Origin of the sequence: Pseudarthrobacter siccitolerans (assembly GCF_030823375.1) — a bacterium.
GTDB classification, from domain to species: Bacteria; Actinomycetota; Actinomycetes; order Actinomycetales; family Micrococcaceae; genus Arthrobacter; species Arthrobacter siccitolerans_A.
Map to the genome: position 1 here is coordinate 2843173 of NZ_JAUSXB010000001.1, position 230686 is coordinate 3073858.

202 protein-coding genes and 7 pseudogenes (2 of these 209 running past the window's edge) are annotated in these 230686 nt (G+C 64.3%); 119 read left to right on the plus strand and 90 right to left on the minus strand.

Translation table 11 applies throughout. The annotated features are described in order from the left end of the window. From QFZ36_RS13220 to QFZ36_RS13240, 5 genes are all read left to right on the plus strand, one after another. On the plus strand, positions 1-50 hold the 3' portion of the coding sequence (locus QFZ36_RS13220) for an MFS transporter (protein WP_306637139.1). It extends 1330 nt beyond the left edge of the window; the window shows 50 of its 1380 coding nt (coding positions 1331-1380); its start codon lies off the left edge, out of view; the stop codon is at positions 48-50. 270 nt (positions 51-320) lie between these two features. Beyond that, on the plus strand, positions 321-1346 hold the full coding sequence (locus QFZ36_RS13225) for a D-2-hydroxyacid dehydrogenase (protein ID WP_306637144.1): 1026 nt from the start codon (positions 321-323) through the stop codon (positions 1344-1346). Positions 1347-1385: 39 nt separating this feature from the next. Then, positions 1386-2918: an ABC transporter substrate-binding protein gene (locus tag QFZ36_RS13230; protein WP_306637147.1), complete on the plus strand. Its 1533-nt coding sequence runs from the start codon at positions 1386-1388 to the stop codon at positions 2916-2918. A gap of 158 nt (positions 2919-3076) precedes the next feature. Next, positions 3077-3856: an alpha/beta fold hydrolase gene (locus tag QFZ36_RS13235; RefSeq protein ID WP_306637150.1), complete on the plus strand. Its 780-nt coding sequence runs from the start codon at positions 3077-3079 to the stop codon at positions 3854-3856. A 13-nt stretch (positions 3857-3869) separates the two neighbouring features. Further along, positions 3870-4112 carry a hypothetical protein gene (locus QFZ36_RS13240; RefSeq protein ID WP_306637153.1) on the plus strand — a complete coding sequence of 81 codons (243 nt, stop codon included), beginning with the start codon at positions 3870-3872 and terminating at the stop codon, positions 4110-4112. On the opposite strand, the gene QFZ36_RS13245 is transcribed toward QFZ36_RS13240, so the two are convergent. After that, on the minus strand, positions 4097-4540 hold the full coding sequence (locus QFZ36_RS13245) for a transposase (protein ID WP_306637160.1): 444 nt from the start codon (positions 4538-4540) through the stop codon (positions 4097-4099). The two genes, QFZ36_RS13240 and QFZ36_RS13245, sit on opposite strands and share 16 nt — an antisense overlap. 169 nt (positions 4541-4709) lie before the next feature. On the opposite strand from QFZ36_RS13245, the gene QFZ36_RS13250 reads away from it, so the two are divergent. The 3 genes and pseudogenes from QFZ36_RS13250 (at position 4710) to istB (ending at position 7130) form a co-directional block, all read left to right on the plus strand. After that, positions 4710-4838 carry a hypothetical protein gene (locus QFZ36_RS13250; RefSeq protein ID WP_306637164.1) on the plus strand — a complete coding sequence of 43 codons (129 nt, stop codon included), beginning with the start codon at positions 4710-4712 and terminating at the stop codon, positions 4836-4838. 286 nt (positions 4839-5124) lie between these two features. Then, a pseudogene (gene istA, locus QFZ36_RS13255) lies at positions 5125-6342 on the plus strand (IS21 family transposase). Next, complete coding sequence (istB, locus tag QFZ36_RS13260; protein ID WP_306637168.1) at positions 6342-7130, plus strand: IS21-like element helper ATPase IstB; 789 nt, start codon at positions 6342-6344, stop codon at positions 7128-7130. The pseudogene istA and the gene istB overlap by 1 nt, the downstream one beginning before the upstream one ends. Before the next feature lie 708 nt (positions 7131-7838). Here the strand turns inward: istB and QFZ36_RS13265 are convergent. Genes QFZ36_RS13265 through QFZ36_RS13275 form a run of 3 tightly spaced genes read right to left on the minus strand, consistent with a single transcriptional unit; the run spans position 7839 to position 9116 of the window. Continuing rightward, on the minus strand, positions 7839-8012 hold the full coding sequence (locus QFZ36_RS13265; RefSeq protein ID WP_306637173.1) for a glycoside hydrolase family 2 TIM barrel-domain containing protein: 174 nt from the start codon (positions 8010-8012) through the stop codon (positions 7839-7841). Positions 8013-8056: 44 nt separating this feature from the next. Next, on the minus strand, positions 8057-8836 hold the full coding sequence (locus QFZ36_RS13270) for a LacI family DNA-binding transcriptional regulator (protein ID WP_306637175.1): 780 nt from the start codon (positions 8834-8836) through the stop codon (positions 8057-8059). Further along, positions 8742-9116 carry a LacI family DNA-binding transcriptional regulator gene (locus tag QFZ36_RS13275; RefSeq protein WP_306637179.1) on the minus strand — a complete coding sequence of 125 codons (375 nt, stop codon included), beginning with the start codon at positions 9114-9116 and terminating at the stop codon, positions 8742-8744. The genes QFZ36_RS13270 and QFZ36_RS13275 overlap by 95 nt, the downstream gene beginning before the upstream one ends. Before the next feature lie 199 nt (positions 9117-9315). Between QFZ36_RS13275 and uxaC the strand changes: the two genes are divergently transcribed. The 16 genes and pseudogenes from uxaC (at position 9316) to QFZ36_RS20955 (ending at position 25266) form a co-directional block, all read left to right on the plus strand. Next, positions 9316-10722 carry a glucuronate isomerase gene (gene uxaC, locus QFZ36_RS13280; RefSeq protein ID WP_306637182.1) on the plus strand — a complete coding sequence of 469 codons (1407 nt, stop codon included), beginning with the start codon at positions 9316-9318 and terminating at the stop codon, positions 10720-10722. Between the two features lie 68 nt (positions 10723-10790). After that, the gene (locus tag QFZ36_RS13285) at positions 10791-12104 is read left to right on the plus strand and encodes a mannitol dehydrogenase family protein (RefSeq protein WP_306639205.1); all 1314 of its coding nucleotides are present in this window, start codon (positions 10791-10793) and stop codon (positions 12102-12104) included. Between the two features lie 52 nt (positions 12105-12156). Then, positions 12157-13005, plus strand: a complete 849-nt coding sequence (locus QFZ36_RS13290; RefSeq protein ID WP_306637183.1) for a sugar phosphate isomerase/epimerase family protein — start codon at positions 12157-12159, stop codon at positions 13003-13005. Then, positions 13002-14033 carry a Gfo/Idh/MocA family protein gene (locus QFZ36_RS13295; RefSeq protein WP_306637184.1) on the plus strand — a complete coding sequence of 344 codons (1032 nt, stop codon included), beginning with the start codon at positions 13002-13004 and terminating at the stop codon, positions 14031-14033. The genes QFZ36_RS13290 and QFZ36_RS13295 overlap by 4 nt, the downstream gene beginning before the upstream one ends. A 105-nt stretch (positions 14034-14138) precedes the next feature. Next, the gene (locus QFZ36_RS13300; RefSeq protein WP_306637186.1) at positions 14139-14999 is read left to right on the plus strand and encodes a sugar phosphate isomerase/epimerase family protein; all 861 of its coding nucleotides are present in this window, start codon (positions 14139-14141) and stop codon (positions 14997-14999) included. Between the two features lie 42 nt (positions 15000-15041). Beyond that, positions 15042-16208, plus strand: coding sequence for a Gfo/Idh/MocA family protein (locus QFZ36_RS13305; RefSeq protein ID WP_306637187.1), 1167 nt, complete (start codon positions 15042-15044; stop codon positions 16206-16208). Positions 16209-16398: 190 nt separating this feature from the next. Continuing rightward, positions 16399-17628: a D-mannonate dehydratase ManD gene (gene manD / locus QFZ36_RS13310; protein ID WP_306637188.1), complete on the plus strand. Its 1230-nt coding sequence runs from the start codon at positions 16399-16401 to the stop codon at positions 17626-17628. An 8-nt stretch (positions 17629-17636) separates the two neighbouring features. After that, positions 17637-18164 carry a gluconokinase gene (locus tag QFZ36_RS13315; RefSeq protein WP_306637189.1) on the plus strand — a complete coding sequence of 176 codons (528 nt, stop codon included), beginning with the start codon at positions 17637-17639 and terminating at the stop codon, positions 18162-18164. 96 nt (positions 18165-18260) lie between these two features. Next, on the plus strand, positions 18261-19094 hold the full coding sequence (locus QFZ36_RS13320) for an SDR family NAD(P)-dependent oxidoreductase (protein WP_306637190.1): 834 nt from the start codon (positions 18261-18263) through the stop codon (positions 19092-19094). Between the two features lie 4 nt (positions 19095-19098). After that, positions 19099-20772, plus strand: a complete 1674-nt coding sequence (locus tag QFZ36_RS13325) for an MFS transporter (protein ID WP_373427080.1) — start codon at positions 19099-19101, stop codon at positions 20770-20772. A gap of 89 nt (positions 20773-20861) precedes the next feature. Then, on the plus strand, positions 20862-21737 hold the full coding sequence (locus tag QFZ36_RS13330; protein ID WP_373427044.1) for a 2-hydroxy-3-oxopropionate reductase: 876 nt from the start codon (positions 20862-20864) through the stop codon (positions 21735-21737). Between the two features lie 166 nt (positions 21738-21903). After that, positions 21904-22263 carry a MarR family winged helix-turn-helix transcriptional regulator gene (locus QFZ36_RS13335; protein ID WP_306639210.1) on the plus strand — a complete coding sequence of 120 codons (360 nt, stop codon included), beginning with the start codon at positions 21904-21906 and terminating at the stop codon, positions 22261-22263. Positions 22264-22493: 230 nt separating this feature from the next. Next, on the plus strand, positions 22494-23795 hold the full coding sequence (locus QFZ36_RS13340; RefSeq protein ID WP_306637191.1) for an alpha/beta hydrolase: 1302 nt from the start codon (positions 22494-22496) through the stop codon (positions 23793-23795). A 74-nt stretch (positions 23796-23869) separates the two neighbouring features. Beyond that, positions 23870-24721, plus strand: coding sequence for a polysaccharide deacetylase family protein (locus QFZ36_RS13345; RefSeq protein ID WP_306637192.1), 852 nt, complete (start codon positions 23870-23872; stop codon positions 24719-24721). Between the two features lie 89 nt (positions 24722-24810). After that, a pseudogene (locus QFZ36_RS20950) lies at positions 24811-25028 on the plus strand (IS5/IS1182 family transposase); the annotation flags it as partial. Between the two features lie 103 nt (positions 25029-25131). After that, the gene (locus QFZ36_RS20955) at positions 25132-25266 is read left to right on the plus strand and encodes an IS1096 element passenger TnpR family protein (protein ID WP_373427045.1); all 135 of its coding nucleotides are present in this window, start codon (positions 25132-25134) and stop codon (positions 25264-25266) included. Between the two features lie 315 nt (positions 25267-25581). On the opposite strand, the pseudogene QFZ36_RS13350 reads toward QFZ36_RS20955, so the two are convergent. Further along, positions 25582-26117 (minus strand): annotated as a pseudogene (locus QFZ36_RS13350) (recombinase family protein). Positions 26118-26978: 861 nt separating this feature from the next. On the opposite strand from QFZ36_RS13350, the gene QFZ36_RS13355 reads away from it, so the two are divergent. The 5 genes from QFZ36_RS13355 to QFZ36_RS13375 all read left to right on the plus strand — a co-directional run bounded on the left by QFZ36_RS13355 (position 26979) and on the right by QFZ36_RS13375 (position 32397). Then, positions 26979-28292: an ABC transporter substrate-binding protein gene (locus tag QFZ36_RS13355; RefSeq protein ID WP_306637196.1), complete on the plus strand. Its 1314-nt coding sequence runs from the start codon at positions 26979-26981 to the stop codon at positions 28290-28292. Beyond that, the gene (locus QFZ36_RS13360) at positions 28289-29221 is read left to right on the plus strand and encodes a carbohydrate ABC transporter permease (protein ID WP_306637199.1); all 933 of its coding nucleotides are present in this window, start codon (positions 28289-28291) and stop codon (positions 29219-29221) included. The genes QFZ36_RS13355 and QFZ36_RS13360 overlap by 4 nt, the downstream gene beginning before the upstream one ends. Positions 29222-29244: 23 nt before the next feature. Next, entirely contained in the window at positions 29245-30150 is a 906-nt protein-coding gene (locus QFZ36_RS13365) for a carbohydrate ABC transporter permease (RefSeq protein WP_306637201.1), read from the plus strand. Positions 30151-30440: 290 nt separating this feature from the next. Further along, the gene (locus QFZ36_RS13370; RefSeq protein ID WP_306637204.1) at positions 30441-30695 is read left to right on the plus strand and encodes a hypothetical protein; all 255 of its coding nucleotides are present in this window, start codon (positions 30441-30443) and stop codon (positions 30693-30695) included. 673 nt (positions 30696-31368) lie between these two features. Further along, positions 31369-32397 (plus strand): hypothetical protein, encoded by a 1029-nt coding sequence (locus QFZ36_RS13375; RefSeq protein ID WP_306637205.1) that lies wholly within the window; start codon positions 31369-31371, stop codon positions 32395-32397. 167 nt (positions 32398-32564) lie between these two features. Here the strand turns inward: QFZ36_RS13375 and QFZ36_RS13380 are convergent, their stop codons facing one another. After that, positions 32565-33362, minus strand: coding sequence for an MmpS family transport accessory protein (locus QFZ36_RS13380; RefSeq protein ID WP_306637209.1), 798 nt, complete (start codon positions 33360-33362; stop codon positions 32565-32567). Positions 33363-33594: 232 nt separating this feature from the next. Here QFZ36_RS13380 and QFZ36_RS13385 point away from each other — a divergent pair, with 232 nt between their 5' ends. Continuing rightward, entirely contained in the window at positions 33595-34236 is a 642-nt protein-coding gene (locus QFZ36_RS13385) for a plasmid pRiA4b ORF-3 family protein (RefSeq protein WP_306637211.1), read from the plus strand. Positions 34237-34417: 181 nt separating this feature from the next. Here QFZ36_RS13385 and QFZ36_RS13390 read toward each other — a convergent pair whose 3' ends face one another. Then, complete coding sequence (locus QFZ36_RS13390) at positions 34418-34720, minus strand: DUF4193 domain-containing protein (RefSeq protein WP_306637214.1); 303 nt, start codon at positions 34718-34720, stop codon at positions 34418-34420. 627 nt (positions 34721-35347) lie between these two features. Here QFZ36_RS13390 and cspE point away from each other — a divergent pair. Beyond that, a complete protein-coding gene (gene cspE, locus QFZ36_RS13395; protein WP_104046164.1) occupies positions 35348-35551 on the plus strand; it encodes a transcription antiterminator/RNA stability regulator CspE in 204 nt (67 codons plus the stop codon). Between the two features lie 278 nt (positions 35552-35829). Continuing rightward, positions 35830-36285, plus strand: a complete 456-nt coding sequence (locus QFZ36_RS13400; RefSeq protein WP_306637218.1) for a prevent-host-death protein — start codon at positions 35830-35832, stop codon at positions 36283-36285. Between the two features lie 539 nt (positions 36286-36824). On the opposite strand, the pseudogene QFZ36_RS13405 reads toward QFZ36_RS13400, so the two are convergent. Then, positions 36825-37387, minus strand: a pseudogene (locus QFZ36_RS13405) (recombinase family protein); the annotation flags it as partial. A 363-nt stretch (positions 37388-37750) separates the two neighbouring features. Next, positions 37751-38575, minus strand: coding sequence for a sugar phosphate isomerase/epimerase family protein (locus tag QFZ36_RS13410; RefSeq protein ID WP_306637221.1), 825 nt, complete (start codon positions 38573-38575; stop codon positions 37751-37753). A gap of 564 nt (positions 38576-39139) precedes the next feature. On the opposite strand from QFZ36_RS13410, the gene QFZ36_RS13415 reads away from it, so the two are divergent. The 5 genes from QFZ36_RS13415 to QFZ36_RS13435 all read left to right on the plus strand — a co-directional run bounded on the left by QFZ36_RS13415 (position 39140) and on the right by QFZ36_RS13435 (position 44354). After that, the gene (locus tag QFZ36_RS13415; RefSeq protein ID WP_306637223.1) at positions 39140-40426 is read left to right on the plus strand and encodes an ABC transporter substrate-binding protein; all 1287 of its coding nucleotides are present in this window, start codon (positions 39140-39142) and stop codon (positions 40424-40426) included. Between the two features lie 79 nt (positions 40427-40505). After that, complete coding sequence (locus QFZ36_RS13420; protein ID WP_306637226.1) at positions 40506-41480, plus strand: carbohydrate ABC transporter permease; 975 nt, start codon at positions 40506-40508, stop codon at positions 41478-41480. Next, positions 41477-42367: a carbohydrate ABC transporter permease gene (locus tag QFZ36_RS13425; RefSeq protein WP_306637229.1), complete on the plus strand. Its 891-nt coding sequence runs from the start codon at positions 41477-41479 to the stop codon at positions 42365-42367. The genes QFZ36_RS13420 and QFZ36_RS13425 overlap by 4 nt, the downstream gene beginning before the upstream one ends. 75 nt (positions 42368-42442) lie before the next feature. Beyond that, positions 42443-43480: a zinc-dependent alcohol dehydrogenase gene (locus QFZ36_RS13430; protein ID WP_306637232.1), complete on the plus strand. Its 1038-nt coding sequence runs from the start codon at positions 42443-42445 to the stop codon at positions 43478-43480. 322 nt (positions 43481-43802) lie between these two features. Further along, a complete protein-coding gene (locus tag QFZ36_RS13435) occupies positions 43803-44354 on the plus strand; it encodes a TetR/AcrR family transcriptional regulator (protein ID WP_306637236.1) in 552 nt (183 codons plus the stop codon). A gap of 31 nt (positions 44355-44385) precedes the next feature. On the opposite strand, the gene QFZ36_RS13440 is transcribed toward QFZ36_RS13435, so the two are convergent. The 9 genes from QFZ36_RS13440 to QFZ36_RS13480 all read right to left on the minus strand — a co-directional run bounded on the left by QFZ36_RS13440 (position 44386) and on the right by QFZ36_RS13480 (position 53594). Then, positions 44386-45363 (minus strand): zinc-binding dehydrogenase, encoded by a 978-nt coding sequence (locus tag QFZ36_RS13440; protein WP_306637238.1) that lies wholly within the window; start codon positions 45361-45363, stop codon positions 44386-44388. After that, positions 45348-46046 carry a ThuA domain-containing protein gene (locus QFZ36_RS13445; RefSeq protein WP_306637248.1) on the minus strand — a complete coding sequence of 233 codons (699 nt, stop codon included), beginning with the start codon at positions 46044-46046 and terminating at the stop codon, positions 45348-45350. The genes QFZ36_RS13440 and QFZ36_RS13445 overlap by 16 nt, the downstream gene beginning before the upstream one ends. A 33-nt stretch (positions 46047-46079) precedes the next feature. Further along, complete coding sequence (locus QFZ36_RS13450; RefSeq protein ID WP_306637250.1) at positions 46080-47084, minus strand: sugar phosphate isomerase/epimerase family protein; 1005 nt, start codon at positions 47082-47084, stop codon at positions 46080-46082. Between the two features lie 5 nt (positions 47085-47089). Then, on the minus strand, positions 47090-48313 hold the full coding sequence (locus tag QFZ36_RS13455) for a Gfo/Idh/MocA family protein (protein WP_306637252.1): 1224 nt from the start codon (positions 48311-48313) through the stop codon (positions 47090-47092). 39 nt (positions 48314-48352) lie between these two features. After that, positions 48353-49231: a carbohydrate ABC transporter permease gene (locus QFZ36_RS13460; RefSeq protein ID WP_306637255.1), complete on the minus strand. Its 879-nt coding sequence runs from the start codon at positions 49229-49231 to the stop codon at positions 48353-48355. A gap of 30 nt (positions 49232-49261) precedes the next feature. Continuing rightward, on the minus strand, positions 49262-50215 hold the full coding sequence (locus tag QFZ36_RS13465) for a carbohydrate ABC transporter permease (protein ID WP_306637257.1): 954 nt from the start codon (positions 50213-50215) through the stop codon (positions 49262-49264). Between the two features lie 28 nt (positions 50216-50243). Then, positions 50244-51557, minus strand: a complete 1314-nt coding sequence (locus QFZ36_RS13470; protein WP_306637261.1) for an extracellular solute-binding protein — start codon at positions 51555-51557, stop codon at positions 50244-50246. A gap of 145 nt (positions 51558-51702) precedes the next feature. After that, complete coding sequence (locus QFZ36_RS13475; RefSeq protein WP_306637263.1) at positions 51703-52500, minus strand: hypothetical protein; 798 nt, start codon at positions 52498-52500, stop codon at positions 51703-51705. Next, entirely contained in the window at positions 52497-53594 is a 1098-nt protein-coding gene (locus tag QFZ36_RS13480) for a Gfo/Idh/MocA family protein (RefSeq protein ID WP_306637266.1), read from the minus strand. The genes QFZ36_RS13475 and QFZ36_RS13480 overlap by 4 nt, the downstream gene beginning before the upstream one ends. Positions 53595-53892: 298 nt before the next feature. Between QFZ36_RS13480 and QFZ36_RS13485 the strand changes: the two genes are divergently transcribed. The 3 genes from QFZ36_RS13485 to QFZ36_RS13495 all read left to right on the plus strand — a co-directional run bounded on the left by QFZ36_RS13485 (position 53893) and on the right by QFZ36_RS13495 (position 56405). Next, the gene (locus tag QFZ36_RS13485; RefSeq protein WP_306637268.1) at positions 53893-54552 is read left to right on the plus strand and encodes a TetR/AcrR family transcriptional regulator; all 660 of its coding nucleotides are present in this window, start codon (positions 53893-53895) and stop codon (positions 54550-54552) included. Between the two features lie 157 nt (positions 54553-54709). Continuing rightward, positions 54710-55495: an SDR family NAD(P)-dependent oxidoreductase gene (locus QFZ36_RS13490; RefSeq protein ID WP_306637269.1), complete on the plus strand. Its 786-nt coding sequence runs from the start codon at positions 54710-54712 to the stop codon at positions 55493-55495. Positions 55496-55499: 4 nt separating this feature from the next. Further along, complete coding sequence (locus QFZ36_RS13495; RefSeq protein ID WP_306637273.1) at positions 55500-56405, plus strand: NAD(P)-dependent oxidoreductase; 906 nt, start codon at positions 55500-55502, stop codon at positions 56403-56405. Positions 56406-56460: 55 nt separating this feature from the next. Here QFZ36_RS13495 and QFZ36_RS13500 read toward each other — a convergent pair whose 3' ends face one another. From QFZ36_RS13500 to QFZ36_RS13550, 11 genes are all read right to left on the minus strand, one after another. Then, positions 56461-57492 carry a LacI family DNA-binding transcriptional regulator gene (locus tag QFZ36_RS13500; RefSeq protein ID WP_306637275.1) on the minus strand — a complete coding sequence of 344 codons (1032 nt, stop codon included), beginning with the start codon at positions 57490-57492 and terminating at the stop codon, positions 56461-56463. Positions 57493-57573: 81 nt separating this feature from the next. Then, a complete protein-coding gene (locus QFZ36_RS13505) occupies positions 57574-58524 on the minus strand; it encodes a ribokinase (RefSeq protein WP_306637278.1) in 951 nt (316 codons plus the stop codon). A gap of 3 nt (positions 58525-58527) precedes the next feature. Then, entirely contained in the window at positions 58528-59331 is an 804-nt protein-coding gene (locus QFZ36_RS13510) for a carbohydrate ABC transporter permease (protein ID WP_306637281.1), read from the minus strand. A 101-nt stretch (positions 59332-59432) separates the two neighbouring features. Further along, on the minus strand, positions 59433-60449 hold the full coding sequence (locus tag QFZ36_RS13515) for a carbohydrate ABC transporter permease (protein ID WP_306637283.1): 1017 nt from the start codon (positions 60447-60449) through the stop codon (positions 59433-59435). A gap of 12 nt (positions 60450-60461) precedes the next feature. Further along, positions 60462-61793 carry an ABC transporter substrate-binding protein gene (locus tag QFZ36_RS13520; RefSeq protein ID WP_306637285.1) on the minus strand — a complete coding sequence of 444 codons (1332 nt, stop codon included), beginning with the start codon at positions 61791-61793 and terminating at the stop codon, positions 60462-60464. Positions 61794-61862: 69 nt separating this feature from the next. Continuing rightward, on the minus strand, positions 61863-62837 hold the full coding sequence (locus tag QFZ36_RS13525; protein WP_306637288.1) for a nucleoside hydrolase: 975 nt from the start codon (positions 62835-62837) through the stop codon (positions 61863-61865). 240 nt (positions 62838-63077) lie between these two features. Next, positions 63078-64451: an MFS transporter gene (locus QFZ36_RS13530; protein WP_306637291.1), complete on the minus strand. Its 1374-nt coding sequence runs from the start codon at positions 64449-64451 to the stop codon at positions 63078-63080. Positions 64452-64493: 42 nt separating this feature from the next. Further along, a complete protein-coding gene (locus QFZ36_RS13535) occupies positions 64494-65969 on the minus strand; it encodes an NAD-dependent succinate-semialdehyde dehydrogenase (RefSeq protein WP_306637293.1) in 1476 nt (491 codons plus the stop codon). Between the two features lie 19 nt (positions 65970-65988). Beyond that, the gene (locus tag QFZ36_RS13540) at positions 65989-67239 is read right to left on the minus strand and encodes an iron-containing alcohol dehydrogenase (RefSeq protein WP_306637295.1); all 1251 of its coding nucleotides are present in this window, start codon (positions 67237-67239) and stop codon (positions 65989-65991) included. 169 nt (positions 67240-67408) lie between these two features. Next, positions 67409-69379, minus strand: coding sequence for a helix-turn-helix domain-containing protein (locus QFZ36_RS13545; RefSeq protein ID WP_306637301.1), 1971 nt, complete (start codon positions 69377-69379; stop codon positions 67409-67411). A 91-nt stretch (positions 69380-69470) separates the two neighbouring features. After that, positions 69471-70301, minus strand: a complete 831-nt coding sequence (locus QFZ36_RS13550; protein ID WP_306637304.1) for an IclR family transcriptional regulator — start codon at positions 70299-70301, stop codon at positions 69471-69473. A 152-nt stretch (positions 70302-70453) separates the two neighbouring features. On the opposite strand from QFZ36_RS13550, the gene QFZ36_RS13555 reads away from it, so the two are divergent. Genes QFZ36_RS13555 through QFZ36_RS13565 form a run of 3 tightly spaced genes read left to right on the plus strand, consistent with a single transcriptional unit; the run spans position 70454 to position 75137 of the window. Further along, the gene (locus tag QFZ36_RS13555; protein ID WP_306637305.1) at positions 70454-73207 is read left to right on the plus strand and encodes an alpha-L-rhamnosidase; all 2754 of its coding nucleotides are present in this window, start codon (positions 70454-70456) and stop codon (positions 73205-73207) included. Next, positions 73204-74196 (plus strand): alpha/beta hydrolase, encoded by a 993-nt coding sequence (locus QFZ36_RS13560; RefSeq protein ID WP_306637307.1) that lies wholly within the window; start codon positions 73204-73206, stop codon positions 74194-74196. Before QFZ36_RS13555 ends, QFZ36_RS13560 begins: the two co-directional genes overlap by 4 nt. Further along, positions 74193-75137 carry an alpha/beta hydrolase gene (locus tag QFZ36_RS13565; RefSeq protein WP_306637309.1) on the plus strand — a complete coding sequence of 315 codons (945 nt, stop codon included), beginning with the start codon at positions 74193-74195 and terminating at the stop codon, positions 75135-75137. The genes QFZ36_RS13560 and QFZ36_RS13565 overlap by 4 nt, the downstream gene beginning before the upstream one ends. Before the next feature lie 49 nt (positions 75138-75186). Here QFZ36_RS13565 and QFZ36_RS13570 read toward each other — a convergent pair whose 3' ends face one another. Continuing rightward, positions 75187-75951, minus strand: a complete 765-nt coding sequence (locus QFZ36_RS13570; RefSeq protein WP_306637311.1) for a FadR/GntR family transcriptional regulator — start codon at positions 75949-75951, stop codon at positions 75187-75189. Between the two features lie 138 nt (positions 75952-76089). Between QFZ36_RS13570 and QFZ36_RS13575 the strand changes: the two genes are divergently transcribed. From QFZ36_RS13575 to rlmN, 9 genes are all read left to right on the plus strand, one after another. Then, complete coding sequence (locus QFZ36_RS13575; protein ID WP_306637314.1) at positions 76090-77385, plus strand: ABC transporter substrate-binding protein; 1296 nt, start codon at positions 76090-76092, stop codon at positions 77383-77385. 100 nt (positions 77386-77485) lie between these two features. Continuing rightward, the gene (locus QFZ36_RS13580; RefSeq protein WP_306637315.1) at positions 77486-78439 is read left to right on the plus strand and encodes a carbohydrate ABC transporter permease; all 954 of its coding nucleotides are present in this window, start codon (positions 77486-77488) and stop codon (positions 78437-78439) included. Continuing rightward, entirely contained in the window at positions 78436-79317 is an 882-nt protein-coding gene (locus QFZ36_RS13585) for a carbohydrate ABC transporter permease (protein WP_306637317.1), read from the plus strand. Before QFZ36_RS13580 ends, QFZ36_RS13585 begins: the two co-directional genes overlap by 4 nt. A 7-nt stretch (positions 79318-79324) precedes the next feature. Next, positions 79325-80473, plus strand: a complete 1149-nt coding sequence (gene dgoD / locus QFZ36_RS13590) for a galactonate dehydratase (protein ID WP_306637320.1) — start codon at positions 79325-79327, stop codon at positions 80471-80473. Between the two features lie 53 nt (positions 80474-80526). Further along, the gene (locus QFZ36_RS13595) at positions 80527-81198 is read left to right on the plus strand and encodes a bifunctional 4-hydroxy-2-oxoglutarate aldolase/2-dehydro-3-deoxy-phosphogluconate aldolase (RefSeq protein ID WP_306637322.1); all 672 of its coding nucleotides are present in this window, start codon (positions 80527-80529) and stop codon (positions 81196-81198) included. Positions 81199-81221: 23 nt separating this feature from the next. Next, a complete protein-coding gene (locus QFZ36_RS13600) occupies positions 81222-82184 on the plus strand; it encodes a sugar kinase (RefSeq protein WP_306637324.1) in 963 nt (320 codons plus the stop codon). 60 nt (positions 82185-82244) lie between these two features. Then, entirely contained in the window at positions 82245-83474 is a 1230-nt protein-coding gene (gene manD / locus QFZ36_RS13605) for a D-mannonate dehydratase ManD (protein WP_306637327.1), read from the plus strand. A gap of 80 nt (positions 83475-83554) precedes the next feature. After that, positions 83555-84553, plus strand: a complete 999-nt coding sequence (locus tag QFZ36_RS13610) for a bile acid:sodium symporter family protein (RefSeq protein ID WP_306637329.1) — start codon at positions 83555-83557, stop codon at positions 84551-84553. 79 nt (positions 84554-84632) lie between these two features. After that, positions 84633-85874: a 23S rRNA (adenine(2503)-C(2))-methyltransferase RlmN gene (gene rlmN / locus QFZ36_RS13615; protein WP_306637331.1), complete on the plus strand. Its 1242-nt coding sequence runs from the start codon at positions 84633-84635 to the stop codon at positions 85872-85874. Positions 85875-85950: 76 nt separating this feature from the next. Here the strand turns inward: rlmN and QFZ36_RS13620 are convergent, their stop codons facing one another. From QFZ36_RS13620 to QFZ36_RS13670, 11 genes and pseudogenes are all read right to left on the minus strand, one after another. Then, positions 85951-86766, minus strand: a complete 816-nt coding sequence (locus tag QFZ36_RS13620) for an alpha/beta fold hydrolase (protein WP_306637334.1) — start codon at positions 86764-86766, stop codon at positions 85951-85953. A gap of 142 nt (positions 86767-86908) precedes the next feature. Continuing rightward, the gene (locus QFZ36_RS13625; RefSeq protein WP_306637336.1) at positions 86909-87688 is read right to left on the minus strand and encodes a maleylpyruvate isomerase family mycothiol-dependent enzyme; all 780 of its coding nucleotides are present in this window, start codon (positions 87686-87688) and stop codon (positions 86909-86911) included. After that, on the minus strand, positions 87688-88512 hold the full coding sequence (locus tag QFZ36_RS13630; RefSeq protein WP_306637338.1) for a fumarylacetoacetate hydrolase family protein: 825 nt from the start codon (positions 88510-88512) through the stop codon (positions 87688-87690). The genes QFZ36_RS13625 and QFZ36_RS13630 overlap by 1 nt, the downstream gene beginning before the upstream one ends. Beyond that, on the minus strand, positions 88512-89633 hold the full coding sequence (locus tag QFZ36_RS13635) for a cupin domain-containing protein (protein WP_306637340.1): 1122 nt from the start codon (positions 89631-89633) through the stop codon (positions 88512-88514). The genes QFZ36_RS13630 and QFZ36_RS13635 overlap by 1 nt, the downstream gene beginning before the upstream one ends. 69 nt (positions 89634-89702) lie before the next feature. Next, entirely contained in the window at positions 89703-91562 is a 1860-nt protein-coding gene (locus QFZ36_RS13640; RefSeq protein ID WP_306637343.1) for a glycoside hydrolase family 3 protein, read from the minus strand. Positions 91563-91770: 208 nt separating this feature from the next. Further along, positions 91771-92637 (minus strand): ATP-binding cassette domain-containing protein, encoded by an 867-nt coding sequence (locus tag QFZ36_RS13645; RefSeq protein WP_306637345.1) that lies wholly within the window; start codon positions 92635-92637, stop codon positions 91771-91773. Then, on the minus strand, positions 92630-94414 hold the full coding sequence (locus QFZ36_RS13650; RefSeq protein ID WP_306639212.1) for a dipeptide/oligopeptide/nickel ABC transporter permease/ATP-binding protein: 1785 nt from the start codon (positions 94412-94414) through the stop codon (positions 92630-92632). Before QFZ36_RS13650 ends, QFZ36_RS13645 begins: the two co-directional genes overlap by 8 nt. Next, positions 94411-94776, minus strand: a complete 366-nt coding sequence (locus QFZ36_RS13655) for an ABC transporter permease subunit (protein WP_306639214.1) — start codon at positions 94774-94776, stop codon at positions 94411-94413. Before QFZ36_RS13655 ends, QFZ36_RS13650 begins: the two co-directional genes overlap by 4 nt. Before the next feature lie 406 nt (positions 94777-95182). Continuing rightward, positions 95183-95518: pseudogene (locus QFZ36_RS13660) on the minus strand (hypothetical protein); the annotation flags it as partial. Beyond that, on the minus strand, positions 95410-96972 hold the full coding sequence (locus tag QFZ36_RS13665; protein ID WP_306637347.1) for an ABC transporter substrate-binding protein: 1563 nt from the start codon (positions 96970-96972) through the stop codon (positions 95410-95412). The pseudogene QFZ36_RS13660 and the gene QFZ36_RS13665, both read right to left, overlap by 109 nt. Positions 96973-97058: 86 nt before the next feature. Then, positions 97059-98192, minus strand: a complete 1134-nt coding sequence (locus QFZ36_RS13670) for a serine hydrolase domain-containing protein (RefSeq protein ID WP_306637349.1) — start codon at positions 98190-98192, stop codon at positions 97059-97061. A gap of 249 nt (positions 98193-98441) precedes the next feature. On the opposite strand from QFZ36_RS13670, the gene QFZ36_RS13675 reads away from it, so the two are divergent. Together QFZ36_RS13675 and QFZ36_RS13680 are read left to right on the plus strand one after the other, a co-directional pair. Further along, positions 98442-99098: a TetR/AcrR family transcriptional regulator gene (locus QFZ36_RS13675; protein WP_306637351.1), complete on the plus strand. Its 657-nt coding sequence runs from the start codon at positions 98442-98444 to the stop codon at positions 99096-99098. Beyond that, a complete protein-coding gene (locus tag QFZ36_RS13680) occupies positions 99095-100579 on the plus strand; it encodes a DUF1593 domain-containing protein (protein ID WP_306637353.1) in 1485 nt (494 codons plus the stop codon). Before QFZ36_RS13675 ends, QFZ36_RS13680 begins: the two co-directional genes overlap by 4 nt. A 141-nt stretch (positions 100580-100720) precedes the next feature. Here QFZ36_RS13680 and QFZ36_RS13685 read toward each other — a convergent pair whose 3' ends face one another. The 6 genes from QFZ36_RS13685 to QFZ36_RS13710 form a co-directional block, all read right to left on the minus strand. Next, the gene (locus tag QFZ36_RS13685; RefSeq protein ID WP_306637356.1) at positions 100721-101581 is read right to left on the minus strand and encodes a phosphogluconate dehydrogenase C-terminal domain-containing protein; all 861 of its coding nucleotides are present in this window, start codon (positions 101579-101581) and stop codon (positions 100721-100723) included. A gap of 1 nt (position 101582) precedes the next feature. Then, positions 101583-102383, minus strand: coding sequence for a sugar phosphate isomerase/epimerase family protein (locus tag QFZ36_RS13690; protein ID WP_306637358.1), 801 nt, complete (start codon positions 102381-102383; stop codon positions 101583-101585). Continuing rightward, positions 102380-103201 (minus strand): triose-phosphate isomerase family protein, encoded by an 822-nt coding sequence (locus tag QFZ36_RS13695; protein WP_306637360.1) that lies wholly within the window; start codon positions 103199-103201, stop codon positions 102380-102382. Before QFZ36_RS13695 ends, QFZ36_RS13690 begins: the two co-directional genes overlap by 4 nt. Next, positions 103185-103655: a ribose-5-phosphate isomerase gene (locus tag QFZ36_RS13700; protein WP_142042250.1), complete on the minus strand. Its 471-nt coding sequence runs from the start codon at positions 103653-103655 to the stop codon at positions 103185-103187. The genes QFZ36_RS13695 and QFZ36_RS13700 overlap by 17 nt, the downstream gene beginning before the upstream one ends. Further along, positions 103652-105394, minus strand: a complete 1743-nt coding sequence (locus QFZ36_RS13705) for a dihydroxyacetone kinase family protein (RefSeq protein WP_306637362.1) — start codon at positions 105392-105394, stop codon at positions 103652-103654. Before QFZ36_RS13705 ends, QFZ36_RS13700 begins: the two co-directional genes overlap by 4 nt. Positions 105395-105522: 128 nt before the next feature. After that, positions 105523-106887 (minus strand): MFS transporter, encoded by a 1365-nt coding sequence (locus tag QFZ36_RS13710; protein ID WP_306637364.1) that lies wholly within the window; start codon positions 106885-106887, stop codon positions 105523-105525. A 205-nt stretch (positions 106888-107092) separates the two neighbouring features. Here QFZ36_RS13710 and QFZ36_RS13715 point away from each other — a divergent pair, with 205 nt between their 5' ends. The 7 genes from QFZ36_RS13715 (at position 107093) to QFZ36_RS13745 (ending at position 115649) form a co-directional block, all read left to right on the plus strand. Continuing rightward, on the plus strand, positions 107093-107836 hold the full coding sequence (locus QFZ36_RS13715) for a FadR/GntR family transcriptional regulator (RefSeq protein WP_306637366.1): 744 nt from the start codon (positions 107093-107095) through the stop codon (positions 107834-107836). A gap of 164 nt (positions 107837-108000) precedes the next feature. Next, positions 108001-109917 (plus strand): hypothetical protein, encoded by a 1917-nt coding sequence (locus QFZ36_RS13720; RefSeq protein ID WP_306637367.1) that lies wholly within the window; start codon positions 108001-108003, stop codon positions 109915-109917. A gap of 66 nt (positions 109918-109983) precedes the next feature. Next, on the plus strand, positions 109984-110739 hold the full coding sequence (locus QFZ36_RS13725; protein ID WP_306637369.1) for an SDR family NAD(P)-dependent oxidoreductase: 756 nt from the start codon (positions 109984-109986) through the stop codon (positions 110737-110739). Positions 110740-110869: 130 nt separating this feature from the next. Next, entirely contained in the window at positions 110870-111757 is an 888-nt protein-coding gene (locus QFZ36_RS13730; protein ID WP_306637370.1) for an alpha/beta hydrolase, read from the plus strand. 52 nt (positions 111758-111809) lie between these two features. Next, positions 111810-112682 carry a fumarylacetoacetate hydrolase family protein gene (locus QFZ36_RS13735; RefSeq protein ID WP_306637371.1) on the plus strand — a complete coding sequence of 291 codons (873 nt, stop codon included), beginning with the start codon at positions 111810-111812 and terminating at the stop codon, positions 112680-112682. Continuing rightward, positions 112682-114427 carry an FAD-dependent monooxygenase gene (locus tag QFZ36_RS13740; RefSeq protein WP_306637373.1) on the plus strand — a complete coding sequence of 582 codons (1746 nt, stop codon included), beginning with the start codon at positions 112682-112684 and terminating at the stop codon, positions 114425-114427. Before QFZ36_RS13735 ends, QFZ36_RS13740 begins: the two co-directional genes overlap by 1 nt. Beyond that, positions 114405-115649 (plus strand): DUF3500 domain-containing protein, encoded by a 1245-nt coding sequence (locus QFZ36_RS13745; protein WP_306637375.1) that lies wholly within the window; start codon positions 114405-114407, stop codon positions 115647-115649. The genes QFZ36_RS13740 and QFZ36_RS13745 overlap by 23 nt, the downstream gene beginning before the upstream one ends. A gap of 109 nt (positions 115650-115758) precedes the next feature. Here the strand turns inward: QFZ36_RS13745 and QFZ36_RS13750 are convergent, their stop codons facing one another. Continuing rightward, positions 115759-116829, minus strand: a complete 1071-nt coding sequence (locus tag QFZ36_RS13750; protein WP_306637376.1) for a quercetin 2,3-dioxygenase — start codon at positions 116827-116829, stop codon at positions 115759-115761. A gap of 168 nt (positions 116830-116997) precedes the next feature. Here QFZ36_RS13750 and QFZ36_RS13755 point away from each other — a divergent pair, with 168 nt between their 5' ends. Further along, positions 116998-118551 (plus strand): carboxylesterase/lipase family protein, encoded by a 1554-nt coding sequence (locus QFZ36_RS13755; RefSeq protein ID WP_306637378.1) that lies wholly within the window; start codon positions 116998-117000, stop codon positions 118549-118551. A 43-nt stretch (positions 118552-118594) separates the two neighbouring features. On the opposite strand, the gene QFZ36_RS13760 is transcribed toward QFZ36_RS13755, so the two are convergent. From QFZ36_RS13760 to QFZ36_RS13770, 3 genes are read right to left on the minus strand one after another with little or no spacing between them, the layout of a single operon-like run. After that, positions 118595-119113 (minus strand): gluconokinase, encoded by a 519-nt coding sequence (locus tag QFZ36_RS13760; RefSeq protein WP_306637379.1) that lies wholly within the window; start codon positions 119111-119113, stop codon positions 118595-118597. Next, positions 119113-119424: a putative quinol monooxygenase gene (locus tag QFZ36_RS13765; protein WP_306637381.1), complete on the minus strand. Its 312-nt coding sequence runs from the start codon at positions 119422-119424 to the stop codon at positions 119113-119115. The genes QFZ36_RS13760 and QFZ36_RS13765 overlap by 1 nt, the downstream gene beginning before the upstream one ends. Positions 119425-119434: 10 nt before the next feature. Next, positions 119435-120469, minus strand: a complete 1035-nt coding sequence (locus tag QFZ36_RS13770) for a LacI family DNA-binding transcriptional regulator (RefSeq protein ID WP_306637382.1) — start codon at positions 120467-120469, stop codon at positions 119435-119437. A 242-nt stretch (positions 120470-120711) separates the two neighbouring features. Between QFZ36_RS13770 and QFZ36_RS13775 the strand changes: the two genes are divergently transcribed. The 4 genes from QFZ36_RS13775 (at position 120712) to QFZ36_RS13790 (ending at position 126105) form a co-directional block, all read left to right on the plus strand. Next, entirely contained in the window at positions 120712-122064 is a 1353-nt protein-coding gene (locus QFZ36_RS13775; protein ID WP_306637384.1) for an NAD(P)H-dependent oxidoreductase, read from the plus strand. Positions 122065-122153: 89 nt separating this feature from the next. Continuing rightward, a complete protein-coding gene (locus tag QFZ36_RS13780; protein WP_306637386.1) occupies positions 122154-123185 on the plus strand; it encodes a DctP family TRAP transporter solute-binding subunit in 1032 nt (343 codons plus the stop codon). An 86-nt stretch (positions 123186-123271) separates the two neighbouring features. Beyond that, positions 123272-125191, plus strand: coding sequence for a TRAP transporter large permease (locus QFZ36_RS13785; protein ID WP_306637388.1), 1920 nt, complete (start codon positions 123272-123274; stop codon positions 125189-125191). Between the two features lie 5 nt (positions 125192-125196). Next, entirely contained in the window at positions 125197-126105 is a 909-nt protein-coding gene (locus tag QFZ36_RS13790; RefSeq protein ID WP_306637390.1) for an NAD(P)-dependent oxidoreductase, read from the plus strand. Positions 126106-126154: 49 nt separating this feature from the next. Here the strand turns inward: QFZ36_RS13790 and QFZ36_RS13795 are convergent, their stop codons facing one another. The 3 genes from QFZ36_RS13795 to QFZ36_RS13805 form a co-directional block, all read right to left on the minus strand. Continuing rightward, positions 126155-126640, minus strand: coding sequence for a DUF3237 domain-containing protein (locus tag QFZ36_RS13795; protein WP_306637392.1), 486 nt, complete (start codon positions 126638-126640; stop codon positions 126155-126157). Continuing rightward, entirely contained in the window at positions 126637-128379 is a 1743-nt protein-coding gene (locus tag QFZ36_RS13800) for a CocE/NonD family hydrolase (RefSeq protein ID WP_306637394.1), read from the minus strand. Before QFZ36_RS13800 ends, QFZ36_RS13795 begins: the two co-directional genes overlap by 4 nt. A gap of 69 nt (positions 128380-128448) precedes the next feature. Then, complete coding sequence (locus QFZ36_RS13805; protein WP_306637396.1) at positions 128449-129813, minus strand: MFS transporter; 1365 nt, start codon at positions 129811-129813, stop codon at positions 128449-128451. Positions 129814-129997: 184 nt separating this feature from the next. On the opposite strand from QFZ36_RS13805, the gene QFZ36_RS13810 reads away from it, so the two are divergent. Next, positions 129998-130927, plus strand: coding sequence for a PaaX family transcriptional regulator (locus tag QFZ36_RS13810; RefSeq protein WP_306637398.1), 930 nt, complete (start codon positions 129998-130000; stop codon positions 130925-130927). Between the two features lie 27 nt (positions 130928-130954). Here the strand turns inward: QFZ36_RS13810 and QFZ36_RS13815 are convergent, their stop codons facing one another. Beyond that, positions 130955-131413, minus strand: coding sequence for a MarR family winged helix-turn-helix transcriptional regulator (locus tag QFZ36_RS13815; protein WP_306637400.1), 459 nt, complete (start codon positions 131411-131413; stop codon positions 130955-130957). 136 nt (positions 131414-131549) lie between these two features. Here QFZ36_RS13815 and QFZ36_RS13820 point away from each other — a divergent pair, with 136 nt between their 5' ends. From QFZ36_RS13820 to menE, 6 genes are all read left to right on the plus strand, one after another. Beyond that, positions 131550-132488, plus strand: a complete 939-nt coding sequence (locus tag QFZ36_RS13820) for an SDR family NAD(P)-dependent oxidoreductase (protein WP_306637401.1) — start codon at positions 131550-131552, stop codon at positions 132486-132488. 23 nt (positions 132489-132511) lie between these two features. Then, positions 132512-133396, plus strand: coding sequence for an amidohydrolase family protein (locus QFZ36_RS13825; protein ID WP_306637403.1), 885 nt, complete (start codon positions 132512-132514; stop codon positions 133394-133396). A gap of 1 nt (position 133397) precedes the next feature. Then, a complete protein-coding gene (locus QFZ36_RS13830; RefSeq protein WP_306637405.1) occupies positions 133398-134654 on the plus strand; it encodes an acyl-CoA dehydrogenase family protein in 1257 nt (418 codons plus the stop codon). Positions 134655-134727: 73 nt separating this feature from the next. Continuing rightward, positions 134728-135183: a MaoC family dehydratase gene (locus QFZ36_RS13835; RefSeq protein WP_306637407.1), complete on the plus strand. Its 456-nt coding sequence runs from the start codon at positions 134728-134730 to the stop codon at positions 135181-135183. Positions 135184-135343: 160 nt separating this feature from the next. Beyond that, positions 135344-136669, plus strand: coding sequence for an MFS transporter (locus tag QFZ36_RS13840; RefSeq protein WP_306637409.1), 1326 nt, complete (start codon positions 135344-135346; stop codon positions 136667-136669). 13 nt (positions 136670-136682) lie between these two features. Then, a complete protein-coding gene (gene menE, locus QFZ36_RS13845) occupies positions 136683-138233 on the plus strand; it encodes an o-succinylbenzoate--CoA ligase (protein ID WP_306637411.1) in 1551 nt (516 codons plus the stop codon). A 45-nt stretch (positions 138234-138278) separates the two neighbouring features. Here the strand turns inward: menE and QFZ36_RS13850 are convergent, their stop codons facing one another. The 4 genes from QFZ36_RS13850 to QFZ36_RS13865 form a co-directional block, all read right to left on the minus strand. Next, the gene (locus QFZ36_RS13850) at positions 138279-139385 is read right to left on the minus strand and encodes a GTP pyrophosphokinase (protein ID WP_306637413.1); all 1107 of its coding nucleotides are present in this window, start codon (positions 139383-139385) and stop codon (positions 138279-138281) included. A 49-nt stretch (positions 139386-139434) separates the two neighbouring features. Beyond that, positions 139435-140424 (minus strand): LacI family DNA-binding transcriptional regulator, encoded by a 990-nt coding sequence (locus tag QFZ36_RS13855; RefSeq protein WP_373427081.1) that lies wholly within the window; start codon positions 140422-140424, stop codon positions 139435-139437. 87 nt (positions 140425-140511) lie between these two features. Further along, positions 140512-141405, minus strand: coding sequence for an EamA family transporter (locus QFZ36_RS13860; RefSeq protein ID WP_306637417.1), 894 nt, complete (start codon positions 141403-141405; stop codon positions 140512-140514). Between the two features lies 1 nt (position 141406). Beyond that, a complete protein-coding gene (locus tag QFZ36_RS13865; protein ID WP_306637419.1) occupies positions 141407-142036 on the minus strand; it encodes a helix-turn-helix domain-containing protein in 630 nt (209 codons plus the stop codon). Between the two features lie 110 nt (positions 142037-142146). On the opposite strand from QFZ36_RS13865, the gene QFZ36_RS13870 reads away from it, so the two are divergent. The 4 genes from QFZ36_RS13870 (at position 142147) to QFZ36_RS13885 (ending at position 145995) form a co-directional block, all read left to right on the plus strand. Then, positions 142147-142356, plus strand: a complete 210-nt coding sequence (locus QFZ36_RS13870; RefSeq protein ID WP_306637421.1) for a hypothetical protein — start codon at positions 142147-142149, stop codon at positions 142354-142356. Between the two features lie 190 nt (positions 142357-142546). Continuing rightward, on the plus strand, positions 142547-143578 hold the full coding sequence (gene uriH, locus QFZ36_RS13875) for a uridine-preferring nucleoside hydrolase UriH (RefSeq protein ID WP_306637423.1): 1032 nt from the start codon (positions 142547-142549) through the stop codon (positions 143576-143578). Then, complete coding sequence (gene uriT / locus QFZ36_RS13880) at positions 143579-145006, plus strand: uridine transporter UriT (RefSeq protein ID WP_306637425.1); 1428 nt, start codon at positions 143579-143581, stop codon at positions 145004-145006. Further along, complete coding sequence (locus QFZ36_RS13885; protein WP_306637427.1) at positions 145003-145995, plus strand: ribokinase; 993 nt, start codon at positions 145003-145005, stop codon at positions 145993-145995. Before uriT ends, QFZ36_RS13885 begins: the two co-directional genes overlap by 4 nt. Positions 145996-146071: 76 nt before the next feature. Here the strand turns inward: QFZ36_RS13885 and QFZ36_RS13890 are convergent, their stop codons facing one another. Beyond that, complete coding sequence (locus QFZ36_RS13890; RefSeq protein WP_306637429.1) at positions 146072-147289, minus strand: MFS transporter; 1218 nt, start codon at positions 147287-147289, stop codon at positions 146072-146074. A 306-nt stretch (positions 147290-147595) separates the two neighbouring features. On the opposite strand from QFZ36_RS13890, the gene QFZ36_RS13895 reads away from it, so the two are divergent. Beyond that, positions 147596-148408 carry an alpha/beta hydrolase gene (locus tag QFZ36_RS13895; protein WP_306639215.1) on the plus strand — a complete coding sequence of 271 codons (813 nt, stop codon included), beginning with the start codon at positions 147596-147598 and terminating at the stop codon, positions 148406-148408. A gap of 42 nt (positions 148409-148450) precedes the next feature. Then, positions 148451-149389, plus strand: coding sequence for a carbohydrate kinase family protein (locus QFZ36_RS13900; RefSeq protein WP_306637430.1), 939 nt, complete (start codon positions 148451-148453; stop codon positions 149387-149389). 17 nt (positions 149390-149406) lie between these two features. On the opposite strand, the gene QFZ36_RS13905 is transcribed toward QFZ36_RS13900, so the two are convergent. Continuing rightward, positions 149407-150276, minus strand: a complete 870-nt coding sequence (locus tag QFZ36_RS13905) for a ThuA domain-containing protein (protein ID WP_306637432.1) — start codon at positions 150274-150276, stop codon at positions 149407-149409. Between the two features lie 118 nt (positions 150277-150394). Between QFZ36_RS13905 and QFZ36_RS13910 the strand changes: the two genes are divergently transcribed. Both QFZ36_RS13910 and QFZ36_RS13915 read left to right on the plus strand, forming a co-directional pair. After that, entirely contained in the window at positions 150395-151687 is a 1293-nt protein-coding gene (locus QFZ36_RS13910; protein ID WP_306639216.1) for a C-glycoside deglycosidase beta subunit domain-containing protein, read from the plus strand. 31 nt (positions 151688-151718) lie between these two features. Then, the gene (locus QFZ36_RS13915; protein WP_306637434.1) at positions 151719-153197 is read left to right on the plus strand and encodes a sugar phosphate isomerase/epimerase family protein; all 1479 of its coding nucleotides are present in this window, start codon (positions 151719-151721) and stop codon (positions 153195-153197) included. A gap of 94 nt (positions 153198-153291) precedes the next feature. Here QFZ36_RS13915 and QFZ36_RS13920 read toward each other — a convergent pair whose 3' ends face one another. Next, positions 153292-154236 carry a LysR family transcriptional regulator gene (locus tag QFZ36_RS13920; RefSeq protein WP_306637435.1) on the minus strand — a complete coding sequence of 315 codons (945 nt, stop codon included), beginning with the start codon at positions 154234-154236 and terminating at the stop codon, positions 153292-153294. A 237-nt stretch (positions 154237-154473) separates the two neighbouring features. Between QFZ36_RS13920 and QFZ36_RS13925 the strand changes: the two genes are divergently transcribed. The 13 genes from QFZ36_RS13925 to QFZ36_RS13985 all read left to right on the plus strand — a co-directional run bounded on the left by QFZ36_RS13925 (position 154474) and on the right by QFZ36_RS13985 (position 166364). Next, positions 154474-155760, plus strand: coding sequence for an ABC transporter substrate-binding protein (locus QFZ36_RS13925; protein ID WP_306637436.1), 1287 nt, complete (start codon positions 154474-154476; stop codon positions 155758-155760). 52 nt (positions 155761-155812) lie between these two features. After that, on the plus strand, positions 155813-156772 hold the full coding sequence (locus QFZ36_RS13930; RefSeq protein ID WP_306637438.1) for a carbohydrate ABC transporter permease: 960 nt from the start codon (positions 155813-155815) through the stop codon (positions 156770-156772). Between the two features lie 3 nt (positions 156773-156775). After that, the gene (locus tag QFZ36_RS13935) at positions 156776-157612 is read left to right on the plus strand and encodes a carbohydrate ABC transporter permease (RefSeq protein WP_306637440.1); all 837 of its coding nucleotides are present in this window, start codon (positions 156776-156778) and stop codon (positions 157610-157612) included. Between the two features lie 6 nt (positions 157613-157618). Then, the gene (locus QFZ36_RS13940) at positions 157619-157990 is read left to right on the plus strand and encodes a nuclear transport factor 2 family protein (RefSeq protein WP_306637442.1); all 372 of its coding nucleotides are present in this window, start codon (positions 157619-157621) and stop codon (positions 157988-157990) included. Between the two features lie 28 nt (positions 157991-158018). Further along, positions 158019-158792, plus strand: a complete 774-nt coding sequence (locus tag QFZ36_RS13945; protein WP_306637444.1) for a TIM barrel protein — start codon at positions 158019-158021, stop codon at positions 158790-158792. Continuing rightward, a complete protein-coding gene (locus tag QFZ36_RS13950; RefSeq protein WP_306637445.1) occupies positions 158789-160348 on the plus strand; it encodes a GMC oxidoreductase in 1560 nt (519 codons plus the stop codon). The genes QFZ36_RS13945 and QFZ36_RS13950 overlap by 4 nt, the downstream gene beginning before the upstream one ends. A gap of 86 nt (positions 160349-160434) precedes the next feature. Further along, the gene (locus QFZ36_RS13955; protein WP_306637447.1) at positions 160435-160830 is read left to right on the plus strand and encodes a C-glycoside deglycosidase beta subunit domain-containing protein; all 396 of its coding nucleotides are present in this window, start codon (positions 160435-160437) and stop codon (positions 160828-160830) included. Next, the gene (locus tag QFZ36_RS13960) at positions 160827-161930 is read left to right on the plus strand and encodes a sugar phosphate isomerase/epimerase family protein (protein WP_306637449.1); all 1104 of its coding nucleotides are present in this window, start codon (positions 160827-160829) and stop codon (positions 161928-161930) included. Before QFZ36_RS13955 ends, QFZ36_RS13960 begins: the two co-directional genes overlap by 4 nt. A gap of 19 nt (positions 161931-161949) precedes the next feature. Further along, a complete protein-coding gene (locus tag QFZ36_RS13965; RefSeq protein WP_306637451.1) occupies positions 161950-162975 on the plus strand; it encodes a sugar phosphate isomerase/epimerase family protein in 1026 nt (341 codons plus the stop codon). Between the two features lie 10 nt (positions 162976-162985). After that, positions 162986-163756: a nuclear transport factor 2 family protein gene (locus QFZ36_RS13970; RefSeq protein ID WP_306637452.1), complete on the plus strand. Its 771-nt coding sequence runs from the start codon at positions 162986-162988 to the stop codon at positions 163754-163756. 8 nt (positions 163757-163764) lie between these two features. Continuing rightward, on the plus strand, positions 163765-164163 hold the full coding sequence (locus tag QFZ36_RS13975) for a C-glycoside deglycosidase beta subunit domain-containing protein (protein WP_306637454.1): 399 nt from the start codon (positions 163765-163767) through the stop codon (positions 164161-164163). Continuing rightward, positions 164160-165347: a Gfo/Idh/MocA family protein gene (locus QFZ36_RS13980; RefSeq protein ID WP_306637456.1), complete on the plus strand. Its 1188-nt coding sequence runs from the start codon at positions 164160-164162 to the stop codon at positions 165345-165347. Before QFZ36_RS13975 ends, QFZ36_RS13980 begins: the two co-directional genes overlap by 4 nt. A gap of 12 nt (positions 165348-165359) precedes the next feature. Continuing rightward, entirely contained in the window at positions 165360-166364 is a 1005-nt protein-coding gene (locus QFZ36_RS13985; RefSeq protein WP_306637458.1) for a sugar phosphate isomerase/epimerase family protein, read from the plus strand. A 441-nt stretch (positions 166365-166805) separates the two neighbouring features. On the opposite strand, the gene QFZ36_RS13990 is transcribed toward QFZ36_RS13985, so the two are convergent. Next, on the minus strand, positions 166806-167813 hold the full coding sequence (locus QFZ36_RS13990) for a restriction endonuclease subunit R (RefSeq protein WP_306637459.1): 1008 nt from the start codon (positions 167811-167813) through the stop codon (positions 166806-166808). A gap of 67 nt (positions 167814-167880) precedes the next feature. Here QFZ36_RS13990 and QFZ36_RS13995 point away from each other — a divergent pair, with 67 nt between their 5' ends. Next, on the plus strand, positions 167881-168327 hold the full coding sequence (locus QFZ36_RS13995; RefSeq protein WP_306637461.1) for a C-glycoside deglycosidase beta subunit domain-containing protein: 447 nt from the start codon (positions 167881-167883) through the stop codon (positions 168325-168327). Here the strand turns inward: QFZ36_RS13995 and QFZ36_RS14000 are convergent. Beyond that, positions 168324-169586: an ROK family protein gene (locus QFZ36_RS14000; RefSeq protein ID WP_306637462.1), complete on the minus strand. Its 1263-nt coding sequence runs from the start codon at positions 169584-169586 to the stop codon at positions 168324-168326. The genes QFZ36_RS13995 and QFZ36_RS14000 overlap by 4 nt on opposite strands. 107 nt (positions 169587-169693) lie before the next feature. On the opposite strand from QFZ36_RS14000, the gene QFZ36_RS14005 reads away from it, so the two are divergent. From QFZ36_RS14005 to QFZ36_RS14035, 7 genes are all read left to right on the plus strand, one after another. Continuing rightward, positions 169694-170734, plus strand: coding sequence for a Gfo/Idh/MocA family protein (locus QFZ36_RS14005; RefSeq protein ID WP_306637464.1), 1041 nt, complete (start codon positions 169694-169696; stop codon positions 170732-170734). Continuing rightward, entirely contained in the window at positions 170731-171525 is a 795-nt protein-coding gene (locus QFZ36_RS14010; protein ID WP_306637466.1) for a hypothetical protein, read from the plus strand. The genes QFZ36_RS14005 and QFZ36_RS14010 overlap by 4 nt, the downstream gene beginning before the upstream one ends. Positions 171526-171711: 186 nt before the next feature. After that, the gene (locus QFZ36_RS14015; RefSeq protein ID WP_306637468.1) at positions 171712-173193 is read left to right on the plus strand and encodes an MFS transporter; all 1482 of its coding nucleotides are present in this window, start codon (positions 171712-171714) and stop codon (positions 173191-173193) included. A 16-nt stretch (positions 173194-173209) separates the two neighbouring features. Beyond that, positions 173210-174787, plus strand: a complete 1578-nt coding sequence (locus QFZ36_RS14020) for a GMC oxidoreductase (protein WP_306637470.1) — start codon at positions 173210-173212, stop codon at positions 174785-174787. Between the two features lie 65 nt (positions 174788-174852). After that, positions 174853-175815: a LysR family transcriptional regulator gene (locus QFZ36_RS14025; RefSeq protein ID WP_306637471.1), complete on the plus strand. Its 963-nt coding sequence runs from the start codon at positions 174853-174855 to the stop codon at positions 175813-175815. Positions 175816-175947: 132 nt separating this feature from the next. Beyond that, positions 175948-176511 carry a DoxX family protein gene (locus QFZ36_RS14030; RefSeq protein ID WP_306637473.1) on the plus strand — a complete coding sequence of 188 codons (564 nt, stop codon included), beginning with the start codon at positions 175948-175950 and terminating at the stop codon, positions 176509-176511. 112 nt (positions 176512-176623) lie between these two features. Then, positions 176624-177406, plus strand: a complete 783-nt coding sequence (locus tag QFZ36_RS14035; protein WP_306637475.1) for an SDR family NAD(P)-dependent oxidoreductase — start codon at positions 176624-176626, stop codon at positions 177404-177406. A gap of 92 nt (positions 177407-177498) precedes the next feature. Here QFZ36_RS14035 and QFZ36_RS14040 read toward each other — a convergent pair whose 3' ends face one another. The 10 genes from QFZ36_RS14040 to QFZ36_RS14085 all read right to left on the minus strand — a co-directional run bounded on the left by QFZ36_RS14040 (position 177499) and on the right by QFZ36_RS14085 (position 188838). Continuing rightward, positions 177499-178269, minus strand: coding sequence for an SDR family NAD(P)-dependent oxidoreductase (locus QFZ36_RS14040; RefSeq protein ID WP_306637476.1), 771 nt, complete (start codon positions 178267-178269; stop codon positions 177499-177501). 1 nt (position 178270) lies between these two features. Next, entirely contained in the window at positions 178271-179269 is a 999-nt protein-coding gene (locus QFZ36_RS14045) for a fumarylacetoacetate hydrolase family protein (RefSeq protein WP_306637477.1), read from the minus strand. A gap of 11 nt (positions 179270-179280) precedes the next feature. After that, positions 179281-180354 carry an amidohydrolase family protein gene (locus QFZ36_RS14050; RefSeq protein ID WP_306637479.1) on the minus strand — a complete coding sequence of 358 codons (1074 nt, stop codon included), beginning with the start codon at positions 180352-180354 and terminating at the stop codon, positions 179281-179283. Further along, positions 180351-181475 (minus strand): FAD-dependent monooxygenase, encoded by a 1125-nt coding sequence (locus QFZ36_RS14055; protein WP_306637480.1) that lies wholly within the window; start codon positions 181473-181475, stop codon positions 180351-180353. Before QFZ36_RS14055 ends, QFZ36_RS14050 begins: the two co-directional genes overlap by 4 nt. A gap of 59 nt (positions 181476-181534) precedes the next feature. Further along, positions 181535-182572, minus strand: coding sequence for a cyclase family protein (locus QFZ36_RS14060; protein WP_306637482.1), 1038 nt, complete (start codon positions 182570-182572; stop codon positions 181535-181537). Further along, positions 182569-183531, minus strand: a complete 963-nt coding sequence (locus tag QFZ36_RS14065) for a fumarylacetoacetate hydrolase family protein (protein WP_306637483.1) — start codon at positions 183529-183531, stop codon at positions 182569-182571. The genes QFZ36_RS14060 and QFZ36_RS14065 overlap by 4 nt, the downstream gene beginning before the upstream one ends. Before the next feature lie 6 nt (positions 183532-183537). After that, complete coding sequence (locus QFZ36_RS14070) at positions 183538-184557, minus strand: VOC family protein (protein WP_306637485.1); 1020 nt, start codon at positions 184555-184557, stop codon at positions 183538-183540. Between the two features lie 252 nt (positions 184558-184809). Further along, positions 184810-185994: an ABC transporter substrate-binding protein gene (locus QFZ36_RS14075; protein WP_306637487.1), complete on the minus strand. Its 1185-nt coding sequence runs from the start codon at positions 185992-185994 to the stop codon at positions 184810-184812. A gap of 317 nt (positions 185995-186311) precedes the next feature. After that, positions 186312-187268, minus strand: a complete 957-nt coding sequence (locus QFZ36_RS14080; protein ID WP_306637488.1) for a polysaccharide deacetylase family protein — start codon at positions 187266-187268, stop codon at positions 186312-186314. Between the two features lie 49 nt (positions 187269-187317). Next, positions 187318-188838 (minus strand): purine-cytosine permease family protein, encoded by a 1521-nt coding sequence (locus QFZ36_RS14085; RefSeq protein WP_306637490.1) that lies wholly within the window; start codon positions 188836-188838, stop codon positions 187318-187320. A gap of 110 nt (positions 188839-188948) precedes the next feature. On the opposite strand from QFZ36_RS14085, the gene QFZ36_RS14090 reads away from it, so the two are divergent. Next, positions 188949-190499, plus strand: a complete 1551-nt coding sequence (locus tag QFZ36_RS14090) for a PucR family transcriptional regulator (protein WP_306637491.1) — start codon at positions 188949-188951, stop codon at positions 190497-190499. Positions 190500-190686: 187 nt separating this feature from the next. Further along, positions 190687-191646, plus strand: coding sequence for a DUF559 domain-containing protein (locus QFZ36_RS14095; protein ID WP_306637493.1), 960 nt, complete (start codon positions 190687-190689; stop codon positions 191644-191646). Positions 191647-191827: 181 nt separating this feature from the next. On the opposite strand, the gene purU (QFZ36_RS14100) is transcribed toward QFZ36_RS14095, so the two are convergent. Genes purU (QFZ36_RS14100) through glyA form a run of 7 tightly spaced genes read right to left on the minus strand, consistent with a single transcriptional unit; the run spans position 191828 to position 200686 of the window. After that, entirely contained in the window at positions 191828-192724 is an 897-nt protein-coding gene (purU, locus tag QFZ36_RS14100) for a formyltetrahydrofolate deformylase (RefSeq protein WP_306637495.1), read from the minus strand. A 3-nt stretch (positions 192725-192727) separates the two neighbouring features. Then, positions 192728-194101, minus strand: coding sequence for an L-serine ammonia-lyase (locus QFZ36_RS14105; RefSeq protein WP_306637497.1), 1374 nt, complete (start codon positions 194099-194101; stop codon positions 192728-192730). Continuing rightward, positions 194102-194740, minus strand: coding sequence for a sarcosine oxidase subunit gamma (locus tag QFZ36_RS14110; RefSeq protein ID WP_306637498.1), 639 nt, complete (start codon positions 194738-194740; stop codon positions 194102-194104). Beyond that, positions 194733-197675 (minus strand): sarcosine oxidase subunit alpha family protein, encoded by a 2943-nt coding sequence (locus QFZ36_RS14115; protein WP_306637500.1) that lies wholly within the window; start codon positions 197673-197675, stop codon positions 194733-194735. Before QFZ36_RS14115 ends, QFZ36_RS14110 begins: the two co-directional genes overlap by 8 nt. Next, a complete protein-coding gene (locus QFZ36_RS14120; RefSeq protein WP_306637502.1) occupies positions 197672-198076 on the minus strand; it encodes a sarcosine oxidase subunit delta in 405 nt (134 codons plus the stop codon). The genes QFZ36_RS14115 and QFZ36_RS14120 overlap by 4 nt, the downstream gene beginning before the upstream one ends. A 37-nt stretch (positions 198077-198113) precedes the next feature. Beyond that, positions 198114-199334 (minus strand): sarcosine oxidase subunit beta family protein, encoded by a 1221-nt coding sequence (locus tag QFZ36_RS14125; protein WP_142042534.1) that lies wholly within the window; start codon positions 199332-199334, stop codon positions 198114-198116. Beyond that, complete coding sequence (gene glyA, locus QFZ36_RS14130; RefSeq protein ID WP_306637506.1) at positions 199331-200686, minus strand: serine hydroxymethyltransferase; 1356 nt, start codon at positions 200684-200686, stop codon at positions 199331-199333. The genes QFZ36_RS14125 and glyA overlap by 4 nt, the downstream gene beginning before the upstream one ends. 154 nt (positions 200687-200840) lie before the next feature. Here glyA and QFZ36_RS14135 point away from each other — a divergent pair, with 154 nt between their 5' ends. Further along, entirely contained in the window at positions 200841-201512 is a 672-nt protein-coding gene (locus tag QFZ36_RS14135) for a GntR family transcriptional regulator (RefSeq protein ID WP_306637508.1), read from the plus strand. Positions 201513-201606: 94 nt separating this feature from the next. Continuing rightward, positions 201607-202764: an MFS transporter gene (locus QFZ36_RS14140; RefSeq protein WP_306637509.1), complete on the plus strand. Its 1158-nt coding sequence runs from the start codon at positions 201607-201609 to the stop codon at positions 202762-202764. 26 nt (positions 202765-202790) lie between these two features. Here the strand turns inward: QFZ36_RS14140 and QFZ36_RS14145 are convergent, their stop codons facing one another. The 3 genes from QFZ36_RS14145 to hxlB form a co-directional block, all read right to left on the minus strand. Then, positions 202791-202925 (minus strand): hypothetical protein, encoded by a 135-nt coding sequence (locus tag QFZ36_RS14145; RefSeq protein ID WP_306637511.1) that lies wholly within the window; start codon positions 202923-202925, stop codon positions 202791-202793. Positions 202926-203125: 200 nt separating this feature from the next. After that, complete coding sequence (gene hxlA / locus QFZ36_RS14150; RefSeq protein WP_306637513.1) at positions 203126-203749, minus strand: 3-hexulose-6-phosphate synthase; 624 nt, start codon at positions 203747-203749, stop codon at positions 203126-203128. 58 nt (positions 203750-203807) lie between these two features. Beyond that, complete coding sequence (gene hxlB, locus QFZ36_RS14155; protein WP_306637514.1) at positions 203808-204425, minus strand: 6-phospho-3-hexuloisomerase; 618 nt, start codon at positions 204423-204425, stop codon at positions 203808-203810. A gap of 188 nt (positions 204426-204613) precedes the next feature. Between hxlB and QFZ36_RS14160 the strand changes: the two genes are divergently transcribed. Both QFZ36_RS14160 and QFZ36_RS14165 read left to right on the plus strand, forming a co-directional pair. Next, complete coding sequence (locus QFZ36_RS14160) at positions 204614-205840, plus strand: helix-turn-helix transcriptional regulator (RefSeq protein ID WP_306639218.1); 1227 nt, start codon at positions 204614-204616, stop codon at positions 205838-205840. Positions 205841-205971: 131 nt separating this feature from the next. After that, complete coding sequence (locus QFZ36_RS14165; protein ID WP_306637516.1) at positions 205972-206781, plus strand: IclR family transcriptional regulator; 810 nt, start codon at positions 205972-205974, stop codon at positions 206779-206781. Here the strand turns inward: QFZ36_RS14165 and QFZ36_RS14170 are convergent. Beyond that, the gene (locus QFZ36_RS14170; protein WP_306637518.1) at positions 206778-207941 is read right to left on the minus strand and encodes an MFS transporter; all 1164 of its coding nucleotides are present in this window, start codon (positions 207939-207941) and stop codon (positions 206778-206780) included. The genes QFZ36_RS14165 and QFZ36_RS14170 overlap by 4 nt on opposite strands. 36 nt (positions 207942-207977) lie before the next feature. After that, positions 207978-208667: a GntR family transcriptional regulator gene (locus QFZ36_RS14175; protein ID WP_306637520.1), complete on the minus strand. Its 690-nt coding sequence runs from the start codon at positions 208665-208667 to the stop codon at positions 207978-207980. Positions 208668-208774: 107 nt separating this feature from the next. Here QFZ36_RS14175 and QFZ36_RS14180 point away from each other — a divergent pair. From QFZ36_RS14180 to QFZ36_RS14195, 4 genes and pseudogenes are all read left to right on the plus strand, one after another. Further along, positions 208775-209519: pseudogene (locus QFZ36_RS14180) on the plus strand (LamB/YcsF family protein). Positions 209520-209610: 91 nt separating this feature from the next. Further along, positions 209611-210963 carry an MFS transporter gene (locus QFZ36_RS14185; protein ID WP_306637522.1) on the plus strand — a complete coding sequence of 451 codons (1353 nt, stop codon included), beginning with the start codon at positions 209611-209613 and terminating at the stop codon, positions 210961-210963. Positions 210964-210982: 19 nt separating this feature from the next. Beyond that, positions 210983-212710 (plus strand): 5-oxoprolinase subunit B/C family protein, encoded by a 1728-nt coding sequence (locus QFZ36_RS14190; RefSeq protein WP_306637524.1) that lies wholly within the window; start codon positions 210983-210985, stop codon positions 212708-212710. A gap of 7 nt (positions 212711-212717) precedes the next feature. Beyond that, positions 212718-214481 (plus strand): acetyl/propionyl/methylcrotonyl-CoA carboxylase subunit alpha, encoded by a 1764-nt coding sequence (locus tag QFZ36_RS14195; RefSeq protein ID WP_306637526.1) that lies wholly within the window; start codon positions 212718-212720, stop codon positions 214479-214481. A 10-nt stretch (positions 214482-214491) separates the two neighbouring features. Here QFZ36_RS14195 and QFZ36_RS14200 read toward each other — a convergent pair whose 3' ends face one another. Beyond that, positions 214492-215424: a LysR family transcriptional regulator gene (locus QFZ36_RS14200; protein WP_306637528.1), complete on the minus strand. Its 933-nt coding sequence runs from the start codon at positions 215422-215424 to the stop codon at positions 214492-214494. A gap of 159 nt (positions 215425-215583) precedes the next feature. Here QFZ36_RS14200 and QFZ36_RS14205 point away from each other — a divergent pair, with 159 nt between their 5' ends. The 6 genes and pseudogenes from QFZ36_RS14205 (at position 215584) to QFZ36_RS14230 (ending at position 225663) form a co-directional block, all read left to right on the plus strand. Further along, the gene (locus tag QFZ36_RS14205) at positions 215584-216888 is read left to right on the plus strand and encodes an aromatic ring-hydroxylating oxygenase subunit alpha (protein ID WP_306637529.1); all 1305 of its coding nucleotides are present in this window, start codon (positions 215584-215586) and stop codon (positions 216886-216888) included. After that, entirely contained in the window at positions 216885-218300 is a 1416-nt protein-coding gene (locus tag QFZ36_RS14210) for a ferredoxin reductase (protein ID WP_306637531.1), read from the plus strand. The genes QFZ36_RS14205 and QFZ36_RS14210 overlap by 4 nt, the downstream gene beginning before the upstream one ends. A 259-nt stretch (positions 218301-218559) precedes the next feature. Beyond that, positions 218560-220476 (plus strand): BCCT family transporter, encoded by a 1917-nt coding sequence (locus QFZ36_RS14215; protein WP_306637533.1) that lies wholly within the window; start codon positions 218560-218562, stop codon positions 220474-220476. A 3-nt stretch (positions 220477-220479) separates the two neighbouring features. Continuing rightward, positions 220480-221409: a formyltetrahydrofolate deformylase gene (gene purU, locus QFZ36_RS14220; protein WP_306637535.1), complete on the plus strand. Its 930-nt coding sequence runs from the start codon at positions 220480-220482 to the stop codon at positions 221407-221409. Between the two features lie 39 nt (positions 221410-221448). Then, a complete protein-coding gene (locus tag QFZ36_RS14225) occupies positions 221449-223956 on the plus strand; it encodes a GcvT family protein (protein WP_306637537.1) in 2508 nt (835 codons plus the stop codon). Between the two features lie 193 nt (positions 223957-224149). Continuing rightward, a pseudogene (locus tag QFZ36_RS14230) lies at positions 224150-225663 on the plus strand (DUF222 domain-containing protein). Between the two features lie 153 nt (positions 225664-225816). Here QFZ36_RS14230 and QFZ36_RS14235 read toward each other — a convergent pair. From QFZ36_RS14235 to QFZ36_RS14245, 3 genes are all read right to left on the minus strand, one after another. Beyond that, entirely contained in the window at positions 225817-228171 is a 2355-nt protein-coding gene (locus tag QFZ36_RS14235; RefSeq protein WP_306637538.1) for an FdhF/YdeP family oxidoreductase, read from the minus strand. A 111-nt stretch (positions 228172-228282) separates the two neighbouring features. Beyond that, on the minus strand, positions 228283-228903 hold the full coding sequence (locus QFZ36_RS14240; protein ID WP_306637540.1) for an MBL fold metallo-hydrolase: 621 nt from the start codon (positions 228901-228903) through the stop codon (positions 228283-228285). Beyond that, the gene (locus QFZ36_RS14245; RefSeq protein WP_306637542.1) at positions 228900-230006 is read right to left on the minus strand and encodes an S-(hydroxymethyl)mycothiol dehydrogenase; all 1107 of its coding nucleotides are present in this window, start codon (positions 230004-230006) and stop codon (positions 228900-228902) included. Before QFZ36_RS14245 ends, QFZ36_RS14240 begins: the two co-directional genes overlap by 4 nt. A gap of 452 nt (positions 230007-230458) precedes the next feature. Between QFZ36_RS14245 and QFZ36_RS14250 the strand changes: the two genes are divergently transcribed. After that, positions 230459-230686 carry the start of an MFS transporter gene (locus tag QFZ36_RS14250; RefSeq protein ID WP_306637544.1) on the plus strand. 1128 nt of this gene lie beyond the right edge of the window, so the window shows 228 of its 1356 coding nt (coding positions 1-228); it begins with the start codon at positions 230459-230461; the stop codon falls past the right edge of the window.

Here is a 230686-nt window from a genome sequence, read left to right on the forward strand (position 1 = left end):
CCGTGCTTGGGGGCATCATCACCCTTCTTGGCTCACGGGCGGAAACATAAAACGCATGGAGAACTGATTCGCCGTTCGTGACAACCGCTTGCAAAGATAACGCGGAGAGCTGAAACGCGCCTTCGGCTCGAATGTGGCCGCCAAATCTAAAGGAATTTGCTCTTCTGCTGTAAGCAGTTGGTGACTATAGCGAAGTATAAAGAAGCACTTTCGGCGGCATGTGGCAACCGGTTGACAGGCCTGCGGGCTCTTGTGATACTTGCCTAACGGGCCGTTCTCTCAGTGCCCGCGCCCTGCAGCGAACAAGGGAGTTTCGTAGATTGAAAACAGGAGCTGAAGCACAGGAAATCCGCAGTGTGCTGTCCACATTGCTGTACTACCCAGAGGAGATAGAGCAGCTTCGGCAGGCTTTCTCCCCAGCCGAGTTCATTCATGTGCACCCCCGCGAAACGGAGGCTATCCAGGCCGCGCTTGAGCACGTAGACGTGGCTGTACTTCAAACAGATCTTGACGACAGGTTCCTCAACGCCCCAAACCTGAAGTGGGTTCACTGCGACCACTCGGGACTTACGCGTTCTGCCCGCGCCGAGGTCTTCGAAAAAGGCCTGATTGTTACGGGATCGGCTGGAAGGTCTGCCCCTGCGCTTGCCCAGCATGCCTTTTATTTCGCACTGACACTGACTTTTGATGCCAAGAAGCACTTTGAGCAGCAGGCCGCACACCTATGGCGTCCTGTTCCAGGATATGAGAACCGACGGGCGCTCTGGGGTAAGACCCTAGGTATCGTCGGGTTTGGTCATACGGGGCAGGCCATGGCCCAACTTGGCAAAGCTTTTGGCATGCGGGTCATCGCCTACCGGCGAAGTGCCAGTGAGACCCCGGCCAACGTCGATGTCATGCTTTCATCAGATGGCGGTGATAGTTTGCAGCCGCTGGTTGAGCAGGCCGATGTCATTATGCTGGCCGCACCGTTGAACGATGAGACGCACCATCTGTTTTCGACTCGCGAGTTTAGCCAAATGAAGAATGACGCCTTCATTATCAATATGGCCCGCGGGGGAGTGATCGACCATGATGCCCTCATCGTCGCGTTACGAACAGGCCAAATTGCCGGAGCCGGTCTCGATGTGACCGATCCGGAACCGCTCCCCGAAGACTCGCTATTGTGGGACATGGGCAATGTGGTCATCACTCCTCATGTCACACCCAAATTGCCAGACCGGACGCAACGATCAATTGACATGATCGTTGAAAACATCGGCCGGTTCCGCCGAGGCGAGGGCATGCTCAATGCGCTGACACCACGCGATGTCTACACCCGCCTGCAGCCGTCCGCGCTTATTTAGCGCACCTATTCTGGCCACTTCCAGTCAAAGGAACCGTCCATGCCAACACTTCACCCACGCAGAGCGGCGGTAGGCAGCGCCGCCGTTATCATCGCTGCAAGCCTGGCTCTTACCGCCTGCGGGGGAGAACCGTCTCCCACATCGGAAGTCGCCCAGACCACATTGACCTTCGGCGTTCAGGCAGCACCAAACTCGCTTGATCCTGCCCAACTTCATGACGGGCAACAGCGGTATGTCTGGGGCGCCGTCTACGACACCCTGATTTACAGCGACAATGAGGGAGTCCTCAAACCCGGCGCAGCAAAGAGCTGGGAGTACTCCGCGGACGCAAAATCGCTCACGCTCAAGCTTCGCGACGACATGGAATTCAGTGACGGCGACCCTGTCACCTCAGCAGCAGTCAAGACAAGTCTTGAACGCACCCGGACCACTGCTGGACCTCAGCAGAGCAACCTTTCGGCCATTGCATCCATCGATACACCCGACGAACACACCGCGGTGCTCAACCTCAAACGACAGGATCCTGACCTGCTCGTTTCATTGTCTTACGGCGCTGGAGCCATTGGAGATCCCGGAACGATCAATGAGGCACGCACGGCCCTGGATCCGGTTGGTTCGGGGCCATATACCCTCGACCGCACAGCGACCGTCGACGGCACAAAATACGTTCTCAACAGGCGCGACGATTACTGGAACGCAAAAGCCTACCCGTTCAAGACGGTTACCGTGAGGGTCATTCCGGACCGGACGGCACTCTTCAATGCACTGCTGACGAACGAACTCGACGCCGGCACGGTCGACGCCGCCCAAGCCAAGCAAATCGAGGCGAACGGGTTCAGTCTCACACCCGTGGAAGATGTGTCGACGGCTGCAATTGTCATTGCCGACCGGGCCGGCCAGGTAGCTCCACCGCTCGCAGACGTTCGAGTCCGGCAGGCCATCAACTATGCATTCGATCGCAAAAAGATGCTCAACGCTCTGGTCGGCGGCAATGGCCGACCCATCGAACAAGTCTTCAACAAGCTGTCCCCGGCATACAGCGAAGAGTTGGACAACGCCTACAGCTTCGATCCCGGGAAAGCCCGCACCCTTCTGAAGGAGGCCGGCTACCCCAGCGGGTTCACCCTCGCCATGCCTGCGAACGCTATCGTCCAGCAGTTCCAAGCCAGCATCACCCAGGCACTCGCCGACATCGGCATCAAGGTTGATTGGGAACCAGTGCCGGCACAAAGTTCCAGCCAAACGACCAAATGGGGAATGTACTTCAACCTGGGCACCACCGCAGCCCCCTCACGCACAACCTCCCTATACTTCGGCAAAAATGGATCACAAAATCCCTTCCGATACGAAGATCCCAAGATGAACGACCTTCTGGCTAAGTTGGCGGGCGAAGCAGATCCCACGCGTGCAGGGGAAATTTACAAAGAGATCAACAAATACGCAACGGACAACGCATGGATCGCACCCTTGTTCTCGCTGAAGTCAACTTGGGCTATGAAGAAGGGCCTCGAGTATAGGGGAACGGGCAGTGCAGTACCCGATCTTCGAGTCTTCGGAGTGACAGGCAAGTAATCCGGTTATCGGACCGACGACATCCTCTGGCCGGCAGGAGGACTCGACGAGTCCTGGCTGCCGGCCAGCGGAATTCGGCCTGGCCTACGTCGCGCTAGTGACGCTTGCTGGCACACGCTTGAACGTCAGCCTCGTGACTTATTTTGATAGGAGAAGCAATGAGTGGCGGTGGTTACAACGTTTCGGTCGAACGGACAAGTGGGCCCCACCCGGCATCTGGAACGATCGTGTTCGTCAACTCTCTGGCAACGACCAGCAGCATGTGGGATGGAGTCGTTACCCGACTCCCGAAAGATTTTGACGTGGTACGGTTCGACCAGAGGGACCGTGGAGGACTGCTGGGACATAGCCCCTTCAGCCTGGACGATCTCGTAAGTGACCTTTTCGCTGTTCTTGACGACGAAAACATTGAAGAAGCGCACATTGCCGGGGTCTCTTTGGGTGGCCTTGTTGCGCTCCGCTCCGCAGCCGTCATCCCGCACCGAACAAAATCTGCGGTGGCAATGTGCTGTGCCGCACGATTCTCGAAGGACGTATGGCTCCAGCGCGCCCAGCAGGTGCGCGCCCACGGTGTTACACCCCTGGTCCCTCAAGTAATAGATCGCTGGTTCACGCCTGATTTCCAGCAACGGCAACCCATCATCGTGGACCAGCACCGTCAGATGCTGGCATCAACAGATCCGACAGGCTACGCCTTCGCCTGTGACCTGCTGGCCGAATCCGACGTGACAGAAGACCTACCCGCCATTGAAGTACCACTCCTGGTCGTCAGTGGCGGCGCCGACTCAGCCAACCCGGTCACCGACCAGCAACTCATCGCCCGGAACGTTCCGTCTGCCAGGCACGAGGTACTGAACAATACCGCGCACCTCGCACCGGTGTCCGAACCGGAACTGATAGCCAACTTGGTGTCTGAGCACGCCCGACTGCACAACTAAGGACGGAATGAGGATGGAACCAGGAAACCAATTACGGCTTGGCGACGCCGCCGAACAGCGTAACGGCTCGCGCATCCAGACCTGCGCTCAAGTGTCGCCGGGAGACCAGGTAGAGGCCAAGGTCGGCAGTACCTGCCATATACGTGGAGAAGTCGTTCAGGTGCAACCCTCGATGGAACTTTTTTGGGTTGTCTCGCAGGACGGAAGCCGACGAATAGTAGAGCTTTCTGAATTCGAAGTCTATTTCATGGCGTAGCCGATTATCATTCCTTCGGTGAGGTGTTCGGCGCCGATCTGCAGGGTCCGGCGGATCCCGTAGAGCGGATCTCCCTTCCGTCCCCGGCGCCCGAGCGTGTCCTGCTGGACCCGGCGCCGGACCTCGTCGACCATGGCCGAGCCAAGCTTCACGACATGGAATGCATCCAGGATGGTGATGGCTTCGGGCAGTTCGTAGCGGATCGCGTTGGCGTAGCCACGGAACGGATCCAGCGCTGCCGTTTTGATTCGGGCGGTGAACTCGGTTCCCCGGTCTTTGAGCCAGTCGGCGTAGGCCTTCGCGGACCGGCCCGGGACGAGGTCCAGCAACGTGGCGTGCAGCACGCCGCGGGCGTCGCGGGTGTGGTCCACGATCCCGGTGACCGTCCCCGTGCCGGGCCGGCCGGTAGTGGGACCAGAGGTGCTCATGGACGCCGAGCGCATTCACGCCTGTCAGCTGACCAGCCGTTGCGATCCGCCGGGCGGCCTCTGCCTTGATGGCGTCCCAGACCGTGTGCCAGGAGATACCGAGCAGGTGGGCCAGGGCAGAGACAGACGTGTCGAAACCCTGCAGCGCATCAGTCGCCCTGGGCAAAGCGTGTCTGAAATTGAGAGGACCCGGACTGTGGAGCCGGACATGGCGGCGTCCGTGGCCCACTGCGACGACGCCGCAGTCAGGGCAACCGGCAAGGTCATCACCGGTCTCGACGTGCAGAACCAGGCCTGAAGCGGTTGTCGTGACGGCACTGACGTGGATGCCCTCCACACCGAGCAGCGCATCGGCGCGCGTGCACCACTGGCCATCGGAATAAGACATAGAGTTAGTCATGTCAGGGTCTCTTTTGGGTTTGGTTGCTTGGTCGCTACCTATTCAAAGAGGCCCTGACCTCTTTCCCGCCGCACTGAAAGCCCCCTGCCGCCGCGATATCTAAGGGCCGGCTGTCGGTGACGGTCGAAAAGTGAGCCATTGTGACGGTTGAAAACTGAGTCACCCGTTCCAAACGATTGGGTGGGTGATCACAGTGGAGGATTGGGCGCTTATTCGGCGGTTGCATCTGGCCGAGGGTGAATCGATGAGGTCGATAGCGGCGCGGTTGGGGATTTCCAGGAACACAGTGGCGAAGGCGGTCAGTGCTGAGGGTCCGCCAACATATGTCCGGGCGCCGCGGGACTCCGGGATCAGGGCAGTGGAACCGGCTATTCGTGCGTTGCTGCTGGAGAACCCGCGGATGCCCGCGACGGTGCTCGCGGAGCGGGTGGGCTGGTCCGGGTCACCGGCCTGATTCCGGGAGAACGCGGCCAGGATCCGGCCCGAGTATGCACCAGCTGACCCTGCTGACCGGATCTCTTACGACCCCGGAGATCAGGCGCAGTGCGATCTGTGGTTTCCGGAGGTCCGGATACCCGTCGGTGCCGGCAAAGCCAGGGTGTTGCCGGTGCTGGTGATGGTCTCCTCGCATTCACGGTTCATCATGGCCCGGATGATTCCGTCCCGGATGACTGGAGACCTGCTGGCCGGAATGTGGGAGCTGCTCGGATCCCTGGGCGGGGTTCCGCGGAGGCTGATCTGGGACAACGAAACCGGCATCGGCCGGAGGAACAGCTACGCCGCCGGAGTCGCGCCGTTCGCCGGGGTCCTGGCCACCCGGATCGTGCAGGTCAAACCCTACGATCCGGAGAGCAAGGGCGTGGTCGAGCGGGCCAACCAGTTCCTGGAGACCTCGTTCCTGCCGGGCCGGGTCTTCACCTCACCGGAGGACTTCAACAACCAGCTCGGCCAGTGGCTTCCGAAGGCCAACGCCCGGCTCGTCAGGCGGACCGGTGCCCGGCCGGTGGATCTACTCGCTGCGGACAAGGCGGCCATGCTGGCGCTGCCACCCGTTCCGCCGGTCACCGGGTTCACCGCGCGGGTCCGGCTCCCGAGGGACTACTACGTCCGGATGGGATCCAACGACTACTCCGTCCACCCGCAAGCCATCGGCAGGTTCGTCGACGTCACCGCCAACCTCCAATCTGTCACGATCAGCCTGGAGGGCCGGCCCGTCGGCACCCACCCCCGTTCCTGGGGCGCCGGTCTGACCATCACCGACCCGGACCACGTTGAGGCGGCCAGGGCACTGCGGAAGGCCTTCCAAACCCCCTCACCGGTGGCCGAAACCACCGGGCTGCGGGACCTGGCGGACTACGACCGGGCGTTCGGTGTTGTCCTCGATGACGGGCAGGTCGCCTGATGCCAGCTGCTAAGGAAACCATTGGCCAGATCGAGTACTACTCCCGGGCGATGAAAGCGCCCCGGATCCGTGAAGCAGCCAACCGCCTCGCGGACCAGGCCCGTGAAGGAGGCTGGACCCACGAGGAATACCTCGCCGCCGTCTTGTCCCGGGAAGTCGCAGCCAGGGAAGCCTCCGGCGCCGAGATCAGGGCCCGGGCCGCTGGTTTCCCGGCCCGGAAATCACTCGAGGACTTCAACTTCGATCACCAGCCCGGCCTCAAACGCGACACCATCGCGCACCTGGCCACCGGCGCGTTCCTCACCGAAGCATCCAACATCGTCCTGCTCGGACCACCCGGCACCGGCAAAACCCACCTCGCCACCGGCCTCGGTTTGCGGGCCACCCAGCTCGGGCACCGGGTCCTGTTCGCCACCGCCATCGACTGGGTCACCCGCCTCCAAAACGCCCATCAGAACGGCCGGCTGCCCCAGGAACTGGTCAGGCTGCGCCGCTACGGACTGATCATCGTGGACGAAGTCGGCTACATTCCCTTCGAGCAGGACGCCGCGAACCTGTTCTTCCAACTGGTCTCGTCCCGCTACGAACACGCCTCGCTGATCCTGACCTCCAACCTACCGTTCGCCCGCTGGGGCGACGTGTTCGGGGACCAGGTCGTCGCCTCGGCCATGATCGACCGCATCGTCCACCACGCCGAAGTCATCACCCTCAAAGGCTCCAGCTACCGCCTCAAACACACCCAGGTCGACTCGCTGCCCTCAACAAGACCGGAAAATACGGCAGAATAACCAGCGTCAAAGTGGCTCAATTTTCAGCCCGCGAAATGGCTCACTTTTCGACCATCGCTGACACCGGCCTAACCACGTTCATCTGCGAAGGGCCAGCTACGGGAACACCATGGCTGCTATGTCAGTGTCGTTGTGGACGAGATGTGAGGCACGACGCCCAGGAGGATCACCCATTCCGTTGTCTGCGGCGGCTGCTCGCACAACCCGTGACTTTGGGCAATGCCACCTTGTTTTCAAGCCCACTCTGTTGTGCTGTGGGCAGATAAGGGGAAGGGGTGCCGCTACATGAGCGACACCCCTTCATTACTCCTGGCCTGGTTCACATTGCCGGTGGCCGTCCATCTGCCGGGAAGGAAGAATGCTGCGCCCTTAGGCCGTCGGTCGCGCATGCCAACGAAGGACGGGAATTTATCGACGACCGGATGATTTATCTCGAGGTATGCGATTTGGTATTCCTCGGACCAGGGGGAGTCGTTGAGGGCGTCTTGTCATCATGACGGGCTTGTCGAATGTGTCGATTCAGTCGCGGATATCGGCTTCGAGCTGCGCGGGTCTCCTGCATTTCGTCCCCCAACGTTTCTTGCAGGGAGGAGGGGGTGGATTCTTGGTGGTAACTTCGTCGGAAACGCCTAGGTTGAAGCCCACAGCGGCGGTTTCACCAATCACAACGTTGCCGTGCCTGTCGACATAGTCACGTACTTCCTCGGCCTATGGGTGGTGGGAGGTGCGGAAGGAGTTGGCCCCAATCCACTTCATGAGTTCAAAGTCGTGAACGAGGTAGGCACTGTCGTGGCCCTTGCGGGGAACTGGAGTGTCCTCGTGTTTTCCAAAGGCGGTGAAGTAGAGAGGCTTGCCGTTGGTGTGGAACGCAGCCTTTGCCACTTCGATGGTTCGAACGCCGACGTTCTGGACGTAGGAATCGGTGATCAGCCGAGGTACTTCCCTGTGGAGCCCCTAACGACAAGTTCCGTGTCGATGTAGTGGGTAGAGGCACTCTTCTCCGACCCTTTGAGTGCTTTGAGCAAGAGACTAGTAGCTTCGATACCGCAGGTTTCCATCGGTGCTCGCACCGTCGTTAGCCCTGGTGTGGTGAAGTCAGCGCCGAAGATGTCGTCGAACCCTACGATGCTGATTTGGTCTGGAACTGCGTATGCGGCTGCTTGGAGCTCCTGCAGGAGGCCGATGGCAAGGAGGTCGTTGTAGGCGATCACAGCGGACGCCCCGCTGCCTACTATTGCTCGTGCAGCTGCCCGGCCGCCCTTTATCGTCGGACTGTCCGACTCCAGCTTGACTGACTCCAGGTGGGACCACTCGCACGCCTGCCGGACACCCAGCCATCGCCGTCCTGACATCCATGACGCTTCCGGGCCGGCGATAAAGGTAATCCTTCGATGTCCATGCCCGGCGAGATGGCGGACCGCTTCACCCAGCCCCTTCTCTACGTCGGGTACAACGCAGGTGATTCCCTCCACGTCGCGATTAACCACTATGACTGGTTTTTCTTCGGCTAGCTGCCTGATGTGGTCATCTCTCATACGGGGGCTCGCCAGTATCAGGCCGTCCACGCTGGCCAACATGCGCTGTGCGGCTGATTGCTCTTTCCGGGAAGACTCAGCCGACTCGGCGAGGATTACCGAATAGCCATGATCTGCAGCCGTTGATTCTGCTCCCCGGATTGTTCCGAAGAAGGTTGGAATTTGCGACATCGGCAACAATGAGCCCGATTGTGCTGGTTCTTCCCGTGGGAAGGGCCTTTGCGAAGGGATTCGCTTGATAGTTGAGTTCAGCAGCTGCATCTTCGATGAGCTTGCGGGTACTGACACTTACCCGGCCGGGCTTGCTGAGAGCTCTGGAAACAGTCGAGGGATTGACACCCGCCAGCTTCGCAATGTCGTAAATGGTGGCGTTGGCCGCCCTGGACGGCCTGCCTTCGACTATGCCGCGGACGCTCTTAGCTTCCGCTTTTGGGGGTGAAAGTTCAGTCACTACTACAGCATCGGGAATATTCCCCATGAAATCAAGCGGTTGCCATACATCTCACTTTTGTTGACGCGTTTTGATACTGGCCAAAGCGATCGACGGGCATACATTCGCGTTATCGTGCCGCTTCTGCCAGCTAGCACTTGACTGATTACCTGTTGGCAACCGGTTGACAAACAAGCGAGTCAGCCCGGACCATTGACGTATGCCACAGTCGATTGCCTCCCATCTGGACAGGCTCCTGCCCGCTGATCCAGGAACCCGACGCATTGCGCGCGAGCTCCTGCAGCGCGTCGAGGACCTCCCCATCATTTCCCCGCACGGGCACGTTGACGCCGCAGTCATCGAGCAGAACACCCCCTTCCCGGATCCCGCCGCGCTGCTGGTGAGCCCGGACCACTACGTCACCCGGCTGATCCACGCCAGCGGTGTCCCGCAGGAGAAGCTGCGCGGATCCAACACCTCCGAGCCCGACTCCCGCGCGGTCTGGCGTGAGTTCTGCAAGGCCTGGCCGCTGTTCGAAGGCACCGCTTCGGGCTACTGGCTCCGCACCCAGTTCACCAGTGTCTTCGGTTTGGAAGGCGAGCTGAGCGAGGCCACTGCGGATGCCAGCTATGACGCGATTTCCGCCAGACTTTTGGAGCCGGGCTTCAGGCCCCGTGAGTTGTTCAAGGATTTCAACATCGAGGTTCTGGCCACCACCGATGACCCGCTGGACACCCTGGCGAGTCACAAGGCCATTGCCCAAGATCCCACCTTCCACGGTCGTGTCCTGCCCACTTTCCGCCCCGACGCGTACCTGAACATCGCCCACCCGTCGTGGTCGGCGAACGTGGACAAACTCATCGCGGCAGCGGGCGACGGCGGCACCGGCTATGGCGCCTACATCACCGCACTGGAGAACCGGCGTCGTTATTTTGTGGAACATGGTGCAGTGTCCGCAGACCATGGCGTCCGCACCCCGGCCACGCTCAAGCTCGACGTGGCGGACGCAGCCAGGCTGTTTGACCGCGCCCGCTCAGGCGACGCCACGGCGCAGGACCGCGACGATTTTGAAGCGCACATGATGTACCAGATGGCCCGCATGTCCGTGGAGGACGGCCTAGTGATGACGATCCACCCGGGCTCGTACCGCAACCACCACGAGCCCACCTTCAACGCCTTCGGCGCGGATACCGGGCACGACATCCCGTTCGCCATCAACTACACCGATGCCATCCGCCCCGTCCTGCAGGACTTCGGTACCGCCAAGGATTTCCACCTGGTTCTCTTCACGCTGGATGAGACCGTGTTTTCCCGCGAACTTGCCCCGCTGGCCGGCTTCTATCCGTCCGTGTATCTGGGTGCGCCGTGGTGGTTCCTGGACGCACCGGATGCCATGCTGCGGTTCCGCTCCGCCGTGACCGAGACCGCAGGTTTCTCCCGTTCCTCCGGCTTCATCGACGACACCCGCGCCTTCTGCTCCATCCCCGCCCGGCACGACGCCTCCCGCCGCGTTGAAGCCTCCTTCCTGGCCCGGTTGGTGGCTGAGCACCGGGTCAGCGAGGAGCGCGCCCACGAACTCATCGTGGACATCGTGGACGGCTCACCGCGGCGGGTGTTCAAGCTGTGAGGACTGAAGTGCAACCCCCGCCTATTTTGCCCGCGGACCTGCCGCAGCTGAACCGCGCGCTCCACCCGATGCCCAAAGCCCCGGTCCGGATTGTCCACCTGGGGCTGGGCGCCTTCCACCGCTCGCACCAGGCCTGGTACACACAGCAGGCTTCTGACGCCGCAGAGTGGGGGATCGCCGCGTTCAGCGGCCGTCGGCCGGATGCTGCTGACATACTCGCAGCCCAGAATGGTCTGTTCACGCTGGTGCAGCGCTCCGGTAAGGGAGACTCATTTGAGCTCGTCGGCAGCATCGCCGAGGCCGTTGACGGTGCGGACCTGCGGCGGCTGAAGGAACTCGTGGCCTCTCCGCAGACCTCGGTTGTCACCCTGACTATCACCGAGGCCGCATATACGCCGGACGAGGCCAACGGCGGCGCTTTGGAGTCAGCAACACCGCTGGGCCGCCTTGTCCTGGCACTCGCCGCCCGGCGGGAGGCAGGTGCGGGACCACTTGCTATCGTCTGCTGCGACAACCTTGCGCACAACGGAACGGTGACCCGGAAGGCTGTTCTCGCCCTTGCCGCTTGGCCTGCAGGCCAAGCTGGCGCTTTCGCCGGATTATCAGAATGGATCGACGCGAACGTGAGCTTCGTCAGCACGTCCGTGGACCGCATCACCCCAAGGACCACGACGGCGGACATTGAGTTGGTTGCCGATGCCTGCGGTTACCGCGATGCGGCGGCCGTGATTACGGAGCCGTTTCACAACTGGATCCTTAGCGGCAGCTTTCCCGCCGGCAGGCCCCGCTGGGAAGATGCCGGGGCCGTGTTCGTAGACGACATTGCGCCCTACGAGAACCGCAAGCTATGGCTGCTCAACGGGGCGCACTCCATCCTGGCGTACTCCGGATTGCTCCGGGGGCATAAAACTGTTGCCGAGGCGCTCTCCGACAGTGCTTGCCGGGCCGCCGTGGAGGAGTTTTGGGATGAGGCATCCCAACACCTGCCCATGAGGCTAGGCATCCCGGAGTACCGGGCTGCCCTGCTGGAACGGTTCGGAAACGAGAGGATCGCGCACCTCCTGACGCAGATCGCCGCGGATGGCACCACCAAGCTGCGGATGCGTTCCTTGCCCATCCTGGCCGCCGAACGGGAAGCGGGACGTTCCGGTGACGGGGCTGCGCGGATGATCACAGCCTGGCTGGCCTATGTGACTTCCGCAGTGGAATTCCAAGATCCGCGGGCAGGGGACATCAAGAACGCGCTCAACCGTAGGGGAAGAGAACGGACGGCGGCGCTTCTGGCGCTGCTTAGCCCCGAGCTCGCCAGTGACAAAGCCTTCGTTGAGCGCCTCGATTCCCAGCGGTCCACCTTAGTGGCCGCTTCTGCCCACAACTTGTGATCACCCCAGCATCCATAACTACTGGCCCTTTGCATCAAACCTTGGAGACTCCATGACTCAAACATCACCCACCGTATGGCCGCTTTCTGGATTTGGCGATGAAGTCGATCCCGACCCGGCGGTACAGTCAGCAGTCCTCTTAGCTCTCGGCGCCAGCCACATTGAGGTACGCAGCGCGTGGGGGGTCAACGTCTCCGAGTTCGAACCTGGGCAGGCCGCAAGGCTAAAGGAAATTCTGGACGGCAAAGGGCTCAAAGTCTCTGCCGTGGCGAGCCCCATCGGGAAAGTTTCGGTGACCCTTCCTGTTGAACATGAAGTGCAGCGGCTCCGTCAGATCATTTCCGTGGCCAACGTCTTGGAGACCAGGTACATTCGAGTCTTTTCCTTTTACCCGGGGGAGGGCCAAAGCCAAGACGAGGTCCGTGAGGATGTGATCCTACGAATGAGAGCGCTTGCCGCAGAAGCTGCCGGAGCTGGAGTTGTCCTCCTTCACGAGAATGAAAAGGGAATTTACGGGGACACCCCTGAGCGTGTTCTGGATCTCATGACCGAGGTCAACTCTCCAGCCCTGCGGGTCGCGTGGGATAACGCCAACTTCGTCCAGGTCGGAGTGAAGCCGTATACCGAAGGCTATGCCCTGTTGCGTCCTTACCTGGAATACCTTCAGGTAAAGGACGCCCTGTTGGCCAGCGGAGAGGTCGTACCAGCGGGACAAGGGGACGGTGAACTAAACGCAACCATAGCTGCGCTGAAGGCAGATGGCTATCGCGGCTTCGCCTCGTTGGAACCACACCTCGCCAGCGCCCATGAACTGGGAGGCTTCTCAGGGCCTCGCGCCTTCGGTGCTGCAGCCCGCGCGTTTGCGTCATTGGCCGCAGAGAATGGAATTGAGCTCTCGTGACCGTGCTGAAAGCGGCTGTTGTCGGATGCGGTGACGTTTCGGCGGTACACCTTCAGGCAATATCAGATCTCCCAGGCGCCCGGCTTGCCGCCGTCTGCGACACAGACCCTGCCAGGCTGGGGGCAGCATCGTCCGCCTATGGCGTCCCAGGATTCGCCGAGCACATCAGCTTGATTGAAACAGTGAGACCTGACGTGGTGCATATTGCCACACCACACAACACACACGCATCCATCGCCGCAGATTGTTTGGAACGGGGCGTGAACGTCATCGTTGAAAAGCCGTTGGCGCACACTCTTGAGGAGGGCCGGCGGTTGGTGCAGGCCGCGAAGGCGAGCAGCGCAAAAATCGCCGTCTGCTTCCAAAACCGCTACAATGCCACCTCTCAGGCCATGCACCAAATGATTCACTCAGGTGAATTGGGCAAGGTGGTAGGGGCATCCGCCACTGTGCTGTGGCATCGCAATGCTGACTATTACCGCAACAGGCCATGGCGCGGCAGTTGGGCGGCCGGCGGCGGCGGGTTGATGATGAACCAGGCTATCCACACCGTAGACCTCCTGCAGTGGCTCGTGGGTGATGTGGTCTCCCTCGCGGGCAACTCATCCACTCGCGCATTGGGTGACACCATCGAGGTGGAGGACACAGCCGAGTTCTTGGCAAAACACGCCAACGGGTCTCGAAGTCTTTTTTACGCGAGCCTCGCGAACTCCATTAATGCGCCCATCACCTTGGACATCGTCACAGAAAAGGCAACCCTGAGCCTCCGCGGCGACCTGACCGTCACGCACATCGATGGTCGCAGGGAGGTTATTGCGGAAATGAAGCGAGATCCGCAAAAGGAAGTACCGACGGGCGGCCGGGCCTATTGGGGCTTGTCACACGAATTACTCATCGAAGACTTCTACACCAGAATTGGTGACCCCGAGCCGTTCTGGATTAATCCTGATGAAGCCCTTAAGTCACTGGTTATCGTCAAGGAGCTCTACCGCCAGAGTTACCCGACACGTCTTGAGACCGTGTCCTGAATTCCGAGCCGCTGCCCTCAGCCTTGAACGATCAAGCGGCGGCGATTGAGGGCGTTCTCCATTGAACGCCACCCGACAAAATCGATTAGACGGAGAAAGATAAACATGGCCAAAATTGGCGTCCAGGCAATGATGCTGATGCAGGACTTCGCGCAGGACGGGGCATTCGAAACGCTCAAGAAAGTCAGCGCGATTGGGTACAATGCGGTAGAGATTTCGCAGATTCCCATGTCCGCGAATGTCGTGGACGAGTTGGACCGCGCCCGGACTGAACTTGGCATGGAAATGGCGGCCCTGTCCGTGGCGGTAGATCTCCCCGCTGGTCGCCCAGGCGATACGCTCAAAAAGGACTTCGCAAAGATTGTCGACGACGCCAACCGTCTCGGATCCAAATTCCTGCGCATCGGTATTATGCCTTTCCCGGCCCTGAAGTCAATAAATGCTGTAGCCGACTTTGCAAAGGAAGCAAATGAATACGCGGAGCAGCTGAAAGAACACGGCATCGGTCTCTATTACCACAATCATCACATCGAATTTGCGAAGTTCGACGGAAAGTACATGCTGGACATTATTGCCGACAATTCCCCTGCGATGGGCTTGGAACTTGACGTGCACTGGGTTCAGCGCGGTGGCCACGACCCCGTGCGCACGATTAACAAGTATGCGGGCCGCGCCGCCATGATCCACCTCAAGGACTACCGCGTGGGCGAAGTGCCGGAGACCGCTTTCGCCAAGCTCGCCGCCCGGGACGCTGAGGGCTTCCGCAATGACTTTCGAAACGTTATTGAATTCGCTGAAGTGGGCGAGGGCAACCTCGACTTTCCAAGCATCATTGCCGCGTCCCAGGCCGCAGGCGCGGAGTATTTGCTCGTCGAACAGGATGAACTCTACGGCCGCACGGTATGGGAAGCGCTCCAAACGTCCTATGACAACCTCGTGGCAATGGGGCACTCAAACCTTTTCTAACCCCGGCTTTAAGCAGTCAAACAAGATATGGAGAATTATCAAATGAGCAAGAAAGTCCGCCTTGGCATAATCGGTCTTGGGCAGCAGGGCAGCATGTACGCTCACTTCATCAGCACAGGTAAAGTCCCCAACATGGTCATTGGTGCCGTCTGCGACGTCGACGCGTCCAAGAAGGAAGAAGCTGCTGCTAAGTATCTGGACATCCCGTTCTACGATGACTACATCACTATGCTCGACAGTGGAGACGTGGATGCTGTAGTGACCTGCGTGCCGCACTTCCTCCACCCCGAGATGGGTATCGAAACGCTGAAACGGGACATCCACGTGCTCGTCGAAAAGCCCGCTGGAGTGTACACAAAGCAAGTGTCGGAACTGAACGAGTTCGCAGCTAGCAAGCCCGAACTGTCGTTCGCCATCATGTTTAACCAACGGAACAACCCCCTGTACCAGCGGCTCAAGGAGATCGTGGAGAACGGGGAAATCGGCGACATCCGCCGGACCAACTGGATCATCACCACCTGGTGGCGCCCACAGGGGTACTACAACTCAAGTGAATGGCGGGCCACCTGGGGCGGCGAAGGCGGTGGTGTCCTGGTAAACCAGGCGCCTCACCAGCTGGACCTCTGGCAGTGGATTTGTGGTGTTCCCAAATCGGTGTACGCAAAGGTTGCATACGGCTTCCGCCGGGACATCGCAGTTGAAGATGAAGTTACAGCCCTAGTCGATTACGGCGACGGCGCCACGGGCGTCTTCGTCACCGCAACCCATGACTTGACCGGCACGGACCGCTTCGAGATCCTGGGCGACAAAGGCAAGATCATCGTCGAAAACTCCAAAACGGCCACTGTGACCCGACTGGTCAAGCCGGAGCGTGAACTCAGCGATTCGATGGGTATGGACGACATCCGCAAGGTAGTCACCGGGCAGCTGGACTCCGATGAGCTTTACGCTTCCGAAGTCATCGAATTCCCGTCACCTTGGGGGGTACAGCACGCGGGCGTACTGGAAAACTTCGCCGCCAATATCCTGGACGGAACCCCGCTTCTGGCCCCGGGCTCGGACGGCATCAAGGGTGTTCGTCTGGCTAACGCAATTCACCTGTCGAGCTGGACGGGGAGCGAAGTCGACTTGGACTTTGATGAAGACCTGTTCCTCGCTGAGTTGAACAAGCGCATCCTGGCAGAAGGCAAGTTCCCACAACGCTCCTAGTCATTGGCAGCGACACTTCCTCCGGCTCACGCGGAGTAGATGCGTAGGCGACCGTGACGATAGGGCCCTGGTGACCAGGTGGACCGGCCTTGCGGGGCCTCCGGCTCGTCCCAACTAACCGGCATCCGCGGTGCAGGTGGCGCCTATCCGCTCTTCGCGACCTCATAAATCAGACTTGAAAGGACCTGCTGTGAAAATCATTGCTGCCGACGTCTTCGTGACGAGTCCCTCCCGAAATTTCGTGACTCTCCGGATCACCACCGAGGACGGGGTGACCGGCATCGGCGACGCCACCCTCAACGGCCGTGAACTTGCCGTTGCCGCGTACCTGAAGGAGCACGTTGCGCAGCTGCTGATCGGTAAGGACCCGCACCGGATCGAGGACACGTGGCAGTTCCTGTACCGGAGCGCGTACTGGCGGCGCGGGCCGGTGACGATGGCCGCGATCGCCGCCGTCGACATGGCGTTGTGGGATATCAAGGGCAAGATGGCCGGGATGCCCGTGTACCAGCTCCTCGGTGGGGCGTCGCGGAACGGGTTGCGCGCGTACGGGCACGCTTCGGGCGCGGATATCCCGTCGCTGTTCGATTCGGTGCGCGAGCACCTGGAGCTGGGGTACAAGTCGATCCGGATCCAGACGGCGATCCCCGGGATCAAGGCTGTGTATGGGGTGGCGGCGCAGGCGCAGGCCTCGGGGGAGCGGTATGACTATGAGCCTGCCGGGCGTGGTGCGTTCCCGCTGGAAGAGGACTGGGACACCCGGGCGTACCTGCGGCACCTGCCGACGGTGTTTGAGGCGGTCCGGAATGAGTTCGGCCCGGAGATCCCGTTGCTGCATGACGGGCACCACCGGATGACGCCGATCCAGGCTGCGAAGCTGGGCAAGGCGTTGGAGCCGTATGACCTGTTCTGGTTGGAGGACTGCACGCCGGCGGAGAACCAGGAGGGCCTGCGCCTGGTGCGCCAGCACACCACCACGCCGTTGGCGATCGGGGAGATCTTCAACACGGTCTATGACTTCCAGACGCTGATCAAGGAACAGTTGATCGATTACGTGCGGGCCGCGTCCACGCATTTCGGCGGGATCAGCCCGTTGAAGAAGGTCATGGACTTCGCTGCGCAGTATCAGATCAAGTCCGGTTTCCATGGGCCCACGGACATTTCCCCGGTGGGTTTCGCGGCCCAGCTGCATGTGGGCCTGGCGATCCATAACTACGGGATCCAGGAATACATGCAGCACTCGGCCAAGACCAACGAGGTCTTCGAGCAGTCCATGACCTTCACCGACGGTTACCTGCACCCGGGCGACAAGCCCGGCATCGGCGTCGAATTCAACGAAGAAGCCGCGGCCGCCTACCCGTACCAGCAGGCCTACCTGCCCTACAACCGCCTGGTCGACGGCACCGTCCACGACTGGTAAGGAAAACAGTGAGCAACAATCAACCCGGAAACGCCGGACCCCGTGTAGTGGTCATGGGCGTCTCCGGCTGCGGCAAGACCACCATCGGCGATCTTGTGGCCCGCGAACTGGGTGTCCCGTTCCTGGACGGCGATTCCCTCCATCCGGTGGAGAACGTGGCCAAGATGGCGGCCGGCACACCGCTGACGGATGAGGACCGCTGGCCCTGGCTCGCCACGGTGGGCCGCGAGCTGGCTGCAGCGGGAGATGGCGGGATGGTGCTTGCCTGCTCCGCCCTCCGCCGCAGCTACCGCGACGCCATCCGCGAACAGGCTCCGGACACCATCTTCCTGCACCTGAACGGCAGCAAAGAGGTCCTGAAGGCACGCATAGAAAGCCGCACCGGGCACTTCATGCCACCGGCACTCCTGGAGTCACAGCTTGCAACGCTGGAACCGCTCGACGCCAACGAAGCCGGCGTCCACGTCGACATCGCCGCACCCGTAAACGAAGTAGTGGCCACGGCGCTGGCCAACATCCCGCACACCCACGTCTGACCGGCGTGCTTAACACATGCAACTCTCGCGGCCGGTGATGGCTGCCGCCGACCAAAAGGGCTACCTGAATGCTGTTACCAACGAAGGAGAAAAACTGTGAAGATAACCCCGGGTAGCGTCGCCGTCATCACGGGAGGCGCCAGCGGTATTGGTTTTGGCCTCGCAGAAGCCCTCGCGGAACGAGAGGTCCGTCTGGTTTTAGCCGACGTCCGAGAGGATGCCCTTGAACCGGCTGCTGATGCCCTCCGGGCAAAGGGCGCGGAGGTTGCGACCGTCCGCACCGACGTCACTGACCGGAATTCCGTGGAAGGGCTTGCGCACCGCACCTTGGAACTATTCGGACGGGTCGACCTCGTTTGCAACAACGCCGGCCTGATATGTTCCGGCGCACCCCTCTGGGAGCAGAGCACACAGACCTGGGACCGAATGATCGCGGTCAAGGTCATGGGAGTTGTCCATGGAGTCCAAGCCTTCGCCCCCATCATGATTAAGCAAGGCGCAGGGCATTTTCTTAACACTGCATCGTCCGGCGGCCTGGCGCCATTGCCGAACCGCACACCGTACACCGCCACAATGCACGCGGTTGTAGGTTTGACCGAGACTCTCGACCTCGAACTCAAAGCAGAGGCGCTGGCCCTCGGGGCGACCGTGCTGTGTCCTGGCCTCGTGGACACAGCAATCGGAAAGAACTCGGCAACCTTGGGCGCAATCAAATTGTCGTCAGGCGCCGAGGGGGCGATGCGAAGCATCGCGGCTGCTTCCGGAGGGATCCTCACGCCGCTGGAGGTTGGCGAGGCAGCGATAGCCGGCATTGAGGAAGGCAGGGTCCATGTAGCCCCCGGTAATGACGTTTCCGCCCGCGCTAAAGCAAGGGTGCAAGGCCTGTTGAGGGACTTGGAAAAGTCAGGACAGGTTATTGAAACCCATTGATGTCATGACTCCCGGGAACAGACCTAAAAAACCAAGAGCCCACGCAACGAAGCACAAGAAGGGTTCATCCACTGGTTCGATCCTCAGGACATTGACCGGGCTGCTTACGGGCCTTCTTGTAGCGCTCTTGGCGAGCTCAATTATTTCCACCTCAATTCCTCGAATTGTTAACGACCTAGCGGGATCCCAGGCCACTTTCACTTGGATCGTGACCGCCACTTTACTGGCCATAACTATTAGCACGCCGATTTGGGGCAAATTGGCCGACCTACTAAATCGGAAGGCATTAGTGCAGGCAGCCCTGGTGATCTTTGTCGCAGGTTCCCTGCTGGCTGGCGCTGCACCTGAACCAGGCACTTTAATCGCAGGACGCGTCATTCAAGGACTGGGCGCTGGCGGCTTGCTGACTCTGGTGCAGATCATCATGGCCGATATCATTAGCCCGCGAGACCGTGGAAAGTATATGGGCTTGACGGGCGCAGTCATGACAGCGGGCTCCGTGGGAGGACCGCTGCTCGGTGGAGTCATCACTGATTTCGCTGGGTGGCGGTGGAACTTCTTCGCCTCAGTTCCCTTCGCCCTGGCCTCGCTCGTGCTGATTCAACTTACTCTTCACTTGCCCCGGAAGCCTCGGACCGTGACCATCGATTACGCCGGAGCCGTCTTCATAACCGCCGGCGTGTCGAGCCTGCTGATCTGGATAACTTTGGGTGGCTCGCAGTTTGAATGGCGTTCACTTCAATCTTTGCTGTTGCTGGCGGCATCCCTCGTACTGCTTATCGCTGCCGTCCTGATAGAAAGAAAGGCCGCAGAACCGATTATCCCGCTGTCTCTGTTCCGGAATCGTTCCTTCTCCCTCACTGTTATCGCCAGCATCTCAGTAGGTGTGGCGGTCTACGGTACGGCAGTATTCATGAGCCAGTACCTGCAGCTCAGTCGCGCGGCCACCGCTACGGACTCTGGACTTATTGCCATGCCTCAGGTCATTGCAGTGGTGGTGGCGTCCACGGTCGTTGGCGCCCTGATCAGCCGCTCGGGTAAATGGAAATTCTGGATGGTCCTGGGAGCCAGCTTCCTCACCTTGGGCTTGGGTTGCTTGGCAACCATAGGCGTGGCGACACCGATACCACTCCTGTGGACCTATATGGCATTTGTTGGATTGGGCATCGGGATGGTTATGCAAAACCTCGTCCTCGTCACTCAGAACACGGCCGAGGTAGCGCACCTAGGCGTAGCAAGCGCCGGGGTAGCCTTCTTCCGCACTCTAGGCGGAACAATCGGAGTCACGGTACTTGGCGCAGCCCTTTCCTCAAGGGCAGCACAAGTCATAGCGGACAAATCCGACTCCTTGAGGGCGCAGGGGATTGACCCATCGGTGATCAGCACCGGACGGCTACCAGATATGGGTTCCCTAAGCGATCCCCTTCGTGCCGTGGTTGCGGAAGCCTATGCCCAGGGAGTGGCCGGAGTATTTCTACTATCCACGCCGCTTGCGCTGCTTACTGTTGTCGCCATCGCTTTCCTTCCCAATGTGCCTCTGAAGCGAAAGACAGGCCTTGAACAACTCGCGGAAACGGAAGCAGAAATCGCCGTGGACATCGCCGGGGGAGAGGCACGGCTAGCTGTTAGCGAATCGGAAGGTACGAGGGAATTGTCAACAGACTCCCGCCGCCCGTAAACCCTGACCCGTCCGAGGGCAGGCACCCACCGGAGCCCGTAGGGCAGTCTGGCAAGACACCAAAAAGACTTTCAGAAAGGAGAACCATCATGAGCAACGTTGCAGTCATCGGACTCGGGATCATGGGCCTGCCCATGGCCGTCAACCTGGTCAAGGCCGGCCACGCCGTTACCGGCTTCAACCGCAGCCAGGACAAGATCGATAAGCTGGTCTCCGAGGGAGGCAAGGGCGCCTCGAGCATCGCCGATGCCGTGAAGGATGCCGACGTCGTCATCACCATGGTGCCGGACTCCCCCGACGTCGAAGGCGTGGTCAGCGGCAAGGACGGTGTCTTCGCCAACGCCAAGCCGGGCGCCCTGTGGATCGACGCCTCCAGCATCCGCCCCGACGTCGCTGTCCGGCTTGCCGCAGAGGCCAAAGAAGCCGGCCTCCGCCCCCTTGACGCCCCGGTTTCCGGCGGCGAACAGGGCGCCATCGACGCCGTCCTGTCCATCATGGTGGGCGGCGACAAGGCAGACTCCGACGACGCCCAGGACGTCCTCAATGCCCTCGGCAAGACCATCGTCCACGTGGGCCCCTCCGGCTCCGGCCAGACCGTTAAGGCTGCAAACCAGCTGATCGTCGCCGTCAACATCGAAGTCCTCGGCGAAGCCATTGCGTTCCTTGAGGCCTATGGCGTGGACACCGACGCCGCCCTCAAGGTCCTCGGCGGCGGCCTGGCCGGCTCCAAGGTCCTGGACCAGAAGGGCCAGAAGATGCTGGACCGCAACTTCGACCCCGGCTTCCGCCTCGCCCTCCACCACAAGGACATGGGCATCGTCACCTCGGCAGCCCGTGAAGCCAACGTCGCCATCCCGCTTGGCGCCGTCGCCGCGCAGCTCGTCGTCGCCACCGCCAACCAGGGTGACGGCGCACTGGACCACTCCGGACTCTTCAAGCAGGTCCTCCAGCTCTCAGACCGCTAGTAGCGGCCCGGGAAATCCGTGCGTTGCGTCCCGCCTCCTCCATCCGGGCATATTAGGAACAGATATGGCACTCGCCCCTGAAACGGCAGCAGACCTCGTGTATGAAATATTCGACCTCCAACGAGCAGTGCGTTGCATCGCTGCATTTACCTCACGAGGGGAAGGAATGGGCGCAGCCCAGCATTTCGTACTTCGGCTTGTAGGTGAGGGGGAGTGCCGGGCTGCTGTGCTCGCTGCGCGGCTCGGCATTGGTGCCCCAGTCCTGAGCCGGCACATCGCGGATTTGGAGGAGCAGAGTCTAGTCGTTCGTCGGAAAGATCCAGGTGATGGCCGTGCTCAGCTTGTTGCCATTACACCATGGGGTCTGGAAAGACTGCGACGCTTGGAGGCCGAACGATCAGCAGCCTTTCAAGAACATCTCTGGGACTGGAACGAGGAAGATGCCCGCAGTGCGGCGAAAACACTGCACCAGCTAACTCAGTCGCTCGTCAAATCTGCCGTGCAGGCCCGGAGCACAACTAGCTAACACCCACGGCCTTCATGCTGGAGTCCAGCCCAGGAGTATTGGTCTGCTGGAAGGCGCACGCTGCAAGTGGTCTGTCCCTCCGACCTTGCAGGCGTGCGCGCCTGGTCAAGAAAGCGCCTCTGCCTCCTCCCCCTTAGGACTGTCTCGTATGTCTCCCTCGAAATGTGTAGAGCCAGGCACCCTTAGGAGGGCTCTTTCCAGCGCACGTATAAACAGAAACGGGATTGCCAGTGGATTTCCTGCTTGAATACAACCTCGTTGATGGCGTTTTGATGTGGACCCTTACGGTTCTCACAGCTTGGCTCCTCGTTGTCCTCAGCTGGCGCAGGGTTCCCTTGTGGTGGCTGGCAGCCGCCTGGATTTTCACGGGCGGCGCGCTGCTGGCGTGGCTGACCCTGTGGGTGTTCGAGTTCGTTTTAGATGTCGTTAGCAACCTTCCATGGCAGGTTAGGGCATGGTTTACTTCCTTCGTCGGGGCTTCGGTACTGACAGGGGTAACCTTCTGGAAGTCTCCTCGGTGGAAAAAAGTTTTGGCTGTAGGTGCTGTCCCGATTTTTGTGGTCACGACCGTAGTCGGGATCAATTCCTACTACGGTCTTCGGCCCACCGTTGCGGCGCTGCTGGGTATATCGCTTGCCCCTCAGCTGGACATCAATAAACCAGCGCAAGACATGACCACCAGCATGCCGGTTCTATGGAGGGACTGGGAAGCTCCGCCGAACATGCCTGCCACCGGTGTCACGAGGACTCAAGTTATTCCAGGAACGTTATCGGGATTTACTCCCAGACCTGCCGGAGTGTACCTCCCTCCAGTCGCCCTTGTGGATTCCCCCCCGGCTCTGCCGCTGGTGGTCATGATGATGGGCCAACCCGGTGACCCTGATCCCCGTTTCGCCGCGGATGCACTTAATGAACTAGCGGCCCGGAACCGAGGTCTGGCACCGATCGTAATCGTGGTTGATCAACTGGGTAATCCGCTTGTCGACGACCTTTGTTTGGATACAGCCCGATTTGGCAACGTTGAGACGTACATCAACAAGGATGTCGTGGAGTGGGCGCGAAGGAATTTGAACGTCATCGGTGACGCCAGGTACTGGACAGCGGGTGGATATTCACACGGCGGCCAATGCGCCATCTCATTCGCCGCCAAATACCCGGAAACATGGGGCAACGTCCTTGATGTATCAGGAGAAGAGTACCCCGGAGCCGAGCACCCCGGAAGCACTCTACGAGAGATATTTCACGGGGACCAGACCGCATACGACGCGCAAAAACCCGAGCACATTCTCAATATCCGCCAATACAAGGGCATCCATGCAGTCTTCACCGCCTGCCGCGATGATCCGGCCTACATGACCGCTGCCCGGAAGATAAGCACAGCAGCCAGCCACGCTGGAATGACCGTCAACCTCCTGGAGATCCCGGAAGGCGGGCACGGCATAGGTGCCCTTGCAACTGGCCTTCGCGACGGTTTTGGGATCCTATACCCCCGACTGGGCTTATCCAATCCAACGGACGGACCGGCTCCATGACAGTCAGGCACAGGCAGGCACAAAGCACAAAAGGCTTCTCCCGGCGGTATCTACTTGGCGCCGGAATTTGCCTAATGTCCTATCCGCTGCTGGAAACACTCAGCCAGAACCGCAAATTGGAACAAACAGAACCGTGGGAAGACGATAACGAGAGGCAGCGCGAATTTCCGGACGAAGACGACGTATCCATACCCCCTCAACTACCACGGACACTGTCTGTTCCAAGCCGTGGGGAAGTAATCAGGTCTTTCACCGGGCAGGTTCCCGTCTACTGGGGACTTGAAGCGCCAGGGGTGCTGAAACGGCTACCAGCAAGTTCGGGAGGGGTGGTCCTCACAGTGGACTTTTGCGGAGGACCCGGTGGCAACGCAGTGGATACGCTCTTGCTGAATGCCCTGCGGCAAAACGGGATTCCAGCCACCCTTTTCCTCAACTCCCGCTGGATTAGAGAAAATCCTTTGAAGAGCCAAGAACTCGCCAACGATCCTTTGTTCGAACTCGCAAATCACGGCTCCGCCCATTCTCCCTTGTCTGTGAACGGAAAAAGTGCCTACGGCATCCCCGGGACGAAAGGACCAGAGGAAATTTACGACGAAATAATGACAAGCAACGCCGTTCTGGAAGATTTAACCGGGCGGCCCCAACGCTTCTTCCGGCCTGGGACCGCATATATGGACGATGTAGCCGTACAAATAGTCCATGCCCTGGGGCTCATTCCAACCGGCTTCAGTATCAATGGAGATGGAGGAGCTACCTTCACTGCTTCAATCGTTGCCCGAGAAGTATCATCAGCTGCACAAGGGGACATCGTGATCGTCCACGGCAACCACCCCGAGGGTGGAACCGCCCAAGGACTCATTCAGGCCTTGGCCTCAACACGGGACCTAAACGGAAAATTCATGCACTTCCCGGCAACCGTAGCGTAAGCGAATGGTGCCTAGGAGTGCGCTGAACAATTGGCGGAAGTGAGGCGTGCCTGCTGGATCTTCGGGACTAGTGATTTACGGCTGGTTTCATGCAGGGACGTGAGGATGGGCAACGCGGGTATTTGGATGTCGAGGCGCTGGCTCGGGAGTTGTTAGCTCCGGGCAGCGTTTTCGCTCATCTGGCCACGCATCGGGGCGGTTGTTTCCGGATTCGGTGATGGAGGATCTCTTTCCGTCGCGGCGGGACTGGCCTTCCGTTCCGGCACCGGTGATCGGGTCGGTGCAGGCGTTGCAGGGCCTCTTTGACAGGGGAGACCGTCGAGGCGCTTTGAGCGCATTCTTGGAGGTTCGTGTGGAGCTGGTCGACAGACACCCGGAGATTTGGCGCCAGCAGAATGCCCGGCAGCACGATGACCCTGAATCAGGTCCACCGAGTTCTCCAGGCGGTCTTTGGTTGGGAGGACATGCACCTGCACAGGTTCACAGCCTTGGAGCCCTTTGTGAGGCTGCGGCCGGCCAATGGCGAAATTCGCGCGACAACCTGACAGTGGCTCCCGAAGCAGGAGTGCCTTGATCCGGACGACAGACCTGAGGAGGAATTTTCACGGACGCCATTAGCCAAATTTTCCCGACCCAAATCAGGGTCACCGCTGGCGGCCTGTCCTACAACCTGTCAACCGGGCCTTGGCTGAGGAGTTCTGACTTCCGGTCTCTGGAGGCAACACCACGAAATGGTGCCAGAAAAAGGGCGCCTTCCGCAGCCACTCCCCCCGCACATCGTAAAGAGCCGATAGCCGAGATTCCGTCAAGCTACGGCCACGGGGGTTACGGCTCAACGACGGCGTCGGTAGGGGAGTGGTTCAGTCCAGCGTGGCGTGGCGCAGGTACTGGAAGACGGTCTCTGCTGATTCCGTAGTCACGAGCAAGTAAGGCCTTCGGGACACGTTGCCGGCGCGCTGTACCAGCTCGGCGGCCCGTTCCGGGGTGAGAGTCTTTCTCCTGCCTTTGTACGCGCCGCGCTGCTTGGCCAGGGCGATGCCCTCCTTTTGGCGTTCCCTGATGAGGGAGCGTTCGAACTCGGCGAAAGCACCCATGACGGGGAGCACGAGGTTGGCCATGGGGGAGTCCTCGCCGGTGAAGACCAGGCTCTCCTTGACGAACTCCACCCGCACGCACGCAAGTCATCGAGATTTCGCGCGAGCCGGTCCATGCTGTGCACGACCACGGTGTCCCCGTGGCGGGCGAACCGCAGCAGTTCGGTGAGCTCCGGCCTAGCGGTGTCCCTGCCCGAGGCCTTGTCGGTGAAAACTCTGTCAAAAACTTGGCCTTCGAGCTGGCGTTTGTCGTTCTGATCCAGCATGCTCACCCGCACGTACCCGATCCGCTGCCCCGCCATATGCGCCTCCGACCCTCGTCCTGTCAGGTTGAGTTCTAGGCTCGTGTAATGCTCATGGCGTTGGAGAGCTTGGTACCGCCGTTGTTGCCCACGAAGAGCATTGCACCGAGAGAGGCGGCCAGTGGCGAGCTCCGGCAATTTCTACATAGCCCGATGGGAAGCAGCCGCCCGGAGGCGGCCTCACAATCTAGCACTGCAACCGCTTGCCTCAGCGCCAGCAAATGCTCCTGCCATCCAATCTCGACCAAGCAATAACACGCCTTCCCTTGGCTTATCGCGGAAGTTGGCGCAATGCAATCGGTTGACATACGACCGTTGCGTTGTGATACTGGACACGCCTCCGCATAAATAGGTGGGGCTTTCGGTAAGACGTTCCACTTTGGCCACTAATCCAGAGGAACCATGGATCGGAGCTGTCCAATCGGGCAGAGCATCCCACCTTGGGTTCAGAAGCGCTTTCCATTTATTGCCTTGGCCTACCGGCACACCCTGGCTGACGAAGACAGAACTTCCCCGGCGCCTGTTCGCGTTGCTCCAATCAAGAATCTCCGATGCCCGAGTCACGACCAACGGCCAAGACGCCGCAAGCCACTCGCCCACTGATTGGGGGATATCCGGTGGCGAGTAGCATTCCCCGGCAAGGTCCAGAAATTTCTCGAGTACCAAAAGTTTCGCGCGGAGTGCTGATCAGTGTCACAACCAAGAACACCGGAGTTGGCGGGGAAACGAGCGGCACGTCCGAGAGGCTGCACTACGAAGGCAGTAGCGCCAGTTGACCGAGCTCCGTCGGAGACATGACTTCGGCCCGAGTACGACTTAGCTCGGCCCCCGCGCTACCAGAACTTAAGACCAAAGGAAGCCATGATGAAGCAACCCCGTCAGGGAACCCCGACCTACGCGCGCCGCACTGTGCTATCGGTTTCGTTCGTACTTGCGTCCAGTCTCGTGCTCCAAGGTTGTTCTTCGGGGAATAGTGAAGCTGACAGCGGTGACATTGAGCTGACAGTTCTCAACCAGTCCCGTGGACAGGCCGAAGCGCTGACTGCCCTTGCGGCGAAGTACTCTGAAGAAACAGGCATCAAAGTATCTGTCGACACCCCTGGTCCCGCGGACTTCATGTCCAAGCTCCAATCTAAGGCCCAGTCCAATTCCATGCCGGATTTGTTCTCCTCCGTTGGCAATTCAGAGATGGCACCCTTCTACAAGGCCGGTTGGGCATTCAACCTTGAGTCGGAAATGAATGGCGACTGGAGCAAGAATTTCCAGCCGGATCTCCTCAAGGTGACAAAATTCAATGAGGGCAACCCTGATGGGGTGAAGGCGGGAATTTACAGCGCACATTGGGAGATATCGGTATACGGGCTTCTCGTTAATCCGGACAAGGGAACCATAAATCCCTCTGTTGCTCCCGCGACTATGGCAGATCTGACGAAGAAGCTAGCCGAGGGAGGCGAAAATGGGCAGGGTAAATTCTCAATCTCAGCCTCGATGGTTCCCAACCTTATCCAGTACTACGCATCAAACTATATGAGTGACGAGGAAATAGACGCAACTTTCTTGGGCAAAGCGAGCTGGAAAACGGAGGCCTGGCGAAAGACGTTCAAACTCCTTGAGGACCTTGCAAAGGCGGGAGCTATAGCAAGCAACACGATTCCGGGAGGCTCGGGGGATAACGCCGCGGTCGAGAAATCGTTCTTCAACACGCGAGATATAGGAGCAATTTTTGATGGCTCTTTCTCAATTGCAGTGGCAAGGTCGTCAGCGCCTGACTTCACAAATTACCGATCGCTTCCTCTTCCTAAAGCGGCGGATGCAACGCATGAACCCAGAGCGCGCTTTGATACGGGCAAGGGTATGTCAGTGAACGCAAAGGGCAAGCACACCAAAGAGTCCCTGGCGTTCCTGAAATGGCTCACGGCTGCAGAGCAGCAGACGTACTTTGCTAAAAAAATGGGAATACTGCCATCCAATCCGGAAGTCTTGAAGTCCGACACGATTTCTGCCCAGGCAGAAGGCTTCCGAGATCTGCTCCCGACTCTCCAAGTTGTCCCATCTTCGCTTTCGACGGACGTCAAGAATGTGATCCAACGTGGCTCTCAGAACCTCGTCCTGGGGGAGACGACGCCGGACAAGCTTCTTGAAGATATTCAAGTTGCCCAGGACAAGAGCAAATGACAAGCCAGCTAGAGATTCAGCCGCGGCTACATAGTCCGTTGAGGCAGTCGCGGCGATCACTGCGGCGTAACTCTACTGGTTGGCTGTTTCTCGCACCTGCCGTCCTGCTGATTGCCGCGTTAACTGTCATACCCTTTGGGCAAGCGATCCTACTGAGCTTTCAGGAATGGGACGGTATAAGCCCGGACTCTCCGTTCGTCGGGCTCGACAACTATTCCGCCGTCCTAAAGGATCAGGTTTTCTGGGCCTCGATGGGCAATGTCCTTGTCTTTGCGGTGGTCGGGTTCTTCCTGGGCAACGGTATCGCCCTCGCTATGGCCATAGCAGTCAACAAGGTGCCACGAGCAAAGGCGTTCTTCAGGACGGCCTTCTACCTTCCAGGCGCATTCTCGGTAGTAGTTGTAGGCCTGATTTACTCCTGGCTGCTGGAACCGCGGATTGGGATTGTTAACCGTGGTCTTGAAGCAATTGGCGCCGGTTCTCTCTCGCAGAACTGGCTAGGTAACCCGGAAATTGCGCTTTTCAGCGTTGCGCTGGTCTTTGTCTGGTACCACTGGGGCTTTGCCTTTATCCTCTTTCTCGCCGGACTGCAGGACATCCCGAACGAACTCTACGAGGCCGCCAGCTTGGACGGCGCACCCGGTCGGACAAAGTTTCGCTACATCACATGGCCGCACCTCGCTCCCGTTACTAGCATTGTGAGCGTGCTGACGCTGCTCTCCGCCTTGCAAGTTTTCGGCACAGTACAAGTCCTCACCAATGGAGGCCCTGGCTACCACACCATGGTACCGACCCTTCAGATATACATCGAAGCATTCGCCAATCACCGTTATGGAACAGCTGCTGCAATGTCTGTTTTGTTCGGCGGTGCACTGGTCGTCCTATCACTTGTGCAACTCGGAATCTCGAGGCGGAGCTCCCGTGCCTAGTTCTTTCAGAAAGCTGACCCCTCATGTCCTCAGTTGAAGTGAAGGATCAACCGCCAACTTCAGAGGTGCTCACAGCGCGTACAGATGCAAAAGTCCACAAAGGCGGGCGTCCGCGTAAAATGGATAGATTCGGTCTGTACGGGCTACTTGCTGCCGCCACTATCATTGCTTTGTTTCCGATCTTCTGGCTTGTTTCGGGCGCGTTCCAGACGATAGACGAACTGTACAGTGGGACAAGCCTCTTGCCGAAGGCGCTTCAATGGTCCAACTTCGTTGACGCTTGGACCAAAGGTGACCTAGCAACCTATCTCACAAACAGTGTTATATACACACTGTGCGCAGTAGCCGGCATCCTGATCATTTCAAGCTTGGCAGGATACGCCTTAGCTCGAATGGATTTTGCCGGCAAGGGAATGTTTACTGTGGTGATCTTGGCTGTAATGGTCATACCCGCACCGGCAATGTTCCTCGCCCAGTACAGGCTTTTGATTTCGCTGGGCCTGACTAACAGCAGGATCGGGTATGTGTTGATCCTTATGGCTGCTGGAGTTCCCATGGCAACTCTAATTATGCGGAGCTTTTTCTCGAGCCAGCCAAGAGAACTTGAAGAGGCGGCGGCACTTGACGGCGCCTCTTCATTCGTAATCTTCTTTCGCGTGATAATGCCCTTAGCCCGACCAGGGCTTGCGGCGGTTGGTGTGATTCAAGGACTGAATGCCTGGAATGAGTATCTTATGGCCCTGGTCCTGTTCGATGATGATGCTCTTATGCCGATTCAGCGCGGACTCACCAGCTTCGTGTCGGCCGACTCTCCGCAACAGCACATCCTACTTGCTGCTACAACAATTTCGATTGTGCCAATTATCGTGTTCTATTTGCTGGCCCAGCGCCACATTGTTAAAGGCCTCGGAGCTGGGGCCACGAAGTAGAATTGAATACTTACACCGAAGCGATTGAAATGCATTTCGCGTATCCGATTCACAGCTTCCTTATGCAACCGACGATCAATCGGGGGCCGCCGAGGTTCCTGAGCACCGCTGGCGGCCTGCCCTACAACCTGTCAACCGGGCCTTGGCTGAGGAGTTCTGACTTCCGGCCTCTGGAGGCAACACCACGAAATGGTGCCAGGAAAAGGGCGCCTTCTGCAGCCACTCCCCCGCACATTCTAAACAGACATGAACGGGTATTCAGGAGCCGGGAATAGCCCCCGGCTTGCCGCATGACGGCAATTAACCTTTCAGCACCGGATGAGAAAGAGCAAATGATTCAAGCACCCAGCACGATCCGTCGCGTAACGACGACGGACGCCTCCCGGATCGACGATCTTCTGAACTCGACCATCGGCAGAATCATCCCAGACGCCGTTGAGCTGAACCACGGCATCAGAGTGACCCGAACCGGACCAGGAGAATACACTGTCGAAACCGCCGCGGATATTGCTTGCGGTTACACCGTCTATGAGGACAGTGTATGAACACTGTTTTAGTGACGACTGAGGCGCCCGAGCCATCGGCCCGCCGAGATCGACGACCAGGCTCGGTGCTAGTAACAGCCGGGCCGTGGAACCATGCATTAGATGCAGGAGACCTACGGGCGCAAGGCATCCAAGGGCACTTCCTGACCCAGTCTCCGATCACGAGCAGTTGCAAGAACGAATGATTGAATGCGGAAATACCGAATTCGTCAGCAGGCGGGAGTTCTCGCAGCCACTTCTACTCCCGTTATTTAAGAGCCGATAGTCGACCTTTCGTCACCCTGGGGGAGTGGCCCGACCAGCCACTCTTCGCCCGCGCAAGAGGCTGGGTGCGGGAGCCTGGCCAGTCTTCCTTGGCTTCTTCCAGGACCGCACGCGCAGCTGGCGCGTCGTGAAAGTCCGGCAGTGTGCAGTTATCGCCAAAGTTTCCGCTTCGGCTTTAGCTGGAAAAACATCGCCGGGGCGCCGGCCGATTGGCCCGCTCATGTTCCCAAGTTTAGAGGCCGAGACGGAGGCCGAAGCTACTGTTACAGCTCCATCTGTTTTACAGAAAGTCAGATCTATCGCTAAGAATGGTTAGGTGCACTCCGATGACGTCTACCAGAACCTTCCGGTCCCACGTGAGAAGGAACCGCAAGGGTTGGACCGTCCTACGTCTAGCGCGCTCACGGGTTTGAGCGAGCAACTGGCCAAGAGCTACAAGAACCCGATGGAAGACCTCGGCAAACAGCTGGCTAGCAGCCTGGCGCTCAGCGGTATGGCCAACTTCAAACACCCCCTCGCAGACATGAAAGTGCCTAACGCACTCACGGTTTTCAGCGAGCAACTGGCCAAGAGCTACAAGAACCCGATGGAAGACCTCGGCAAACAGCTGGCTAGCAGCCTGGCGCTCAGCGGTATGGCCAACTTCAAACACCCCCTCGCAGACATGAAAGTGCCTAACGCACTCACGGTTTTCAGCGAGCAACTGGCCAACAGCTACAAGAACCCGATGGAAGACCTCGGGAAACAGCTGGCTAGCAGCCTGGCGCTCAGCGGTATGGCCAACTTCAAACACCCCCTCGCAGACATGAAAGTGCCTAACGCACTCACGGTTTTCAGCGAGCAACTGGCCAACAGCTACAAGAACCCGATGGAAGACCTCGGGAAACAGCTGGCTAGCAGCCTGGCGCTCAGCGGTATGGCCAACTTCAAACACCCCCTCGCAGACATTCTGGGAAACCCAAGAATTAGTGGTCTCAGCAGTGCGTGGCTTACCGAGTTCGAGAACAGCGGCGCTGACGGCCTAGTGGCTTCCTTGAGGGAGGACTTAGCTGTCGACCCATCGCTTGCTCAGGAAGTAGAGGAGATCTTTGAGCGGATAGGCGCACCCGAGGATCTACTGGATGAGACAGCAGATTTCCTTAACCTGACTGTTCCCTTCGGGTACGACGCTGCGGTTCGAGCAGGTCTTCAGGTCTTGGCCGTAACGAGCCTCTATGCAGTTCTTCTGATCATTTTCCTCAATAATCCCGTTCTGGGTGCCGTGCTTTCCGCCGGCGGCACCCCCAACGTGGCGGCCTCCTGGAAAGCTACCGGCAACGCTTATGACCGGTTGTACGGTACTGACGCCAAGCCAAAGCTCGTGTCGAAAGACAGGAAGCGAAAGAAAAGCGGTCCCCTTGCAAAGAAAAACTCACGTAACCGCACTAGCCGCTGGTGACTTGGGATGCCGATAATGAGCACTTCAGACTTCAAACGATCCGGGAAAAGCGCTACTAATGATGGCAGCAAACAGCGTTTTGCAGGGCACTCTCCCGCAGTCTTTCGTAAAGTACGGCCCAGAGGCCTTCACCTTCACTTTGTAACCAACGTCCTGACTCAGTACACCTAGCGGGCCTTCCCCTCACAGCTGGCTATTGAGTATCCGCCGCTGGAGGTGTTTGTCGAAACGACGGTGCCGTCGACTGTGATCCGGCAGGTGATGGTGCCTTTGCTGTTCGTGTTCTGCGCGGAGAGGTAGAGGAAGTGCCCCCGGGGCATGGTGTAGGTGATGCCGCGCTTGCCGGTGGTTCCGTTGGCCAGCGGTACAGCCTTGCCGCTGCCCTGGACTGTTCCGGTCGGAGCTTCCATTGTGAGGTTGGCGCCCGTGGCGGTGCCTTCCACCTCATAGAGCACTTCAAACGTGCTGCTGTAAGCGGTGGAGTCTGTGCCGGTGGACGTGGTCGTTTTGTTTTTGCCCGCGCCGGCCATTGCGGTCCCGATGACGGCAAGAAGGGCCAGGACGCCGACGACGATGATCAGCGGAAGCCATCGCTGCCGGTCGAAACCTTTGCGGGGCCTCGACATGGTTCCGCCTGCGGCAGTGACCTGCCCGGGAACTCCGGGAGCCGGAAGCGCCCCCGGGGCCGCCGGCGTCCAGCCGACCTGCGGGAGCGTGGTCTGACCTGTCCGTTCGCGGTAGGTGGCCGTGGCGTCTTCCAAACGGGCCTGCCAGGCTGCGTGCTCGTTCCGGCGGCGGTGCAGATATTGGCTGTGAAGTGCCGATGGTGACTGGTCCTGGCCGGGCCGTTCGAGTGCGTCGAGGTATTCGGTTTCCAGCGCGATGGCGGTGGCATGCCACGTCCGGGTGGCGTCCTCAACAGTGCGGGTGTAGTCAGTCCGCGCGTCGTCCTCAAATTCGGTCATTTTGCCCCCAAGACATGATCCGCCAGGCAGTGGCACCGCTCGTGATGCTCGCCGGTTGTACCCCGGATTCTGCCATACCTGGCACCCAAAGCTACGACCTGATCGAGTGGCTGGATGCCTCCGGCAAATACCTCCTAGGCCGGGCGCAGCCAAGATCAAGCGGGTGACAACCGAGGAATGGAAGGCGGCCCTGTCTAAGTAGAAGGGCAGTGAGGCCTGTAAAAATGGGTGCATGGACAAATTTGAAGCCGGGAGCGGGGTGGGACAGGACTCGGTCCTGGAGGTTCGCGTTGAGCTGGTCGACAGCGAGCCTGAGATTTGGCGCCGATTCGAACTCCGGGGCTCCTTGGCTTTGAGCCAGGTACATCAGGTCCTGCAGGCAGCATTTGGCTGGGAGGACGCGCACCTGCATCGGTTTGTAACCAGCGACCCGTCCGCGCCGCTGCGGCCCGTTGACGGCGAATTCCCGGAAGTCCAGCAATGGCTTCCCGCGACGGAGTGTGAAGAACCCGGCGACAGGCCTGAGGAGGATTGCTCCCTGGAACAGCTGGTCGCGCTGGGATCTGGTAGAGCGTTCTACGAGTACGACTTTGGTGACAGCTGGCTTCACCGGCTCGAACTGGTCTCCCGCAGGCCCTGTGGCGAAGGCGCTCCGCCGGCCCTGCTGATCGACGGCGCCCGGCATGGGCCGCTGGAAGACTCCGGAGGATTTCCTGGTTACGAGGAGATCATGGACGCCCTGGCCGACCCGTCCCATCCTGCCCACGCTGAATCTGCCGCCTGGTTGGCTGACACGACCGGATCGGATGAGCCTTTTGACCCTGCTTTCCTGGACATCCCCGCCGTGAACCAGATGCTGGCTGAGCAGTTCTAATTCCGGGGATTCCCGGGGATAAACGCTACCAATGGATGCACGGAAACAGCCCCCCTTCTGCAGTCACTCCCCCGCCCTATCCAAAGAGCCGATAGCTTATATTATGTAAAGCTGGCATTGGGAAGGAGCTGAAAAAGGTCCGGATGAATGCCTAATTGCTGTAGTCTTTGGCCAAGCTGCCTCAGCCTTCGCACTCCACGCAGTAGGCGTGGCCGTTGCTCTCCCGCGCCAGTTGGGACCGGTGCCGGACGAGGAAACAGGAATAGCAGGTGAACTCGTCCGCGGCCTGGGGAATCACTTGGACGATGAGCTCGTCGGAGATGATTTCGCCGCCTGGTGTCAACCCTTCGTCGAGGGCATCGGCTTCGTCCAGCTCGGTGACGACGCTGCGGGCATCTGGGGCGTTCGCGGACTGCAGATCCTCCAGGGAGCGCTCCTGGGATTCCTTGACGTCGGAACGGACTTCGTCATAGTCGGCTGCCACTAGGTGCTTCTTCCTTAAGTCGTCGCTCTGATGCCCATTCCGGACGAGACTGTAACGTACGCGGTCGCACGGTTGTTCCTCAAAACGTGCGCGAGCCATATTGGGACGCTTGAGGTGTGCGGCCAACACTTCGCCCCCGCAGATCAATAAATACGTCAAGACTTAATAGGTGCTTCACGGCGCAGGAACACACCGCGCTGAGCAATGGCGAAGCTCCGATCAAATAGCGGTTGACCGGAGCTTCGGTTCATTATGACCCCTGCAACCTGAGAAACTGCTGGGAGTTGGCAGCCCTCAGGCCCACCCCCGCCGCTCAGGCACGTTTGGAGACCAGACCTTGACCCAAATGAAGCAGTCGAGCTACTTCCCCGCCACCGTCCCTCAGCGAAGGACAGCTCAACCACCATGAACCAGCGGGTAAACGACAATAGCCATTCAAGAAGCGCGGTCGGCTTGGGCCAGGTACTCAAAGTCAGGCTGCCGCAACTCGTATGGCGGTCCTCCGGCCGTCCAACCCTGACGAATCTCTTGCCCGCCCCCACTGCTGGCCCATAGGCTCGAGGGGTGAGTGGCGGGGACGGCAATTCGAAAAGCGGATCCGGCCCGCGACCCGTGAAGGAAACAGGCATGGCAACAGGTACGGTCAAGTGGTTCAACGCCGAAAAGGGCTTTGGTTTCATCGCCCCCGACGACGGAAGCGCTGACGTGTTCGCACACTTTTCGGCAATCGCTTCCAGCGGTTACCGCTCCCTCGACGAGAACCAGAAGGTTCAGTTCGACGTCACTCAGGGCCCTAAGGGTCCGCAGGCGGAGAACATCCAGCCGCTCTAAGCGGTTGTTAGGAGGCTGGCCGGCACATGCTGGCCAGCTTCTTTTTGTTCCCCCAACGCCAAGCCTGCCTGGTAATTCAAATCGCTTCTCTTCGATCCGGTAAGCCCGAGACCCTTGAAACGTAGTTGCCCCATCGGACTTCGCCTGAATGCTAAAAGCTGATAGCCAGCGTTCCGTCAACTAACTGTGGTCCCTAAAGCATTGACGGCGAGGTGGAAACCTACATTAGGGGGCTTGGGCCAGTGGACTTCAGAACATGTTCTGAGTAATGTTGAACCATGAGCACATTAGCCAGTTCCCGAACGACGTTCCAGTCTTCAGAGCTGAGTCGAGCCTCCGCTGATGTTTTTGCTGCTGCTGCAGATCACCCTGTCCTGGTCACCCGGCGGGACGGCGAATCTTTGGTACTGATGTCAGAGAGCGCGGATCGGGCCCGGGCGTCATTGCTTGAACTCGCCGCACAGCTTGTTGCTGTCACCACCAGTACCGATGGAACCCTTGCAGGGCGCATGAGCGATCGCTTTCCGTGGATGCTCGCCTTGAGCCCAGCTGATCGCGAAGTGTGTGCCAACGAAATCGTGGCAGCTGCACGGGCATCATTCGCCACTAACCAGCCCCATCTGGCCATCGCAGAACTCAACGCCTGGCGTGAGACTGCAACTGCCATCGCCGCTGGCCTCGGCAAGGAAGCCGTGGAGTGGCTTGATGATGCTGAGACCGTCGAGCGCCCCTAGGGTATGGCGAAAAGCGAAAAGGTCGAGCGGCCAACAAAAAAGAGCGAATACGAACTCCGTTTTGCATCTGTCCAGGCGAAGCGCGGTTGGACTGATCTGAAAGCTACGATCAGGAATTCGTTGGCAGATTCGTGGGATTTTCTGACTAGGACTCCTCAGCTCACGACACCAACCAACTACCGGCTGCGTGGGGATCTAGGTCTTGTGTCACGGGATGGTGCTACCCACGACAGATGGCAGCACAAGCTAACCCTCAAAGGTGATGCACGAATCTGGTTCTACGTCGTGGAGCAAGTCGTCTACCTGGAGCAGGTTCACACAAGCCATCCAAATGAGACGAAGTCGTAGCCCCCACGCAAATTGGTACTCCACATGGGTGACTCCGGAGGGGTTTTGCTTGCGCCTGGCCTGCACCCGGGAAGGAGCACTTCGTCGAAGCATCTCGGATGAGGACCTGCCCGGACGCCGATAATTTGACCTTCCATCAGCTGTGGCCGCGTAAACATGGCCAACGACGGCCTCGGCAGGGGAGCGATGCATTCCAGCTTTGCGTGGCGCAGGTACTGGTATACCGTTTCGCGGCTGATTCCGTAGTCACGGGCAAGGAGGGCTTTCGGGACACCGTTGCCGGCGCGTTGGACCGGTTCGGCAGCCCGTTCGGGTGTGAGGGTCTTTTTGCGTCCTTTGTAGGCGCCACGCTGTTTGGCCAGGGCGATGCCTTCCTTTTGGCGTTCTCTGATGAGGGAGCGTTCGAATTCGGCGAAGGCGCCCATGACGGAGAGCATGAGGTTGGCCATGGGGAGTCCTCGCCGGTGAAGACCAGGCTCTCTTTGACGAACTCCACGCGTACACCCTTGCGCGTCATGCCTTGGACGAGGGCGCGTAGATCGTCGAGGTTGCGGGCGAGCCGGTCCATGCTGTGCACCACGACGGTGTCGCCATCGCGGGCGAACCGCAGCAGTTCCGTGAGCTGTGGCCTGGCGGTGTCCCTGCTGGATGCCTTGTCCGTGAAGACCCGGTCCAATATCTGGCCTTCAAGCTGGCGTTTCTCGTTCTGGTCCAACGTGCTGACGCGTACGTACCCGATCCTCTGTCCGGCCACCGGTGCCTCCAACCCTCGTGCTGTCAGGTTGAGTTCGAAGCATGTCCCCGAAGAAAGTCAAGATTTACCGCTCAGTTTCGTCAGGTTGGGGTGTAGCCAATCTGAATGGGGAGGCTTGCCCAGGGTGAGCCGGCACGGCACCACGAATGAATCGTGCAAGCTATCGGACGGCAACAAAGCCGGGGCCATCGGCCAACAATCATCTCTGTCAAGCCAAAGAATAGGTGACCCCTGCGGTTTGACCACCGGGAAGGACATTAGCTTCTAGCAACGGGTCTTGCCTGGGCTTCGAACTGGCCCCGCCACTCACGGGCGCCTCGTCGACTGCATCCGTTCCCTCGCCCTGCGGTTGCCAACGGTGTTTTAGGTGAAGCTCATTTCGGTTTCTTCGAGGAGCTCGAGCAGTCGTGCGCGACTACGGAGAACCTCGGGGAACGGGTTGTAGTGCTCGGGCTCGTGCTCGATGCTGATCGGCCTGTCGTAGCCGATCTCATTTAGTGCCCGGACGCAATCCTCGATCGGGACGATGCCATCGCCGTAGGCGCATGTGTCGTGGGCGCCTACGGCGCGCACGTCCTTGAGGTGTACGTAGAAGACGTTGCTGCCGAGTTCGCGGATCGCCTGAGCGGCATCGAAGCCTTGGGTTCCGAACCAGCCCGTATCCACAGTCGCGCCGATCACGCCGTCGTGGTCGTTGCCGATCTCGTCGAGGAGCTCCGCTGCGCTCTTCTGGGGGTGGTTCTCGAGGCCGAGCACGTTGCCAAACTCCTTCAGGATTCCGATGACAGAAGTGCGGTCTGAGAGAAGAAGCGGCGTCTGGCCGCCGAGAATGTTCGTGCCGAGGGCTTTCGCGATTTCGTTTGCGCGCCGGAACTTCTTCACGGTGTCACCGTAGCTGCTGCCGTAGCTCGCGACGGTTACGCCGTGCTTCTGCAGCACGCGCTGGGCCCCGGTGATGTGCTCGTCCGTTGCCCACTCGTAGTTGAGCTGGGGGTGCCAGACGTCCAAGGTGTCGAAGCCGGCGTGGACCGCGCTTTGCACGAACGCGTCAAAGCGTTCCTCGAAGGTCGAGATCGGGCGGTACCAGTCGTTGGCAGCGCTGTCGCCCTGGTTCCAGCCCTCGGTCATGTTCCAGTCGAGTTGCTGTGCTACGAGGTTGGCTCCCATGAACGAGATGTCGTTATTCACTGTTCTCTCCATTGATTTTTTCGGTTAGTGCGGGAATGGAATGGAACCCCTTGCCGGCAGCTCGCCCGCAAAGAGCAGCCCATATGGGACTGTCTTTTGCTGATGGGGCGCCAGGTCAATCAGCAGCCGTGGCGTGTTGGCGCACTTCGTCTCCCTCGCCTCATTGCTCAAGGTGGCGCATCTGGCTGTTTGATAGCCCAGTCAAGTGCTGGCTATCAGGATTGCTCCGGTAAAAGTATATGCCCGATTACCTTTCGTTTGGCAAGAGATGTGGGGCGGCCAAATTTATTCTTATCCGCCCACGCTCTGTCGCCGATTGGGGGAGCCTCCGGGCAGGCGAAAGGGATAAGAATTTTTGCAACGAAACCATTGCGCGAAAAGTGCACGTCTATATACTTTTAGTGCCGAGGAGATCTCGGCCGGGATCGCGGCAAGGAGGCAGCGGTTCCCGGAGCGGCTCCCGACTCGGAGATCCCGGCAGTCCTGCAGTACATAGGCACATTCCAGATAGGTGACAACGTGGTTACAACAACATCAGCCGGGCGCAGGCGGCTCCTTGCGGCTTTGGCGGTTCTGGCGGGGTCGACAATGACCCTCGCTGGCTGCGGTCTGAACAACGGCAGCGGAGGTGCTGCCAGCAGCAGCAAGGCGCTCACGGTGTGGCACCAGTTCTCCGGCGAGGGAGGCACGGCGATGGACACCATTCTTAAGGGGTACAACAAGGCGAACCCGGATGGGCAATTCGAGGGCCGCGCCATCGCGAATGACGAGGCCAACACGGTCATCCGCACAGGCCTTTCCGGTAACAACCCACCGACTGTGCTCCAGTATGAGGGGTACCAGCAGACGGCTGACTACGCGAAAGCCGGCCAGCTGATGGATATCACAGACTGGTATAACGAGCACAAGGACAACTTCACATACGGTGAAAGCCAGGCAGTGATGGACGCCTGCGGGTACGAAGGGAAGGTCTACTGCATCCCATGGAACGTGGACACCAGCGAGCAGATCTTCGTCAACCCGGACATTATGGACCAGCACGGCCTCAAGGCGCCGTCGACGATCGACGAATTGAAAGCAGCTGCCGGTAAGCTCAACGGCGCCGGCGTCAGCCCGGTCTCGCTCTATGCGGGTGACGGCTGGCCGGCGGCGCACTGGTGGTATCTGCTCACCATTCAGCGCTGCTCTGTGGACACGATCCTGAAGGCGGCAAAGCAGGACGGAGCAAAGTGGGACGACCCTTGCTTCGAGCAGTCCGCGCAGGATCTGTACGACCTCGGTAAGGCGGGCGTGTTTCCGCAGGGTGTCGAGGGCCAGGACTACAACGCCATGCTCCAGCTCTTTCTCTCGGGCAAGGCCGCAATGATGAACACGGGAACCTGGTTCAACTCGACCCTTGCGGACACCCCGCCGGAATTCGAAACCGAAGCTGTCGCGTTCCCGCAGGTTGATCCATCCAAGCCCTCACACCAGATCCTCGGCGGCTTTACAAATGTCTTTGGCGTCACCGCCAACAGTGGTAACACCGATGCCGGTTTGAAGTTCCTGGACTACATTTCCGATCCCGGCAGCGGTGCGGGTGCAGAGTTTGCCAAGAGCGGTCTCGTTAACGTCATCGTAGGCGCTGATAAAGAGATGAGCCCCCGGGTGAAGGCGTCCTACGACGCCATTTCCGAGGCGCTGTCCTTGCCGGGCAACAATGTGATCGCCTACTTCGAAAACCTTGTGCCGCCTAGCGTGGGCGAGGACTCGATGTATAACGGAGCTGCTGCTCTGACCTCCGGTGCAATGCAGCCCAAGGATTTCGTGTCAAAGCTGCAGCAGGCTGCGCAGGCCGCCGCCGCCGAATAGGGCCCTCCGGTCCGATTCACAGGTTGGGCGCGGCGCTTGCATGGCCCGCGCCCAACCCCATCTCAATGAGGAGAAGGCAATGTCTGCAGTTTCTGTTCCACCCATCGAGCATCAGCGGGAGACGCTGACCGACGCGATTGAACCCAGGGAAAGCCGGAAACGGCGCGGGACCCACATTTCCGGGCGGTCGAAGCTTGGGGCAACCGGCTTTATCCTTCCCGCTTATTTCTTCTACGCTGGCTTCCTGCTGATCCCCCTCCTGCTCACGATCCTGCTGAGCTTCACGAGCTGGAACGGTGTCGGCTACAACTCAATCCAGCCCAACGGGGTCAAGAACTACATCAAGCTCGCGAACGATCCGGTGTTCCTGCAGGCGCTCCTGCACAACGGGATCTTCCTCGCCACGACCGTCATACTGAAGGGCATCCTGGCTTTCATGCTGGCACTCGCCCTGCGGCGGGTCTTCCCCGGGGCCGCGTTCTTCCGGGCGGTATTCGTGATCCCGAGCATCCTGTCGCTCATCGTGGTCAGCCTCCTGCTCAAGTTCCTCGTCGATCCCAACAACGGGCTCATCAACCCGCTCCTGCGGTCCATCGGCTTGGGAAACCTGGCCGGCTCCTGGCTGGGCGACCCGAACCGGGCCCTGCCGCTGCTGATCGGCCTGGACGTCTGGCTCGGTTTCGGGCTCTTTCTCTTTGTCTTCCTCGCAGGGATGTCGGCCTTGCCGGGGGAAGTGACGGAGGCCGCGAAGGTAGACGGCGCGAACTCCTGGCAAGAGACCTGGTACGTGACCACCCCACTGCTCGCACCCACCTTCCGGCTGGTGGTCCTGCTCGGCGCCATCGAGAGCCTGAAGGTGTTCGCCACTGTCTACGTCGCCACCTCTGGCGGTCCGAATCATGGCACGGAGGTGCTCGCGTCATGGGCATTCTTCCAGGCCTTCACCGGCAACCAGGTGGGCTACGGCAGCGCGATCATGAGTGTCCTGCTCGTGGCCACGCTGATCCTCGCCGTTTTCTACGTCCGTGCCAATCAGAAAGGAAACGTCCAGTGACCGTCCTCGAGAACCCCGACATCAGGCTGGTACTCAAGGAGGACCAACAGAACAGAGCGCCTCGCTTCTGGCGAATCATCCGGCGCACCACGCTCTACGCGGTGCTCAGCCTGCTCGCCGTCACGATTCTCTACCCGGTGCTGTGGATGTTCTCCACATCGCTCCGGGACAACGGCAGCGTCCTCATGCACCCCTTCGACTTCAGTGGCAGCTGGGGCTTCGACAACTACACCAAACTTTTCCGGGAGGGCGATATCCTCACGTGGCTGGGCAGCAGCATATTCGTGAACATCACGAGCGTCGCGCTCATCGCGGTGCTGTCAGTTCTCGCAGGATACGGTTTTTCGGCCTACACCTTCCCCGGTAAGAACATCCTGTTCGTGCTCCTTATCATCGGGCTTACGATCCCGCCCCAGGCGCTCGTCGTCGCGGGCTTCAGGTGGATCACTCTGTGGGGCATCGAGAACACCTACTGGAGCCTCATCTTCACCTACGGTGGCTGGACCTCCTTCGGCATCCTCATGATGCGCAACTTCTTCGACTCTGTTCCGAAGGAACTTCGGGAGGCAGCCATCATGGACGGCGCTTCGCAGTTCCGGATCTTCCGCCAGGTCTACCTCCCGCTTGCGGCCTCGCCGATGACCACGGTACTCATCTTCACTGCGGTCTGGGTATGGAATGACTTCATCTACCCGATTGTGTACCTGCAGTCAGAAGAGATGTACACCATCCCTATCGGCGTGCTGCAGTTCACCGGCCGCACCACCGTGCAGCTCGCCACGCAGATGGCAGTGCTGACCTTCGCCACCGCGCTGCCGCTGGCCATGTATCTGATCTTCCGGAAGCAGTTCATGCGCGGCCTTCTCGAAGGCGCCGTCAAGGGCTAGCGAACCGGTCCAATATGCCGCCGCCAGCCGGAGCCGGCGGGAATGAACCATCACAAGAAGAGAAAAGAGTCAAAAGTGAGATCAGCGGAGATCACGGGCAAGGGAAAAGTCGAGGTCTCCGACAGGAGTACCCCGAAGGCCAGCGGAGACCTCGTCGTCGTCAAGATCCTGGTCGCGCCGATGTGTACCGAGTTCAAGAAGCGCCAAAACGGGATCGAGGACCACTCCCTGGGACACGAGGCGGTGGGAGTGATCACCGATGCCGGGAACTCGCGGCGTTTCCAGGTGGGGGACCGGGTCGCGGTCATGCCGCATTACGGCTGCGGCCTGTGCTACCTCTGCAGTTCGGGCGACTATATGCACTGCCCCGATCAGCGTGACGTGCTGGCAGAGACAGGCCAGGACTACGGGACGGCAACGTACTCCCAGTACCTGCTCAAGCCGGACTGGCTCGTCGTCAGGATTCCGGATGACATCCCACTGGTGCACGCCGCCATGGCGTGCTGCGGCTTCGGGCCGACGTTCGGGGCCCTCGAAAGGATGCGCGTCGACGCCCTCGACGTCCTCCTCGTCTCGGGCTGCGGCCCCGTGGGCCTGGGCGCCGTGGTGCAGGGCGTGACCCGCGGAGCGCGTGTGTTCGCCGTCGAGACCCATCCCTACCGGGCGGAGCTGGCCCTTAAGCTGGGCGCAGAGCGCGTCTTCAACCCCATGGAAGAAGACGTACCCTCGATCGTCAAAGCGAATACGGGGCGCGGCGCCGACGCTGGCATCGAGACCAGCGGCGCCCCGGTGGCAGCGAAGAACCTCGCACTGTCCATCCGGCCGCGCGGACGACTCAGCGTCGTGGCCTGGACTGGTGACGTCACCTTCCCGCCCCTCGTCCCGCAGGGCATCGACATCTTCGGTGTGTGGCACTGGAACAGCCTCAAACTGGCTGAGGAAATGTGGCGGACGGTCCGCAAGGCGGGCCACCTCATCGACCTCATGATCACCCATAGGATGCCGCTCGAGGATGTCTCCGATGCCATGGATATCCAAGACACTGGCGCATGCGGCAAAATCTTGCTGTTCCCGCACGGCGAGTTCGATGAGGAGGAGTTGGAAAGAACGTGAGCCGCGCCGGGTGGAAGGAACCGTAGGAGGCCCGTCCTCCACCCGGCAGCCGATGGCGAGGAAAAAACCATTCACAAGCATTGGGGGCGGACGCGTCTCAATATCAGGCACCCCTTGCGCCCGGATTAGCCCACTGCACGTAGGTACAGTCGTAGGGCACAATTTCGGCTCCCCTCCGTCCAGGAAACGAGCCGAATATGGGCATTCACCTTTCGTGCAATAGTCTCTTTCTAGAACGGCACAGGAGGCGTGAAAGATGACAGTGCAGACTCCAAGGGCTCGTCGGGGACCTTACCGGAAGGGGATCGAGCAGCGGCAGAAGATGGTTGAAGTCGCAGTCGAGGTCTTCGGCCAGAACGGTTTCAAGGGAGGTACTTTGCAGCAAGTGGCGGACCGGGTGGGCCTGACACCCGGGGCCATCATGAAGCTGTTCGGAAGCAAGGAAGGCCTGCTCATAGCCGTACTCGAGCACTGGGGGAAGGCCACCGCCGACGTCGTTGGACCAGATCTCCGCGGGTACGCGCTGCTGGAGGGGTTCCGGCGCCTGATGTCCTACCACGTCCGCCACCCAGGCCTCCTGGCGCTCTACACGACCATGGCAGCTGAAGCCACATCCCCGGAGCACCCCGCACACGATTTCATGACAGCCCGCTACCGCACAAGCCTGGGGGACATGCGTGAACTTTTCGCCGAGGCAGCCGCAAGCGGGCACTTTCGACCGCTCGGCGTACAGGAGATCGCGCACGAGGCGGAATTCCTCCTGGCCACCATGGACGGGCTGGAGATACAGTTTCTGCTAAACCGCTCGTTCGACCTCGAGTCTTCCTTCGGTGCCTATATCGATTGCCTGAACGAGCGCCTCGCGCCGGCTTGAAAATCTTCCGCTGTTCCGGTCCCCGGTTTCATCACGAGGCCTCGGTGAGGTCAAGGAGTGTTTTGATGGAATTGTGGCCGCCCTCTCCGGCGAAGAGTGCGGGCAGGTCTTCGAGCCGGACAAGGGAGTCGACCAGGTCGGATGGTGAGAGGATCTTGTGGGCGCTGAGACGTTGTGCCCGGTTCATCCACCGCATCACGTCCTCGGGGTTGCGGTGATGGAGGCTGAGTACGCGTAGGGCCCGGTAGTTCCAGCTCTCCATGTCCACGGTGCGTTTGCCGCCGTTGGACTGGTGGTAGCCCATGATTCCTAATGTGCCGCCGATCTGCACCAGGCTCGCTGCAAGATCAAGCCCGGCGGCCGCGCCGGTGGCTTCAATGACGAATGAATTGTTCTGCATCATGGCGTCGGTGACCTCGTCCGGGCTGAAGGTCCGGTCCGCCCCCCATTTGTTAGCCAGCTCCCTGGCAGTGTCGCGGGGTTCGATGACGGTGACCCGGTGCCCTTGGGCGACCAGCAGGCGAAGGGCCATCAAACCCATGAAACCGGCACCGACCAGGATCACTTCGGAGGCCTGCGCCAGTTCGAGCATTTCGAGGCCGCCGATGACGCAGGCGAGCGGTTCGGCCAACGCGGCGTCCCGAAGGCTGCAGCCGGGGTGGAGCGGGATGATCCTATCGTTGGGGACGATGATCTCCGTTGCATATCCGTCAGTGACATAGGCAGCGACCGGCAGGCCCGCGTGGAGAGCCGGATCAGTACTCTCTGTAATCGTGCCCGAGACTTCGTGGCCAAGCCGCGAGGGAAAGGGGCCTTGGCCTTCCCGGACCATGGCAGTATCTGAATGGCATACTCCGACGTAGGCCACCCGAACCCTCACGTGGCCGCCGGGCAGCATCTCCGGCTGCCCTTGGTCGATGGTCACTTTCCCCGGCCCGGTGGCAGTAAGCCAGCTGGCCAGTTTCGTCTCGGCTTTCTGATCCAAGGTGCTGATCAGCGGCTTGCCCATAGCAGGCCCCTTTCGATGATGGTGCGGATGTTGGTGTTTTGGAGGATTTCGACGCGGTGGCCGGGGGTGGTGACGAAGATGCGGCCTTTGCCCCATTGGCGGGTCCAGATGGCGGGGGAGGTGACTTCGCGGTTCCAGGGGTCCCATTCCCGGGCTTTTTGGGTGGTGGTGGCCAGGACGTCGATGTAGTCGTCGGAGAGGACCCAGTATTGTTCGGTGACCAGGTCGAAGTCCTTGAGGCCTTTGGTGATGGGGTGTTCGGCGGCTGCGGGGAGCATGTTGATGGTGTAGGGCATGTAGTTGTCTGACTGTTCGCCGGTGCATTGGTCGGGGTGCTTGCCGGGGTGGCAGGCGAACTGCCCGCCGATCAGGTGGAGGTAGTCGGAGTTGTTCCGGTAGGAATCGGCGATCCCGCCGTGCCAGCCGGCCAGGCCGGTGCCGTTTTCGACGGCGGTGCGGAGCCCGGCGAATTCTTCTTTTTCGATGGTGGTCATGGTCATGCATTGCATGATCAGGTCCACGCCTGCCATGTAGTGGGTGTCGGCGTAGACCTTGGGTGATTCTTCGACGCGGACGTCGTAGCCGTTGTCTTTGAGGTAGGGGATGAAGAGTTCGGTGGCTTCGTAGGGCTGGTGGCCGTCCCAGCCGCCGCGGACCACCAGGGCGGTCTTATTCTCGGTCATGAAGTGGTTCCTTAATTGTGGGATGGTGGCGTTTTAGTGGCTGGTGAAGGCGGCGTCGAAGGCGGCTGCGGGCGGGGCTATCCGGGCGAGTTCCTGGACCATGGCCAGTGCCTGCGGGGCGCCGGTGAGGCGGTCCATGCCGGCGTCTTCCCATTCGATGCTGGTGGGGCCGTTGTAGCCGATGGCGTTCAGGGTCCGGAAGATCCGGTTCCATGGCACGTCCCCGTGGCCTGCGGTGACGAAGTCCCAGCCGCGGCGGGGATCTGCCCAGGCCAGGTGGGAGCCGAGGCGTCCGTTGCGGCCGTCGAGTTGGCGGATGGATTCTTTTACGTGGACGTGGAGGATGTGTTCGGCGAAGTCCTGCAGGAACATTACCGGGTCCAGGTCTTGCCAGATGAAGTGGGACGGGTCGAAGTTCAGCCCGAAGCTCTTGCGGTGCCCGATGGCTTCGAGGGTGCGTTTGGTGGTCCAGTAGTCGTAGGCGATTTCGGAGGGGTGGACTTCCAGGGCGAACCGGACGCCTTGTTCTTCGAAGACGTCCAGGATGGGGTTCCAGCGGTCCGCGAAGTCCTGGTAGCCGGCGTCGATCATGGTTTCGGAGGCGGGCGGGAACATGGCGACGGCTTTCCAGATGGAGGAGCCGGTGAACCCGGTGACGGTGTTCACGCCGAGGCGGGCGGCTGCCCGGGCGGTGTCTTTCATTGATTCGGCGGCCCGGCGGCGTACTCCTTCGGGTTCGCCGGTGCCCCAGATTTCGGTGGAGAGGATGCCTTGGTGGCGTTCGTCGATGGGGTCATCGCAGACGGCCTGGCCGGTGAGGTGGTTGGCGATGGCGAAGACGCGCAGGTTGTTTTTTTCCAGGATGTCCAGCCGGCCCTGGAGGTAGTTGTCGTCTTCCGCGGCGCGGCGGGGGTCCAGGTGGTCGCCCCAGCAGGCAATCTCGAGCCCGTCGAAGCCCCACTCGCCGGCGAGCCGGGCCACCTCCTCAAAGGGCAGGTCGGCCCACTGGCCGGTAAAAAGCGTGATTGGCCGTGTCATCTCTGTCACCGGCTTCCGGCCGAAACTGCGGCAGTGGATCCTACGTCGGTCCACCGGCAGTTGTCGTTGGCACTAGCTTCAACAGTTGCCAGGACTTTTTGCACCTGCAGGGCATCCGTGAATGAGGGTTCCGGTTGACGGCCTTCACCGATTGCCGTGACAAGGTCCACCACCTGGTGCGTGAAGCCGTGCTCGTACCCCAGTCCGTGGCCGGTGGGCCACCAGTTGCCCACGTAGGGGTGCTCGGGCTCAGTGACCATGATGCGCCGGAATCCGGCGTCGGGCTCTTCGGCACGGTCATAGACGGAGAGGTAGTTCATGTCTTCGAAGTCGAAGGCCAGGGATCCTTCTGATCCGTTGACTTCGATGCGCATGGCGTTGCGGCGCCCAAGGGCTGCCCGCGATGCTTCAAAGACGCCGATCGGGCCGCCGTCGAACTTTGCACTGAAGACCACTGCGTCATCGACCGTTACCGGGCCTTTTTGCGCGGCTTGGCCTGTGGTGCCGTGGCCGCCCAGGCCGACGAAGTCTCCGCCTATAGGACGTTCTTTGACGAACGTCTCCATCAGGGCAGAAACGCCGGTGATTTTTTGGCCGGTGATCCATTGGGTGGCGTCGATGATGTGCGCACCGATGTCTCCCAGGGACCCCGAACCGGACTTGCTCTTGTCCATCCGCCAGGTCAGCGGTGCGTTCTCGTCACTGAGCCAGTCCTGCAGGTACTGGGCCCTGACCTGGCGAATGTGGCCGAGCCTGCCCTGTTCGACGAAGCGTTTGGCCAGTGCCAGCGCTGGGGTGCGCCGGTAGGAGTACCCGCACATGGCGTAAACGCCGTTTCGGGCGGCGTCGTCGGCCGCCGCGCTCATCCGCTCTGCCTCCTCGACGGAGTTGGCCAGGGGTTTCTCGCACAGCACGTGCTTGCCGGCCTCAAGGGCCGCGATCGCTATCTCGGCGTGGGTGTCGCCGGGGGTGCAGATGTCGATCAGGTCGATGTCGTCCCGTTCGATCAGCCGGCGCCAGTCCGTCTCAACCGACTCCCAGCCAAGCTTGTCCGCCGCGGCCCGCACGCCGTCGGCGTTCCTTCCGGCCACGGCAGTGAGCTGAGGCTGCAGCGGCAGGTCAAAGAACCGGGGCGCGGTACGCCAGGCGTGGGAGTGGGCCGCACCCATGAAGGCGTAGCCCACCATGCCGATGCGGAGCGGTTGCGGGAGGTCGGTGGTGGGGAACATTGGAAAACCTTTCGGGAGAGGAAGTGCAGGTGTTGCCTTTTATTGGCCGGCGAGGGAGCCGCCGATGCCCCCGACGCTGAAGTAACGGTTGAGGCAGCCGAAGACGATGATCGGAGGCAGGACCATGATGACGGCGACAGCCATGACGGGGCCCCAGTCCGTGGCGTTCTGCTGAAAGAAAGTCTGCAGGCCCACCGGCAGGGTGAAGTGGTTGTTGGAGCGCAGGAAGATCACGGCGATGAGGTAATCATTCCAGCAGACGAGGAAGCTGAAGATAGCGGTGGAAAGGACTCCTGGAAGGGAGTTACGAAGCACGACACGAAGGAAGCTGCCGAAGACTGAGCAGCCGTCCATCCAGGCAGCTTCTTCGAGACTGATCGGGATCGAGTCGAAGTAGGCGGCCATCATCCAGGTGGCTACGGAGAGGGTGCCACCGACGTAGATGATGGTGACCCCGGTGAGGGAGTCCGCGAGTCCCAGGTTGGCGAAAAGGATGAACAAGGGAATGACGGAAACGATGACGGGCAGGCTCTGGACAACGAACAGCAAGAGGGAGTAGCCCGCGACGAGCCTATTGCGCCCTCGGGATACCACGTATCCTGCTGGCGCCGCGACGACGACGGCGGCGATGACGGTGATGAGGGTAACCCAAAGGCTGTTGCCCAGCCAGTGCAGGGCGGCGGTCTGGGTGAGCACGTAGGTGAAGGAGTCAAAGCCGATGCTGCCGCCGGTGGCGACGGGAGGCTGCAGGGCAAGGATGAACACTGCTGCCACGGGGACCAGGACGATCGCGGTGATGACGGAGAGGAGGGCGAATCGGAGCCATTGGCCGTGCCTGGCGTTCGTGTCGCTGGTAAGTTCCCGCGGGCGGCCGGCGGCCGGGGCCGGCACTGGCCGGGTGGTTGCTGGTGCGGACATGGTGGGCCTTTCTTTGGGTGCCGGTCCGGGTCAGTGGATGACTGATTTGCGGATCTGGCGGTACAGCACCACGGAGACGAAGACGAGGACGAAGGTCATCAGGAAGGCGATGGCTACCCCGTAGCCGGTCTGGAAGTTCTGGAAAACGACCCGGTAGGCGAGTACGACCAGTGAGGTGGTCGCATCAACGGGGCCGCCGCCGGTGAGCAAGTAGATGGTGGGGAAGTCGTTGACGCAGAAGATGGTCATCAGGATCCAGCTGATGTAGGTGGATCGGGCGATCAGCGGCAAGGTGATTCCTGTGAACATCTGGGTCTTTGTTGCCCCGTCGACACGGGCCGCCTCGTAGACGGTCGGTTCGACACTGGATAGGGCGGCGCTGGTCATGAGCATCATGAACGGGAAGCTGATCCAGACCTTGAACACGCAGACCGTCAGGGCGGCCAGGGTGGGGTTCGCCAGGAACAGCACGTCCCCGAAGCCCAGGGCCTTGGCCAGGATAGGGATAGGGCTGGTCGATGTGGCGACCAGCCAGTTCCATGAGGTGGCGGAAACAACGACGGGCACCACCCAGGGCAGCAGCAGGAGGACCTTGAACACTCCTGTCCCGGGAATCCTGGTCCGGATCAGCAGCGCCAGGGCCAGGCCGATGGCCCAGCTGCCGAAAACACCGGCGAGGGTGAAGACGAGTGTGAACTGGGCCGCTTTCCAAAAGGCCGCGTCCCCGAAGGCCTTGGTGAAGTTATCCAATCCCACGAAGGGGCCGTCGCCGATGAGGGATCCGTTGTGCAGAGCCTGGACGGCGGCGTTGAACAACGGGTAGGCGTTGAGCAGTACCAGCAGGATGATGGACGGGGCGACCAGAGCTGCCATGGTCAGGCCGCCGCGGGTGACGCGCCGGGGCCGCCGCCCGGCGGGGCCTTGCCCCGCCGGGCCGGTTCCGCGAAGCGTGCGCGTTACGGAACGGACTGTCGTTGATGTCATGACGTTTCTTTCCTCGGAGCCGGATTTCTCACATCACCGATTCGATGCCCTTTTGCAGCGTGGCCAGCGCTGTCTTGGGGTCGGTCTCACCTTGCACAACCTGCTGGGCGAAGGCAGTGAAGGCTTGCCCGCCGTCAACGGCATTCAGGGATGAGACGATCTTGGTCGACTTCGCCGCGAAGGTCTTCGCGACCGGCTGCCATTCCTTCACGGCCTTGACCATGTTGGCGTCCTTCTGGAACTCGGGCAGATCCACGATGCTCTTGCGCACGGGAAGCGCCTGCAGGAGGCCCTTCTGCCAGTAGGACTTCATCTGATCCAGATACCAGGTCATGAACGCCTCAGATGCCTGCTGGGAGGGGGTGTTCGAGTACATCATGAGGTTGTTGACGTAGTACAGGGTGCCCTTATCGCCGTGAGGACCCGTCAGCGGGCTGGCGACCTGGATGTCATCGTCTGTCTCGTCCAGGGAGGCCCGCAGGGAGGGGACGCTGAAACCCATGCCCACTTTTTTCGCCTTCCAGTCACTGTTCAGGTTGGCGCTGGTGTAGCTGACTGCGGCAGGGTCAATGATCCCTTCGCGGGAGAGCTGCTGATAGAACTGCAGGGTCTCGATGTTGCGGTCGGTGACACAGTCGGGTTTACCGTCTTCAGCGAAGAGTCCTCCGCCGTTGTTGATCATCATGGCCAGGATGGACTGTTCACCGAGCAGGGCGCCGGCACCTGTGGCGGTGCCGTAACCGATGACGCCGATCTTCTTCAGTGCCTTGCCGGCAGTGATGAAGCTGTCCCAGTCGGTGGGAGCCTCGACCCCGGCCTTTTCCAAGAGCGACTTGCGGTAGGAGAGCACCCGCATGTCCAGCTGCCACGGGACGGCCACGTAGCCCTTGTCGGTCTTGAGGGAGTCGAAAGTCCCGGGCAGGAAGTCGTCATAGGCGCCGCTCTTCTTCAGCGAGCCGACCAGGTCATCGGCATAGGCAATCGCGCCCTGGTCGGCGAACTGGAATGCCTGGAAGCCTCCGCCGGAGCTGACCGCCGGTCCGGTCTTCGAGGCCACCGCCGAGGCGAAGGTCTGGTAGTAGTTGGCCCACTGGGTGCTCTGGTAGGTTGCTTTGGTGCCGTCCGGCCCCGAGTATCCGTCGACGAGGGTCTGTGCGGCTTTGGTGTATTCAGGCGGACCCCAAGGCATATCCCAGACCTTGAGTGTGGTGCCTCCGGCACCGGAGGCGCTGCCGCCGGAACCGCCACAGGCGGCGAGAAGAGGCAGGGAAGCTGCTGCGGCAGCGAACCCCAGGAAGCCACGGCGGGAAACGGCGGAACCGCTGCCGGTGGAAGCATTCATCATTGAACTCCTTGAAACTGTGTAGCCGGGGGATCCGGTCTACCGGTCGTAATGGAGGTTCCTTTCATCTCTGAACGGAACCGGGGGGGAGCTGCGACGCCGACTGTCAGCCCGCAGCGTCCTGGCCTCGAAGTGAGGCCTAGCGTCATTCAGCTGTGCGTAGGGTGAAGACGTCGCGTGCGAAGCCTGCCAGGTCGGTGCCGCTGGCGCCGTCCTGGACCAGGCGGTGCAGGTGGCGCCAGGCAGAACGGTGCGCCGTCTCCCACTGGGTCTCCAGCAGGGTCGCCCCTTCGGGTCCGGAGACAGTGACCTTGCCCGGCACGGCAGCGGACGGTCCCGGAAGGACGGTTTCCACAGCGGTCTCCGGCTTGATGATCCGCAGATAGGCCGACGTCGGGACGGAGTCGGAAGCGATGGCGGACAAAGAAGCCCGGGCTCCGCTGGAAAGGAGTGCCTGTGCTTCATACCCGTGCATGTCTTTGAAGACAAAGCGCAGGTCGGTCACTTCATCGACCGCACTCCTGATGAGTGAAAGGTGGCCCAGCAGCACCCGTTCAAGGTCCGACCCCACCGGGACATTGATTCTGGTTTCGAGGAGGCTGTCTGCATCATTCCGTGCGGTGAATGCATCCTTGCCGGCAGTGACCGCAGGGTTATAGGCCCAGGTGGAGTCGACGAGGACCGGGACGTCCGCCCCTTCTGCGGTGTCCCTCAGAGAGGTGACATCTTCAGGGCAGGGATTGATGACGAGGAGGCCCTTGGCGCCATTTCGGATGGCCTCTTCCGCTGCCTGCGTCCAGCCCTTACTTCCGTCGATGGCCACAAGGTCTGACTTGTCGGCACCGGCGGGGTGAAGTGACACGGGCAGGGATGCGATAACTTCCGGCACAGCGCCGGAGGCCTCTGCGGCCGGGGCGGCAGTGACGGTGAGTTGGGTTGTCATACTGTTACCTCTTCCTTGTTTGCTCCGAGTTCGCCCCGGGTCGCTTCCCGCACGGCGGCGGACGCTTTGTCAGCTACTTCCAGGGCGAACGTCAGGTCATGGATCAGGCCGTTGACATCGAGTGGGTGTGCCTTGCCCCGTGCCAGCTCTGCCAGGAACCGCCATTCTCCTTCGTATCCGTTGTAGGGGTACGGGCCGTACACCTGGGTTTCGGTACCCCGGCGTATGTGCGCGGTCGCCGAGCCTGCCTGCACGTAGGAGGGCGTGAAATCTATCCGTAGGGACGCGTCGTCCCCGATGGCCTCGAAATACCACTCCGGTTCCCAGCTCTGGGTGTTTACGCCGTACAACTGGACGCGGCGGTCTCCCACCCGAAGGTTGACCAGGTAACCCGAGGGGTGGGGGACGACGCAGGAGAGAACTTCGACGTCCGTGAAATCGGGACAGAAGGCCCTGACAAGGGGAAGATCATGGATGGCCAAACCCATGATGCCGCCCCGGACCATTCCTGCAGCCACTTCCGGGTCGGTGCGGTCCTGTTTGGGCCAGGTCGGCCGGGTGATGACCTCGGTGGCGAAATCTTCAAAACGCGCGTTCGGAGGCAGAACGATCGAGTAACGGATCGTGTGAGCGGCCTGGACCAGGTCACCCCAGTTCGCCTGCGCGGCCAGCCAGCCCGGATCGAAGGTATGCATGGCGCCGACGATGATCGGCACCCCGGTCTCCTTCGATACAGCAGCGATTTCCTCGGCCTCCTGCTGACTCATCGCAAAGGGCTTCTCGCACAGCACTGCCTGCTTCCCGGCGCGGCACGCTGCTATTACCTGCTCGGCGTGGAACTGGTGCGGGCTGCAGATCACCACTATCTGGACGTTCTCGTCGGCCAGGAGCTCGTCCATGCTCGTGGTCCAGTCGGCGCCGACGCGCCCCGCAACGGACTCAGCAACGGCAGGGTCAACGTCCATGATGCGTGCAACGTGAAACACGTCCCGCAGCCTCGCCAGGGTCGGGAGGTGGATGGCTTGGGTGACCGGTCCGGCCCCCAGGATTCCAACTCCCAAAGTTGAAGTACTCAAAATAGTTTCTCCATTCACGGGTCCCCGAATCGGCGCACGACAGACGGTGACGGTTCATGCCGGTACGCGTCAAAGTGGCGGCTGAATGCCGTTGACATGGAGGAGCCCATCTGCGGGCTGTCCTGCTCAACTGACTCGGGGGCGGGATTCATGTGTGGCTTGTGATGCTCACCGGCAGGGGCCGTGTCCGACTCCGTTGGTTTCGCGGTGTCGCAGAATCTGTGATCCAGGCGACATCTAAAAGGTATACCAGCATTTACCTTTAGTGCAATACTTGGATTCAAAGCATCCCCGACCAAAGGCAGGCCCCGACCCCATGACAGTGCAGCGCACCCCGCGGGGCCCGTACAAAAAGGGAATCGAACGCCGTCAGGAAATAGTGAAAGTCGCTGTGGAGGTCTTCGGCCAGTACGGATTCAAAGGGGGAACACTCCAGCAGGTAGGTGACAAGGTCGGACTCACGCCCGCAGCCATCATCAAACTGTTCGGAAGCAAAGAGAAACTCCTCATAGCCGTCCTTGAACACTGGGGTGTAGTCACAGGCGGCATCGTCGGGCCGGAAGCAACGGGATACCAGCGTCTGGACGGCTTCAAACGTCTCATGGCCTATCACGTCGAGCACCCCGGATTACTTGAGCTGTACACCACCATGGCCGCCGAGGCGACATCCGTGGAACATCCAGCACATGGGTTCATGACTGCCCGGTATCACGCCTCGCGGGAAGATATGAGGCGCCTTTTCAGCGATGCTGTGAACGAAGGGCGGTTCCGGCGAATGAACCAGGAGGAGATCACGCACGAGGCGGAATTCCTGCTCGCGATCATGGACGGACTCGAAATCCAGTTCCTGCTCAATCCAGCATTCGGCCTGCAGAAATCCTTCAGTGCCTTCCTGAACCGTCTCGATCAGAGGCTCAAACCTGACATGCCGCAGGGGGATCTGAAAGCCCAAATAGTCCAGAGCGAGAGGAAGTAGAGCCCGAGAAACTGCATACGGCCCCCAAGCAGCACCTGCTGTCACCGTCCTGCAAATTCAGAACCGCAAGGTGCAGAGCGAACAGGTATTGCCTGGAAAATCTTCAGCCCTGACGGGCCTTCACCCCCTATCATTTCTTATCCCGAGGAGACCTACTGTGCTTGCTCCCTATCCCGCAACCCATTTCCCCGAAAAAGCAACCGCGATCGTCACCGGGGCGGCCTCCCCGCGCGGCATTGGCCGCGCCACTGCACATAGACTCGCCCGAGACGGATGGGCCGTGGCCGTTTTTGATCTTGATCCCGGCGCCGCTGGCTCCGTCGCCCGGGAAATCCGTGAGGCTCACGGCGTCCAGGCGATTGGGCTGGGCGTGGACATAGCCGACGAAGAGCGGGTGCGGGCGGCGGTCCAGACCGTTCATGAACAGCTTCCGCAGCTTGTTGGGCTCGTCAATAACGCCGGAATCAGCTCCCCCGTACCGTTCCTGGAGGTCAGCAAGGCGGAGTGGAGCCGTGTGGTGGACGTCAACCTTAACGGGACCTTCCATGTGACGCGGGCGGCGGCGGAAATCATGGCCGCGAACAAGCTCGGGAGGATCGTGAATGTTGCCTCAGCCTCCGCCCAGCGCGGTGGCGGTGTTTACGGCCGGGCCGCCTACTCTGCCTCCAAAGCAGCTCTTCTCGGCATGGCCCGCACCCTGGCCCGGGAACTGGGTCCGCTGGGAATCACTGCCAATTCGGTTTCACCCGGTTCCATCGACACGGACATCATGGGTGGCAGGCTTACCGATGAGCGCAAATCGGTCCTACTCAAGGAACTCCCGGTCGGCAGGGTGGGAACGGTGGAGGACGTTGCCGGCGTAATCAATTTCCTCTTGGGCAGGGAGGCCGGCTACATCACGGGGGCCACCTATGACATCAACGGCGGCTCCCATATCGCCTGAACCCATGTCCCCTAACACCCGCGACTTGCGGGCGGCAGTAATCGGTCTTGGGCCGATGGGCGCACCCATCGCCAGGAACCTGCTCAAGGCCGGCTACCAGACCACCGTCTGGAACCGGTCAGAGGAGCCGCTGGAGGAATTCCGCGGAACCAAGGCCGTGATAGCCGGTGACCCCGCTGACATCCACGCGGAAGTCCTGCTTTCGGTCCTTCCCGATGTCGACCAGCTTCGTCAGGTCTTGTCACAAGGACCGAGACCGCTGGGACGTGCTCTGAACCCGGGAACCTACCTGCTGGTGATGAGCACGTCCTCGCCCTCTAAAGTCCGCCTACTCGCGGAGGACCTTTGTACCCAAGGAGTCGTGGTCATGGACGCCCCCATGAGCGGCGGCGACTCCGGTGCACGCGAAGGCAGCCTCAGCATCATGGTCGGAGGCTCTGAAGCCGACTTTGAATACGTCCGGCCTCTGTTGCTCGCCATCGGTTCAACAGTGCTGCACATGGGGCCGCTGGGATCAGGGAGCACAGCCAAATTGTGCAACCAGATCGTAGTGGCAGGGACCTTGGCCGCTCTTGCTGAAAGCTACGGTCTGGCCGCAAGGGCCGGGCTGGACCCTGCAGACTTAACAAAAGTGCTGCAAGGCGGGCTGGCGGACAGCGCCGTCCTCCGTCTGAAAAAGTCCAATATCCTGGGACGCGCTTATGTACCAGGAGGCAACGCCACCAACCAGCTGAAGGACCTTCGCTATGCTGCCGAATCGGCCGAGCAAGTAGGGACCACGCTACCGATAGCATCCGCAGCAACTGCCCTTTTCGCAGAAGTCGTCCAGCGGGGTGGCGGCCGTCTTGACCACTCAGTTATCTGCGAGCTGTTTCGCTCGCATGGTGTTCTCGATGAACAGGCGAGCTGAGGAACGGGACAGGCTCGACCAGCCGACGGGCTGACACAGGGCAGCGGTGGCTGTGTCAGGCCTCCGGCGGCGGAGCGCAACTGCCGCCAAGGACAAGGTTGCTGCGGAAAACCGCCGTTTGCGGTGGGCGTGAAGGGTCAGCGACCATCTCCAGGAGCACGCGCGCAGCTGTTGCTCCCATCTCAGGGATCGGTTGGCGCATCGCGGTAAGGGGCGGCCTCGTGAAACGTGCGGATTGTGTTCCGTCAAAGCTGACGATTGAGAGGTCTTGTGGGACGCGCAGGCCGAGCTCATCGCAGGCGTGCAGTACCCCGTGCGCCTGCGCGTCGGAGGTGACGAAGACGGCGGTAGGGCGGCCCCCTGGCTCGGTGGCTGCCCTCCCGCCACGCGCCAGCAGGGTATGCGCCGCTTCGGCTCCGCCCCGCGTAGAGAATTCGGCATGAGCCACCAAATGCGCGCCATTAGGAAACCCCATGCGGGCCTGCTGCTCGCTCCAACCGCGCATTCGCTCAGCACTTACGGGTATCGGCCGGGGGCCTGTGATGCATGCAATGACGCTGTGGCCCCAGCTCTGAAGATGCTCGACAGCATATGCCGAATCGAGGACGTTCTCGGAATGGACGCTCGAGACGCGCCTGCTCGTCTCAAGGCGGTCAATAACGACAACAGGCGGAACGTCGTCCTGCGCTTCACTTAGGCTGCGGAGCGCCCTGGACGAAGTGAGAATGATGCCGTCCACCCGGCGGTCGATGAGGGACCGCAGGTGGATGCGCTCGCGCGCCGCGTCGTCGTCAATGATGCCGATCGACAGGAGGTTGCCGGCCTCGAACAGTTTCCGCTCGATCGCGTCTGCCAGCTCCGCGAAGTAAGGATTTACCGGGCTGGGCATGAGCAGGCCGATAGATTTTGTGGATCCTCCACGGAGCGCGGAAGCGATCGCGTTAGGACGATAATCAAGGGCCTCAATGGCCGCCGCTACCCGCGCTCCTGCTTCCCGGGAAACCGGACGGGGACCCTTGTTGATCACGTAGCTGACCACCGAAGGGGAAACTCCCGCCATTCGGGCCACATCTGCCCTTGTAGCCATTTATCCTCCTGCTACCCGTCGCGTTCCTGTCCGGGGGTTCCGCATCAGCTCCGCTGGCTGTACTTAGCGCTCACGGTATCATCACCGCACTCTCTGCCCCGTCTCCGTGGACGCCAAAATGCCCAGTTCTGAACGTGTCGGGTACGAAGATTGGGCACCAAATCTGCCGACGGCAAAACTGCCGGCACGCACCCCGGTCTCAGTCGCCTGCCGAAGAGACAGTCCAGCTGAGAGCTCCGCCGCCAGTGCTCCGACGAAGGCATCTCCGGCGCCAGTTGTATCCATGACCGCTTCCACCTCCGGGGCCGGAACGTGACCGCTGCCAGACGTATCCGCCCAGCAGGCACCGGCCCCTCCCAAGGTGATAACAGCGGAACGAACAGTAGCCAGAAGGATGGTCAACGCCTGTTGTGCTGCGGCAGCTTCCGGAATCTGGAAACCCACCATCGCCTCCGCTTCGGATTGGTTTACGACAAGCGGGTCGCACAGGGACAAAGTCTCTTTCGCCACCGCACGGTAGGGGGCGAGGTTAAGGACAACTCTTGCCCCCACAGCTTCCGCTGCCTGCGCGGCCGCGTCGATAATTTCGCTCTTGACCTCACCTTGGAGTACCACTGCACCGGTGCCATTGGCGCCTCCACCCGCAATGGCACGCTTTACCCGGCCCGGATGGAGTGAAAAGTTCGCCCCGGGAACCACTGTGATGGAATTTTCTCCACTGTCGAACACCGAGACCAGGGCCAAGCCCGTCCGTGCGTGCGAAACGATTTCCACCGCGGTGGTGTCGACTCCTTCGGCGCGGAGCTCTCTTAAGAGGAGGGCGCCGTCATTGTCATCCCCGACGCATCCTACGAATCGGACTTCAGCCCCCATCTTCGCGGCAGCAACTGCCTGGTTGGCACCCTTGCCTCCGGGGTGCTTGATCATGTTTTTGGCCAGTACGGTCTCACCCGGTGCCGGCGGCGCCGCAACCTGAACAATGTAGTCCAGGTTGGCTGAACCGATAACAAGCACCTCTGCGCCTTCTTGCATGACTTACTTCTCCCCGCTGGTCGTTGAGAGACCCCCAAAGAACCGCTGTAGCGTGAACATCAATAAAGCAGGAACCAACGACAGCAGTACGGCACCGGCAAAGTTCTGGCCGAAGTCGGAGGTGTGCTCAGAGAACGTCTTTGCAAGTGCCACTGGCGCGACCTGGAGCCGGGAATCACTGACCACCAAGAGCGGCCAAAGATAGGCGGTCCACTGTCCCAAGAAGATCAACAGCGCGCTATTAGTCAGGGCCGCACCGCTGTTGGGCAAAAAGACCGACCAGAGAATGCGCGGTTCCGATGCCCCGTCCAGTTTCGCGGCCTCGCGCAAGGACTCCGGGATGCCAAGGAAGAACTGCCGAAGATTAAAGATTGCCAGCCCGTTGCCGATACCGGGCAGGATCAACCCGGCCATGGTGTTGGCAAGGTTCCATTCCGTGAACTGTTGTGAAAGCGGAATCGCGATCGCTTCGAACGGGACCATGAAACTGATCACGACGAATGCGAAGATGAACGATCTCCCGGGAAAACGCAGGACAGCCAGAGCGTAGGAGGCAAGAACGCTTACTCCGACACCAAGCACAACCGTTCCGAGGCAGACAGCAGCGGAATTGAGCAGGGCCTGGCCGAATTCACCTCTCAGGAGCTCCGCGTAATTGTTAAGCGAGACTTGGCTCGGCACCAGGATCCGCCAGGAAAGCGGGTAGAGCGAGCCGAAGATTTCCTCACTCGGACGCAGGGAACCGATCAGGATCCAAACGGCAGGCAGGATGAAAATCATGCCGAGTATGACGGCGACGGCAGTCATCCAGGGGTTCTTCCGCTCACTCCGGGTTTTCCGGAGGCCGACAAAGGGACGCCTAGGGGACTGCGCCGTCAGAACCGGAGCCGCTTCCACAGCGTTTGAGTTCATTTCGAGCTCCTAGAGGATGCCTCTTCGCGCAGGAGCCGGAACTGGAGGGCCACGAAGAACAGCATGATGAGTGTAAGGACAATGATTTCGGCGGCCCCGAGGTTGCGGCTGCCGTAACCGTAGCTAGTGCGGTATGCGTCGAACATGAGCAGCGTAGTGCTGCTCTGGGGGCCGCCGCTGGTGAGCAGCTGAACGGGAACAAAGAGAACGAAGTTCGCCGCAGTGTTGGCGACCAGCACGAACAGCAGCGGCCGTTTGAGCAATGGAAGGGTGATCGAGAAGAACGTGCGTATTGGTCCTGCCCTGTCGATGCGCGCCGCTTCATAGTATTGACCCGGGACGGCTTCAAGGCCAGCAATCAGGAAGATCATCCAGTAGCCGATACCGATCCAGGAGGCGACCAGAATGATTGATGCCAGCGCCTGGTCCGGAGAGGTGAAAAAGGGCTGCGGGTTGCCTCCCAAGGCCGAAATAATGGCGTTGATGGGTCCTTCAGGTCGCAGCGCGACGCCCCAGGCGATGCTCGAACCCACGATGGGAATGGTGGCCGGGATAAAGATAAGCGTGCGCCAGAGTCCGCGGAAGGCAATCCGCTGGGTCATCACCACGGCGATGAGCAGTGCGAGTCCCAGCTGCAGCGGATTGATGATGACGTTGAACACCATTGTCCGCACGAAAGTGTCGATAAAAGCCGGATTCGTGAAGAGATCCTGGTAGTTGTCCAAACCGCTGAAGCGCGGCTTTTGCACGCCTCCCGGCAACCCCTTGTAGAGGCTGGAAACAAACGCCCCCACACCGGGGGCCACCCGCATAGCAAAGATGGCGATAAGAGCGGGGGCGAGGAAGATCAGTGCCCACATGGCCTCTGCGCGCTGCCCGTGAAGCCAGCGTCCCCTCGTCCGCATTCCGGGACGGGCGCGGTCCAGCGGCTTCGCGGCGGGACCGCGCCCTTGCTGAGGGCCTATGCTCTGTCCAGTGACCGAGGAGCGGTCCGACATTTTGACCCGGTTCATGGTCGACTTCTCCTATTTGTAGGGTGCCCAGACTTTGTTGAGCTGGCCCGCCGCCGTTTCCAGCGCCGCCTTCGGATCGGAGCCATTCCGGATGTCAGAGAACGCCCGCCCCATGACTTCTTCGAATTCCACGTAGCCGACTGTGGAGAGACGAGTAATACCGGTGTTCGCGGTTTCGTAGTCAATGATCTTCGCGGCCTTCTTGCCCTCTTCTGAAGCGAAAACGCTACGGGCAAAGTACTCGTCCTTGCCTTCCACGTTGGCCGGCAATTCCGGAGTGGGAGCGTTGATGGCGTACCCGCCGCCATTGTCCACAGACATCCACTTCATGAAGATCGCCGCGGCTTCCTTTTTCTGGCTGAAAGGGTTCATCGAAAGCGCCCAGGAGCCCGAAGCCGTTACCGGCTTGCCGTCCTCGAAATATGGGTGCAGCGCTACACCCCAGTTGACATTGGATTTCTGCAAAGCAGGCAGCAGCCAAGGGCCCTGGACCTGGAAAGCCGTTTTACCCGCCAAAAAATCAGGATCACTCTGCTCGGCGCCAACCCCCCTGGGGGAGAGCCCATCCTTGAAGATCGAGCCGTACCATCCCATGGACTTAACCCAGGCTTCAGAGGTGATGTCGGGAGTGAGGTTGCCGTTGCCCGTTGCGCCAGGGGATCCGCCCAAGGACACGGGGAGGGCTTCGAGCTGGTAATACCGGTCCACCTGTCCCAGGACCAGACCGTTCGGAGCACCTGCGTCCACGGCCTTCTTGGCATCGCTGCTCAGCTTCTCCCAAGTGACCCGCTTCTGGGCATCATCCGAGGGGTACGCCACCCCGGCCTTGTCCAGAAGATCTTTGTTGTAAAAGAGCAACTGCGTTGAGTTGGCAATCGGTACTCCCTCCAGCTTGCCTTCGGCGGAGCTTCCTTCGAGGGAAGCCTTGTCCCAGGAGTCCTTGTACGGCTCAAATTGCTTCGTCAGATCGGTGGTGTAACCACGGGCTGTCAAGGCTGCAAGGCGGGGCATGTCGGCCCAGTAGACATCAGGGTTACCGTCTTTTGCGGAAACCCGGGCTTCGAGAACTGAGTTGAGCTGGTCAAAGGGAACGCTTTCGAATTCGACCTTGATGCTGGGGTGTTCCTTATTGAAAGCGTCCAGCACACCCTGCATCCCATTTTTCTCAAGCTGGAGGTGGCTCAGGACTTTGATCGTGGCCGTGGGGTCCTTTTCCGGGATGCTCCACTCCTGGTCAGCCTGGTTCTCGCCTTGGGTGGTGCCGGCAGGTGAACTGCATCCGGCGGTGGCGAGGAGGATGCCCACGCCAAGCAGGGAGCTGGCGAGGCGAATGCGTCGTTGCATGAATAACTCCGTTCGTGACTTCATGTTGTGGATCCGGTATTCGTGCCGGATCAACACTGGAAATTGGGATTAGACAGAGGACAAACGGTCAAGGAAGTGGGAGATGAACGCATCCGCGTCCACATCCACTGCGATCTTGACGTTGGGCTGAGGAGGGTTATCAGTGGTGAGAAAATCTGCCACGGCCACTCCCCGGGCAATGCTCGGCCCGGTGACGACTTCCACGTGGGCGTCCTTCCACGTGAGGAGTTCCGGCCTCGACACCGCGGCCACAGCCAACGGATCATGCATAGCGCAGGACTTTCCGGCGTTTGGATCCCCCGGGTTCTTGACGGCCAGATAGTCAATCCATCCCATGGTGTAGTCGCCGGCGAAAGAACCAAAACGGCTCGCACCCGCCCGCATTTTCTCGGCGTGCTCCCGCGTGAGCTGGACCTTCAGGGTCACATCCAGTCCCACGAGACGGATGGCAGCCCCGGAACGCAACACAGCTTCCGCCGCCTCAGGGTCCATCCAGAAGTTGAACTCGCCCGGCATCCCGGAGACATTGGTGTGCTCGAGGAACACGCCGCCCATGATGACGATCTCTTTGACATTGCGGGCGAAGGCAGGATCAAGATTGATCGCCGCCGCCACGTTCGTCAAAGGACCGATCGCCACCACCGTCAGCTCCCCGGGCGCTTCCGCTGCCTGCTTGGCGAGCTCGGAGGCTGCATACCCCTGGCGCGGCCTGCGGTGGCCAAACTCGGCCCGGACCTTCTCAGGAGCACACCGAAACTTGTCAGGGTACTGAATAGGGGCTGCAGCCCCCTGCACGACCGGAACATGCGGTGCACCCAAACGGTCCAACAGCTCGCCGGTCAGGTACGAGGCGCTCTCCACATCGGCATTTCCATTCACCGTGGTCACCATTTCGACGGTGATATCCGGCTCAGTAAGGGCAAGGGCGAGGGCGAATCCATCGTCGATGTCCGAACCGGGCACCCCCATTGCCATGTCCGTATCAAGAATTATGCGCGTTGGCGCTGTTGGGGAAGCGATCACAGCAAAGAACTCCTTCGTTCAACTCGTGTTGACTTGTGATATTCAACACGAGTTGAACGGCTAATACAAGGGGGTTGCAGGCTGGCAGGGCGTGCTTCATCCCGGACTCAGCGTGGCGCAGGTACTGCTAGGCAGTCTCCCCACTGATTCCGCAGTCGCGGGCAAACTTCGAAGTTTAAAAAGGGGCGCCGTCCAGATCTCCCTTGGACCCAGACGGCGCCTGCCTTACTTACGGGTGTATCAGTTGGCGGTGACCCGGTCTTGCGGGATGCCCGCGTTTTTCTCGTCCAGTTCCTGGGCGGCGGTGATGCGCCGGTCCAGTTTTGCCAGCGTTTCCGGTGCGAGGATGGTCGCGACAACGGTGATGACCCCGATGATGCTGAAGTACAGGATCACCCAGCCCGGCTTGCCGCCGCCGGCAGTGAGCAGGGCCACGGCGACCAGCGGTGCGATGCCGCCTGCCAGGACCGAGCCGAATTGGTAGCCCATGGATGCGCCGCTGTAGCGCAGCTTGGTGGAGAACAGCTCCGCGAAGAAGGCGGCCTGGGGGCCGTACATCGAGTTGTGGAAGACGGCCAGCCCGATAATGATGGCGAGCGTTGCCAGCAGCGCGCTGCCGGTATCCGTCATGACGAAGTAGAGCGGGAAGAACAGGAGTCCGCCGATGGACCCGAACAGGTACAGCGGCTTGCGCCCGATCTTGTCCGAGAGGATGGCCCACAGCGGCACGGCAAAGACGCCGATGGCTGAGGCAATCAGAACGGACATGGTGCCCTGGTTGGCCCGTTCAGCACCGAACGTCTTCATGATGTAGACCACGGAGAAGGTCGTGTACAGGTAGAACGCGGAGTTTTCTGCCAGGCGCATGCCCACCACAAGCCAGATGCCCTTGGTTTCCTTCTTCATGGCCTCGCCGAGGGGCTTTTTCGCGGTCTGGTTCGCCGCCACAAGTTCCTTGAAGTCCTTGGAGTCTTCAAGCTTGTTCCGGACCACCATGCCGGTGACGATCAGGATAACGCTGAGCAGGAACGGAAGGCGCCAGGCCCAGGCGTCGAACTCTGCTGCCGGTACGGCTGCTTTGACGGCAAGGACGCTGGAGTTGGCCAGCAGCATGCCCGCCGGCACGCCCATCTGGGTGAAGCTTCCAAAGAATCCGCTGCGTCCGGCAGGGGCGTGTTCGATGGAAATGACAGCGGCACCAGCCCACTCGGCTCCGGCGCCGAAGCCCTGCAGCAGGCGCAGAACCGTCAGCAGGATCGGAGCCCAGACTCCGATCTGGGCGTAGGTGGGAAGCATTCCCATGGCAAGGGTGGCGAAGCCCATGATGAGCAGGGAGAGCACCAGCATCGGCTTGCGGCCGATTTTGTCACCGAAGTGGCCGGCGAACATGCCGCCGAAGGGGCGGGCAACGAAACCCACCGCATAGGTGACAAACGCCATCAGCAGGCCGGTGGCCGGATCCTGTTCCGGGAAGTACAGGCGGCTGAAGACTCCGGTCGCGGCGAGCAGACCGAAGATGTAGTAGTCGTACCACTCGATGGTGGTGCCGATGAAGCTGGCAGCCGGAACACGCCAGGGCGCCTTCTTCTTGGCTTGGGTGTTGGAGATCGTCATTAATCTTCTCTTTCGGATGGAAGGCAAGGGGAGCGGCAGGGGCTACCAGTCGAGGGCGATGTATTTCGTTTCGGTGAAGTCCAGCAGGCCCTGGTGCGCACCTTCGCGGCCGAGGCCGCTCTGCTTGACGCCGCCGAAAGGTGCTGCGGGGTCAGACACGAGTCCCCGGTTCAGGGCCACCATGCCGCTTTCGACGCGTTCGGAAACCCGGAGGCCGCGGCGAAGGTCCTCGGTGAAGACGTACGCTGCGAGGCCGTACTCTGAGTCGTTGGCGGCGGCGATGACTTCGTCTTCGGTGTCGAAGGGGATGACCGAGGCCACCGGTCCGAAGATTTCCTCGCTGACCATGCGGGCCTGCAGCGGGACGTTGGTGACGACAGTGGGCGGGTAGTAGTACCCGGCGCCGTCGATGGCCTTGCCGCCGGCGAGGAGCCGGGCGCCCTGGCTGACCGCGTCGCGGACCAGGGAGTCGACCTTGCGGACGCTGGGTTCATCCACCAGCGGACCGACCTCAGTGCTGGGATCGGTGCCCGGGCCCACGCGCATCGCGCCCATTCGTTCAGCGAGCCGACGGGCGAACTCGTCGTGAATGCCGCGCTGGACGTAGATCCGGTTCGCCGCGGTGCAGGCCTGGCCGCCATTGCGCATCTTGGCGACCATGGCGCCGTCGAGCGCCAGCTCGAGGTCCGCGTCGTCGAAGACCAGGAACGGGGCGTTGCCGCCGAGTTCCATGGAGCACTTGAGCACGTTGTCCGCTGCCTGCCGGAGCAGGTGGCGTCCAACGCTGGTGGAGCCGGTGAAGGACAGTTTGCGCACCCGGGGGTCAGCGAGGATGGGCGTCATGACCTCGCTGGTTTTGCTCGTGGTGATGATGTTGACCACACCGGCCGGGACACCGGCGTCGATCATCAGCTGGGCGATCGCCAGGGTGGTCAGCGGCGTGAGCGTGGCGGGTTTGAGGACGGCTGTGCAGCCGGCGGCCAGTGCCGGCGCGAGCTTCCGGGTGGCCATGGCTGCCGGGAAGTTCCAGGGGGTGATCAGCACGCAGACGCCGATCGGCATGTGCTGCACCAGGATCCGGTTGGCGCCCGACGGCGAGACGGACACATCGCCGATGATCCGGACCGCTTCCTCGGCGTACCAGCGGAAGAATTCGGCGGCGTAGGCCACCTCTCCGCGGGCGTCGGCCAGGGCTTTGCCGTTTTCGAGTGAAATGAGGTGGGCGAGTTGCTCGCTGCGCTCGGTCATCAGGTCGAAGCAGCGGCGGAGGATTTCGGCGCGGCGCCGGGGCGGCGTCGCGGCCCACTCCGGGAGGGCTGCTGCCGCGGCGTCGACGGCGGCGAGGCCGTCCTCGACGTCGGCGTCGGCGATGTCGGTGATGACGGAAGCGTCGGAGGGATTGATCACTTCGACGGTGCCAGCGTTGCTGGCGTCCTGCCAGTTCCCGGCGACCAGCAGCTGGCGGGGCACCGTCAGGCCGTCGATGTCGAGCGGTTCAGAGGTTGAAAGAAGGGTCATCATTGGTCCTTGTTGCTGATCAGCGGATGGTGCGGTCGCCGGCGTAGGCGGCGTTGACGATGGAGGCTACGGCGTCCAGATCCAGCGGCACCGGGTTGTTGTCGATGAGCCGCTTGGAGTTCAGCGACAGCTTGGCGATCTGGGCGAGGTCGCTTTCCTGCACGCCAAGATCCTTCAGCGTCGGGGGCAGCTCGATCGCGGCGATAACCTCGTCGATTGCCTCGACGCCTGCGACGGCGGCGGCGCGCTCGTCCAACCCGCGGATGTCGCGCCCCAGGGCTTCAGCGATCTGAGCCAGCTGCGGCTGGATTGCCTGGAAGTTGTGGCGGACGACGTAGGGGAGCAGGAGGCCGACGCCCACACCGTGCGGGGTGTGCGTGAGGGCGCCTACCGGGTACTGAATGGCGTGCGCTGCCGCGGTTCCCGCATTGCTGAGGACCATCCCGCCGTACAGCGCCGCGAGCATCATCCCGCCACGGGCCTCGGTGTTCTCCGGGTCCTTGTAGGCGGTAACCAGGCTGCTGCCCACCAGCCCGATGCCGTTCAAGGCAATCGAGTCCGTCAGGATGTTCTTGCCCACGAAGACCCGTTCCGAGGCCAGGGTGGACGTGGGCTCCCGGGTGATGGCAGTGAAGGACTCCACCAGGTGCACGAACGTATCCGCACCGGTTGCGGCCGTCAGGGATGGTGGGCAGGAGTAGGTGAGTTCGGGATCGCACACCGCGGCGAACGGGATGATGTGCGGGCTCGAGATGCCCATCTTCATGCCCAGATCAGGATCTGAGACGACGGCGATTGCGGTCGCTTCGGAGCCTGTGCCCGCCGTGGTGGGCAACGCGATGACCGGCTTGGTGGGGCCTGGAACGGCGAATTCGCCGTAGTAGTCGCTGGGCTTGCCGCCGTGCGTGAGCAGCACCGAGACGACCTTCGCCATGTCCATGCAGCTGCCGCCGCCGAACCCGATGATGACGTCGACCTCCTGGCCCTTGAGCTCCTCGACGCAGGCAAGGATGCCCGGCGTCGGAAGCTCGGCCTGGGTGTCCCCGTAAACCCGTACGGTCAGATTCCGGTCCTCAAGGCTGCGGACAAGGGCGGAAAGTTCCTCTGAGACGGCCAGCCGCGGATCGGTGCAGACGAGGACGTTGGTCCCGAATTCTGCTGCGATATTCGCGACGGCGAAGCGCTGCTGGGCGCCGACGACGACGCTCCGGGGCAGGCGGAGGACGCCGAAAGTTGCGGGACGGATGCCCGCTGCGTGCGCACACGACATTGTGAATAACTCCTAGGGATGGGATGGGCGGCTGCTCGAAAGGTGCCGCAGATCTCAGCATTCCAGAGTCGAGTGATACTCACCATGTGGTTTCAAGCCATAGAAAATCCCTTTGAATGTGGGCCGGTGCCACGTGCTTTGGCGGCTGTGCGCCTGGCAGGTCTGTTGATCAGGAACCGGCGGAGCTGACGCCGGCTGCTTTCATCCGCCATAAGCGCAGCGCCACTTGCACGTCGAGGGACCGGCTACCCCGGCGCCAGGAGGCGCCGACCAGGGCGTCGATACGGTCCAGCCGTTGCCGCAGGGTGTTGGTGTGGATATGGAGAGCGTCAGCCGTTTCCTGGGTGGCGCCGCCATTTTCGTGGAACATCCATGCGGTGAGGACCAGCTGTGTTCCGCGCCGCTCGTCGTAGTTCAGGAGTGGTCCCAGCTGCGCAGTGAGCAGTTGTCCGGCGAAGGGGCTCTCCATCGCTCCGAGCAACATTCCCGCTGTACCGAGGGCGGCGCGGTCCGCTGCCTCGCCGCTGCGCGAGAGAGCCTGCAGTGCGCGGAGGACGGCGTGGGCTTCGGTGTGGGCCGTTGAGAGCCGGGTAAAACCTGTCACCGGTTCTGATGACCCGACGGTGGCAGTGATGCGGCGTCGTTTCAGCTCATCAACGATCGACTGGCCGGCGCGGCCCGCGTCTCCGGCGTCATCGCGGCCACTGTCGTGTCGTTCCACGGGTTCAATAATGCACAGGTGTGATTCATGCAGGGCGATGATCCCCGGGACCGTCTCGCGTTGATGCCTGAGGACGGAGAGTGCCCGTTGGCGCTGGTCGTCAGTGACTCCCACGACACGCACCACGAGCTGAAGGTGATTTGCCAAGCCGAACTGCGCCGCCCTGCGGGTCATCGCCGCAGCGTGTTCAGAACGGGGACTAAGCAGGTCATCAATGAGTTCGAGCTGGAGCCGGTATTGGGCGTCCTGGTAGGTGCGTTCAAACAGCAGCGACACACTGAGCACCAGCGCGCTGCGTTCCAAGACCGCAAGCCGGGCCGCGCTGAGCTTCTCGGCGACGATGAGGGACGCGAGGTGCTGCTCGCCGGCTACGGCGGACATCACTGTGTACTTCTTGTTCTTGACCTCGAACTCTATGGCCGAGCTCTTGGCGGCAGACTCTTCGGCCGCGCTCAGGGCCGCAAAGCTTCCGAAGTCGGGGTTGGCTGCCATGCCTGCCATTGGCTCGCCCATGGGTGAAACCAAAAAAACAGGGGCGCTCAGGGACTCGGTCAACAGGGCGAGCAGGTGTGGCAGGCTGCCGGCTGAGGCCAGGGTCTCCATGAGCCGCCGGTCCAGGGTTGAGAGCTCTTCCAGAGCCCGTACATGGGAGAGGTTCTGCCGCTGGGCCTGGTCCAGCCGCGTCAGCGCATCGGCCATCTCTGTGAAGTAGCGGGCGTTTTCCAGCGCGACGGCCGCGTGTGTACCAATGGATTCCATGAGCGCCACGTCGTCGCTGCTGAAATCGTGCGCATGCCTGTCGGCGACCAGCAGCGCGCCAATGACTTTTCCTTCTGCGCGAAGGGGGACGCCCATGATTGCCCGGACGCCCTCGGCTGCCACAGCAGTGTCGCTCGATTCCAGATGGGACTTGGACTCGTCCAAAAGGTAGTCGGCGCTCTGGGCAGGTGCTTCACCGGTCGCCACGGCGCCGAGCACGCCCTCGCCCAGGGGCATGCGGATGTTGCGGAACAAAGCGGTGGTTGCACCGTCGGTCACCCTGACATAGGACTCGCCCGTGTCATAGTCGTTCAGGCTCAAGTAGGCGACGTCGCTGCCGATCAAAGACCGGGTGCGTCGGACGATGGCCTTAAGCACCGCCTCGACATCACGTATGCCCGTCAAGTCGGTGGCCGTATCGTAGAGGACGCGAAGCAGGCCCTCCCGGCGGCTCGCCTCCCATAACCGGGCGTTGAGGCGGCGTGCGGCCGCCGCGCTGGTCTGGTCGATGACTCCGGCGTCCAGCCAGTCGGAGAGCCTTGTCTCCAGTTCGGCCGCGGAAATACCGCTTTCCAGCATGGCCATTAGCTGGCCGGCCGCCTTCGTATTGCCTGATGGGCCCACCCCGGTGTGCAGGGCAGAACTTTCATTGGCGGCCATGAACCTAATGCTAATCCGGGCGAGGCTGCGTGTGCCCTCGCTTAACGCGGTCCCGGCACTGGCCCCCCGCGAGGGAACGTGCCCCCGCCGGTTACCCCTCCGAGTGCGTCCGCACGTCAGGGCTGACCTCGGCAAGGTGGCCCAGGTTCCTGGACACCGCACGCGCCGTCGCCCGGACCGCCGGGGCCAGCACGTTGGGCGGGGTGGAGCCGTCCGGCACAACGATGGACAGCGCAGCCACCACCGAACCTTGCGCGTCAAAGATGGGCGACGCCACGGACACCGTGCGCGAGGGGGCGGAGCGGCGGATCATCGCGATTCCCGTGCGCCGAACGTCGGAGAGGGTCCGCCGCAGCTGGCCCTCCGGCATGTTCTCCACCCCGGGCTCGTTTTCCGGCGGCTTGCGGAGCGTGGCCTCCTGGAACTGCCGGTCCGCCCCCGCCAGCAGCACCAGCCCGACGGCGGTGGACCGCAGCGGCGCGCGGCCGCCCACCCGGTATGCCACTTCCGTCGCCTCCTTGGAGGACAGCCGCTCGATCAGCACCGCCTCCTCGTTGTCCCGGACGGCCAGCAGGACGTGGTGCCGGGTCACCTCAAACAGGTCTTCAAGATAGGGCAGCGCAATCTCCCTCACCCCGTGGCCGCGCGGCGAAAGGGACGCGACCTCCCACAGGCGGACCCCCACAACGTACCTGCCGTCGTCGAGCCGCTCCAAGGCACCCCACGCGACCAGCCGGGCGATCAGGCGCAGCGCGGTAGGGGCAGGCATGCCGGCATGGCGGGCCAGCTCCGAGAGGGTCAGGGCCCGACGGCGGTCGGAAAAGACCGCGAGCAGGCTCAGCGCCCGATCGATCACCGGTTCGCCCTGCTTGGGCCGCTTCCCGCGGGTGGGGTTCGTGTCAGTGTCCGGGGGGACAGTCATGGCCGGAGGTTCCTTGCGCCGATGGAAAGTTCAGACCACAGTCCGTGAGCTACCCCACAATACTATTCCAACCAATGAAAGAAGGCTGTGGGTGGTTGCCTGCGGGAAACGAAGCTGGAACCCCAGCTGTCCCACGTTCAGGAGCCTCCTGCATGACCTCCACCAGTCTCGACGCCGGCGTCGAGGAAACCCTCCTTGCCCCGGGCGCGCCCACCCGGCTTCGCGTGGAGCACCTCCGCGAGGCGATGGGCATCACCAACACGAGACCGCGCTTCAGCTGGGCGTTGCCGACGGGAACCGGACCCGCCGCGACAACAGCCCAGACCGCCTACCAGATCACGGCGAGCAATGGCTGGGACACCGGCCGGGTAGGGTTCGGCCAACACAACCTGGTCCCGTACTCAGGCCCCGCCCTTGAATCGCGCAGCCGGTTTGAGTGGCGAGTGCGGACATGGACCACGGACGCCAGCGGCGCCGAGACGGAAAGCCCCTGGTCCGAGCCGATGCCGGTCGAGCTCGGGCTGCTGCACGCCTCCGACTGGATCGCGGAGTGGATCGGCCCGGAGGAACCCGTTGTCGCTGCCCCCGGAGAGCGCCCCGGCTTTGCCCTCCGCAAGACTTTTACCCTGGACGCCGCGCCCGCCTTCGCCCGCGCGTACGCCACGGCTCACGGCATCTATGAGCTGTTCCTCAACGGCCAGCAGGTAGGCGACCAGCAGCTCACCCCCGGCTCCACCAGCTACAACACCACCCTGCAGGTGCAGGCCTACGACGTCACCGCGCTGCTGCGCCCCGGCACCAACACCATCCGCGCCATCCTCACGGACGGCTGGTACCGCGGAACCTTCGGATTCACGCGCGACGCCGACATGTACGGCACGCACACCGCTTTCCTTGCGCAGCTGGAGATGCTGTCCGGCGGCCGCACGAGGATGATCGGCACGGACCGCTCGTGGCTGGTGTCAGAAACGGAGATCCTCAGCGCCGACCTGATGGCCGGACAGCGGGTGGACTTCAGGATTCCGCAGGATTCAGTCAGGGGAGAGGTGGCAACCGCGGCGCGGGCCGCCGTCACGCAGGGCTACGAAACCCTCACCGGCCCGGTGGCACCGCCCACCAGGATCGTGGAGGAACTTGCACCAGTAGCCGTAACCCGCCTCGTGAGTGGTCACCAGGTGGTGGACTTCGGCCAGAACATCCACGGCTGGGTCCGCCTCACCAGGCTTGGGGCGCCGGGGGAGACTGTCACGCTCGTGCATGGCGAGGCGCTGGACGGCAACGGCGACGTGACCCAGGATCACCTGCGCCCGCTCGACTTCCGCAACCCCGGGCAGTTCCTGGCCGCCGGGCAAGTCGATGAGGTGACGGGATCGGGCGCCCCGGGAGAAGTATTCGAACCGCGGCATACCACCCATGGCTTCCAGTACCTGTCCATTCGGGGCCTTACCGCGGACCTGGCCCCGGAGGACATTACCGCCTGCCTGGTCCAGACGGATCTTGAACCCCTCGGCAGCTTCACCTGCAGCGATGAGCGCCTGAACAAGCTCCACGAGATAGTGCAGTGGAGCTTCCGGGACAACGCCTGCGAGGTGCCCACCGACTGCCCGCAGCGGGAAAAAGCCGGCTGGACGGGGGATTGGCAGCTGTTTATTCCTACGGCGGCATATCTTTACGACGTCGCCGGCTTTTCACGGAAATGGCTGAACGACGTCCGCGCCGACCAGTGGGAGAACGGCGTCATTGCCAACATCTCGCCCTCGCCCGGTCCTGACACCACTTCTGCCGACTTTATGGCCTTCGTCAACGGCTCGGCCGGCTGGGGCGACGCCATCGTGATGGTGCCGTGGGAGCTGTACCTGGCCACGGGCGACGCCGGAATCCTCGCGGAGAACTGGGAGGCGATGAAGCGGTGGGCGGGCTTTGTCCGGACCGCCGCCGAATCCAACCGGCACGCGGATCGCGCGGCGGCCAGCCCAACACCGGCACCCCACGAACAGTACCTCTGGGACACCGGCTTCCACTGGGGCGAATGGATGGAACCTGACGGTCCGGAACCGGACTTGTTCGCCGCCCGCTCCGCCGATCACGGCATCGTGGCCACCGCCTACTACCGAAACTCCACCGCCCTGCTGGCTAAGGTCGCGCAGGTCATTGGCCGCGCGGAGGAAGCCGCCGCGCTCGCCGAACTTTCCGAAAACATCCGCCGGGCCTGGGAGACGGAATACCTGGACTCCTCCGGGCACGTCACCCAACCCAGCCAGGCCAATTGCGTCCGCGCGCTCGCCTTTGATCTTGTCAGCCCGGCGCGGCGCGGCACTGTCACGGCCCAGGTGGTCTCGCTGATCAGGGCCGCCGGCACCCACGTGGGGACGGGCTTCCTGGCCACGCCCTACCTGCTGCCGGTCCTTGCCGACAACGGTGAACTGGGCCTCGCCTACGAGCTGCTGATGCAGGACTCGGAGCCCTCCTGGCTGGCGATGGTGGACCGCGGCGCCACCACCATGTGGGAGCTGTGGAACGGCATCGACGCCGACGGCAACCCGCACCAGTCCCTGAACCACTACAGCAAAGGCGCCGTGGCGTCCTTCCTCCACCGCTACACCGCAGGCCTGCGGCAGGCTTCCGGCAGCGCCGGCTACGAACGGATCATGATCGAGCCGCGTCCCGGCGCCGGCCTGACCTCAGCGGCCACCTCGCATCAAGGCCCCCATGGCCTGATTGAGGTCGAATGGATAACGGCCAACGGCGGGCTGCAGCTGCGTGCCACCGTCCCGGCCGGGACCACTGCCGAAGTCCACCTGCCCGGCCAGCCGCCCGCCGCCGTCGGACCTGGAAAGCATCACTTCGTCGCCCCCGCCCCTCGCGGGACAACCAAAAACCCCCAGCTTGTAAGGAGCGCGCCATGAGTGTCAACGAAGCCACCGAGGTCTACGAAACAGGATCCTTTGATACGGCCCGGCCCGGCGGTGTGGACGTTCCCCCTTTCCCCGTCTTTGACGCCCCGGGCATCCCTGAAAACATCTCGGACGTTTCCGCAGTGCACCGCGAAGTCACCTACGCGCGCGCCCTCGGGTTCCGGCCGCTCAAGATGGACATCTGGCTGCCGCGCCAGGCCACCGCACCGGTGCCACTGGTGGTGTGGGTCCACGGCGGAGCTTTCCAGCTGGGCGACCGCCGCGAGCTGCCGCCCACCTTCGCGCCCAATTCCGTATTCCGCCTCCTCAACGAGGCCGGGATTGCCTGCGCCACCGCTGATTACCGGCATTGCCTGGAGGCGCCGTTCCCGGCGCAGCTGCACGACCTGAAGGCGGCAGTCCGCTACCTCCGGGAATTCGCGGAAGGCCTCGGCGTCGACCCGGAGCGGTTCGGGGCCTGGGGCGAATCCGCGGGCGGCCACCTGGTGGCACTGCTGGGATTGACCGGCGGCCGGGAGGACCTGCACGGCGGGTTGGGTGCGCAGGCGCACTCCAGCGGCATCAGCGCCGTCGTCGACTTCTACGGAGTCTCCTCACTGGTGGATATCCCGCCCATGAATACTCCGGACGGACTGTTGCCGCCAGCATTGACCGCCGCTGTTCCGGCCGGAATGTCCCTGCAGCCCGAGTACATGCTCGTGGGCGGCTCCGACGACCCCGCGCTACTGGCCGCCGCCAGCCCGGTCAGCTACGTCACCGCCGACGCAGCGCCCTTCCTGCTGATCCATGGCGACAGTGACGGCCTGGTGCCGCACTCCCAGACCGACCTGCTGGCCGCGGCGCTCGCCACAGCAGGCGTGGAACATGAAGTGGTCACCATCAAAGGCGGGGACCACTGCTTCTTTGGTGCGGAGGACCAGCTGGATGCCATCCTTGCCGCCGCCGTCCGGTTCTTCTCCGAGAAGCTGGGCCGGCCGTGACAGCGCCGCAGCAGGAGACCTCTGCTCCTGCCGACGACGGGTCGCTCGCTCCCGACGCCGGTTTCGCCCAGTACCTGGCGGCGCCGGAAGGCCCGGAAACCCTGCCGGGCCAGGCCGGCCCCGACGTTCCCATCCGCACCGTCACCGCGGATGGCCGGCGCGGCCCGGTGACCATCCGTATCTACGGGGAAACACCGCGGACAGCCGGAGCCGGGCTGGTGTGGCTCCACGGCGGAGGCTTCGTCAGCGGCGGGCTGGACATGCCCGAATCCGACTACCTGGGCCGGGTGCTGGCCTCGTCCGGAACGCCGGTACTGTCGGTGGATTACCGTCTGGCGCGCGACGGCGTGCACTTCCCCGTGCCCCACGAGGACGCTTTGGCTGCCTGGTTCTGGATCCGCAGGAACGCCGCGGAGCTTGGGCTGGATCCGGAACTGTTGTGCCTGGGCGGAGCGGGCGCCGGCGGAAACCTCGCCGTGGGCGCCGCGCTGTACCTGACGGACGCCGGAAAACCGCTCCCCGCGAAGCTCCTCCTGGCCTATCCCTTCCTTCACGCCGAGTTGCCGCCACCTGCGGGCGGACTGGACGAGGACGTGATGGCGACTCTCCCCAGGCACCTTCGCTTCACCCTTGAGGACTGCGTGCGGAATGCGGAGAACTACGTGGGCGGGCCAGTGAGCATGGCGTCCTCGTACGCTATGCCGGGCTACGCCGATCCTTCCGGACTGCCGCCGACCGCAATCGTCGCATGCGAGTACGACGACGTCCGCGGCTCCTCCGAGCTCTTCGCCGCCAACCTTCAACGTGCCGGTGTTCCGGTGTCCTTCTTCCTGGCCCGCGGCGCCGTCCACGGGCACCTCAACCATGCGGCGGGCAGCCCCGAGGCGCAGCCCGTCCTGGACTTCCTGGCGCAGGAACTGGCTTCGGCAAAGGCGGTGTGAGCACCAGGTCTTTCGCGCTTAAACACGTGCCCCGCAGGCCTGGCTTAATTCAGCGGTTTGCCAGCCCGGTGGCCTGCGGAGCGCCGTCCGAGTGATGGTGGATGGACCAAATCTGGCCCATCTCCTCCGTGGACTGTTCCACGATTCTGCTCATCGCGGCATGCGCAGCGCCGGACTCCCCGCGCTGGACGGCGCTCGCCACGTCCACATGCAGCTGCAGGGCCTCATGATGCGGCAGATGCGGCATCAGGCCGTGCTCTGTCCTTCCGGTGAGGACCTCGGCCACCAGGTTCTGGAGTTGGGAAAACATGGCATTGCCGGAGGCTTTGAGCACGGCTGCATGGAACTCCACGTCGAGCTGGAGGAACTCATCCTGATCGCCCCGCTGGCCGGCTGCCCATAACCGTGCTGCGAGGGAGACGAGTTCGCTGCCGGCATCCCAGGATGCCCGTTCGGCGGCAAGGCGGGCAGCTTGCGGTTCTATCGCGCCGCGCAGTTCATTGAGCGACTGCAGTTGCTCCAGCCGGCGCGAAGACGCCAGCCGCCAGCGGATCACCTCCGGGTCGTAGAGGTTCCAGAATTCTTCAGGTTGCACCACTGTGCCGAAGCGCCGGCGGGATGCGAGCATTCCTTTGGACGAGAGCACGCGCGCGGCCTCCCGGACCACCGAACGGGATACGCCGTGCTGCTCCTCCAGCTCATCCAGCCTCAGAAGTGAGTGCGCTGCCAGCTGCCCGTCGGCGATCGCGAGCCCGAGACGCTGCACCAGTGACGCATGCAGGTCAATCGGAGACTCCGCCTTTGGGGTTTTCATGGCTAAATCATACGGGTAGGGGCTGGGGGGTTGTCTAAATCTGCCTTATTTATCTATGCTGGCTCTCAAAGCAGATGTAACGATGCATCTGTAGGAGGCTGGACAGTGGCGTCAGCCCTCACAAGCAAGGGAGTCGTAATGAAGCGACGTGCAGTAATGAAGTACGCGGCAGTTGCCGCCGCACTTTCGCTCGGGCTGACCGCCTGCAGCGGCGGTGGTGGCAGCAATGACGCCAAGGAATCCGGAACCGTCCGGGTTACCTTGGCCAACCACGTCTGGACTGAAGGCATCAAGGCAGCCATTCCGGAATTCGAGAAGTCCAGCGGGCTCAAGGTTGAACTGACCCAGCTGGGCGAAGACCAGCTCTCAGACCAGTACAACGTCAAGCTCAACGCCGGCAGCGATGAGATCGACGTCATGATGTACCGCCCGCTGCAGGAAGGCAAGGCGTTCGCCAAGAACGGCTACCTCGCCGACCTCACGTCCAAGGTTTCGGCGGACTCCGCCTGGGACTGGAAGGACTACCAGGAGGGCCCCGTTAAGGCCACCACCGCTGACGGCAAGGTGGTCGGTGTCCCGATCATCACCGAACGCGAAGTCCTCTACTACCGCAAGGACCTGCTGCAGGCAGCCGGTCTTCAGGTCCCTAAGACCATGGAAGAGCTTGAAGCTGCCGCGAAGGCCATCAAAGCCTCCAACCCGGACATCGCCGGCTTCGTGGCCCGCACCGGCAAGTCCACGGCCGTCACCCAGTTCTCCAGCTTCCTGTACAGCTTCGGCGGGGACTTCACCGATTCCAGCGGCAAGTCGGCCGTCAACACCGCCGAAGCCAAGAAGGCCTATGCCTACTACGGGGGCCTGATCAAGAACTACGGCCCCGCCAATGTCAGCACAGACATGAGCTGGCCCGAGGCCATGGCCATCTTCACCCAGGGCAAGGCCGCCTTCTACACGGAGGCAGACTCGCTGTACAAAAATGCCACTGATCCCGCAAAGTCCAAGGTGGCGGACACCGTTGGATTCGCACCCCTGCCCGCGGGCCCCGCAGGTTCCAAGCCCTACAACATCCCCTCCTGGGGCCTGGCCGTGAACGAGGCCTCCAGCAACCAGGACAACGCCTGGAAGTTCATCCAGTGGGCCACGAGCAAGGAACGTACGCTGGCTGCACAGAAGGCCGGTGTCCCCGGACCCCGCTCATCTGTCTGGTCCAACGCCGAGGGAACTTCCACCTACCCCAAGGACCTCGCAGATGCCATCGCCGTCAGTGCAAAGAACGGCATCGGCCATGACCGTCCCCAGGTTGTCACCGTAGGCAAGGCCCGGGAAATTGTAGGCGAGCCGATCGTTGCAAGCATCACCGGCGCCGACGCCTCCGCGGCGGCCGACTCGGCCCACGATGCATTCCAGAAATTCCTGGACAGCGAAAAGAAGTAACGCCCCCGGCGCTTGCGCGCCATGTGCACCACAGCCCGGCGGGACGGCAGCCCCTTTGCCGTCCCGCCGCGGACCGCTCCCCCAACTCCTTAGGTGAACCATGTCCGTAACGAACGCTCCCCGCAGCGCTCCCGCCCGCAGCGCCGGCCGCCCTCCCAGCCTTGGGGGGAACGTCTCCGCCTGGTCCAATCGGCACCGTAAATGGCTTTTTGCGGCGCCCGCGATGATCTTCGTCGGCGTCCTGATTGTTTTCCCGCTGGTGTGGACCCTGTACTTGAGCCTCACCGATTCGCAGGGTTCCGTCCGGGCCGCCACAGAGTTCATCGGCTTCCAGAACTACATGACTGTTCTGGCTGACACCCAGCGCTTCTGGCCGGCGGTGGGACGTACGCTGACGTTCACCGGTGTTGCGCTGGCCTGCGAGGTGGTGCTCGGCATGGGCATCGCACTGCTCCTTTGGCGTCCTTTCCGCGGTGAAAAGTGGGTCCGTGTGGCGATCCTGCTTCCGCTGGTGGCCACTCCGGTTGCCGTGGGCATGATGTGGCGCCTGATCTTCGATCCGAACATCGGCTTCGCCAACCAGTTGCTGGGCATGGTGGGCATCCCGCCGCAGCCTTGGCTTTCAGGCCAGGACACTGCGCTCGGAACCACCATCTTTATGGACGTCTGGCAGTGGACCCCCATGGTGGTACTGATCCTTCTGGCCGGCCTGACATCCCTCTCCGATGAGCCTGACGAAGCTGCCCGGGTGGACGGCGCCAACGCCTTCCAGCGCTTTTTCTACATCACGCTGCCCCTCATGATGCCCACTGTGATTGTCGCCATCCTGCTCCGCGGCATCGACGCCCTGAAGACCTTCGACATCCTGTACGCCACCAAGGGCAAAGGTGGCGGGTCCTTCAACGAAGTGGAAACCCTGAACGTCTATGCCTACGGCCTGAGTTTCGATTACAACCAGTACGGGCTGTCGTCCGCCGTTTTGATCCTGTTCTTCATGATCATCATCGGCTCAATGTGGCTTCTGACCATGCGCAAGAAAGCGGTAAGCAAATGACCGTCCTGACCCCAAGCAACACGTCCGACGGAAAGCTCCAGGTGCTGCGCCGCCGTCGGAAGCCCTTGTCCACAAGGCTCTACAAGACTTTCCGCGTGGTGGCCCTCATTGCCGTGGTGCTGTTCCTCATCGCCCCGTTGTTCTGGATGTTCCTTGCCTCCCTCAAGACCAACGTGGATATCTACGACACCGGCAAGGCACTGTTCTTCACGCCCACCGGTGAGAACTACGCCAACGTGCTCCAGCGGAACAACTACTTTGTCTTCATCTTCAACAGCTTCTGGGTGGCCTTCGTCTCCACTGCGCTGTCGATCGTGCTTGGAGTTCCCGCCGCTTACGCGATGAGCCGCTTCACCATGCACCGCTCCGCCCTCGTGGTCCTGATGGCCCGCGTGATCCCTGGTGTGTCCTTGCTGGTGCCGTGGTACTACGTGTTCTCCAACCTGCGGATGGTGGGACGTTTCGAGGTGCTGATCCTCAGCCACATGTTCGTTGCGCTGCCGCTGATCGTCTACATCATGATGAGCTACTTCGATTCCCTGCCGCTGGAACTGGAGGAATCAGCCCAGGTGGACGGGCTCACCCCGATCGGCGCCTTCCGCCTCATCACGCTGCCGCTGGCCGTATCCGGAATCGCCACCGCCGGCATCCTGTCCTTCATCTTTTCGTGGAACAACTTCATGTTTGCCCTGGTGCTTTCCGGCTCCAGCACCAAGACCCTGCCTGTTGCCATCTTCGACTTTGTCTCCTACGCCAGCATCGACTGGGGCGGCCTGATGGCGGCGGCCACTGTGGTCACCATCCCGATCATGATCATTGCGCTCTTCACGCAGAAGTACATCGTGTCCGGCCTCACCGCCGGCGCCACCAAGGGCTAGGCAACAGATGACACTCATCAGCAGGATTGAAACCTTCCTTGTCGCCCCGCGCTGGCTCTTCGTCCGGGTCGAGACGGACAGCGGGATTGTCGGCTGGGGTGAAGCAACGTGCGAGGGCCGCAGCGAAACCGTCCGCACCGCCGTCGAGCAACTGTCCGAGCTGCTGATCGGCAACGACGCCCTCCGGATCGAAGACCACTGGCAGGTGATGACCAAGGGCTCGTTCTACCGGGGCGGCCCCATCCTGGCCAGTGCGGTATCGGGCCTCGACCAGGCCCTCTGGGACATCGCCGGCAAGCACTTCAATGCGCCCGTGCACCAACTGCTGGGCGGCCACGTCCGGGACCGGATCCGGATGTACGGCTGGGTGGGCGGCGATGAACCCAACGAGGTGGCTGACCAGATCAGCGCACAGTTGGAGGTTGGCCTCACCGCGGTGAAGATGAATGCCAGCGGCAGGATGAGCCCGATCGCCTCGGTGGCCGAAATCGACGGCGTCGTCCGCCGCGTCGCTGCCGCCCGCGAAGTCCTCGGCGAACACCGCGACGTGGCGGTGGACTTCCACGGCCGCTTCAGTCTTGCCAACGCCCGCCGCGTTGCGCCGTTGCTGGAACCCTACCGGCCTTTCTTCCTCGAAGAACCGGTGGTCCCGGAAAACACGCACCTCCTGCGCGAGTTCACCTCGTCCACGACGACGCCGGTCTCCACCGGTGAGCGGCTTTACAACCGGCAGGAATTCCTGCCCGCGCTGCAGGCCGGCATTGCCGTGGCACAGCCCGATCTCTCCCACGCGGGCGGCATCACAGAGGTCCGCAAGATCGCCTCACTGGCGGAGGTTTACGAGGTGCAGCTGGCACCGCACTGCCCGCTGGGTCCGCTGGCACTCGCCGCGTGCCTTCAGGTGGGCTTCGCGACGCCCAACTTCCTGATCCAGGAACAAAGCATCGGTATCCACTACAACCGGGGTGCCGAGGTCCTGGACTATGTGGTGGACAAAACCCCGCTGAAGTTTGTGGAGGGGCACATCGAACGGCTCACCGGCCCGGGCCTGGGCATCGAGATCGACGAGGCCGTAGTCCGTGCCGCAGACAAACGCGGGCATGCGTGGCGCGGCCCCGTCTGGCGCCAGCCCGACGGCGCCTTCGCCGAGTGGTGATAGCCAGGACCGTGGGCGCCGGGATGGAGGCCCCTCTAAAGGAGAAACCCAGTATGGAGAACACCCTGACCCCCGAGGCCCTGCTGGACGGGGTACGCCGGACCAGGCTGGTGGCAATCGTGCGCGGCACTGACGGCCCGGCCGCCGGGAGGGCGGCCCTCGCCGCCATGGAGGAGGGCTTCCAATACGTTGAAATCGCCCTCACGACACCGGGAGCGCTGGAAGCCATCAGCGAGGTGCGCGCAGTGGCTCCCGCAGGATGTTTCGTCGGCGCCGGGACAGTGCTGACGAAGCAGGACGTGGACAACGTTGAGGCGGCCGGCGGCCAGTTTGTGGTGACGCCGTCACTCGCGCCCTCCATCGAGGAAGCGGCCAGCCGTGGCGTCCCCGTCCTGGCCGGGGCCCTGACCCCGAGCGAGGCGTTAGAGGCCATGAACCGGGGAGCCGCTGCGGTCAAGCTCTTCCCCGCCTCCATCGGCGGACCCGGTTACCTCAAGGCGCTGCGGGATCCGTTCCCGGACACCCCGTTCATTGCGGTGGGCGGCGTCGGACTCGAGGAAGCGGCGGGGTACTGGGGAGCCGGTGCCATCGCGGTTGGGCTCGGCGGCCCGCTGTTCGGGAAGGTCGGATCCGGCGGCGACTTGGCTCCCATGCGTGAGCGTGCGCGCCGTTTTGTTGCCCTTGCCGCCGACTACCACCAGTCCGCGGCCGGCGGCCTCCGGTGACGGCCGCCGTCGGGCGCCATTCCGTGGACCTCTTGACCTTTGGCGAGTCCATGGTCTCGCTGCGCGCTGCCGGCCCGTTGTCGGCCGGCGGCGCCCTGACGATGCACGTTGCCGGCGCCGAGTCGAATGTGGCCGTCGGGGTTGCACGGCTGGGACACCGCGTCAGCTGGGCCGGCGTGACGGGTGCCGATCCGCATGGCGAGTTCATCCTCCGCCAACTCCGCGCTGAGGGAGTGCAGCTGCAGCACCGGGAGGACGCTACCCGCCGGACCGGAGTGATGTTCCTAGAACAGCGCACGGCCGATGTCACCCGCGCCTTCTACTACCGCTCCGGATCAGCAGGGTCAACGCTGTGCCCGGAGGACGTGGACCGTTCGCTCCAGGCAGGGGCCAGGATTCTCCACATGACCGGCATCACCGCCGCCCTCAGCCCCGAGTCCCGGAAGGCGGTGGAATACGCCGCCGAGCAAGCCTCCCTTGCCGGGGCAGTGGTGTCCCTCGACGTCAACTACCGCAGCAAGCTCTGGTCCCGCGAAGAGGCGCGGAAGGTGCTGACACCACTCGTGCGGCATGCCGGCATAGTGGTCGCTTCCGACGACGAACTCGACCTGGTGGCCACGGCGCCGGCGGACGCGCAGGACCAGGAAACGAGGGAATCAGCGATGGTTGCCGAGCTCCTGGGTCTGGGAGTCAGCGAAGTTGTGATCAAGCGCGGCGCCTCCGGCGCCAGTGTCCACACCCTTGACGGCCGTTGGGACGCCCCCGCCGTGCCGGTCACCAGTATCGATACGGTGGGAGCAGGCGACGCCTTCACCGCCGGCTACCTGTCCGCCCTGCTCGACGGCGAGGACGTGCCCGGCCGCCTGCAGCGCGGCGCCCTCACCGGAGCCTTCGCTGTCAGCACTGCAGGGGACTGGGAAGGCCTGCCCGTCCGTGCGGAGCTGGACCTGCTCGGGACTACGCCCGGCGGAACGACGCAACGCTGATTTTTCCCAGGCCGATCACCGGCCTGTCCCTATCCCATCACTAAGAAAGCCGAACCTGCTGTGAAAATTATTGCCGCCGACGTTTTTGTCACCAGTCCCTCCCGGAATTTTGTGACGCTTCGGATCACTACCGAGGATGGTGTGACCGGTATTGGTGATGCCACCTTGAACGGGCGGGAGCTGGCTGTGGCCGCGTATTTGAAGGAGCACGTGGCGCAGTTGCTGATCGGCAAGGACCCGCACCGGATTGAGGACACGTGGCAGTTCCTGTACCGGTCCTCGTATTGGCGGCGTGGCCCGGTGACGATGGCGGCGATTGCCGCGGTGGACATGGCGTTGTGGGATATCAAGGGCAAGATGGCGGGCATGCCGGTGTACCAGCTGTTGGGCGGGGCGTCCCGGAACGGGTTGCGCGCGTACGGGCATGCTTCGGGTGCGGACCTGCCGTCGTTGTTTGATTCGGTCCGGGAGCATCTGGAGCTGGGGTACAAGTCGATCCGGATCCAGACCGCCGTCCCTGGCATCAAGGCCGTGTATGGTGTGGCCGCGCAGGCGCAGGCGTCGGGGGAGCGGTATGACTACGAGCCGGCCGGGCGGGGCGCGTTCCCGGTGGAGGAGGACTGGGATACCCGCGCGTACCTGCGTCACTTGCCGGCGGTGTTTGAGGCGGTCCGGAACGAGTTCGGCCCGGAGATCCCGCTGCTGCACGACGGGCACCACCGGATGACGCCCATCCAGGCCGCGAAGCTGGGCAAAGCCTTGGAACCGTATGACCTGTTCTGGCTGGAGGACTGCACCCCGGCGGAGAACCAGGAGGGCCTGCGCCTGGTCCGCCAGCACACCACCACCCCGCTGGCCATCGGTGAGATCTTCAACACCGTGTATGACTACCAGACCCTGATCAAGGAACAGCTGATCGACTACGTCCGGGCCGCGTCCACGCACTTCGGCGGGATCAGCCCGTTGAAGAAGGTCATGGACTTCGCCGCGCAGTACCAGATCAAGTCCGGCTTCCACGGCCCCACCGACATCTCGCCCGTGGGCTTCGCCGCGCAGCTGCACGTGGGCCTGGCGATCCACAACTACGGCATCCAGGAATACATGCAGCACTCGGACAAGACCAACGAGGTCTTCCACCAGTCCATGACCTTCGTGGACGGCTACCTGCACCCGGGCAACGAACCGGGCATCGGCGTCGAGTTCAACGAAGAAGCCGCAGCGGCCTACCCCTACCAGCAGGCCTACCTGCCCTACAACCGCCTCATCGACGGAACGGTCCACGACTGGTGAGTTCCCGCTTCCGCGGCCGCGTATTACCGGCAGCAGTCACGAACTGGCACCAAGCTACCGGGTAGTGCCAGCATGATTGGATGCTTGAGGCAACCAAACCCCAGAACACCCAGGGCGAAGCGCCCGTCAATCCCGCACTGGCCGCGGAAAGCAGGATCGCGCGCGTCGCCGTAACAGTGTTTCCGCTCCTGGTGGTGGCCGCCGGCATCGTAGGCTACCTGGCACCCGGCGCTTTCAAGCCCATGGCACCCGGCGTGCCGTACCTGCTCGGGATCATCATGTTCTGCATGGGCCTCACGCTGACCCCGCCGGACTTCGCCGCCGTGGCCAAGCGCCCGTGGGCCGTCGCCCTGGGAATCGTGGCGCACTACGTGATCATGCCCGGGGCGGGCTGGCTGATCGCCGTCGCCCTGAACCTGGAACCGGAGCTGGCCGTGGGCCTGATCCTGGTGGGTTGCGCGCCGTCCGGGACCGCGTCCAACGTGATGGCCTTCCTGGCCAAGGGTGACGTGGCGCTTTCCGTGGCCGTCGCTTCCGTCTCGACGCTCATCGCCCCAATTGTCACCCCCTTGCTGGTCCTGTTCCTGGCCGGGTCCTACCTCCAGATCGACGCCGCCGGCATGGTCCTGGACATCGCCAAGACAGTCCTCCTTCCGGTGGTCGCCGGACTGCTGGCCCGGCTGTTCCTCAAGAAGCTCGTCGCGAAGGTCCTGCCGGCACTTCCCTGGGCCTCCGCCGTCGTGATTTCCCTGATTGTGGCCATTGTGGTGGCAGGCAGCGCCAGCAAGATCGTGGCGGCCGGCGGCATTGTGTTCCTGGCCGTGGTGCTGCACAACGGCTTCGGGCTGGGGCTGGGTTACCTTGCCGGAAAGATCGGGCGGCTGGACAGCAAGGCACGCCGCGCCCTGGCCTTCGAGGTGGGGATGCAGAATTCGGGCCTGGCAGCGACGCTGGCCACCACTCACTTCAGTCCCCTGGCCGCCCTGCCATCGGCCGTGTTCTCGCTGTGGCACAACATCTCCGGCGCCACCGTTGCCGCGTGGCTGGCCCGCCGCCCGCTGGGTGATGCCAAGGGCTGACCAGCCTCAGGGCGCTGCGAGAGCGGAATCATAGTGCCCCGATTCCCAAAGTGGAAACTGGCATGGGACAATGGGAAGGATGACTTCCCCCACTTCTTCTTCCGAGACTCCCGTTCGCGCCCGTGCAGAGGGCGACGGGGCCGCCGAGAGCACCCGCCCGCAGATCCGCCCCGCTGCCGAGGGCTGGGAGCAGGCGCGCACAGTCGAGGGCCGTCCGCTGCTCCAGTTCGCCTCCCCGCGGGTGAAGCAGCCGCCGACGCACCTGGCTGACCTGAGCCTGGCCGAGCGCGCCGCGAAGCTGAAGGAGCTTGGACTCCCTGCCTTCCGGGCGAAGCAGCTCTCCACCCACTACTTCCAGCACTGGACCACGGACCCGCAAGCCATGAGCGACCTGCCCAAAGCCGGCCGTGAAGAGCTCGTCGCCCAGATGTTCCCGCCGCTGCTCACCGAGGTCCGCCGCCTCCGCACCGACAACGGCGACACCATCAAGTTCCTCTGGCGGCTGTTCGACGGGGCGCTGGTGGAGTCCGTGCTGATGCGCTACCCCGGCCGCATCACCCTGTGCGTCTCCTCGCAGGCCGGCTGCGGGATGAACTGCCCCTTCTGCGCCACCGGCCAGGCCGGGCTGACCCGCAACATGTCCACTGCGGAGATCGTCGACCAGGTGGTTGCTGCCAACCGCGCGATAGCTGCCGGCGAGCTGGGCCCCCAGGAGCACGACGGCGAACGCGTCACCAACATCGTGTTTATGGGCATGGGTGAGCCGCTGGCCAACTACAAGCGCGTGATGGGCGCCCTCCGCCGCTTCGTGGATCCCTCACCCGAGGGGCTGGGCATGTCTGCCCGAAACATCACGGTCTCCACGGTGGGCCTCGTCCCGGCCATCCGCAAGCTTGCGGATGAGGACCTGCCGGTCACCTTCGCGCTGTCCCTCCACGCTCCCGACGATGAGCTCCGCGACGAGCTGATCCCGGTCAACAACCGCTGGAAAGTGGACGAGGCGCTCGACGCCGCCTACGACTACTACCGGAAGACCGGGCGCCGGGTCAGCATTGAGTACGCGCTGATCAAGGACATGAACGACCACCCGTGGCGTGCAGACCTGCTGGCGAAGAAGCTCAACCAGCGCGGCCGTGGCTGGGTGCACGTGAACCCCATCCCGCTCAACCCCACCCCGGGCTCCATCTGGACTGCCTCGGACAAGCCGGTGGCGCAGGAGTTCATCGCCCGGTTGCGCGCCGCCGGTGTGCCCTGCACCCTGCGCGACACCCGCGGCAAGGAGATCGACGGCGCCTGCGGCCAGCTCGCCGCCGCCGACTAGGGACTGGCTGGAGCTGCTGCGCGGATGAGGCGACGACGGCCGGCGCCTTTCCGGGCGCCGGCTGGGTTTCCGACCGTCAGGCAGCGAAGAAACTGCGAAGTTCGGTTGCCATTGCTGCGGCTGATACCTCATGCGTTTGGCCGTCGAGCGTGCGGTGTACCGCCTGGGGGATCGCTTGGGCAGTCCGTGTCTGGGCCGCTGTGATGGCGGGGACAGCTTTTCCTCCCGCCATGACCAGCGTCGGAACACTGATTTCAGCGAGCCGTTCCATGGGCGCGGTGAAGCTATTGAGGACAGCGATCTCGTAGGGGAGCGTGTTGGCGGCCGCTTTCTGGTTCTTCCACACCTTCGGCATCAGGCGGAGCATGATCGGTACGAACGCCGGCACGCCGATGACCTTGACGAGGAAGTAGGAGACCATGGCCCCGCGTTTGTTGCCGGCGAGGAGCGCGTTCAGGTGGCCTGCATGGTCAACGGGCACACCTACGGTGTCAGTGGCCTTCGTGTAGGGGACTTCGTAGGTGGCAAGTTTTCGCATGGAAACACCAGCGGCAGCCGCTTCGAGAGCCAGCGCGCCTCCCGAGGAAATGCCGTACACAAACGCATTGCCGCCCACGTGGTTTATGACGGCGTCGAGATCTTCGATTTCGCGTTGCACCGAGTGGGGCCGCTTATCACCGCTGTCTCCCCGGCCCCGACGGTCGTAGAAGGACACGCTGTAGGAGTCAGCGAGCTCGTTTGCCAGTTCACGGGCCGGGCCGAAGGAGCGGCCGCAGAAGGCTCCGTCTACCAGGACAATGGCAGGCCCGGAACCGATGCTCTCGACGAAGATGGTTGTTCCGTCAGCGGACGAGACCTGGTGGATGACGGTTTCCTGCAGTGTGCTCTTCATGCGGTGCGCCTTTCAAAGGATCATCTACCGGTGCCAAGCCGCCGGGGTCAGCTGCCGACCTCCTCACCCTAGACCTACAGCCCTTCTCCGAAGCCAGTTCGGCTCGAATAAAATTTCACGCTGGAACCGGTCGTATTTTCGGCTAGATCCACTTCGGCGGGGCTGGTACCTGGTTCTGTTCCTGGCTGCTTTTTGTTGTGCCGGGTCCGGTAGCCGTGACTCCGTGGGTGCCGCGGCCTGCTGCCCATTGGACGACAGCGGGGAGGGGGCCGGTGATGATCGTCGGGTTGGTGGCGGTGGTGTCGCCGAACGCCAGGGCGGTGCCGGTTCCGGTGCCGGTGACTTTGATGAGGAGCCCGGTGTCGGTGCCGCGGGTGTGCCAGGCACCGGTGATGTCGGTGAGGAGGCGTTCCAGGACGGGTGCGGGGATGTCGGTGAAGGTGGCTCCGTTGTCGAGGTCGACGGCGTGCATCCAGACTTCCCGGGTCCGCATCCACATGGTTTCTTCGGCGGGGACAACGCGGCCTTGGGCGGTTTTGACTTTGTGGTGCCAGGCCTCGGCGGGCAGGTCGCGCCATTCGACGTTCAGGTGCACGGCGGAGTGGTCGAAGAGGTGCCGCAGGGCGACGGGGGAGAGGGTGGCGCCGAATTCGATCTCGTGGGTCCGCGCCTCGGGGGAGGTATACATGAGGGTTTCTATGCCGGTGGCGGCCCATTCGATGAGCCGGGCGATGGCGCGGGCGTTGTAGCCCACGTGTGCCACGACATGCCGGCGGGTCCAGCCGGGCAGCAGGGAATTGCTGTCGAGCTCTGCATCGGGGAGTTCGTTCAGCTTGCGGGCGAAGAACGCGGTGCCCCGGCGCGCCTGCAGCAGTGCGTCCAGGAGTGCCGGGTCGGTGGTCTGGTCGGTGCGGGCGGCCATCAGGCTTCCTTGATGACGCGGTTCTTCAGCTGGCCCAGGCCCTCGATGGCGGTGACCAGGACCTGGCCGTCCTGCAGGTACCGCTTGGGGTCCTGCGCGTGGCCCACGCCGCCGGGAGTACCGGTGGCGATCACGTCACCAGGGTTCAGCGTGATGATCGTGGAAATGTAGGAGACCAGGAACTCCGGGGTGAACACCAGGTCCGAGGTGGGGGTGGACTGCTGAACGTCCCCGTCGACCGCGGAGGTCATCAGCGGCCCGGGGGTGAATTCGTCCCGGGTGACCAGGGCCGGTCCGAACGGGGTGGACTTCTCCCAGGTTTTGCCCTGCAGCCATTGGATGGTGCGGAACTGGTAGTCCCGCATGGATACGTCGTTCAGGACGGCGTAGCCGGCGATGTGCGCGGGCGCGTCTGCTTCACTGATACGGCGGCCCTGCTTGCCGATCACGACGGCGAGTTCGGCTTCCCAGTCCACGGTGTCGGATTCCTGCGGCAGGGCCAGGTCATCGTTCGGGCCGATGAGGGATTCGGCGTACTTGGCGAACAGGGTGGGGTATTCGGGGACTTCCCGGCCCATTTCCTTGATGTGGTTGCGGTAGTTGTGGCCTACGCAGATGATCTTCCCCGGGGCGGGTACGACGGCGGCAAGGTCCGCGCCGTCCAGGGCGTGGGTTGCGCCGGTGGCGGCCTTGGCGGTGGTTTCCCACGCGGGGTCCTGCAGCAGGGCCCCGACGTCGGCGAACCCGGGGATCTCGGTAAGGGTCTCGCCGTCCTGCCGGACCGCCACGGTGCCTTCAGAAGTACGGAGGGTGAGGAGTTTCATTACTTGGTGCGTCCTTCGGTGTAGGTGCGGTTGAAGTTCAGGCGCTCGAAGATCGGGGCGTCGCTGAAACGGAAGAGATCAAACCCGGTGTCGGCGTGAAGGGACCAGGCGGCCCAGGAGGGAACGACGAAGAGGTCGCCCTTGGCCAGGTGCTTTGTTTCGCCGTTCAGGACCACGGTGCCGGTGCCTTCGAAGACCTGCCAGACGCTGGAGCCCACCTCGTGGACGGTGTCCGTGCCGGCGCCGGGGCGGAGGCGGTGGAACTCGGCCCGGATGGTGGGCATCACGTCCCCGCCGGTGGTCGGGTTGGTGAACCGGACGGCGGCGTGGCCCTGGGAGACGGTGGCGGGGTGGCCCTCGTCCTCCAGCAGGAGCTGCTCGGTCAGGGCGGCGTCGGTGTGCGTCCAGCGGTACGCGGCGATCGGGGAGCTGGTGGTGTCATCCAGGCCCGAGAGCGGGCGCAGGCCGGGGTGGGCCCAGAGCCGTTCGGAGCGGGAAATGCCCGGGGTGGCTTCGTCGGTGACGCGTTCGGTGCCGAACTCGAAGAACCCGGCGTCGGCGTAGTGAACGAACGGGATGTCAAGCCCGTCGATCCAGGCCATCGGCTCATCGGTGTCGTTGTGGTGGCCGTGGAAGTTCCAGCCCGGGGTCAGCAGGAAATCCCCGCGGGACATCCGCACGGGGTCCCCGTTCACCACGGTCCACACACCCTCACCCTCCACCACGAACCGGAACGCGTTCTGTGAGTGCCGGTGCTCGGGGGCGGTTTCCCGGCCGCCCAAGTACTGGATCGCGGCCCACAATGTCGGGGTGGCGTAGGGGGTGCCGGCCAGGCCGGGGTTCGCCAGGGCGATGGCCCGGCGTTCCCCGCCGCGGCCCACCGGCACCAGGTCCCCGGCCCGGGCAGCCAACGGGTACAGGTCATTCCACCGCCACACATGCGGGACGGCCTTCGGGGTCGGGACCATCGGCATTAAATCGCCGATCTCCGTCCACAACGGAACCAGGTTCTCCTTGCCGAAATCCTTGTACAGCTGCTCCAGCTGCACAGCCTCCTCCGGTGCGGGCTCCGGCACGGCATGGCTCGCGGCCACTGACTCATGGGTCGGGTTATCAAGCATTGTCTTCCTTCTGTCTCTTAAGAACCAGGGTGTCCCCGTTGCGGGTAGGCACCTCAGTAGCCGCGGGCATTACAGCTCCAATCCGAACCCGCACTCGTACAGCGCGTCTGCGGTATCGCCGGGTACGTCCGGCCGGGATGCTGCCACTGCGGCTTCCGAACGGGGGAGTTGGAACGGTAGGCGGCCCTCGGGACCGACCGTTCCGGTGAGGGCCTGGAGGACTGCCGTATCCGAGGCCCCGTAGACTGCGGCGATGGCAGCACAATGGGGCTCCAGCGGGGTCAGCACTGCGGGGCGGTCCAGGTGCGGCACCAGGATCACGGGAACCGCGGCTGCCAGGCGCTGGACCCGATCAATGGTTTCATTGTCGAATTCCAGGCTTCCGGCGTGGAAGCTGGACTCCAGCATGTAGTAGTCGCGGAATTCGAAGGGCGCTGCGGCCCGGACGATTGCCACGTCTGCCATGGCGGGGTCAGCGGCCACGGCAAAGCCGGCTTCCGTGAGTGCTTCAGGAGTCATCTCGTCGGAATAGATACGGAGGCCAGCTTTCAGGGGCAGGACGGGTGTGCCATTGCACGCGGCGTTTTTCAACACCGTTACGGACCGGGCCTGGGCCCGCTGGCCGGCTTCCACGTACTCGGGAAGCCCTGTCCGTTCTTCGGCCTGTGCCTCGTCGACGTAGGGGTCGTCGAAAAGTCCCAGTTCAAACTTGACCTTCAGCAGCCTGCGGACCGACACGTCGATGCGCTCCTCTGTGAGGCGTCCGGCCCGGACCAGGTCCACTACGATCTCGGGGCATTCCTCACCGCCGAACTGGTCGCAGCCCGCTTCGATGACCTTGAGCACCCGCTCCTCCTCGGAGAGATGCTCGACACCCCAGGCCCGGGGAGGCAGCTGCTTACCATGCAGGCGGGATTCGGTGACGAGGCTCCAGTCGGTGCACACAACGCCGTCGAACCCCATCTTTTCGCGCAGGAGTCCGGTGATGATCTGGCGGTTGAAGCCAAACCCCACCTCTTCGACCGGTTCCCCGTCCAACTCCAGGCCAACGGGCATGCCGTAGTACGGCATGATGGCCGTCACGCCGTTAGCGATGACACGCCGGAATGGCTCAAGGTGGTGCTCGAACATGCCGCCGGGGTATACCTGCTCGCGTCCGTAGGGGAAGTGCGGATCTTCGCCGTCCTGCTGGGGCCCGCCGCCGGGGAAGTGCTTGGCCATGCAGGCAACGCTGCGGTCGCTGAGTTGTTGGTCTTCGAAACCTTCCAGGTAGGCAAGGGCCAGGCGCGCCACCAGGTCAGCGTCCTGGCCGAACGTGCTGTATTGGCGTGCCCACCGTGGCTCCGTGGCAAGGTCGATGGTGGGGTGGAGGGCGGCGCGGATGCCGATGGCGGTGTATTCAGCCCGGGCGATGGCCGCGAACTCGCGAACCAGTTGCTCGTCCCGGACGGCAGCGAGGCCAAGCGGCTCGGGCCACGCCGAGAAGTATTCGGCGGTGAAGGAAGCCCCCCAGTTCTCGATGAAGGAGTGGCGTGGGTCGGTTGAGAGTGTCACGGGGATGCCATGCGGGCTTGAATTCATCGCAAGCCGCTGCAATTCGTTCACCCACCGAGCAGCGAGCCGGGGTTCGGGCACGAAGTGGAAGTTGAGGTGGTTGACTAGTTTGTCGACGACGACTTCCTGAAGTCCCGCCCGGCCGGCGCGCGGAGTTTCGTCCCCGAGTTTTCCGCTTTCGGCGGCGCTGACCATGGTCTGGAACATCAGGCCGGCTTTCTCCTCGAGGGAGAGGCGGCCCAGGAGGTCTTCAACCCTTTCGCTTGCGGGCAGTGCGGGGTTCTCATATGGGTCCATGATGCCGTTGCCGTTGAGGTCCCTGAAGACCGTTCCGTCCGGCGCGCGCAGGAATTCGGGCGCAAGGTCCACGCTCATGCTGCCTGCTCCGGGCTTGTAGCGATGAGTTGGCAACGGGCTTCGCACCGCTCGAGCTGCTGGGCGGGGTTGGGTACGGGGGAAGACATGAAAAGCCTTTGCGTGTTGGGGTGGATTGGTTGCGATGTCACGGGGCAGTCTCGTCGTCTTTGCCTCGGTGCGTTCGGGTCGGAGCCTTTGGTGCTTTATATCGGGGTCGGGGATGCTGCTAGCGGGCGAGGGCCCCGGCCTGTATCTGCTGCTCGGCCTGTTCTGCGAGTAGCCGCTGCCGGTTCGCGCGGTTCTGCTCCTGGCGACGAGGGTCGGGGATCGGAGACGCTAAGAGTAGTCGCTGGGTGTACGGGTGCTCGGGATGGCTCGTCACCGCCTCTCCGTCTCCGGTCTCGACGATCTCGCCGCCATGCATGACTGCGACCCGGTGGCTGATGTAACGCACAACGCCCAGATCGTGCGACACGAAAAGATACGCAACACCCAGCGACTCCTGCAACTCGATGAGCAGGTCAAGTACCGTCGACTGGGTCGAAAGATCGAGCGCCGAGACGGGTTCATCGCAGACCACCAGCTTGGGCTTAAGTGCGAGGGCTCTCGCTATGGCCACCCGTTGGCGCTGGCCGCCGCTGAACTCGCGAGCAAACCGGGCCGATGCGTCCTGGGGCAGGCGGACACGATCCAGGAGCTCATGCACCCGCCGCTCGGCCGAGCTTCGATCAACGCCGGCCGCTCGTAAGGGCTCGGTCAGGATGTCTCCGACCGACATGCTCGGGTTGAGGGATGTATACGGGTCCTGAAACACCACTTGAAGGTGCCGGGCGATATCGCGCCGCTCCGCCCGGGAAGCGTGTCCGATCTCCTGCCCCTCAAAGCGGACCGAGCCGGCGCTGACGGGTGCGAGGCCGAGGATGGCGCGACCCAAAGTAGTCTTCCCGGAACCGGATTCTCCCACCAGCCCAACTGTTTCGCCCTCCTTCACGTCGATCGACACGCTGTGCAGAGCGCGGAACGGCTTCGCCCGGAACCTTTTTGCTGGGTATTCGACGACCAGATCTCGGACGGCGAGAAGTGGCTCAGGCATTGGTTTCCTCCAGATTGGGAGTGGTACGGGCTACCCGCGACGGCCGGCCGTCAAGCATCGAGCCGAGCAGCGTCTTGGTGTAGTTGTGCTTCGGGGCCTCGAAGATCGTTGTGGCATCCCCGGCTTCAACAATCTCGCCCTGAGACATCACGAGTACCCGATCACAGATATCGGCGACGACGCCGAAGTTGTGGGTCACCAGAAGCACGCCAAGGTCCTTCTCCTGCTGGAGCCCACGCAGCAGGTCAAGGATGTCAGCCTGAACAGTTACGTCAAGCGCTGTGGTGGGCTCGTCGGCGATGAGCAGCTCCGGATCGCAGGAGACCGCGCCGGCGATGAGCACGCGCTGGGCCATGCCGCCGGATATTTCGTGCGGGTAGGAGTTGTAGGTCCTGACGGGATCGGGGATCCCCACGTGAGCCAGCAGGTCCAAAACGCGCTGACGGGCCTCACTGCGGCTCATGCCGAGGTGGACGCGGACTACTTCGCTCAGCTGGAAACCGACCTTGAACGAGGGATCCAGGTTGCTCATCGGCTCCTGCGGAATGTACCCGATCCGCTTGCCGCGCACGGTGCGGAGGAAGGACAGCGGACGGCCGACGAGGGGTTCGCCGTCGAGCAGTATGGTGCCCGAGGAGATCTCTCCGCCTTGCGGAAGCAGTCCGAGGATGGACAGGGCTACCTGCGTCTTGCCCGATCCTGATTCGCCCACGAGGCCCAGCACTTCACCGCGGGCGATTTCGATGGATACACCGTGAACAACCTCGGTTGCACCGCCGCCGTACGCGACGCGGAGGTCACGGACAGTGAGCAGGCCATTCGCAGAGGTGGCATCTTCATCTGAACCCGGACGCGCCGGTGCGATCGGATGCGCGCTGCGCGCCCAGCGCTTGCGCGCCGGTTTGGGGGATCCTGCCTGGAGAGCGTCCCGGAGGCTGCCTGCGAAGAGCGCGAGCGATCCGGAGGTCAGGGCGAGGGCCAAGCCGGGCCAGAAAAGCATCTGCGGTGCCTGGAAAATGTTGAGGAAGCCCTCATTCAGCATCGAACCCCAACTGGCGGTGGCGGTGTCGCCGAATCCCAGGAACTCCAGACCGGCTTGGATGTCGATGGAGATGGCGAGGACGATCGCGCTGTGCAGGATCAAGGGTCCCTTGACCACCGGGAGTACGTGACGCGTGATGATTGTAATGTCGCTGAGGCCAGAGACCCGGGCGGCATCTACGTACAGTTCATTGCGAACCCCGCTCACCGTGGCGCGGACCAGCCTGTATGCGCCCGGCGAAAGCATCACTCCGAACACGACCATTGACACCCAGATCGAAGGTCCGACCACGGTCCGCAAGGCGAGCAGCACGACGATCGCGGGTAGAGCCTGGATGAGGTTCGATGCCCACGAGGCGGCCGAGTCGAAGGCGCGCCCGTAGTAACCGGCGATCAATCCGGTGGGCAGCCCGATGACGAGCGAGGTGACGAGGGCTATCGTGGCACCGAGCAGGCTCACCTGGGCGCCATAGAGTAGTCGGGACAGCAGGTCCCGCCCCGCGCTGTCGCCACCCAGCGGGTGATCCGCGGAGGTTGGCGCGAAGATGTCTGAGAGCGAGGACTGGGTCGGGTCCTGCGGCGCGAGGAGGGGGGCGAATGCGGTGATCAGCAGGATGAGCAGCAGCGTGGCAAGGGAAATGATGCCGACAGGACTGCTGAGTACCTTGCGTACGACCCCGCGACGAGGGGCCGTTTTAACAACGGCAACCGGCGGAGTGGGAATGATTTGGCTCACGAGAGACGCACCTTCGGGTTGAGCAGGCCGACCGCGAGGTCGATCAAAAGGTTCACAAGGACGACGATGACCGTCATGACGATAACCACGCCCATGATCACCGGCACGTCTCCGTTCACCGTCGCGTCGGTGGCCGCCAGGCCAAGTCCGGGCAGTGCGAAGATGCGCTCGATGAACACTGCACCGCTCAACGTCCCAATGAAGGTCAGCGCAACGACGGTGAGTGCAGGAGCGCTGGCATTGCGCAGGACGTGACCGAGCAGTCGCCGGAGCGGCAGGCCCCGGGCGTTCAGGGTGCGGATGTAGTCCTGTGCGAGCACGTCGATAACCGCACCGCGCACCTGCTGGGCAACTCCGGCCACTGCCCCGACCGTCAGCGCCGCGATGGGGAGGGCGATCGACGCCGCCCACCCCGCCCGGGGAGGTGGCGAATGGGACGAAGCCGGTCGCCGGGAAGAGCCGGAGTTTCAGGGCAAAAGTGGAGACGAGCAGAAGCGCGAGCCAGAACCCGGGCACGGCGAAGCCGACGATGGCTAGAACCTGCAAGGCGTTGTCGAGGACGCCGCGGCGAATCGCCGCCGTGACGCCGAGGGCGAAGGCGAGGGTCGCCGAGATGAGAATCGCGCCGATAACCACGGTCAGCGTGATAGTTAAACGGCTGGTCAACAGGGAACCGACAGGCTCGGCCGTGAACCACGAGCGACCAAGGTCACCGGTGACCAGGCGGGCGACGTAGTCAAAGAACTGGGTGAGGAGCGGGCGGTCGACGCCGAGTTCGGCGGCTTTCGCGGCAATTTGTTCCGCGGTCGCGTTCTCGCCGAGGATCTGCCGCGCAGCGTTCCCGGCGTTCCCATACATGAGAAGGAATGTGAGGGAGGGGATCACGATGAGCAGCGACAGGCCGGCCGCGATCCGTTTCCCGATGAATTCGAGCAACTTGCTTCTCCTACAGATGCGGTCGTGGGGCGGGCCGGCCCGCCCCACGACGGATGATTTTACGAGCCCGCGGGCGCGTAGTTGTAGATCGCCGGAACGTTGAGTCCGGTTTGCAGTGTCACATTGACGTCGGTGGCGACGAAGTACTGCTCCTCGACCCACAGCCACGGGTCGAACCAGACGTTGTCAACGAGGAACTCGTTTATTTGCCGGACGAGCTCGCCGCGCTTGTCCTCCGGGGTGGACGGGTACTGCTCAATCAGGGCGGTCAGTTTCGGGTCGCTGGAGTGCAGCGGGTTCCAGACGGCCTTCTCGACGATGTAGTTGTTCAGTACAACCCAGTCGGTGGGTGTCGAACCGAGGGTGGCAGGCGAGACCGCATACTTGCCGCTCTGGACCCCGGCAAAGTACTGCGGGACCGTTCCGAGGTTTTCGAAAGTCACCCGGATGTTGAGCTGGCCAAGGCTGTTCTTGAAGTTTTCCTGAGCAGCCGGGGTTGTGTTGGCGTTGATCGGGATCGTCAAGTCGAAGCCGTCCGCGTAGCCGGCTTCCGTCATCAGCTTCTTGGCCTTGTCAACGTCGTAGGAGTAGGCGTCATTGAGGGATTTGTCGTAGCCGGGCGAGGCCGCGTTGAAGACTTGGGTGTTCTGCACACCGGTGCCGCTGAACAGGGCCTTTTGGATCGTGTCCACGTCGAAGGACATCGCCATGGCCTGCCGGACCCGGACGTCGCCGAGCGCCGGGACGATGGCGCCGGTGCGGTCGTAGAAGATCATTCCGTTCCATGCCAGGTTGGCGTCGGGCGTCAGATGCTTAATGCCGGCCGCGTCGGCCGCCTTGCGGTTATTGTTGGCGGTCAGGTTCGCTGCGTCCACCTGCTTGCTCTGCAGGGCGTTCAGGAGCGATACCTCGTCCGGGAAGATCTTGAACACGACCTTGGCGAACTTCTGCAGCTCGGGCTTCCAGTAGTCCTTGCGTGCGGTGAAGGTATAAGTGGAGCCCTGGACTGTGGCAGCGGAGTCCATCACGTAAGGGCCTGATCCGACGGGCTTCGTTGCGAGTCCTTTTGCATCCTGCAGTGCGGCCGGGCTCGCCATGCGTCCCGCCGCATCCGAGAGGCTGAAGATGATGTCGGGGTCCGGTGCCGAGTATTTCAGCGTGATGGTGTCCTTGTCGACCGCCTCCACTGAGGCGAGGCGAGCCAATTCGCGTGCAAGCGGACCAGTGCCCGCCTTGAAGCGCTCGAGGTTCGCCTTGGCCGCTTCGGCGTCGAACGCCTTGCCGTCGCTGAACGTAACGTCCGTCCGCAGGTTCAGCGTGATGGAGGTATTGTCCGCCGCCAGCTTCCAGTCGGTTGCGAGCATCGGAGCGTAACTGCCGTCGGGCTGGCGCAGAATGAGCGAGTCATAGGGCGCCTGCGCGTACGGCACAAAGTTGGCTTCGCCGACACCTGCCGGATCGAAGGTCTGCGGACCCACGATGCTGCCGAGGGTCAGGGTCTTGGTAGGGGCGCCTGCGGCACCACCATTGCCGGCGGGCGCGGGTTCTCCACCGGAGCAGGCGGTGGCGCCTACGGCTAGGCCGACGGCAAGTGCCGCGGACGCAAGGATGCGACTGTGCATCGAGTACTCCTTTGTATTCCAGGTATTCCAGTTCAGGTGCGGTACGTTGGCGACGGCGTCGCCGGACCTCTGAGGACCCGTGTGAGTCAGGCCTTGAGGACGATTGAGCGCATCGCCTGGGCGATGCGGAGGGCGCGTGCGTCGGCGCCGCCGGGCGGGGGCGTCCGGCGCACGGTATAGCCGAAGCTGATCTGCGTTTCCGGGTCGTGGTAACCGAGGGCTCCTCCTGCCCCGTCATGACCGAACGCACGGAACCCGCCAAAGACGAGGTTCGGGGCCGGCTTTTGAAAGACAATCCCGTACCGCCGCTGGATACCGATGACCTCATCGGTACCCACTACCTGGGTCTGGGCCATCTGCTCCACAGTGTCGGACGATAGCAGCGGCGTTTTGGAGACTCCGACGACCGCCTCTGCGAACAGCGCCGCTATTCCGCGGGCGCTTACGCTCGCACCGATTGCTGGTTGGCCCACCGCGCGGTCCCTGCGCTGCAATTCCCGGCGCTGATCCTCCGTCTTCGGTGCGGCGATCGAGCCGAAAGTGTACCGGCCGAGTTGGCCTTCGAGCCGAGGGAACGGCACCTCTGTCATTGCGGCGATGGGCGCTGAGGGAAGGAGGTCGACGGCGCGAGGCTCGAGGGCCTTTGGCAAGCCGAGAAAGAAATCGATGCCGCGGGGCGCCCGGATCTCGCGCTCGAAGAACTCGGCCAGCGTCAGCCCAGTGATCCGGCGGACCAGTTCGGATGCCAAGACTCCGATGGACACGCCGTGGTAGCCGAACGCCGCGCCGGGGCGCCAGAGCGGGCGCTGTTCAGCGAGGACAGCGGCGGCGCGGATCGTGTTGCCCATTTCGTCGTGGCTTAGCAGAGGCACGGCCTGCGGGAGGCCAGCTTGGTGCGAGAGGAGCTGTCGGACCGTAACCCTGTCCTTGTCGCCGGCCGCGAATTCGGGCCAGTATTCGGCGACAGCGGCGTCGAGGTCGATCTGCCGGCGCTCAAGCAGGAGACCGATGCTAATGGCGATTGCGTTCTTGGAGACGGAATAGGGAATGAGGAGGCTGTCCCTCTCCACCTGCCCGATCGCGATGTCGATGACAAGCTGGCTGCCGACGTAGGCCGCGATTTGGACGTCGTCATCCTCGAACGCCCCTCCGTTGAGGAGTTCCTCCACTAGGGGCGCGAACGCGACGTCAATGTCCGACTGCACCAACGAATTTGTCATGGCATCTAACTCCTTTGTCTGCCGCCGCGACCTTTACTGACCGCCGGTTAGGAACCTATACTTACCGGTGGTTAGTATTCTGTCAAGGACGTCTTATCCGTCGTCGCCACCTTTTCGACCGATGAAGTTGGAGCCTCCCATGACGCGTAACGCTTGTCTGGCCGTTGGCCGCCTCACGGCTCCTGACGGAACCCGATTTCGCGGCCGGGTACTCTGTTGTCCGAACCGCCGCGCCGGAAGGAGCCTGACGTGAAGGAGTCACCGATGCTGGATTCGAAGCCGGAAGCACCACCACGTTCCGGTCCCTATCTGAAGGGGTTGGCCAAGCGGCGCGAGATCCTCGAGGTCGCGCTCGAGCTCATAGCGGAGAACGGCTACGCGAACATCAACCTGCAGCAGATTGCGGACACCGCGAAGATCACCAAGGCGGGCCTGCTTTACCACTTCGGCTCAAGGGAGAACCTCCTCACCGAGGTGCTGCGCCGACGTGATGAGCGGGATACGGCGACATTCGCAACCGCCACGACGACAGAGCCGCGCATCACGAGGATAGTGCGGCATAACAGCGAAGTGCCCGGACTGGTCGAGTTGTACTCCGCTCTGCTGCAGGAGGGAATCGCCCCCGAACACCCGGCCCACGACTTCTTCATCCAGCGCTATGGGCGCGTGATAGGCAATGTTGCAGAAGACGTCCGGCGCGGTGTCGAGGCAGGAGCGTTGCGTCCTGGGCTCGAGCCGGAGCTACTTTCGCGGATACTCGTCGCGGTTTCCGATGGCCTTCAACAGCAGTGGCAGTACGACCGCTCGATCGATATAGCCGAGCACCTCGACTACCTCTTATCGCTGCTCGGTGGCGGCGGGAGCGCCGGGACCTCGAGCGCACAAGGTGAGGCGGAGGCGGAATGATCTACGCGACATCGTCCGAGTCCCTGAGCGCTACGAACAGGCCCCGCACGATCATCATGGCGGATCCGGAGCTCGACGACCTGAACTCGATGATCCGACTGCTTCTGTACAGCAACGAAATTCGCATCGAGGGGCTCATCTACGCCAGTAGCCGTTTCCACTGGAAAGGTGACGGCAAAGGGACGACGTTCCTGCTGCCGGACCGGGAGTATGACGAGCCGCAAACCTCCTTCCGCTGGGCGGAGGGTGAATGCTTCATCCACGACGCCGTCGACGCGTACGCCGAGGTGTACGCCAACCTCATCGTCCACGACCCTGGCTACCCGCACCCTGACGATCTGCGGGCGGTTATCCGGGACGGAAACATTGAGTTCGAGGGCGATATGTCCCAAGACAGCCCAGGATCCCGCCTTATCGCAGACGCGCTGCTGGACGACGAGCCGGGGCTGGTACATCTGCAGAACTGGGCAGGCACGAGCACCATGGCGCGGGCCCTCCGCTCGATTGAGGAGCGCCACTCGGGTACTCCCGAGTGGCAGGACGTGCGGGCGAGGGTTAGCCGCAAGGCGGTCGTCACGAAGTTTTCCTCGCAGGACAGCACCTACGATGACTACATCCGGCCGAATTGGCCAGAGCTCCGTGTCACAGACGTCGCCTGCTTCGCCTGGGGCTACCCGGTGCGGCGAGTGGTGCTGCCGAAGGACGAATACATGCTGAGCGCCGCGTGGATGCGCGAGAATGTCACGTCAGTAGGCCCACTGGGAGCCCTGTACCGTGTCTGGGGCGACGGGCGCCAAATGGTCGAGGGTGACTACACCGACTTCTTCCATCTGAGTGGGCACTCGACGGAGGAATTGCAGGAGATGGGCTACCGTGTGTGGATCGAGCCCCAGCCGGCTGGGGAGTGGATCTCCGAGGGTGATACCCCAAACATGCTGAACCTGCTGGGCAACGGACTGCGGGGGCACGAGCATCCGAGCTTCGGTGGCTGGGGCGGCCGCGGGACACGCTTGGAGGAGGGGCCGGACACGTGGGCGCTGCGCCCTACCGTGGACACAGCGGCCGACGGCGGCACTCCGGGCGAGTACTCACTCACCCGGTGGTTCGGCGACGCCCAGCGGGACTTTGCGACTCGGCTTCGGTGGTCAGTAACCCGGGAGTATGCCGGCGCGAACCATCACCCGGAGGTTGCCGTCAGCCCGGGACTCGACGTAAGTGGTGAGCCAGGCTCGGCGATGACGCTGTCCGCTTCTGCTACGGACCCAGACGATGATTCGCTGTCGTACCACTGGTGGCAGTATGCCGAGGCAGGGACCTACGCAGGTCGCGTTGCACTCTATGGAAATGACGGGTCGGAAGTCACGCTGACGGTGCCGTCAGACGGCGCCGCCGGGCAGACGATCCACCTGATCCTTGAGGTTGAGGATGACGCGGCCATGCCACTCAAGCGCTACCAACGCGTGATCGTGACGATCGAGTAGTTTCGTCCGCCTGTCATGGTGCATGGTCAGCCTTGGAGCATGCTTAGGCGTAGGCATCTGCTGCCGCGAGCAGCTCGATGCGGAAAATGACAAATTACAGCAAGGGGTGCCCGGCGGCGCCGGGCACCCCAGAGGCCGCGGCTAGCGCTTGACGGCGTCCAGCTTTAGCATCTTGGCGATGACGCTGTCCAGCTCGGAGTCGTCGAAGATCTTCTTCCAGTCGTCCTTGATGATGGTGTCCTTGCCGTACTGGATGGCGATTTCGCAGGCCTCCGAGAACGGGTTAGAGCCGCGCAGGGCGTTGGTGAGGGCGATCTGGACGTGGCCGAACAGCATGGCCTTGGCTGCTTCCTCGGGTACGCCGGCGGTGTGGACGGTTTCGTGCAGGGCCTCGTTGAGGAGGGTGCCGATCATGCAGGCCACGGTTTCCACGAGGGTGGGCTCGAGGATGGCGAGCTGCTTGACGGTGACCCAGTGGACGTCGATGACCGGGGCGTAGATGACGCGGATGGTCGCCTCGGCGGCGGCCTTGGTCTCTTCGGAGGCGTCGTCGTCGATGGCGGCGACGACGTTCTGAGGGGCGCCTTCGCCGCCGAAGGTGTCGGCCCATTCTTCCTTGGTGGTGCGCTCCAGGAACACGGACGGGTGGCACGGGTGGGCTACTGCCTGGACAACGTCGTCGCGCTTGGCCAGCAGGCCGGCGTAGGCTGCGGCGGGGTCCAGGGTGAGCAGGATGGCGCCGGGCTTCATCTGGGGGACGACGCCTTCGGAGACGACGCCGAGGACGGTGTCGGGGACGGCGAGGATGACCACGTCGGCGCCCTTCACGGCGTCATCGGTGGTGGTGATGTCCCGGCCTTCAGCCTTGATGCGTTCCTGGCCGGCGGGGGAGTTTTCGCTGTAGAAGACGGTGTGGGCGCTCTGCTGGAGGTTCCGGGAAACGCGCATTCCCATCTTGCCCCCGGCTCCGATGACGGCGACGGTCAATTTTTCTGCTGACATTTCATTTGCTCCTTAGGAATTCGATGCTGTGCTGGGTCCACTGGTTTTCGAGCCGGATGGTTTCCGCCTCGGAGTCCTGCCAGGGCAGCCAGTGTTCGACGATTTGGTTGATGTTTCTTTGGTGGGGCTGGAAGCTGCTGACCATGTAGTCGTAGTCGAGCAGGCCTTCGCCGAGCGGTGCGCCGGCGTAGGTGAAGCCGACCCACCCGTCTTTGCGGGTGAAGGCGAAGTCCTTGATGTGCATGTTCAGGACATAGGGTGCGACGGCGTCCATCACCTCGCGCGGCATCTCGAGGGCTGCGACGGTGTTGGCGGGGTCGCTGCAGATGCCGAGCCAGGGGTTGTCCACGCCGCGGATGACGTCAAGGATCCGTGCGGTGGGCACCTGTTCGTAGGTTTCCACCGCGATTTTGACGCCCGCGGCCTCGAACTCGGGCAGGACTTCCTTGAAGATCGCGACGGCTTCTTCTGCCGTTGGAGCATGGCCGCGCGTGTTGAACATGGTCCTCAGCAGAGGCGAGCCCAAAATCCCGGCGATGTGGAGGAATTTCCGCAGGTGCCCGGGGCGGATGCCCTTGGTGCCGAGCTCCAGCGAGATTCCCAGCCGGTCCGCGGTGGCCCGGACTGCTTCCAGTTCGGGGTCCGTCATGGTTTCCAGCGGGGCGTAGTCGCAGACCTGGAAGAGGTCCACGCCCAGGTCCGCGGTCCGCTCGAGCGCCTGGTGGATGCTCAGCGGCTCGGAGACCTTGTCCGAGAGCTGCCAGAAGAACGCGTAGCTGCTCAGGCCGATTCGTGAGGTCATACCGTCACCGCCGCTGCGGCAAGCCTTGCTGCGGTCTCATCGAGGATGGTCTTCAGTGCTTGGGGATCGTGCGCGAAGCGGCCCAGGAACAGGCCGGCGACGGCGGAGTCCAGCTTGGAGATCAGGCCGGGTCCGGCGCTGCCGCCGTAGATCACGCGGCTGTCCGCCTGGCCGGGCAGGCCGCGCAGGTGCGCATCCAGCCCGGTGATGACGGCGCTGATGTACTCAGGGGTGGCGGGTTCCGGGGCGCCGATGGCCCACTGCGGCTCGTACGCCACGATGGTCCGGCGGGCCGGTGCCAGGGACCGGGCGCGGTTGATGGCCGCATCGATCTCGGCGGTGCACCGGGTTATGGCTTCCTCCACGGATCCCTGCTGCAGTTCCCCGACGCACAGGACGGGCGTCAGGCCGTTCCGGTAGGCGGCGGCAGTCTTCAGCCCGATGATCCTGTCGTCCTCGCCGAAGATCCTGCGGCGTTCGGCGTGGCCCACCTCGGCGTAGCGTCCGCCGAGCTCGGCTACGGTCCTGCCGCCCACCTCGCCGGTGAACGCGCCTTCGTCTTCCCAGAAGATGTCCTGAGCGCCGCTGGCGGCTCCCGCAGTTCCGAGGATACGGGCCGCTTCGGGCAGTACCGGGAGCGTGGGCAGGACGAACAGCTCGATGTCGCCGCTTTGGACTGCAGGGTGCGCAAAGGCGATGGCGGCCACGTCGCGGCAGTAGTCCACTGACCGCTGGTAGCCGAAGTACATCTTCAGGCTGACGCCGATGATGGCCTTCGATGGTGTTCCGCCGGCGGCGGGCTTAGCAGGAAGTGACACCCTCGTAGTCCTTAATCAGGCTGACTTTCTCGGCCGAGGCAGAGGTTTCGTCGAAGGTGTAGGTGAGCCATTCGCGGGCGAGCCGGCGGGCCAGTTCGAGGCCGACGACGCGCTGTCCGAACGTGAGGACCTGGGCATTGTTGCTCAGGACCGAGCGCTCCACTGAGAAGCTGTCGTGGGCGGTGACGGCGCGGACGCCGGGGACCTTGTTCGCGGCGATGGCCACGCCCAGGCCGGTGCCGCAGACCAGAAGGGCGCGGTCTGCTTTGCCGGCGGCGACGAGCTCGGCGGCGGCGATGGCCACCGACGGGTACGGGGTGTGGCTGGTGGCGTCCACCCCGACATCGGTCACGAATTCCACCAGGTCGGAAGCTTCCAGGTCAGCCTTCAGGGCTTCCTTGTATTCGAAACCGGCGTCGTCGCAACCGACGACCAGGCGCAGTTTGGCGCTCATGCTTTCTCCTTAATGGTGGTCCGCTCGATAAGCGTGTTGTGGATTGCCCGGATGATCAGTGCCATGGATACTGCTCCGGCGTCGGGGGTGCCGAGGCTCTTCTCGGCGTGCGGACGGGCCCGGCCCATCAGGGGCAGCAGCCGGGCGGTGTCCTCAGCAGCCTGCTCTGCGGTCACCGCGGCGGCCGCCCAGGCCTCCGTGAGGGACTTGCCGGCTTCGACGCCGGATGCCAGGGCATCGCGGAACGGAACTAGGACGTCCACCAGGGTCTTGTCGCCCGGCTTGGCCTTGCCGAAGTCCATGATGGCCGCCGCTGCACCTGCGACTCCGGCGGCGACAGCGCCGGCGTCGGGCGCTGTGCTGTCACCGACGGCATCGCCGACGGCCCGCAGGGCCATTCCCCAGAGGGCGCCGGACGTGCCGCCGGCCTTGTCGGCCCAGGCATCTGCGGCGAAGTGCAGGGTGGTGCCGGTGCCGGCACCGCGGGCGACGGCGTCTTCCGCAGCGTCGACAGCGGCGCGGACGCCGCGTTCCATGCCGATGCCGTGGTCACCGTCGCCGGCGATCGCGTCGATCCGGCCCAGCTCGTCCGCGTTTGCGTCCACCACTGCCTTGGCAGCGCCGAGGGCGGTCAGGACACGGGCGGCACCGGCGCGGGACTCCGGCGTCGCATCAGGAATGGAAAGCTCGACGTCGGCCGCCTCACCGCCACTGGCGTCCAGGGCCTCGGCGGTGACGGCGCCCCGGCGGAAGGCCGGCGCGTCAGCGGGAGCGTTCCAGAGCTTCTCGAGTTCGTCATCAAGCCAGAACAGGGTGAGGGACGTTCCTGCCATGTCGAAGCTGGTAACGAGCTCGCCCACCTGTGGGTCCACGGCTTCCAGGCCTGCTTCAGCGAGGAGCTGGGCGACGCGGCGGTACACCACAAAGAGCTCTTCGTACTTGACGCTGCCCAGGCCGTTGAGGATGGGGACCACACGGGCGCCCTCTGCGCCGGCGCCGTCCGGGATCTCGGTCAGGAGCTTGGATACCAGCAGTTCGGCGAGCTCATCCGCCGTCGGAATGTCCGTTTCGTCGATGCCCGGTTCCCCGTGGATGCCCATGCCCACGGCCATGCGGCCCTCAGGGACGGAGAACAGCGGGTGGTCCGCGCCCGGGAGGGTGCAGCCGGTGAACGCGACGCCGAACGAACGGGTGCGGTGGTTCGCGCGTTCGGCGATTTCCGCCACCGCGTCCATGGAGCAGCCGGCTTCCGCGGCGGCCGCGGCCACCTTGAAGACGGTGAGGTCACCGGCGATGCCGCGGCGCTTGGCATGCTCCGCGACCGGGGCGGAGGAAACGTCGTCCGTGACGGCGATGCTGCGGCAGTCGATGCCCTCCTTGCGGAGGCGGTCCTGGGCCTGGTTGAAGTGCAGGACGTCGCCGGCGTAGTTGCCGTAGCCCAGGAGCACGCCGCCGCCGTTGTCCGCTGCCTTGGCCACGTTGTAAACCTGCTGGGCCGAGGGGGAAGCGAAGAGGTTGCCCATCGCCGCTCCGTGAGCCAGGCCCTGGCCCACCAGTCCGGCGAAGGCGGGGTAGTGGCCGGAGCCGCCGCCGATCACCAGTGCCACCGTGTCCGGGGTGCTCTTGGTGTTGCGGACAACGCCGCCGGACACGCGCTTGACCCAGCGTTGGTGGGAGGCGACGAAGCCCTCGATCATTTCGTCAGCAAAAGCTGCGGGTTCGTTGAACAGGCGGGTCATTGCAAAGCTCCTGGTTTACTGCTGCGAAGGTGATTGAGCATGCCGAGAATCGGTCTCGACAGGCTCCCACCAGCTTGTTGGGGTTGGTGCGGGGGCGCCCTTCCGGGGAGGAGGGGCGCCCCTTGGTCCTACGGCTCGGCGTGGTGGCCGGCGCCCGAGGGGTCGAGCGCTTCAGCCGGTACGCCTTCGCTGACCTTGCCGGAGCGGCTGAGGGTGACCATCAGGATGCAGGACAGGAGCATGAACCCGCCCACTACGAACATCGGCACGGTGTAGCTGCCCGTCCAGTCCTTGAGCCAGCCGGTGACGTAGCCCGCGCTGAACCCTGCCAGGTTGCCCACGGTGTTGATCAGGGCGATGCCTGCGGCAGCTGCGGCGCCGGTAAGGAACTGGGTAGGCACCGTCCAGAAATTGGGCAGGGCCGCGAAGATGGACATGGCGGTGATGGTGATGACGGCGATGGTGGCTGCCGGGGATCCCGCGAACAGCGCCAGCGGGATGCTGACGGCGCCGGTCAGGGCGGGAAGTGCAATGTGCCAGGTCTTGACGCCCCGCTTGGTGGCGTCCTTGGACCAGAAGTACAGGGCGAAGGCTGCCGGCAGGTACGGGATCGCGGTGATCAGGCCCTTCTGGAAGACGTCGAACTTGGTGCCGTAGATGCCTTCGAAGCCGGAGATGATGGTGGGCAGGAAGAACCCGAGGGCGTACAAGCCGTAGATGAAGCCGAAGTAGATCGCGGAGAGCATCCAGACGCGGCCGTTGCCGAACACGGTGCGGACGCTGACGTGCTTGTTGCCTGCTGCGGTTTCGTTCTTTTCCTTCTCCAGGGCGCCGGTCAGCCAGGTCTTCTCGTCCTGCGTCAGCCACTTGGCTTTGGCGGGGGAGTCAGCGAGGTAGAACCAGGCGATCACGCCGATGAAGATGGCGGGGACGGCGACGCCGAAGAACATAACGCGCCAGCCCTCGAGGCCGAAGAGACCGTGCTGCTGGATAAGGAGGCCGGCCAGCGGGGCGCCGATCACGGTGGTCAGCGGCTGGGCCAGGTAGAAGAGGGCCAGGATCTTGCTGCGGTGGCGGGACGGTACCCACAGGCTGAGGAACAGGATGGCGCCGGGGAAGAAGCCGGCCTCGGCCACGCCCAGGATGAAGCGCAGGATGTAGAGCTGCTCAACGTTGCCCACCCAGGTGAACAGCAGGGAGACGATGCCCCAGCTGACCATGATGCGGGCGAGCCAGCGGCGGGCGCCGAACTTGTGCAGGGCCAGGTTGCTGGGGACCTCAAGCAGGATGTAGCCGATGAAGAAGACGCCGGAGGCGAAGCCGAACTGTGCCGCCGAGAGCGCCAAGTCAGTGTTCATGCCGTTGGGGCCGGCGAAGGAGATGGCCGTGCGGTCCAGGTAGTTGATGAAGAACATCAGGGCGACGAACGGCACAAGCCGGATCGCCACCTTCCTGATTGCAGATTTTTCGACCACCGATTGTGTGGTGTCCACGTTGACTCCTAGATATTGATGTTCCCGGCCGCTTCCTTCACTGGAGGCTTCGGGTTCTGTCCCTGGCCGCCAAAGCGTCAGGACGCGAGGGCGGCTGCAAAGTGTGTGAGTTCCACCATAGAAGATAAACCCCGAATTGGTCAACCGGTTGACTTGTTCTGTTTTGCGGGCGTCCATGTGCAGAGCCGGTTGCTAGGCTTGGAGCGTGCCCATAAACTCTGCCGCCTCGTCGGCCAAAATCAGCGAAGCGCTCGGCTCTGTGGGCCAGGGCTCCGTTGTGTCTGAGGTTGCCGAGCGCCTGCTCGCCTACTTCACCAGCGGCGATATCGCCGTCGGAACAAGGCTTCCGGCCGAGCGCCAGCTCGCCGCTTCACTGGGTGTGGGCCGGTCCGCGGTGCGCGAGGCCCTCGCCGCGCTGGAGATTCTGGGGATCGTGATCGTCCGGCCGGGTTCCGGGACGTACCTGCGTGATGGCATCTCCGAACTCCTGCCCCGAACACTGAGCTGGGGCCTGATGCTGGGAGCCCCCCGGACCCGCGAGCTCGTGGAGTTGCGGAGCGGCCTTGAGGTGCAGGCGGCACAGCTTGCGGCTGAACGGATCACGGCGGAGTCACTGGACCGGATGCGCGCCAACCTGGCCACCATGGCAGAGACCCTTGAAGACCTGGCCGCCTTTGTGGAGGCAGACGCCGCGTTCCACCGGGAAATAGCGGAAAGTTCTGGAAACCAGGTGCTGCAGGAGTTGCTGCAGAGCATCAGGTCCCTGCTGCGGATCTGGGTGGACCGCGCCCTTACTGACGAGGGTCATGCCGCCGCCGCCCTGAAGGAGCATACGGAGATTTTCGCTGCCCTCGAGGCCCATGACAGCGAGGCGGTCACCAGGACCATGCGCTCGCATATGCTCACGGCATCAAAGCGGCTGCTGGCAGGCTTTGACGCCTCGCAGTAGCTCTCGGGGGCCTGCCTCCATCCAACTATTGGTCAACCGGTTGACTAGATCTCTTCGACGATCCCATAATCGGTATGGCCTGCCTCACAGGCCTTCTATGAGTTCGCATCAGCACGCCGGGCAGCCGGGCCACACAAGCCCCGGACACGGCAGAGAGCAGTGACGTGTCTTTCCAGCCCCTGACGAGCCAGGATCAGATCAACCAACCGGAACTGCCCCTTACCGTCCAGGCCCGGCTGGCACCCCCGCGCCAGGCCCTGTCCGCAGGGCCATGGGCCGCCCACCTTGTGGGCGACGAACTGGCCCACATCAGCTATGCGGGCCGGCCGGTACTGCGGGCTGTCAAGGCCGTCGTCCGCGACCAGGACTGGCGGACTCCGCAACCTACCCTTGGAAATGTCGAGATCACCCGTGAAGTCAACGGCCTGAGGGCGCGCTGGAAGGTCGGATTTGCCGGCTACGGCGTTGAGTACCAAGGGGAACTGACAGCGGAGTTCACACCTGCCGCCGTCGAAATCGCCTTCGAGGGCACCGCCATCCACGCCTTCCGCAGTAACCGGATTGGCCTGGTGGTCCTCCACCCGCCCGAAGACGCCGGGCGGAACGTCACCGTGGAGCATTCCGACGGAACCAGCACCGGAGAACGGTTCCCGGTTGAAGTCAGTCCGCACCAGCCCTTTATGGACATCGCCGCCCTTCAGTGGGCCGACGCGGGCACGGCCTTCCGGCTGTCATTCACCGGCGATGTTTTTGAGACAGAGGACCAGCGGAACTGGACGGACGCGTCCTTCAAGACCTACAGCACGCCGCTCGCCCGTCCGTTCCCCGTGCATACCGGAGCGGGGGACGTTGTCCGGCAGTCGGTGCGGCTGGAAGCGGCCAGCCTGGAACCCCCGGCGGCTTTGGAAGTGGCGGCGGGCAGCCGTTCGGACGGCACGGCTGCCACTGCCCAGCCGGCGGCCACCCGTTCGGCCGCCACTCTGGGCGCTGTAGCCGGCCGGGTGCCCGCGCTTGCAGTAGGGGCCGGACCGCAACAGGGGTTGCTGAGCGTGATCCCTGGGCTGGACGCCATCGTGGTGGAACTGACCGAAGAACCAGGTGCTGCTCCGCGATCCGGCTGGGGGGCCCGGCTGCAGGCAGCCGCAGACGCGGCCGGCATCCATGGAGCGGGGCTGGATATCCGGGCAGTGACGCCGGACCCCATTGGCTCCGTGGCAGACCTTGCGCCGTACCTGGGGCAGGCCAGGCGGCTTGCGGCCTTCCACCCCGACAGCCACTTCACCGAGCCGGAGACCTGGGGTGAATTCAAGGAATCGGTCCGGGCAACAGGGTTCGAGGGGGAGCTCCTCGCCGGTGCCCGCTCCCACTTCACGGAACTCAACCGCAACAGCGGCCGCACGCCGCCGGACCCTGACGCCCTCACCTTCAGCATCACGCCGCAGATGCACAGCACCGAAATCGCGCACATCATCGACAGCGTGCCCATGCAGCGGATCGTGGCCCGGAACGCGCTGCGGCAGGGCGGCGGGCGCCCCCTTCACGTGGGACCTGTGACGCTGCTGCCGCGGTTCAACGCCGTGGCCACATCGGGTGTTGCTGCCGCGGTGGATGCCGATGACCTTCAGCCTGAACCCTTTACCGCAGCGTGGACCCTGGCAAGCATTGACGCACTAACCCTGGACGGGGTGGAGTCCGTCAGCTACTTCGAAGCGTCGGGACCCAGGGGAATCGCAGACGCAACCGGCCGGTTGAACCCGGCAGGCGAATTGCTGAAGGCCCTGGCCGCAGTAAGGGGCAGCGCCGTGTTATCAGTTCATGCCAACAGAATGTCCTCCCTGACCCTGTATCCCGTGCTGGCACCCGGAAGCTTGCTGGTTTTCGCCGGCAACCTCTCCGGAACAGCCGTTGAAGTGGACGTGCAGCTTCCCGGCGATGTGGCTGCTGCCGGCGGCCAATGCGCCGCTTTCGGGCAGGGGGCGACCATCGGATTCCGCCCCAATAACGACGGCGACACCTCGCCAGGGTGCCTGACCCTCGCACCCTGGTCTGCCGGCGTCGTCCGTTTTCCGGCCTCCGGCTGACCCTCTGTTCCCGCACTTTGCTGCCCGCTTCCGGCGGCGGCACCACGCCTAGCGAAAGGAGACCCCATGGGTCTGCGTCTTGAAGGAAAAACTGCCCTGGTGACCGGGGCGGGCTCAGGGATCGGCCTGGCGGTTGCCCAGCGGTTCGTCGCCGAAGGGGCTGCGGTCTACTTCGCTGATATCAACACGGAGGCTGCCGAAAAGGCCGCCACGGCCACCGGATCAGCCGCGGCGCACGTCCTCCGGATGGATATTTCCGACGAGGACAGCGTTGCTGCGGCGTACGCCGCCGTCGCGGAAGGCGGCAGGCTCGACGTTGTGGTGGCCAACGCCGGCGTGCAGCTTTTCGGCCAGGACGCCAAGGTGGGCGACCTGGACCTCGCGGTATGGGAGAAGACCGTCGCCATCAACCAGCGCGGCGCCTTCCTGACCCTCAAGCACGCCGTCCGGGCCATGGAAGCCGGTGGCGGCTCCATCATCTGTACCGGCAGCCCCACCGCCGTGGTGGCCTGCGGCCAGACCTTCACTGCCTACACCAGCTCCAAGGCCGGGGTCCACGGCCTCGCCCGTGTGGTGGCAGCCGACTACGCGCACGCCGGCATCCGGGTGAACATTGTGGTCCCGGGCTACACCGAAACGCCGCTGGTGCAGGCCATCGCCGATGACCCCGTCAGCCGCGCCGGCCTCGTTGACTCCACGATGCTGGGACGGCCCGGGACCGCAGCTGACGTTGAGGGCATTATGGTCTTCCTTGCCAGCGACGACTCCGCCTACGCCACCGGCGGGATCTTCACGGTGGACGGCGGCCTGACCGCGCTTTAGGGGCCCCTCCCGAACCCTTTTCCATTCAGTGAAACCCACCGCGCATCCCCCCTTCCCGATGCACCAAAGTTGAGTCAAGACGTGGTCCGGAACACAGGGCCGGGCATGACAGGAACGGTGCGGTACACACATGGAGTCGACGACGACGGCAGGGCAGATCCTCAAGGGGATCGAGTTCGCCCGACCTGAGGGTGCCACCCCGCTGCTGCTGGACCTTTATCTCCCCGCGGAGGCGCCCGCAGGCGCCGGCTTCCCCGCAGTGGTCCACTTCCACGGCGGCGGCTGGCGCACTGGCAAACGGTCCTCGCTGGGGCCCGCCGTGGACGGACTCGGCCTCAGCCCCATCGAACAACTGGTCAACGCTGGCTTCATCGTCGCCTCTGCCGACTACCGCCTCAGCACCGCGGCCACATTCCCGGTCCAGCTGCTGGATGCAAAGGCAGCGGTCCGCTGGCTCAGGGCGCACGCGGCCGAATACAACGTGGACCCGGAGCGGATCTACGCCTGGGGCGATTCGGCGGGCGGCCATCTCGCCAGCCTGGTGGGACTTACCGCCGGAGCGGAGGAGTTCCAGGCTGAGGCCGCCGGCCATGGTCCTGACGACGCCGTCGCCGCCGTGGCTGCCTGGTACCCGCCAACCGACCTGAACCGGATGGGCGGACAGGCCCGGCCTGACGCCGTCGCCCGCGCTGACGATCCCGGCTCACGCGAGGCTCTGCTTATCGGTGCCCAACCGGCGGACGCACCCGACGAGGCGGCGGCAGCCAGCCCCATCACTTACGCGCACGCGGCGGCGCCGCCCTTCTTCCTGGTGCACGGAACGGCCGACCGTTTCGTCCCCGCGGCCCAGTCGGTCACCTTTGCCGCGGCGCTGGAAGGTGCGGGCGCCGCCGTCGAACTCCTCCTGATTGAGGACGCGGACCACATGTGGGCGCTTGAAGGCAAAAGCCCGGCCGCCGCTGAGCAGGCCACCACCGCCACCATCGATTTCTTCCGCCGCCAGGCGCAAGCACACTGACCCAGAACCGTCCCGGCGCCCTTGTGCCCGGGCAGATTTGAAAGGCCTCCACATGCAGTTCATCGGCATCAACCACCACGGCGAACCCTGGGCAGCGGCCCTGCTGGAAACACGGGTGTTCCCGCTGGCCCCCGTCACCGACTTCTGGGCGGACCCGGAGGGCTGGCAAGACAAGTCTGTCTCGCTGGTAGAGGGCGCATCAGCGTCCGGCGCCGGCGCCCCGCTGGAGCGCGGCAGCGTCACCGAAGTGCCGATCGTCCCCGCCTCGGCCCGGGTCATCTGCGTGGGCCTGAATTACAAGGCCCACGCAGCCGAGGGCAGCTACAAGGACCAGGAACTCCCGCCGTACCCCACCCTCTTCGGCCGCTGGACGGCTTCCCTCTCGGTGGGCAACGTCCCCGTTCCCGTCCCTGCCGGCGAAGCAGGGCTGGACTGGGAAGGCGAAGTGGCGGCCTACATTGGCCAGCGGGTGGAATCCGCGGATGAGGCAGAAGCTGAAGGCTCAGTCTTCGGCTACTCCACCTTCAACGACATCACCTCCCGCACGGCCCAAAAGCTCACCTCCCAGTGGACGCTGGGCAAGAACGGCGACTTCAGCGGCCCTCTCGGCCCCCTGGTGAGCCGGGATGAAGTGGGCGATCTCCGCGACGGCCTGCAGGTCCGCACCCGCGTGAACGGCATCGAGGCCCAGAACGGCAACACCCGGGACATGATCTTCTCCGTTCCGGCCATCATTTCGCTGATCAGCCAGACGTTCACCCTGCACCCGGGCGACGTGATCGCCACCGGCACTCCGGAGGGCGTCGGCTATGCCCGTACCCCGCAGTGGTTGCTCCAGCCCGGCGACACCGTCGAGGTGGAGATCGACAAGCTCGGCACCCTGACCACCCCCGTGGGCGACGTGTCCCTCCGGAGCCGTGCCTGATGGTCACCCTCCATTTGCCACCGGCGCACGGCATCCCCGGGGAGGTGCAGGTGCTGATCGCCGGTGGCGGCCCCAGCGGGTTGTTCCTGGCGCTGGACCTGGCCGCCCGCGGCATCCCCAGCACTGTCATCGAGCCCCGTGACGCCGTGGACCACACCCGTCCGCGGGCCAAGACCACCAACGCACGCACCATGGCGCACCTGCGCCGGCTGGGACTGGCCGATGCACTGCGTGCCGCCTCCCCGCTCCCGGTGGACTACGCGCAGGATGTCATTTTCTGCACCGGCCTCACCGGACCCGCCGCGCATGAGCTGCGCCGGTTCCGGAACGCCTTCCAGCTGGTCCCGGGCCGCTACGGACTCCAGCCTGAATGCGGCCAGCAGGTCCCGCAGCCGGTACTGGAGGAAGTCCTCCGTGCCGCCGCGGCAGACAGTCCGCTGGTCACTTTCATCACCGGCTGGAGTGTGCAGACGGTCCAACCGGGAAGCGAAACCTCCGGAACGCCGCACGTCGTCGTACTGTCCGGCCCTGCGGGGGACCACCTCACCATCACCGCTGACTACGTGATCGGCGCCGACGGCGGGTCCTCCGCCGTGCGCCGCAGCCTGGATATCCGCCTGGAAGGCGGTTCCGCAGCGCTGTCCAACATCAGCATCCTCTTCCGTTCCAAGGCTGTTGCCTCAGCGGTGGCCCTTGACCCTGCCGTCCAATACTGGGTGGTGGGCTCGGACACGGCGGGCATGGTGGGGCCGATGGACCTGGAAGACACCTGGTGGGCCATCGTCCAGGGCGTGGACCCGGACATCACGGTCAGTACCGGGGAGGCGGGTGACATGGTCCGCTCGCTGGTGGGATCGGCTGTGGACGTTGACGTGCTGGCCACGGACCCGTGGACCGCGCGCATGCTGCTCGCGCCTTCGTACAGCCGCGGCAGCATCTTCCTGGTGGGCGACGCCGCCCACCTCAACCCGCCATGGGGCGGCCACGGCTTCAACACCTGCATCGGCGACGCCGCCAATCTCGCCTGGAAGCTTGCCGCCGCGATCACGGGGTGGGCCGGCCCGGCGCTTCTGGCCAGCTATGAGGAGGAGCGCCGGCCGATAGCTGCCAGGACCATCCGCGACGCAGCGGCAAACGGCAAGGCCCTGGCCTACCACTTCGCCGATCCTGACCTTGCCGCCGCCGGCCCCGCCGGGGAAGCAGCGCGGCAGGCGGCACATGAGGCGCTGGCGGTGAAGCGGAGCGAGTTTGATTCCGTGGGACTGGTGCTCGGGTATGCCTACAGGGATTCGCCGGTGGTGGTGCCGGACGGCGCACCCGTCCCGGCAGAGGACCCCATCCACTATGTTCCTTCCGCCAGCCCGGGTTCCCTGTTGCCGCATGCGTGGCTGGAGGATGCCACCTCCCTGTACAGCCGGCTGGGCCAGGGCTTCACCCTGCTGGCCGACGCCGGTGCGCTGGCGGGGGTGCCGGCCGACGCAGCTTTCGCGCCGGTGCTGGCAGCAGGTGACCGGCAGGGCATCGCGGTGACCGTTGCCGCCGTCGGGCCTTCCGACGACGGGACGCCGCTTTGCGAACTGGTGGGAGCGGACGCCGTGCTGGTCCGCCCGGACCAGCACGTGGCCTGGCGGGGCAGTTCCGCCGACGCTGCTGCCGCCGCATTGTCCGTCGCCGCCGGCTGGGTGCCATCATTACCTGCCGAAGCCGAACCAAGGAGTTCCCGTGTCAACGCCTTCATTCCGTGATTTTCTATATGCCCCGGACCACCCGCGGGTAGCGGAAATCCGCGGCTTGGACGCGCGCCAGTACGCGGAGGCGGCCACCAGGGATTCCTTCGCCGGGCCGATGATCGAGGGCTGGAAGACGCTTTATCCGCAGCCGTTCAAGGGCATCACCAACGACGGCGTCCTCCGCCCCGGGCTGTTTCCCCTCGCTCCGGCCCGGGCGGGGGAGGAGGCGCCCACCCCGGAGATGGTGGCTGCCGCCCGCAAGCTGCTGGACGCCCTGACCCTCGAGCAGGCATCCCGGCTCAGTTACACAGTGGATGCACCCGAGTGGCAAAGCTGGGCGAACCCGGAGTTTATGCAGCACGACACCGGGCTCCGCCTCGACGAACTGGACGAGACGGTGCGCGATGCCGTGTTCGCCGTCATTGAAGCTTCCCTGAGCCCGGCGGGCTTTGAGCTGGTCCGCAACCTCATGCGGATCAACGGCTTCCTGGGTGACCTGGTGGAGTTGCCGCTGCTGATGAACGAGTTCAGCTACAACTTCGCACTGTATGGCGAACCGTCCGAGACGCAGCCGTGGGGGTGGCAGCTGTTCGGCCACCACGTCGCGCTGAACTGCCTTGTGGCCGGGACACAGCTGGTGGTCTCGCCGGTGTTTATGGGTGCCGAGCCGGACGTCATAGACGCAGGGCCGTACCAGGGGGTTGTGGTTTTCAAGGAGCGCATCGCCCTGGCCCGCGAACTGATGGCTGCGCTGCCTGCCGGGCTGCGGGCCGAAGCCACGGTGTATGAGTCCATGGTGGACCCGGCGATGCCCGAAGGCCGTCTCCATGCCGGGGATGAGCGGCACCTTGGCGGGTGCTTCCAGGACAACCGGGTGATCCCTTACGAGGGTATTTCTGTTGCCGCCATGCCGGCGGAAGCCCGCGCCATCCTGGACGCGGTGGTGGAGGACTTTATTGGCTACCTCCCGGACGGGCCTCGTTCCGCACAGCGACGTGAGATCCAGGAGCGCTACGACGAGACCTTCTTCAGCTGGATCGGCGGCTGGGAGGGGCAGGAGGCCTTCTACTTCCGCCTGCAAAGCCCGGTGGTGGTCCTGGAACTGGACCACCACACAGGGGTTTTCCTCAGCAACGACGAGCCGGCACCGTTCCACATGCACACCGTGGTCCGCACGCCCAACGGCAACGACTACGGCCGCGAACTCGTGAAGCAGCACCCATCGATTGCTCCGTAACCGCCCTTTCAAGGGTCGAAAAGGGCATCTACGGAGTAGCCGATGATCCAGGGAACCAAGAATGGCCCGGACTTCCTTTCGGAAGTCCGGGCCATTTGGTTTGTGAACGCTAGGAGATTTCCAGCGCCGTCCGGCGCTGCGGCGGTGGGCCCACCACGGTCAGGTCCAACTCGGCCTGCGCGCGGCCGAAGCCTTCCATGTCCATGTAGGGCTCGCCGCCTTCGGTGTACATGTAGTCCTCGGTGGGCTTGTTGAAATACTCGAAGAAACCGTTGAACACTGACGGCGTGAGGAAGCCCAGCATCTGGGTGTTGTGGGAGTCCAGGGCGAAGGAGTGGACGGTGCCGGCGGGGGCGTGGACGAAGTCACCCTTGGTCAGCAGCATTTCCCGGCCGTTGGCATACAGCCACATGCGGCCTTCGGTCACGAGGAAGTTCTCGGTGTGCTTCGAGTGGAAGTGCAGCGGGATGTAGGGCGTCTTGGCCCCCTTGGTGTGCACCGCGAAGTAGTTCGAGCCGGTGTTCGCGGGCCGGGACAGGTAGGTGAACATGGTCTGGTAGCTGACCAGGCGCTCACCCTCGTGGGCACTGAGGAAGTAGGGGCTGAGCGTGGGCGGCAGGCCGGCGTCGTGCTTGAAGGAAGGCTCCACGCGTTCAACGTCCGGGAAGGTGATGCCGAACTCGGCGCCAACTTCTGCCTGCTCCTGGAGGCTGGCACTGTGGCCGGCGCGGACGGGCGGAACGTGGGAGTCGATGGGGGTGCCGACGCGCTCATAGTAGGCCTCGGCTCCGCCGGGCGTCATCCAGTTGAGGAAGCGCGTGTAGTGGCTGGCCATGCGGTAGGCGTGGGGAGTGTTCGGCGGGATGACCACGGAGTCGCCGGGGGTGAGGATCCGGCTTTCGCCGGGGAGCCAGACGTGCAGGATGCCGTCGAAAACGTAAAGGGTTTTGTGCTCCACTTTGTGGCTCACGAACGGCGATTCCGCGCCCATGCCGCCGGAGATGTAGGCGGCGCTGAAGATGCCGCCCGTGTCCGCCGCGCGGGCGATGACGGTGACCAGCTGGCCGTTGATCTCGTAGCGGGCGCCTTCGCCTGATGCCATGTAGTAGGGGACAGCTTCGCCGGGCAGGGTGTTGGCCACCGGCAACTGCTGGTTCATTTCCTCCACGCTGAGGGACATGGTTCCTTCTTTCCAGTCGTCCGGCTGCGCCGGAATGTGACCTCCATCATCGCCTGTGCTGATTCTGCGCTGGGAGTGGAATTCCAATGGGTGAAAGCCGAGTGCGCTGCGCCAGCCATTGCTGGGATGCTGGCAGTCATACCTACGCCACCAGGAGCACGATCCGGAATGACCCTCGCCACCAGCGCTGCCACCGCCACCACCGCCGAAGGAACCGTCCGTGGCACCACCTCCCAGGCTGACGGCGGCAATGTGAGTTGCTTCCTGGGGATCCCTTACGCAGGGTCTCCGGCCGGGAAGCGCCGCTTCCTTCCGCCGGTCCCCGCTGCCGGGTGGGCCGGCATGCGCGACTGTACGGTGGGTGGTCCGGCTGCGCCGCAGAACCCTGAGGTTCCCGCTCCTCCCGGCCGCAAGCCGCGGACGTGGAGCGAAAGTGAGTGCCTCAACCTGAACGTCTGGACGCCGGACGTGGCCGGTTCGGGGCTGCCCGTGATGGTGTGGGTCCACGGAGGCGCGTATCTCTCGGGCTCGGGCAGTGACGGAATGTACGACGGCGGCAATTTAGCGGGTGCCAGCGGCACCATAGTGGTGACCATCAACTACCGGCTGGGTGCCCTGGGCTTTCTGCACCTGGCGGAGCTGCTGGGTGACGAGTACGTGGACTCTTCCAACGTGGCGCTGTTGGATGTGCTCGAGGCGCTGCGCTGGGTTCAGCGGAATATTGCGTCCTTCGGCGGGGACCCCGCCAACGTGACAGTCTTTGGCGAGTCTGCCGGGGCTGCCGCCGTGGGCACGCTTCTGGGAATGCCTGCCTTCCGTGGGCTTTTCCAGCGGGCGATCATGCAGAGCGGAACGGCTGAAAGGTACCGGCACCCGGAGGATTCTGCTCGAATCACCCTTGAGCTCCTCTCGCTGTGCGGGCTGGACTCCGGGCACGCCCGCGACTTGTTGACACTTCCCGTGGAGCGGCTGCTCGAGGCCCAGGAGAAGCTGGTGCAGCGTTTCGGGGCGCGCACTTACGCGGTGCCGCTGCCGTTCCAGCCCACGGTGGGAACGCCGTCGCTTCCGGTACCTCCGCTGGAGTCAGTAAAGGCTGGCCTTAATTCCGAGGTTGACCTGCTCATCGGGACGAACCTGAACGAAGGGTCATTCGCGGTGGAAATGCGGCCGAAGAACCCTTCAGACCCGCCCTATGAGCAGCGAACTGCCGCCGTGCTCATGGATGGCGGGGCTCACCCGGGACGGGCGGGGGAGTACGCGTCGGCTCTCGGTTCCATTTTGGGAGCCAAGCCTGATGGCAAACAGTTGCTGGAAGCGGCCATTTCGGACGCCGTGTACCGGCAGCCCAGCAACCGCCTGCTGGATGCCCGGCACGGGTCCTCGGGAAAGACCTTTTCCTACCTCTTCACCTGGCGCAGCCCTGCCATGGGCGGGAAGCTGGGAGCGTGCCATGCCCTGGACATCCCGTTCGTGTTCCGGCAGCTGCGCTCGCCGGAGGCGGAATTCCTCACACGCGGAACAGCGCCGCAGGGCCTGAGCGAGATGATGAGCACCGCCTGGGCCGCGTTCGCGCAGACGGGCAAGCCCATCGCCGTCGGGTTGCCTGACTGGCCGTTTTACGGTCCTGGACGCAGGACGATGGTCCTCGACGAACCGCCACGGGTGGAGGACGATCCGCGCCGGGAACTCCGCGAGTTCTGGGCGGCGGCGCCGGAAGGCTAAGAATAGGGGTGGTCCGCTGGCCGCGCGCCTCAGCTTTGTCCTGTCAACTGTTCTGCAAGACCTCGTAAAGGTGTTCCAGCCGGGGGAGGATTCGGTTGACCGTCTCAGCTATACCTTCTGATGTTGTCACCGTGATTCCGGCTTCATCCGCTTCGAGAGGTTGGAGTGTCTCCAATTGTGAACCGAGGAGGGACGGGGGCATGAAGTGCCCGGGACGTTGGTTTAGCCGGCTTTGCAGGACGGACAGCTCCACGTTGAGCTGGACGAAAATTGTGACCGGCGCCTTGGCTCTGATGGCGTCTCTGTAGGCGCGTTTCAAAGCAGAGCAGGCCACGATGATTCCCTGGGGATGGGTTGCAGACAGTTCGCCACCGACGAGTGCCAGCCATGGCCACCGGTCCTCGTCTGTCAGCGGGATACCTGCGGCCATTTTGTCAACGTTGGCCTGGGGGTGAAGTGAGTCGGAGTCGACGAACCTGGCGCCCAGGCGTTGGGCCAGCGCCTCGCCAACAGTTGACTTTCCTGCCCCGCACACGCCCATAACGACAATGACGGGCTCCACTACAGTGTCCCCTGCTGCGCTGTTCCGGCGGGAATCGGGGCGAGCCTGGTAACTTCCACGGGCCGTTCCAAGAGGCCCTCAAGTGAAGCGTTCAGGCGCTGGACGGGCTCTCCTGCCCCGTGTGCGTCCAGCAGTTCAGCACTGTCCCACTTTTCGATCATGACGATCTGGCCGTTGGGAGCCTCATGGATGGCGTAGAACTGGCATCCCGCTTCCTCATGAACCTCGGCGATGGCTGGGGCGAGGGCGGCAGTTACCTGGTTGAACGCCCCTTCTTTGGGGGTGAAGACGGCGGTAACGATGACGGTCATGGGGTTTTCCTTATCTGGTTGTGGTCAGCAGGAGCGGTGAGCAGCTGCTGCGTGGGACGAAGTCGGCTTTGACTTCGATGGTGCGGGGTGCGGGCGGGAGTTTGCCGTGCATGCGTCCGAGTACCAGCTCCAGCGAGTGGACTGCGAGCATGCCGATGGGCTGTCGGATGACGCTCAGCGGAGGGCTTGTCAGCTCAGTCCAGGGATTGTCATCGAAGACAATCACGGACAGGTCCTCGGGTATCTGCACGCCGATCTGGACCAACCGGCGCACCGAGCTCTGAACCTGGGCTGTGTTGGCCACGATGAGCCCTGTAGGACGATCGGGAAGGGCAAGGAGTGAGCCCACCGCATCACCTCCGCCGTCTCCGCGGAACGGGACATCGCGTATCAGCTGTGGATCAGTGCTGACCGAGAACGCCTCGTGGGCTGCCCGGTATCCGTGGATCCTTGCCTGCCCGGTTGAGGTGCTGACAGGCCCGGTAATGAGGCCGATACGCCTGTGGCCCAGGCTGAGCATGTGTTCGGTGGCCCGCCGGGCGGAGTCGACGTTTTCGATGCTGACGACATCCACGTCTTCCAGCTCCGCGATGGTGCGGTCGACGAAGACAACGTTGACGCCCATGGATTGCAGGCGCTCCCATTTTTCAACGTTTGCTCCCGTGGGCGTAGCAATGACTCCGGCAACAGAACGGTCAAGCAGGGTGTCAAGGGAGTCAGCCTCGAGGTGGGGGTCTTCCTGGGTGGTCATCACCACCACCTGCACGCCGTGGCTGCGGGCTTCCCAGACGATCCGGTCCGCGAGCTGTGCGAAGAATGGGTTGGCAAGATCGGCAACCACCAGGCCCACGGTCAGGGCCTGGCCCACACTCAGTTCGCGGGCTGCGGCGCGGGGCCTGTAACCAAGCTCATTAATGACCCCCAATACGGCTTCACGTTTCGCAGGCGCAACCGGGCCCGATTCGGGGTTCAGGACGCGGGACACTACGGAGACGGAAACGCCCGCCGCCGCTGCGACATCGCGAATAGTTGGCGCCTTCTTCACTGCTCCTCCTCTTCGGGGTCCGTCCATGGCTGCCGGCACGGCGATTCAGCTGTCCGCACTGTATCCCTTGCCAAGTAACCTTCACGGCCTTCCGTTGTGACTGTTGACACAGCCTAACACCGACTGGTACAAAAGTGGAACCGGTTCCACTCCGGTCCCAGAATTCCAGTTAGCGACGAAGAAGTTGCTCCGCCGGCTCGGTGGAGGGTCCTTCACGCTGAACGTAATCAGAGAGATCCCCAATGAACCTTCACAAGCTTCTTAGCGACCGCGAGCAAGAAGGCCGTCCCATCCGGGTCGGACTCATCGGAGCCGGGCGGTACGGAACGATGTACCTGGCCCAGGCAAATAACATCCCCGGGATCCATGTAGTGGCGATCGCCGACATCAACGTCAAGCGCGCAGAAGGCGCCTTCGACCTTGTTGGCTGGCCGAAGAACCAGATCGCCCCGGACATCGCCACCGCCCTGAGGAACCGCACCACGACGATCGTTGCAAACGCCGACGAGCTCTTTGACGTTGACATCGACATCATTGTTGAGGCAACAGGTAACCCAATCGTCGGCGTGAAGCACGCCCTGCGCGCCATCGAAACCAAAAAGCACATCATCATGGTCACAGTCGAGGCGGACGCCTTGGCCGGTCCTGCCCTGGCCCGCCGCGCCGAAGCTGCAGGCGTCGTCTACTCCATGGCCTACGGGGACCAGCCCGCCCTCATTATGGAACTTGTCGACTGGGCGCGCACGAGCGGCTTCGATGTTGTCTGCGCCGGCAAGGGTGCAAAATTCCTTGAGCACTACCACGAGATGAACCCGGACAACGTCTGGGAGAACTGGGAGTTCTCCAAGGAACTTACCGACTCCGGGCAGCTGAACCCGAACATGCACACCTCCTTCCGTGACGGCACCAAGGCTTCCATTGAGATGGCCGCAGTTGCCAATGGGGCCGGATTAGTGCCCTCAGACGCCGGACTCACCTTTACCCCCGGGGACGTCGAGGAAATCGCCACCATTTGCCGTCCGGCAGAGGCCGGGGGCGTCCTCGCCCACGAAGGCAGCGTCGAAGTCATGTCCAGCGTCCAGCGCGACGGCACGTGGATCCCCCACAACACCCAGGAGGGAGTGTTCGTCGTTGTGAAGGCCACAAACGAATACGTCTCCGGCTGCTTTACCGAATACCCCTGGCACCCGGACCCCTCAGGCCAGTACGCAGCGCTGTACCGGCCCTACCACTACGTTGGACTGGAACTGAACATGTCCATCGCCAACGCGGTGCTGCGCGGGGTTGCCACGGGTTCGCCGATCGGGTTCTTCGGCGACGTCGTGGCCACGGCGAAAAAGGACCTCAAAGCCGGCGGGTTCCTGGACGGCGAAGGCGGGTACACGGTCTGGGGCCAGCTGGTTTCGGCCAAGCACTCCGTCGCAACCGGCGCGCTGCCGGTGGCCCTGGCCCACCACGTGGAACTGCGCAACGACGTCGCCAAGGGCTCCATTGTCGGCTGGGATGACGTCATCATGGACGACTCACTGGCCCAGGCACTCGAACTCCGGCGGGAAACCGAAGCCCTCGTCGGGGAATCCGTCCTCAGCGCCTGAACTCCCCGCACCGGCGGACGTGGCGTGAACTTCAACCGATGCGGTTCACGCCTCCGGAAAAGACACCTTCCAAAGAAGAAAGGCATCACATGAAATCCAAGACCCGCGCCCTCACGGGAGTGCTGGCATGCACCCTCGCGGCTTCAGTCCTCGCCGGATGCGCCCCTGCGGCCCCTACGGGATCTGGAAGCCCGGCAGCCAAGATCCAGCTCTCCATCCCGGACCCGCTCACCTCCTCTGTCGGAGTCACGGCCCAGCACTTCGCGGAGCAGGTCAAAAAGTCGTCCAACGGATCGGTCACCGTCACGGTGGTTCCCAACGGGACAAGCTTCAGCGGCGACCAGAACGCGGCCGTCACACGCCTTCAGGGCGGTTCCCTCGACGCACTGATCCTCTCGACGTCTGTTTACGCGTCCGTCGTACCGGAAATGAACGCCATCAGCATCCCGTACCTCTTCAAGGACACCGCCGAGGAGGCCGCCTTCCTCAGCGGGGAGCCGGGTAAAGCGCTGAAGGACAAGCTCGCCAAGAAGGACACGGTGGCGCTTAGTTTCCTCACCAGGACCGGCCGCGAAATCACCAACTCCGTGCGTCCCATCCAGCAGCCGTCGGACTTGAAGGGACTGAAGATCCGCGTCCCAGGCAACACGTTGTGGACCGACTACTTCACCAAGCTCGGCGCCAGCCCCACAACCATGGCCTTCTCGGAGGTGTTCACCGGCCTTCAGACCGGCACCATCGACGGGCAGGAAAACCCCATCGAAGTACCATGGACCAACAAGTTTTCAGAAGTCCAGAAGTACGTCTCGCTGACCAACCACATCAATGACGCCTGGGTCCTGGCGCTGTCCTCCAAGAAGTGGGACAGCCTGTCCGAGGACCAGAAGAAGGCCGTCACCGAAGCCTCTGCAGAGACCGCCACCTTCAAGACCGGTTATGACGACGAGCAGTCCAAGAAGCAGCTGGACGAGCTCAAGGCCAAGGGCATGCAGGCAAACGAGGTTACCGCGTCCGGCCTGGAGGAATTCAAAGCCGCTTCCAAGAGCCTCTATCCGGAGTTCTCCAACCTGATCGGCAAAGAGTTCTTTGACCAGGCCATAGCCTTCACCGCTAAGAAGTAGCACGTACGGGCCCGGGGGCGGCACCACAGCTCCCGGGCCTTCCCACCGCACCCCACTCTCAACGTCGACAGCCTGGAAGAGGACAAATGAAACACATCACTACGCCCGAGGAAATAGAGGAGGTCATCCCCTCAGAGGCGGAAGAAATCCTCCACCACGGCCACGTTCCACCCCGGTGGAGCGGCGCACTTTGGTTCGATAAAGCCCTCGAAGGGGTGGTCGGCGCGGCCATCGTCGCAGAGCTCGTCGTGATCCTCCTGAACATCATGGTCAGGGTCATCACCGGCGATTCGGTGCTCTGGACCCAGGAAGTCTCCGAAATCGCGCTCCTGACCATTGCGTTCATCGGCGGTGCCATCGCCTACCCCAAAGGCGCGCACATGTCCGTCCAGGCCCTCATCATGCGGCTCCCCGCGGCGTGGAAGCCTTACCTTGCGGCCCTCGTGGACTGGCTCGTCCTGGTCATGAGCGCCGGCACCTTCGCCCTCTTTGTTCCCACCCTGCTCCAGCAGCTCGAAGAGAAGACGCCGATCCTGCAGCTGCCCGTCTTCTGGGTTTCGCTGCCTTTCTCCATTGGCATGGTCCTCATCGCCTGGTTCGCACTGCTGAAACTGTGGCGCCAGGAACGCCGCCCCGTACTTGCCGCCGCGGGCATGACCGCTGTCCTGTTTGTCCTCGTCCTCGGGGTCCAGCCGATCTTCTACTACGCCTCACCGAATGCACTCCTCGCCGTCGTGCTCGCAGTCCTGTTCATTCTGCTGTTCCTCGGCCTGCCCATTGCCTTCGTTCTCGCGCTGGCCTCCGGAATCTACCTGTACCTTGGCGGCATTTCCGACGTCAGCGCCATCCCCATCGGCATGGCCTCCGGCGCCAAGGGTTTCGTCCTCCTGGCCATCCCGTTCTTCATCCTCGCCGGCACCGTGATGAACTCGGCCGGGCTGACCCTCCCGCTGGCAAGGCTCGTCGATGCACTCATCGGGCACCTCCGTGGTGGGCTCCTCCAGGTGGTTGTGGTAACGATGTACATCTTCTCCGGCATCTCCGGGTCAAAGGTCGCGGACGTCGCGGCAGTTGGCACAACCATGCGGGGAATGCTCGAAGAGCGGAAGTACCCCCGGGGTGAAGTGGTAGCAGTCCTGTCCGCCTCCGCCATCATGGGCGAAACCATTCCGCCGAGCATTGTTTTGCTCATCCTCGGATCCATCACCACGATCTCCACCACTACCCTCTTCCTGGCCGGCTTCCTTCCGGCAGCCTTCCTGGCCCTGGTGGTCATGGCACTCGTCTTCCTCCGCGCCAAGAAGCAAGGCGGCATCGCCAGCCCGAAGGCCACCTGGCGGGCGCGGGGCGCAGCGACGTTCTTTGCTATCCCCACGCTGCTGCTCCCGGTGGGCATGGTTGTCGGAATCCTCAGCGGTTTCGCCACCCCAACCGAAGTGTCCTCCGTAGCGGTCGCCTACGCCTTCATCCTCGCCGCGGCGTACCGGCGGGGCAGCAAGCGCCTCCTGGGTGACACGCTGCGGGAAACCACCACGACGGCAGGCATGGTGCTGTTCATCATCGCCGCAGCGTCACCACTGGCCCAGACCCTCGCCGTTGCCGGGGTCTCCCAGCAGATCCATGACCTGATGTCAGGACTGGGAGACTCGCCGCTGCTCTTCATGCTCTTCACCATCCTGCTGCTGGTCATTATGGGCCAGCTGCTCGAGGGCCTCCCGGCCGTCCTGATCTTCGCGCCGCTGCTCCTTCCGATTGCCGTCGACTTCGGCGTCAACCCGGTGCAGTACGCGATGGTCCTGATCATCTCCATGGGCATCGGCTCCTTCGCGCCGCCTGCCGGCGTCGGCTTTTACGTAGCTTGCGCCACGGCGCACGAAACCGTGGAAAGGAGCCTCAAACACTTCTGGCCCTACCTGATCGCCGTATTCCTCGGGCTGCTGGTGCTCGCCGCCGTCCCATGGTTCAGCACGTTCCTGCCCGCAGTTGCCGGACTCATCCCCTTCTAAGAACCATGACGACGCCGACACTTGAGCAGCAGCGCCCGCCGCGCACGTATCCACCCGTAGCCCTCCTGGGAACCGGACCGATGGGAGCCCCCATTGCACGGAACATCCTCAACCGCGGTGTGCCCCTTACCCTTTGGAACCGCACGCCGGAGAAGGCCCTGTCAATTGAGGGGGCAGCCATTGCCGCCTCTCCCGCCGATGCCGCGCGCGACGTCGTGCTGACGGTGTTGCCCGACCTGCCGCAGGTCGAAGCCCTGCTTCACGGTGACGACGGCTTGCTGAAAGGCTGGCAGGCCGCCGGCACCGAACACCCTGTCCTCGTGATCCACGGGACCGTATCGCCGGTGGCGGTTGCTGAGTTCGCGGACCGGTGCCGGCGCAATTGGGGCGTAACGCTGGTTGATGCCCCCCTCAGCGGTGGAACCATAGGTGCTGAAGATGGCCGCCTGAGCATCATGGCAGGTGGTCCCAAGGCCGCAGTGGAACGCCTGGCACCGCTGTTTGAGCTCTACAGCTCAACGGCAGTATGGTTCGGGGACACCGGTGCGGGATCAACTGTGAAAGCCTGCAACCAGATTGTCGTCGCAGCCACTGTAACGGCGTTGGCGGAGGCGATGGCCCTGGCGGCAGGCAGCAACCTGGACCTGGAGAAGGTCCAGGCGGTTCTCGCCGGCGGTCTGGCAAACTCCGAGGTCCTGGCACAAAAGGGACGACGATGGATCGACCAGGACTTTGAAGGCGGTGGGTCCGCAAAGAATCAGCTCAAAGACCTGCGGTTCATCGCCGAAATCGCCGGCCACAACGGGCTTAAACTCCCGCTCGCGGCCTGCCTGCAGGACGCCTTCGAAGGCATGGTCGCGGCGGGTGACGGCGACCTGGACCACACTGGGATCTACCGCACCATCAACACGTAGAGGAAACGTGAATGGTGCCAGTAGCGAAAGGGCGCCCGCTCTGCGGCGTCTAATGGACCTGGAAGATGGTGATGCCCACTTGGTTGGGTAGGCGTTCACCCGTGCCGAGGAAGACTGTGTGGTTCATCCAGGACCACGTGCTGGATTCCGTGGTGAGACGGGGCGTGCAGCGGAAGTAGATTCTTGACGCGTCCACGGGCTGGCCCTGGTTGAGCTTGTCGATATCTTCCGCACGGCCGTGCCGCACGGCGACGTTGTGCACGTAGATCCGCGAGCCGTCCTCGATTTCCAGGGCGTACCGGGCGTCGAGGTCGGTGGACTCTGAGCTCCGCAGTATCTGGAAGTCCGCCCCGCCAGGCAGCACCGTGCCTTGCAACCCGGGCCCGGTAATGGTTCCGCCGAGGATGGGCACGATCCTCCTGTGCCCCTCGGGCGTGCGGCCGATATCCACGGGCTCGCCGACGTCCACCAGGATCCTGGCGAGGAATGACAGCGACGGCGGCACAGGCTGGCCGTTCGCGGGAGGGGTCGTCACAGGATGCCCGCGGTCAATCTGCTCGGATAACCGGTTCCAAAGCGGATCGACTGGCTGGCAATCACCGTCTCGGCGGATTCGTATGCGAGCTTGCCGGTGTTGAGGTTGCGGTCCCAGCGCGGGTGGCAGCTGGAGGTGACCTGCACGCGGAGCCTCTCTCCTGGAGCGAAGGTGAATGCCGTGTCCCACAGACTGACAGTGTATTCATAGACTTCCCCCGGCTGGATGGGCGAGGGGGCTGTGCCGGGGGAGTACGAACCGGTCTCCGCGTAGCTTTCCCGCCAGGAGGCCCGGACGATGCCGTCGGCAATGCTGGTGGATGTTCCGTTTTCGGCAACCCTGCAGAGCCGGACCACGAAGTCCGTGTCCACGGCGCTGGAGGAGGCGAAGAACGTTGCCCTGACCTCGCCGAAGAGTGTGAGCTTCTCTTCGACGGGTGCGGAGGTGAACACCAGGACGTCGTCGCGGGCCTCCACCGCCGCCTGGGTTGCCGGTCCGGCGGGGAAAGCGCCGTGGATCATGGTGGCGCCGCCGACGGTGGGGACCGGGTTGAGTGGATCGTAGAGGTAGTCAGCTGCTCCGGTGGTTCCCGGCTCATCATCCAGGGAGCCGCCGGCGCCGAGGTACCAGCTGCGCTGTGCCGAGGGCTCGGGCAGCGCGTCAAAACCATGCCAGGTGTTTTCGCCCATGAAGTAGAGCAGTACGGGTGGTATCGCGTCGAGCCGCTGGGGATCATCCTTGAGGGCTGCATCGAACCAGGCCGTGTGGATCGAGGACAGGTCCCCGATCCCGTTGACCAGTCCGGCCGACGCGGCCATGCCGAAACTCGCCTCCGGGAACGCGCCGCTGAGGTTGGTGTGCGTCCATGGGCCCACGATCAGCCGCGGAGTGGTTCCGGGCACGGCACGGCTTTGTTCCAGCTGCCGCCGGTACTGGGCCAGCGTGTTGGGTGCAAAGATATCGAACCAGCCGCCGATGTGGAGCGTGGGCAGCGGCGCCGGTTGCTCGGATGCAGCATCCCAAAGCAGGGTGAACGGGCTCCCAGGGCCTTCACCCGCTGAGGGAAGAACGTGGGAGTTCATGAAGGTGCCCAACCGGGGTTCCAGCTGGCGCAGGGGGAGAGCGCCGAAAATACTCGAATCGGCGAATGTTTCATCCAGTTCCAGCCAGGCCTGCAGCTCTTTCCCTTTGCGTTCCGGATCGTCCGCGAACTCGCGGAACAGTTGGTTCAGTGAAGCGGATGCATGCCCCCAGCTCAGGCGGCTTCCGTACTCGTGGGCACCGCCGCGATACAGGGCACCGTTGTTGGCGCTGCCGCCGGCCGAGACGCCGAGCGCCAGGGCCCGCAGCGGCGCCGGCGCTTCCTGGGCGGCCCGCCACTGTGTTTCAGCAAAATAGGAGCGGCCCCACATCCCCACCTTGCCATTGGAGTACGGAAGCCGGGCCGCCCACTCAACTGTTTCGGCGCCGTCGGACGCTTCATTCACGGAGGGGTTGAATTCTCCGTCTGACCCGAACCGGCCCCGGCAGTCCTGCATGATGACCACGTACCCGGCAGCAGCAACGGTGGTCGGGTTGAAGTAGGCGGAGTTCACGGCCAGGTCCCGCCCGTACGGTGTGCGGGTCAGGAGCACCGGGAAGGATTCGGTGTCATCTGCCGGACGGTACACGGTGGAACGGAGGACGGTTCCATCTCCCATGGCTGTTTCAGCATTTTCGACGAGGACGGGGTACGGCACTGGATCTGCTTTCTGTTAAGACGGGTTCAAGGGGCGAAACTGCGGCGGGGCCGGCCCCGCCGCAGCCGCCTAGACGATGCCCTGGGATTTCAGGCCGAGGTCCTCGGTGCGCACCTGGTACGTTTCCTTGACCCAGATGGCTGTCACGACGGCGGAAACAAGGCAGCATGCCGCGGTGAACGAGGCGACGGGGATCCAGCCGAACTGGCCGGGCTGCACGATGGCTGCGGCGATTGCGGGGGCAAAGCCGGTCACCACCAGGCCCAACTGGGATGCCGTGGCCGCGCCGGTGTAGCGGATCCGGGTTTCGAACATTTCCGCGGTCATCGCCGGACCCAGGGGGTTGACCATGCCGTAGCCGACCGTCATAAAGAGGATAGCGGTGGCGAAGATGAGCGGAATCGACCCCGCACTGACGGCCCAGAAGAAGGCGAAGGCCGCGATGGCGCAGATGATGTTTCCGGTGATGAAGACCGGCTTGCGGCCGATCCTGTCGGCGAGGATGCCGGCGTAGGGCTGCGCTGCGACGCCCAGCGCCGCCGTCACGATGGTGACCGTCAGCATGACGGGGGCGGGGATGCCGAACTTTCCGGTTGCGTAGGCGAGGCCAAAGGCGGCAAAGATGGACGAAACCACACTCCAGAGCCCGAAGACGATGACCTTCAGAACCGTGGCCCAGTGGTCACGCAGGACCACCTTGATGGGCAGCTCCTGTTCGGTTTCAGATTCCTTGGCTGCTTCGAAAACCTCGGACTCCGGCAGGCGCAGCCGGATCCACAGCCCGACGCCTACCACCAGGATGCTGGCCAGGAATGGCAGGCGCCAACCCCAGGCAAGCAGGTCTTCCTGGGGCAGCATGGACACGGCCAGGAAGGCCAGCGAAGCGAGCATGATGCCGGCCACCGCGCCGGTGTTGACCCAGCTGGCGTAGAAGGCACGCTTGTGGCTCGGAGCGTGCTCGAGCGTCATGGTGACCGCTCCCACGGACTCACCTGCGGCGGACGCGCCCTGGATCGCCCGGAGCAGCACCAACAGGATCGGGGCCACAGCTCCGATGACGGCGGTGGGCGGGATGCAGCCGATCAGGAACGTCGCCACACCCATCAGGACGAGGGTGAAGACCAGCATTTGGCGCCGCCCGATGCGGTCACCGAAATGCCCGATGACCCCCGCAGCGAGCGGACGGACCACGTATCCGATGCCGATGGTGGCCATGGACAGGACGAGACCGAGGGAGGGGTCGATGCCCGGGAAGAAGATCTTGTTGAAGATCAGGGCAGAGGCGGAGCCGTAGATGAAGAAGTCGTAGTACTCAAGGGTGCTGCCAATGAAGCTTGCGGCGGCAGCGCGCCGGGCATTTTTGTGGCGGCCGGCAGAGATGGTGTCAATGTCCGCGGACGGCGTCGTCGGCGGATCAATGGGACCAGCGGTCATTGCGGATCTCCTGGGTGGGCGGGATTGAGAAAAGGGGCGTCTGGCATCAGCCGATGGGCTGGAAACGAGGCGGCCTGCGTGTGGTCCGCATCACGTGAGAAGATAGTATGCGTAATATCCAACGTCCGTCAAGAAAGCTGCAACGCTAAGCAGCGGCGACGGCGGCGACTGGGATGATGGACAAGTGAACTCCTATGACCTGCCTGCCGCCGGGAGCGTGCCGCCAGGCTCCATGATCAGCTTTCCCCGGCCCTCCAAGGGCGGCGCCACCCAGCACCTCGTGCTGACGATGCTCGGCGACTACTGGCAGCAGGAGGCCTCCTGGCTTCCGTCCCGGCTGATTATTGCCCTGGGGGCGCACCTGGGAATTACCGCATCCGCCGCCTCCACTGCCTTGAGCCGGCTGGCGGGCCGGGGCGTGTTGGAGCAGTCCAGCGCCGGAAGGTCTTCGCGGTATCGGCTGACGGAGGCTGCGCGCGTCCGCCTTGAGATTGGATTCCGGCAGGTCAGCGAGTTTGGCTCGGAGTCCCGGCAATGGGATGGAATGTGGACGGTGGTGGGCTTCTCCATTCCGGAATCCGCCCGGGAAACCAGGGAACTGTTGCGTTCCCGGCTGAAATGGCTGGGTTTTTCACCGCTGTATGGCGCGCTCTGGGTCTGCCCGTGGGACCGGACTGAAGCGGTGGACGAAGCCTGCGCGGCGTACGGCGTGGCGAACTACGTGGTTTTTCGGTCACGCACCTCAAGCCTGCTGGGCAGGGAACCCATCGAAGCGTGGGCCCTGGACGAGATGCGGGAGCAGTATCACCCGTTCATCGAAACCTACAGCCGCTCCATCCCCGGGAGCCCGGACCGGGCCCTGAGCCCGGCAGAGGCCTTCCGGCTGCGCACGGAAATCATGGACAGCTGGCGGGCGTTTCCCTGGAATGACCCTGGCCTGCCGAGGGAGCTGTTGCCGGCGGATTTCCCGCTCCTGACGGCACGGAAGCTGTTCGTGTCCGCGTACAATTCCCTTGTGGATCCGGCTCTGGAGCACGTCCGGGAGGTCATCCGGTCCGAGGCGCCGGAGGCGGCCGGGTCACCATCAGCCCTGCGGGTCAGCGAAGGCGCGTAAAGAGGCGTAAGGGCCCGGGGTGGACGCCTATCCCCAGAGTGCCTTGCTGAGCAGCGCCCGGAGTTGGGCATTCTCGTCCTGGCTCAATGACGCCAATTGCTCCTGCTCGCACACCGCCAGGGCCGCGCGGGCCTTCGTGTGGATGCGCCGGCCTTCAGCCGTGGACACGATGATCTTGGCGCGCCTGTCCTGCTTCCCCTGAGCCCGTTTAACAAGGCCGCGGCGCTCCAGGTCGTCCACCAGGCTGACCACCTGGCTGGGATCGAGGCTGAGGAAATCGGCGAGTTCGCGCTGGGTGGGTTCGAGCCCGCTGCAGGCCAGCGTCAGCACGGAGAAGGACCGTTCCCGGAGGCCAAAACCGCCCAGGGCCCGGTTGTTCAGGACCGAGCCCGCGGCATGCAGTTTGGCCAGCAGCAGGCCCACATCGCTGCCGATTTGGGCGGCCGCGAGGCGCGGGGTCTGGATGTCGGTGCTCTGCGGGGTCATGAGTTACTCCAATGACAAAAACAATCGTTGACTTTTTCAATGATCCGTATTTTCATTGATCATGACAAGGATCTCACGGCCACGTGGGATCAGCCCTACCGGTTCCGGCCGGGGACTGCATGCGAAGGAGCACGCGATGAGCTTGAACGGCAAAGTAGCAATCGTCACTGGGAGCGGCCAGGGTCTTGGCCTGGCCTATGCGAGGGAACTCGCCCGCCAGGGTGCCGCGGTCGTCATCAATGACGTCAACGCCGGGACTGCCGCCGAGGCCGTTGCCCAGATTGAGGCCGACGGCGGCCGGGCCACCGCCGTTGTGGTTCCAGTGGGCACCACCGACGCCGCCAAGGCCCTCGTTGCAGGTGCCGTAGAGACGTTCGGCCGACTGGACATCCTGGTCACCAACGCCGGCATCCTGCGGGACAAGAGCCTCCTGAAGATGACCGATGAGGACTTCGACCTGGTCATCAACGTGCACCTGAAGGGCACCTTCACTTGTGTCCGCGAGGCCTTCGCGTACTTCAAGGAAAACAATGTTCCGGGCCGCATCATCACCATCGGCTCACCCACCGGCCAGCGCGGCAACTTCGGCCAGACCAACTACGCCGCCGCCAAGGCCGGCATCGTCGGCATGGTCCGCACCTGGGCCCTGGAAATGAAGAAGGCCGGAGTCACCGTCAACACCGTCATCCCCGTGGCCGCCACCGCCATGACCAAGACGGTCCCCTACTTCCAGAAGGCCGTCGAAGCCGATGAGCGCGGCGAGGCCATGCCCGCCTTCTTCCGCCACGACCTCGGCTTCGGAACGGCCGACGACGTTGCCGGACTCATTGCCTACCTCGCCTCGGATGAGGCTGCCGGCATCACCGGCCAGGCCATCGGCGCCGGCGGGGACCGCCTGCAGGTCTGGACCCACCCGACGGCTGCCACCACCGAATACCGCGACGGCGGCTGGACCTTCGAGGCCCTGCAGGAAAATGCTGCCACCCTGTTCAGCAAAGAGACCCTGCAGACCTACGGCGAGGAATTCCTCCCGCTGCCCGCCGAACTGCAGCCCGAACCAGCCCCGGCCCGCTAGAGCTCCGCGAAGGAATCCGAAACATGCGCTATGAACCGGGCATTGACGCCGCGAAGCTCGACGCGATCGACATGCACGTCCACCTCGAAGTGGACAGCTGCGGGCACGGCTCCCTCCCGGAGGCTCTCACCGAGGCCTCGGCAAAGTACTTCAAGGCCGAGGACCGCACCCCGTCCCTGGACCGGATCGCCGAGGTGTACCGCGAACTGAACATGGCCGCCGTCGTCTTTACGGTGGATGCACGCACCCAGCTCAAGCACGAACCCAACAGCATTCCCGAGCTGATCGCCGGGGCCGCCAGGAACAATGATGTGCTCATCCCGTTCGGCAGCGTGGATCCCCGCACGGGCGAGGACGCGATTGCCGGAGCCAAGCACCAGGCCGTTGAACTGGGCGCGCGGGGCTTCAAGTTCCACCCGTCCCTGCAGGGCTTCGACCCGTCCAGCGAACGGTTCTACCCGCTGTGGGAAACCCTGCAGGAACTCGGGCTGCCCGCCATCTTCCACACCGGCCAGAACGGCATGGGCGCAGGACTGCCCGGCGGGTTCGGCATCAAGCTGGCGTACTCCAACCCGCTGCTGCTGGACGCCGTCGCGGCTGACTTCCCGGGCCTGCAGATCATCATGGCCCACCCATCGGTGCCGTGGCAGGACGAGGCCAACTCCATCGCCACCCACAAGGCGAACGTGTTCATCGACCTCTCCGGCTGGTCACCCAAATACTTCCCGGAGTCCCTCGTGAAGGCCTCCAACTCCTACCTGCAGGACAAGGTTCTGTTCGGCACGGACTTCCCGCTGATCACACCGCAAAAGTGGCTGGGCGCGTTCGCGGACCTCCCGCTGAAGGACGAGGTCCGGCCGAAAATCCTCAAGGGCAACGCGGTCCGGCTGCTTGGCTTGGGTGCCTGACATGAAGACGACGACGGCGGAACCCGCCGCGGGTGCCTTCCCTTCTGCCGACGAGCAGGAACGCCTCTATTCAGCAGCAGACTGGTACGATGCCGAATCCCTCCTTACCGCCGGCGAACGGCGGGTCCTGGCCCGGCTCCGGGAATTCCTCGAGCAGCAGGCGAAGCCGTTGCTGGCTGAGTACTGGGAACGGGGCGAGTTCCCGGAACAGCTGGCGCAGCCCCTGATCGACCTTGACCTCATGGAACCCGCCGACCTGGCCGGACACGGCATGGAAAATGGTCCGGCCCGGGAGATCTACCAGGGCTTTCGGATCTTCGAGCTCGCCCGCACCGACGCCTCGCTGGCCACCTGGTATACAGCCCAGGCCGGGTTGTTCCGCACGGCCATCCGCGTTGGTGCTTCCGACGAGCAGCAGCTCGAGTGGATGCCGAAGGTCATCGATTTCTCGCTCAAGGGCGTCTTCTCGCTGACCGAGCCGGAATCCGGTTCGGACATCGCCGGCGGACTGTCCACCACCGCGCGCTTTGAGGCAGATGCCGGCGGCGGTGCCTGGGTCCTGGACGGTGCCAAGCGCTGGATCGGTGGTGCCTCCACCGCGGATGTACTGGCAGTGTTCGCAAGGGATGTTGCCGACGGGCAGGTCAAGGCCTTCCTCGTGGACCGGCTGGCGGAGGGTGTCAGCCTGGAGAAGATCCACGGCAAAACCTCCTTGAGGATGATGCAGAATGCCCACATCACGCTCGAGGGGGTCCGGGTTCCGGAGGCAATGCGCCTGCACAATGTGAACTCCTTCCGGGACGTCGCGGCGATGCTCCGGGCCATGCGCTCGGACGTCGCGTGGATCGCCACCGGCATCCAGGCAGGTGCGTTCGAGGCGGCCCTCAGGTACGTCAACGAACGCCGGCAGTTCGGCCGCAGCCTGGGCTCCTTCCAGCTGGTCCAGGAGAAACTCGCCCGCATGCTCGGGAACATCACGGCCAGCCTTTCCCTGGTGGTCCGGCTGACCGAACAGCAGGCCAGGGGCATCTACCGGGACCAGGACTCGGCCCTCGCCAAGATGCAGACGTCCCTGTTCATGCGCGAAACTGTCGCCCTGGCCCGGGAAGTGGTGGGCGGCAACGGCATCACGCTCGCCGCCGACGTGGCCCGCTTCCACGCAGACGCCGAAGCTGTCTACTCCTACGAGGGCACCCACGAGATCAACGCCCTCATCATCGGCCGCGCCCTCACGGGCGAAAGCGCCTTTGCCCGCTGAGCTGTACCAACCCAGACCCGGCGCCCGCCGTCGGGACTTTTACCCAATATCCATTCACCAACAGGAGGCAACGATGCCCAATCTCGTCGTCGATTTCGACAAACTGCTCACCATGACCGGTACCGACCTTGGCACCACCGACTACCGCCAGATCACCCAGGAACAGATCAACCTGTTCGCCGACGCCACTGATGACCAGCAGTGGATCCATGTGGATCCGGAACGTGCCAAGGACGGCCCGTTCGGCGCCCCGATCGCCCACGGCTTCCTCACCCTCTCGCTGATCATCCCGTTCTGGGGCGAGCTGTTCGACGTGGACGGTGTCACCACCAAGGTGAATTACGGCCTCGACAAGGTCCGCTTCACCTCCCCGGTCAAGGTCGGTTCCAAGGTGCGCATGCAGGCCACCATCGCCGAGGTCACCGAGGTTAAGGGCGGCGCCCAGATCAAGGTCAACGCCACCATCGAGATCGAAGGCCAGGAACGCCCCGCCGTCGTCGCCGAATTCCTCGCCCGCTTTTACAAGTAAGCCGCTTCTATAAGTAAGCCGCTTTTACAAGTAAGCGCCGCTCCTGCAAGCAGGCCCGGCGCCCCGCAGTAACCGCGATTGGCGGCGGAGGCGGTCCCACCCGGGGACCGCTCTGCCGCCGACCCCAAAAACACTTTTTCCTCCTTCCAAAGGAACAGCCATGTCAGGACACACCACACTCGCAGCAGGGGGTACGGCCGCGAAGCGCAAGGAAGCGCGCACGGTCATCCTGTCCAGCTATCTGGGCAGCACCATCGAGTTCTACGACTTCCTGCTGTATGCCACCGCCGCCGCCGTGGCTTTTCCCAAAGTCTTCTTCGCCGGCACCGACGAGTGGGTGGGCGTCGTCGCCGCCTACGCCACGTTCGCGGCAGGGTATGTGGCAAGGCCGCTTGGCGGAGTGATCTTCGGCCATTTCGGCGACCGGATCGGCCGCAAAGGAATGCTCATCGTCTCCATGGCGATGATGGGCATTGCCTCCACACTTATTGGCCTGATCCCCGGCGCCAGCGTGATCGGCCCCTGGGGTGCGGTCCTCCTGGTGGTTTTGCGGGTCTGCCAGGGAATCGCCGTCGGCGGTGAATGGGGCGGGGCCGCACTGATGGCCCTGGAACACTCCGATCCCAAGCGCCGCGGCTTCGCTGCCTCCTTCGTCAACGCCGGCGCTCCGACAGGTGCTGTGCTCGGCACCGTGGTGATGGGCATCTTTTCGGCCCTGCCTCAGGACGCCTTCCTCGCCTGGGGATGGCGCGTGCCGTTCCTGCTGTCCTTCGTCCTGTTGATTGTGGGCATGTTCGTCCGGCTGCGCGTTTCGGAAAGCCCGATCTTTGCGGAGGCCGTGGCCAAGGAGGGCGCCCAGGGCGCCAAGCGCAAGATCCCGCTGGTGGAGGTACTCCGCCGTCCCAAGGCATTGATCATGATCATGTTCGCAGGCGCCGCCGGATTCGGCCTCCAGGTAGTACTGCCCACGTTCTCGGTGACCTATGCCGTCTCCAAGGGCGCACCGCAGCAGGGCGTGCTCTACGCTTTCGCCGGAGCCTCAGCCATCTCCATCCTGTTCGTCCTCCTCGGCGGCAGGCTCTCCGACCGCTTCGGGCGCCGGCCGGTCATGGTGGCCGGCCTGGCATTGTTCATCGCCTACCTGTTCCCGATGTTCGGGATGCTCGGCTCCGGCAACGTCGGCCTGATCTTCCTGGCCTTCACCGTGGCGCTTATCCTGCATTCCTCCCTCTACGGCCCCCTGGCGGCGTTTGTCTCGGAGCAGTTCGGCACCACGAACCGCTACACCGGTGCCGCCGTCGGATACCAGCTGGCCACCCTGATCGGCGCCGGCTTCACACCCGGCATTCTTGCCGGCCTGTACAAGGATTCCGGCCAGAGCATCGTGCCTGTGGTGGTGTTCCTGTCCGTCATGGCCCTTGTCTCCATTGTCTTCATCCTGCTGACGCGGGAGTCTAAGAACAACGACCTCACCATGGTCAGTTAGGAGTACCGCAAACATGGACAACAACGGAGTTGGCTCCTGGCTGCAGCGGCGCCGCGCCAAGTCGGGAACGAAGGCGGCACTCGTCACCGGGATGGGCAGCATGACCTACACGCAGCTCGCCGACCGGACGGACCGGCTGGCCAACGCCCTTCGGAACAGGGGAGTGGCCAAGGGGGACCGGGTGGCCTACCTCGGCGAGAACCACCCTTCCTTCGTGGAGACCTTCTTCGCCTGCGGCCTGCTCGGCGCCATCTTCGTCCCGCTGAACACCCGGCTGGCCGCCCCCGAGCTGCAGTTCCAGCTGCAGGACTCCGGGGCCAAGCTCCTCATCAACGCCGCCCCCCTGGAAACCGTGGCCGCCGCGTCCACGGAAGAAACCGTGGTGTCCCATCGCCTGTTGGTGGCGCCCGACGGCGGCACGGAAGGTTCCGCTGTCAGCCCGCCATCCGGCGTCGAACACTATGACGAGGTGCTTCAGGCGGCGGCCGCAACGCCGCTCGACCAGGCGGTGACGCTGGACGACGGCGCCATGATCCTCTACACCTCGGGCACCACGGGCAGGCCCAAAGGCGCGCTCCTGACGCACGGCAACATCACGTGGAACTGCTTCAACACGGTGGTGGACATGGACCTGAACCGGAACGACGTGGCGCTGATGATTTCGCCGCTGTTCCATGTGGCGTCCCTGGACATGGGCCTGCTGCCCATGCTGCTCAAGGGCGCCACCGTGGTGCTGGAATCCAAGTTCGATGCCGGGCGGGTGCTGGAGCTGATCCGGCAGCACAAGGTCACCACCCTCAACGGTGTCCCCACAACCTTTCAGATGCTCTGCGACCACCCGGACTGGCAGACGGCGGACCTGACCTCCCTGGATAAGCTCACCTGCGGCGGTTCGGCCATTCCGCGCCGCGTCCTGGACGCGTACGAGGCACGCGGCATCGGTTTCACCAGCTGCTACGGCATGACCGAAACCGCGCCCGGCGTCACCATGCTGCCGGTGGCCCGGTCCAGGGACAAGGCCGGGTCAGCCGGGCTGCCGCACTTCTTCACCGACGTCCGTATCGCCGATCCCATGGGCGGCCTCTCGCCTGAAGGACAGGTGGGCGAGATCCAGATTTCCGGCCCCAACGTCATCAAGAAGTACTGGAACCGGCCGGACGCCACCGCGGAAAGCTACGCGGATGGCAGCTGGTTCCGTTCCGGCGATATGGGCTACCGGGACGAAGAAGGGTTCCTGTTCGTCTCGGACCGCATCAAGGACATGATCATCTCCGGCGGCGAGAACATCTATCCCGCTGAGGTCGAGGCCGCGATCGCCGAGCTTTCCGCCGTGGCAAGCGTCGCGGTGATCGGCGTTGAGGATTCCAAGTGGGGTGAGGTTCCCCGCGCGATCGTCACGCTCCGCGAGGGTGCCTCGCTCACTGAGGAGCAGCTGCGCTCGCACCTCGACGGACGGCTGGCCCGGTACAAGATCCCCAAGTCCGTGGTGTTCGTGGATGAGATGCCTCGCACGGCCAGCGGGAAAATCCGCAAGGTGGAGCTGCGGAACCAGTTCGCGCACTGACGTCCCCGACGTGAAGGCGCTCTACTGCCAAAAGCGGTAGACCGCCTAACCCTTCGCCAGCCGGTACCGCTCGATCTGTTTGAGGCGCCGCAGGAGGCTGTCGCGCCGGGGGTGCGGGACGGCGTCGGCCGCTTCGGCGGTGAGGTCGATGTGTTTCGTGCCGTACTGCCACAGCAGCAGGTCATCGAGCAGCCGGTCCGGGCCGGGGGAGTAGCGGTGGTCCAGGGCCTTGCGGACCTCGGTGATGCGGTTGGCGCTGAGCAGCCCGGCCAGCTGCATGGTCTGGTTGAGGCCGTGGGCGGCGAGGAGTTCGGCGGCCCAGCCCCAGTCGTCGTCCACCTTCCGGTCCACGTGCGGGAGCAGGGTGCGCCAAACATCGCGGATGCGGTTGGGTGTCAGCGGCGCTGCGCCCTCGCCCTCGGTATCCCAGAAGCTGCGCACTTCCTCATAGCGTTCGTGCAGGTCCGCGAAGGCTGTTTCCACCGTTTCCAGCATCGCAGCGGTAGCCGTGAACTGCCGGTCGAAATGCGGGGTCCAGGCGCGCGGGTCCTCGGCCTTGAACCGGATATCGTGCTCGATCTCGCTCCACGCGTGCGCGAAAATGGTGCGGATCTGGCACTCGAAAAAGTAGCTCCCGTTGGGCTGCGCCTCCGGGTTGAAAACCTGCTGGTACTCCTTGACGGCCTCGTTCTGGATGGTCCGGAGGATCAGGTGCCGGCTGGAATAGCCGTAGGTGCCGGATTCGATGGAGCCAATGTCCTTCTCCCGGTCCCCGCGGCAGTCAAGCAGCTGCCGCTGCCGCTTGATGATGTTGGCCACCGCGGCGTTCTCGGCTGGCAGCTTGGTGATGACGCGGATGCCCACCATGTCGTTCAAGGTCCGGAACGGGTCCGGGAACTTCAGCACCGGCGGCGCGCCGGGCTCCAGCGGCTCCTCGATCCGGGAGATCTTCTCCTTGAACGACTCCACCGTTTTGGTGCGCCCGGTGACGAATAGCGGCGTGACCTCGCTGTCCTTCAGCATGTCCCGCATCAGCAGCAGGACATCCCGCGTGACCAGCTTCAGGGCAGGCCGGACGCGCTCGTAGATCTCCACGTTCCGCTGCACGGACTCCCGCAGGTCCGCGTCCAGGCTCTCCCAGTTACTTGGCATAATCCCAGCTTACGGCCGGGCACTGACAGAACGGCGGCGGCCGGAACCTTCAGCGTTCCGCGGCAGCAGTGGAGCCGCGCACCACCAGTGAGCTCTCCAGTGTGACCTCGTTCTGCTGCAATGGCTTCCCCTCCATCAGGCGGCGCAGCTGCTCCCCGGCCTTCAGGCCAAGGGGCGTGGCGGGCAGATGGACGCTGGTCAGGCCGGGATTGCTCGTGGCCGAATACGGCAGGTCATCAAACCCGGCCACCGCCAGCTCCTCCGGAATCCGCACCCCCGCCACGCGCGCCTCCTGCAGCACCCCGTAGGCGTGCGTATCAGTACCGCAGACGACGGCGGTCACCCCCTCGCGCTGCCATCCCACCCAGGCGGAGGCGAAGGCGGAAGCCGCCGTGCCGACGTCGATTGTGGTGCTGATGATGCGGTCCTCACCCACGTTGATGCCGCGGGCAGCCGCCTCGTCCAGGAAGGCCTGACGGCGGAGGGCGAACGTTTCCGTACCGGTGACGCTGTCAACATAAGCGACCTCGCAGTGCCCGGCTTCGGCCAGGTGGGCTGCCAGCTCCCGGGCACCGCTGGCCACATCCAGGTTCACCGACGGCGCGTACGCCGCCAGGCCCGGGGCGTCCAGCAGCACAAGGGGCGACGGCGACGCGAGGTCCTCGAGGAAGCCGGCGTTGGGTGCGTCCACCAGGAGCCCGGCCGGACGCAGCGACATCAGCCGCCGGACGTCGTCGGCCTGGGGGAACTCGCCCGCCTCCGTGACGGAGAGCAGCAGCTGGTACGCCGGGCCGAGGGACTCGCGCACTCCCGCGATCACCTTGGCAAAGAACGGGTTGGAAATGTCCGGCGCCACCAGGATCACGATGGAGCTCACGCCCTTGGCCAGCGAACTGCCGATGCCGTCCACCACGTAGCCAAGCTCGGCGATGGCTTCGCGGACCCGGGAAATGTTGTCCTCGGAGACGCGTCCCGCCGTCTTGCCGTTGGCCACCAGCGAGACGGTGGCGGTGGAGACACCGGCCCGCGCGGCAACCATCGCCGCCGTGACCCGCCGCGAACGCGCGGGCTGCTGCAGCTGTTCCGCGGAGTCCATACCTCGATCGTAATAGTGGAAGTGCGCGGCTCAGCCCACGAAGTCGAGGTCGGCGGGGCTGGCCGGATGCTCCTTGGCCGGCCGGCGCCTGCCACCGCGCTGGGCGGCGGCACCGGCGAGGACCACCAGCAGGATCCCAACCACCTGGATGGCAGAGGGCTGCTGGTGGAGGATGAGCAGCCCGAGGAGGACGCCGACGGCGGGTTCGAGGGCCATCAGCGTTCCAAACGCGGTGGGCGTCATCCTCCGCAGGGCCAGCATTTCCAGCGCGAACGGCAGCACAGGCAGCAGGATGGCCAGCCCCGCCGCGGCGGCCAGGACGTCAAGGCTGAGGTGGCCGGCGGCCTGGGGAATTCCGACGACGGCGGCCGCCACCGCGGCGATGGGCACCGTGAGCGTGAGCCCGCCGATGCCGCTGAACCTGTCGCCGATCCGCTGGGTAAGCAGGATATAGACACCCCAGCCGAGGGCCGCCAGCGCCGCCCAGGCCACGCCGGCAAGGTTGAAGTCGCCTTGCCAGGGCTGGGTCAGCAGGACCACGCCACCAAGTGCCAAAGCCGGCCAGGCGAGTGCCTTGCGGTTGTGGCTGCGAAGGGCAGCCACCGTCAACGGACCGAGGAATTCGATCGCCACGGCGGTGCCGAGATGGATGTGCTCCACTGCCGCGAGGAACCCGACGGTCATCACACCGGTGGTGACCCCAAGGCCGAGCAGCGGCAGCACATCCGGACGGCGGATGGAGCGCAGTGGCGGGCGGCCAATGGCCAGGAGGATGACGGCTCCCATGCTGAGCCGCAGCCATGCGGTTCCGGCCGGACCCACGGTTTCGATCATGTTCACGGACAGGGCCGAGCCCAGTTGGACAGACAGGATCGCCGTGACGGCCAGCCCCCATGGCGGGACAGGGACGTTTCGCTTGAGCATCTCAGTTTCCTTCGCTGTCTTTGGGGGCTTCGGAGTTTGTTTCCGGCCGGTGTCCCGAGCCCACTCCCGGCTCGAAGACCGCCAGGGAGAACCGCGCCGGGTCACCGCAAGGATTGGCGTACGAGTGCTGGGTGTCGCCCGGGAAGGAGACAGCGTCGCCGGGGTTGAGGACAAAGGATTCGTCGCCAACCACAACCGTGATGGACCCTTCGCGGACCTGAAGCAGTTCCTTCGTGCCGGGCGCGTGGGCCTCGCTTTCGTGCTGGTCTCCGGGCTCCAGCGTCCAATCCCAGAGTTCAACCACATCCGGGGTCCCGGTCCCGGCGACCAGTACGCCGCGGCCCCCGGCGGGGGAGCTCCACAGTGCCGCGCCGTCGCCACTCCGGGTGACCGTCACCGGCTTGGGCCGTGGCGAATCGACCAGCGCCGGCAGGCCGATGCCCAGCGCGTCGCTGATCCTCAACAAGGTCCCCACGCTGGGATTCGCGGCGCCCTGCTCAACGTTGACCACCATGCGGCGGCTCACCCCAGTGGCTTCCGCGAGCTGATCCAGGGTCCAGCCCCGCGCCTGCCGTTCCTGCCGAACACGGCCGCCGATCGCCGCTGCCAATGCAGATGTGCTTTTATCCATTAGTGCATCATACTGCACTTGAAGTGCATTTCTCGACGCTGAAAGTATGGCCGCTGAAAAGGAATGGTGCAGGCCTTCCCGATCGGCGCTCCCGGTGGGACGATGCCCTTATGAGCGATTTAAGCGGAGGAAGTCCGCACGACCTTGGTCCTCACCAGCACGCCCACGCTGCACCCACCACCCAGCAGATGCGGACCGTCGGCCAGCGCCGACGGGACGCCGAGGAGAAACTGGAGCACCACCTCCAGGAGGCCCGCCACAAAGGCGAGCACCACGAAAGTGGGAGCGGGACGGAGGTTGGGCAGGCCCTCGACATCTAGCCCTGAGTCGCCCGTCGACTTATTCAACGGCGTTGCGACTGTCCACACGTTCATGCAAAGGCGCGAGCGTCAAGCGCTTGACCTGCGCTAACGTCAAGCGTTTGACGTGACCTTGCTAACGGTGCCATGATCACTCCTGAACCCTTCAGCTCCCCGCGCTCGCGCGGGCCCCAAAGACGTGGAGAACATCGTGGAACCCGGCCCCTGTGCGCCCAAAAGGCAATCCCCCGAGCGCAAGAAAATCATTCTTGACTGCGACCCCGGGCATGACGACGCTGTGGCGCTGCTGCTTGCGCACGGCAACCCGGACATCGAACTGCTGGCCGTCACCACCGTGGTGGGAAATCAGACGCTCGAAAAAGTCACCCGCAACGCCCTGGCCGTCGGCACCATCGCCGGCATCACCGGCGTCCCCTTCGCCGCCGGCTGCGGCCGCCCCCTGGTCCGCAGCATCGAAACCGCCCCGGACATCCATGGCGACAGCGGGATGGACGGCCCGGAACTTCCGCCGTCGGCCATTGAACTGGACCCGCGGCACGCGGTGGACCTCATTATCGACACTGTCATGGCCCAAGAGCCCGGCACCGTAACGCTGGTGCCCACCGCCGGCCTGACCAATATCGCCATGGCCGCCCGCAAGGAACCGCGCATCGTGGAACGCGTGAAGGAAGTCGTCCTCATGGGCGGCGGCTACCACGTGGGCAACTGGAGCGCCGTGGCCGAGTTCAACATCATCATCGATCCCGAGGCCGCGCACATCGTCTTCAACGAAAAGTGGCCCGTGGTGATGGTGGGCCTGGACCTGACGCACCAGGCGCTCGCCACCCCGGACGTGGTGGAGAGGATCGCCGCGATCGGCACCAGGCCGGCGAAGTTCGTCACCGAGTTGATGGACTTCTTCGCCCACACCTACAAGGACGCGCAAGGCTTCGACTCCCCGCCCGTCCACGATCCCTGCGCCGTTGCCTATGTCATCGACCCCAGTATCGTCAGTACCCGCAAGGTGCCGGTGAACATCGAACTGCAGGGCACCTTGACCCTCGGCATGACGGTGGCCGATTTCCGCGCCCCGGCGCCGGCAGACTGCCACACCAGCGTCGCCGTCGACCTCGATCACGGGAAATTCTGGAACCTCGTCACGGACGCGCTCATTAACATCGGCGAACCCTACGACGCCGAACGCCGGGAACATGCCCACCTCACCACGGGAGGGGCCAAGTAAATGACTGCCACCCTCACTGAAACCAGGACCAGCCGGGGCAACGTCACCGCCCTGATGGTCGCCCTGCTGGCCGCCTGCGTGGCCTTCCAGCTGAACGCCTCGATGCTCAGCCCTGCCCTGGTGACCATGGGCGAGGAGCTCAACACGGACCAGGCCGTGATCGGCCTGTCTCAGACGTGGTTCTTCACCGCGGCGGCGCTGTTCTCCCTGTTCCTGCCCCGCCTCAGCGACATCGTGGGCCGCAAGAAGGTCCTGGTGGGCATGATGCTGCTGATGGCTGTGGGTTCGATCATTGCAGCCCTTGCCCCGGATATCACCTGGCTCTTTGTGGGCCGCATCATCCAGGGCATCAGCGGACCCACCGTGCCGCTGTGCCTGATCATGCTGCGCTCCGCCGTCACCAACCCGCGCAAGTACGGCATGCTCATGGGCCTCATCACGGCCGTCAACGGCGGCGTGGCCGGCGTCGACTCTTTCGTGGGCGGCTACTTCGCTGAGCACTTCGGGTTCCGCAGCATTTTCTGGCTCATGGTGGTGCTGGCTCTCGTTGCCACCGCACTGATCGCCTTCCTGGCGGGCGAAAGCAAGCCGGCCGCCGGCACCCGGATGGACTGGCTGGGTGTGTTCTTCATCGTGGTTGCCGTGGGCGCGCTGCTCACCGCCCTGAACGAAGGAGCCAAGCTGGTGGGCGCCTTCTCGTCCGGCACCCTGATGCTGAGCCTCGCGCTGGTACTGGTATCCGCCGCCGCGTTCTATGCCTTCTGGACCGTGGAGAAGCGCGCCAAACAACCAATGGTGGAGACGGTCCACCTGCGCCAGCGCTCCACCTGGGCGCCGCTGCTCACCACCACCCTGACGATGACCGGTATCTTCGCTGTCATCAACGGAATCGTGCCCGCCTTTGTTCAGGCCGCCGGGCCCGGCTTCGGCATTGGGCCCACCGAGATGTCGCTCCTCATCCTGACCCCGTACGCGCTTTTGGGCTGGATCGTGGGACCGCTCAGCGGGAAGCTCGCTCCCGTGCTGGGCTACACGAAGGTGCTGCGCATCGGCCTCCTGGGCAGCATCGCCGCGCTGGCCATCATCGCGTTCTTCGGCCTGAGCAGCCTGCCCCTGATGATCGCCGGCACGGTCTTGCTGGGCATCATGTACGCCGGTACGGTCAACATCATGCTCAACGGACTCGGCGTGGTCCTCTCGCCCGCAGGTAACCCCGGCTTCCTGCCCGGCATGAACGCAGGCGCCTTCAACCTCGGCGCAGGCCTCAGCTTCCTGGTGCTGCCCGCCGTCCTGGTGGCGACGTCGGCCCTGGGGGATGTGAAGGCGTCCTACCTGACCGTGGTGGTCGTCGGACTGGCCCTCACCGTGGCGGCGTTCGCCGCCTCGCTGCTGATCCCCAAGCCGGTCGAAGCTGAGGTGGCCGAATGAGCACGGCTGCTTCCCCGGGCGTTGGTCGGGGCGACGTGCGGCACTCAGGCCGGATCGTCGTCGTCGGTTCCTTGAATGCCGATCTCACTATCTACTGCGATCGCCTCCCGCTCCCCGGCGAGACGGTGCATGGCAATGGATTCGCTGTGAACCCGGGCGGCAAGAGTGCCAACCAGGCCGTGGCCGCCAGCCTGCTCGGCGGGAACGTCAGCCTGGTGGGCGCGGTGGGGGAGGACCCCAACGGCGACATGCTGCTCTCCGCGGCGGCGGGTGCCGGGGTGGACGTGGGGCATGTGCGGACCTCGTACGAGCCCACGGGCGTCGCCGTGATCGCCGTGGATGCCAACGGCGAGAACAACATCATCATCTCCGCCGGTGCCAACGGCACCCTGTCCCCGGCGGACGTGGCGAAAGCGTCGGATGTCCTGGCGGAAGCCGCCGTCGTGTGCCTTTGCCTGGAGGTTGGCATGGAAACGGTGCTGGCCGCCGCCAAGGCAGGGCACGACGCCGGTGCAACAGTCCTGCTGAACCTCTCCCCTTACGCGCACATCCCGGCAGCCCTGGCCGAGTTGACGGACGTCCTGCTGGTGAACGCCCATGAAGCCGCGCTGTTCCTGGGCCCAGGGGCATCTGTCCCGGGTGCCGATGCCCGTGCCGCGCAGTGGGATGCCGTGCGGGAAAGGTTTGCCGGGCGCGGGATCCAGCAGGTCCTGGTAACGCTGGGTTCCCACGGCTCCGTGGTGCTGGACTCGCTGGCCTCACCGGACCGCCTTGTCACTTTTGTGGCGCCCACCAATGTCGCCGCCGTGGACACCACCGGCGCGGGCGACGCCTTTACCGGTGCCGTGGCAGTCCGCCTCGCCGCAGGTGATGCGCTCGCCGGCGCTGCGGCTTTTGCTTCCGTGGCCGCTGCTTTGGCCACTACCCGGAAGGGGACGCAGGCTGCGTACCCGGAGGCGGCCGATGTGCAGCGGCTGCTGGGGCCTTAGCCTTCCCCGAAGATCCGCTTCCGGGCGGGGCTTCTGAAGATGCCCCACCCGTGCGAATCAACTGCCGGCCAGATCCCTAACCAACCGGGGCTTCGGTGCGGGCAGTCGTAACGGCATGGGGGACCGCCAGCAGGGCCGCCACGGCTAAGGCACCGGCTGCAGCGAAGAGGTAGAAACCCCAGGGGTAGGCGATGCCGGCGGCCACCAGTCCGCCTGTCACGGCCGGTCCTGCAATGGCACCGACTCGGCCGACGCCGGCAGCGAACCCCAGCGCGGTCGCGCGCAGCCGGGCCGGGAACAACTGGCTGACCCAGGCGTAAACGAGGACCTGGGAGCTGAAGACAAATACTCCCGTGACGAAGACGAGCGCGTTCAGCAGAAGCGCGTTATCGACCTTGACGCTCAAGAGGGCGAGGCACGCGGCCGAAAGTCCAAACCACAGCAAGACGATGGGCTTGGTCCCGTGCCTGTCCGCCAGGATGCCGGCGATAATAAGTCCGGCAACGGCACCGAGATTCAAGACCAGGAGCAGGGAAAGGCCGGCGCTGACAGGATATCCAGCGGAAGCCATCAGCTGCGGAAGCCAGGTATTCAGTCCATAGACAAGCAGCAGTCCCATGAATGACGCTGCGCCGATTGCCGCGGCAATCAGGGGATAGGGCTTCTTGGCCAGGCTCCGGAACCCGGTCTTTTCCTCTGTCCCGGCAGCCCGGGCTGCCGGCAAGGTCTCCGGGAGCTTGAACCAGAGGAACGGGGCGAGGATCAAGCCGGAAATGCCTCCCACCACAAACATGATGCGCCAGTCCGGGATGACGATCATTGCCAGGAAGGCTGTTGCCACCGCCCCAACGTGGTAGCCGGTCATTGTGCGGGTGGTTGACTTGCCGGCGGAACTTGCCGGGGCGTAATCGTTCATGTAGGCGAGGGCGGCCGGCAGGCAGGCCCCGAGCCCGGCCCCGGCCAACAGCCGAAGAGCGCCAAATACGGCAACATTCGGGGCCCACACCACCGCGAGCGTCAGAAGCGAGAACCAAAGCACGCACGCGACCAGCAGGTTCCGGCGGCCGAAGCGGTCCGAGAGAGGAGCGATAAAGAGCGCGCCCAAACCCACGCCCACGAGGGATATCGTGGCGACGAAAGTAGCCCCGACAGCATCAAAGCCAAGCTCGCCGGTTTTGATCAAAGTGGGAATGACGGTGCCGAGCACCACCAGATCGAAGCCGTCCAGGGCCATGGCCAGCCAGCAGAGCCACACCGGCCAGTGCGACGGGAGGGCGGAGGGGGAAGTTGTCATGGAATCCTCATTGATTTGGGAAAAGGAGGGAAGTGCTGCCGATCGAGAGCGCCGCCACAACCACACGTGACCCACGGCATGCTTTCTTCCGTCGACAAGGGTACAGGGAGTGTTCACTAAGTGCACGAAAGTTCGCTTCTCGAACGAAGCGCGATTGACCCAGCCTTGACATCCCGATAATCCCGGCGTACCTGGTTGTCGTCGTCGTACGCTGAGGAGCGGACGTGCCCCGGCGCGCCCGCCCGGCTGCCCGAGCACGGGCAAAACCGAAGCAGCCACCCACTGAACGAAGCCCTGGAGGGCTCCATCAATAAAGCAGAGGTAAAACGGCACCGTTACTACTACGGTGATGACGCCAGCCAGTGGGGTGAACTGTTCCTCCCGGAACTGACCGACGGCGGAATTCACGGCGGCGTTGTGGTGGTGATTCACGGTGGCTACTGGCGCTCGCAGTACGGGGCGGAACTGGGGGAACCGCTCGCAGCGGACCTTGCCGGGCACGGGATGGCGGCGTGGAACCTGGAGTACCGCCGCGCGGGAAACGGCGGCGGCTGGCCCGATACGTTCCAGGACGTTCTGGCGGGCATCGACAAACTGCTTGAGCTCGCCGCACCCCATGCCCTGGACCTGGCCAAGGTGGTGGCGTTGGGCCACTCCGCCGGCGGGCACCTGGCCGTCTGGGCGGCAGGCCGGGACCGGCTGGGGCAGTTGGGGCTGGAGCCAGAGCACCGCGGGGTCGGACCTAAAGACGATGGCCTCCGTCTCACCGGAGTGGTCAGCCAGTCAGGGGTTTTGAACCTTGCCGAGGCTGAAAGGCTCAATCTCAGCAACGGTGCGGTGGCCAACCTCCTGGGCGGGCCGTCGTCGGAATTTCCCGGGCGGCACCGGTACGCGGACCCGATGGCTGCGCTCCCGCTGGACGTTCCTGTCTACGCCGTGCACACGACTGAGGACGATGACGTGCCAGTAGCGATGTCCACCAGCTATGTGGAGGCGAGCCGCGATGGGCAGGTCCCCGCAGAGCTGGTCCCCGTTCCCGGCGACCACTTCGCACTGATCAACCCCGGGGCGCCTGCGTATGCAAAGTGCCGGGAACTGGTCCAGGAGCTGCTGGGCTGAAATGAACTGCTGCCCCTGCCACTTCTCTGGCAGAGTATGACCATGCTCACAGTTATTGGCGAAGGCCTCGTCGACGTTGTCCAGCGCGCCTCGGGGATCGAAGCGCACGTAGGCGGCAGCCCGCTGAATGTGGCGGTGGGACTGGCCCGACTGGACCACCCGGTGCAGTTCATCGGCCGCTACGGCCGGGACGCGTACGGCGATTCCGTCGCGGCGCACCTCCGCTCCAGTTCCGTGATGCTTCCGCTGGGCCCGGATGAGCTGCCGACAAGCGTGGCCACCGCCCTGATTGACGACGAAGGCGCCGCCACCTACACGTTCGACCTCACCTGGGAGCTTCCCGGCATCGCCGACCGGCTTGCTTTCATGCTGCAGGGCACCACCCTGCTGCACACCGGATCAATCGCGACCATGCTGGCGCCGGGTGCAACGGACGTGCTCGCCGCCGTCGAATACGCCCACCCGCGCGCCACCATCAGCTTTGACCCCAACTGCCGGCCCAGCATCATCACCGATGTGGACTACGCCCGCCGCCATGTGGAGAAGTTTGTGTCCCTGGCGGACGTGGTCAAGGCCTCAGACGAGGACCTTGCCTGGCTGTATCCGGGCGAGGATGTGCTGGAATCGGCGCGGCGGTGGATGACGCTGGGCCGGACTGAAAGGCCGGCCATGGTGGTGGTCACGCGCGGGGCAGCCGGACCGTGGGGCATCACGGCGTCAGGTGAAGCAGAGTGCCCGGCGCCGAAGGTGAACGTTGCTGACACAGTGGGTGCCGGTGATTCCTTCATGGCCGCCCTGCTCTCCGGCCTGGTGGACCGCGGCCTGGACGGCGCCCAGAACCGCAAGGACCTCCGTGAACTTCCCGCGGAGGGGCTCGCTGAACTCCTGGCCCACGCGGCCAAGGCGGCAGCGGTGACAGTGTCGCGGCCCGGTGCCAACCCGCCCACCCGCGCTGAACTGAACGGAAGCTCGGGGGAGTAGGGCCGGATTTCCCTTCGTTATCCCTCGTGGTTGTAGTAGGGCCATGGCAGGAAGCGACGCTCACCGCGCCGGTCGGGTCCTTCCAGAGTGACTTTGCCCTTCGCAGCCCATTCCACGCCGCGGGGGAACATCCGGATGAACTCGATCCGCCGGAACGTGTCGAGGTCGTGCCCGATCGTAATCGTGAAGCTGCGGCCTTCGCCGTAGTTGTTGATCCAGGCAAGGGGCTGCAACGTGTTGATGCCGGGAAGACCCTCGATTCCCTCCGCAGGGATGGCCACCGGATAGTGGGACAAGGGCCACATGGGCGCTTTCTTGTACGAGTCCAAGTCGTCAAACGTTGAGAGAAGCACCTCTGCGCCGTCGTACAGCTGCACGCCCGTCAGGATGTCGTCACCCGTCACTGTCCAGGTGTCGCTGATGCCCTCCGTGATGGGGTGGCGTGGCTGGGCGGTCTGCAGCAGAGCCTCACCCCATGGACGCGGGCGCAGCCCCGTTGGAACGCTGAGCTTCGCGCCCCGCATGATGTTGTACTCCTCGGGGTAGCCCCAGTCGTCCTCCTGCACGGCCGAGCCATGGAACCAGACGATGCCTTTCCCGTCGTCGTGGACAAACTTCAGCAGGGCCGCGTCGGTTTCGGCGCCGAACCCGACCGCCTTTTCGTGGTATCCGTCGCGGCCCTCGAACACGATGATGACGACGTCGTATTTGTCGATAACGTTTGCCCCGAGCCCCCGCGGGTCCTCAATGACGCGGACGCGGAACCGGCCTGTGTCCTCAAGAACGGTAGTGAGCCAGTGGTTGTGGGACCGGAAGCTGCGGAACTCGTTGTCGTGCTCGCGGGTCATATGCCCGGAGAGGATGAGTGCGTTTATCACGTCGGCCATGTGGTCTGGGCTCCTTGGTGTTCGGGCAGGTTGGGTTATGGAGAAAGTTTACATACTTTAGTATGAAACAGACATAACAATGCTACGATCGGTTTGCACCTAGAGAGAGTGAGCAATGATGCTTCTCGAAAGAGACCTCATCCAGTCCGTCGGCTTCCGCAACGTCACTGAAGGCGGGCGTGTGACCGGCTTCCAGTTCCGGGTCCGGATGCCTTCCTACCGCGGCATGGCCGCGTCCCTCATCGACGGCATTGCAGTCCGCGTGGGCAACATCGTGGACGTTCCCGCCGATGTCGCGCTGTGGACCTTCGGCGGAACCACCTACAGCCTCCAGGAACTGTGGAACAGCGACGGCGTCCGCTGGCCCCTGGAGGACGCAGCCATCGTCACGGTGCCGTTCGACGGCGGGCTGCCGCAGGGTGTGCATGAAATTGCCATCGAGCTGCGCCTGCGCATGTCCTACATTCCGCTCGAGCACCAGCCGTCCGTGTACCGTGTCAGTCGGGCGGTTGTCCTGGCTTCGGAGGGGCAGGGTGGGCCCTTCCAGTACGGTGTGTCCCTCTATAGCTACATGGGCGACTACGGCACGGTCCTGGACCTGGAAACCGCGCTCGCCGCCGTGGCCGAAACCGGTGCCACCGGGGTCGAGATTCTCGGCGAGGGCCACGTGCACAACTATCCTGCTCCGTCCGCGGCCTGGGTCGACCAGTGGTTTGCGCTCCTGGAAAAGTACTCGCTGGAACCCACCAACTACGGTTCATGGATCGACACCCGCCTGCACCCCGGCCGCGCTATGACCGCCGTCGAAGGCGCCGCCGCCCTCCAGCGCGACCTGAAGCTCGCCGGCACGTTGGGCTTCAAGTACGTCCGCCCCAAGATCGGAGTAACGTCCAGCGACCTTATCCCGGACCCCATCTGGACCGAGTCCGTGGAGCGCTCACTGGACCTCGCCCATGAACTGGGCATCGTCATCTGCCCCGAAATCCACTCGCCGACACCCATCAAGCACCCCGTGGTGGACGACTACATCGGCCTGATCGAACGGACCGGGACCAAGAACTTCGGACTCCTCATCGATACCGGCATCTTCCAGGACCGGCCCATCCCGCTGCGCGAGGGGGAGACCCGCGAGACCCGGCCCGCCTTCTTGGACGGCATCGGCGTGGACCCGGCCGACCTGGCTGGCATCGCCGAGTATGTGGTGTTCGTCCAGGCCAAGTTCCATGACATCAACGACCAGCTCGAAGACCAGCAGATCCCCTGGCGGCCCGTCCTCCAATCGCTGAAGGACGCCGGCTACACCGGTTATCTGTCCAGCGAATACGAAGGGGAACGGACCCCCTGGCGTTCCATCGAGCAGGTCCGCCGCCAGCACGCACTGATCCGCGGCATCGCCGCCCAGCTCGACTAGCACCCACCCCACACGATTGAAGAGTGACATCATGCCTAATGGACTTATCGACGACTCAAGCCTGCGCGCCCACCCGGACGGCCTTGCCCTGGCCCTGACCCTGCCGTGGTACCGGAGCCTCTGGCTCTCCTCGGTCTCCAGCCTGAAGCTCACGGTGGACGGCCAGGACGTGCCGGAGCAGGACCTGAGCCTGGAACTCGGCGGCACGCGGTATGCGCTGGCCGACCTGCCTGCCCAGAGCGAAACCCTCTGGTACCTCCAGGAACACCCCCTGCTGATCGCCAAGCGGGGCACCCCTGTGGCCCTGAGCGAACAGCACACGGTCCAGCTCATCGGAGAGCTCCGCCTGCCCTACATGCAGATCGCCCCGGGGCAGGACGGCGGGCCCGGCATGTACGTCCCCAACTTCGTGAACCAGACACTGGAATTGACCGTCACGGACAAGGCGGCGGAGGCTCCGGCGCTGACCACCACGATCACGCCGCCCCCGCCGAAGGCTGAGGACGATCCGTTCTCGCTCGGGCTCACCCTGTATTCGGCCAGCGCCGAGTTCCGGGCCGGCTGGTACGACTTCGACGGCCTGCTGAACCGCGTGGCGGAGCTGGGCATCGGCCCTGGCATCGAGATTGTGGCGTCCCAAGTCCTGCCGACGTATCCGAACGTCTCGGATGACTTCGCCCGTTCCTGGCAGGAGGCCTTCGACAAGCACGGCTTCACCGCCAGCTCCTTCGGCGCCAACCTGGACATGGGCCGGCGCCGCGACCGCGACATGACACCCGACGAGGAATACCAGTTCACCGAGACGCTCTTCCACGGCGCAAAGAGACTCGGCTTCCCGCTGGTCCGCATCCAGAGCGCCAAGCCGGACCTGCTGCGGCGGCTCCTGCCGCTCGCCGAGGACCTGGAGCTCAAGCTTGCCTACGAGATCCATGCACCGCTGGGACCCAACTCCCGGGAGATCATGAAGGTCCGCGACGTGTACGCGGAACTCGATTCACCGCTGCTGGGCTTCGTGGCCGATTTCTCCTCCACCATGCACAGCATGTCCCCCACGCTCCTGCGTGCGGTCCGCCGTGCCGGGCTCGACGACGAAGCCGTCCAAAAGCTGCAGGCCATCTGGGCCACCGATGCGCCCATGCGCGCGCGGCAGGAGGAGTTCATCGGCTACCTTCGGGCACGGGACTTCGATCCTGCCCGACTTGGTTCCTTCGCGCATCTGGCCTTCAACATGCACGGTCATGTCAGCCCGACGGAGTGGGCGGACATCATGCCGCAGATCATGCACGTCCATGCCAAGTTCTACGACATTGATGAACAGGGCAACGAGCCTGCCATCGACTACCCGGAACTCGTCCGCGTGCTCGTGGAGGGCGGCTACCGCGGCTACTGGTCCAGCGAATGGGAGGGTCACGCCTTCGCCGAGCTTGGCGAGGTGGATCCGCTGCTGCTGGTCCGTAAGCAGCATGACCTCATCCGCAAGAGCATGCGGTCGTCGCTCGCATCAGCCTGACCCCTTAGCGTTGTGCATCCTTGGTGCCCGTCCGCTCCAGCGGCCGGGCACTCAGGCGCTTAAGGGCACAGAGCCATCTAAGCGCACCAGGCGTTTACGGGGTTTCCTTTGCCGCGGCCGCGGCGACGATCTCGCCAGCCTCCTGGAAAAGGCCCCGCATCCACTCGTGCTCCGAATCGCGGTTGTGCACCGGATGCCACCAGAGGGCGTTGACCAGCGGCGTGGCATCGAACGGCAGCGGCAGGACCCGTACCCCGCCCACACGGAGCGCGAACGGTATCAGCGCCGCCTGGATGAGCGCGATCCGGTTGGTTCCCACCACAAAATGCGGCAAGGACTGGAAGCTCTCCACCACCACGTCCACTCGCGGCTCCACACCGAGCTGCATGATCTGGCGTTCCGCCGAGGTTGACGCCGACCGGGTCTGGTACGTCATCGCCCACGGAAGTTCGGCGATGTTCTCCATGGTGATTTTCTCGCCGACGGCCTTGTTGGAGGCTGAGACCACCGCCACCCAGCCGTCCCGCCACAGGTCCAGGTAGGGGAGCCCGGAGAGGAATCCGTGCGGAATTACCATGCCGTCCACGGAGCGGAGCCGGTTGGCTGCGTCTTCCACCACCATCGGGTTGTGCAGCATGAACCGGAACCGGACGCCCGGCGCGCGCTCGGCCGCAAGCTCGGAAACAACCCGGCCAACAGTGGTAAATCCGTAATCGGAGCCGTAGATGGAGAACTCGCGCTCCGATTCGGCGGGCTCCCACGTGGCCTGGCTCTCGAAGACGCGCCGGGCCGCCTCCAGCGCTGTGGTGGTGTGCTCAGCCAAACGCAGGGCGAAGGGCGTGAGTTCATAGGCATTGCCGCGGCGGGCCAGGATGGGATCCCCAAAGTGGGACCGGAGCCGCGCCAGCGAAGCGCTCAGCGCCGGCTGGCTGAGATGGAGCCGCTCGGCCGCCCTCGTCACGCTCCGCTCGGTGATGAGGGCATCCAGCGAGATCAGCAGGTTGAGGTCGAGCCGGGAAAGCAGGACATTATTCGTCACGGCACGGCGATCTTTCAACGGTGAACTTTCGTCCCGCCAGTGTATCAGTCGCATCAATAGGGGCGGCATGGTGCATCAGATCGTCCGATGCAGGGAGGGCTTCCGTAGACCCCCGTGAAACTTATGTCTGGCATCTGCAATACTTATGTGCTTTTTCTGCACATCTCCTGCATACTGGTGAGTGACCGGGGTCACGGCTCCCGGATTTTTTCGACAACGAAGTCAGAAAGGCTGGACATGACACAGCACCGTCGCTATTCAGGCCTAAAGGCCGGCGCCCTCGCCGTCCCCACCATCGCGGCCCTCCTCCTTACCGGCTGCTCGGCCTCCACCGGCAGCAACGCCTCCTCCGGAAGCTCGAAGGAATTTTCGCTGTCCTTCGCCACCTCCAACACGATCGAAAGCCCCTTCCAGGTGCTCGCCGAGAAGTACATCGAGGCGAACCCGGACGTGAAGATCACGTTCAACCCGCAGCCCAACGACTCCTACGACCAGACCCTGCGCACCCAGCTCCAGGCAGGCAACGCCTCAGACGTCGTGGTGACCTCGCCCGGCGCCGGCACCGGACGCAGCATCCTGCCGCTCGCCGAAGCCGGCTTCCTTGAGCCGCTCGACGATGCCGCCAAGGAACTGCTCCCCGAGGGAAGCGCCAGCACCTTCGGAACCGACGGCAAAGTGTACGGCCAGGCCACGGAAATCACCGTCGCCGCCTTGGTGTCGAACGAGACGGCCGCACAGGCAGCCGGTGGCTTCCCTGCCGACTTTTCCTCCCTCCAGGAGCAGTGCAAGACTCTGGAGTCGTCCGGCAAATCCCTCTTTGCCCTCGCCGGGTCTGCCCCTCCCAACACCGGGCTGATGGCAATGTCGCTGGCGGCCTCGCGCGTTTACGCGGAAGACCCGAAGTGGAACGATAAGCGCGCCGCCAAGGAGACCACGTTCGCAGGCTCGGACGGCTGGAAGTCAGCCCTCGAAGCAGTCAACACCCTGAAGGACGCCGGGTGCTTCCAGAAGGGTGCTGCCGGCGGCGGGTTCGACGCGATCACCAAGGGCCTTGCCGGCGGAACGTCCGTGAGCGGCTTCATTCCGGCCCCCAGCTGGAAGCAGCTGGAGTCTGCCGCCGGTGGCGCCAAATTCGCCGTCCGGGCACTCCCGGCGGAAAGCTCAAGCAAGAGCTACGTCTTCGCCAGCGCCAACTACGCCTTCTCCATCAATGCGGCCTCCAAGAACAAGGACGCCGCCAAGGCTTTCCTTGACTGGGCTGCAGAGCCGGAGCAGACCAAAGCGTTCGCCGAGATCGACGGCGCACTGCCGGTTACGGGACTCGACAAGTACGACTTCGAGGGCGGCGCCTACAAGAACGTCGGCGACCTGATCAAGGATGGCAAGTACGGCCCGCTCCCGAACATCCAGTGGCCGAATTCCGCCGTCTATGACGCACTGGCCACCGGGGTCCAGGGCATCATCACCGGTCAGAAGAGCCCTGACCAGGTCCTGCAGGCCATGGATGCCGCCTGGGGACAGTAGCCTTTTTCACCATCAACGTTCCGACCACTCAAAGGGACAAGCAAGGAATACCATGACTGCGACGATGCAACCGAAAAGCGAAGCAGCAGAAGCACCCCGGCGAGGCAGGCGCACTCCGGGGGCGGGCCGGAACGCCCGCTCCCGGGGCCGCGGCCTGGAGTTCGGACACTGGTGGTGGGCCCTGCCCGGGATCGCCCTGGTGTTTGCCATCCACTATGTGGCAACTGGAATTGGCGGATTCTTCGCCTTTACCAACTGGACGGGCATCGGCTCGTTCAAGATCACGGGCTGGGCCAACTTTGAGGCCATCTTCAAGGACCCCACGAAAGTCGGAGCCCTCTCCAACACCCTCTTCCTGGCCTTTGGCTCGGTTCTCCTGGGCAACATCGCCGGACTGGTCATTGCGCTGGGCCTGAACCGCGTCCTCAAGACGCGCTACATCCTCCGGACCCTGTTCTTTATGCCGGTGGTGCTCAGCCCGCTTGCCACGGCCTACATCTGGAAATACATCTTCGACTTCGACGGTCCGCTCAATGCCTTCCTCACGGCAATAGGCGCAGGCGACCAGGCCAAGCCGTGGCTGGCCGACCCCCAGTGGGCCATCTGGACCGTCCTGGTGGTGCTGGTCTGGTCTTCCACCGGTTTTGCCATGGTTATTTTTATGGCCGGCCTGGCCGGCGTCCCCGCGGAAGTAGAGGAAGCAGCGGCCATTGACGGCGCCAACCTGTGGCAGCGGTTCCGGAACGTGACCCTGCCCGCCATCCGTCCCGCCGTTGCCATCGCCACCACACTGGGAATCGTCCAGGGACTGCGCGTCTTCGATCCCATCATGGCGCTCACCGGCGGCGGACCCGCTGGGGCAACCGAAACGCTGGCCACCCAGGTCTACAAGCAGGCGTTTGCACTCGGAAACTTCGGGGGCGGTGCCGCCCTGGCCCTGGTGCTCGCCGCCATCATCCTGATCTTCGCCGTAATCCAGCAGCGGCTGACGCGTTCGAACCCTGAGGACTAAGCAATGTTCCGCTACACCAAACTCACCCTGCTCCGCGAAATCGGCCTGTGGGCCCTCGCCCTGCTGTTCCTCACGCCGTTCTACTTCCTGGTAACAACTGCCCTGAAGCCGGACACCGAGTTGTTCACCACCTCAGCCCTGGCCCCGCCAAAAAGTCCGGACTTCAGCAACTTCATCGACGTCCTCACCGCCACCGGCAACTCCAACGTGGTGCTGGGCCTGATCAACAGCGTCATCATCACCGCGGGAAGCATCGTGGGGCTCATCGCACTGGGTTCCATCACTGGGTACGTCATCTCCCGCAGCACCCGCCGCTGGAGCAAGGGCGCGTATTACCTCTTCCTGGTGGCCATCATCCTTCCAGGCCAACTCGGTGCCGTCCCGCTGTACATGGGGGCACGGGCTCTGGGACTCACCGGATCAGCGTGGGGCCTGATTGTCCTGTACACCGGCATGCTCCTGCCGCTCTCGATCTTCCTCTACGCAAACTTTTTCCGCGGCCTTGGCACGGACTATGAAGAGGCGGCCACCATCGACGGCGCCAGCAAGTCCCAGATCTTCTCCAAGGTGGTGTTCCCCATGATGGCTCCCGCCACGGGAACGGTCACCATCTTCGCCGGCCTCATCGTGTGGAACGACTTCTTCACGTCGCTGATCTTCCTGGGCGGCTCCGCCAACCAGACACTGCCGGTGGCCATGTACTACTACATCGGCTCCCTGGTTTCCCAGTGGAACTCGATCTTCGCCATTGTCATTGTGTCCATGGTCCCCATCCTTGCCCTGTTCCTGTTCGCACAGAAGCGCTTCATCCAGGGCTTCTCCGGCGGCCTGAAAGGCTGATCCGATATGACTGACAACCGCGCGGCGTTCGAACGCTTCGTGGAGATCTTCTACACCCAAAAACGGGTGCGGGAAGCCTTCGAATTCCTCGTCGCGGACGATTACCGCCAACACAATCCCACGATCGGCGACGGCCCCGAAGAGGCTATCCGGATGCTGACGCCCAAGTTCGAGGGTTCCCCCGACTCGCGCTTCGAGGTCCAGCGGATCCTGGTTGACGGGGACCTGGCCATGGTCCATGTACGTGCTTCGGGCCCGGGCCGCCCGGATGCGGCCGTCGCCGACATCTACCGCTTCGAAGGCGGCCGGATCGTGGAGCACTGGGACGTGCTCCAGCCGGTCCCGGACCGGCCTGTCCACGACCACCCCATGTTTTAGAACATTGCAACTTTCCAAGGAGTAAACCATGTACCAGCTCGCACCCAATATCGACCTGCTATTCACCGAGGCCGGGGACGCCCCCGACCGCGTCCGGGCCGCAGCTGCCGCCGGCTTCAATGCCGTAGAGATGTGGGGGCCCACAGGGAAGGACATTCCCGCCCTCAAGGAAGCACTGGAGGAAACCGGAGTCCAGCTGACCGCCCAGCTGGCAGAGCCGCGGATGCAGTTCATGATCCCGCCCAAGGACCACGCGCCGTTCTACACCGGACTGGATGCAGGCGTCGAGGTCGCCCACAAGCTCGGCTGCCCCCGCATCGTGGTAGGCAGCGGCACCGGCTTCGGTGGCCGCAAGCGGCAGGACCAGCTGGACGAGCTGATCGAGATCTTCACCAGGGGCGTGGCCCACATTGAGGGTTCCGGCATCACCCTGGTCCTCGAACCGGTAAACATCAGGGTAGATCACCCCGGGGCGCTCCTGGACCGCACTTCGGAAGCTGTCTACGTTGCCAAGGGCGTCAACTCGCCCAACTTCGGCGTCCTCTACGACCTCTACCACTCCACCATTGAAGGCGAGGATGTGGCCGCCGAGCTCGCCAACGCAGGGGACCTCGTCAAGTACGTGCAGGTGGCCGATGCACCGGGCCGCGGCGAACCCGGCTCCGGCTCCATCGACTGGCCCGCCCGGTTCGCGGACCTGCGGAACAGCGGCTACACAGGCCCCATCGGGCTCGAGTATTACCCCACCATTGACTCGGCAAAGTCGGTGCGCCGCATCCAGGAACTGGTGGCGGGACGATGAGCAGCAGCCGGTATCCCGCTGCGGTCGACGTCGCCATCGTCGGCAGCGGCCCAACGGCATCGGCCTACGCACGGATCCTCAGCGAAGAAGCCCCCGGCGCCAATATTGCAATGTTCGAAGTGGGCCCCACCGTCAGCAATCCGGCCGGGGCGCACGTCAAGAATATCGAGGATCCTGATCGCCGCAGCCTGGCCCAGCGGGCCTCGGAAGGCCCCGGTGCAGGTGCCGCCACGGTGAACTCACCCGGTGCCGTCAAGAGCGGCGAGCGCCGTGCCCGGCCGGGAACCTACCTGCTGCAGGACGGGTACGCTTTCCCGGGCGAGGACGGCATGCCCGTCGCGGCCATGTCCAGCAACGTGGGCGGCATGGCCGCCCACTGGACCGCCGCCTGCCCCCGCCCGGGCGGCAAGGAGCGCATCCCGTTCCTGCCGGACCTTGAAGAGCTCCTGGACGAGGCTGACCGCCTCCTGGGCGTCACTACCCATGCATTCGATGGCGCCCCCTTCTCGGACCTCGTCCGCGAACGACTCTCCACAGTGGTGGATCAGGGCCGAAAGCCTGCCTGCCGCGTCCAGCCCATGCCGCTTGCTGTCCACCGGCGGCAGGATGGCGCCCTTGTTTGGTCAGGCTCCGACGTCGTGATGGATGACGTCACCCGGGAAAACCCGCAGTTTGAACTCTTTGATGAATCGCTGGTGACGCGTGTCCTGGTGGAGGACGGGATTGCTTCCGGGATCGAGGTCCAGGACCGCCGCAGCGGCGAAACCCACCGGGTGGCCGCCCGGTACGTGGTGGTGGGCGGGGATGCCCTGCGCACGCCGCAGCTGCTGTGGGCATCCGGGATCCGGCCCGAGGCACTGGGCCGCTACCTCAACGACCAGGCGCAGGTGGTGTTCGCGAGCAGGTTGCGCGACGTCGCGGCTCCACAGGGCCCGGCAGCAGCCAGCGGAGCACTCAGTGAGCAGAGTGGAGTTGCCTGGGTTCCCTACACTGACGAGGCGCCGTTCCATGGCCAGATCATGCAGCTGGATGCGTCCCCGGTCCCCTTGGCTGACGATGATCCCGTTGTCCCCGGCTCAATAGTGGGGCTGGGCCTGTTCTGCGCCAAGGACCTGCAGCGCGAGGACCGGGTGGCGTTCGACGACGATACCCGTGACTCCTACGGGATGCCCGCCATGCGCATCCACTACCGCCTCACCGAGCGGGACCATGAAGTCCTGGACCGCGCCAGGCAGCAGATTATCCGGCTGGGCAAGGCTGTGGGCGAACCTCTCGACGAACAGCCCTTCGTTTTGCCCCCTGGGGCGTCACTGCACTACCAGGGCACCACACGGATGGGTGAAACGGACGACGGCGAGAGCGTCTGTTCGCCGGACAGCCAGGTGTGGCAGGTCCCCGGCCTTTTCGTGGCAGGCAACGGAGTTATCCCCACCGCCACAGCATGCAACCCCACGCTGACGTCGGTAGCCCTCGCCGTACGTGGAGCACGGAATATCGCTCAAGAAATCAACAGCTCTTTGCTTATGTCTGATTCAGACAATAGACTGACTAAATAAAGAAGAAGTGCCGCTGGACGGTCACTTCATTCCCACCCAGGCATTTTCAATCACAGGCAAGGCATGCCGCAGACAAGGAGGTCTCGATGATCGCCGACCGCATAATCGAGCAGGGGACACTTACTACCCAGGACGGCCGTACCGCCGTCGAAGTACGAATCCCCTGGTACCGCGCCCTTCCGGGCTCGTGCATAGCCGGCGCAGCACTCACGGTTGACGGCGTTGCCGCTCCGCAGGACACGCTTCGGTGGACCATGAACAACCGCACGTTCAGCTTTGAAGAGCTCGTGGACGAGACCGGCGAGTGGTGGTTTCCGCTCGACTCGGCCGTCCTTTCCGGCGATCTTCCCGTCCGGGATGGCCAGACGGAGCACGAGGTCCGGGTGGACCTGAAGCTCTACATCCCCTACATCATCACCGACCACGGCGTGCTGCACATCGAAGAGCACGACACCAAAACTATGAAGGTGGCACAGCGATGACCAGCCTTGGCACGCCCATCCAGGGCGTCACCCTCTACAGCTTCACCCGCGCCTCCCATGCGCGGCAGTACGACCTCGACGGCCTCATCCGCAAGGTTGCGGCCGAGGGCTTCGGCCCGGGCCTGGAGCTTATCGGATTCTCGAGCCTCCGCGGCTTCCCGGACCGCATCGATGACGCTTTCGTGGGGCAGTTCCGCGACCTGGTGGCCGAGGTGGACCTGGTTCCCACCTCCCTGGCCGTCAACGTTGACACCGGCATCCGACGCGACCGGCTGATGAACCACGACGAGCTGGTCGAATACATGCGCAAGCAGATCGAGGTAGCAGCCAGGCTCGGGTTCCCCATCGCCCGCGTGCAGATCTCGCTGACGCCCGACGCCATGGAAAGCCTCCTGCCCGTCGCCGAGAAGTATGGCGTCACCTTGGCGCTCGAAGTCCACGCCGACCAGCACGGCGCCCACGAACGGGTTCTCGCGCTCCGAGACCGCTACGAAGAGCTCGATTCCCCGCTGCTTGGCTTCACCGCTGACTGGGGGGCCACTGTCACAGGTTTTGCGCCCTCCCTGCTGGAGGCCTACCGCCGCCGCGGTGCATCGGAGGACCTGCTCCGGCAGGTGGTTGAGCTGTGGAACGGCTTCTACGCCGAAGGCCCGCCCAACACCCAGAAGGTCCACGGCGAACGCTTTGGTGCCTTCATCGGCCTCGCCGCCCGGAACGGGCGCCCGGACCTTGGAATCGACTTCGCCATCAACGGGACGGGACTCTTCGGTCCTGCGCCGCTGGACACCTGGCTGGAAATCATGCCCTGGGTCCGCCACGTGCACGGCAAGTTCTTCGGCATTGACGAAAACGGCGAAGAGCCCTCAGTGCCGGTGCGCGGCCTGGTCCGGCAACTCGTGGAAAACGGCTACTCCGGTGCCATCTCCAGCGAATATGAAGGCTGGCACTGGAACAACTGGCAGGACCCGTTCGAGATCATCCGCGGCGAGCAGGCTGTCCAGCGTTCAGCAGCGGCTGATGCCGGTTCCGCCATGATCACCGATGCTTCGGAAGCCCGCCGTATCCTCAGCAGCCACCTCGCCCAGCCCGTCCGCGGCTGAAACAAAAGGAACTAAAGACATGTCAGAAGGCATCGCAGGCTCGGGCATCGAGCTTGGCATTACCCTCTATTCACTGACCTCCGAATTCGCCGCCGGGCTCTACACCCCGGAGACCCTGATCAAGGCCGTCGCCGATGAAGGCCTCGGCCCGGGCGTCGAGTTCAACATCGCACAGATGCTGCGCACTTATCCGGACGTGGACGACGACTTCGTCAAACTTTGGCGCGACAGCATGGACCGCTATGGCCTGACCCCGAGCGCCGTGGGCACGAACCTGGACATGGGCCGCCGTAAAGACCGGGACATGACGCCGGACGAGGAGTTCGACTTCTTCGCCAGGCAGCTCCAGACCGCCAACACGCTGGGCTTCAACAAGATCGTCATCCGATCCGCAGGCAAGGAACTGCTGCGCCGGCTGCTTCCGCTGGCCGAGAAGTACGACCAGAAGCTCGGCTATGAGATCCACGCGCCCCAGGGCCCGAACGATCCCAAGATCCTGCAGATCCGCGAGATGTATGAGGAGCTCGGCAGCGACCGGCTGGGCTTCACGGCGGACTTCAGTTCCACCATGCACAGCCTGTCGCCGACGCTGTTCCGCACGCTGACCCAGATGGGGCTGCCCGAGGAGCACTTCGCCGTGATGCAGGACATCTGGCGCAAGCCGCTTCCCATGCAGGAGCGGAACCAGGAGTTCGAGGACTACCTGCGCGAAAACAACTTCGATCCCGCCCAGTTGGGCCCCTTCACCCGGCTGGCGTTCAACATGCACGGGCTGGTTCCGCCGGAGGAATGGCTGGACATCATGCCGCAGATGTTCCACGTGCACGCGAAGTTCTACGACATCGACGAGAACGGCAACGAGCCCGCCATGGACATCCCGCGCATCGTGCGCCAGTTCGTCAAGGGCGGCTACACCGGATTCCTCTCCAGCGAATGGGAAGGCCACGCCTTCGCCGACCTGGGCGAATCAGACCCCATCGACCTGGTGAAGAAGCAGCACGCGCTCATGCGCCGTGCCATCGAAGAAGCTGTCGTTCCGGCTTAGGGGAGGTTTAATGTCTGCTATCGATACCGACCTCGCAGCCGAGGTGGATCGCCTGCGGGGCGAACTCGCTGAAGCCCTGAAACTGGCCCGCCGGGCCAACGACCGGGGCGACATTGAGAATCTGTTCAACCGCTATATGTACCTGCACAATGCCTTTGAGGATGAACAGATCATCCCGTTGTGGGTGAAGCCGGGTACTCCCGGCATCCGGGCGAGGTACACCAACGCGGGCCAGTACACGGATTATGACAGTGTCATCCGCTACCACCAGGGCCGCCCGCGGCCCGAGGGCAAGCTCATCCTGCATTACACCACCACGCCGGTCATCGAAGTGGCGGCCGACGGCAACACGGCCAAGGGCGTCTGGATCATGACCGGCAACGAGTCCGGCCTGACGGACCCGGAAGTGGCCAAGGACAGCCCGGACTACATGTACTCGCCCGGTGAGGTGCAGGGCAAGAGGGTCTGGGCCCACTGGGTCTGGTGCAAGTACGCTGTGGACTTCCTGCGCCAGGACGGGGAATGGAAGATCTGGAAGTTCCGCTGTTACGAGCTCCTGAGGGCCCCGTTCGAGGAGAACTGGATCAGCTTCGCCGAGAAGAACCAGCATGCCTTCGCCCTGGACCTGATGTACTTCGGCGACGACGGCAAGCCGGTGTTTATGCCGCCCGCCGACGAAGCCGTTCCCCAGGAATCCCACCCATACAGCCCCTCCACCCGGCAGACGCTGGATCCGCTCCCGCCTACACCCCACGACACCTTCGTCGACACGTTCAAGTAAGGAAAGCCATGGCAACTCACAACTCCCTGTTCCAGGACGCCGACGTCCGCAGGCACCCCGAGGGCATTTCGGTGTCCGTGCAACTGCCCTGGTACCGCAGCCTCTGGCTGTCCGCCGTGGACGATGTTGCGGCCACAGTCAATGGCGTGGCGATCCCCAAGGAGTCCCTCCGCTTTGAACTGCAGGGCAAGTCATACTCCATCGCGGAGCTGCCGGAGCAATGGGAAACCCTGTGGTTTGTGGCAGATAAGCCGGATGTCATCATCCCGCTGGACCGCATCCCCGACGTGGGCGAGGAGATCGACGTCGAAGTCATCCTTACTCTCCGCCTGCTCTACATGCAGATCGCTCCCATGCGCTACGTCGGAAACCGGGTGGCGATTGAGCGCAAGGTAGTGCTGGCATGACAACCCTGCGGGTGGCGATGATCGGTTATGGGTTCATGGGCGCTGCCCACTCCCAGGGCTGGCGGACCGCGCCGCGGGTGTTTGACCTGCCAGCGAAACTGGAAATGGCCGTCGTGGTGGGCCGCAACTCCCAGGCGGTGGCGGGCGCGGCCCTAAAGTGGGGCTGGGCTGAGTCTGCCACCGACTGGCGCGAAGTGATCGCCCGGGACGATATCGACGTCGTCGACATCGTGACCCCTGGCGACTCCCACGCCGAGATCGCGATTGCAGCCCTTGAAGCGGGGAAGCACGTCCTGTGCGAGAAGCCGCTGGCCAATACGGTGGCCGAGGCTGAAGCGATGGCTGAGGCTGCAGGGCGGGCCGCAGCCCGGGGAGTCCGGGCGATGGTGGGGTTCACCTACCGCCGGGTTCCCGCGGTCACGTTCCTGCGGAACCTGATCGCCGAAGGCGCCGTGGGTACCATCAACCAGGTGCGTGCCTCGTACCGGCAGGACTGGCTGGTGGATCCGGAGATGCCGCTGGCCTGGCGCCTGCAGAAGGAACATGCCGGCTCCGGGGCGCTGGGTGACATCGGCGCCCACGCCATCGACCTGGCCCAGTTCGTCACCGGGCTGAACCTCGAAAAGGTCTCCGGCGTCATTGACACCATCGTCAAGGAGCGCCCACTGCTTGATTCAGGTTCCGGACTGTCCGGCACTGCCGGTGCCGGCAAGGGCCAGGTGACGGTGGACGACATCGCCATCTTCACCGGCCGGTTCGAATCCGGTGCGCTGGGATCATTCGAGGCCTCCCGCTTTGCCACCGGCCGGAAGAACGCCCTGCAGATCGAAGTCTCCGGGGACAAGGGCGCACTGGCCTTCGACCTCGAGGACCTCAACAGCGTCCAGTTCTACGACCGCACGGCACCCGCAGACCGCCAGGGCTTCCGGAAAATCCTGGTTACGGAAGCGGAGCATCCCTATGTTTCGGCCTGGTGGCCCGCAGGGCACATGCTCGGCTACGAGCACGGGTTCTCCCACCAGGTCAAAGACCTCGTGGAAGGCATCGTGGGCGGCACCGACCCGCATCCCACGTTCGCTGACGGGCTGCGGGTACAGCGGGTGCTCGACGCCGTCGAGCGCAGTTCCGAGAATGATTCGGCCTGGACGCGCGTTGCCGCTGACGTCCCGGCGCAGGTTTCGTAGGAGGGGAAGTACATGGCACGACCGATTACCTTGTTCACCGGCCAGTGGGCCGACCTGCCGTTTGAGGAGGTGGCCCGGCTCGCCGGCGAGTGGGGCTACGACGGGCTGGAAATCGCGTGCTGGGGTGACCACCTGGACCCCTGGCGCTGGGACGACGACGCCTATGTCCAGGGAAAGCTCGACATCCTGGAACGGCACGGACTTAAGGTGTGGACCATTTCCAACCACCTTAAGGGCCAGGCCGTGTGCGATGACCCCATCGACGAACGGCACCGCGGCATCCTGCCCGACGTGGTGTGGGGCGACGGCGATCCCGAGGGGGTGCGCCGCCGCGCCGCCGAGGAAATGAAGAACACCGCCCGGCTCGCTGCCAAGCTCGGCGTGAAGACGGTGACGGGGTTTACGGGCTCCTCCATCTGGAAGTACGTGGCAATGTTCCCGCCCGCCTCCGAGAAGATGGTGGACGCCGGCTACCAGGACTTTGCCGACCGGTGGAACCCCATTCTCGACGTCTTTGACGAGGTGGGCGTCCGGTTCGCCCATGAGGTTCATCCCTCCGAGATCGCCTACGACTACTGGACCACCCAACGCGCGCTGGAGGCGATTGGACACCGCGAAGCCTTTGGGTTGAATTGGGATCCGAGCCACATGGTGTGGCAGGACATCGATCCCGTGGGGTTCCTGTGGGACTTCAAGGACCGCATCTACCACGTGCACTGCAAGGACACGAAGAAGCGTCTGGCCAACGGGCGCAACGGCCGGCTCTCATCCCACCTGCCTTGGGCGGACCCACGGCGGGGCTGGGATTTCATCTCCACCGGCCACGGCGATGTCCCCTGGGAAGATGCGTTCCGGATGCTGAATTCCATCAACTACCGCGGCCCCCTGTCGGTGGAGTGGGAGGACGCCGGTATGGACAGGCTGGACGGCGCCCCCGAGGCACTGGCGTTCGTGCGCCGGCTCTCCAGCTACGAGCCTTCCGCGGCGGCTTTCGACGCCGCTTTCAGCACCAAGTAATTCCAGACAAGAAGGCCGGCCCCGCGGGGCCGGCCTTCTTGTGTTTCTTCAGCCGGTGATTGAGCCTGTCGAAATCAGGGGTTGCCAGGACAAAACAGGTGTAAATCCCGGGTTATGAGCGTTCCGGCCATTGCCTGCGGATCCACACCGGGGACGCTCCATCACCTCCTGCAGCAAATCGGGCAACCCTCCATCACCTTCAAGATCTCACGGCCTTGCCGTCACGCTGCCGCTGCAGCACGGCCGTCGGACTTCAACAGGAACTGATGGAGTGATGCGCCAAAAGCCGCAGGAGCTGATGGAGGCTTGCAAGGGAAGCCGCAAAACCCTGATGGCGCCTTCAGGTGCAGGGCCCGCAAGGATTCCAAAGCTACGGCTCCGCAAGCACCCCTGTCACCCTCGGCTTGGAAGGCTTATCGAAATCGCGGGGGTGGGACAGGCTCAACCACCAACAGGGGTTTCGGCGGGCTCAATCAACGCTGCCTCCGCCATGGCCAGGTGCCTTCGCGTCATCTCCGTGGGGTCGTCCTGGAGCCACTCGTGGCCGCCCCACTCGCTGGTGAGCGTGCCGCTGAAGCCGTTCCGGCCCAGGAGGCCGCCCAGGTCACGCAGCGGCTCCGTGACCCGCCCGCCGTCGTCGTCCAGGTCCCAGAACTTCAGGTGGAAGGCGCCCACCATGGGGAGGATGCCCTGCAGGTCCGCCGCATCGCTGCGGCCAAAGCGGATGAGCAGGTTCATATAGAGGGTGTGGATCGGCGGGGGCACGTTTCCTGAGCGGAGCAGGGCGGTGACGGCGTCGATGGTGGCGGGATCGCGCCAGTCATTCTCGAGCCGCCTCATGAAGTCCTGGGGCATGCCGCCCTGGCGAAGTTTCTCCAGGTAGGTGACGGGAAGGGCGGGCATCAGCATGCTGACGTCCACGAGCACCCGCACGTGGTCATCTCCGAGCGCGTCTATCGCTTCGAGGGCAGGTTCGACGGCGGGGCTGCCGGGGGCCTGCTGCCCCTGGATTTCCTCAAACAGCACCAGGTCGAGCTCATGCAGCAGCGGCTGGACCAGCGTGAGCAATTCGGTGCCGGCCTGGCCGATCGGGAGCCGGATCCCATGCGCTCCTACCCGCTGCGCGGCATGGATCTGGGGTACCAGGAAATCCAGGCGCTGCTGCAGGGGGCGGCGTTCCGTCGGCGTGAAGTCGTCCAGGCTGGCACCCACGATACTGACAGATCCGCCCTTCGCTGCCAGGGCATCGCGTAGCTCGTCGACCTCGGCGTCGTGCGGAGCGGGAAAAGACCGCCATACCAGCCCAGGTTCGAGTTCGATGGTCTTCGCCACCGAGTCCGCGATACCGGTGACGATGTCATGGGCTGACTGGCGTGCGGTGATGATGTCCGGGGTCCAGTTGAAGGAGCTGGCGCAGAGGGTCCAGCTGCCAGGAATTTCGGGAGCCATAGGCGTCTTCCCCTTTATGCTTGTTAATGACAAACTTATGTCAGTTTTAGGATAAAGGATGGAAGCCATGTTGGAAACCGCTTTGCGCGAAGATGCGCTGACTGCCACTTCGGGAGGCTTTGAGCTCCGGCTCGGCCTGCCGTGGATCCGCTCCATGCCACTCTCCAGCATTGCCGGCCTGGGGGTGGAGGTGGACGGCGTTCCGGTGGCGCCGCGTGAGCTGGCGGTGGTGCTGGGACCACGGCATGTGCGGCTTGATGCGCTGGAGGCGGAGTCCGGCTGGTGGTTCGTGCAGGACAGGCTGGTCCTGGCGGGCCGATGCGCGCTCTCACGCGGCAAGCACGCCGTCGCCGTCGACTTCCAGCTGATGGTGCCGTACCTGCAGGCGCGGCCCGGCTCGCCCCTGGTCCTGCCGTTCCATCTGGAGGCCCGGCTGGAACTGGGCGGAAAGCGGGTACCCAGTGTCTCCCGCGACGTCGCCTCACCGGGCGCGCCCGAAGCTGTGGAATCTTAGGCGGGAACTGCGACGCGTTCCGGCGTCGGCCGGCCATCCGCGAACCAGCGGGGGAAAGTGGCATCAAAAAGCTGCTCGCGGGCCAGTTCGGCTCCACCACGCAGCGGCTCCCGCTCATCATTCACCGAGAGGGTGATGGTGAGGTCGCGGGTGGCAAGGGGAAGCGATAATTCGTAGACCCGCTGCCGCACCTCCGCCAGGAAAACTTCACCGGCCGAACCCATGGCCCCGCCGATGACAATCACTCCGGGGTTGAACATGTTCACGAGGGCTGAAATGGTTTCACCTGCTACGCGGGCCGACTTTTGCACCAGGGAGATGGCCAGGGAGTCGCCGGCCTGGGCTGCGAGGGTGATCTCCTCAAGCGATAGGTGACCCTTCCTGGCCGCCGCGGCAAGGGAGGTGTTGGCGCCGTCCTTGATGGCCTCTTCTGCGTCCCGGACCAGCGCCCAGCCGCCGGCAACCGCTTCCAGGCAGCCAGTCTTGCCGCAACGGCATTGGACGTCGGAGTCGGAGACGCGGACGTGGCCGATGTCGCCAGCCGCGCCGTTGGCTCCGCGGTGGATCCTGCCCTTCGACAGCAGGCCGGCTCCGATGCCCGAGCCGATTTTGCAGTAGATGAGGTCCGCGAGGGAGTCGCGCCGGCGGGCGCGTTCGCCAAGGGCCAGCAGGTTGGAATCGTTGTCCACCCACACCGGCGCGTTGAAGCGCTCCTCAAACGGCGTCCGCACATCGAAGCCGTTCCACCCTGGCATGATTGGCGGCGCCACAGGTTGTCCCGTGGTGAAGTCGACCGGGCCGGGAAGCCCCACCACGACGCCCCACGCGGGCACTTTGGGATGTTTCTTGAGCACGTCGTCGACGAGGGCCATCACGGCGTCGATGGTCTTCCCGGGCCCCTGGCCAATGTCCCAGGTGCGGTGCGCATGATCCACGATGTCGCCGTCGAGCGCGGCTATACCCACACGGATATGGGCCGCTCCAAGGGCGCAGATGATGATACGCCCCTGTTCAGCGCGGAAACGGAGCGTCCGTGGCGCGCGGCCGCCGGAGGAGGCCCCGAATTCTCCCTCGCCGAGGAAACCGATCGAGATCGCCTGGTCCACGCGCTGGCTGACGACACCCCTGCCCAGTCCGGTGACCTTGCCGATTTCGGGGCGGGTGGTTGCCTCGCCGGTTCGCACCAGGTTGACGATCCGCAGCAGGCTCGTCACTTCATCCGTCTGTGCTCCAAAGCGGAGGGTCGAGTCTGTCGTCATGGCAACAATTCTCACATACGGGAACCAACTAAGGCGCGGTTTTGGGCGACTATAGCTAAAACCTTCCTGACTTATGAATAATAAGGACATAAGAAAGGGCGGCGACGATGCCTTTGGGTGTAGGAATTATTGGGGCCGGGCCCGGGGTGGCGGCCCTTCACGTGCCAGTGCTGGGGCGGGTTCCGGACCTGTTCAACGTGGTTCACATTGCTGATGCGGGAAGCGGGCGGGCGCGGGGCCTGGCCGAAAGGTGCGGTGCCCGCTGGTCGGAGGGGGAAGCGGGTTTGCTCGCGGACCCGGCCGTGGAGGTGGTGGCCATCTGCAGCCCGCCCGCTGAGCACGGGCGGCAGATCCTGGCGGCGCTCACCGCGGGCAAGCGTGCCATCTTCTGTGAGAAGCCGCTGGCTGCCAGTAGGCAGGAAGCGGAGGACGTCGTCTCGGCCTGCCGGGCGGCCGGAGCCGTTCTTCTAGTGGGCACGAACCACCTGTTTGATGCCGCCTGGGGGCGGGCAAAGCACCATCTTGTTGCCCTCGAGGGCAGGGTGCAGGCCGTTTCCGTGACCCTGGCGCTTCCGCCGAATGACCGATACCACCGGCTGGTGGCCGAGGGCGGTCCCTTCCAGGCTGCCCGGCGGGGACGTCCTGACCTCAAGGATCCTGCTGTGGCAGCGGGCGTCCTGAGGCCGTTGCTGACCGGTCTTGCGATTCATGATCTTCCCGCTGTGAGGGACATCGCGCCGGGCATCGATGAAGTTGTTTATGCACGCGTCGTTTCGCCAATCGGCTACCTGGTGGGGTATCGGGCCGGCGGAGTCCTTATCCAGCTGGCACTCACCATGCTCCCGGAGGGGCCGGATGCCCTGTGGCGGATGAGTATCGCCACCTCCCATGACCGCATCGAGGTGAACTTCCCGCCTGCCTTTGTCCATGCCGGAAGCGCTGCCACCCGGGTGCGAAGCGTCGACGGACAGTGGACCGAGTACCCGCGCGATGAAGAAGACGGCTACGTGTCCGAGTGGCGCCTGCTTGCTTCGCTCCTTGAGGGGGAGGCCCCTGTCGAGTATGACGAACTGCTTGCTGACGCCCATTACGCAACCGACCTGGCCGATGCTGTCGCAGCGAAAGTCCTTGCAGGGGTGCCGCAATGAGTCGGGATCGCACGGTTCCTGTCTTCACGGAACTGCCGGCTTATTCAGCCGCTGTTGCCGAGCTTCCCCTGAGCACGGCAATCACGGACGACAGGCGGGGTGCTGTGGTTGTGGTAGCCGGATCCGGCGATTGGCGGATCGCCATCCAGGATGCCATGGCCGCCGGAGCCGCGGCGGTGGTGCTTGCCGATCCTGCAGTGCTTCGGCGGGAAGCTGTTGAAGCGGTTCCGTGGCCCGGGGACATTCCGGTGATTGTCGATCGTCCCCGCCTGCGTCCGGATGTTGTTGCTGACGCTCAGCGGGCACGGCGCGGCAGCCCGCCACGCCTGATCACTGTCGAATGTGCTGCCCCCGCAGCAGCCCTGGACGGCGTCATTCTCGATGGCTTTGGCTGGGCGAGGTCCCTGGCAGGAGAGCCACTCGCACTGCACGCATCCATTGCCACCGTACAGGGCAGGATCGCGCTCCTGGAGTCGAGGGACTCCGGCGACGGTTCGGTCCCGGCCACTGTGATGGCAACTCCCGTGGGGGGCGTTCACCCGGGAGGACTGCTCCAGGTGGTGGCCCTTGGCGAGGTGCGGACTGAAGTCACCCTGGACCAGCCGGCCCGGTTGGCGCGGGTGGAGACCTTCAGGGAGGAGGGGGCGTTACGCGCTCCCGAACGCTTTGAATCATCAGCGAGGCTGGCACTCCGCCGGGCTATCGACGCCTGCTTGTCGGATGGACCGACAGCTGACCTGGAGGAGCTGCTGCAGGACATGGCCCTGGCCCGGTCTCTGCTCGGTGCGTAGGCAGGCGGTTATTCCCATGTCTAATCTGAGCATTCTTATGTTGTTTTTAGACCAAAGTAAGGTAATATGGGTACCGGCGCCGGGGTTCCCTGCGGACCCGTTCTCCGTCGTGATGGTGCGTCGGGGGCACAACACGTCGCGTCGACGGCCCGATCGTTCGGGTAGATCACTATGCCACTTTCTCCTTTGAGACTCCGTTTCCTTGTTATTTCCCTGCTCTCGGTCTCCTTCCTCGGGGCCCTGGACCACACCGTGGTGTCCACTTCCCTGGCCACCATTGCCGGTGAACTGGGCGCACTGCAGCTGATGAGCTGGGTTGTGGTGGGTTACACGCTCGCCAGTACCGTGCTGCTGCCGGTGCTCGGCAAACTGGGCGATGTGCTGGGCGCGCGCCGCATCTTCCTCGGCTCTCTCGTGATGTTCCTCGCCGCCTCCTTGGCCTGCGGCTTCGCTACGGACATGTCCTGGCTTATTACCGCCCGGGTCCTGCAGGGGATGAGCTCCGCGGGACTGCAGCTGATGTCCCAGACGATTATTTCCCGCGTCACCACCCAGCGTGAACGGCCCAGCTACATGGCCATCATTGGAGCAGCTTTCCCCATCGCCATCCTGGTGGGCCCGGTCCTCGGCGGCGCCATCACCGATTACTGGGGCTGGCAGTGGGTCTTTTGGATCAACATCCCGGTGGGTGCAGCGGCTCTGGGCCTCGCGCTTGTCGCCGTTCCGCACCTGGAGCCGGGCCCGATGCCCCGCCGCTTCGACGTTGCCGGGGCCGCTGTCTTCACCACAGCCCTGGTGGCGCTGGTACTTGCCGTCACATGGGCCGCCGAACGCAGCGCAGGTCTTGCCACCGCAGCCGCGCTCACGGTGAGCATCGCCGGTTTCGTTGCCTTCTTTTTTATCGAGCGGCGTGCCGCCGAGCCGATCGTTCCGCTCCGCTTCTTTACCAACAGGACCATTGCGGCGGGCACGGCACTTTCGGCGATTATCGGCGTCGGACTCTTCTCCATCACCGCCTACCTGCCCACCTACTTCCAGATGGCGTACCAGACCAGCGCCACGGTGTCCGGGCTGGTGCCGATCGCCACCGTGTTCGGCATGCTGATCAGCAACCTGCTCACCGGCTGGCTGGCCAGCCGGACAGGGCAGTACCGGATCTTCCCGATCGCGGGAACCATGATGGGGGCCGCCGGGCTTCTGGTGATGGCGGTGCTGCCGGCCGGTCTTCCGCTGTGGGTTCCCATGATCGTGATGGCTGTGGTGGGAATGGGCACCGGGGCATTTATGAGCCTGATTGTCGCCGTGGTCCAGGGAGCTGTGCCGGCCAGCCAGACCGGCACCATCACTGCCACCATCAACCTGGTGCGGCAGGTGGGGTCAACGGTGGCGACGGCGGTCATCGGGGGAGTGATCGGCTTCGGGGTCGCGGCTCTTCTGCCGGCAGGCCTTGACGCTTCCACGCTGACGCCGCAATTGGTCCACGGGGCGGCGCCGGACATCCAGGCCAGCATCGCGCAGATCTACAGCTCAGTGTTCACGCCCATCTTCGTCGCCCTGGCGGCCACCTACGCCGTGGGAATTGTCGCAGCGGTCCTGCTTCCGCACGGCCGCCTCTCCGACGAACATGTTCCCGCTCCCAACGCCACTTCCGAATCCCTCTCGGCCTGATCTCAAAGGAGACATCATGTCCAACCCCACTATCGCCATCGTCGGCAGCGGACCCATTGGTTCCACGTACGCGCGGGTGCTCCTGGAGCAGGTCCCGAATGCGCGGGTGGTGATGTTCGAAGCCGGACCGCAGCTCACCGATGTTCCCGGCGAGAGCGTCCGGAACATCCTCGATCCCGCGGAGAAGGCGCGCGCCCGGGAAATGTCCCAGGGTCCGCAGGCCGGCGCCTTCCGAGAGTCGCTCGGCATCCCGGCAGCCACCGTCACCGAGGGCATGTTCACCGCCCGCCAAGGCACCCACCTCCTGGACTTCGGCGGCGCAGGCTCCGCCCACGCCTCCTCCTTCCCGGCCGCGGCTGCGGCCACCAACGTGGGAGGCCAGGGTGCGCACTGGACCTGCGCGACGCCGTCGCCCGCCTTCAGCGAGAAGATCCCCTTCATCGCGGATGATGAATGGGACGCGCTGATTGAGGACGCCAAGCGGTTGCTGCACGTCCACAGTGCCGCGTTCGCCGACTCGAAAGTGGGGGAAGCCATTCGCACCCTCCTCGACGAAGAGTTCGGCGCGGAACTGCCGGATGGCTACGGGGTGGGCACCCTTCCGGTGGCCGGGGACCCGCAGCCGGACGGGTCCGTGCGCTGGGCTGGTGCCGACGTCGTCCTCGGCCCCCTGACCGACAAGGACAGCCCGCTCTCGCAGCAGTTCGAACTGCGTGACCTCACCCTGGTCCGCCGGGTGGAGCTCGACGGAAACCGCGTCAGCGGGGTCACGGTGCAGGACCTGCGCACAGGAGAGACCTCCTTTGTGGCAGCTGACATCGTTGTGGTGGCCGCCGATGCCTTCCGCTCCCCGCAACTCCTTTGGGCCTCGGGCATCCGGCCGGCCGCGCTTGGCCACTACCTGACCGAACATCCCGTGGTGATCTCCACAGTGGCACTCGACGCCGAAAAGATGCAGCGGTACGCCAGTGAAGAGGACCTCAAAGCCGAGCTGGCGCGGCGCGCACTGAACCCCGCGGACCCTGTGGCGGCGGTGAACCGCATTCCGTTCTCGGAGCCGGAGCACCCCTTCTCCGTCCAGGTGATGTACACCGAGACCACGCCGTTCCCCATGGAGCCGGGCACTCCCTACTCCGAAAACCGCTGGGGCTACGTCAACATGGGCTACGGGATGCGCAAACACCCGCGCTACGAGGACGCCGTCACCTTTGACGACAACGAGGCGGACTACCGTGGCTTCCCGAACATGACCATCGACTACGCGCTCACCGAGCGGGAGGAAACGGAGATAGCCCAGGCTACGGAACGGTTGCGCCGTGCCGGCAAGGCCCTGGGTGTCTTTGTCGCCGAGCCCCGGCTCATGCCGAACGGCTCCAGCCTGCACTACCAGGGCACCATGCGCCTTGGCGCTGCCGACGACGGCACCTCCGTAGCCGATCCGTGGTCCCGCGTGTGGGGCTACGAGAACCTGGTAGTGGGCGGTAACGCACTGATTCCGACGGCGACGGCGATGAACCCAACGCTGATGAGTGTTGCCATCGCGGTGCGCGGGGCCCGGAAGGCTGCCGGGGAGCTGGGGTCAAAGGGCGCCTGACCTGGGCGGGTTGTAGAAGGTGGCCGGTGGCAGGGCAGGACCGGGGGCATGGATAACCTGTGGGTATGAAGAACCTGGACCTGAACCTGCTGCCCCACCTGCAGGTCCTGCTGGAACTGCGGAACATCTCCCGGGCGGCGGAGCGTCTCCAGCTCAGCCAGCCGGCCACCAGCGCGGCGATGGCGCGGCTCCGGCGCCATTTCGACGACGAACTCCTGGTCCGGAACGGCCGCACCTATGACCTCACGCCGTTTGCGCAGTCCCTGGTCCCGCTGGTAGATGAAGCGATGCTGCACATCCAGCGGGCCACGCGCATTAGGTCCGGATTCGACCCGGCCACCAGCGAGCGGGAGTTCATCATCGCCGCGTCGGACTACGTTGCGGCGCTGATCGTGGGCCCGCTGCGCGGAATCCTGCGGGAAGAAGCACCGGGTGTGTCCGTGGACTTCGTGCCCACCGCCGGCTCCGGGATCCAGGGCCAGATGGCGGATTACTCCAAGATCGACCTGCTGGTGGGCCCCACGGGATATCAGATGCAGGGAGCCAGCAAGCAGCTCTTCCGCGACAGCTTCGTGGCCGTGGCCGACGCCGGGAACCCCCTGCTCCAGCAGCCCCGCCTGACCCTCGAAGACCTGACCGCCGTGCCCCACGCCGTCGGCTATTTCGGCGAGGGCATCAGCACCCCGGCAGACAAGCTGTTCGAGTCCCGGGGCATCCAGCGCCGGGTGGCGGCCGTGGTGGCCGGCTTCCTGTCCCTGCCGCTCCTGGTCGAAGGTACCGACCTTGTGGCACTCGTCCCGCGGATGCTGGCCGGACGGGCGCAGCGCGGCGCGGACATCGTGGTGCTGGAGTTCTCCGGCGGGACCGAAGCGTCCCTGGTGGAAGCCATGTACTGGCACCCGTCCCAGGCGGAGGACCCGGCAAGCGTATGGCTGCGGTCAGTGGTCCAGCGCTCCTGCGCCCGGCTCCACGAGCTCTTCCCCGTCAACGCCCATCCGGTGGCTATCCATGCGGCGGATACCCCGTAGGCCCACGGCTGGTACCGGCTGCCGGAGGGGGTACCCTGCCTAATTCTTCCCGGTGACGGGGCGGTTGCTCAGTCGTAGACTCGGTGCTGAAACGAGCCGTGCAGCGACTCAAAAAACCCCAGGAGGACTGTTATGAGCAATGTAACCACCAGCCCTGAGGCGGCGGCCGCCGCGCAGACCCTGTTTCGGGTGGCTCTGGGAGGAGTGCTTGTCGCCCACGGATCCCAAAAACTCTTCGGCTGGTTCGGCGGGGGCGGCGTCGAAGGCACCAGCCAGGGCATGCACGCCATGGGGTTCCGCCCCGCTAAAACAAGCGCGGTCCTTGCGGGCGTAGGTGAAGCAGGAGCGGGCCTGGCCTTGGCCCTGGGGCTCGCCACCCCTGCCGCCGGCGCCGCTGCCGCAACCACCATGGGCGTCGCAGCCAGCGTCCACGCCCCGAACGGCTTCTTCGCCCAAGAGGGCGGCCTCGAATACCCGGCCGTGCTCGGCCTGGCAGCCGCCGCGTTCACGATCGGGGGCTCCGGCCTCTACTCGCTGGATGCGCTCACCGGCCATGTCCTGGACCGGCCCTGGATGCGGATCACCGCTTTGGCCGCGATCCCCACCGCCATCGCAATCCAGGTTTCCCGCCGGCGCAGGGCCCTGGCCGCAGACGCTGCGGCGCCGGCCGCCGGGACTGCGGCGGAAGACGGCTGAGCCCGTCCCCGCGACTATCCGCGCGGCGGATACCACCTAGACCCAAGACGCCGTTCCCCTTCCGGCCCGTCCCTGCGAAAGTCGAGGCAACACGCTCTCGGAAGGATCTCCCATGCCCGCTTCCAGCCCGCGACTGGCCGGCAAAACGGCCGTTATCACCGGAACGGCCAGCGGCCAGGGCAGGGCGGCCGCGCTCGCCTTCGCTTCGGAAGGGGCCTTCGTGGTGGGCTGCGATATGGACGACGACGGCGCCGCGGCCACGGTTGCGGCGGTCACCGAGGCCGGGGGCCGGATGAGCAGCAGCCGGGTGGATCTCACGGACGAGGCAGCCGTGGCTGGCTGGGCTGCGGATGTGGCCGCGGAGCATGGCCAGGTCCACATCCTGTACGCCAACGCCGCAGTCACCCGCTTCGCCCCGGTGGGGGAGCTCGCCTTCGATGACTGGAAATGGAACATTGAACACGAGATGGACGTGGTGTTCCTGCCGGTCAGGTATTTCTGGCCCCAACTGATCCAGGCTGCCAACAGTGCGATTGTCCTGGTGGGCTCCACAGCGGGGGTCACCGGCTCTATGACCAACGGCCGGCTGGCCCACACCGCCACGAAGGGGGCCGTGGTGGCGATGACCAAACAGCTCGCGGCCGAAGGGGCTCCCCATGGGCTGCGGGTTAACGCTGTCAGCCCCGGAATGATCCGCACCGCAGCGACAGAGGGCAACCTCCTGGCGCCGGATCATCCGATGCGGACCATCGCCGGCAGCATCCCGCTGGGCCGCATCGGCGCGCCCGAAGAAGTGGCCAAGTGCGCGCTGTTCCTCGCCTCCGACGAGGCCTCGTACGTCACGGGCGCTAACCTGATGGTCGACGGCGGCTGGTCGGCCGTGCTGCCGGGCTGATCCCCGTCGCTCCCCCAACTAGGTAGCGCTAAGTGTCGTTTTGAAGCTCCAAAACGACACTTAGCGCTACCCAGTTGGGATGTATCGGGCGGTTAGCGCAGGGCGTCGGAGACTGACTTGGCGCCGCCGTGGGATGTCTGACCGCCGTCGACCGGAATTTCCGCGCCGGTCACGAAAGAGGACACCGGACTGAGGAGGAAGAGTACGACGGCGGCCACCTCCTCCGCACTTCCGGTGCGGCCCAGGGGAGTCTCGGCCAGGGTGGCCTGCCGGAATTCCGGCTTGGCGCCCGCCGTCATGGGCGTTTCAATGAAGCCCGGGTGGATCGTGTTGACCCTTATCCCGCGCGGTCCAAGCTCCATGGCAGCCACTTGGGACAGCCCCCGCAGCGCCCACTTGCTGGCCGTATATGCCACGGGATAATGCGCGGTCAGGCCGGCGACAGAGCCGACATTAACAATGGACGTCCCGCTACCCATCAACGGCGCGAGCGCCTGGATCCCCAGCAGGCTTCCGGCAACGTTGACCTCATAGACCTTCTGCAGGTCCGCCACCGAGGCATCGAGCAGCCGGCTTCGCTGGGTGATGCCGGCATTGTTGACCAACCCGTCCACCTGCCATCCCTCGGATTGAATCCATTGAGCGAGTTCGGACCAGCCGGAGGCATCGCTCACGTCCAGTTGCCGGTACACCAAGGATCCGGCAGAAGACGACGGCAAACCCGCCAACCCCGCAGGCATATCCGCCGCAAGGTCGGTGGCAATGACACGAGCCCCGGCCTCCACCAGCAGGCGCGCCTCGGCAGCGCCCTGGCCCGCACCGGTAACCACCACCGTCCGGCCCTTGAGCTGAAGCGAAACCACCTTAGATTCCGGAAGGGGCCGCAGTGGCAACCCGGTTGCGCGGACGCGTCCGGGCAGGTACTCGGGTCACGGCTTCGCGCCGGGCGCCGACGGTGTTCTCGATGCTGCCGATGCCTTCCACGGTCATGCGCACCACATCACCGGTTTTCAGCGGCGGGGGAGTCTTCGCGCCGTTCCGGCCCCAGAGTTCGGCCAGGCACCCGCTGCCGCACGTGCCGGAGCCGAGAACATCGCCGGGCCGCACGACAGAGTCCTGCGAGGCGTAGGCCACCAGCTCGGCGAAGGGCCAGCCCATGTTGGAGAGCAGGTCCTGGCCGATCTGTTCTCCATCGACCTCAACGGACATGGAGATCGGCAGGAACCCCTCGGCGTCGTGCAGGTCCTCGAACTCGTCCGCAGTGACGATCCAAGGCCCCAGCGTGTTGGCAAAGTCTTTGCCCTTGCACGGCCCCAGGCTGACCTTCATCTCCCGGCGCTGCAGGTCCCGCGCCGACCAGTCGTTGAGCACGGTGTAGCCGAAGATGTGCCGGTGCGCCTCCTCCGCGCTCAGGTTGCGTCCGTCGCTGCCCGGAACGCGTCCGACGACGGCAGCCACTTCCGTTTCGAAGTCCAGGTCTATGCAGCCCGCCGGAATACCAATCACCTCGCCGGTGCCGGTCACCGTATGGGGATTGGTGAAGTAGAAGGTGGGCGCCTCGTACCACTCGGGCACCACGCCGGCCACGCCGTCGATGCTCTTGCGTACGCCTTCCACATGTTCCTCGAACGCCACGAAATCCCGGATGGTGGCGGGCACAAGCGGCGCGAGCAGCTGTACGTCCGCCAGGGGAATGGCGGTCCCGGAACCAATGACCTCACGGGCGAGTGCCAGCGTTTCCTCGAGCCCGGCGTCGAGCAGCGTCTGGACGCCCTGGCCGGCGGGAAGGGCAAAGCAGTTTCCGGCGTCCACAAAGCCGGACTGCGTCCCGCCGTCGTGATTCCAACGGGCGATCTTGACCATATGCGTGTTCCTTAAGGGTTGCGTCGGGCGGTCAGGGCGGCCGCCGCGGTGATGCCCAGCGTGCGTGCGTTGCCGCCCAAAACCTGGGTTTCGTCGTCGGCAGGGAGTCCGGCGGCCTGCACTTCGTCTACAGGGAGGTCCGATCCCATGTCGAACGGGTAGTCCGAGCCGAGCAGCACCTGCTCCGGACCGGCGGCGGCCACGAGCGCCCGCAGTTCGCTAGGGCTGTGGACGAGCGAGTCGAAATACAGCTTCTTCAGGTAGGACGACGGCGGCTCGGCGCAGCCGCGTGCTTCCGGCCGGACCTTCCAGGCGTGGTCCGAGCGGCCCAGGGTGGTCGGCAGGTAGCCGCCGCCGTGCGCGGCCAGGACTTTCAGGTCCGGGTGCCGGTCCAGGACGCCGCTGAAGATCAGGTGGGAGAGGGCCACCGCGTTCTCGGCGGGCTGGGAGACGGTGTTGGCGAGGTAGAAGCGGTCCAGCCGCTCATCCAAGGAGCATCCAAACGGGTGCAGGAATACGAGGGCGTCCAATTCCTCGGCCCGTCTCCAGAACGGTTCCAGCCTCGGATCGGACAGCTCCACGGTGCTGCGTTCCGGATCCTCCGGAGTGGCAGCGAACGAGCCGATCTCCACGCCTAGCAGGCCGCAATCCACAACGGCGTGCTCCAAGGCTTCGACCATCAGCGCGGGATGCTGCAGCGGGACCAGGCCCAGCCCGTTGAGCCGCTTCGGTGCACGGTCCACGAACTCCCGCACCGCCTGGTTGGTGGACTTGGCCAGTTTGAGGGCTAGCTCCTCACCTGCGAAGTAGTAGAAGTGCGACGGCGACGGCGAGACCAGCTGCACGTCCACGCCTTGGGCATCCATGTCAGCGAGCCGGCGGTCCAGGTCTGTCAGCTGCGGCCAGCGCTCCTTGATCATCCTGCCGGATGCGGCCATGGATTCGGGGCCGTTGCGCCGCACCTCCAGGGCCTGCTGGGCGCCGAAGCCTTCCGGATCCGCCTCGGCCACGAGCTGCTGCAGGGCCGGAAGCAAAATGTGGGCGTGGACGTCCACAGTGGGCGCTTGAACAGAATCGGTGCTCATGCGGGTTCCTTCAGCAGGGTGGACAGCGAGTTCATCAGGCCCGGCACGTTGGCGTCGCGGACGCCGTCGAGCATCCATTGCCCCAGCTGGACGGAGGCCTCGACCACTGCCTTGGCCCGGTCCTGGCGGCGGTCGGTGAATTCCTTCCACACGGTTTCGGTGAGGTCGTCGGCCTGGATCAGCAGTTCAGCCAGCACAGCCGCATCCTCAAGTGCCATGGCTGCACCCTGGGCAACCGTGGGCGGGCAGCTGTGGGCGGCGTCGCCGATGATCACGGTGCGGCCGCGGTTCCACGGCCCGTCCACCAGGTGGGTGGTGAACCACGTGTAGTTGATGCGCGCGCTCTGGTCCAGGTTGGCGCGGATTTCCTTCCACGGCCCGCCGTAGGCGGCGGCGAGTTCGGCCATGATGCGGGGCCCGTCCTCGTGCTTGCGCTCCTGGGCCTTCTCCACCAGGTAGGCGTAGATGGTGTCCGGGCCGGTGGGGCAGTAGCCGGCGATGAAGCATGGCCCGCCGTAGGTCAGGTCGGTGCGCACCACCTCGTCGGGCCGCTCCACGAAGGCACGCCAGATGCCCATGCCGGTGGGCTGGGGCTCGACGTCGATGCCGATGGCCTTGCGGACGGCGGAGTGCAGCCCGTCCGCGCCAATCAGGAGGTCGTAGGTGGCGGTGCCGCCGTCGGCGGTGTTCACGGTGACGGATTCGCCGTCGTCCGTTATGCCGGTGACGGTCCTGCCGTAGCTGATCCTTGCACCGGCCTTCTCGGCACGTTCGCGAAGGATGGCGGTGAGGTCCGGGCGGTACATGCCCATGGTGGCGGGAAGGTCCTCGCCGCCGGTGCGGATGTCCTCGAGGACCGCGATGACGGTGCCGGCAGGGTCCGGGGCGCGCAGGCCCAGGGTGCTGAACCCGTAACCCTTCGCCTCCACCTGGTCCCAGACGCCCAGCTGGCGGAGCACCCGCAGGGCGTTGCCCTGCAGGGTGATGCCGGACCCGAGGGTCTGCGGGGCGTCCGCCTTTTCGAGGATTTCCACCTGGATTCCGGCGTCGGCCAGGAGGATGGCTGCGGCCAGCCCAGCGGCTCCCGCCCCAACGATTCCGACGTTCTGTACTGCTGCCATCGCTGACTCCTTTGTATTGACGGCGCTACTGCTGGTGGTTGTTGCTGTTTTAACTGAAGCTACCGGACGGCGATCGGGTTGACCGGTGATCCCACTGCCCCGGTAATGGGAAGCGGCGCGGCGGTCAGTAGGAAGTCGTACCTGCCGTCCGCCGCGCACGCCTCCGCCAAGCCGTCCGGGTCCCACATCTCGCCCAGGAACAGGCCAAGGTTGGGGATCGCGATCTGGTGCAGGGGCTGGAAGGCGGCGTCGAACTCGTTCGGACGGACCTCGAAACCCCAGGTGTCGGTGGCGATCCCGGCGATTTCGCTGTGGTGCAGCCAGGGCGCGGTGCTGAAGGACAGCCCCGGGGCCGACCCGCCGGCGTAGTCGCCCCAGCCGTCGCGGCGGACCCGCGTGTACTGCCCGGTGCGGATCACCACGATGTCGCCCCGGCCCACGGTTGAGCTGGGGCCCTGGAGTTCGATGGTCCGCTGCAGGTGTTCCGGGGTGATCGCGAATCCGTCCGGCAGCTCGCCGTCGTTCCTTCCCAGCTCTGGGCCGAGCGCACGGCCGACGTCGAGCAGCACGCCGCGGGTCACGATCTTCGCCGCGGCGGTCTCGATCCCTGTGACGAGGTCGCCCTCGGAGGTGACCACGTCCCCGGCGGCGCGGCCGTTCCAGGCCTTGCCCTGGTCGAAGATGTGGCCCAGGCCGTCCCACTGCGTGGAGCACTGCAGTGGCATGGCGATCACGTCATCCGCGCCGCCGAAGCCATGCGGGAAGCCCTGGTTGCCGCGCTCGGCGTCAACCCCCGTGTCCGTCATGGTGTGCACCGGGTTGGTGCGGCGGCGCCATCCCTTCTGCGGGCCATTGGTGTCGAACGGCTGGGACAGCGAGAACGCCTCGCCGGTCTTGACCAATGCTGCAGCCTCGATGCGCTTGGCGGCGTCGATGAAGTTCAGCGTCCCCAAGACATCGTCCTGGCCCCAGCGGCCCCAGTTGTTGTGGGCCTGCGCCATGGCGCGGATGCTGCCGAGCGGGTCTTCACGCCGGATGACCGAGGAATCAGTTGATTCCCCGGCCCCGGTGGTGAATGCAGTGTCCTGGGTGGTCACGGCTTGCTGCCTTCAGTTGCCACTTCGTCCTTGCAGCGGATGAGCTGGGTGCCAAGGCCCGTGATGGTGCCCTCCATGACGTCCCCGTCCTGGAGCAGCCGGCCCCAGTGCTGTCCATTGCCGGCGGGGCTTCCGGTCAGGACAAGGTCGCCCGGACGCAGCGGCATGTTCTGGGAGGCCTCGCTGACCAGCTTGGCCACGCCGAAGATCATGTCCTGCGTGGACTCGTCCTGCATGGCCTTGCCGTTGAGCTTCAGCGTCACCTGGACGTCCTGCGGGTCGCCAAAGAACTTGGCAGGCACCAGCAGCGGCCCGGTGGGCAGGAAGCCCGGGGCGTTTTTGGCGCGGTACCAGTCCGAGCCGATCGCGGGCATGTCCTTCCGGAAGACGTACTCGCGGGTGGTGATGTCGTTGACCATGGTGTAGCCGAACACGTACTCCAGGGCTTCCTCCGGGGTGACCCGGAACGCCGTCCTGCCGATGACCGCAGCCAGTTCCAGTTCCCAGTCGTGGGACTTGGAGTAGGACGGCAGGGTGAGGTCGTCCGTGGCGGACGCGATCGCCGTCGGGAGTCCGATAAAGAAGTACGGCGTGCCCTGGCCCGCGCGCTTGTCCATCATGGCGGCGGTCTTGGCGCGCACTTCGTCCTCGTCCTGGCCCGGTTCGCGGTGCGCCGCGGCGAGGTCGATCACGTGCTTGCGGTAGTTCGCGCCGGTCTGGAGCACCTGCGCAGGCTCTACCGGGGCGAGGACCTCGACGTCGGCCAATGCCAGGCCTGTGTCCCCGCCGGCCGCGGCGGCGAGCGCGTCCAACTGGGATTCGATAGTGTCCCAGTGCTCGATCAGGGAGTTGATGTCCCCGTCCAGCGGCAGGACCCGGCCGCCGGCCAGCAGACCGGCGCGGGCCTTGCTGTCGCCGGCTTCCTGGAACCGGATGAGGGAATAGGTTGCTTCAGCCATGGTGTCTTAGCCCCGGCCCTGCTTGGCGTAAGGGTTCAGGAGGGCTTCCTTCATCTCGGCGGAAGCGCCTTCCTCCGTGGCGGTGAAGCCTTCCGCGGGCGGGAAGGATTCGGTCATGGAGTGCGGCATGGCGCCGTTCTTGTAGAAGTTGTTGGAACCGAGCGAAGGCTTCCAGGTGTTGGCTTCCCAGTCCGGGACGTAGTTCCGGTAGCCGCCTGAGTTGAGCTCTACGCGCAGGCCGGAGGGGTCGCGGAAGTAGAGGAAGTTCTGCTCGCCCACGCCGTGGATGGAGGGGCCGTATTCCATCGGGGTCCCGTTTTCCATCATGACGTCGGCGGTGCGGAGCAGGTCCTCGGTGGCATCCACCCAGAAGGCGATGTGGTTGACGCGGCCGGCGCGGCTGGAGGTGTCCAGGACGACGCCGAGGTCGTGGGACTTTTCGTTGGTGGTCAGCACGGAGAACACGGTGATGGGTGCTTCGTCCAGGTCCACGAACGCCATCACGCGGAAGCCCAGGGCCTCGTTGTACCACTTGGCGAAGCCGCGGACATCCGAGGCGGCGACGGTGACGTGGTCCAGGAAGCGGGGGGCGGCGGCGTGGCTGCTGCGGCGTTCCGGGCGGTCCGGGTAGGTGGACTCGAAGCCGGGCTCGGCCACGAACTTTTCCACCTCGTAGAAGAGGCGCATGTGGTGGCCGTAGGGGCCGGTGAATTCGTAGGCCTTGCCGTAGCCGTGGCCGCCGGGAGTCCAGGCACCCTGCACGCCGGTTGCTTCGATGCGCTGGGCCGCTGCTTCGAGGGCGGCCTGGGAGTTGGTGCGCCACGCCATCCGGCCCAGCGACGCTTCCGGTCCTTCGGTGATGACCAGGCTGTAGCGGTAGTAGTCGCCCCAGCAACGCAGGTAGACGTTGCCGTCCACACGGTCGACGATGCGCATGCCGAACTTTTCCTCGTAGAACCGTGCCGAGGCTTCGACGTCCGGGGTGGTGATTTCGAGGTGGGCAAGATGGGAGAGGGGAGTTTCCACGTTGAAGTCCTTCTGGTTACTGGCTGCGGTCGGTTTGGTGCAGGTCCTGTAACTACTGTGAAGTACTTCATATATTCGGGGAAGGCGAGTTTTTCGATATCAACTATCCGCCTTGCTGATACTTCAAGAAGGTGACGCTCTCTCACTTAATGCGCTTAAAAGGCCAACGCTCTCTCGCTTTCTTAGGGAAAGTGAGAGAGCGCTGGGGAAAAGGGCGCATCAAGTGAGAGAGCGTCCTGGCTGGCCGCGGTGTTACTCCTTGCCGAGCCCCGCAGCTGAGGTCTTCTCGCCGGAGACGCTGTTGAGGGCGCGCAGGTCGAAGATGCCGTTGATGTCGGCCTGCTTGGTGGTGCCGGCAGTCACGCCGTCGGCCAAGAGCTTCTGGTAGGTTCCGGCGAGCGGGTCAACGGTGAACACGATGTTCTTCAGCGACCGGTCGATCACGTCGGCCTTCAGCTCGGCGCCGGCAGCTTCCTTGAGGGCGGCGTTGATGACGCTGGCCTTTTCGCCGGCGGCAGCCTTGTTCAGCCACTCAACGGACTTCACGTGGCCCTTCAGCAGTGCCTTGACGGTGTCCGGGTGGTCCGCCGCGAACTTCTGGTTGACGATCAGGATGGTGGTGGGGAACTCGCCCGGCTTGCCGGACAGCGAGCCGTCCCACAGGTCCTTTTCGTCCACGAGGACCTTGGCGCCGGCGTTGAGCACCAAGCGGGAGGCCCAGGGCTCAGGCAGCCACGCGCCGTCGAGCTTTCCGTCCTGGAACAGCTTCAGCGTCTGGGCGTTCTCGGTGGGGTTGATGGCGACGTCACCGCTGCCGTCCACGTTGGTCTTGTAGCCCTGCGCGGTGAGCCAGGCGCGGAGGGCGACGTCCTGCGTGCCGCCGAGCTGCGGGGAGGCGAGGGTCTTGCCCTTGAGGTCGGCCGCGGAGTTGATCTCCGGCTTGACCACCAGTTGGGCGCCGCCGGCCGCAGCACCGGCGATGATGTTGATCGACTCACCGCCGCTCTTGACGAACGAGTTGATGGCGGGGTTCGGGCCGATGTAGGTGGCGTCGATCGCGCCGGCATTCAGCGCCTCGATCGCGGCGGGCCCGGCGTTGAACACCTGGGTGGTCAGCTTGGTGTCGCCGAGTTCGTCCGCGATGTAGCCCTGGCTGACGCCCACCAGGGCGGGGGCGTGGGTGACGTTTCCGAAGTAGCCCAGCTTGAGCTCGGCTGCCGGGTTTCCGGCGGGTGCGGTTTCCTCGGCGGCAGCGGGAGTGCTGCCGCCGCTGTTCACGGTGGCGGCGATGGCGGTGCCGCCTCCCACCAGGGCGAGGAGGACGGCGGCGATGCCGATCTTCTGGCCCAGGGGACGTTTGGGGCGGGCGGACTGGCCGGCCACGATGCGGGTGGAGCCTTCCTGGTTCTCGGAGCTCTTGTTCGAGGGGTCTGACATGGGGGATTCCTTTGCTGGGGCGGGGTGCTGAGTTGAGATTACGGAGCACCCGGCACCGCCACAATCGTTCCCGTCGCGGGCGTTCACGGGACGTCTCGAACGCTCAACAGGACGTAGCGCAGCGTTACGGAACGTCGTGGAAAGACACAAAACGGCAGGGCGTACGACGGCGGATCCTGGCTTGGCTGGGCTGCGGAAGGTCACCGCACCAAGGGTTCTTAAACGCCAGTGGAGTGGTACTGCCCCCGCCAAGGGTGCAGTACCACTCCACTGTTGCTGATCGCCGGGGCTGTTCTTTGTAGCGTCGCCCCGGCGGCTCAGGTGGCGGCGGCGGGCCTGGATTCAAGTACCCCCGCCGGCGTGAACTTTGCTCTCGTGTCCGGGAAGGCCGGCACCTCGATCCGCGCGTGGGTATGAACTTCCTGGACCGTGTCCCGGGTGTGTTGGGCGATCTCTTCCATCGTGGCCACCCACATGCCGTCCATCCCCTTGACCCGTTCGATGAGCCGTTCCAGCGCCACGGCTTTGGAGGGCCGGCCGGAGATGAAGGGGTGGTTCGTGAGGACGAAGCAACTACCCTGGGCGTGGTGTGCCTCCGCCTCGAGCGTCCACATTTCGAGGACCTTGGCCGGGCTCTCGATGACGCCGCTTCCGGTCACCCCGGGGTAGAAGGCATACTGTTCCCAGTCGTCCAGCGCCCAGTCGACCGGGATCTCCACGATGTCACGGGAGTCACCGGGGGCGACGCTGAAGCGGTAGGGGGCATCGCCGTCGAGCAGGCTCGAATCGTAGAGGAAGCCGCGGTCCGCCAGGAGCCCGGTGGAGTGCCAGTTCAGCTCCCACCAGGGTGCCCGGTAGCCCACGGGCTCCACGCCGGCTGCTTTGGCGAGCGCCTCCAGCCCGCGGTCAATGTACCGGGCCTCGGTTTCCGCGTCGATGCCCTGCATGGGCTCGTGGAGGTAGCCGTGGTGCGCCACCTCGTGCCCCGCGTCGACGATCCGGCGGACGGTGTCCGGGTAGCACTCGGCCGTGAAGCCGGGAACAAAGAACGTGGCGCGGATGTCCTGCCGCTGAAGGATCTGCAGCAACCGTGGAACAGCGACCTTGGGCCCGTAGGACTGGTGGGTCATCAGCGACATCCGGCGGGTGCTCTTGGGATCGTGGGCGATGGTGCAGGATTCGGCGTCGACGTCGAACGTGAAGGATGCTGCCGCGCGCTTGCCCTCGGGCCAGGTGATGGGGTGGGCGGAATCGGGAAATGCTTCGGGAGTCATGGTTGTCCTAGCGTTGCGGCTCGGGGAGCGCGGGAATCGGGAGGCGGCGTCAGAGTGAGGCCGGCGTGCCGGGGACGGAAGCTCCGGTCAGCTCGGTGGGCAGCTGGTCTGCAGGGGCCGGGGCGGACTCAATGAATTTGCGGTGCATTCTCGGGCCCAGGATGGCGTAGCTGGCCGCGCTGGCGAGGCCGCCGGCGAGCCAGGACAGATCCCAGCCACCCAGGGCCACGGCGATGGGGCCCTGCATGGCGGGGACGAGCCCGTACATAAACAGCCAAGTGGCGAAGATGCCCACCAGGAGCGAGGTGATCCCCGCCCAGTTGACGCCTGGGAGCCGCCTGGTGCCGACGTCGTCGAACAGCCTTTCGGGATTGCCGGGCCAGCGCTTGTCGACCCAGAAGTAGTGGACCAGCATCACGCCGCCCCAAGCAGCCACCCAGGCGACGAGGCCGATGAGCCAGGCGTCGAGGACCGCTGCGAAGTCCTCCTGGAAGATGAAGAAGACGACGGCGGCCAGGGAGAAGACGCCGACGAACAGGTTGAGCTTGCGGCGGCTGATGGTGATGTCCAGCGCCTGCGTGGCCACCGAGAAGGTGTAGATGTTCAGGATGTTGGTGGCGATGGGGCCGTGCAGCACCATCAGCAGCACCGGCAGCGCCATCACGCCGAAGTTCTGGACGATGAGTTTTCCGGGGTCGATTTCGCCGCTGTTGGTGGCCAGGCTTGCACCGAGGACGCCGAGCCAGACCACCGGGATGAACTGGCCCAGGACGGAGGCCAGGTAGACCTTTTTCTTGGGGACTTCGGTGCTGACGAAGCGGGAGTAGTCGGCGGCGTAGGTGAACCAGGTGATGCCCCAGCCGATGCCGATGGCCGTCATCACGGCGCTCATGGCGGCAATCCGCTCGGATCCCTCAAGGATGTTGCCTGCCGGTCCGGCATAGCCCCAGTCGATCTTCATGCCGAACCACGCCACTGCGGACATCACGGCCAGGATGATGATGGTGGGCGGGACGGTCCACTTTTCGAAGGCTGCGATGGCCTTGTAGCCGAACCAGGCAATGGCTACCTGGGCGGCCATGATGGTGGTGGCCACCCCGATCTTCCAGCCGTAGTTGTGGGCGGTGGGATCCACCCAGCCGAGCGTGCCGAAGAGCGCCATGACCAGGTCCAGGATGATCCAGGTGTTGACCGCGCACCAGCCGATCACCAGGAGCGCCTGGATCGCTGCCGGAAGGTAGTTGCCCCGCCTGCCGAAGGCGGCCCGGGCGAGCACCATGCCGGTGGCGCCGGTCTTCTGGCCCAGCAGGACAAAGCAGCCGAAGAGCAGCATGCCGATCAGGTTGCCCAGTACCAGCACTGTCACGGTGTCCGCGAAACCCAACCCCAGGTGGATTCCGAGGGCGCCCAGCACCCAGTTGATCGGTGCGAGGTTGGCGCCGGCCCAGATCCAGAACTGGCCTGAAACCTTGTGGGTGCGCTGGGACTCGGGAATGGGCTGGAGCCAGGCTTCGACGTCTTCCGCATGGGCGGATTGCTCGATTCCTGGGCTTGTGGGTTGTTGTTGCATCGAGGCCTCTTCGTTGAGGGGGATGGGGATTCCTCAAGATTATGTGTCAGGGGCCACATCCACCATCTACAATGTGTCTTGAACTTTCCCCTTCTACACGACGGAGTGTCATGCCGGTTCGATTGGAAGATGTTCTTCGGCATTCGACGGTGGCGGCCGCCGATCCGGTGGTCCGCGCGGCCGCTAATGTTGTTCCGCAGACCCAGCTCCGGTGGATCCATTCGAGCGAGGTCATGGATATCGCGTCGCTGCTGGGTGGCGGTGAACTCCTGCTGACTGGCGGGCAGGCCCTTGCGTCCGCGTCCGATGAGCGCCGGACGGACTATATCCGGGAGCTGGCCGAGCGCGGAGTGGCGGCGCTCGCCGTCGAGACCGGAAGCGTGTTGCCCTCTATTCCTTCCTCGATGATTGCGGCTGCTGAAGAGGCGGGCCTTCCGCTGATCGAGCTGCGCAAGGTGGTTCCCTTCGTGGGCGTCATGGAGGCCATCAACTCACAGCTGGTCAGCGAGTCCGCGGCGCACTTGCAGCAGGCGGACCAGGCTAGCCATGCCATGGCCGTGGAATTGGCCCACGGTGGAAGCCTCGACCGCATTCTTGCCGTCCTGGCCGGGGCTACGGGTTCGGAGGTGGTGCTCACCTCCACTGCCGGCGTGACGCTTGCCAGCGCCGAGTCGAACGTACCGCTGGATGATTCGGAGCCGGCTCCCTCCGGTGAGGACGCGGGGGACTACTTGACGCCCATTCACGTGGAGGTGCCGGTGCGGGGGATTCCGTCTGCCCGGCTGACGCTCAATGTCCGCGGCGAAGCTGATGTGAACCTGGCGAGGATTGCCGCGAACCGGTCCGTGGACATTCTGGCCTTGGCCCTGTTGCAGCGCATGCCTCCCGGGTTGAAGGAGATGGCGGGTGCTGCCCTGATCCGGGCCATTGACTCGGGCAAGCAGAATTGGCGGCTCCAGGAACTGGCTCCCGCCGCTGGAATTCCGGTGACCGCGCAGGTGGTGGCGGTGGTGGTCCGTTCCCCTGCCTCGAAGCAGCTCCGGAAGGATGTGCAGCATCTGCTCGATCCGGGCGGGCAGCACGGCGCCAGTTATGCGGACAACGCGGAGCTCCTGGCGCTGGGCGTCCTACGTTCCGGCAACGTTCAGGACGAACGGCAGAAGATTGTGGACGGCCTGCAGTCGCTGGAAGTGCCGGAGGGAACGGTGAGCGCCGTCGGGCCTGTGGCCTCCGGCATATCATCCGCCCCTTGGTCCCTCGCCGAGGCGAGGCTCACGCTGGAGCTGGCTGCCGACGTCGTCCGTTCCAGCTCAGCGGCAACCGCACCCGGGCAGGTGCTTGATGCCCAGGCGTACGCCGTGGAACGGCTCGCCGTTCAGGCGATGGAAGAGGCTCCGCGGCGCGACTTCGTCAACCAGCAGCTGGGGGCGGTCCTTGAGCACGACGCCCTGCGGCATTCCCAGCTGCTGGAGACGCTCCGGGTCTGGCTGGACTCCGGGTGCAACACCGCCCAGGCCGCGCGGGAGCTGCACGTGGAGCGGCAATCCATGCATCAACGGCTGCAGCGGATCTTCTCCCTGTGCGGCGGAGATCCCCGCGGCACCGGCAGGCTGGCGGCCCTGCACCTGGCCACCCGCCTGGCCGCGCTCCAGCCCAAATAACCCCGGACGCTCTCTCACTTAACGCGGCCTCTCTGGGCAACCCTCTCTCACTTAAGGTGGGATTTCCGGCAACCCTCTCTCACTAAATGTGGGCTTTTGAGGTGATGCCCTCTCACCCACCGCCGCCCAACGGCAGGCCTGTGGAAAACTTCTGCAGCGTCCTGCCAGGCCAAGGCACAATGCCAGCATGCGAAAGCAGAATTTCCTGCCCCCGCCGTTGGCAGAGGCTCCTTTCACCTTCCGCTCGGCCAGGGCTTCCGGCGTCACCCTGGACAGACTTCGGCGCAAGGATGTAGTCAACGTGGGCCGCGGCCTTTACCGCCCGGCGGATTGGGACTTCGATCTGGAAGGCGCCGCCAGAGCGTTGTCCGCTGCCTCGCCCGGTGCCTGGATCTCCCATGTGACCGCGGCCCGGCTCCGGTGCCAACTGCTGCCGCCGTGGCTGGCTGATTCCACCGAACTGCATCTCAGCAAACCGCGTGCGCTGCCGTCGGTCCGCCGGAAGGGCATATTCGGGCATACCGTCCTGGCCCTTGAAGACGAGATTGAACTGGTCGACGGTATCCGGCTGAGTACTCGCTCTCGAACCTGGCTGGATATGGCGCGCGTCCTGCCGCTCCATGACCTGGTTTGCCTGGGTGATGAACTGATCCGTAACCCCCGCGTGGCTTTCGAGGGACGGATGGAGCCCTATGACACCCTGGCAGGGCTGCGTACCCTGGTGGGCCGCCACTCAAATCTCCAGGGCATCGTCCGGGCCCGCGAAGCGCTGGATCTGATGCGGGTGGGTGCCGACTCGGCCCCTGAATCACTGCTCCGGCTGGCTATCGTCAGCTCGGGCCTACCCGAACCTGAACTTCAGGCGCCACTGCGCGCGGGAGACGTGAAGTCGCCGTCGGCCGATCTCGGCTACCGTCATCGGCGCCTTGCCATCCAGTACGACGGCGGGCATCACCTTGGTGACGCGCAGATGCTCAGTGACAGGAGACGGGACAAGGCCTTCGAGTCAGCCGGTTGGACGGTTCTGGTTCTTGACAAGGACGACTTTGCTGACGGTTTCGAAGGTGCAGTGCAACGCGTCAAACGGGAACTTCGGCGAGGCTGGCTCGACCATCCGCAGGCGTCGGGGTTTGCCAGCGGCGACTGAGCGGCGGCCGGTATGTGCCTCTATGACCAAGATGACTCTTAACGCCGTGACATTCCCTCACCAAAGGTGAGAGAGCGTCACGTGAAAGCCCACATCAAGTGAGAGAGCGTCCGGATAAGACCCACATCAAGTGAGAGAGGATCGTTTGGGAAGCCGCGTTAAGTGAGAGAGCGTCCGGGGGTTAGCGGAGCACTACCGTGCGGTTGCCCTGCAGAATCACCCGGCCCTCGCAGTGCCAGCGGACGGCATTGGACAGCGCCTTGCACTCGGTGTCGCGGCCGGCGGCCACCAGGTCCTCGGGCCCGTAGGTGTGGTCCACTTCAACGGTCTGCTGCGAGATGATCGGTCCCTCATCCAGCTCGCTGTTGACGTAGTGCGCGGTGGCACCCACGGTCTTCACGCCGCGCGCGTAGGCCTGGTGGTACGGCTTGGCGCCCTTGAAGCTGGGCAGGAACGAGTGGTGGATGTTGATCGCCTTCCCGTCCAGCTTCCGCGTCAGGTTGTCGCTGAGAACCTGCATGTAGCGGGCCAGCACCACAAGCTCCACATCGAACTCGTCCACCAGCTCCAGCAGCCGGGCCTCTGCGGAAGGCTTCGTGGCAGCGGTGACCGGCACGTGGAAGAAGGGAATCCCGTGCCATTCCACCAGTGCCTGATGGTCCGTGTGGTTCGAGACTACGGCCACCACGTCCACCGGCAGCTCGCCGATGCGTGCGCGGAACAGCAGGTCGTTGAGGCAATGCCCGAACTTGGACACCATGATCAGCACCCGCCGCTTCGAACCCTGCCGCTCCAGCCGCCAGCGCATCCCGAACTTCTCGGCAACGGGACCAAAAGCGGCCCGCAGCGTGTCCGCGGTGGAGGCATCGCCGTCGGATGCAAAGTGCACCCGCATAAAGAAGTGCCCTTCGGAGCGCTCGCCGAACTGCTGGTTGTCGATGATGTCGCAGCCGTGCTCGAGCAGGAAGCCGGACACTGCGTGGACGATGCCCGGCGACTCGCTGCAGTCCAGCGTCAGGACGTGCTCCACGGTGGTGGGCGGCTGGGAAACGGGGGTTTCAGTCTGGATGGCAGTCATGGCTCAGCACTCGATTACGTTGACGGCAAGGCCTCCGCGGGAGGTTTCCTTGTACTTGGTTTTCATGTCGGCTCCTGTTTCGCGCATCGTTTTGATGGCTTTGTCGAGGGATACCTTGTGGCTGCCGTCGCCGTGCAGGGCAAGGCGCGCGGCGTTGATGGCCTTGACGCTGGCGATGGCGTTGCGCTCGATGCAGGGAATCTGCACCAGCCCGCCCACCGGGTCGCAGGTCAGGCCCAGGTTGTGTTCAATCCCCACCTCGGCGGCGTTTTCCACCTGGGCAGGCGTCCCGCCCAGCACCTCGCAGAGCCCGGCGGCCGCCATGGAGCACGCTGAACCCACTTCACCCTGGCAGCCCACCTCGGCCCCTGAGATGGAGGCGTTGATCTTGAACAGGATTCCGACGGCGGCCGCGGCCAGCAGGAAGCGGACCACCCCGTCGTCGTTGGCGCCGGGGACAAACTTGATGTAGTAGTGCAGTACCGCCGGGACGATCCCGGCCGCACCGTTGGTAGGCGCCGTGACAATGCGCCCGCCGGCGGCGTTTTCCTCGTTCACGGCCAGCGCGAACAGGTTCACCCACTCCATCGCCCGCAGCGGGTCCGTCTCACCGGTGTCCGCGGTCAGGGTCTGGAACAACGACGGCGCGCGCCGGCGGACGTTGAGCCCGCCGGGAAGGATGCCTTCCGCGGCGCAGCCGTTGTCCACGCATTCGCGCATGACGGCCCACAGCCCGAGCAGCTTCTCCCGAAGTTCCGCCTCGCTGCGCCACACCAGCTCATTGGCGAGCATGACGTCCGAGATGGACATGCCTTCGCGCTTGCAGATTTCCAGCAGCTCGTCAGCAGTGGTGAACGGGTAGGGGAGGATGGTGGCGTCGGCAACTACGCGGTCGCCGGCGTCGGCATCCCCGTCAACCACGAACCCGCCGCCAATCGAATAGAAGCTCCGTTCGCTCAGCACGGCCCCGGCGTGGTCCAGCGCTCTGAAGGTCATGCCGTTGGGGTGTGCCGGGAGGGACTTGCGCCGGTGCAGCACCACGTCCTCGTCCCAGTTGAAGTCCACACGGTGGTCCCCGCCCACCCACAGTTCGGCATCGAGGGCGGCGGCTGCCACCTGGTCGTCGGCCGTGAAGGTGTCCACGGTTTCCGGGTCCAGCCCCTTGAAGCCCAGGACCACTGCTTTGTCCGAGCCGTGGCCCCGCCCGGTAGCACCCAGCGAGCCGAAGAGCTCGGCCTGCACCCGCCTGGTGGAGCTCAGGTGTCCGTCGCCCTTGAGTCCGTCGGCGAACAGCTTCGCTGCCCGCATCGGGCCGACCGTGTGTGACGACGACGGCCCGATGCCAACGGAGAACAGGTCCAGGACGCTGAGGGCCATTTAGGGGACCTCGGGGGAGGCGTACTCCCGCATGGCGTCGAGGAGCCAGCGGCCCAGGAAATCGGCGAACGAAGCCCGCGGGAAGAGCCGGAAGCTTTCCTCGCCGGTCTTCCACAGGACCACAGGGATGTTGCCGATCTCGGTGGACAGCGCCGTGCCAGCCAACAGGGCGCGGGGGTGCAGGTCCAGTGAGCAGCCCTTTTCGAGGACTGCCCGGGACCGGGGCCCGGAGAGTTCGAAGGTAGTGCGGTTGGCGGAGAGATCCACCACCTGGCCTTCGCCGTCCGCCAAAGCTTCGCGCAGTGCCTGGATCAGGTCGCCGCCGAGGGACTCGTGGGCTTCCGTCGGTGCCACCACCAGGAACTCTTCGGGTCCGAGCCACAGTACGGACGTGTCACCGGTGCCGCTGACGCCGCCGGAGGCTGCAGGCAGGCCGCCGGTGACGGAGGCTACCCGCTGACCGGCGTCGCTGTTCCGGTCAACCCGGAGGCCCACCATGGTGAGGAACGCGATTTCGCCCAGTTCCACGGCTCCGCGGACGGAGCCGGTTTCAAACGCTGCCCTGAGCTGGGCGGCGGGGCTGACGCGGTGCGAGAGGTTGTTCTCGAACGAGGTTGCGGGTGCTGCTGTTTCAGCCATCTTTGCGGGTCCCTTCGGGGTCAAAAAGTACGGTTTCTGCGACAACAACGTCCACCAGCTGGTCGCCGGCGGCTGCAATGAGGGTCTCGCCGATCCGGTTGCGGCCGTTCTTGATCAGGGCCAGGCCGAACGACCGGCCCAGCGCTGCGCTGTGGTAGCTGGAGGTTACAAAGCCTTCCATCGGAACCGGCCCGTAGGCGGGGTTGGTGGAGCGGCCCTTTTCCACGAGCTGGGTGCCTTCGGGGAGCCTGATTCCGCCGTCCACCGGCAGGACGCTCACCAGGTGCTTGCGGTCCTCGCGCTGTCCGTCCACCCGGGCGTAGGAGCGCTTGCCGATGAAGTCCTTGGCCTTGGAGACGATCCATTCCATTCCCGCGTCCTGCGGGGTGACGGTGCCGTCGGTGTCCTGGCCAACGATCGGGTAGCCCTTTTCGGCGCGGAGCACGTGCATGGTCTCGGTGCCATAGGGGGTGATGTTGAATTCGGCCCCGGCGGCTGCCACGGCTTCCCAGGTGTTGAGGCCGTACCAGGACGGCACGTTGATCTCGTAGGCCAGTTCACCGGAGAAGGAGATCCGGCAGACCCGGGCGCGGACGCCGGAGGCGAGGGTGGTCTCGCGGAAGGTCATGAAGGGGAAGGCTTCGGCCTCCAGCCCGCCGTTGGCGGCCAGTTCCGGAGCCACCTTGGCCAGGACCTCACGGGACTTGGGCCCGACGACGGCGATGGTGCTCCACTGTTCGGTCACCGAGGTGCAGTGCACGTCCAGTTCCGGCCATTCGGTCTGCAGCCATTCCTCCAGCCAGTCCAGCACCTTGGCGGCGCCGCCGGTGGTGGTGGTCATGAAGTAGGTCTCCTCGTCCAGGCGCAGGGTCACGCCGTCGTCGAAGATCATGCCGTCAGGGGTGCACATCACGCCGTAGCGGGCGGAGCCGGGGGCGAGCTTCTTGAATGCGTTGGTGTAGATCCGGTTCAGGAACTCGCCGGCGTCCTTGCCCCGGATTTCGATCTTGCCCAGGGTAGTGGCGTCCATAAAGCCCACCGAGTCGCGGACGGCGGCGCACTCGCGCAGCACGGCCGTGTCCATGTCCTCGCCGGCCTGCGGGTAGTACCAGGGCCGCTTCCACTGCCCCACGTCCTCGAACAGGGCGCCCTTGGCGACGTGCCACGGGTGGATGGAGGTGACGCGGGCGGGGTCGAACAGCTCGCCGCGCTGGCGTCCGGCCAGTGCCGCGAACGCCACCGGAGTGAACGGTGCGCGGTAGGTGGTGGTGCCGATGTCGCCGATGCCCCGGGATGCTTCGCCGGCCGTCCGGAGTGCGGCGGCGATGACGCCGATCGCGTTGACCCCGGAGGTCTTGCCCTGGTCGTTGGCGGTGCTGATGGAGGTGTACCGCTTGATGTGCTCCACGGACCGCATGCCGGCCCCGGTGGAGCGCAGCACGTCAGCCACGGACTGGTCACGCTGGAAGTCCACGAAGTGGTGGTGCCAGTCGTCCGGGGTGCCCTGTTCCCCGGGAACCAGCCACAGCTGGCGGGTGGGGGCGGAGGCCTTCGGCTCACCCAGCGGGGAAGGCTCGACGGCGGCACTAAAGCCCGCTGCGATTGCTGCCGAGGCTCCCGCGGAAACACCCTCTTCGAGGCAGTCCTGAAGTTCGAAGCTGCCGCGGCCCGAGCCGACGGTCTGCTGGTTCGGTACTGCGGTGCTCGGCACGAAGGCGGCCAGGTCCTCGTCCCAGCGCAGCTTGCCCTGCCGCTGGGAGTGCAGGTGGACCAGCGGGCTCCAGCCGCCAGACACTGCCAGGAGGTCGCAGGCGATCTTCTCGATGCCCGAGGTGAGTTCGCCGTCGTCGTTAATGCTGCGGACGGTCACGCCAGCCAGGCGGCCGTCACTGCCGGCCGCGGTATTAGCTACGGCACTGCCGATCAGCACCCGGGTGCCGGCTTCGACGGCGGCAGCAGCCACAGCGGTGAGCTGCGGACGGGCGTCCACGACAGCGGCCACCTTGACGCCGGCGGCGCGCAGGTCAGCAACCAGGGCGTAGGCGCTGTCGTTGGTGGTGCTGACCACCACGCGCTGCCCAGCTGCCACTGCGAACCGATTCAGGTAGCTGCGGACTGCCGAGGCGAGCATGATGCCCGGCCGGTCGTTGTTCTCGAACACCAGCGGGCGTTCGTGGGCGCCGGGGGCCAGCACCACTTGGTTGGCACGGATGTGCCAAATCCGCTGGCGGGAAACACCTGAGGCGGCGGGGGAGGACAGGTGGTCGGTCCGGTTCTGGACAGCAATCACGTAGTTGGCGTCGTAGGCGCCGAAAGCGGTGGTGCGGTTCAGGACAGTCGATTCAGCACCGGAAACGAGCTCGGCTTCAACATCGGCAACCCATTCCAGGGCCGGCTTGCCTTCGATCGTCTCCGCCAGGTCGGCTGCGGTGGAGCCGGACAGGAGCGAGCCGCCCAGCTCGGGCTGGTCATCCAGCAGCATCACGCGGGCGCCGGAGCGGACCGCTTCACGGGCTGCAGCCAGGCCGGCGGGGCCGCCGCCGATCACCAGGACATCGGTGTGGACGTATTTCTTGTCGTACTCCGCACGGTCATCCGCCGGGTCCAGCTTGCCCAGGCCGTTCAGGTACTCCGCCTTCAGGCCGTCCACCAGGGTGACGGTGGTGGCGGGGAGCATGGACTCGGCCACGTGGCCCGGGAACCGGGGAGCCACCTTGACCAGGGCGTTGGACTCCTCCACCCCGGCGGACATGATGCCGCGGCGGCGGTCCTCGTAGAGGGAGTTGCCGGCGGCGACGCGGCCGTTGGCCAGCAGGGCGGACGCGAGGGTATCGCCCGGATGGCCGGTGAACTCTTCGCCATCCACGGTGAAGCGCCAGGAGATGGTGCGGTCGATGCGTCCGCCGGCGGCGAGGCGGGCGTTCTGGGAAGTCACTTGGTTGCTCCTTCCGGGGCGGTGGTGCTGGAGATGCTGGTGGTGGACGTGCCGGGAGCCGCGCTTCCGGTGGTGGTGCTGTCCGGGGCGAGGCTGGCGGTGCCGGTTTCGGCGGTCACCTTGCCTGCTGCATCCGGCCGGGGCGAACCCATGGGGTAGACGGCCTGGATCTCGTAGGTAACGGTGTCGCGGAGCATGTTGAACCACTGGCGGCAGCCGGTGCTGTGCAGCCAGCGCTCGGCGAAGGCGCCCTTGGTGTTGTCCCGGTAGAACAGGTACTCGGCCCATTCGCGGTCGTTCAGCCCGCTCGGGTTCTCCGGGTAGGGCACGTGGGCCTGGCCGCCGTAGTGGAATTCGGTCTCGTCGCGCGAGCCGCAGTTGGGGCAGGAGATGAGCAGCATGTGCGTCTTCTTTCTAAAGTGCAGTGTTCGCTGGCGGCTAGTGGGCGACGGCGGCTGCGCCGTGCTCGTCGATCAGGGCGCCGGTCTCGAAGCGCTCCAGGGCGAAGGGCTTGTTCAGCCGGTGCGGGGAGCCAGTGGCGATGTTGTGGGCGAAGGTCATGCCCGCGGCGGGGGTGGCCTTGAACCCGCCGGTGCCCCAGCCGCAGTTCACGAACATGTTCTCCACCGGGGTGTTGCCCACGATCGGCGAGGCGTCCAGCGTGGTGTCCACGATGCCGCCCCAGGTCCGGAGGACGTGCGCCCGGGCGAAGATGGGGAAGAGCTCGACGGCGGCGGCCATCTGGTGCTCGATCACGTGGAAGGACCCGCGCTGGCCATAGCCGTTGTAGGAGTCCACGCCGGCGCCCATCACCAGTTCGCCCTTGTGGGCCTGGGAGACGTACACGTGCACGTGGTTGGACATCACCACCGTGGGGTGGACGGGTTCGTGGAGTTCGGAGACCAGCGCCTGCAGCGGGTGGGACTGGATGGGGAGCCGGAAGCCGGCCATTTCGGCCAGGACGGAGCTGTGGCCGGCGGCGGCGAGGCCCACCTTTTCGGTGTTGATGGTGCCGCGGTTGGTCTTGACGCCCACCACGCGGTTGCCGTCCTTGACGAAGCCGGTGACTTCGCAGTTCTGGATGATGTCCACGCCCAGCTCGTCGCACTTGCGGGCGAAGGCCCAGGCCACGTGGTCGTGCTTGGCGATGCCGGCGCGGGGCTGGTACGTGGCGCCCATGACGGGGTAGCGGATATTGTCGCTGATGTTCAGGATGGGGCAGAGTTCCTTGACCTGCTTGGGGTCAAGCCATTCAGCGTCCACGCCGTTGAGCTTGTTGGCTCCCACGCGGCGCATGCTCTCGCGGACGTCCCCCAGCGTGTGGGCGAGGTTCATCACGCCGCGCTGGCTGAAGAGGAAGTCGTACTCGAGCTCCTCCGGCAGGATCTCCCAGAGCTTGAGGGCGTGCTCGTAGATGGCCGCGCTCTCGTCCCAGAGGTAGTTGGAACGGATGATGGTGGTGTTCCGGGCCATGTTGCCGCCGGCCAGCCAGCCCTTTTCCAGCACGGCGATGTTGGTCATGCCGTGGTTCTTCGCCAGGAAGTAGGCCGTGGCCAGGCCGTGCCCGCCACCGCCCACGATCACGGCGTCGTAGGAGGACTTGGGCTCCGGGTTGCGCCAGAGGAAGTCCGGGTGCTCGGGGAGGAGGTCTGCACTCACTGGGCTGCTCCGATCAGGTCTGCTTCGAGGGCGGCAACTTCGGTGCCGTCGTTCAGGTGGGGGTAAAGGGGAAACTGCCCGGCCAGGGCAGTGACGCGGCCGCGGAGTTCGACGGCGGTGCTGTCATCCAAGGTGCCGGTGCCGTTGGTGCCGGTGCCGGCAGCGGCGATGAGCGCCGTCGCGATGATGTCCGCAACCTCAGCGAATTCCGTGGCGCCGAAGCCGCGGGTGGCGAGGGCGGGGGTGCCGATCCGGAGTCCGGAGGAGACCATCGGCGGGCGGGGGTCGAAGGGGACGGCGTTGCGGTTCACGGTGATGCCGATCCGGTGCAGGGCGTCTTCGGCCTGCTGCCCGTCCAGCTCAGAGTTGCGGAGGTCCACGAGGACCAGGTGGACGTCGGTGCCGCCGTTGACCACGGAGATTCCTGCCGCGGCAACGTCGTCGCGGAGGAGCCGTTCGGCGAGGAGCTTGGATCCCTGCAGGACGCGTTCCTGGCGTTCCTTGAATTCGGGGCTGCCGGCGAGCTTGAAGGCTACGGCCTTGGCGGCGATGACGTGCTCCAGCGGGCCGCCCTGCTGGCCGGGGAAGACTGCGCTGTTGATCTTCTTGCCGTACTGCTCCTTGGCAAGGATGACGCCGCCGCGCGGTCCGCCAAGGGTTTTGTGCGTGGTGGTGGTGACAACGTCCGCGTAGGGGACCGGGTTGGGGTGCAGCCCTGCGGCCACGAGTCCAGCAAAGTGCGCCATGTCCACCATCAGGTAGGCGCCCACCAGGTCCGCGATGCGGCGGAACTCGGCGAAGTCCAGCTGACGGGAGTACGCGGACCAGCCGGCCACGATCAACTTCGGACGGTGTTCGAGGGCCAGTGCTTCCACCTCGGCCATATCGATCCGCAGGTCCGATTCGCTCACGTGGTAGGGGACCACGTTGTAGAGCTTGCCGGAGAAGTTGATCTTCATGCCGTGCGTCAGGTGTCCGCCGTGAGCCAGGCTCAGGCCCATGATGGTGTCGCCCGGGTTCAGCAGGGCGAACATGGCGGCGGCGTTGGCCTGGGCGCCGGAGTGCGGCTGGACGTTGGCGAACTCCGCGCCGAACAGTGCCTTCACCCGGTCGATGGCCAGTTGCTCCACCACGTCAACGTGCTCGCAGCCGCCGTAGTAGCGCTTGCCCGGGTAGCCCTCGGCGTACTTGTTGGTGAGGACCGAACCCTGCGCCTCCATAACGGCGGACGGGGCGAAATTCTCGGAGGCGATCATTTCCAGCGTGGACTGCTGGCGCACCAGTTCATGTGCGATTGCGTGCTGGACCTCGGGATCGACTACGGAAAGTCGCTCGTTCAACTGCTCAACCACGGATGCTCCTTTGAAATACCACTTGTTCATTGACTGATATATCAGTGTGAGATCAATGGTATGATTGGCATCACAGCAGAGTCAATAGCTGGACAGAAAGCGGCGTAAAGCTACCGTTTCGAATCCAGCGGGTATCGAAGAACGGAGCGTTGCCTTGAATGCACTTCTTGCCCTGACCCCTGCGGAGGAGGAAGCGCCGTCGCAGGCAGAGGCCGCCTACCGGCAGTTGCGCGACAAGCTGATCATGCTGGAAATCCGTCCGGGTGAGCCCATTAACGACGGCCAGCTGGCGGCCGAGCTCGGATTTGGCCGCACTCCCGTACGTGAAGCGATCAAACGGCTTGAGGTGGACCACCTGGTGGTTTCGTATCCCCGCCGCGGGACTTTTGCCACGACGGTGGACTTTACGGAGCTGGCCGATGTTTCCGAGATCCGGGAGCTATTGGAGCCCCTCGCAGCACGGCGCGCCGCGGACCGGGCAAGCGAAAGCATGCGCCGGGAACTGCTGCAGGTGGCTGATGCCATCGCCGGGATTGATCCCGGGGCAGGGGATTCGCGGGACCTGATGCGCTATGACCTGATGGTGCACCGGCTCATTTACAAGGCGGCAGCCAATCCGCACCTGGAAGACACTCTGATCCGCTACGACAACCTTGCCACCCGGATCTGGTGCGTGGTGCTGGACAAGGTCCCCTCGGTGACAGGCCACATCACCGAGCATGTGGACCTGCTCAAAGCGGTGGCCGCCGGCGACGCGGACAAGGCAGGGGAACTGGCCTTGCACCACGTCACAAGCTTCGAGGACACCATCCGGAAGATTCTGTAGCTTCCCCGCGACGCTCTCGCACTCTCAAAGGATGGAATAACGCACGATGCCCGCTGCCACCCGGAGCTCACAAGACCGCACTGTCAGATTTGGCTTGGCCTTTATCGGCCTTCTGCTCATCGCGGTCAACCTTCGGGTGTCCTTTGTCAGCGTTGGACCGGTACTCACGAACATCAGCGCCGACCTTGGCCTGTCCAGTGCTGCGGCAGGATTCCTGACGGGCCTTCCACTCATTGCTTTCGCAGTATTCTCACCCCTGGCGCCCGGCTTCGCCTCCCGTCTGGGCCTCGACCGCGCGCTGTGGATGTCCCTGCTGATCCTGGCCTCGGGCATCGTGATCCGCTCCTTGCCTGCGCCCGGGCTCATCTGGGCGGGTACGGCCCTGATCGGCTTGGCTATCGCGTTCCTCAATGTCCTGGTCCCGTCCCTCGTCAAGAGGGACTTTCCGATGAGGGTCAGTCAGGTCACCGGAATCTACACCGCCACGCAGGCCGCTTTCGCCGCCATGGGGGCCGCCGTCGTCGTACCCGTCGCGCAAACATCGCCCGCCGGATGGCGGCTTGCGCTCGGTATCTGGGTGGGACTGGCCCTCATCGCCATGGCGGTGCTCCTGCCGTGGCTGCGCCGGCACGCCTCAGGTGCGGTGCACGCCGCCAAGCCGGAGGTCTCCTACCGGTCGCCTTGGGCTTCAGCCTTGGGCTGGCAGGTGACCATCTTCATGGGACTGCAGTCGATCGCCTTCTATGTCCTGATGGCCTGGCTGCCCACCATCGAACAAAGCCGGGGTGTCCCGGCCACCACTGCCGGCATCCATTTGTCCGTTTTCCTGCTCATCAGCGTCTTCGCCAGCCTTGCCGCGGGGGGAATCCTTCACAGGGGTTCGGACCAGCGGCTCGTGTCCTTCGCGAGCGGCGCCGTCATGGTGGTGACCTTTCTCGGGCTTGCACTTGCGCCGGACCTCATATTGGTGTGGGTCCTTCTTGGGGCAACCGGGTGCGGCGGCCTGATTGTGATCGCGCTGTCGCTGTTCAGCCTACGGACCGTGAACTACCCGCAAGCGGCGTCACTGTCCGGTATGGCGCAGTCAGTCGGCTACGGCCTGGCTGCTGTGGGACCGGTGGCGTTTGGTGGGCTTCGCGATCTAAGCGGAGGCTGGACAGTTCCGCTCCTGGCGACCGCGGGCGTCATGGCGGGTCTCGCCGTGACGGGCTTGCTGGCAGGGAGGGACCGGGTGATTGCTGATTCAGCCTGACATAGCGCCGTCCATCCCGCTGCGCTTCATTCCATCATGAGCACGCCAAAACGGTGGTGCAGAGGCAGCAATCCGGTCAGGCCCGCGCCTTCGTCCTGATCCGGACGGTGGAAGGCCACCCGCGTGGTCAGCCCGGTCTTGCTCAGCAGCAGTTCGCCCATAGCCCGACGGCGGTCCGGCAACTTTCTCAGGCATTACCATCCGTTCGTTCGAGTAGGGGCCAACACGCAAACGGCGGCCCCCACCGGAAGGTGGGGACCGTCGTCATGATGTCGACAGGCTTAGATTTCGACAGGCTCAATCACCGGAAGGGACAGGTTCAATCACCGGAAGGGACAGGCTCAAGCACCGGGCGGCTCCGCTAGATGATCGCGGCCTTCAGTTCCTTGGCAGCGACGGCGGGGTCGTCGGCGCTGTAGATGGAACCGCCGACGACGGCCACGTCAGCACCTGCCCGCTGCACGGCTTCGATGGTGGAAAGGTTCACGCCGCCGGCCACGGAGAACGGCACCCGGGCCTCTTCGCCGGCGGTCAGCAGCACGTTCAGGTTGTAGCCGGGCTTGGCCTGCTCGTCCAGGCCCGCGTGGAACTCGATGAACTTGGCCCCCAGCGCGCGGGCTTCCTTGGCGCGGGTCACCTTGTCCGCCACGCCAATCAGGTCCACCACGATGCCCTTGTTGTGGGCCTTGGCCGCCTTCACGGCCCCGGCAATGGTGGAGTCGTCGGCGCTGCCCAGGACGGAGACCAGGTCCGCGCCGGCGGCGAAGGCGATCTCGGCTTCCAGCTCACCGGCGTCCATGGTCTTCATGTCGGCAAACACGATCTTGTCCGGGTGGGCGGTTTTGACGGCCGTGACGGCGGACAGCCCGGCGTTCTTCACCAGGGGCGTGCCGAGTTCGATGATGTCCACATACTCGGCGACTTTGCCGGCCAGCTCAAGTGCAGCTTCGACGGTGAGGACATCCATGGCGACTTGCAGTTTCATGTTCTATCTCTTTCGGGTTGACGGGTTGTTGAGGAGGCTTGTTGGGGGAGGGGGAAACCTATTCGAGGTTCGCGTGGCGCTGCCAGAGGTCCTCGGCCGCGGCCGCGTCCTCGTCCCACAGGCTTTGGAATACGGCCTCGGTGGTGGCGAACAGCACCTGTTCGAAGAGGCTCCCCGAGTACTGCCGTGTCACCGCCGAACCGTGGTCCGTCTTCTGGGCAGCAGGGATCAGCACGACGGCGGCAGCCGCCTCCGCGAGCGGGGATCCTTTGGCGGTGGTGTAGGCGGCAACGCGGGCGCCTCGGGCGACGGCGGTTTCCGCCGCCTTGACCACGCCCGCCGTGGTGCCGGAGCCGGACGCTGCGAGCAGCAGGTCGCCGGCCCGGATGGCAGGTGATGTGGTCTCACCGACCACATGCACGGTCAGTCCAAGGTGCATCAGCCGCATCGCCGCCATCTTCAGGACCAGGCCGCTGCGACCGGCGCCGGTAACAAAGATCCTGTCGGCGAGCCTCAGCTCGGTCACCAGGGCAGCCACCTCTGCCGGGTCGACGCGCTGGAAGACCTCCCCGATTTCGTCCAGGACCAGGACCCGGTTGCGGTCGAAGGCCCGGGATGTGCCGGTCAACGGTGAACCGGTCAGGGCGGCCGGGTTTGTTGTTGCTATGGTGCTCATGCGTACCTCCTCGGACGTGCTGACCCTTCAATACTCGGCTGCCCATCCGGCGGGTCCAACGCTATGATCGGGCGGTCTTTGCTACCCAAAGGGGTAGGTGTTCTCTGCCGGGCCCCTACACTGGGCAGGTGGAACACACCAATACAGCCTTGCTTCACGCTGTCGCCGCCCTGGCCACTGCTCCCTTGATGGACATCGCCCACCGGCTGCGGGAGGCCATTAGTCCTTTCTGGGAGTCGAGTGCCCTGGTGATTTTCACCGAGGACTGCACCGGCCGCCCGCAGAAGAAGGCGGGTGCTGAGGCCATCATCAGCCGGGTGTCCATCGCGGAACTGGATGCCATCCGGGCCTCGCTTATCGCCGAGGGGGACGGCGGGACGTGGCGCGGCCAAACGGCGTTTGGAGGCGGCATGCGCCCCGTCCTCGCTGTGACTTCGGCCAGCAATGCGCTGCTGGTCCTCTCAGACCCGGCACCCGCTCCAGGCGCCGCCGCCGGCGCGGATGCCTCGGAAGATCCGCAGTGGCTCCTCCACTACCTCTGGACGCTGGCAGCCGAGCGGATCCGCGAAAAGGTGGCAGATGCTCCGCCGTCGTACCTCATCGAATCCCGCGCTGCCTCCGCCGAGCGCCTGCGCGTCACCGCCGAACTGGTGGACCAGCACTCCACCACCCTTGAAACCTTGCTTGCGGCGCTCAGGTCGCCGGCACTGGCCGATCCTGCCGCCCGCACAGCCGCGACCGACGTCGCTGCCAAAGCCCTGGTGGGCCTTCGAACCCTCAGCGACCGCACCACCGACCTCGTCGAGGAGCCTGTTGCCTCCGCCTTCCAGCGCCTCCGCGAGGACCTGCGCCCACTGATGAACTTCAGCGGGATTGATGTTCAGTTCATCGAGCCGCCGGTCAACGGCCGCGCGCTTCCCGGCGAGGTGGCGCACGCCGCAAGGGCCATCGTGCGCGGGCTGGTGCTGGCGATGGTGGACCAGCAGGGCGTCCGCCGGGTCCGGACGCAGTGGGATTGCGACGGCGTCAACCTCCTCATCAACGTGCGCGACGACGGGCCGGGTGAACTTTCCGCGCAGGCGCCGGCGGTGGAACGTCTCGTGCAGCGAGTCGAAGCCCTCAACGGAAGCATGGGTGTGGACGTGATGCCCGGCTGGGGTGCCGATGTCGCCGTCGTTATTCCGCTCGATCCCCCGGCCCGGCCGCTTGCCGGTGCGGCGGACTGGAACCTGGGGGAGCGGGAACTGGAAGTGTTGCAACTGCTGGCCGCGGGGCAACGGAACCGGGGCATCGCCGCGAAACTCCACATCAGCGAGAACACCGTGAAGTTCCACCTCCGCAACCTCTACCGGAAGATCGGCGCCTCCTCCCGCACGGAAGCCATGGCGCTGGCGCACAGCAACGGCCTGCGTTAGCGCGCTTAACGCGCAATGTCAGCTCGGTCACACTTCCCGGTCTAGGATCGACACTGTGGAAGTAACCGGGAGGGCGCTGTAGGCGCCCTCGTTGCGGGAGCGTGAGCCGCAACCTACTGAGAGTATGGATCATGGCTTCGAACACTGACCGCGAACCCGACGCAGACGCGGAGGCGGGCCAGCACGGCGGCGTGCAGTCCGTGGACCGGGCCCTTGCGGTCCTGGAGATCCTGGCGCGGGACGGTCACGCGGGTGTCAGTGATATCGCCGAGGAGATGGGCATCCACAAATCCACGGTCTCCCGGCTGCTCGGTTCATTGGTGGGCAGGGAGATGGTGCACCAGAACAGCGAGCGCGGAAAGTACCAGCTGGGCTTTGGCATCCTGCGGCTGGCCAGCTCCATCCCCGGCCGGCTCAGCCTGGTCCGGGAGGCCCGGCCCGTGCTCGAGACACTCGCGGAGGAATTCAAGGAAACGGTGAACCTTGCCGTCCTCCGCTCTAACTACGCCGTCAACGTGGACCAGGCGATGGGGCCCTCCACCCTGGCCACCTATGACTGGGTGGGCAATTTGACGCCACTGCACGCCACCTCAAGCGGGAAGGTCCTGCTTGCAGCGCTGTCCGTCGAGGAGCGTGAGCGCATCCTGAAGGAGACCGGCCTGCCGCCGCGGACTCCGCGGACCATCACTGACCGGAAGGAACTCGAAAACCAGTTGCTCGACGTCGCCCGCGACGGTTACGGCGTGGTGCGGGAGGAGTTCGAGATCGGGCTGACTGCCGCCGCTGTTCCGGTTTACAACCACCTGGGCGCAGTGATCGGGTCAATCAGTATTTCCGGCCCTGCCTTCCGCTTTGATCCTGAGACCGCGCCGGGACTCATCGAAGGCCTCAAGCAGGCGGGACTGCAGGTCAGCGCAAAGATGGGCTACAACCGGCGCTAGTTACCGGTTGAGGCTGACGATGCGCCGGCCGGATACCCGGCCATCAATGCGGCCGAAACCACCCAGATGACGCCTATCCCTGCCACGGCCAGGCCTCCGCCGAAGCCGGTTGCGGAGGCGGCGAGCCCTGCTCCGGCAGCGGACGCCGTTGCCCGGAATCCCGCACCCACCGTGAAGATCTGGGACCGGAGGTGCGGCGGGCTCAGGTGGCTGCGGAGGAAGAGCATGGCCGCAGACGTGGGGGCGGTGAACAACCCGGAGAGCCCGATGGCTGCCATTGTCCATGCTGTACCGAAATTGAACGCGGCGCCGATCGTCAGCAGCCCGGTGGCCAGGAATCCCAGCATCATGACCGCGTGCGGGCGGGCGCGGGTGGGCCGGATGGTCTCATACAGGGCGCCAATGAGGCTGCCGACGGCGAAGGCGGTCACCAGGAGTGCCCCTTCGCCGGGCGTCCCGATCCGTTCGATGGAGAGCGCGACGGCGGCGACCGCGAGCCCGCCCTGGCCGAGCTGGCTCAGGGTGGATGCTCCCGTCACCACGGCGAGGGGCCTGTGGCTGAGGATGCGGTGCAGGCCGGACTTGACGGTTTGCCAGACCGAGCCGCTGATCCGGCCGCGGGCTTTCAGGCCCGTGGCGGCCGCGCTGATAGCGCCGGCGAGCGCGGCGGCGGACAGCACCCACAGTGCGGCGCCGCCGGGCAGGAAGGTGGCCATGACAGCGACGAGCGCCGGCCCCGCAACGGCGGAGATGTTGTAGGAGAGTGCGTCGTACGCGAAGGCGCGCCGCTGGTCCGGGATCTCGTCCGCCACGAAGCTGGAGAGCCCGCCCATGTAAAAGGGCGAGAGTGCTCCGGCAACCGCCAGGAACGCAAAAACCAGGGGGAGCGGGACCTGGCCGAGGAAGGACGCCGTTGCGAGGGCGGCCGCGGTCAGGAAGCCCGCCACCGCCACGAGGACCCCGGGCCGGCGGGAGCGGTCCAGGGCCGCACCCACGATGGGCGCGGCAACAACGCTGGGTCCAAGTGAGACGGCCACCAGGGCACCGCCGATGCCGACGTCGTTCAGTTCCTGGACGGCGAGGATGGGGATGGCAACGGAAGAACCTGCCATTGCCAGCCGCGGCGGCACGGAAGCCGCAAGGTATCCAAGGACGCTCATCCCTCCATACCTTGCCGTTGATGAAAGGTCATGGGCTCACCCTGCATCGGCACCGTGCACATCACTGAGGTTGTCCTCCGAGCGGTCCAGATACGCCAGCAGCAGGGTGGCAGCCTGGTCCAGTTCCCCGGACTCCAGGGCCGCGCAGATCGCCTCGTTATCCGGCAGGTAGTGGCGGTAAAAATCCGCATCCATAGTCGCCTTATGAAAGAACAGGCGCATTTCCGCCAGCACCTGGCTCATGATGCTGTTCAGCCGCGTACTCCTGGCCATCGCGACGATGGCGCCGTGGAAATGTTGGTTTGCGGTGCCCAGTGCCTCGTCGTCACCGGCCGCAGCGGCGCGCTTGCCTTCCTCCACGGCTTCCCGGACCGCAGCTATGTCCCCGGTGCTCCCTCCGCCGCGGATAGCGCTGACCTCGATGGCGCGGCGGACCGTATAGACGTCGTGGATGTCCCCTGCGTCGAGGTTGGCCACAAAGACGCCGCGGTTGGGGAGGCGGACCACCAGCCGCTCGCTGGCAAGTTCGGCGAAGGCTTCACGGACGGTGTTGCGGGAAACCCCCAGGTCCTCAGCGATGGTGGACTCGGTAAGCCGTGTCCCCGGCAGCAGTGACCCCTCCGCGAGCTGCCGCCGCAATTCATCTGCCACCCGCTCGGCCACGGAAGGTACTGCCACCCGGAGGCGGCCTGGAGCGGGCCGGACAGCGGGGCTCGAAGAGGTCATACTTCAAAATTTACCTGATCGCCACATCGCTGAATCGAAGGATCGTTGAACAATTCCCACTTTTAGTGCAACCTAGTAGGAAGCCATCAATGAGACGGGAATCACAAATGACAACCATCGACCTCAACAGCGACGTGGGCGAATCCTTCGGGCGCTGGACCCTTGGCGATGACGAGGCGATGTTCGGTTCGGTTTCGAGCGCGAACGTGGCGTGTGGATTCCACGCCGGGGATCCCACCGTCATCCGCAGGACCTGCCGGAACGCGGCGGCCGCCGGCGTCGTCATCGGCGCCCATGTGGGCTACCGGGACCTGGCAGGTTTTGGCCGCCGCTTCCTGGATGTCAGCCCTTCGGAACTGGCCGACGACGTCGTCTACCAGATCGGTGCACTGCAGGCCCTCGCATCCGCGGAGGGAGCCCGGGTCCAGTACGTCAAGCCGCACGGGGGCCTCTACCCACACTGCCCAGGCGCAGGCCGTGGTCGACGCTGTGAAATCGGTTGATCCGGGGTTGCCCATCCTGGGCCTGCCCGGGTCCGAGGTCCTGCGGCTTACGGAGGAAGCGGGCCTGCGCGCGGTCAGCGAAGCTTTTGCGGACCGGGCGTACAACCCTGATGGAACACTCGTCTCCCGTTCACAGCCCACAGCGGTCCTTCACGACCCCGCCGAAGTGGCGGAACATGTATTAAGGATGGCCACGGAAGGCTCCGTTCGGGCCATTGACGGATCCATCCTGAAGATCCGCGCAGAAAGCATCTGCGTGCATGGTGACTCACCGGGGGCCGTAGCCATGGCCACCGCAGTGAAGTCCGCTTTCGAGGGCGCCGGTGTCAGCATCGGTTCGTTCCTCTGAACCCAGTCCCGGCCGCATCCAGGCCCCCGCACCACTCCCATCCCGGCCGCACGCAGGCCCCCCGCACCACCCCTCATCCCTCGGAGGAAACATGACCGGCACCAACAAGGCAGCCAGGACCACGGCAAGGAAGCCGCCGGCCGGCGCGCTGAAGGCCTACATCGCCAGCCTCACCGGCACATCGCTCGAATACTACGACTTCGCCATCTACTCCGTGGCCTCGGCGCTGGTGTTCCCCAAGATCTTCTTCCCCTCGAATGACGAATTCGTGGGGCTGCTGCTCTCCTTCTCCGCCTTCGCGGTGGGATACCTGGCCCGCCCCATCGGCGGTGTGGTCTTCGGCCGCCTCGGCGACAAAGTGGGCCGCAAGTACGTCCTCGTGTTCACCCTGGTGCTGATTGGACTCGCCACCGTCCTCATCGGTGCGCTGCCCGACTACTCGGTGATCGGCGTCGCGGCCCCGGTCATCCTGGTGCTGCTGCGCCTGGCCCAGGGCATCGGCGTCGGCGGCGAATGGGGCGGTGCGGTGCTGCTGTCCAGCGAATTCGGTGACCCCAACAAACGCGGCTTCTGGTCCTCCGCAGCCCAGATCGGCCCGCCGGCCGGCAACCTGATGGCCAACGGCGTCCTGGCCATCCTGGCCGCCTCACTCAGCTCCGAGGCGTTCCTTTCCTGGGGCTGGCGGGTGGCCTTCCTCGCCTCCGCCCTGCTGGTGGTCTTCGGCCTGATTATCCGCCTCAAGCTCGAGGAAACCCCGGTCTTCAAAGCCATCCAGGCCCACGGCGACCGTCCCAAGGCACCCATCAAGGAGGTCTTCACCACCGAGCCCAGGGCCCTGGTTTCCGCTGCCCTCTCCCGCCTCTGCCCCGACGTCCTGTACGCGCTGTTCACCGTGTTCGTCGCCGTCTATGCCACCAAGGAATTGGGAATGACCACGGGCAATGTGCTGGCGGCAATCCTGATCGGATCCGCCTTCCAGCTCTTCCTGATCCCGGCCGCCGGCGCCCTTACCGACCGCTTCAACCGCCGCTGGGTGTACGGCATTACTGCCGCCGCCACCGCCCTCTACATTCCGCTGTTCTTCCTGATGATCGCGGGCAAGTCCGTAGTGATGCTGACCGTCGGCGTGGTGATCGGACTGGCCCTGCACGCCTTTATGTACGGCCCGCAGGCAGCCTTCATCACCGAGCAGTTCCCGGCGCGGCTACGCTACGCCGGCAGTTCCCTGGCCTACACCCTTGCCGGGGTGGTGGGCGGCGCTGTGGCTCCGCTGATCTTCACTGCCCTCTACGGTGCGGCATCCGGCGGGTGGTACCTGATCGCCGGCTACATCGCGCTGACCGCTGTGGTGACCATTGTGGGCATGCGCCTGGGCCGCGACCCGCAGCCGGAAGAAGACGTCCGCCTGCTCCAGGACGGCAGCGCCCGGGAGAGCCACGCCTGAGCGGCGCGGCCAGATCCCCATGGAAACAGTCAGCAACCCCACAGCCGCCCGCGTGCTCGCCGTCCGCCCCGTAGGCACCATGGCGGTGCTCGCGGAACTCGCGGGGCTCCACGACGTGCTGGCCCTGCAGGCCCTCCTCCTGGAGCACCCGTTCCCCGGCCAGGTGGATGTCCTGGCAGCCGCGGAAACCGTGCTGGTCAAGGCTGATTCGCCCCAGTCCGCGCGGCGCATCGCAGCCCGGTTGCCTGAGCTGGACTTGGCCGTCCAGGCGCAGGCGGAAGGCAAACTGGTGCAGATCGATACGGTGTACGACGGCGAGGACCTCGCTGAAGTGGGCCGGCTGACGGGGCTGGGGGTTGAGGGTGTTGTGGCGGCCCATACGGGACAGGTCTGGACCGTAGCCTTCGGCGGCTTCGCGCCTGGATTTGGATACATGGTGGGGGAGAACGAGTCGTTGGAAGTCCCGCGCCGGAGTTCACCGCGGACTGCCGTCCCCGCAGGATCGGTGGCGCTTGCCGGCAACTACTCAGCCGTGTATCCGCGGCAGTCGCCGGGCGGCTGGCAGCTGATTGGCCGCACCGCCGCACGGATGTGGGACCTCGGGCGCGAACAGCCGGCCTTGGCAGCCCCGGGGGACAGGGTGCAGTTCCGGGCAGTGCGGGAGCTGGTGGAGGTTACGGACCCCGCTTCCCCGGCTGAAAGCGTTACAAATGCCGGCGTTCAGTCGGGCCTGCGGATACTGTCGCCCGGACTCCAGAGCCTGATCCAGGACCTGGGCCGTCACGGCCACGGCGGGCTGGGAGTGTCTGTGGCGGGGGCGCTGGACCGTTCCTCCCTGCGCCGCGCGAACCGGATTGTGGGCAACCAGCCATCGGCCGCCGTCGTGGAAACCGTGGCCGGCGGGCTGCGCGTGCAGGCGGTGGGGGACCAGGTGCTGACCGTGACAGGCGCCCCGGTGGCACTGACCATTGCTCCGCCGTCGGAGGTTCACGGCAGCGCCACTGCCCAGGACAACACTGCCGAGAGCAACACGGCCGAGGGCAAGACGGCCGGGGACAGCGGCGACTGGTCCTGGCAAGAGCGCCACGCGCCGATGGCCACGGCGTTTGCCCTGCTGGACGGCGAGGTCCTGACCCTCGGAGCGCCCGAACGGGGATTCCGCACCTACCTTGCCGTCCGCGGCGGAGTGGACACGGAACCGGTCCTGGGAAGCCGTTCCACCGACACCATGTCCGGAATCGGCCCCGCGCCCCTGGCGGCGGGCGGGTTCATCCGCGCAGGCAAAGCCACCTCCTCTAATGTGGTGGGCAACCCTGAGGTGCAGCCGGACTTTCCGGACACCGGAGTGACCGTCCTGGACATCGTGCCGGGACCGCGGGACGACTGGTTCGACGCTGCCGCGTTGGAATCGCTCTGCAGCCAGGACTGGACGGTGACTCCACGATCCAACCGGGTGGGGATGCGGCTTGACGGGAAGGCCCTGAAAAGGAGCCGGAACGGAGAGCTGGCCAGCGAGGGGACCGTGGCCGGAGCCCTTCAAATCCCGCCCGAGGGGCAGCCGGTCCTGTTCCTTGCGGACCACCCCATTACCGGCGGCTACCCTGTGGCGGCCGTGGTGGTTGACCACCAACTGGACCTCGCCGCCCAGGTCCCCATCGGCGGACGTATCAGGTTCCGCTGGGCTCCCGGTTACACACTGCCCGCCAATTCCTCCCAGACTTCCCCCGACGCTACCCAGACAAAGTGAGCAGCATATGCGCAAGGTCCTGATTGCCAACCGCGGAGAAATTGCCGTCCGCATCGCCCGTGCCTGCGAGGACGCGGGCCTGGAGTCCGTGGCGGTATACGCGGACGTGGACGCCGATGCCCTGCACGTCGGCGCGGCTTCCGAGGCCTACAGCCTGGATGGCAACGCCCCGTCAGAAACCTACCTGGACATCCCCAGGCTGCTGCGCGTCGCCGCGGAGTCCGGAGCGGACGCGGTGCACCCGGGATACGGGTTCCTGTCCGAGAACGCCGACTTTGCCCAGGCTGTCCTGGATGCCGGCCTGACGTGGATCGGGCCTTCACCCGAAGCCATCCGGCTGCTGGGCAACAAGATCACGGCGCGGGAGATAGCTGTCCGGGCGGGCGCCCCGCTGGTTGCGGGCAGCGACGGGCCGGTGGCCTCGGCCGCCGAAGCACGGCTCTTCGCCGAAGAGCACGGCCTGCCGGTTGCCATCAAAGCGGCCTTCGGCGGCGGCGGGCGCGGGCTGAAAGTGGTCCGTGAAATGGACCAGATTGAGGAAGCCTTCGACTCGGCGGTCCGGGAGGCTGTGGTGGCCTTCGGCCGCGGCGAATGCTTCGTGGAACGGTACCTGGACCGTCCCCGGCACGTGGAGGCGCAGGTCCTGGCGGACCTTCACGGCAACGTGGTGGTGGCGGGAACACGGGACTGCTCCCTGCAGCGCCGGCACCAGAAACTGGTGGAAGAGGCACCGGCACCTTTCCTGACCGACGAGCAGACGCGGCAAATCTACGATGCTGCCAAGGCCGTGTGCCGGGAAGCCGCATACTCCGGTGCCGGGACGGTGGAGTTCCTGGTGGCCGCGGACGGGACCGTGGCGTTCCTTGAGGTGAACACCCGCCTCCAGGTGGAGCACCCCATCACGGAGGAAACCACCGGCGTGGACCTGGTCCAGGAACAGCTGCGGATTGCGGCCGGCGAGCCCCTCCGCTTCGCTGCTGATCCCGAGCCGCGCGGACACTCCTTTGAGTTCCGGCTCAATGCCGAGGACGTGGGCCGGGGTTTCCTGCCCTCGCCCGGAACCATCGCCACCTTCAGCGGCCCCACCGGTCCGGGAGTGAGGCTGGATTCGGGGGTGCGCGCCGGTTCCATTGTGGCGCCGCAGTTCGATTCCCTGCTGGCCAAGCTGATCGTCACCGGCGCCGACCGGCAGCAGGCGCTGCGCCGGGCACGCCGGGCCCTGGCGGAAATGGAGATCACCGGCGTGGCCACTGTCCTGCCGTTCCACCGAGCCGTGGTCCAAGCCCCGGACTTCACGTCAGAGACAGCGCTCGCCATCCACACCCGGTGGATCGAGACCGACTTCGCCGATGCCATCGCGGCGGATCCCGGGTTTGCCACCTCCGTCCCGGACGGTGCGCGGCGCACTATCACCGTTGACGTTGATGGCCGGCGCCTCGCCGTCGGCCTTCCTGCCGCCCTGTTGGATGGCTGGGCACGCTCAGGCGGCGGCCCCCTTCAAGGCGCTTCCGTGGAGGAAGGGCCCGACGACGGCGCTGCCGCCCGCGCTGTTGACCCCGCCGAGCTGCGCGCCGACATGGCGGGGACCGTGGTGAAGTGGCTGGTGGAACCGGGCGCCAAAGTGGCGGCGGGGGACCCCGTCGTCGTCCTTGAAGCCATGAAGATGGAAAGCCAGGTAGCCGCCCATCGGGGCGGGACCGTCACGGATATCCGGGCGGAAGCCGGCGGCGTGGTGAATGCCGGCGCCGTACTGGCGACGATCGGGCCTTAGATACCAGCGCTCAGAGATCCTCTTCGAGCCGGCTGGTGAGGATCCGGTTGGCGTTGGCCTGGAGGATGCCGAGCGACTCCTGGATCAGGGGTGAGGCGATGCTGCCCCTGCGGACGGCGGCGACAATGCGGCGCGTGGGTTTCGCCTTACCGGTGATGCGTAGCCGAACCACGTTTTCGGCGCCATGCAAGGGCGCCAGCCGGGGCAGCAGGCCGACGCCCAGCCCCGCGCCCACGAACGCGATGTGGGTTTCCCATTCAACGGCTTCATGGGCAATCCGCGGTGTCACTCCGACTGCCGTGAACGCCGCCGTGAAGAGGGAATGGTAGGTGGAACCGGCGGACTCTGTGATCCAGGGTTCCGATGCCAGTTCTTCAAGGGTCGCTGTTTCCCGTGATGCCAGCGGATGGTCACCGGGAATGATGACGTCCAGTGGATCGTCGAGCAGGACTCTCTGCTCGAAGCGCGGATCGTCCTCACCATAACTGTCGGACTGCATAGCGACAATGACTGCAAGGTCGATTCGTTCCGCAATCAACAAGTCGAAGCAGCGGGCCGGATCAGCCTCAAGAACCTGCACCTCCAGAAGGGGGCGTGTTGAGCGCAGGGTGGCCGCCAGCGGCGCAAGCAAGTGGGCGGCTGCAGAGGAGAATCCGCCGAGGCCAAAGTGGGGCTGCACCTGGTCGCCGGCCTCCATGGCTGCGGCGCGAAGGCTCTCCCACTGGGCAATGAGGGGATCCGAGCCCGCCACGAGAAAGCGGCCCGTGGCGGTCAGCCGCACACCCCGGCCGTCCTTCGTCAGCAGCTGCATTCCAAGCACACGCTGGAGCTCCCGCAATTGCGCGGAGACGGCGGAGGGAGAATAACCGGTGAGCTCCGCGGTTGCGCCAATAGTGCCACACCGGGCAAACACCCGAAGTGTTATGAGCCGTGGATCGATCATGCATCTATTGTGCATGGTTATCTTCAAAATCTTGCGCTTTTGTTGCAGCTCCTGTGACCCTAATCTCATCATTACAAGTACTTCGACCATGCCGTTAGCACCCGCGCGCAGCCATGGCCACCGCAACACCCACTACCCATGCCTCCCGGGAGGAAACCCATGACTGCTTCAGTGAACGTGCCCCTCAATTCACGCGGAAAACTCGCTGCATCCTTGCCTGCCGAGCAGCTGGCAGAAATTGCCGCGTTGTTTGAGTTCCGTCGCACCGGCTACTCCCTCGATGCCCCCTTCTACACGGATCGCTCCATCTTCAACATCGACATGGAGGCCATTTTCGGCCAGCACTGGATCTTTGCCGCCAGCACGGCCGAACTGCCGGAGCCGGGCGACTACGTCACCGTCGACTACGGGCCCTACTCCCTGATTGTGCTGCGCAACGACGACGGTGCCGTGAACGTCCTGCACAACGTATGCCGCCACCGCGGCGCCCGCGTTCTCACCGAAGCTGCCGGCTCAACCGGAAACCTGGTCTGCGGCTACCACTCCTGGACCTACTCCCCGGAGGGCAATTTGATCCATGCCTCCGCGCCGGGGGAAACGAAGTTCGACAAGAGCTGCTTCGGCCTCAAGCGCGCCCATGGCCGCGAGGTCGCCGGACTCATCTTCGTCTGCATTGCCGATGATGCGCCGACGGACTTCGACGAAACGGCAAAGATCTTTGAGCCCTACCTGGCGCCCCACGAGCTCTCGAAGACAAAAATTGCCTACCAGCAGAACATCATCGAAGAGGGCAACTGGAAGCTCGTCATGGAGAACAACCGTGAGTGCTACCACTGCGACGGGCACCCCGAGCTCGCCTGCTCCCTCTTCCCCACTTGGGGCCTGACGGAGGGCCTGATCCCGCCCCATCTTCAGGAAGTGTGGGACCGGAACAAGGAGGCCCAGTCCTCCCTCGAGGAGCGTTGCCGCCGCTACGGCCTTCCCTACGAGGTGGTCGAGCAGCTTGACACGCGCATCGCGGGAATCCGTATCTCACGGGAATCACTCGATGGAGACGGAGAATCATTCTCCGCGGACGGGCGGAGGCTTTCCAAGAAGCTGCTGGGTGATTTGCCCGACTTCCGCCTTGGCCGCTGCTCGATGCACCTGCAGCCCAACAGCTGGTTCCATTTCCTCGGCGACCACGTCATCACGTTCGGTGTCTTCCCCATCAACGAACACCAGAGCCTCGTACGCACCACTTGGCTGGTGGCTGACGACGCTGTTGAAGGCGTCGACTACGACCTGGAGAAGCTCACCTACACCTGGAAGCAAACGAACCTGCAGGACAAGGCGTTCGTGGAGCTGTGCCAGCAGGGCGCCGGCAGTCCCGCCTACGAGCCCGGTCCCTACATGAAGAGCGAATACCAGGTCGAGGCATTCATCAACTGGTACGTGCAGCGCGTGCAGGAGCACTTGGCATGATTGAACTCCTCACTGAAACGGCAATCCAGGAACCACAGCGTATTCGCGGTCTTGAGATGCCGTGGAACAGGGTGATGGGAAGCCCTGGGACACCTGCACGGGCAGCCCGTGCGCTGGGCCCATGGCACCCGCAGGAGTTCATGGCCGAATGCGTCGAGACCGTTCCCGAGGCCGGCGCCATGATGACCTTCGTGTTCCGCCGGTGCGACGGTGCGCCCCTGGCGTTCCGAGCCGGCCAGTACGTGAACGTCGCATTTCCCGTGAATGGCGAGGACCAGGAACCCGTGGACCGAAGCTACTCGCTGTCCAGTTCGCCCACCGAGCCGTGGACCTTCAGCATTACCGTCAAGTGCGATCCCACGGGACTGGTCTCGCCCTGGGTGCACGAGAACGTCAAACCCGGCACGGTTCTTGAGATGCTGGGACCGGTGGGAGCATTCCACCTGCCCGACGCCGACCGGCGGGCACGGTATCTCCTGCTTGCTGCCGGCGCAGGCATCACTCCCATCATGTCCATGGTGCGGACCATCCACTCCCTGCCCGGACACGCCGATGTTGTGGTGCTCTACCACGGCTCGGATGCCGGGGGCTTTGCCTTCCACCGGGAACTGGCCTATATCGCCTCCGTGGACTCGCGCGTCAAGGTCTACTACTCCCTGGGCGACCGCAGCGTACCGGAGGGGTGGGAAGGGCTCAGTGGAAGGCTGACGGCGGCCATGCTCGACGAGGTGGCCCCCGATGCCAACGGCCGCCAGGTGTACGCGTGTGGTCCCGAGGGTTACCTGAACACCGCCACCGAGCTCCTCCAGAAGGTCGGCGTCGATGACACTTCCATATACATGGAGTTCTTCTCGGGAGACCGCCAGACGCTCCTGGAATACCAGGCAGAGGTGGCGTTTGCAGCCGACGTCGCGGAGGAGATCGCCGAGGAGATCGCCGACTCTGCCGAGGACTATTTTGAAAGCCAGCCCGCCGCGTTCGGGCTCTACGAGCCTGGCTACGACGCCGACGGGACTCTGCAGGCCTCGGGGCTGCCGCTGGAAATCAGCGACCCGGAGGCACCCCGCTCCGACCCCGCCGTCGACAGCCCGGGCATGGAGCCGGAAGCCGGTTCCCCTGACGCCTCGAGCTTCGGCACGGTGGGGACAGGCAGCCTCACCATGTCCTTCATGCGTACCGGCATCAATGTGCGGATCGACCCCACGGAGCGCATCCTCGAGGTGGCCCAGCGTGCGGGCGTCAGGATTGGCGCGAACTGCAAGGAAGGCATGTGCGGCTCCTGCAAGGTCGTCAAGCTTTCAGGGGAGATCGACATGAACCACCAGGGCGGGATCCGGGCGCGGGAAATCTCTGCGGGCAAGTTCCTGCCCTGCTGCTCCACGGCGCAGACGGACCTGGTTATCGATGCCTAGCCCCTGTTCCCGCCCAATGTCAAGGCGCAGCCGGAATCCCTGAAATAGGGCTGAAGACTTCAGAAAAACCTTGACACGGAAGTGTGGTCCGGGCCACTCTGTTGCTTATTGCGAGACGTGTTGATCTTTACGGAACAACTGCCACGATGGAAGCAAAGCTGATTTTGATTATTGAATGCCAGGAAGCCCCGATCTTCCGCCCGGCTTGGGGACGCCGGAGTACAGCGTCAGCGCATGAATTCAAACCAAAGGACTTGACATGGCTTTGAACAGCGACATCCGCACGGATGCCCAAACCCCCCTTGAGCTGGAGGAACTCCTTCCTGCACCGGAGAACTCTCCTTCCTCCCACGACTCACACGACGCGGAGGACACCGAACAAATCATGCAGGAACTCCGCCAGACCAAGGCCGAACAGGCTGTGGCACAACGGCGGAACCGCAAGCTCACCCTCGACAAGGCCACCTTCGGCATCACCGGTGTCCTCGCCCTGGCCTTTGTGGCCTGGGGCTTCCTGGGCCGGGACAGCCTGGCCGCCACCTCAACAGCCGCCCTCGACTGGGTGATGGAATACACCGGCTGGCTCTTTATGGTCCTGGCCTCCTTGTTCGTTGTCTTTGTCCTCTGGCTGGCCCTGGGCAAATGGGGCAACATTCCCCTCGGCAAGGACGGTGAAAAGCCGGAGTTCCGGACCATTTCATGGATCGCCATGATGTTTGCGGCCGGCATGGGCATCGGCCTGATGTTCTACGGTGTGGCCGAGCCGCTCTACCACTACATCTCTCCGCCACCCGGAACGGTGGACGGGCGGACACCCGCGGCCATCCAGACCGCCATGGCAACCTCCATCTTCCACTGGACCCTGCACCCCTGGGCAATGTACGCCGTCGTCGGAATTGCCATGGCCTACGGCACCTACCGGCTGGGCCGCCGCCAGTTGATCTCCGCAGCGTTCACGTCGCTGTTCGGCATCAGGACGGTGGAAGGGCCGGTAGGCAAGTTCATCAACATCCTGGCGATCTTCGCCACCCTTTTCGGTACCGCCGCTTCATTGGGCCTGGGCGCACTTCAGATCGGCAGCGGCCTGACGTCCAACGGGTGGATCGGTGAAGTCGGCACCCCCATCCTGGTGGCCATCGTTGCCGTCCTGACGGCCTGCTTCGTGGCCTCGGCCGTCTCCGGCATCAGCCGCGGCATCCAGTGGCTGTCCAACATCAACATGGTCCTGGCCGTGGTCCTGGCGCTCATCGTCTTCATCGCCGGGCCCACCCTGTTCATCCTCAACCTCATTCCCGCCGCAGTAGGCGACTACGTCAGGGACCTGGCCGAGATGTCCTCGCGGACCGAAGCAGTGGGGGACGAGGCGCTGCGCACCTGGATGTCCGGCTGGACCATCTTCTACTGGGCCTGGTGGGTTTCCTGGACGCCGTTCGTGGGCATGTTCATCGCCCGCATCAGCCGCGGCCGCACCATCCGCCAGTTCGTGACCGGCGTCCTGCTGGTCCCCAGCATCGTCAGCGTCATCTGGTTCGGCATCTTCGGCGGCACGGCGTTCCACGTCCAGCAGGAAGCGGACAAGGCGGGTACTCCCGGCCTCGTGTCCATGGCCAGCGGGTCGCCGTCCATCGACTTCGACGGCGCACTGTTTGACCTGGTCCGCAACATGTCCATGCCTGCCTGGCTCACCGCAGCCGTTGTGGTCCTGGCCATGGTGCTGGTGGCCATCTTCTTCATCACCGGAGCCGACTCCGCCTCGATCATCATGGCGTCCCTGAGCTCCAACGGGTCCTCCGACCCGAAGCGCGGCCTGGTCATCTTCTGGGGCCTGCTCACCGGCGCAGTAGCCGCCGTGATGATGCTGGCCGGTGGCGATGAACCGTCGGAGGCGCTTTCCGGCCTGCAGCGGATCACCATCGTGGCGGCCCTGCCGTTCGTGCTGGTCATGCTGCTGCTGTGCTTCGCCCTGGTCAAGGACCTGCGCCGTGACCCGCTGTCCCTCCGGCGCCGGCTCGCGGACTCCGTAGTGGAGCGCGCCATTCGAAGCGGCGTGGACCAGCACGGCGGCGTCCAGTTCGATCTCGTTACCAAGCATCAATGTGATCAGCGCTGTCCGGACGACGGCCGCTGCCCGGCTTCCCCCGCTGACACCCAAGCCCTCGTAAAGAACCAGGAGTAGACCATGACCGCAGTCCTCGAAGGCCGCCCCACCGGTAACGTGACGGTGGAGGCCGGCGACGTTGCCGGCGTCCGCGGTACCGACACCGCACAGTACGTCCTTACGCTTGCGTGCCCGGAGCGCCCCGGAATCGTCCGGGCCATCACCGCATTCCTCGCTGACCGCGGCTTCGACATTGTTGAACACCAGCAGTTCGATGACCACATCAGCGGCAAGCTCTACCTGCGCACGGCCTTCACTCCGGGAGACAAGGAAGTTTCCGCGGAAGGCCTCAGCGCGGAGTTCGCCGCCGTCGCCGATGAGTTCGGCATGGAATTCGCCATCCACGACGGCCGCCCCCAGCGCCTGCTGGTGATGGTTTCAAAGTTCGGCCACTGCCTCAACGACCTCATTTTCCGCTGGCGCGCCGGCAGCCTGGGTGCGGAGATCGCCGTCGTGGTGTCCAACCACGAGGACCTTCGCTCCATGGCGGAGGCCGCGGGGCTGCCCTTCATCCACGTCCCGGTAACGGCCGCTACCAAGCCCGAAGCTGAAGCGCGCCTGCTGGAACTGGTGGAGGAGTACAACGCCGACCTCGTGGTCCTGGCCCGCTACATGCAGGTCCTGTCCAATGACCTATGCGCCAGCCTCCGCGGCCGGGCCATCAACATCCACCATTCGTTCCTGCCAGGCTTCAAGGGTGCCAAGCCGTACCACCAGGCCTATGACCGCGGCGTGAAGCTCATCGGAGCCACGGCGCACTACGTCACCGCAGACCTGGACGAAGGCCCGATCATCGAGCAGGAAGTGTTCCGGGTGGACCACAGCCTGGACCCGAACGCACTGGTCACGGTAGGCAGGGACGCCGAATCCCAGGCGCTGTCCCGGGCAGTCAAGTGGCACTCCCAGCACCGGGTGCTGCTCAACAACACCCGCACCGTCGTCTTCCGCTAACGCCAACGCCCGCCACGCAAAACAGGAGAAACAACACCCATGAGCGCATCACCACGCGTTGTCATTATCGGCGCCGGCATTGTCGGAACGAACCTTGCCGACGAACTCGCCACCCGCGGCTGGACCAACATCACGGTGGTGGAACAGGGCCCGCTGGAACTTGCCGGCGGCTCCACGTCGCACGCGCCGGGCCTGGTGTTCCAGAACAACCCGTCACGGACCATGACCGAATTCGCCACCTACACGATTAACAAGCTGCTGGCACTGAGCAAGGACGGCCAGTCCTGCTTCAACCAGGTGGGCGGCCTGGAACTGGCAACCACCCCCGAGCGCCTGGCCGACCTCACGCGCAAGATGGGCGTGATGACCTCCTGGGGCGTCGAAAGCCGGATCGTCGATGCCGACGAATGCGAAAAGATCTACCCCCTCCTGAACACCGGCAAGCTCACCGGCGGCCGCGAAGTCCTGGGCGGCCTGCTCATCCCCACCGACGGCCTGGCCCTGGCCGCCCGCGCCGTGCAGCTGCTGATCGAGCGCTCCAGCGAGCGTGGCGTAACCTTCCTCGGCTCTACTACGGTGACCGGCATCGCCCAGGAGGACGGCAAGGTGACCGGCGTCGAAACCGATAACGGGCTGATCCCGGCGGACATCGTGGTGTCATGCGCAGGTTTCTGGGGCCGTGAACTCGGCAAGATGGTGGGCCTGGAAGTCCCGCTGCTGCCGCTGGGCCACCAGTACGCCGTCAGCACCCCGTTGCCCGAACTCGAGGGCGTCAACGAGCTTCCCAAGGGTGCGAGCAAGCCCATCCTGCGCTACCAGGACAAGGACCTGTACTACCGCGAATGGGGCGACCGCATCGGTATCGGAAGCTACGCCCACCGTCCCATGCCGGTGGATATGTCCGCCCTGCCAAAGGTTTCCGCAGAGGAAATGTCGGACCACCGCATGCCCTCCCGGCTGGATTTCACCCTGGAAGACTTCCTGCCCGCTTGGGAGGACAGCCAGGACCTGCTGCCGGCGCTGCGCAACTCCGCGATCGAGGACGGGTTCAACGGCATTTTCTCCTTCACCCCCGACGGCGGCCCGCTCATGGGCGAGGCGCCCGACCTCGAAGGCCTGTTCGTGGCCGAAGCCGTCTGGGTCACGCACTCAGCCGGCGTGGCCAAGGCAATGGCGGAGCTGCTGGTGGAAGGCCGGTCCCGCACTGACCTGCACGGCTGCGAGCTGACCCGTTTCGAGAAGGTACAGACGTCCGACGCGTACGTCAGCGAGACGTCCCAGCAGAACTTCGTGGAAATTTACGACGTCATGCACCCGCTGCAGCCCAGGGAATCCCCGCGGGACCTGCGCGTCAGCCCGTTCAACGTCCGGCAGAAGGAGCTGGGGGCGTTCTTCCTGGAGTCCGCCGGCTGGGAGCGGCCGCACTGGTTCGAGGCCAACCGCGGCCTGCTTGAGCAGCTGCCGGAGGAATGGCAGACGCCGGAGCGTGACGACTGGTCAGCCATGTTCTCGTCCCCCATATCGGCGGCCGAGGCGTGGAAGACGCGTACCGCCGTCGGACTTTTCGACATGACGCCGCTGAAGCGGCTCTCCGTGGTGGGCCCGGGCGCGGAGGCGCTGCTGCACCGGCTCAGCACGGGCAACATTGCCAAGAAGCCGGGTGCCGTGACGTACTGCCTGCTGCTGGAGCACGACGGCGGCATCCGCAGTGATGTGACTGTCGCACGGCTGGCGGAGGAAGACTTCCAGCTGGGCGTCAACAGCAACGTGGACTTCGATTACCTGCGGGTGGAGGCGCGGAAGCAGTCCGCCGCCGATCCCTCCCAGTGGGTGCATGTCTCGGACATCACCGGCAGCACTTGCTGCATCGGGCTGTGGGGGCCGCTGGCCCGCGAGGTGATCGGCAAGGTCAGCTCCGACGACCTGACCAACGACGGCCTGAAGTACTTCCGGACCAAGGAAATCTCCGTGGGCGGCATCCCGGTCACGGCCATGCGGCTGTCCTACGTGGGTGAACTCGGCTGGGAGCTCTACACCACCGCCGAGTACGGGCTGAAGCTGTGGGACCTGTTGTTCGAGGCAGGCCGGGAGCACGGCATCATCGCCGCCGGCCGTGGCGCGTTCAACAGCATGCGCCTTGAGAAGGGCTACCGGCTGTGGGGCACAGACATGACGTCGGAGCACCACCCGTACGAGTCCGGCCTGGGCTTCTCCGTGGCCAAGGACAAGACGGGCTTCGTGGGTGCTGAGGCCCTGGCGGCCCGCAAGGAGCAGCCGGCCACGCGTGCGCTGCGGTGCCTGACGGTCGACGACGGCACGTCCCTCGTGCTGGGCAAGGAACCGGTGTACGTGAACGGCTCAGCCGCCGGGTACGTTACGAGCGCTGCCTACGGCTACTCGGTGCGCAAGCCGATCGCCTACGCCTGGCTGCCGGCTTCGGTGACCGAGGGCGACTCGGTTGAGGTGGAGTACTTCGGGAAGCGCATCGCCGCCACCGTCACGCCTGAACCCCTCTTCGACCCGGGCATGGAGCGCCTCCGCGGCTAGCGGTGGTTGAGCAGGCTCCGGTGGTTGAACAGGCCCCGAACCGGTGGTCGAGCTTCTCGAAACCCCGCTCCCGAAACCCGGGGCCGTACCGGTGGTTGCGAAACCTGCTGTCGAAAACCGGGGTCCCCGAACAGGGGACCTCGGTTTTCACATGTGCCCCCGGAATGTCGTACCCCCTTGTCATGATGGGTTTATGGGGAAAGCGGCGGTGGCTAAGGCGTTTGAGGACATCAAGGCCGCTCTTGCTGTGCTCAATGCCGAGGTGGATGAGTGTGGTTCGGAGCCGTTCGCCGATGCTGATCCGCTGGCCGGACCGGCTGATGGGTGCCTGGACATTCTTGCCGGGGCGCGGGTGGTGGAGGCCGGGTTTGCGGGTCTGAAGGCCCGGGCTGCCGTGACGTATGCGGACACCGCCAAGGTCATAGCGGCGGACGCGCCGGTGCAGGCGCAGGAAATGGCTGTCGCCGCGGAAATCGGCTGCCTCCTGGCCCTCGGTTCCCGGGCAGCGGGTGCGTTCCTGGCCGCGTCCCATGCCCTGTGCAAGGAGTTGCCGCCCACCCTTTCGGCGTTGCAGTCCGGGACGATTACCTGGCAGCATGCCCTGGCCATGGTGGATGAAACGGCCAGCCTTGACCCCGCCGGTGCGGCGGCCCTGGAAGCGTATTTCCTGGATCCGGATGTGTACAGGCCGCCCGCGGCTGCGCCGATCGGGGAGATGCCGGCGTACCGGTTCAAAGCTAAGGCCAGGAACTGGCGGGAACGGCACCATGCCGAGTCCATCGAAAAGCGCCATGCCAAGGGCATCGCCGACCGGCGGGTGGAGTACCGGCCGGAGCAGGACGGCATGGCCTGGCTCTCGGCCTACCTGCCTGCCCACCATGCTTTGGCGGGCTGGAACCGGCTCACGGCCATCGCACGGGGGATGCAGGGACCGGACGAGCCCCGTACCCTCACTCACTTGAAGGCCGACAACTTCACCGAGGCGATTCTTGGCACCGGCAACCACTCCGGGTGTGCCGGTGCAGGTGGCAGCGACGGAACCCTAACTCTGCCCGGCAACGGCATCGATGCGGAAACCGGCCCCGATGCGGCGGCTGGCCCATCATCGGGGATCCGGGCGCAGGTGCTGGTCACCGTGCCGGTATTCTCCCTCCTGGGATTAACGGACGAGCCAGCAATGCTGGACGGGTATGGTCCGATCCCGCCGTCGATGGCGCGCAAACTCGTAGAAGGCGGCGCCTCCTCGTTCTACCGGGTGCTCGTTGATCCGAGGGACGGGGCGCCACTGGAGATCGGCCGGACAAAGTACCGGATCAGTCAAGCCATGCGGAACTGGCTTAGGTTGCGGGATGGCAAATGCCCCTTTCCGGGATGCAGCAACAATTCGCTCGACAACGAAGCCGACCACATCCTCGCCTGGCATCAAGGCGGCACCACCGGAATATCGAATCTGGGACAGCCCTGCCCCAAACATCACCGGTTACGGCATACCAGCGGCTGGAAACCCACCCGGCCACCAAAACCGCACCACCCGGCTGGACCTCACCCACCGGCAGGCACTACAAAAGCGAACACCAGGACTGGGAACCACCAGAATGGCCAAACCAGCTGCAGGCGGTGTCCGGGGACCCGCCCGATTTTGTCTACATCGGGATCTCTCCAGGCGAAGAAAGCCTGGAGCGGTTCCTGCACGCCCCACCCGCCTGACTCGCCGCGGAGTTTCGACGGGCTCAACCACCGGGTTCAGTGATGCTCAACCATCGCGCGGCTAAACACCGACGGCGACACCTGGCATTTGCCGGATGTCGCCGTCGTCGTTCTTGCCCCGAAGGGAGGATCTTCGAAAGGGCAGTAGCAGTATCAGCTCACTGCGGCCGGCTCCAGCTCCTCCGCAGCCACCGCATCAGCGGTTTCCGCCACGTGTGGCGTGAACCTGACGAACATGGCCTTGAAGCCCGGGGTGTTGGACTCCCGCGCCACGTTTTCCTTGTGGACCAGGGCGTTGGCTTCGGGGAAGTATGCGGCGGCGCAGCCCTTCGCGGTGGGGTAGGCCACCAGGCGGAACCTGTCCGCCGTCCGGTCGTGCCCGCGGAAGGTGCTGACCACGTCCACGAGATCGCGGTCTTCGAATCCGAGCTCGGCCAGGTCTTCAGGGTGGATGAGGATCACCCGGCGGCCGCCGGAGATGCCGCGGTACCGGTCATCCAGGCCGTAGAACGTGGTGTTGTACTGGTCGTGGCTGCGGATGGTCTGGAGCACCAGGTGCCCGTCCGGCGGCGTCAGATACTCAAGGGGGCTGACTGTGAAGCGGCCGCGGCCAATATCCGTTTTGAATGACCGGGTGTCGCGCGGCGGGTTGGGCAGCACGAACCCGTTTTTGGTCCGGACCCGGGCGTTGAAGTCTTCGAAGCCGGGGAGGACGCGTTCGATGTGGTTGCGGATCACGTCGTAGTCCTCGGCCATGGCTTTCCAGTCCACTGAGTGGTCCGGGCCGAACGTCGCCTCAGCCATCCGCGCCACGATCACGGGCTCCGCGAGCAGGTGCTCGGAGACCGGCGTGAGCCTGCCCTGCGTGGAGTGCACCACGGACATGGAGTCCTCTACGGACAGGAACTGGGCGCCCTTGGGGTGCTTGTCGTCCTTGTCCGTCCGGCCCAGGGTGGGCAGGATCAGCGAGGTGCGGCCGTGGACGATGTGGGAGCGGTTGGGTTTAGTGGAGATGTGGACGGTCAGGCCGATCCGCTGCATCCCGGCTTCGAGGGTTTCGGTGTCCGAGCAGGCGAGGGAGAAGTTGCCACCCATGGACACAAAGACGTCCACTTCGTCGCGTTCGAACGCTTCCATGGCTTCGACGGCGTCGTAGCCGTGGTGCCGCGGGGACTGGATCCCGAACTCGTTGTCCAGCGCTTCGAGCAGCCATTCCTTGGGTTTTTCCCAGATGCCCATCGTCCGGTCGCCCTGGACGTTGGAGTGCCCGCGGACCGGGCACGCGCCCGCGCCGGGCTTGCCGAAGTTGCCCTGCAGCAGCAGGACGTTGACCATTTCCTTGATGGTGTCCACCGAGTGCGGCTGCTGCGTCACGCCCAAGGCCCAACAGAAGATGGACGCCTTTGACTTGATCAGCATCCCGGCAACAGTCTCGATCTGGGCCCGGGTGAGGCCGGTAGCCTTTTCCGTCTCGGCCCAGTCCAGCCTGGCGCGGGCCTGGCGGTAGGCCTCGAACCCGTCCGTCTGCGCCTCCACAAAGGAACGGTCGACGACGGTCCCCGGGTTCTGCTCCTCGGCTTCCAGAAGCAGGTGGCCCAGCGCCTGGAACAGGGCCAGGTCCCCGCCCACCTTGATCTGCAGGTATTCGTCAGCCAGCGGGGTGCCGCCGCCCACCACCCCGGAGACGGTCTGCGGGTCCTTGAAGTTGAACAGGCCCGCCTCAGGCAGTGGGTTGACTGCCACCACCTTGCCGCCCTTGTCCTTGCATTCCTTCAGGGCGGACAGCATGCGGGGATGGTTGGTGCCGGGGTTCTGCCCCACCACAAAGATCAGCTCCGCGTCGTGGATGTCATCCAAAGACACGGTGCCTTTACCAATGCCGATAGTGGGGTTCAGCGCCGAACCGGAGGACTCGTGGCACATGTTGGAGCAGTCCGGCAAATTGTTGGTGCCCAGGGCCCGGGCGAACAGCTGGTACATAAACGCTGTCTCGTTCGCGGTCCGGCCTGAAGTGTAGAAAACGCACCGGTCAGCCGTTGTTGCCCGGACATGTTCACCGATCAGCTCAAACGCGTCCGCCCAGGAGATCGGCGAATAGTGCGTTTCACCCGCCCGGATCACCACCGGTTCACTGAGGCGGCCCTGGTTGCCCAGCCAGTACTCGGTCTTCGTGGAAAGTTCAGCGATCGAGTGCTTGGCCCAGAACTCAGCGCCAACGGTGCGGAGGGTGTTCTCCTCCGCCACAGCCTTGGCACCGTTCTCGCAGAACTCGGCCGCCTTCCGCTTCTTGTCCGACTCCGGCCAGGCGCAGCCCGGGCAGTCGAACCCGCCCCGCTGGTTCAGGCGCAGCAACGACTGCGCGGTCCTGGTCACCCCGGCCTGGGCCACCGCGCGTTCCAGCGCCACCATCACAGCCTTAACACCGGCCGCCTCGGTTTTGGGCTTGTGGACGGAAAGATCGTCCTCGTTGATGTCCGCGACAGGTGCGGGCTGCTTACCGAACTTCATCGTTCCAACTTCCTTACCGGCAACTACGTGTTGCTTTTTGAATCCAACGCCAGCGAAGGCGCGCCAGGCTTTCCTGTCGCGCCCCGCCGGCACTGTTGTTTGAATTCGTGACTACTGCGAAACCTTCGCCAGGGTTTCCTGCTCCGCGGCGATGGTGGTGTCGTCGCCGTGGCCGGTGCGGACCACCGTTTCGGCCGGGAGCGTCAGCAGCCGTCCGCGAATAGAGGTGAGGATGGTGGGGTAGTCGCTGTAGGAACGCCCCGTCGCACCCGGCCCGCCGTTGAAGAGCGTGTCCCCGGTGAACACCGTTCCTTCGCTCTCGAGGTAGAAGCACGTGGAGCCGGGGGAGTGGCCCGGTGTATGGATGGCCTTGAGTGTCGCCCCGGCCACCTCAAAGACGTCGCCGTCGTGCAGTTCATGGTCCGGCTTTGCATCCGGGTAGACCTGCTCCCAGAGGACAAGGTCTTCCGGGTTCAGGTAGATCGGTGCGCCGACGGCGTTCGAGACCTCGCGTGCGGCGCCGATGTGGTCGTTGTGCGCGTGGGTCAGCAGGATGGCGAGGACCTTCCGGCTACCGACCTGCCGGATGATCGCGGTGGCGTCATGCGGGGAGTCGATGATCACGCACTCCTCGTCATTGCCCACGATCCAGACGTTGTTGTCCACGTCCCAGGTGCCGCCGTCGAGCGAAAACGTCCCCGAGGTGACCAGGTTTTCGATCCGGACACTCATGCGGTAGCTCCCGCTGCGTGCAGTTCAACAACCGAGCGGAGGACCTTGCCCTCGTGCATCTTCTCGAAAGCTTCCTCCACCTGCTCGATGCTGATGCGCTCCGAGACAAAGGCCTCCAGGTCCAGGTTGCCCTGCTTGTAGTGCTGGACAAGCATGGGGAAGTCGCGGGACGGCAGGCAGTCGCCGTACCAGGAGGACTTCAGCGACCCGCCGCGGCCGAAGACGTCCAGCAGGGGCAGTTCCAGCGTCATGTCCGGCGTCGGGACGCCTACCAGGACCACGCGGCCGGCGAGGTCGCGGGCGTAGAAGGCCTGCTTGTAGGTTTCGGGACGTCCGACGGCGTCAATCACCACATCCGCCCCGTTGCCTCCGGTGAGGGCGCGGATTGCCTCGACAGCGTCTTCCTGCCGGGAGTTCACGCCATGGGTGGCGCCGAGGGACTTTGCCATCTCGATCTTGTTCTCGTCGATGTCCACGGCGATGATCGTCGTCGCGCCGGCAAGCTTCGCACCGGCGATCGCGGCGATGCCCACACCGCCGCAGCCGATCACGGCCACCGACTCGCCACGCTTGACCTCACCGGTGTTGATGGCGGCACCGATGCCGGCCATTATGCCGCAACCCAGCAGCCCGACGGCGGCTGCGTCCACTTCAGGGTCGACCTTGGTGCACTGTCCTGCGGCCACCAGGGTCTTTTCGGCGAAGGCGCCGATGCCCAGGGCAGGCGAGAGCTCAGTGCCGTCCTCCAGGGTCATCTTCTGGGTGGCGTTGGCGGTGTTGAAACAGTATTGCGGCTGGCCCTTCGCGCACGCCCGGCACTGCCCGCACACGGCACGCCAGTTCAGGATCACCCGGTCACCCGGGGCTACTTCCGTGACGCCGGGGCCCACGGCACTGACCACTCCGGTGGCCTCGTGGCCAAGCAGGTACGGGAAGTCATCGCCGATGCCGCCCTGCTTGTAGTGCAGATCGGTGTGGCAAACGCCGCAGGTCAGGATGTCCACCAGCGCCTCACCGGGGCCGGGATCCGGCACCAGGATGGTCTCCAACGACACCGGGGCATTCTTCTCCCTGGCAATGACTGCTTGAACTTTATGCACCATTCGCTGGTGTTCCTTTCATCGGTCCCGGGACTTTGGGCGGCGCTCCTTAGCGGTCCACAGCCAACCCGTGTTCTACGTTCTCATACCGCAGATCCAAGCACAGGCAGCGGATACTTCGTTCGCCCGCTATTGCGTATTACACAACGGAACTCACATGACGCGTACTCGAAATATGTCAGCCGTCACACGGGGTGTCAATAGAAATGCCAAGTGCTACGTCCGGCCAGTTGAGCCTCCTGCACCGACTGAGTTTGCTGAATGCAACCTGAGTTCTTCTACTGCAACGCCAGCCGCAATTCTCGAGCAATCCAAGGCGCGCGCCTCGGGCTGACCCGCATGGTTAGATTCGGACCGATCCTCATCAGCAGTAGCCATTGACTGTGGTCCCCATCACGCTTAGTCTATTGCAACAGCGTTGCGCTGAATGCAACCACAACAACTTTGGTGGATACATGAGTAACGAAACTTCCTCCGCGGCCCGCGCCCAAGGCCATCGTTCGGAGCTGCAAGGCCTGAATTCCGCTGACACTGCCGTCAGCAAGGAAACGCGCCGCCGGGTTATCGCGGCCAGCTTCATTGGAAACTTTGTCGAATGGTTCGACTACGCCGTTTACGGCTACCTGGCCGTCACCATCGCGGCAGTCTTTTTCCCTGAGTCCGATCCGCAGGCCGGGCTCCTA

What these genes read in the sequence shown, in the direction of transcription:
- QFZ36_RS13245 (WP_306637160.1), bottom strand. Translation starts at nt 4,540, where the DNA reads ATGAGCACCTCTGGTCCCACTACCGGCCGGCCCGGCACGGGGACGGTC.
- QFZ36_RS14105 (WP_306637497.1), bottom strand. Translation starts at nt 194,101, where the DNA reads ATGGCCCTCAGCGTCCTGGACCTGTTCTCCGTTGGCATCGGGCCGTCG.
- QFZ36_RS14005 (WP_306637464.1), top strand. Translation starts at nt 169,694, where the DNA reads ATGCCTTTGGGTGTAGGAATTATTGGGGCCGGGCCCGGGGTGGCGGCC.
- QFZ36_RS14030 (WP_306637473.1), top strand. Translation starts at nt 175,948, where the DNA reads ATGAGCAATGTAACCACCAGCCCTGAGGCGGCGGCCGCCGCGCAGACC.
- QFZ36_RS13285 (WP_306639205.1), top strand. Translation starts at nt 10,791, where the DNA reads ATGCCCAAAGCCCCGGTCCGGATTGTCCACCTGGGGCTGGGCGCCTTC.
- QFZ36_RS14000 (WP_306637462.1), bottom strand. Translation starts at nt 169,586, where the DNA reads ATGACGACAGACTCGACCCTCCGCTTTGGAGCACAGACGGATGAAGTG.
- QFZ36_RS13485 (WP_306637268.1), top strand. Translation starts at nt 53,893, where the DNA reads ATGACAGTGCAGCGCACCCCGCGGGGCCCGTACAAAAAGGGAATCGAA.
- QFZ36_RS20955 (WP_373427045.1), top strand. Translation starts at nt 25,132, where the DNA reads ATGACCCTGAATCAGGTCCACCGAGTTCTCCAGGCGGTCTTTGGTTGG.
- QFZ36_RS13750 (WP_306637376.1), bottom strand. Translation starts at nt 116,829, where the DNA reads ATGTCCCTCAGCGTGGAGGAAATGAACCAGCAGTTGCCGGTGGCCAAC.
- QFZ36_RS13815 (WP_306637400.1), bottom strand. Translation starts at nt 131,413, where the DNA reads ATGACCCCGCAGAGCACCGACATCCAGACCCCGCGCCTCGCGGCCGCC.
- QFZ36_RS13630 (WP_306637338.1), bottom strand. Translation starts at nt 88,512, where the DNA reads ATGAAACTCCTCACCCTCCGTACTTCTGAAGGCACCGTGGCGGTCCGG.
- QFZ36_RS13640 (WP_306637343.1), bottom strand. Translation starts at nt 91,562, where the DNA reads ATGAGCGTGGACCTTGCGCCCGAATTCCTGCGCGCGCCGGACGGAACG.
- QFZ36_RS13585 (WP_306637317.1), top strand. Translation starts at nt 78,436, where the DNA reads ATGACCGTCCTGACCCCAAGCAACACGTCCGACGGAAAGCTCCAGGTG.
- QFZ36_RS13420 (WP_306637226.1), top strand. Translation starts at nt 40,506, where the DNA reads ATGTCTGCAGTTTCTGTTCCACCCATCGAGCATCAGCGGGAGACGCTG.
- QFZ36_RS14225 (WP_306637537.1), top strand. Translation starts at nt 221,449, where the DNA reads ATGAGCGCATCACCACGCGTTGTCATTATCGGCGCCGGCATTGTCGGA.
- QFZ36_RS13355 (WP_306637196.1), top strand. Translation starts at nt 26,979, where the DNA reads ATGATGAAGCAACCCCGTCAGGGAACCCCGACCTACGCGCGCCGCACT.
- QFZ36_RS14090 (WP_306637491.1), top strand. Translation starts at nt 188,949, where the DNA reads ATGCCGGTTCGATTGGAAGATGTTCTTCGGCATTCGACGGTGGCGGCC.
- QFZ36_RS13505 (WP_306637278.1), bottom strand. Translation starts at nt 58,524, where the DNA reads ATGCAAGAAGGCGCAGAGGTGCTTGTTATCGGTTCAGCCAACCTGGAC.
- QFZ36_RS13735 (WP_306637371.1), top strand. Translation starts at nt 111,810, where the DNA reads ATGCAGTTCATCGGCATCAACCACCACGGCGAACCCTGGGCAGCGGCC.
- QFZ36_RS13705 (WP_306637362.1), bottom strand. Translation starts at nt 105,394, where the DNA reads ATGACCCGCCTGTTCAACGAACCCGCAGCTTTTGCTGACGAAATGATC.
- QFZ36_RS13550 (WP_306637304.1), bottom strand. Translation starts at nt 70,301, where the DNA reads ATGACTGTCCCCCCGGACACTGACACGAACCCCACCCGCGGGAAGCGG.
- QFZ36_RS13560 (WP_306637307.1), top strand. Translation starts at nt 73,204, where the DNA reads ATGAGTGTCAACGAAGCCACCGAGGTCTACGAAACAGGATCCTTTGAT.
- uxaC (WP_306637182.1), top strand. Translation starts at nt 9,316, where the DNA reads ATGCCACAGTCGATTGCCTCCCATCTGGACAGGCTCCTGCCCGCTGAT.
- rlmN (WP_306637331.1), top strand. Translation starts at nt 84,633, where the DNA reads ATGACTTCCCCCACTTCTTCTTCCGAGACTCCCGTTCGCGCCCGTGCA.
- QFZ36_RS13690 (WP_306637358.1), bottom strand. Translation starts at nt 102,383, where the DNA reads ATGACCTCACGAATCGGCCTGAGCAGCTACGCGTTCTTCTGGCAGCTC.
- QFZ36_RS14210 (WP_306637531.1), top strand. Translation starts at nt 216,885, where the DNA reads ATGATTGAACTCCTCACTGAAACGGCAATCCAGGAACCACAGCGTATT.
- QFZ36_RS13820 (WP_306637401.1), top strand. Translation starts at nt 131,550, where the DNA reads ATGAGCTTGAACGGCAAAGTAGCAATCGTCACTGGGAGCGGCCAGGGT.
- QFZ36_RS14170 (WP_306637518.1), bottom strand. Translation starts at nt 207,941, where the DNA reads ATGAGCGTCCTTGGATACCTTGCGGCTTCCGTGCCGCCGCGGCTGGCA.
- istB (WP_306637168.1), top strand. Translation starts at nt 6,342, where the DNA reads ATGCCAGCTGCTAAGGAAACCATTGGCCAGATCGAGTACTACTCCCGG.
- QFZ36_RS13450 (WP_306637250.1), bottom strand. Translation starts at nt 47,084, where the DNA reads ATGACACGGCCAATCACGCTTTTTACCGGCCAGTGGGCCGACCTGCCC.
- QFZ36_RS13335 (WP_306639210.1), top strand. Translation starts at nt 21,904, where the DNA reads ATGGGCGCAGCCCAGCATTTCGTACTTCGGCTTGTAGGTGAGGGGGAG.
- QFZ36_RS14205 (WP_306637529.1), top strand. Translation starts at nt 215,584, where the DNA reads ATGACTGCTTCAGTGAACGTGCCCCTCAATTCACGCGGAAAACTCGCT.
- QFZ36_RS13870 (WP_306637421.1), top strand. Translation starts at nt 142,147, where the DNA reads ATGAGCGATTTAAGCGGAGGAAGTCCGCACGACCTTGGTCCTCACCAG.
- QFZ36_RS13475 (WP_306637263.1), bottom strand. Translation starts at nt 52,500, where the DNA reads ATGACAACCCAACTCACCGTCACTGCCGCCCCGGCCGCAGAGGCCTCC.
- QFZ36_RS13910 (WP_306639216.1), top strand. Translation starts at nt 150,395, where the DNA reads ATGCTTCTCGAAAGAGACCTCATCCAGTCCGTCGGCTTCCGCAACGTC.
- QFZ36_RS13755 (WP_306637378.1), top strand. Translation starts at nt 116,998, where the DNA reads ATGACCCTCGCCACCAGCGCTGCCACCGCCACCACCGCCGAAGGAACC.
- QFZ36_RS13510 (WP_306637281.1), bottom strand. Translation starts at nt 59,331, where the DNA reads ATGACTGCCGTCGCCGTCATACTCGGCATGATTTTCATCCTGCCTGCC.
- QFZ36_RS13765 (WP_306637381.1), bottom strand. Translation starts at nt 119,424, where the DNA reads ATGACCGTCATCGTTACCGCCGTCTTCACCCCCAAAGAAGGGGCGTTC.
- QFZ36_RS14185 (WP_306637522.1), top strand. Translation starts at nt 209,611, where the DNA reads ATGACCGGCACCAACAAGGCAGCCAGGACCACGGCAAGGAAGCCGCCG.
- QFZ36_RS13330 (WP_373427044.1), top strand. Translation starts at nt 20,862, where the DNA reads ATGAGCAACGTTGCAGTCATCGGACTCGGGATCATGGGCCTGCCCATG.
- QFZ36_RS13400 (WP_306637218.1), top strand. Translation starts at nt 35,830, where the DNA reads ATGAGCACATTAGCCAGTTCCCGAACGACGTTCCAGTCTTCAGAGCTG.
- QFZ36_RS13325 (WP_373427080.1), top strand. Translation starts at nt 19,099, where the DNA reads ATGACTCCCGGGAACAGACCTAAAAAACCAAGAGCCCACGCAACGAAG.
- QFZ36_RS13435 (WP_306637236.1), top strand. Translation starts at nt 43,803, where the DNA reads ATGGTTGAAGTCGCAGTCGAGGTCTTCGGCCAGAACGGTTTCAAGGGA.
- QFZ36_RS14120 (WP_306637502.1), bottom strand. Translation starts at nt 198,076, where the DNA reads ATGCTGCTCATCTCCTGCCCCAACTGCGGCTCGCGCGACGAGACCGAA.
- QFZ36_RS13865 (WP_306637419.1), bottom strand. Translation starts at nt 142,036, where the DNA reads ATGGATAAAAGCACATCTGCATTGGCAGCGGCGATCGGCGGCCGTGTT.
- QFZ36_RS13940 (WP_306637442.1), top strand. Translation starts at nt 157,619, where the DNA reads ATGACTGACAACCGCGCGGCGTTCGAACGCTTCGTGGAGATCTTCTAC.
- QFZ36_RS13635 (WP_306637340.1), bottom strand. Translation starts at nt 89,633, where the DNA reads ATGCTTGATAACCCGACCCATGAGTCAGTGGCCGCGAGCCATGCCGTG.
- QFZ36_RS13945 (WP_306637444.1), top strand. Translation starts at nt 158,019, where the DNA reads ATGTACCAGCTCGCACCCAATATCGACCTGCTATTCACCGAGGCCGGG.
- QFZ36_RS13970 (WP_306637452.1), top strand. Translation starts at nt 162,986, where the DNA reads ATGTCTGCTATCGATACCGACCTCGCAGCCGAGGTGGATCGCCTGCGG.
- QFZ36_RS13570 (WP_306637311.1), bottom strand. Translation starts at nt 75,951, where the DNA reads ATGAAAACCCCAAAGGCGGAGTCTCCGATTGACCTGCATGCGTCACTG.
- QFZ36_RS13665 (WP_306637347.1), bottom strand. Translation starts at nt 96,972, where the DNA reads ATGCACAGTCGCATCCTTGCGTCCGCGGCACTTGCCGTCGGCCTAGCC.
- QFZ36_RS14110 (WP_306637498.1), bottom strand. Translation starts at nt 194,740, where the DNA reads ATGGCTGAAACAGCAGCACCCGCAACCTCGTTCGAGAACAACCTCTCG.
- QFZ36_RS14195 (WP_306637526.1), top strand. Translation starts at nt 212,718, where the DNA reads ATGCGCAAGGTCCTGATTGCCAACCGCGGAGAAATTGCCGTCCGCATC.
- purU (WP_306637495.1), bottom strand. Translation starts at nt 192,724, where the DNA reads ATGACTGCCATCCAGACTGAAACCCCCGTTTCCCAGCCGCCCACCACC.
- QFZ36_RS14080 (WP_306637488.1), bottom strand. Translation starts at nt 187,268, where the DNA reads ATGACTCCCGAAGCATTTCCCGATTCCGCCCACCCCATCACCTGGCCC.
- QFZ36_RS13595 (WP_306637322.1), top strand. Translation starts at nt 80,527, where the DNA reads ATGGAGAACACCCTGACCCCCGAGGCCCTGCTGGACGGGGTACGCCGG.
- QFZ36_RS13580 (WP_306637315.1), top strand. Translation starts at nt 77,486, where the DNA reads ATGTCCGTAACGAACGCTCCCCGCAGCGCTCCCGCCCGCAGCGCCGGC.
- QFZ36_RS14020 (WP_306637470.1), top strand. Translation starts at nt 173,210, where the DNA reads ATGTCCAACCCCACTATCGCCATCGTCGGCAGCGGACCCATTGGTTCC.
- hxlA (WP_306637513.1), bottom strand. Translation starts at nt 203,749, where the DNA reads ATGAAACTGCAAGTCGCCATGGATGTCCTCACCGTCGAAGCTGCACTT.
- QFZ36_RS14200 (WP_306637528.1), bottom strand. Translation starts at nt 215,424, where the DNA reads ATGATCGATCCACGGCTCATAACACTTCGGGTGTTTGCCCGGTGTGGC.
- QFZ36_RS14175 (WP_306637520.1), bottom strand. Translation starts at nt 208,667, where the DNA reads ATGACCTCTTCGAGCCCCGCTGTCCGGCCCGCTCCAGGCCGCCTCCGG.
- QFZ36_RS14145 (WP_306637511.1), bottom strand. Translation starts at nt 202,925, where the DNA reads ATGGGCGAACTGCTGCTGAGCAAGACCGGGCTGACCACGCGGGTGGCC.
- QFZ36_RS13790 (WP_306637390.1), top strand. Translation starts at nt 125,197, where the DNA reads ATGACGACGCCGACACTTGAGCAGCAGCGCCCGCCGCGCACGTATCCA.
- QFZ36_RS13575 (WP_306637314.1), top strand. Translation starts at nt 76,090, where the DNA reads ATGAAGCGACGTGCAGTAATGAAGTACGCGGCAGTTGCCGCCGCACTT.
- QFZ36_RS13840 (WP_306637409.1), top strand. Translation starts at nt 135,344, where the DNA reads ATGTCAGGACACACCACACTCGCAGCAGGGGGTACGGCCGCGAAGCGC.
- dgoD (WP_306637320.1), top strand. Translation starts at nt 79,325, where the DNA reads ATGACACTCATCAGCAGGATTGAAACCTTCCTTGTCGCCCCGCGCTGG.
- QFZ36_RS13555 (WP_306637305.1), top strand. Translation starts at nt 70,454, where the DNA reads ATGACCTCCACCAGTCTCGACGCCGGCGTCGAGGAAACCCTCCTTGCC.
- purU (WP_306637535.1), top strand. Translation starts at nt 220,480, where the DNA reads ATGACCGCAGTCCTCGAAGGCCGCCCCACCGGTAACGTGACGGTGGAG.
- QFZ36_RS13500 (WP_306637275.1), bottom strand. Translation starts at nt 57,492, where the DNA reads ATGGCTACAAGGGCAGATGTGGCCCGAATGGCGGGAGTTTCCCCTTCG.
- QFZ36_RS13530 (WP_306637291.1), bottom strand. Translation starts at nt 64,451, where the DNA reads ATGACGATCTCCAACACCCAAGCCAAGAAGAAGGCGCCCTGGCGTGTT.
- QFZ36_RS13980 (WP_306637456.1), top strand. Translation starts at nt 164,160, where the DNA reads ATGACAACCCTGCGGGTGGCGATGATCGGTTATGGGTTCATGGGCGCT.
- QFZ36_RS14085 (WP_306637490.1), bottom strand. Translation starts at nt 188,838, where the DNA reads ATGCAACAACAACCCACAAGCCCAGGAATCGAGCAATCCGCCCATGCG.
- QFZ36_RS13950 (WP_306637445.1), top strand. Translation starts at nt 158,789, where the DNA reads ATGAGCAGCAGCCGGTATCCCGCTGCGGTCGACGTCGCCATCGTCGGC.
- QFZ36_RS13365 (WP_306637201.1), top strand. Translation starts at nt 29,245, where the DNA reads ATGTCCTCAGTTGAAGTGAAGGATCAACCGCCAACTTCAGAGGTGCTC.
- QFZ36_RS13855 (WP_373427081.1), bottom strand. Translation starts at nt 140,424, where the DNA reads ATGGTTGCCGCGCGGGCCGGTGTCTCCACCGCCACCGTCTCGCTGGTG.
- QFZ36_RS14095 (WP_306637493.1), top strand. Translation starts at nt 190,687, where the DNA reads ATGCGAAAGCAGAATTTCCTGCCCCCGCCGTTGGCAGAGGCTCCTTTC.
- QFZ36_RS13985 (WP_306637458.1), top strand. Translation starts at nt 165,360, where the DNA reads ATGGCACGACCGATTACCTTGTTCACCGGCCAGTGGGCCGACCTGCCG.
- QFZ36_RS13670 (WP_306637349.1), bottom strand. Translation starts at nt 98,192, where the DNA reads ATGACAAATTCGTTGGTGCAGTCGGACATTGACGTCGCGTTCGCGCCC.
- QFZ36_RS13740 (WP_306637373.1), top strand. Translation starts at nt 112,682, where the DNA reads ATGGTCACCCTCCATTTGCCACCGGCGCACGGCATCCCCGGGGAGGTG.
- QFZ36_RS13775 (WP_306637384.1), top strand. Translation starts at nt 120,712, where the DNA reads ATGAACCTTCACAAGCTTCTTAGCGACCGCGAGCAAGAAGGCCGTCCC.
- QFZ36_RS14075 (WP_306637487.1), bottom strand. Translation starts at nt 185,994, where the DNA reads ATGTCAGACCCCTCGAACAAGAGCTCCGAGAACCAGGAAGGCTCCACC.
- QFZ36_RS13470 (WP_306637261.1), bottom strand. Translation starts at nt 51,557, where the DNA reads ATGAATGCTTCCACCGGCAGCGGTTCCGCCGTTTCCCGCCGTGGCTTC.
- QFZ36_RS13520 (WP_306637285.1), bottom strand. Translation starts at nt 61,793, where the DNA reads ATGCAACGACGCATTCGCCTCGCCAGCTCCCTGCTTGGCGTGGGCATC.
- QFZ36_RS13975 (WP_306637454.1), top strand. Translation starts at nt 163,765, where the DNA reads ATGGCAACTCACAACTCCCTGTTCCAGGACGCCGACGTCCGCAGGCAC.
- QFZ36_RS13905 (WP_306637432.1), bottom strand. Translation starts at nt 150,276, where the DNA reads ATGGCCGACGTGATAAACGCACTCATCCTCTCCGGGCATATGACCCGC.
- QFZ36_RS13700 (WP_142042250.1), bottom strand. Translation starts at nt 103,655, where the DNA reads ATGAGCGCCAAACTGCGCCTGGTCGTCGGTTGCGACGACGCCGGTTTC.
- QFZ36_RS13290 (WP_306637183.1), top strand. Translation starts at nt 12,157, where the DNA reads ATGACTCAAACATCACCCACCGTATGGCCGCTTTCTGGATTTGGCGAT.
- QFZ36_RS13535 (WP_306637293.1), bottom strand. Translation starts at nt 65,969, where the DNA reads ATGACCCTTCTTTCAACCTCTGAACCGCTCGACATCGACGGCCTGACG.
- QFZ36_RS13935 (WP_306637440.1), top strand. Translation starts at nt 156,776, where the DNA reads ATGTTCCGCTACACCAAACTCACCCTGCTCCGCGAAATCGGCCTGTGG.
- QFZ36_RS13495 (WP_306637273.1), top strand. Translation starts at nt 55,500, where the DNA reads ATGTCCCCTAACACCCGCGACTTGCGGGCGGCAGTAATCGGTCTTGGG.
- QFZ36_RS13465 (WP_306637257.1), bottom strand. Translation starts at nt 50,215, where the DNA reads ATGACATCAACGACAGTCCGTTCCGTAACGCGCACGCTTCGCGGAACC.
- cspE (WP_104046164.1), top strand. Translation starts at nt 35,348, where the DNA reads ATGGCAACAGGTACGGTCAAGTGGTTCAACGCCGAAAAGGGCTTTGGT.
- QFZ36_RS13990 (WP_306637459.1), bottom strand. Translation starts at nt 167,813, where the DNA reads ATGGCTCCCGAAATTCCTGGCAGCTGGACCCTCTGCGCCAGCTCCTTC.
- QFZ36_RS13515 (WP_306637283.1), bottom strand. Translation starts at nt 60,449, where the DNA reads ATGAACCGGGTCAAAATGTCGGACCGCTCCTCGGTCACTGGACAGAGC.
- QFZ36_RS13825 (WP_306637403.1), top strand. Translation starts at nt 132,512, where the DNA reads ATGCGCTATGAACCGGGCATTGACGCCGCGAAGCTCGACGCGATCGAC.
- QFZ36_RS13885 (WP_306637427.1), top strand. Translation starts at nt 145,003, where the DNA reads ATGAGCACGGCTGCTTCCCCGGGCGTTGGTCGGGGCGACGTGCGGCAC.
- QFZ36_RS13960 (WP_306637449.1), top strand. Translation starts at nt 160,827, where the DNA reads ATGACCAGCCTTGGCACGCCCATCCAGGGCGTCACCCTCTACAGCTTC.
- QFZ36_RS14190 (WP_306637524.1), top strand. Translation starts at nt 210,983, where the DNA reads ATGGAAACAGTCAGCAACCCCACAGCCGCCCGCGTGCTCGCCGTCCGC.
- menE (WP_306637411.1), top strand. Translation starts at nt 136,683, where the DNA reads ATGGACAACAACGGAGTTGGCTCCTGGCTGCAGCGGCGCCGCGCCAAG.
- QFZ36_RS13345 (WP_306637192.1), top strand. Translation starts at nt 23,870, where the DNA reads ATGTCCTATCCGCTGCTGGAAACACTCAGCCAGAACCGCAAATTGGAA.
- QFZ36_RS14045 (WP_306637477.1), bottom strand. Translation starts at nt 179,269, where the DNA reads ATGGTCAAGATCGCCCGTTGGAATCACGACGGCGGGACGCAGTCCGGC.
- QFZ36_RS13890 (WP_306637429.1), bottom strand. Translation starts at nt 147,289, where the DNA reads ATGACAACTTCCCCCTCCGCCCTCCCGTCGCACTGGCCGGTGTGGCTC.
- QFZ36_RS13445 (WP_306637248.1), bottom strand. Translation starts at nt 46,046, where the DNA reads ATGACCGAGAATAAGACCGCCCTGGTGGTCCGCGGCGGCTGGGACGGC.
- QFZ36_RS13930 (WP_306637438.1), top strand. Translation starts at nt 155,813, where the DNA reads ATGACTGCGACGATGCAACCGAAAAGCGAAGCAGCAGAAGCACCCCGG.
- uriT (WP_306637425.1), top strand. Translation starts at nt 143,579, where the DNA reads ATGACTGCCACCCTCACTGAAACCAGGACCAGCCGGGGCAACGTCACC.
- QFZ36_RS13645 (WP_306637345.1), bottom strand. Translation starts at nt 92,637, where the DNA reads ATGCCTGAGCCACTTCTCGCCGTCCGAGATCTGGTCGTCGAATACCCA.
- QFZ36_RS13620 (WP_306637334.1), bottom strand. Translation starts at nt 86,766, where the DNA reads ATGAAGAGCACACTGCAGGAAACCGTCATCCACCAGGTCTCGTCCGCT.
- QFZ36_RS13610 (WP_306637329.1), top strand. Translation starts at nt 83,555, where the DNA reads ATGCTTGAGGCAACCAAACCCCAGAACACCCAGGGCGAAGCGCCCGTC.
- QFZ36_RS14065 (WP_306637483.1), bottom strand. Translation starts at nt 183,531, where the DNA reads ATGGCTGAAGCAACCTATTCCCTCATCCGGTTCCAGGAAGCCGGCGAC.
- QFZ36_RS13725 (WP_306637369.1), top strand. Translation starts at nt 109,984, where the DNA reads ATGGGTCTGCGTCTTGAAGGAAAAACTGCCCTGGTGACCGGGGCGGGC.
- QFZ36_RS13915 (WP_306637434.1), top strand. Translation starts at nt 151,719, where the DNA reads ATGCCTAATGGACTTATCGACGACTCAAGCCTGCGCGCCCACCCGGAC.
- QFZ36_RS13995 (WP_306637461.1), top strand. Translation starts at nt 167,881, where the DNA reads ATGTTGGAAACCGCTTTGCGCGAAGATGCGCTGACTGCCACTTCGGGA.
- QFZ36_RS13360 (WP_306637199.1), top strand. Translation starts at nt 28,289, where the DNA reads ATGACAAGCCAGCTAGAGATTCAGCCGCGGCTACATAGTCCGTTGAGG.
- QFZ36_RS13540 (WP_306637295.1), bottom strand. Translation starts at nt 67,239, where the DNA reads ATGTCGTGTGCGCACGCAGCGGGCATCCGTCCCGCAACTTTCGGCGTC.
- QFZ36_RS14240 (WP_306637540.1), bottom strand. Translation starts at nt 228,903, where the DNA reads ATGAGTGTCCGGATCGAAAACCTGGTCACCTCGGGGACGTTTTCGCTC.
- QFZ36_RS13305 (WP_306637187.1), top strand. Translation starts at nt 15,042, where the DNA reads ATGAGCAAGAAAGTCCGCCTTGGCATAATCGGTCTTGGGCAGCAGGGC.
- QFZ36_RS14245 (WP_306637542.1), bottom strand. Translation starts at nt 230,006, where the DNA reads ATGGTGCATAAAGTTCAAGCAGTCATTGCCAGGGAGAAGAATGCCCCG.
- QFZ36_RS13240 (WP_306637153.1), top strand. Translation starts at nt 3,870, where the DNA reads ATGGAACCAGGAAACCAATTACGGCTTGGCGACGCCGCCGAACAGCGT.
- QFZ36_RS14025 (WP_306637471.1), top strand. Translation starts at nt 174,853, where the DNA reads ATGAAGAACCTGGACCTGAACCTGCTGCCCCACCTGCAGGTCCTGCTG.
- QFZ36_RS13835 (WP_306637407.1), top strand. Translation starts at nt 134,728, where the DNA reads ATGCCCAATCTCGTCGTCGATTTCGACAAACTGCTCACCATGACCGGT.
- QFZ36_RS13545 (WP_306637301.1), bottom strand. Translation starts at nt 69,379, where the DNA reads ATGGCCGCCAATGAAAGTTCTGCCCTGCACACCGGGGTGGGCCCATCA.
- QFZ36_RS13385 (WP_306637211.1), top strand. Translation starts at nt 33,595, where the DNA reads ATGGACAAATTTGAAGCCGGGAGCGGGGTGGGACAGGACTCGGTCCTG.
- QFZ36_RS13370 (WP_306637204.1), top strand. Translation starts at nt 30,441, where the DNA reads ATGACGGCAATTAACCTTTCAGCACCGGATGAGAAAGAGCAAATGATT.
- QFZ36_RS13780 (WP_306637386.1), top strand. Translation starts at nt 122,154, where the DNA reads ATGAAATCCAAGACCCGCGCCCTCACGGGAGTGCTGGCATGCACCCTC.
- hxlB (WP_306637514.1), bottom strand. Translation starts at nt 204,425, where the DNA reads ATGAGCACCATAGCAACAACAAACCCGGCCGCCCTGACCGGTTCACCG.
- QFZ36_RS13235 (WP_306637150.1), top strand. Translation starts at nt 3,077, where the DNA reads ATGAGTGGCGGTGGTTACAACGTTTCGGTCGAACGGACAAGTGGGCCC.
- QFZ36_RS13685 (WP_306637356.1), bottom strand. Translation starts at nt 101,581, where the DNA reads ATGTCAGCAGAAAAATTGACCGTCGCCGTCATCGGAGCCGGGGGCAAG.
- QFZ36_RS13900 (WP_306637430.1), top strand. Translation starts at nt 148,451, where the DNA reads ATGCTCACAGTTATTGGCGAAGGCCTCGTCGACGTTGTCCAGCGCGCC.
- QFZ36_RS13850 (WP_306637413.1), bottom strand. Translation starts at nt 139,385, where the DNA reads ATGCCAAGTAACTGGGAGAGCCTGGACGCGGACCTGCGGGAGTCCGTG.
- QFZ36_RS13730 (WP_306637370.1), top strand. Translation starts at nt 110,870, where the DNA reads ATGGAGTCGACGACGACGGCAGGGCAGATCCTCAAGGGGATCGAGTTC.
- QFZ36_RS13300 (WP_306637186.1), top strand. Translation starts at nt 14,139, where the DNA reads ATGGCCAAAATTGGCGTCCAGGCAATGATGCTGATGCAGGACTTCGCG.
- QFZ36_RS14215 (WP_306637533.1), top strand. Translation starts at nt 218,560, where the DNA reads ATGGCTTTGAACAGCGACATCCGCACGGATGCCCAAACCCCCCTTGAG.
- QFZ36_RS13270 (WP_306637175.1), bottom strand. Translation starts at nt 8,836, where the DNA reads ATGTCGCAAATTCCAACCTTCTTCGGAACAATCCGGGGAGCAGAATCA.
- QFZ36_RS14035 (WP_306637475.1), top strand. Translation starts at nt 176,624, where the DNA reads ATGCCCGCTTCCAGCCCGCGACTGGCCGGCAAAACGGCCGTTATCACC.
- QFZ36_RS13785 (WP_306637388.1), top strand. Translation starts at nt 123,272, where the DNA reads ATGAAACACATCACTACGCCCGAGGAAATAGAGGAGGTCATCCCCTCA.
- QFZ36_RS14160 (WP_306639218.1), top strand. Translation starts at nt 204,614, where the DNA reads ATGGACATCGCCCACCGGCTGCGGGAGGCCATTAGTCCTTTCTGGGAG.
- QFZ36_RS13860 (WP_306637417.1), bottom strand. Translation starts at nt 141,405, where the DNA reads ATGCTCAAGCGAAACGTCCCTGTCCCGCCATGGGGGCTGGCCGTCACG.
- QFZ36_RS14165 (WP_306637516.1), top strand. Translation starts at nt 205,972, where the DNA reads ATGGCTTCGAACACTGACCGCGAACCCGACGCAGACGCGGAGGCGGGC.
- QFZ36_RS13455 (WP_306637252.1), bottom strand. Translation starts at nt 48,313, where the DNA reads ATGTTCCCCACCACCGACCTCCCGCAACCGCTCCGCATCGGCATGGTG.
- QFZ36_RS13830 (WP_306637405.1), top strand. Translation starts at nt 133,398, where the DNA reads ATGAAGACGACGACGGCGGAACCCGCCGCGGGTGCCTTCCCTTCTGCC.
- QFZ36_RS13965 (WP_306637451.1), top strand. Translation starts at nt 161,950, where the DNA reads ATGTCAGAAGGCATCGCAGGCTCGGGCATCGAGCTTGGCATTACCCTC.
- QFZ36_RS13440 (WP_306637238.1), bottom strand. Translation starts at nt 45,363, where the DNA reads ATGGGCAAGCCGCTGATCAGCACCTTGGATCAGAAAGCCGAGACGAAA.
- QFZ36_RS13955 (WP_306637447.1), top strand. Translation starts at nt 160,435, where the DNA reads ATGATCGCCGACCGCATAATCGAGCAGGGGACACTTACTACCCAGGAC.
- QFZ36_RS14235 (WP_306637538.1), bottom strand. Translation starts at nt 228,171, where the DNA reads ATGAAGTTCGGTAAGCAGCCCGCACCTGTCGCGGACATCAACGAGGAC.
- QFZ36_RS13230 (WP_306637147.1), top strand. Translation starts at nt 1,386, where the DNA reads ATGCCAACACTTCACCCACGCAGAGCGGCGGTAGGCAGCGCCGCCGTT.
- QFZ36_RS13805 (WP_306637396.1), bottom strand. Translation starts at nt 129,813, where the DNA reads ATGACCGCTGGTCCCATTGATCCGCCGACGACGCCGTCCGCGGACATT.
- QFZ36_RS13680 (WP_306637353.1), top strand. Translation starts at nt 99,095, where the DNA reads ATGATCTACGCGACATCGTCCGAGTCCCTGAGCGCTACGAACAGGCCC.
- QFZ36_RS14010 (WP_306637466.1), top strand. Translation starts at nt 170,731, where the DNA reads ATGAGTCGGGATCGCACGGTTCCTGTCTTCACGGAACTGCCGGCTTAT.
- QFZ36_RS13625 (WP_306637336.1), bottom strand. Translation starts at nt 87,688, where the DNA reads ATGGCCGCCCGCACCGACCAGACCACCGACCCGGCACTCCTGGACGCA.
- QFZ36_RS14055 (WP_306637480.1), bottom strand. Translation starts at nt 181,475, where the DNA reads ATGGCAGCAGTACAGAACGTCGGAATCGTTGGGGCGGGAGCCGCTGGG.
- QFZ36_RS13925 (WP_306637436.1), top strand. Translation starts at nt 154,474, where the DNA reads ATGACACAGCACCGTCGCTATTCAGGCCTAAAGGCCGGCGCCCTCGCC.
- QFZ36_RS13460 (WP_306637255.1), bottom strand. Translation starts at nt 49,231, where the DNA reads ATGTCCGCACCAGCAACCACCCGGCCAGTGCCGGCCCCGGCCGCCGGC.
- QFZ36_RS14050 (WP_306637479.1), bottom strand. Translation starts at nt 180,354, where the DNA reads ATGAGCACCGATTCTGTTCAAGCGCCCACTGTGGACGTCCACGCCCAC.
- QFZ36_RS13380 (WP_306637209.1), bottom strand. Translation starts at nt 33,362, where the DNA reads ATGACCGAATTTGAGGACGACGCGCGGACTGACTACACCCGCACTGTT.